Origin of the sequence: Acinetobacter proteolyticus, assembly GCF_000367945.1 — a bacterium.
GTDB lineage: Bacteria > Pseudomonadota > Gammaproteobacteria > Pseudomonadales > Moraxellaceae > Acinetobacter > Acinetobacter proteolyticus.
The window spans coordinates 1,307,615-1,499,458 of sequence record NZ_KB849179.1 but is presented as its reverse complement, the minus strand read 5'-3'; the positions used below and the strand labels follow the sequence as shown (position 1 = coordinate 1,499,458).

Annotated in this window: 165 protein-coding genes and 2 pseudogenes (1 of these 167 running past the window's edge); 117 read left to right on the top strand and 50 right to left on the bottom strand. The window is 41.7% G+C overall.

Features of this window, described 5'->3' with window-relative positions:
• The 4 genes and pseudogenes from F993_RS20740 to F993_RS09785 form a co-directional block, all read left to right on the top strand.
• Positions 1 to 105, top strand: a pseudogene (locus F993_RS20740) (RNA chaperone Hfq); the annotation flags it as partial.
• An 80-nt stretch (positions 106 to 185) separates the two neighbouring features.
• Complete coding sequence (locus F993_RS09775; protein WP_004654363.1) at positions 186 to 1,043, top strand: DMT family transporter; 858 nt, start codon at positions 186 to 188, stop codon at positions 1,041 to 1,043.
• Positions 1,044 to 1,076: 33 nt separating this feature from the next.
• Positions 1,077 to 1,664, top strand: a complete 588-nt coding sequence (locus tag F993_RS09780; RefSeq protein ID WP_004654360.1) for a TetR/AcrR family transcriptional regulator — start codon at positions 1,077 to 1,079, stop codon at positions 1,662 to 1,664.
• A 78-nt stretch (positions 1,665 to 1,742) separates the two neighbouring features.
• A complete protein-coding gene (locus F993_RS09785) occupies positions 1,743 to 2,369 on the top strand; it encodes an NAD(P)H-dependent oxidoreductase (protein WP_004654358.1) in 627 nt (208 codons plus the stop codon).
• A gap of 62 nt (positions 2,370 to 2,431) precedes the next feature.
• Here the strand turns inward: F993_RS09785 and nfsB are convergent, their stop codons facing one another.
• The 4 genes from nfsB to F993_RS09805 all read right to left on the bottom strand — a co-directional run bounded on the left by nfsB (position 2,432) and on the right by F993_RS09805 (position 5,472).
• A complete protein-coding gene (gene nfsB / locus F993_RS09790; protein ID WP_004654356.1) occupies positions 2,432 to 3,085 on the bottom strand; it encodes an oxygen-insensitive NAD(P)H nitroreductase in 654 nt (217 codons plus the stop codon).
• 168 nt (positions 3,086 to 3,253) lie between these two features.
• A complete protein-coding gene (locus F993_RS09795; RefSeq protein ID WP_228254115.1) occupies positions 3,254 to 3,691 on the bottom strand; it encodes a hypothetical protein in 438 nt (145 codons plus the stop codon).
• A 468-nt stretch (positions 3,692 to 4,159) separates the two neighbouring features.
• Positions 4,160 to 4,876 (bottom strand): UDP-2,3-diacylglucosamine diphosphatase, encoded by a 717-nt coding sequence (locus F993_RS09800; protein WP_004654351.1) that lies wholly within the window; start codon positions 4,874 to 4,876, stop codon positions 4,160 to 4,162.
• Positions 4,877 to 4,962: 86 nt separating this feature from the next.
• Positions 4,963 to 5,472 (bottom strand): peptidylprolyl isomerase, encoded by a 510-nt coding sequence (locus F993_RS09805; protein ID WP_004654349.1) that lies wholly within the window; start codon positions 5,470 to 5,472, stop codon positions 4,963 to 4,965.
• A gap of 167 nt (positions 5,473 to 5,639) precedes the next feature.
• Here F993_RS09805 and F993_RS09810 point away from each other — a divergent pair, with 167 nt between their 5' ends.
• On the top strand, positions 5,640 to 7,367 hold the full coding sequence (locus tag F993_RS09810; RefSeq protein WP_004654347.1) for a glutamine--tRNA ligase/YqeY domain fusion protein: 1,728 nt from the start codon (positions 5,640 to 5,642) through the stop codon (positions 7,365 to 7,367).
• Positions 7,368 to 7,474: 107 nt separating this feature from the next.
• Here the strand turns inward: F993_RS09810 and F993_RS09815 are convergent, their stop codons facing one another.
• The 5 genes from F993_RS09815 to exaC all read right to left on the bottom strand — a co-directional run bounded on the left by F993_RS09815 (position 7,475) and on the right by exaC (position 13,682).
• On the bottom strand, positions 7,475 to 8,185 hold the full coding sequence (locus F993_RS09815; RefSeq protein ID WP_004654345.1) for a glutamine amidotransferase: 711 nt from the start codon (positions 8,183 to 8,185) through the stop codon (positions 7,475 to 7,477).
• Between the two features lie 115 nt (positions 8,186 to 8,300).
• A complete protein-coding gene (gene eutC, locus F993_RS09820) occupies positions 8,301 to 9,113 on the bottom strand; it encodes an ethanolamine ammonia-lyase subunit EutC (protein ID WP_004654344.1) in 813 nt (270 codons plus the stop codon).
• 10 nt (positions 9,114 to 9,123) lie between these two features.
• Positions 9,124 to 10,509, bottom strand: a complete 1,386-nt coding sequence (locus F993_RS09825; protein WP_004654342.1) for an ethanolamine ammonia-lyase subunit EutB — start codon at positions 10,507 to 10,509, stop codon at positions 9,124 to 9,126.
• A 23-nt stretch (positions 10,510 to 10,532) separates the two neighbouring features.
• Complete coding sequence (eat, locus tag F993_RS09830) at positions 10,533 to 11,963, bottom strand: ethanolamine permease (protein ID WP_004654340.1); 1,431 nt, start codon at positions 11,961 to 11,963, stop codon at positions 10,533 to 10,535.
• A 207-nt stretch (positions 11,964 to 12,170) separates the two neighbouring features.
• Positions 12,171 to 13,682 carry an acetaldehyde dehydrogenase ExaC gene (gene exaC, locus F993_RS09835; protein ID WP_004654339.1) on the bottom strand — a complete coding sequence of 504 codons (1,512 nt, stop codon included), beginning with the start codon at positions 13,680 to 13,682 and terminating at the stop codon, positions 12,171 to 12,173.
• Between the two features lie 127 nt (positions 13,683 to 13,809).
• Between exaC and F993_RS09840 the strand changes: the two genes are divergently transcribed.
• A complete protein-coding gene (locus F993_RS09840) occupies positions 13,810 to 14,988 on the top strand; it encodes a hypothetical protein (protein ID WP_004654337.1) in 1,179 nt (392 codons plus the stop codon).
• A gap of 30 nt (positions 14,989 to 15,018) precedes the next feature.
• On the opposite strand, the gene F993_RS09845 is transcribed toward F993_RS09840, so the two are convergent.
• Entirely contained in the window at positions 15,019 to 15,984 is a 966-nt protein-coding gene (locus F993_RS09845; RefSeq protein ID WP_004654335.1) for an alpha/beta hydrolase, read from the bottom strand.
• A 192-nt stretch (positions 15,985 to 16,176) separates the two neighbouring features.
• Between F993_RS09845 and F993_RS09850 the strand changes: the two genes are divergently transcribed.
• From F993_RS09850 to F993_RS09900, 11 genes are all read left to right on the top strand, one after another.
• A complete protein-coding gene (locus F993_RS09850) occupies positions 16,177 to 17,889 on the top strand; it encodes an AAA family ATPase (protein WP_004654332.1) in 1,713 nt (570 codons plus the stop codon).
• Positions 17,890 to 17,900: 11 nt separating this feature from the next.
• The gene (locus F993_RS09855) at positions 17,901 to 18,263 is read left to right on the top strand and encodes a 5-carboxymethyl-2-hydroxymuconate Delta-isomerase (RefSeq protein WP_004654330.1); all 363 of its coding nucleotides are present in this window, start codon (positions 17,901 to 17,903) and stop codon (positions 18,261 to 18,263) included.
• Between the two features lie 239 nt (positions 18,264 to 18,502).
• The gene (locus F993_RS09860; RefSeq protein ID WP_004654328.1) at positions 18,503 to 21,691 is read left to right on the top strand and encodes a type VI secretion system Vgr family protein; all 3,189 of its coding nucleotides are present in this window, start codon (positions 18,503 to 18,505) and stop codon (positions 21,689 to 21,691) included.
• A 70-nt stretch (positions 21,692 to 21,761) separates the two neighbouring features.
• Complete coding sequence (locus F993_RS09865; RefSeq protein ID WP_004654326.1) at positions 21,762 to 26,768, top strand: RHS repeat-associated core domain-containing protein; 5,007 nt, start codon at positions 21,762 to 21,764, stop codon at positions 26,766 to 26,768.
• Position 26,769: 1 nt separating this feature from the next.
• Entirely contained in the window at positions 26,770 to 27,216 is a 447-nt protein-coding gene (locus F993_RS09870; protein ID WP_004654325.1) for a hypothetical protein, read from the top strand.
• Between the two features lie 229 nt (positions 27,217 to 27,445).
• Positions 27,446 to 27,757 (top strand): hypothetical protein, encoded by a 312-nt coding sequence (locus F993_RS09875; RefSeq protein WP_004654323.1) that lies wholly within the window; start codon positions 27,446 to 27,448, stop codon positions 27,755 to 27,757.
• 115 nt (positions 27,758 to 27,872) lie between these two features.
• A complete protein-coding gene (locus tag F993_RS09880) occupies positions 27,873 to 28,328 on the top strand; it encodes a hypothetical protein (RefSeq protein ID WP_004654321.1) in 456 nt (151 codons plus the stop codon).
• A 49-nt stretch (positions 28,329 to 28,377) separates the two neighbouring features.
• The gene (locus F993_RS09885) at positions 28,378 to 28,848 is read left to right on the top strand and encodes a hypothetical protein (RefSeq protein ID WP_004654318.1); all 471 of its coding nucleotides are present in this window, start codon (positions 28,378 to 28,380) and stop codon (positions 28,846 to 28,848) included.
• Positions 28,849 to 28,887: 39 nt separating this feature from the next.
• Positions 28,888 to 29,352 carry a hypothetical protein gene (locus F993_RS09890; protein ID WP_004654317.1) on the top strand — a complete coding sequence of 155 codons (465 nt, stop codon included), beginning with the start codon at positions 28,888 to 28,890 and terminating at the stop codon, positions 29,350 to 29,352.
• An 89-nt stretch (positions 29,353 to 29,441) separates the two neighbouring features.
• Positions 29,442 to 30,389, top strand: coding sequence for an RDD family protein (locus F993_RS09895; protein WP_004654316.1), 948 nt, complete (start codon positions 29,442 to 29,444; stop codon positions 30,387 to 30,389).
• A 186-nt stretch (positions 30,390 to 30,575) separates the two neighbouring features.
• Positions 30,576 to 31,760, top strand: a complete 1,185-nt coding sequence (locus F993_RS09900) for a porin (RefSeq protein ID WP_004654314.1) — start codon at positions 30,576 to 30,578, stop codon at positions 31,758 to 31,760.
• A gap of 51 nt (positions 31,761 to 31,811) precedes the next feature.
• On the opposite strand, the gene F993_RS09905 is transcribed toward F993_RS09900, so the two are convergent.
• Positions 31,812 to 32,645: a DMT family transporter gene (locus tag F993_RS09905; protein WP_004654312.1), complete on the bottom strand. Its 834-nt coding sequence runs from the start codon at positions 32,643 to 32,645 to the stop codon at positions 31,812 to 31,814.
• Between the two features lie 75 nt (positions 32,646 to 32,720).
• Complete coding sequence (locus tag F993_RS09910; protein ID WP_004654310.1) at positions 32,721 to 33,701, bottom strand: LysR family transcriptional regulator; 981 nt, start codon at positions 33,699 to 33,701, stop codon at positions 32,721 to 32,723.
• A 100-nt stretch (positions 33,702 to 33,801) separates the two neighbouring features.
• Here F993_RS09910 and F993_RS09915 point away from each other — a divergent pair, with 100 nt between their 5' ends.
• From F993_RS09915 to cntB, 6 genes are all read left to right on the top strand, one after another.
• The gene (locus F993_RS09915) at positions 33,802 to 34,914 is read left to right on the top strand and encodes a tartrate dehydrogenase (protein WP_004654307.1); all 1,113 of its coding nucleotides are present in this window, start codon (positions 33,802 to 33,804) and stop codon (positions 34,912 to 34,914) included.
• 39 nt (positions 34,915 to 34,953) lie between these two features.
• A complete protein-coding gene (locus tag F993_RS09920; RefSeq protein WP_171066045.1) occupies positions 34,954 to 36,609 on the top strand; it encodes a BCCT family transporter in 1,656 nt (551 codons plus the stop codon).
• The gene (locus tag F993_RS09925; protein ID WP_004654303.1) at positions 36,606 to 37,559 is read left to right on the top strand and encodes an alpha/beta hydrolase; all 954 of its coding nucleotides are present in this window, start codon (positions 36,606 to 36,608) and stop codon (positions 37,557 to 37,559) included. Before F993_RS09920 ends, F993_RS09925 begins: the two co-directional genes overlap by 4 nt.
• Before the next feature lie 64 nt (positions 37,560 to 37,623).
• On the top strand, positions 37,624 to 38,739 hold the full coding sequence (gene cntA, locus F993_RS09930; protein WP_004654302.1) for a carnitine monooxygenase subunit alpha: 1,116 nt from the start codon (positions 37,624 to 37,626) through the stop codon (positions 38,737 to 38,739).
• Between the two features lie 75 nt (positions 38,740 to 38,814).
• Positions 38,815 to 40,266 (top strand): NAD-dependent succinate-semialdehyde dehydrogenase, encoded by a 1,452-nt coding sequence (locus F993_RS09935; RefSeq protein WP_004654300.1) that lies wholly within the window; start codon positions 38,815 to 38,817, stop codon positions 40,264 to 40,266.
• A 104-nt stretch (positions 40,267 to 40,370) separates the two neighbouring features.
• Positions 40,371 to 41,327, top strand: a complete 957-nt coding sequence (gene cntB / locus F993_RS09940; RefSeq protein WP_004654298.1) for a carnitine monooxygenase, reductase subunit CntB — start codon at positions 40,371 to 40,373, stop codon at positions 41,325 to 41,327.
• A 77-nt stretch (positions 41,328 to 41,404) separates the two neighbouring features.
• Here cntB and F993_RS09945 read toward each other — a convergent pair whose 3' ends face one another.
• The 3 genes from F993_RS09945 to pcaU form a co-directional block, all read right to left on the bottom strand.
• Positions 41,405 to 43,006, bottom strand: coding sequence for a bifunctional aspartate transaminase/aspartate 4-decarboxylase (locus F993_RS09945; protein ID WP_004654295.1), 1,602 nt, complete (start codon positions 43,004 to 43,006; stop codon positions 41,405 to 41,407).
• Positions 43,007 to 43,060: 54 nt separating this feature from the next.
• Positions 43,061 to 44,746, bottom strand: a complete 1,686-nt coding sequence (gene aspT, locus F993_RS09950) for an aspartate-alanine antiporter (protein ID WP_004654293.1) — start codon at positions 44,744 to 44,746, stop codon at positions 43,061 to 43,063.
• A 579-nt stretch (positions 44,747 to 45,325) separates the two neighbouring features.
• Positions 45,326 to 46,150 carry an IclR family transcriptional regulator PcaU gene (pcaU, locus tag F993_RS09955; RefSeq protein ID WP_004654292.1) on the bottom strand — a complete coding sequence of 275 codons (825 nt, stop codon included), beginning with the start codon at positions 46,148 to 46,150 and terminating at the stop codon, positions 45,326 to 45,328.
• A 251-nt stretch (positions 46,151 to 46,401) separates the two neighbouring features.
• Here pcaU and F993_RS09960 point away from each other — a divergent pair, with 251 nt between their 5' ends.
• From F993_RS09960 to F993_RS10045, 18 genes and pseudogenes are all read left to right on the top strand, one after another.
• Positions 46,402 to 47,091, top strand: a complete 690-nt coding sequence (locus F993_RS09960) for a 3-oxoacid CoA-transferase subunit A (RefSeq protein ID WP_004654290.1) — start codon at positions 46,402 to 46,404, stop codon at positions 47,089 to 47,091.
• Positions 47,088 to 47,741: a 3-oxoacid CoA-transferase subunit B gene (locus tag F993_RS09965; RefSeq protein ID WP_004654288.1), complete on the top strand. Its 654-nt coding sequence runs from the start codon at positions 47,088 to 47,090 to the stop codon at positions 47,739 to 47,741. The genes F993_RS09960 and F993_RS09965 overlap by 4 nt, the downstream gene beginning before the upstream one ends.
• Before the next feature lie 86 nt (positions 47,742 to 47,827).
• Complete coding sequence (pcaF, locus tag F993_RS09970) at positions 47,828 to 49,036, top strand: 3-oxoadipyl-CoA thiolase (protein ID WP_004654286.1); 1,209 nt, start codon at positions 47,828 to 47,830, stop codon at positions 49,034 to 49,036.
• Between the two features lie 8 nt (positions 49,037 to 49,044).
• Positions 49,045 to 50,394: a 3-carboxy-cis,cis-muconate cycloisomerase gene (locus F993_RS09975; protein ID WP_004654284.1), complete on the top strand. Its 1,350-nt coding sequence runs from the start codon at positions 49,045 to 49,047 to the stop codon at positions 50,392 to 50,394.
• 4 nt (positions 50,395 to 50,398) lie between these two features.
• On the top strand, positions 50,399 to 51,184 hold the full coding sequence (gene pcaD, locus F993_RS09980) for a 3-oxoadipate enol-lactonase (protein ID WP_004654282.1): 786 nt from the start codon (positions 50,399 to 50,401) through the stop codon (positions 51,182 to 51,184).
• A gap of 43 nt (positions 51,185 to 51,227) precedes the next feature.
• Positions 51,228 to 52,583: a 4-hydroxybenzoate transporter PcaK gene (locus F993_RS09985; protein WP_004654280.1), complete on the top strand. Its 1,356-nt coding sequence runs from the start codon at positions 51,228 to 51,230 to the stop codon at positions 52,581 to 52,583.
• A gap of 15 nt (positions 52,584 to 52,598) precedes the next feature.
• Complete coding sequence (pcaC, locus tag F993_RS09990; protein WP_004654278.1) at positions 52,599 to 53,012, top strand: 4-carboxymuconolactone decarboxylase; 414 nt, start codon at positions 52,599 to 52,601, stop codon at positions 53,010 to 53,012.
• Between the two features lie 10 nt (positions 53,013 to 53,022).
• Positions 53,023 to 53,748 carry a protocatechuate 3,4-dioxygenase subunit beta gene (gene pcaH / locus F993_RS09995; protein WP_004654275.1) on the top strand — a complete coding sequence of 242 codons (726 nt, stop codon included), beginning with the start codon at positions 53,023 to 53,025 and terminating at the stop codon, positions 53,746 to 53,748.
• 12 nt (positions 53,749 to 53,760) lie between these two features.
• On the top strand, positions 53,761 to 54,390 hold the full coding sequence (gene pcaG / locus F993_RS10000; protein WP_004654273.1) for a protocatechuate 3,4-dioxygenase subunit alpha: 630 nt from the start codon (positions 53,761 to 53,763) through the stop codon (positions 54,388 to 54,390).
• Between the two features lie 168 nt (positions 54,391 to 54,558).
• Positions 54,559 to 55,398 carry a type I 3-dehydroquinate dehydratase gene (gene aroD, locus F993_RS10005; RefSeq protein ID WP_004654272.1) on the top strand — a complete coding sequence of 280 codons (840 nt, stop codon included), beginning with the start codon at positions 54,559 to 54,561 and terminating at the stop codon, positions 55,396 to 55,398.
• A gap of 20 nt (positions 55,399 to 55,418) precedes the next feature.
• On the top strand, positions 55,419 to 56,879 hold the full coding sequence (locus F993_RS10010) for a right-handed parallel beta-helix repeat-containing protein (RefSeq protein WP_004654269.1): 1,461 nt from the start codon (positions 55,419 to 55,421) through the stop codon (positions 56,877 to 56,879).
• An 18-nt stretch (positions 56,880 to 56,897) separates the two neighbouring features.
• Complete coding sequence (locus tag F993_RS10015; protein ID WP_004654267.1) at positions 56,898 to 58,127, top strand: carbohydrate porin; 1,230 nt, start codon at positions 56,898 to 56,900, stop codon at positions 58,125 to 58,127.
• A 16-nt stretch (positions 58,128 to 58,143) separates the two neighbouring features.
• The gene (locus tag F993_RS10020; protein WP_004654265.1) at positions 58,144 to 60,567 is read left to right on the top strand and encodes a glucose/quinate/shikimate family membrane-bound PQQ-dependent dehydrogenase; all 2,424 of its coding nucleotides are present in this window, start codon (positions 58,144 to 58,146) and stop codon (positions 60,565 to 60,567) included.
• 181 nt (positions 60,568 to 60,748) lie between these two features.
• The gene (uraD, locus tag F993_RS10025) at positions 60,749 to 61,249 is read left to right on the top strand and encodes a 2-oxo-4-hydroxy-4-carboxy-5-ureidoimidazoline decarboxylase (RefSeq protein ID WP_004654262.1); all 501 of its coding nucleotides are present in this window, start codon (positions 60,749 to 60,751) and stop codon (positions 61,247 to 61,249) included.
• Positions 61,249 to 61,584: a hydroxyisourate hydrolase gene (gene uraH, locus F993_RS10030; protein ID WP_004654260.1), complete on the top strand. Its 336-nt coding sequence runs from the start codon at positions 61,249 to 61,251 to the stop codon at positions 61,582 to 61,584. The genes uraD and uraH overlap by 1 nt, the downstream gene beginning before the upstream one ends.
• 50 nt (positions 61,585 to 61,634) lie before the next feature.
• On the top strand, positions 61,635 to 63,002 hold the full coding sequence (locus tag F993_RS10035) for a nucleobase:cation symporter-2 family protein (protein ID WP_004654259.1): 1,368 nt from the start codon (positions 61,635 to 61,637) through the stop codon (positions 63,000 to 63,002).
• A gap of 47 nt (positions 63,003 to 63,049) precedes the next feature.
• Positions 63,050 to 63,241, top strand: a pseudogene (locus tag F993_RS10040) (hypothetical protein); the annotation flags it as partial.
• A 17-nt stretch (positions 63,242 to 63,258) separates the two neighbouring features.
• Positions 63,259 to 64,632 carry an 8-oxoguanine deaminase gene (locus tag F993_RS10045; RefSeq protein WP_004654255.1) on the top strand — a complete coding sequence of 458 codons (1,374 nt, stop codon included), beginning with the start codon at positions 63,259 to 63,261 and terminating at the stop codon, positions 64,630 to 64,632.
• 56 nt (positions 64,633 to 64,688) lie between these two features.
• Here F993_RS10045 and hpxO read toward each other — a convergent pair whose 3' ends face one another.
• Entirely contained in the window at positions 64,689 to 65,846 is a 1,158-nt protein-coding gene (gene hpxO / locus F993_RS10050; RefSeq protein ID WP_004654253.1) for an FAD-dependent urate hydroxylase HpxO, read from the bottom strand.
• 181 nt (positions 65,847 to 66,027) lie between these two features.
• Positions 66,028 to 66,744, bottom strand: a complete 717-nt coding sequence (locus tag F993_RS10055) for a FadR/GntR family transcriptional regulator (protein WP_004654252.1) — start codon at positions 66,742 to 66,744, stop codon at positions 66,028 to 66,030.
• Between the two features lie 164 nt (positions 66,745 to 66,908).
• Between F993_RS10055 and alc the strand changes: the two genes are divergently transcribed.
• The 4 genes from alc (at position 66,909) to F993_RS19895 (ending at position 69,337) form a co-directional block, all read left to right on the top strand.
• Positions 66,909 to 67,922, top strand: a complete 1,014-nt coding sequence (gene alc, locus F993_RS10060; protein WP_004654251.1) for an allantoicase — start codon at positions 66,909 to 66,911, stop codon at positions 67,920 to 67,922.
• Positions 67,923 to 68,120: 198 nt separating this feature from the next.
• Positions 68,121 to 68,657, top strand: coding sequence for an ureidoglycolate lyase (locus tag F993_RS10065; protein WP_004654249.1), 537 nt, complete (start codon positions 68,121 to 68,123; stop codon positions 68,655 to 68,657).
• A gap of 129 nt (positions 68,658 to 68,786) precedes the next feature.
• Positions 68,787 to 69,101, top strand: coding sequence for a DMP19 family protein (locus tag F993_RS19900; RefSeq protein ID WP_004654247.1), 315 nt, complete (start codon positions 68,787 to 68,789; stop codon positions 69,099 to 69,101).
• A complete protein-coding gene (locus F993_RS19895; protein WP_050560256.1) occupies positions 69,074 to 69,337 on the top strand; it encodes a hypothetical protein in 264 nt (87 codons plus the stop codon). The genes F993_RS19900 and F993_RS19895 overlap by 28 nt, the downstream gene beginning before the upstream one ends.
• Before the next feature lie 86 nt (positions 69,338 to 69,423).
• Here the strand turns inward: F993_RS19895 and F993_RS10070 are convergent, their stop codons facing one another.
• Complete coding sequence (locus F993_RS10070) at positions 69,424 to 70,437, bottom strand: isopenicillin N synthase family dioxygenase (RefSeq protein ID WP_032812714.1); 1,014 nt, start codon at positions 70,435 to 70,437, stop codon at positions 69,424 to 69,426.
• A gap of 457 nt (positions 70,438 to 70,894) precedes the next feature.
• Here F993_RS10070 and F993_RS10075 point away from each other — a divergent pair, with 457 nt between their 5' ends.
• From F993_RS10075 to F993_RS10105, 7 genes are all read left to right on the top strand, one after another.
• A complete protein-coding gene (locus F993_RS10075) occupies positions 70,895 to 71,755 on the top strand; it encodes a DUF4240 domain-containing protein (RefSeq protein WP_004654240.1) in 861 nt (286 codons plus the stop codon).
• Positions 71,756 to 72,009: 254 nt separating this feature from the next.
• Positions 72,010 to 72,546: a DUF2004 domain-containing protein gene (locus tag F993_RS10080; protein ID WP_004654238.1), complete on the top strand. Its 537-nt coding sequence runs from the start codon at positions 72,010 to 72,012 to the stop codon at positions 72,544 to 72,546.
• A gap of 550 nt (positions 72,547 to 73,096) precedes the next feature.
• Positions 73,097 to 73,612, top strand: coding sequence for a hypothetical protein (locus F993_RS10085; RefSeq protein WP_004654237.1), 516 nt, complete (start codon positions 73,097 to 73,099; stop codon positions 73,610 to 73,612).
• Positions 73,613 to 74,033: 421 nt separating this feature from the next.
• Positions 74,034 to 75,026 carry an ABC transporter substrate-binding protein gene (locus F993_RS10090; protein ID WP_004654235.1) on the top strand — a complete coding sequence of 331 codons (993 nt, stop codon included), beginning with the start codon at positions 74,034 to 74,036 and terminating at the stop codon, positions 75,024 to 75,026.
• A gap of 76 nt (positions 75,027 to 75,102) precedes the next feature.
• The gene (locus F993_RS10095) at positions 75,103 to 75,924 is read left to right on the top strand and encodes an ABC transporter ATP-binding protein (RefSeq protein WP_004654233.1); all 822 of its coding nucleotides are present in this window, start codon (positions 75,103 to 75,105) and stop codon (positions 75,922 to 75,924) included.
• Positions 75,917 to 76,711, top strand: coding sequence for an ABC transporter permease (locus F993_RS10100; protein WP_004654232.1), 795 nt, complete (start codon positions 75,917 to 75,919; stop codon positions 76,709 to 76,711). The genes F993_RS10095 and F993_RS10100 overlap by 8 nt, the downstream gene beginning before the upstream one ends.
• Positions 76,708 to 78,162 carry an amidohydrolase family protein gene (locus F993_RS10105; protein WP_004654228.1) on the top strand — a complete coding sequence of 485 codons (1,455 nt, stop codon included), beginning with the start codon at positions 76,708 to 76,710 and terminating at the stop codon, positions 78,160 to 78,162. The genes F993_RS10100 and F993_RS10105 overlap by 4 nt, the downstream gene beginning before the upstream one ends.
• A gap of 238 nt (positions 78,163 to 78,400) precedes the next feature.
• On the opposite strand, the gene F993_RS10110 is transcribed toward F993_RS10105, so the two are convergent.
• From F993_RS10110 to F993_RS10125, 5 genes are all read right to left on the bottom strand, one after another.
• On the bottom strand, positions 78,401 to 79,579 hold the full coding sequence (locus tag F993_RS10110) for an OmpA family protein (protein ID WP_004654223.1): 1,179 nt from the start codon (positions 79,577 to 79,579) through the stop codon (positions 78,401 to 78,403).
• Between the two features lie 139 nt (positions 79,580 to 79,718).
• Positions 79,719 to 79,964, bottom strand: a complete 246-nt coding sequence (locus tag F993_RS20095; protein WP_081401985.1) for a zinc ribbon domain-containing protein — start codon at positions 79,962 to 79,964, stop codon at positions 79,719 to 79,721.
• Positions 79,965 to 80,192: 228 nt separating this feature from the next.
• Positions 80,193 to 80,753, bottom strand: coding sequence for a dihydrofolate reductase family protein (locus F993_RS10115; protein WP_004654220.1), 561 nt, complete (start codon positions 80,751 to 80,753; stop codon positions 80,193 to 80,195).
• 100 nt (positions 80,754 to 80,853) lie between these two features.
• Positions 80,854 to 81,804, bottom strand: coding sequence for an allantoinase PuuE (gene puuE / locus F993_RS10120; protein ID WP_004654218.1), 951 nt, complete (start codon positions 81,802 to 81,804; stop codon positions 80,854 to 80,856).
• Positions 81,805 to 81,932: 128 nt separating this feature from the next.
• Positions 81,933 to 82,865, bottom strand: coding sequence for a LysR family transcriptional regulator (locus F993_RS10125; protein ID WP_004654217.1), 933 nt, complete (start codon positions 82,863 to 82,865; stop codon positions 81,933 to 81,935).
• A 164-nt stretch (positions 82,866 to 83,029) separates the two neighbouring features.
• On the opposite strand from F993_RS10125, the gene F993_RS10130 reads away from it, so the two are divergent.
• The 9 genes from F993_RS10130 (at position 83,030) to F993_RS10170 (ending at position 94,095) form a co-directional block, all read left to right on the top strand.
• Entirely contained in the window at positions 83,030 to 84,085 is a 1,056-nt protein-coding gene (locus F993_RS10130; protein WP_004654215.1) for an aromatic ring-hydroxylating oxygenase subunit alpha, read from the top strand.
• Between the two features lie 148 nt (positions 84,086 to 84,233).
• Positions 84,234 to 84,986: a histidine utilization repressor gene (gene hutC / locus F993_RS10135; protein WP_004654214.1), complete on the top strand. Its 753-nt coding sequence runs from the start codon at positions 84,234 to 84,236 to the stop codon at positions 84,984 to 84,986.
• A complete protein-coding gene (locus F993_RS10140; RefSeq protein ID WP_004654211.1) occupies positions 84,983 to 85,564 on the top strand; it encodes a HutD/Ves family protein in 582 nt (193 codons plus the stop codon). Before hutC ends, F993_RS10140 begins: the two co-directional genes overlap by 4 nt.
• 238 nt (positions 85,565 to 85,802) lie before the next feature.
• Entirely contained in the window at positions 85,803 to 87,479 is a 1,677-nt protein-coding gene (hutU, locus tag F993_RS10145) for a urocanate hydratase (protein WP_004654208.1), read from the top strand.
• 84 nt (positions 87,480 to 87,563) lie between these two features.
• Positions 87,564 to 89,102 (top strand): histidine ammonia-lyase, encoded by a 1,539-nt coding sequence (gene hutH / locus F993_RS10150; protein WP_004654206.1) that lies wholly within the window; start codon positions 87,564 to 87,566, stop codon positions 89,100 to 89,102.
• 64 nt (positions 89,103 to 89,166) lie between these two features.
• A complete protein-coding gene (locus F993_RS10155; protein WP_004654204.1) occupies positions 89,167 to 90,579 on the top strand; it encodes an amino acid permease in 1,413 nt (470 codons plus the stop codon).
• A 51-nt stretch (positions 90,580 to 90,630) separates the two neighbouring features.
• A complete protein-coding gene (gene hutI, locus F993_RS10160) occupies positions 90,631 to 91,836 on the top strand; it encodes an imidazolonepropionase (protein WP_004654202.1) in 1,206 nt (401 codons plus the stop codon).
• 34 nt (positions 91,837 to 91,870) lie between these two features.
• On the top strand, positions 91,871 to 92,791 hold the full coding sequence (gene hutG, locus F993_RS10165) for a formimidoylglutamase (protein ID WP_004654199.1): 921 nt from the start codon (positions 91,871 to 91,873) through the stop codon (positions 92,789 to 92,791).
• Between the two features lie 32 nt (positions 92,792 to 92,823).
• A complete protein-coding gene (locus F993_RS10170) occupies positions 92,824 to 94,095 on the top strand; it encodes a Glu/Leu/Phe/Val family dehydrogenase (RefSeq protein WP_004654197.1) in 1,272 nt (423 codons plus the stop codon).
• Positions 94,096 to 94,159: 64 nt separating this feature from the next.
• Here the strand turns inward: F993_RS10170 and F993_RS10175 are convergent, their stop codons facing one another.
• From F993_RS10175 to F993_RS10185, 3 genes are read right to left on the bottom strand one after another with little or no spacing between them, the layout of a single operon-like run.
• Positions 94,160 to 94,987: an SDR family oxidoreductase gene (locus F993_RS10175; protein WP_004654195.1), complete on the bottom strand. Its 828-nt coding sequence runs from the start codon at positions 94,985 to 94,987 to the stop codon at positions 94,160 to 94,162.
• A 36-nt stretch (positions 94,988 to 95,023) separates the two neighbouring features.
• Entirely contained in the window at positions 95,024 to 95,740 is a 717-nt protein-coding gene (locus tag F993_RS10180; RefSeq protein ID WP_004654193.1) for an enoyl-CoA hydratase/isomerase family protein, read from the bottom strand.
• Positions 95,741 to 95,757: 17 nt separating this feature from the next.
• Positions 95,758 to 97,002 carry an oxygenase MpaB family protein gene (locus F993_RS10185; protein WP_004654192.1) on the bottom strand — a complete coding sequence of 415 codons (1,245 nt, stop codon included), beginning with the start codon at positions 97,000 to 97,002 and terminating at the stop codon, positions 95,758 to 95,760.
• Positions 97,003 to 97,093: 91 nt separating this feature from the next.
• On the opposite strand from F993_RS10185, the gene F993_RS10190 reads away from it, so the two are divergent.
• Positions 97,094 to 98,176 (top strand): AraC family transcriptional regulator, encoded by a 1,083-nt coding sequence (locus F993_RS10190; protein WP_004654191.1) that lies wholly within the window; start codon positions 97,094 to 97,096, stop codon positions 98,174 to 98,176.
• Here F993_RS10190 and F993_RS10195 read toward each other — a convergent pair.
• The 3 genes from F993_RS10195 to F993_RS10205 all read right to left on the bottom strand — a co-directional run bounded on the left by F993_RS10195 (position 98,137) and on the right by F993_RS10205 (position 102,205).
• Entirely contained in the window at positions 98,137 to 99,567 is a 1,431-nt protein-coding gene (locus F993_RS10195) for an aminotransferase-like domain-containing protein (protein ID WP_032812478.1), read from the bottom strand. The genes F993_RS10190 and F993_RS10195 overlap by 40 nt on opposite strands.
• A 195-nt stretch (positions 99,568 to 99,762) precedes the next feature.
• The gene (gene cydB, locus F993_RS10200) at positions 99,763 to 100,767 is read right to left on the bottom strand and encodes a cytochrome d ubiquinol oxidase subunit II (RefSeq protein ID WP_004654185.1); all 1,005 of its coding nucleotides are present in this window, start codon (positions 100,765 to 100,767) and stop codon (positions 99,763 to 99,765) included.
• The gene (locus F993_RS10205) at positions 100,760 to 102,205 is read right to left on the bottom strand and encodes a cytochrome ubiquinol oxidase subunit I (protein ID WP_004654184.1); all 1,446 of its coding nucleotides are present in this window, start codon (positions 102,203 to 102,205) and stop codon (positions 100,760 to 100,762) included. The genes cydB and F993_RS10205 overlap by 8 nt, the downstream gene beginning before the upstream one ends.
• 361 nt (positions 102,206 to 102,566) lie before the next feature.
• On the opposite strand from F993_RS10205, the gene F993_RS10210 reads away from it, so the two are divergent.
• The 7 genes from F993_RS10210 (at position 102,567) to F993_RS10235 (ending at position 110,241) form a co-directional block, all read left to right on the top strand.
• A complete protein-coding gene (locus F993_RS10210) occupies positions 102,567 to 103,385 on the top strand; it encodes a hypothetical protein (RefSeq protein WP_032812477.1) in 819 nt (272 codons plus the stop codon).
• 44 nt (positions 103,386 to 103,429) lie between these two features.
• The gene (locus F993_RS20515; protein WP_004654181.1) at positions 103,430 to 103,603 is read left to right on the top strand and encodes a cbb3-type cytochrome oxidase assembly protein; all 174 of its coding nucleotides are present in this window, start codon (positions 103,430 to 103,432) and stop codon (positions 103,601 to 103,603) included.
• Positions 103,604 to 103,959: 356 nt separating this feature from the next.
• Positions 103,960 to 104,454: a hypothetical protein gene (locus tag F993_RS10215; protein WP_004654179.1), complete on the top strand. Its 495-nt coding sequence runs from the start codon at positions 103,960 to 103,962 to the stop codon at positions 104,452 to 104,454.
• A gap of 337 nt (positions 104,455 to 104,791) precedes the next feature.
• Positions 104,792 to 105,730: a trypsin-like serine protease gene (locus F993_RS10220; protein ID WP_004654176.1), complete on the top strand. Its 939-nt coding sequence runs from the start codon at positions 104,792 to 104,794 to the stop codon at positions 105,728 to 105,730.
• A gap of 240 nt (positions 105,731 to 105,970) precedes the next feature.
• Positions 105,971 to 108,379 (top strand): FdhF/YdeP family oxidoreductase, encoded by a 2,409-nt coding sequence (locus tag F993_RS10225; protein ID WP_171066044.1) that lies wholly within the window; start codon positions 105,971 to 105,973, stop codon positions 108,377 to 108,379.
• 47 nt (positions 108,380 to 108,426) lie between these two features.
• The gene (gene fdhD, locus F993_RS10230; RefSeq protein WP_032812476.1) at positions 108,427 to 109,215 is read left to right on the top strand and encodes a formate dehydrogenase accessory sulfurtransferase FdhD; all 789 of its coding nucleotides are present in this window, start codon (positions 108,427 to 108,429) and stop codon (positions 109,213 to 109,215) included.
• A gap of 84 nt (positions 109,216 to 109,299) precedes the next feature.
• On the top strand, positions 109,300 to 110,241 hold the full coding sequence (locus tag F993_RS10235) for a Dyp-type peroxidase (protein WP_004654170.1): 942 nt from the start codon (positions 109,300 to 109,302) through the stop codon (positions 110,239 to 110,241).
• 44 nt (positions 110,242 to 110,285) lie between these two features.
• On the opposite strand, the gene F993_RS10240 is transcribed toward F993_RS10235, so the two are convergent.
• From F993_RS10240 to F993_RS10260, 5 genes are all read right to left on the bottom strand, one after another.
• A complete protein-coding gene (locus tag F993_RS10240) occupies positions 110,286 to 110,681 on the bottom strand; it encodes an acyl-CoA thioesterase (RefSeq protein ID WP_004654168.1) in 396 nt (131 codons plus the stop codon).
• A gap of 78 nt (positions 110,682 to 110,759) precedes the next feature.
• The gene (locus F993_RS10245) at positions 110,760 to 112,265 is read right to left on the bottom strand and encodes a flavin-containing monooxygenase (protein WP_004654166.1); all 1,506 of its coding nucleotides are present in this window, start codon (positions 112,263 to 112,265) and stop codon (positions 110,760 to 110,762) included.
• 57 nt (positions 112,266 to 112,322) lie between these two features.
• A complete protein-coding gene (locus tag F993_RS10250; protein ID WP_004654164.1) occupies positions 112,323 to 113,219 on the bottom strand; it encodes an alpha/beta fold hydrolase in 897 nt (298 codons plus the stop codon).
• 7 nt (positions 113,220 to 113,226) lie between these two features.
• A complete protein-coding gene (locus tag F993_RS10255; RefSeq protein ID WP_004654162.1) occupies positions 113,227 to 114,174 on the bottom strand; it encodes a metal-dependent hydrolase in 948 nt (315 codons plus the stop codon).
• 23 nt (positions 114,175 to 114,197) lie between these two features.
• The gene (locus F993_RS10260; protein ID WP_004654159.1) at positions 114,198 to 115,238 is read right to left on the bottom strand and encodes an NAD-dependent epimerase/dehydratase family protein; all 1,041 of its coding nucleotides are present in this window, start codon (positions 115,236 to 115,238) and stop codon (positions 114,198 to 114,200) included.
• A 165-nt stretch (positions 115,239 to 115,403) separates the two neighbouring features.
• Here F993_RS10260 and F993_RS10265 point away from each other — a divergent pair, with 165 nt between their 5' ends.
• The gene (locus tag F993_RS10265) at positions 115,404 to 116,426 is read left to right on the top strand and encodes an AraC family transcriptional regulator (RefSeq protein WP_004654157.1); all 1,023 of its coding nucleotides are present in this window, start codon (positions 115,404 to 115,406) and stop codon (positions 116,424 to 116,426) included.
• Positions 116,427 to 116,497: 71 nt separating this feature from the next.
• Here the strand turns inward: F993_RS10265 and adeC are convergent, their stop codons facing one another.
• From adeC to F993_RS10280, 3 genes are all read right to left on the bottom strand, one after another.
• Positions 116,498 to 117,901 carry an AdeC/AdeK/OprM family multidrug efflux complex outer membrane factor gene (gene adeC, locus F993_RS10270; RefSeq protein WP_004654154.1) on the bottom strand — a complete coding sequence of 468 codons (1,404 nt, stop codon included), beginning with the start codon at positions 117,899 to 117,901 and terminating at the stop codon, positions 116,498 to 116,500.
• Positions 117,902 to 117,980: 79 nt separating this feature from the next.
• Positions 117,981 to 121,091: a multidrug efflux RND transporter permease subunit AdeB gene (adeB, locus tag F993_RS10275; RefSeq protein WP_004654153.1), complete on the bottom strand. Its 3,111-nt coding sequence runs from the start codon at positions 121,089 to 121,091 to the stop codon at positions 117,981 to 117,983.
• Positions 121,091 to 122,260: an efflux RND transporter periplasmic adaptor subunit gene (locus tag F993_RS10280; RefSeq protein ID WP_004654151.1), complete on the bottom strand. Its 1,170-nt coding sequence runs from the start codon at positions 122,258 to 122,260 to the stop codon at positions 121,091 to 121,093. Before F993_RS10280 ends, adeB begins: the two co-directional genes overlap by 1 nt.
• Before the next feature lie 146 nt (positions 122,261 to 122,406).
• Here F993_RS10280 and adeR point away from each other — a divergent pair, with 146 nt between their 5' ends.
• A complete protein-coding gene (gene adeR, locus F993_RS10285) occupies positions 122,407 to 123,135 on the top strand; it encodes an efflux system response regulator transcription factor AdeR (protein WP_004654149.1) in 729 nt (242 codons plus the stop codon).
• Positions 123,136 to 123,158: 23 nt separating this feature from the next.
• Here adeR and F993_RS10290 read toward each other — a convergent pair whose 3' ends face one another.
• Positions 123,159 to 123,431, bottom strand: coding sequence for a transporter suffix domain-containing protein (locus F993_RS10290; protein WP_004654147.1), 273 nt, complete (start codon positions 123,429 to 123,431; stop codon positions 123,159 to 123,161).
• Between the two features lie 147 nt (positions 123,432 to 123,578).
• On the opposite strand from F993_RS10290, the gene adeS reads away from it, so the two are divergent.
• The 16 genes from adeS to F993_RS10370 all read left to right on the top strand — a co-directional run bounded on the left by adeS (position 123,579) and on the right by F993_RS10370 (position 140,956).
• Positions 123,579 to 124,649 (top strand): two-component sensor histidine kinase AdeS, encoded by a 1,071-nt coding sequence (gene adeS, locus F993_RS10295; protein ID WP_004654145.1) that lies wholly within the window; start codon positions 123,579 to 123,581, stop codon positions 124,647 to 124,649.
• A gap of 236 nt (positions 124,650 to 124,885) precedes the next feature.
• Positions 124,886 to 126,241, top strand: coding sequence for an LLM class flavin-dependent oxidoreductase (locus tag F993_RS10300; RefSeq protein ID WP_004654143.1), 1,356 nt, complete (start codon positions 124,886 to 124,888; stop codon positions 126,239 to 126,241).
• A gap of 89 nt (positions 126,242 to 126,330) precedes the next feature.
• Positions 126,331 to 127,380: an NADP(H)-dependent aldo-keto reductase gene (locus tag F993_RS10305; protein WP_004654141.1), complete on the top strand. Its 1,050-nt coding sequence runs from the start codon at positions 126,331 to 126,333 to the stop codon at positions 127,378 to 127,380.
• A gap of 437 nt (positions 127,381 to 127,817) precedes the next feature.
• Positions 127,818 to 129,341 carry a porin family protein gene (locus F993_RS10310; RefSeq protein WP_004654140.1) on the top strand — a complete coding sequence of 508 codons (1,524 nt, stop codon included), beginning with the start codon at positions 127,818 to 127,820 and terminating at the stop codon, positions 129,339 to 129,341.
• 24 nt (positions 129,342 to 129,365) lie between these two features.
• Positions 129,366 to 130,433, top strand: a complete 1,068-nt coding sequence (locus F993_RS10315; RefSeq protein WP_004654138.1) for an ABC transporter substrate-binding protein — start codon at positions 129,366 to 129,368, stop codon at positions 130,431 to 130,433.
• Between the two features lie 85 nt (positions 130,434 to 130,518).
• Positions 130,519 to 131,772 carry an MFS transporter gene (locus F993_RS10320; protein WP_004654136.1) on the top strand — a complete coding sequence of 418 codons (1,254 nt, stop codon included), beginning with the start codon at positions 130,519 to 130,521 and terminating at the stop codon, positions 131,770 to 131,772.
• Position 131,773: 1 nt separating this feature from the next.
• On the top strand, positions 131,774 to 132,613 hold the full coding sequence (locus F993_RS10325) for an ABC transporter permease (protein WP_004654135.1): 840 nt from the start codon (positions 131,774 to 131,776) through the stop codon (positions 132,611 to 132,613).
• 12 nt (positions 132,614 to 132,625) lie between these two features.
• Positions 132,626 to 133,423, top strand: coding sequence for an ABC transporter permease (locus F993_RS10330; protein ID WP_004654133.1), 798 nt, complete (start codon positions 132,626 to 132,628; stop codon positions 133,421 to 133,423).
• Between the two features lie 10 nt (positions 133,424 to 133,433).
• Positions 133,434 to 134,522, top strand: a complete 1,089-nt coding sequence (locus tag F993_RS10335; protein ID WP_004654131.1) for an ABC transporter substrate-binding protein — start codon at positions 133,434 to 133,436, stop codon at positions 134,520 to 134,522.
• Positions 134,519 to 135,349: an ABC transporter ATP-binding protein gene (locus F993_RS10340; RefSeq protein ID WP_004654129.1), complete on the top strand. Its 831-nt coding sequence runs from the start codon at positions 134,519 to 134,521 to the stop codon at positions 135,347 to 135,349. The genes F993_RS10335 and F993_RS10340 overlap by 4 nt, the downstream gene beginning before the upstream one ends.
• Before the next feature lie 35 nt (positions 135,350 to 135,384).
• The gene (locus tag F993_RS10345; RefSeq protein ID WP_004654127.1) at positions 135,385 to 136,242 is read left to right on the top strand and encodes an ABC transporter permease; all 858 of its coding nucleotides are present in this window, start codon (positions 135,385 to 135,387) and stop codon (positions 136,240 to 136,242) included.
• Positions 136,243 to 136,255: 13 nt separating this feature from the next.
• On the top strand, positions 136,256 to 137,290 hold the full coding sequence (locus F993_RS10350) for an ABC transporter substrate-binding protein (RefSeq protein ID WP_004654125.1): 1,035 nt from the start codon (positions 136,256 to 136,258) through the stop codon (positions 137,288 to 137,290).
• Between the two features lie 124 nt (positions 137,291 to 137,414).
• Positions 137,415 to 138,542, top strand: coding sequence for a sigma-54 interaction domain-containing protein (locus tag F993_RS10355; RefSeq protein ID WP_004654123.1), 1,128 nt, complete (start codon positions 137,415 to 137,417; stop codon positions 138,540 to 138,542).
• 197 nt (positions 138,543 to 138,739) lie between these two features.
• Positions 138,740 to 138,955, top strand: coding sequence for a TOBE domain-containing protein (locus tag F993_RS10360; protein WP_004654121.1), 216 nt, complete (start codon positions 138,740 to 138,742; stop codon positions 138,953 to 138,955).
• 70 nt (positions 138,956 to 139,025) lie between these two features.
• The gene (locus F993_RS10365) at positions 139,026 to 139,850 is read left to right on the top strand and encodes an ABC transporter ATP-binding protein (RefSeq protein WP_004654119.1); all 825 of its coding nucleotides are present in this window, start codon (positions 139,026 to 139,028) and stop codon (positions 139,848 to 139,850) included.
• 173 nt (positions 139,851 to 140,023) lie between these two features.
• A complete protein-coding gene (locus tag F993_RS10370) occupies positions 140,024 to 140,956 on the top strand; it encodes a TauD/TfdA dioxygenase family protein (RefSeq protein WP_004654118.1) in 933 nt (310 codons plus the stop codon).
• A 29-nt stretch (positions 140,957 to 140,985) separates the two neighbouring features.
• Here the strand turns inward: F993_RS10370 and F993_RS10375 are convergent, their stop codons facing one another.
• The gene (locus F993_RS10375) at positions 140,986 to 141,603 is read right to left on the bottom strand and encodes a TetR/AcrR family transcriptional regulator (protein ID WP_004654117.1); all 618 of its coding nucleotides are present in this window, start codon (positions 141,601 to 141,603) and stop codon (positions 140,986 to 140,988) included.
• A gap of 487 nt (positions 141,604 to 142,090) precedes the next feature.
• Between F993_RS10375 and F993_RS10380 the strand changes: the two genes are divergently transcribed.
• From F993_RS10380 to F993_RS10400, 5 genes are all read left to right on the top strand, one after another.
• A complete protein-coding gene (locus F993_RS10380; protein WP_004654115.1) occupies positions 142,091 to 143,050 on the top strand; it encodes a metal-dependent hydrolase in 960 nt (319 codons plus the stop codon).
• Between the two features lie 200 nt (positions 143,051 to 143,250).
• A complete protein-coding gene (locus F993_RS10385) occupies positions 143,251 to 144,225 on the top strand; it encodes a metal-dependent hydrolase (protein WP_004654113.1) in 975 nt (324 codons plus the stop codon).
• Between the two features lie 38 nt (positions 144,226 to 144,263).
• Positions 144,264 to 145,088 (top strand): SDR family NAD(P)-dependent oxidoreductase, encoded by an 825-nt coding sequence (locus tag F993_RS10390; RefSeq protein WP_004654111.1) that lies wholly within the window; start codon positions 144,264 to 144,266, stop codon positions 145,086 to 145,088.
• 94 nt (positions 145,089 to 145,182) lie between these two features.
• Positions 145,183 to 146,703 carry a flavin-containing monooxygenase gene (locus tag F993_RS10395; protein ID WP_004654108.1) on the top strand — a complete coding sequence of 507 codons (1,521 nt, stop codon included), beginning with the start codon at positions 145,183 to 145,185 and terminating at the stop codon, positions 146,701 to 146,703.
• Between the two features lie 96 nt (positions 146,704 to 146,799).
• A complete protein-coding gene (locus F993_RS10400) occupies positions 146,800 to 147,678 on the top strand; it encodes a class I SAM-dependent methyltransferase (protein WP_004654106.1) in 879 nt (292 codons plus the stop codon).
• Positions 147,679 to 147,738: 60 nt separating this feature from the next.
• Here F993_RS10400 and F993_RS10405 read toward each other — a convergent pair whose 3' ends face one another.
• Positions 147,739 to 148,515, bottom strand: coding sequence for a M48 family metallopeptidase (locus tag F993_RS10405; RefSeq protein WP_004654104.1), 777 nt, complete (start codon positions 148,513 to 148,515; stop codon positions 147,739 to 147,741).
• A gap of 193 nt (positions 148,516 to 148,708) precedes the next feature.
• Positions 148,709 to 149,416 (bottom strand): cAMP-activated global transcriptional regulator CRP, encoded by a 708-nt coding sequence (gene crp / locus F993_RS10410; RefSeq protein WP_004654102.1) that lies wholly within the window; start codon positions 149,414 to 149,416, stop codon positions 148,709 to 148,711.
• A gap of 148 nt (positions 149,417 to 149,564) precedes the next feature.
• Between crp and F993_RS10415 the strand changes: the two genes are divergently transcribed.
• Complete coding sequence (locus F993_RS10415; protein ID WP_004654100.1) at positions 149,565 to 149,987, top strand: OsmC family protein; 423 nt, start codon at positions 149,565 to 149,567, stop codon at positions 149,985 to 149,987.
• Between the two features lie 71 nt (positions 149,988 to 150,058).
• Here the strand turns inward: F993_RS10415 and F993_RS10420 are convergent, their stop codons facing one another.
• Positions 150,059 to 150,862 carry a M23 family metallopeptidase gene (locus tag F993_RS10420; protein ID WP_004654098.1) on the bottom strand — a complete coding sequence of 268 codons (804 nt, stop codon included), beginning with the start codon at positions 150,860 to 150,862 and terminating at the stop codon, positions 150,059 to 150,061.
• A 263-nt stretch (positions 150,863 to 151,125) separates the two neighbouring features.
• Here F993_RS10420 and clpB point away from each other — a divergent pair, with 263 nt between their 5' ends.
• The 3 genes from clpB to F993_RS10430 are packed head-to-tail and all read left to right on the top strand — an operon-like array spanning position 151,126 to position 154,313.
• Entirely contained in the window at positions 151,126 to 153,705 is a 2,580-nt protein-coding gene (gene clpB / locus F993_RS10425; protein WP_004654096.1) for an ATP-dependent chaperone ClpB, read from the top strand.
• Positions 153,706 to 153,732: 27 nt separating this feature from the next.
• A complete protein-coding gene (locus tag F993_RS20510) occupies positions 153,733 to 153,912 on the top strand; it encodes a hypothetical protein (RefSeq protein WP_167353052.1) in 180 nt (59 codons plus the stop codon).
• The gene (locus F993_RS10430) at positions 153,873 to 154,313 is read left to right on the top strand and encodes a hypothetical protein (protein ID WP_004654095.1); all 441 of its coding nucleotides are present in this window, start codon (positions 153,873 to 153,875) and stop codon (positions 154,311 to 154,313) included. The genes F993_RS20510 and F993_RS10430 overlap by 40 nt, the downstream gene beginning before the upstream one ends.
• Here the strand turns inward: F993_RS10430 and rlmKL are convergent.
• Positions 154,306 to 156,510, bottom strand: a complete 2,205-nt coding sequence (gene rlmKL / locus F993_RS10435; protein WP_004654093.1) for a bifunctional 23S rRNA (guanine(2069)-N(7))-methyltransferase RlmK/23S rRNA (guanine(2445)-N(2))-methyltransferase RlmL — start codon at positions 156,508 to 156,510, stop codon at positions 154,306 to 154,308. The two genes, F993_RS10430 and rlmKL, sit on opposite strands and share 8 nt — an antisense overlap.
• Positions 156,511 to 156,795: 285 nt before the next feature.
• On the opposite strand from rlmKL, the gene F993_RS10440 reads away from it, so the two are divergent.
• From F993_RS10440 to F993_RS10500, 13 genes are all read left to right on the top strand, one after another.
• Positions 156,796 to 157,167, top strand: coding sequence for a hypothetical protein (locus F993_RS10440; protein WP_004654090.1), 372 nt, complete (start codon positions 156,796 to 156,798; stop codon positions 157,165 to 157,167).
• A 250-nt stretch (positions 157,168 to 157,417) separates the two neighbouring features.
• Positions 157,418 to 158,434: an aspartate carbamoyltransferase catalytic subunit gene (locus F993_RS10445; RefSeq protein ID WP_004654089.1), complete on the top strand. Its 1,017-nt coding sequence runs from the start codon at positions 157,418 to 157,420 to the stop codon at positions 158,432 to 158,434.
• 13 nt (positions 158,435 to 158,447) lie between these two features.
• Entirely contained in the window at positions 158,448 to 159,680 is a 1,233-nt protein-coding gene (locus tag F993_RS10450; RefSeq protein ID WP_004654087.1) for a dihydroorotase, read from the top strand.
• A gap of 197 nt (positions 159,681 to 159,877) precedes the next feature.
• Positions 159,878 to 160,450 carry a hypothetical protein gene (locus F993_RS10455; RefSeq protein WP_004654085.1) on the top strand — a complete coding sequence of 191 codons (573 nt, stop codon included), beginning with the start codon at positions 159,878 to 159,880 and terminating at the stop codon, positions 160,448 to 160,450.
• 235 nt (positions 160,451 to 160,685) lie between these two features.
• Entirely contained in the window at positions 160,686 to 162,110 is a 1,425-nt protein-coding gene (locus F993_RS10460) for an OmpA family protein (protein ID WP_004654084.1), read from the top strand.
• Positions 162,111 to 162,291: 181 nt separating this feature from the next.
• Positions 162,292 to 163,338 carry a hypothetical protein gene (locus F993_RS10465; protein WP_004654082.1) on the top strand — a complete coding sequence of 349 codons (1,047 nt, stop codon included), beginning with the start codon at positions 162,292 to 162,294 and terminating at the stop codon, positions 163,336 to 163,338.
• Positions 163,339 to 163,421: 83 nt separating this feature from the next.
• On the top strand, positions 163,422 to 164,195 hold the full coding sequence (locus tag F993_RS10470; protein ID WP_004654080.1) for a Rossmann-like and DUF2520 domain-containing protein: 774 nt from the start codon (positions 163,422 to 163,424) through the stop codon (positions 164,193 to 164,195).
• Between the two features lie 87 nt (positions 164,196 to 164,282).
• Positions 164,283 to 166,892 (top strand): type VI secretion system Vgr family protein, encoded by a 2,610-nt coding sequence (locus F993_RS10475; RefSeq protein ID WP_004654078.1) that lies wholly within the window; start codon positions 164,283 to 164,285, stop codon positions 166,890 to 166,892.
• On the top strand, positions 166,889 to 167,572 hold the full coding sequence (locus tag F993_RS10480) for a DUF4123 domain-containing protein (RefSeq protein ID WP_004654077.1): 684 nt from the start codon (positions 166,889 to 166,891) through the stop codon (positions 167,570 to 167,572). Before F993_RS10475 ends, F993_RS10480 begins: the two co-directional genes overlap by 4 nt.
• Positions 167,562 to 170,483: a T6SS effector BTH_I2691 family protein gene (locus F993_RS10485; RefSeq protein ID WP_004654075.1), complete on the top strand. Its 2,922-nt coding sequence runs from the start codon at positions 167,562 to 167,564 to the stop codon at positions 170,481 to 170,483. Before F993_RS10480 ends, F993_RS10485 begins: the two co-directional genes overlap by 11 nt.
• Before the next feature lie 6 nt (positions 170,484 to 170,489).
• Positions 170,490 to 171,578: a DUF6708 domain-containing protein gene (locus F993_RS10490; protein WP_004654073.1), complete on the top strand. Its 1,089-nt coding sequence runs from the start codon at positions 170,490 to 170,492 to the stop codon at positions 171,576 to 171,578.
• 10 nt (positions 171,579 to 171,588) lie between these two features.
• Complete coding sequence (locus F993_RS10495; RefSeq protein WP_004654071.1) at positions 171,589 to 172,680, top strand: DUF6708 domain-containing protein; 1,092 nt, start codon at positions 171,589 to 171,591, stop codon at positions 172,678 to 172,680.
• Between the two features lie 12 nt (positions 172,681 to 172,692).
• The gene (locus F993_RS10500) at positions 172,693 to 173,781 is read left to right on the top strand and encodes a DUF6708 domain-containing protein (RefSeq protein WP_004654069.1); all 1,089 of its coding nucleotides are present in this window, start codon (positions 172,693 to 172,695) and stop codon (positions 173,779 to 173,781) included.
• Between the two features lie 69 nt (positions 173,782 to 173,850).
• On the opposite strand, the gene trmB is transcribed toward F993_RS10500, so the two are convergent.
• Positions 173,851 to 174,567, bottom strand: a complete 717-nt coding sequence (trmB, locus tag F993_RS10505) for a tRNA (guanosine(46)-N7)-methyltransferase TrmB (RefSeq protein WP_004654068.1) — start codon at positions 174,565 to 174,567, stop codon at positions 173,851 to 173,853.
• A gap of 182 nt (positions 174,568 to 174,749) precedes the next feature.
• Between trmB and F993_RS10510 the strand changes: the two genes are divergently transcribed.
• Positions 174,750 to 177,185, top strand: coding sequence for an ExeM/NucH family extracellular endonuclease (locus F993_RS10510; RefSeq protein WP_004654066.1), 2,436 nt, complete (start codon positions 174,750 to 174,752; stop codon positions 177,183 to 177,185).
• 206 nt (positions 177,186 to 177,391) lie between these two features.
• Entirely contained in the window at positions 177,392 to 178,003 is a 612-nt protein-coding gene (locus F993_RS10515) for a glutathione binding-like protein (protein WP_004654065.1), read from the top strand.
• A gap of 53 nt (positions 178,004 to 178,056) precedes the next feature.
• On the opposite strand, the gene F993_RS10520 is transcribed toward F993_RS10515, so the two are convergent.
• Positions 178,057 to 178,401 (bottom strand): hypothetical protein, encoded by a 345-nt coding sequence (locus tag F993_RS10520; RefSeq protein WP_004654063.1) that lies wholly within the window; start codon positions 178,399 to 178,401, stop codon positions 178,057 to 178,059.
• Positions 178,402 to 178,557: 156 nt separating this feature from the next.
• Complete coding sequence (gene ahpF, locus F993_RS10525; protein ID WP_004654062.1) at positions 178,558 to 180,123, bottom strand: alkyl hydroperoxide reductase subunit F; 1,566 nt, start codon at positions 180,121 to 180,123, stop codon at positions 178,558 to 178,560.
• Between the two features lie 230 nt (positions 180,124 to 180,353).
• Between ahpF and F993_RS10530 the strand changes: the two genes are divergently transcribed.
• Positions 180,354 to 180,572, top strand: a complete 219-nt coding sequence (locus F993_RS10530) for a DUF1653 domain-containing protein (RefSeq protein WP_004654059.1) — start codon at positions 180,354 to 180,356, stop codon at positions 180,570 to 180,572.
• 40 nt (positions 180,573 to 180,612) lie between these two features.
• On the top strand, positions 180,613 to 181,200 hold the full coding sequence (locus F993_RS10535) for an O-methyltransferase (protein WP_004654058.1): 588 nt from the start codon (positions 180,613 to 180,615) through the stop codon (positions 181,198 to 181,200).
• Here the strand turns inward: F993_RS10535 and F993_RS10540 are convergent.
• Positions 181,177 to 182,226: an AraC family transcriptional regulator gene (locus F993_RS10540; RefSeq protein WP_004654055.1), complete on the bottom strand. Its 1,050-nt coding sequence runs from the start codon at positions 182,224 to 182,226 to the stop codon at positions 181,177 to 181,179. The genes F993_RS10535 and F993_RS10540 overlap by 24 nt on opposite strands.
• A gap of 122 nt (positions 182,227 to 182,348) precedes the next feature.
• Between F993_RS10540 and F993_RS10545 the strand changes: the two genes are divergently transcribed.
• Positions 182,349 to 183,542 carry an alkane 1-monooxygenase gene (locus F993_RS10545; protein WP_004654053.1) on the top strand — a complete coding sequence of 398 codons (1,194 nt, stop codon included), beginning with the start codon at positions 182,349 to 182,351 and terminating at the stop codon, positions 183,540 to 183,542.
• A 51-nt stretch (positions 183,543 to 183,593) separates the two neighbouring features.
• On the opposite strand, the gene F993_RS10550 is transcribed toward F993_RS10545, so the two are convergent.
• A complete protein-coding gene (locus tag F993_RS10550) occupies positions 183,594 to 183,803 on the bottom strand; it encodes a KTSC domain-containing protein (protein ID WP_004654051.1) in 210 nt (69 codons plus the stop codon).
• Positions 183,804 to 184,055: 252 nt separating this feature from the next.
• The gene (ahpC, locus tag F993_RS10555) at positions 184,056 to 184,619 is read right to left on the bottom strand and encodes an alkyl hydroperoxide reductase subunit C (RefSeq protein WP_004654049.1); all 564 of its coding nucleotides are present in this window, start codon (positions 184,617 to 184,619) and stop codon (positions 184,056 to 184,058) included.
• Positions 184,620 to 185,095: 476 nt separating this feature from the next.
• Between ahpC and hrpA the strand changes: the two genes are divergently transcribed.
• Together hrpA and F993_RS10565 are read left to right on the top strand one after the other, a co-directional pair.
• Entirely contained in the window at positions 185,096 to 188,950 is a 3,855-nt protein-coding gene (gene hrpA, locus F993_RS10560) for an ATP-dependent RNA helicase HrpA (protein WP_004654047.1), read from the top strand.
• A gap of 45 nt (positions 188,951 to 188,995) precedes the next feature.
• Entirely contained in the window at positions 188,996 to 190,102 is a 1,107-nt protein-coding gene (locus F993_RS10565; protein ID WP_004654045.1) for a beta-ketoacyl-ACP synthase III, read from the top strand.
• Positions 190,103 to 190,164: 62 nt separating this feature from the next.
• Here the strand turns inward: F993_RS10565 and lipA are convergent, their stop codons facing one another.
• Positions 190,165 to 191,178, bottom strand: a complete 1,014-nt coding sequence (gene lipA / locus F993_RS10570; RefSeq protein WP_016539771.1) for a lipoyl synthase — start codon at positions 191,176 to 191,178, stop codon at positions 190,165 to 190,167.
• Positions 191,179 to 191,367: 189 nt separating this feature from the next.
• Between lipA and sthA the strand changes: the two genes are divergently transcribed.
• Positions 191,368 to 191,844, top strand: the 5' end (the start) of a protein-coding gene (gene sthA, locus F993_RS10575; RefSeq protein ID WP_004654041.1) for a Si-specific NAD(P)(+) transhydrogenase. The gene runs 939 nt beyond the window's last position; the window shows 477 of its 1,416 coding nt (coding positions 1-477); it begins with the start codon at positions 191,368 to 191,370; its stop codon lies off the right edge, out of view.

The window sequence follows — 191,844 nt, the reverse complement described above, 5'->3', positions numbered from 1 at the left end:
GGTGGTCAAGGTGGCTTCGGTGGTCAAGGTGGCTTTGGTCATCAAGGTGGCTTCGATGGCGAAACTAAATTTGAAGATGGTCAAGAAGACGAAAACAATCGTTAATTGATTGATGATCTTTAAGAAAATGCCAGTCTTGTAATCGACTGGCATTTTTTTGTCTTTAAAAAGCAAGAATAAATACTATGGAAATGATTATTGCTGCGGCGTGTTGTAGTGTACTGGTCTCGATTTTACTGAAATACTTAAAAGCAAAGGGCTTTGATGTTTTTCAAATGATTGCGTGGAATTATTTAAGCGCAAGTCTTTTATGTTTTTATTGGTTTAAAACAGATATTACCCATATTTCATTCAATCATACGCCGTGGTGGCTGATTTTTGTGCTCGCAGTATTATTGCCAAGTATATTTTTATGTCTAGCCAAATCTTTACAATTTGCCGGTATTTTAAAAACTGAAATTGCCCAACGTTTGGCGGTCATACTGTCGTTATTGGCAGCCTATTTTATTTTTGGCGAGCAGTTTAGCCAATTAAAATTAATTGGTGTGGTGCTGGGGATCATCGCAATTTTAGCGATTATTATTGGACAGGCCACGGAGCAGACAAGTAAAGGCATAAATTTAAAATCAGCCTTGTTTTTGTTTAGTGTCTGGGCGGGTTATGCTGCGATTGATGTATTACTAAAATATAGCAGTAGTCTAGGTTTACAGTTTGCTGTCACGTTGAATTTAACGTTTATTGCCGCCTTTATTTTATCTATTGTTTATATTGCGATTACCCAGCCGAACTGGCAGCCTAAAAATATTTTTATGGGTTTAGTTTTAGGTGTACTGAATTTTGCCAATATCGCCTTGTATGTCAAAGCGCATATGATTTTCAAAGAAACGCCAGCCATTGTTTTTGCGGGTATGAATATTCTTGTCGTGGTACTTGGTGTTCTTAGTGGCATAGTATTATTTAAAGAACGCTTAAAAGCCTATACCTGGATTGGATTGATCTGTGGTGTGGTTGCAGTCCTGTGTTTAGCCAAAGCAATGATGTAAAGCGATTTGGTTAAATTTGATGGAAGTAAAATTATGACTGGTAAGAGACTGAGTAAAGAAGAGCGCAGACAACAATTGTTGCAGGTGGCCCGTTCAATTATTCGAACTCAAGGTGTAGAAGCCCTAACTCTGGGATATTTAGCAGAGCAAGCTGGTATTACTAAGCCAATTGCATATCGACATTTTATTGACCGCGAAGGGTTGTTGATTTCGATTTATCAGGAGTTTGATGATAAACAGACTGCTGAGCTTAATCGGTCTTTAGCTGCCGAAGCAAAAACCTTACAGCAAACCATTCATATTTTTTGTGACGCTTATTTAAGTTGTTTTATCTCAACGGGTCCAGAGGTTGGATTGGTGATTGCGGCTTTGTCTGGTAGTGATATCTTGCAAAACTATTTTCAGCAATGTCAGCAAAAATTCACAGAAATTTTTAAACAAAGCATCCATCCATTTATTCAATTGGATGGAAAAGAGGGTGAGGCGATCGTGATCGCGATCATGGGCTTGATTGAAACGGTATCGACAGCAGCAAGTAAAAATCAAATTGATGCACTGACTGCACAGCAGGTGATGGAAAATTCACTTTTAGTTATTTTACAAGATTATTCAGCGACCTAAATACAGACATTAAAAACCGAGTTGACAGCATAAGTTACTATTGGTAACTTATGTAAATCATCTATTCGGAATGGATCTATGTCTAATTCAAATAAACTCCAGCATGCTTTGATTGTCATAACGCATCCAGATACACAATCACTTTCTCATCAGATTGCACAGTATATTTCTCATGATTTAACTGATAAGGGAGTTTCAGTAGAAATTGCCGATTTATATAAGGAAGGTTTTCAAGCTTTGATGACGCTTTCTGATATTGAAGCTTATCGTGGTCGTCAAGCTTTGGATGCAGAGGTCCAATTCGAACAAGCACGATTTGATCGCGCGGATGTTGTCTATTTTATTTTTCCTGTGTATTGGTGGTCGGTTCCAGCTTTCTTAAAAGGTTGGTTTGAACGTGTATTTAGTCAGGACTGGGCCTATAAATACGATGAACAGGGCAATCTATTGGGTACTCTAAAAAATATTCCAGTTAAACTGATTGGGACTGCAACAGGGACGCAATCTGGGTATGATCGGCACGGTTATACGCAAGCGATTCACAAACAAATCGTGGAGGGTATTTTTGCCTATTGTGGGATTGATGACGTCCAAACCTCGATGCTATTTAAAGCAGATTTTATTCAGGCCGATGATCTGAAGGTCTTCTTTGAAGAATTAGACCAGACTGTTTTAAGCCAATCTCAAATCAATACGAATGCGTAATGCTAAGCCCTAACAATAAGGTTTAACTAGTTATTATTAGGGCGTTCATTCAATAAGTGCTGTTATAGGCGAGTAAAAACCACTTCATCTGGTAGTCGTGATTTCGGCAGTTTGGCATTGAAATCACTGTCACTGCGATAACCGAGTGCAACAATTACAGAGGCTTTTAAGCCTTTTTCAGCCAAACCAAATTCTTTATTTATGAGCTCTCTATCAAACCCTTCCATAGGTGTTGCGTCGATTCCTTCTAGACCTGCTGCAAACAACAGTTGTCCGAGTGCAAGATAGGTTTGGTTTTCCATCCATGCCGGAAGATTTTTCAGTTCATTACGATAGAATTCAACATAACCAGAACGGGTAGCACGTTGTCCTTGTTTGGCAGTTTCATCTTTAAAGCGACCACTGGCATCATCTTGCTGTAATAATTGTTCTAAGTATTCAGCAGAAATATCGGTACGCGTGCAAAATACTAAGGTATGTGAAGAATTGAGAACTTTGGCCGCGTTATACACATAATTTCCAGTCAATGCCGATGCGATACGCTGCTTTGCTTGATCAGATTCAGCAACCAAGAAGTGCCAAGGCTGAATATTGACTGAAGAAGGGCTGAAACGTAAAATTTCTAATAATTTCTCAAACTGCGCCTGAGGAATTTTTTTCTCTGCATCATAAGCTTTTGTGGCGTAACGTGTTTTTGCCGTAGCTAAAGTATCCATCCGTCATTTACTCGATTTTAAAATTTAAGGCTGTACTAGATTAGCATAATGCAAATCTAGTACAGCCTTAAATTTTTATGAAACAAAGCTACTTATCTTAAATAACTTGGCAGGAACATGATTTTGATATCATGTCCTGCCATTGTTATTTACCCTATATTTGTAAATTTATTGTCCATAGATCCAAACGATATCTTTTTTATTTAAACAATCATAATAAGGAATGTTTAAAGTAGAGATCGCATTATCTACTGAAGTTGCATGTCCTGTTGCCATGATTTTTTGGCCAATTTTAAGTTCAATATTTCCATCTGAAATAATATTATTTTTTACTTTAAAACTATTTGGAAAAATAATAGGAATATCTCTCTGTCCAGTCGAAATATAGATACACTTATTTATATCCTTCTGAAGTACACCCAAAATAAAAGTGAGTCGGGACCCTTTGCCCATTTTCTGGTATGTCATTAAGTTGATTTCATTCTGTGAAATATTTTCTACCTGAGGTATAGGAGTGCTTGCAGATTTCGATTTAGTGGTACAGCCACTAAATACAAAACAAGAAAGCCCTATTATGAATAGTTGGGGTAATTTATTGTGTAACAATGGCAGTACCTTTTAAATAATCGAGACTTGTATAGATCGCTGTAGAGGAGATCCTACCTCTGGTAGCTACTCTTCCACCAGATGGCACTACACTAATCTCAACAGGGAACAGCTAAAAGATCTTCTGCTATTTGTTTTGCACAGCCTTTATCCGATTTAACATTGACTTTTGCATGTCCTGTTTTCTCATCGTCATAGACTAATTGTAGTTCTGGGAGTGATTTTTTAGCTGCTCTCGTTTAGATTCAATATTCTTTAGTCGAAATAATTAACAAAGTGAGAAAAGACATTCTTTTTAGCATCGAAAATTCATCCTGAATTGTGTTGTGTAAATTCAATATAGATGAGCATTGTTAGGTTACGCTAAAATAAAATGAAACTAAAAATTGCAGCTATGTGATATGGGGAGTAAGTTTTATTTAAAGAAATTTATATTAATTTATTGATTTTACTTATATTCCTTGTGTGTTAATAATGCCACTGTTTAAAATCTAATTGATAATTTTCTTGTGGGCTGAGTTCTAAGATCCAAGCTGAATCAGCTCGCCAATCGCCTAAAACAATACGCTGTTTATTCAGGACATGGTGAATCTCTGGACGATGGGTATGACCGTGAATTAAATAATCGACGTGTTCAATCACGGATTCTACTGCTTGAGCATTAACATCCATGATGTCATAGCTTTTCAGCTGTTTGGTTTCGCTACTTTTTTTACGGAAACCATTGGCAAGTTTTTGTCTAAAGCTCAATGGGGTGCGTTTTATTAGCCCCAATAATACGGGATTACGAATCACTTTGCGAAAACGTTGGTAGGCAACATCATCGGTACAGAGCGCATCGCCATGTTCCAGTCGGAACGTATGTCGCTGAATATTTAAGGTATAAACGTCAGGCAGTAAAATGCCATCGAATTGTTTTAAGAATTTTTGACCTAAGGCAAAATCTCGGTTCCCAACTTGGAAATAAACTTGATTGTTCGCTGCGGTGAATTTTTGCAAAGCACTGACAATTTCATCTAACCATGAGGCAGTGTAATCATCACCAATCCAAGCATTAAACCAATCACCCAAAATATAGAGTTGTGTGTTTTTATGCTGGTATTGTTTCAATAAAGCTAAAAACCCTCGAACGAGTCGAGGGTGATCAGGTGACAAATGTAGATCTGAAATAAACAGGTAGGTCACACTTTTATCCTATTTTATAATCCCTCCCAGCCTCCCTTTACAAAGGGAGGAGTTTCCCCTCTTTTAAAAGAGGGGTTAGGGGAGATTTATTCAGAGATAATTTTAGCAGATTCAATTACAACGTTCTCTAAAGGAACGTCTGCGTGATAACCACGGTTACCCGTACGTACGCCTTTAATCGCTTCTACAATGTCCATGCCTTCAACAACTTTACCAAATACTGCATAACCCCAGCCTTGTGCTGTTTTACCAGTGTGGTTTAAGAAAGAGTTGTTTTTAACATTGATAAAGAATTGAGCAGATGCAGAGTGCGGAGCTTGAGTACGCGCCATTGCAATTGTACCTTCATCGTTGCTTAAGCCGTTGTCAGCTTCGTTTTCGATTGAATCACGTGTTGCTTTTTCTTTGAAGTTTTCATCCATGCCACCGCCTTGGATCATAAAACCATCAATCACGCGGTGGAAAATTACGCCGTCATAGAAACCGTCACGTACATATTCTAAGAAATTTGCAACCGTTTTTGGTGCTTTTTCAGCGTTAAGCTCAAGAACAATACGACCTTTGTTGGTGTTTAATTCGACTTGAGGAAAACTCATTACATTAATCTCCTAAACATGGGCAAATTGACCATGGGTTTTTGGTTGAGAGAAGCATAAGCAAACTGTAAACTACAAGGCAAGTAAAAAACGTTAAAATCTTTCATAAATAGCAAAGATTGCGTTTTTATTTCCCATTTTTAACTGTAAGAAGTGATTTACACCCTATGAAGCCAAATGATGTTGTTTCTGAACTGCCAAAGACCCCGACGCCGAATGCCCATGCCTCTGTCGATGCCGTGCAGCAAGAACAACAGGCAGGCTTAGACTTTGTACGTCAAGTCATTACCGATGATTTAAAAGAAGGTCGTACCCAAAAAGTTGTAACACGTTTCCCGCCTGAGCCAAATGGTTACCTACATATTGGTCATGTCAAAGCAATTTGTTTGAATTTTGGTATTGCCGAAGAATTTGAAGGTTTATGTAATTTACGTTTTGACGATACCAACCCAGATGCCGAAGAACAAGAATACGTTGATGGTATTGCCAATGATGTGAAATGGTTAGGCTTTAACTGGAATGGCGAGCCGCGCTATGCCTCTGGTTATTTTGATCAACTCTATACATGGGCCGTTCAGTTAATCGAACAAGGTGATGCCTATGTGGATTTGCAAACTCCAGAAGAAATCAAGCTGAATCGCGGTAATTTCGTTGAGCCGGGTAAAAACTCACCTTATCGTGATGCGACTGTTGCAGAAAATCTTGCGCGTTTTGAACAAATGCGTAATGGTGAAATCCAAGAGGGTGGAGCTGTACTTCGTGCCAAAATTGATATGGCCAGCCCGAACGTACATATGCGTGATCCGATTCTTTATCGCGTCCTGCATTCAGAGCATCACCAAACGGGTGATAAGTGGAAAATGTACCCAATGTATGACTACGCTCATCCATTGTCTGATGCGATTGAAGGTATTACCCATTCACTCTGTACTTTAGAATTCCAAGATCATCGTCCATTCTATGACTGGATTGTGGAGAAAGTTCACTCGCAAGCCGTTCCGCGTCAGTATGAATCATCACGTTTAAACATTGATTATACGATTACCTCTAAACGTAAATTGCGTAAATTGGTTGAAGGCAATTATGTACAGGGTTGGGACGATCCACGTATGCCAACAGTCGTTGGGATGCGTCGCCGTGGTTTTACCGCAGAAGGTTTACGCGATTTCTGTAAGCGTGTTGGTGTATCGAAAACGGATGGTATTGTTGATGTGGCAATGCTTGAGTTCTGTATTCGTCAGTCATTGGAAAATACCGCAGCACGTGGCATGGCAGTACTCAATCCATTGAAAGTGACATTGACCAATTTACCTGAAGAATTGGATCTCACGCATGCACGTCATCCAAACGTGGATATGGGCGAACGCATTATTCCGTTAACGCGTGAACTTTATATTGATCGTAAAGACTTTGAAGAAGTACCACCGAAAGGCTTTAAGCGTCTGATTCCTGATGGTGAAGTGCGCTTACGTCATGCCTATGTGATCAAGTGTGATGAAGTGATTAAAGATGCCAATGGTGAAGTGATCGAACTTAAATGTTCAATTGACCCTGAAACTTTAGGTAAAAACCCTGAAGGGCGTAAGGTGAAAGGGGTTGTTCATTGGGTCTCTGCGACCAAAGGTGTACCTGCGGAAGTACGTATTTATGATCGTTTGTTTAACGAAGCAGCACCAGATGCAGATGATGATTTCCTTGCACATTTAAACCCAGAATCATTGCAAGTGGTTCAAGCAGTGATTGAGCCAGCTTTGGCAGAAGCAAAACCTGAAGATCGTTTCCAGTTTGAACGTGAAGGTTATTTTGTTGCGGATCAATATGATCATCAAGCTGAAAAGCCTGTGTTTAACCGTATTCTGGATCTGAAAGATAGCTTTAAAGCTGACAAAAAGTAAGTGGGAGTTAAATTCTCCTCACTGAGGGTTTGGAGAATTGGATTTAGACTGAAAAAAGCCCAGCGATTTAATGTTGGGCTTTTTTTACAGTTCTAAATAGGAAGCTTTTAAACATTCAGATGGTCTAAGAACGTTTGAATTGCAAGTCGGCACTGTTGCTCCAATTGTGCTGCATAAGCCTGATTATCTTGACGCAATTGAGGAATGGATAAACCCGCATGACGTATTTCACAAGTATGTCCAATGAGCCATTTTTCAAAATTTTCTTCAGCGATTTCAAGATGGAACTGCAAGGCCAAGATATTATTACCGACAGAAAAAGCTTGGTTGGGATAGATTGCCGAACTTGCCAATAAGGTACTATTTTCAGGTAAATCAAAAGTGTCGCCATGCCAGTGCAGCACTTCGACATTTTCTAATGCGGCTAAGGGATTCGTCTCAAGCACTTTAATGTCTAATTTGCTCCAACCAATTTCTTTTTGGTGTCCAGCATAGACTTTTGCCCCGAGTGCATGTGCAATCAGCTGTGCACCCAAACAAATTCCGATGGTGGGTTTATTGGCTTTTAAGCGTTGTTTTAACCCTGCAATTTCATCCACTAAAAACGGGTAGTCTTCGGTTTCATAGACGCCGATTGGACCGCCGAGAATCACTGTTAAGCCATCATAATTAAGTGCAGGACTCAGGTCATCAACACCCGCTTCGAAATAACGGACGCGAAAACCCAACTGATAAAAAATATCTTCTAATGAACCTAGGTCTTCAAAAGCAAGATGTTGAATGGCGTAAACGGTTTTTAGATGGGTGGCGAGGGTCATGACCGAGTACCAATGAATAAAAATTATGTTGTATCTTAAATCATTTTTAAGATCGATGTGTTGACCTTATGCATATTGGACAGCACTGGAAACATAGGACTGTCCAAGTACTCAGTTAAAAAAGTAATCTGCGTTGATGATGTTCTGCAACGATTGGCACCACATGTTCATCCTTCAAATCGACACCAGAAAACCCCAGTCGTTTGGAGTTATGCATTAAGGCCAATAAACGTTGTGTGGCAATCGGAATACTTAATCCAGCAGGACGAATATTGGAAATACAGTTGCGTTGTGAATCTAGGCAACCGCTGTGTGCTCCCCATGTGTAGTAGAGGCCCATACTGTCAGGTGAGCTGAGACCAGGACGTTCACCGATCAGCATAATCAACATACGCGCCTGAAAAATTTCAGCAATTTCGTCGCCCAAAGCAACACGGCTGCCTGTGGCAATCACCACAGGGGCTAAAGACCAGCATTGTTCGGAAAAAGGCTGAATGAGTGCCTGAATAAAAGGAAGTGCATTTTCTTCAATGGCACGCGCAGATAAACCATCACCAATCACAATACAGATATCATAACCCTGAGACGCTTTTCGTATCTGCTGAAGCTGTTGCGTCGAATCGGTTGAAAGTAAACGTCCTAAATCAGGTCGCTTCAAGTACAGCTCTTTATGTTCAGCCTGACTTTGTACATGGATTGGGTTTAGACCCAGTTTTTGTAGCTGTTCTTGCAGATGCGTGACATTCAGTAATTGGAAAACCGCATCTTTGGCTTGGGCATGACTGAGTTGGAAATCAAGCAAAGCGCGGGTTGGGATACTGCAACCTGCGCGTCCAATGGCAATACGGGCATCGGTAAACTGTTTCAGTGTTTCCCACTGGTCTTGATGCGCCTGTGCAGGAAATTGAATGTCTTTAGAAAGTTTCATTTGATTCTCCTCAATGCATCAATAACTTGGAGAATTGAGCAGGCATTTGTTCTGCCCAATGAATATGCTGTTGCTGCTGTTTTAAAATGCCTTGTTGTTCCAACCAGAATGAAAACTCAGGGGCTGGTTGTAATCCAAGCAGTTGTCTGAGGTATAGTGCATCATGAAAAGAGGTGGTTTGATAATTCAGCATCACATCATCTGAACCGGGAATGCCCATAATAAAATTAATGCCTGCTGTACCGAATAAGGTGAGAAGTACATCCATATCATTCTGATCGGCATCTGCATGATTGGTATAGCAGATATCACAACCCATCGGCAGACCGAGCAGCTTGCCGCAGAAATGATCTTCCAGACCCGCGCGGATAATTTGTTTTCCATCATAGAGATATTCAGGGCCAATAAAGCCGACCACGGTATTGACCAATAAGGGATTGTATTTGCGTGCTACGGCATAGGCACGCGCTTCGATGGTTTGCTGATCAACGCCATGATGTGCATTACTGGACAGAGCACTACCTTGTCCGGTTTCAAAGTACATTACGTTGTTGCCAAGCGTACCACGGTTTAACGCCAGTGCTGCCTCATAGCCTTCCTGCAACATTTGAAGTGAAATACCAAAACCTTCATTGGCTTTTTGTGTACCTGCAATAGATTGAAACACCAGATCAATTGGAACATTCTTTTCTGCCAGTTGTATGCCAGAACTGATATGGGTCAGAACACAAGACTGGGTTGGGATTTGATATTCTTGAATGACATGGTCAATCAGTTTTAACAGCTCAGATAAATTATGAAGATTATCTGTTGCTGGATTAATCCCGATCACGGCATCACCATTGCCATACATTAAACCATCTAAAATACTGGCGGAAATACCCAGTACATCATCGGTGGGATGATTGGGTTGTAAACGCGTGGATAAATGTCCTTTTAAGCCGATGGTATTGCGGAATTGAGTGATGACCTCACATTTACTTGCGACATAGATGAGATCTTGATTGCGCATGATTTTACTCACAGCTGCAACCATTTCTGGGGTTAAACCCGCTGCAAGTTGTTGTAGCTTCTCTGTGGTTGCATCTTCACTGAGTAACCAGTTACGGAAATCGCCAACCGTAAAATGCGCAATCGGCGCAAACAGATCAGCGCGATGTTCATCAATAATCAGACGGGTAATTTCATCGGTCTCGTAATCGACTAATGTTTCATTTAAAAAGTTTTTTAAAGGCACATCTGCAAGCGTAATTTGTGCAGCAACACGTTCAGTTGCATCCTGTGCAGCAAGCCCTGCCAGTTGATCACCTGAACGCAATGGAGTGGCTTTTGCCATTAATGTTTTAAGATCGGCAAACTGATAGTGTTGTTGGGCCACGATTTGACGGTAACGCATGCGCTTCTCCTTAATCTTCCTGATTATTGTTTTTCATCTGCCGTGATCTGGGCAAACTCTTCTTCTGGCGTCCCCTGTATGAGTTGATGACGACTATAAAATATAAAATAGGCAATAAAGACCATATAAATGCCTGCTGCAATACACCACACTTTAGGATTGACCAGAAAACCTGCGACAACTGCGATGGCAGCTAAAATTAAGGCAATGCTCGAGGTGACGATACCACCAGGTGTTTTATAGGGACGATGCATCAAGGGCCGAGATAAACGTAGTTTAATATGCGAGAGCATCATCAATACATAAGAAATGGTCGCACCGAAGACTGCAATTAAAATCAGTAAATCGCCTTCTTTAGTTAAGGACAAGAAGAATCCAATGATGCCAGGAATAATAATGGCTAAATAAGGGGCATGATTTTTATTGGTCAATGATAGCGATGTGGGTAAATAGCCGGCACGAGATAGGGCGAAAATTTGGCGTGAATAGGCATAGATAATCGAAAAGAAACTGGCGATGAGTCCAGCAAGGCCGACAAAATTGACAAATTTAGCTAACCAAGTGCCTTGACCATAGACTTTGATGAGGGCATCGACCAATGGCGCACTGGAATGTTGTAGGGTACTGGCACCGGCTGCACCTGCGCCCAAAAATAAAATCAATAGGGCAAAAGCGGTTAAAATCAACATCGCACCAATCAGTCCGCGTGGCAGTGATTTGGCTGGGTCTTTGGCTTCTTCTGCAGCTAAGGGCACACCTTCAACGGCCAAGAAAAACCAAATCGCATAAGGAACCGCTGCCCAAATGCCTAAATAGCCATAGGGTAAAAAGCTGCTTGCGCCAAATTGTTGCCCCGCTGGAATATCAAACAGATTCTGCGAATTAAAATGAGGCAACATGGCAAAAATAAAAACGGCCAGTGCAATCGCCGCAACCAAGGTGATGGCAAACATAATTTTAAGGGCTTCGCCAGCACCTTTCAGATGAATACCCATAAAAATGAAATAACAGGCTAAATAAACTTGCCAGCCACCAATGCCAAATAACGATTCACAATAGGCACCAATAAAGACTGCAATGGCTGCGGGCGCAATCGCGTATTCAATCAGAATCGCGGTACCTGTTAAATAACCACCGAGTGGGCCAAATGCGATACGCGCAAAACTATAACCGCCACCCGCTGTTGGCAGCATGGTCGCCATTTCGGACATGGCAAGGCATAGGCAGAGATACATCACGGCAACGACTGCGGTGGCAACAAACATGCCACCCCAACCCCCTTGAGCAATACCAAAATTCCAGCCAGCGAAATCACCTGAAATGACATAGGCAACCCCTAAACCGATCAGTAATAACCAGCCCACGGCACCTTGTTTGAGTTGTCTTTGGGCAAAATAATCTTCGGAAGAGGTTGTCGATGCTGAAAGTGCAGAAATAGGATCTTGATTGTTCATACAAAGCTCCGTGTATGGGTCTTATCAGCAAGATGCAAAAGCAATGCCGATGTTGCACACCCTGTGCAGAAATTGAATTTTTATTTGCTTTGGTGATTCAGTTTGAGTGAAAAATAGAGGTTTTTATAAACCAATATCTGGTGGTTTAAACCTGTATAAACCTTTAAAGATAAGGCTTATACAGATCAGTAAACCGATTTGGATCGTCTAGAAAAAGCCCATGGCTTTGGTTGAATAACTCACCAACAAGTTTTTGGTTTGTTGATAATGATCGAGCATCATTTTGTGGTTTTCACGGCCTACACCTGACTTTTTATAGCCTCCAAATGCAGCATGAGCAGGGTAGATGTGATAACAATTGGTCCAAATTCGACCCGCTTCAATGGCGCGGCCTGCACGATAGGCGGTATGAGTTGAACGTGACCAAACTCCAGCACCTAAACCGTACATGGTGTCATTGGCAATCTGAATGGCTTCATCAAAGTCCTTAAATGTGGTCACAGACAGTACAGGACCAAAGATCTCTTCTTGAAACACTTGCATCTGGTTATGGCCTTTAAAGATGGTCGGTTCGATGTAGTATCCATTGCCGACTTCTTGGCGACCGTGCCCACCTAAGAGTACTTCCGCACCTTCTTGTCGGCCTGCATCAATACAACGCAGGATTTTTTCTTGTTGTTCCAGTGAAGCTTGCGCACCGACCATCGTGTCAGTATCGAGTGGATGCCCAAGTTTGATGCGCTTGACCCGTTCGATGGCTTTTTCCATAAATTGATCGGCAATACTTTCCTGAATTAAGGCACGCGATGGGCAAGTACAGACCTCACCCTGATTCAGCGCAAACATGGCGAAACCTTCAAGGGTTTTATCAAGAAAATCATCATCATGATCCATCACATCGGCAAAGAATACATTCGGTGATTTTCCGCCTAGCTCCAAAGTCACTGGAATAATGTTTTCAGTGGCATATTGCATAATCAATTGCCCAACTTGGGTTGAGCCAGTAAACGCAATTTTGGCAATACGTGGACTGGTTGCTAGTGGGCGACCAACTTCGGCACCATAACCATTGACGATATTGAGTACGCCAGCAGGTAATAGATCCTGTATCAGCTCAGCCACCAATAAAATTCCAACAGGGGTTTGCTCCGCAGGTTTGATCACTACGCAGTTGCCCGCAGCCAATGCTGGTGCCAGTTTCCATGCCGCCATGAGAATGGGGAAGTTCCAAGGGATGATTTGTCCAACCACGCCGAGTGGTTCATGAAAATGATAGGCAATGGTGTCTTCATCTATTTCGGAGATACCACCTTCCTGTGCGCGAATACAGCCTGCAAAATAACGGAAATGATCAATGGCCAAAGGGATATCAGCCGCCAGCGTTTCACGGACAGGTTTACCATTATCCCAAGTTTCAGCAACCGCCAACATTTCTAAATTGGCTTCCATACGGTCAGCAATTTTAAGTAATAAATTAGATCGTGTGGTTGGAGAGGATTTATTCCACTCTTTCTTGGCTTTATGGGCGGCATCTAGTGCCAATTCAATATCTTCTGCACTCGAGCGTGGGATACGCGTAAAACTTTTGCCATCGACAGGAGAAATATTGTCGAAGTAGACTCCTTTAACAGGGGCAACCCACTCTCCACCAATAAAGTTTTCATACTGGTCTTTAAAATGGATTTTTGAACCAGATTGATTCGGATCAACATAGCGCATATACATACTCCTTTATGTGTTGTGATATTTTTAAATAAAGTACTGGGTACGTTATTGAGAATGACGTTATCGCGTTGAAGGTTGGAAAAAGGTTGGAATTGCATATAAGGGAATAGGGAAATTACAAATGCATACAAAAAGGGAATTACAGCAGCAACGGGCATTGGGTGAGCAACTCAGATCACAAAGTGCTCTCAATCCACAGCATGCTGAAAAAATGGAACAGAGTATTGCCAGTTCATGGGAGCGTTCCACGCTCGCTGATATTCCTAAAGAACGTTTAGCTGCACCTTTGCTCAATCAAGCTTCGGTCCAAACAGGTTCATTGGCCTTGGCATTGCAGGCTTGCCAAGAAGATCTAAAGCATGTTGCAGAACAGTCAGCGATGGTACTTGCGGTTGGCGATGTCGGTAGTACCATTATCTGGACAGCATCCTGTACCCAAATGCGCAATGCTGCTGAACGCGTCCACTTTGTTGCAGGGGGACAGTGGCAGGAAGAATTGGTTGGTACCAATGCGCTGGCACTTTCGCTCAAGACCCGTAAATCAAGCTGTGTATTTTCTAATGAACACTATATGGCGTCGGTACATGATTGGGTTTGCTATGCTGCGCCTGTGCTTGATCCTTATTCCAAGCAAGTTTTAGGCGTAGTGGATTTATCTACTACTTGGGAAAATCACAATAGTTTAGGTCTATTGGCCGTCGAACGCTGTGCCGCAATTATTCAAATGGCGGTGCAACAATTACAGCAACAACACCTTTATTTACGCACTTTTAATACGGCACAGGTGTTGATCAATGGCAAAAGCTTAAGTTTAAGCCCGAGACAAATCGAAATTCTGGTGATTTTAGCGCTATGCCCACAAGGTCTGAATTTAGAGAATTTACATCAGGCGTTGTATGGGGAACGCAAAGTCAGTCTTGGGACATTAAAAGCAGAGATGTCTCATTTAAGAGATCGTTTAGGTGAGGCGCTTGGTTCAAGACCTTATCGCCTGAATATTCCGATCGAGGCAGATTTCCTGCAACTGGAACAGGCATTGGATGCGGGTTATATCAGTACCGCTCTACAAGGCTATACCGGTATTTTCTTAGCGAAAACCGAAAGTCCATTTTTATCTGCTTGGCGGGATTGTTTGGAATCACGTTTGAGTCATGCGATTTTCCAGACACAGGGCAGTGACGCCTTATTAAAACATTTGGCTTATTGTCCTGAAGCGGTTGATGCTGCTGAACGTCTACTGGAATTATTGCCAGCTTCGCACCCTGCTAAAAATATGCTCAGCAAGTATCAAGACCACTGAGCATCAAGATATTTAAAATGGTCGTCGGTATTAGTAGATTTTTTCAGCCAACCAAGCAAATAGATCTTTATAGACCTGTGCACGAACAGGCGGTGCAGATAAAACCAAATCATGCAGACCATTTTGAATGGCAAGTGTTTGCACATCACCTTTCATTTTCTTGGCATTCTGGGTCATATCATTGACATCCAGAATCACATCGCTTTGTTGTGCATCAATACCCCATTTTTTAGGAAATTTGGATTGATGTGAATGCATGATCAAGGTCGGTACATTTAAGGTCACACCTTGATGGATTTCTTTTTGTGCTTCGTGAATTGCCGTGACAAAACAGAGGTGTACAAAAGGCATGGTTTTTGGTTTCCAATCTAAATTGAAATCCCATTCGCCGTAAAAATCTTTATGCAAGCTTGGTGTGTACCATGCATTTAAGCCACTTGGAAATTTTGCATTCGGTAAGCGTTTACCCACTTCACTTAAGAGCGGAATGCCCACTTTTTTCTCAAGGACACTTTTATAGAAATCATAGAATGGGCTGTTGTTCCAGACTGCTTTGATTAAGCGATGATCTGGATAATGTGCGGCATATAAGGTGGCAATTAAACCGCCTGTTGAATGGCCTGCCAATACAACTTGATTGTGATTTTCTTGACCAATAATTTCCAGTGCTTTGCTGATCTCGGCATCGTATTCACGTAAATCAAGCACATAGTAAAATTTTTGGTGAGGGAGGCGAGAGCGACCATATTTTCTCAGGTCAAGTGCGTAAAAATCGTAACCATGCTGATTAAATTGTTCAGCCATTTCTTTTTGAAAAAAATAGTCTGCGAAACCATGGATATATAAAACTGCTTTTTTGGTCGATTCAGCGGCCTTCTTACGAACCAAGGTCGCAACAACTTTTCCATCATAATCATCAGCGAAATTTAAAGTCAGTTGCTGATAATCTTCACCGAGTATATCTGTTTGATATGCATAAAGATTTGAAGTAGTCATTTTTATAGATCAAGTCTGAATTCATTAACACCCACATTAAATGAAATCATCTGTATGTCAATGTAATTATGCGATACCAAGCGTTCAACAATGTTAGGGGGGATGAGGAAATTCAGCTAGATTTCGCATTGCATTTTTATTTTGGGCAAAAAATCGTTAAGCTATGCACTGTTGATTTTGACTGAAGAAATTATGAAACAAGAGACTGCACTCAAGTTACTTAAAGCTGGCGAAAATGTTTTTTTAACGGGCTCAGCAGGTGCAGGAAAAACCTATACGCTTAATCAATATATTCATTATTTAAAAGCACGCAAAGTACCTGTGGCAATTACTGCGTCTACAGGAATTGCAGCAACGCATATGAATGGTATGACCATCCATACTTGGGCAGGAATCGGGATTAAAGATCGTTTGAGTGATGATGACCTCAAGCGAATGAAAGAGCGTAAATATTTAAAAGAGCATTTAGAGAATGCCCAAGTGCTGATTATTGATGAAATTTCCATGTTGCACGCCAAGCAACTGAATCTGGTCAATCAGGTATTGAAATACTTTAAAGAAAGTGACGAAGCTTTTGGCGGGATTCAAGTGATTGTAGCAGGTGACTTCTTTCAGTTACCCCCTGTCGGTAAAAAGGATGAAAGCAATCGCGATAAATTCTGTTTTATGTCGGATGCTTGGGTCGAAGCCAAATTCCGTGTCTGTTATTTGACTGAACAGCATCGTCAGGATGATGAAATCCTCAATCAGATTTTAAATGCGATTCGTGCTCAGAATATTCAAAGCAATCACATCACCGCCTTACAACAATCCCGCCAGCATGATATTGGTGAGACCTTTACCCGTTTATATACACACAATATGGATGTCGATAATATTAATTATCAGCACCTCAATGAAATCGACAATGAGAGCCATCAATTTAATGCCGTGGTCGATGGTAATGAAAAGTTGATGGAAACCTTAAAATCATCAGTGCGTGCGCCTGAAGAACTCACCCTGAAGAAAAATGCCAAGGTGATGTTTGTTAAAAACAACTTTGAGATGGGTTATATCAACGGCAGTCTGGGTGAAGTGATTGGTTTTGAAGAAGATGATAAGCAGGGCATTCTACCAAAAGTAAAACTGACCGATGGTACAACCTTTTTGGTTGAACCAGAAACATGGTCGATTGAAAATGAAGCGGGTAAGGCGATTGCCAGCTTTCAACAGATTCCGTTGCGTTTGGCATGGGCAATCACTATTCATAAAAGCCAAGGGATGACTTTGGAAGCTGCAGAAATCAATCTCACCCATACCTTTGAAAAAGGGCAGGGCTATGTGGCTTTATCTCGTTTAAAATCACTGACAGGGCTGAAGCTGCTTGGCTTTAACGAGCAGGCACTTGAACTAGATAGTCTCGCAATCAAAGCAGACCGCCGTTTTCAGGAGTTATCCACTGAAGCGGAAGCCAACTTTGAAAATGTTGATTTAACCACACAGCATAATGCCTTTATTCGGCATTGTGGTGGCACATTGAATGCCACTGAAATTGCCCGTAATGAAAAGAAAATCGCCAAAGGTGCGAAACAGAATTATGCCGCTGCGACCTTGGATGAAACCCGTACTTTATTTGAAGAAGGTTATGAGATTGAAGATATTGCGCATGAGCGTGGTTTAACCCCTGCAACGATCATCAATCATCTGGCACGTTTGCATAAAGAGCAGGGCTTGGATATTTCAGTCGCCAGTCCAGGCGAAGAAGTCATTGAAGAAGTGCGTAAGATTTATAAACGTTTGCATAAACGTAAAAACCCTGAACATTTTACCGATGATGGTTCAATTAAATTACGTCCCATTGTTGAAGCCACTAGTCCGCGAATGGCTTATGACCAAGTCCGCTTAGCTTTATTATTTGTAGAATAGGAATCATAAAAATGCCGCATTTAATTGCAAACTATTCAGCTAATTTAACAGAGTTAAATCCGCATCAATTATTAAAAGATGCGAATATCGCATTAATTGAAACGGATTTATTTGTCGCACATGATATTAAATCTCGTGCATTTAAAGACGAGATATTTTTAATTGGTTTGAATGAAGCAGAAGAGGCCTATATTCATTTAAAACTGTATTTGTTGAGTGGCAGAACACAGGCGCAGAAGCAAGCAGTTGGTGCGACATTGTTGCAGCGACTGCAGCAAAAAAGCTATATCCAGTCTGAGCTCAGCTATCCGATTCAGTTGTGTGTTGAAGTGATTGATATGCCGAAAGAAGATTATTTTAAGGCTACAGTGTAAGGTCTAATGATTGCTGTTTTATCAAATAGGGAGAATTGGCCTTATTTGATAAAACATATTGGTTTATATGTATTCTGATTTAATCCTGTAAAAAAATTATTAATCATTATTTTAAGCGCTTAGACTAAAATCGGCAGTTTATTGCAGGCTTTGTTGCAAGAACGTAACATTAAAAATATAGACAGATTTGTATGCTGTTTATAAAATAGCGTAAATTTTAGTTAATATTTTATAAAATAATGTTGAGTAATATATTTCAGGCCTTGGACAATTTGGGCCTTACAGCACAAAAACGTGCAATCCATATTCAATTTTCTAATCAAAACTTAAATACTCAAGTCTTCCTACAACGTATTGATGGTCAGCATCAACTGAATGATGGATTTAAGGCAGAACTGATTTGCCTGTCGACCAATACGACCATTCCTCTTAAACAATTTATTGGTAGCCAAGCCGCAATTGACATCGTTACGGATCAAGGTCAATTGACCCGTGTCACAGGGATTATTACTCAAGCCTTACAAGGACAATCAGACGGTAGCCTGACCGTATATAAGCTGACTTTAGAAGATCCAACTGCACTGTGGAAACAACGCCGTAACAGCCGCGTGTTTATGAACAAGAGCGTGCGAGATGTAGTGGAAATCGTCTTCAAAGAGTGGCAGCAAAAAAGCCCTTTATTCGCCTCCAGTTTGACGCTTGATTTAAGCGGACTCAGTCAAGACTATGATATCCGCCCCTTTATTATGCAATATAATCAATCAGATGAAGAGTTTTTAACATCTTTGATGCGTAGCGAAGGGATTAGCTGGCTAATTGATGAAGCTGAACGAATCGTTACACAAAGTAGTGCCGCGATTCAGCCGCAAAAACTACGCCTGATTGATGACAATAGCCAATATCAAGCCTTAGAACGTCGACAGATTCGTTACCACCGTAGCAGTGCCACCGAACAATACGACAGCATGACCAGTTTGGTCGGGCAACGTTCATTGCAACCGAGCAGTGTCCATGTACAACGCTGGCAAGCCGATGCACTGGAACAGGAAGATGGCGCAGGCAGTGTACAAAGCACACATAAACACAGTGCTCAATACGACAATGCTAGTTTAGGTCTGGAACAGGCATGGCATTTTTCACCTGCGTGGATGCAAGACCTCAATGGAGAAGATGGTGCAACCCCATCGGGCAATGCACAGATTGAAAAGCTGAATCAGAATCTCGGTCAATATTACGACTTACAATCCAAACAATTTACCGCCCGTACTACCGTGCGAGATACCCATGTCGGTTACTGGTTTGAATTGGCCGAACACCCTGAAATTGATCAGCATGATGGCAGTGATAAAGAATTCCTGATCACAGGCAAAAAGTTCTATAACCAAAATAATTTACCCAAAGACTTGCAGCAACAGATTCATCAGCTATTAGCGCAAAGCAACTGGCAAATAAAAGAGAGTGACGAACGCCAAGCCAATCAACTGACACTGCAACGCCGCAGCATTAAAACCGTACCCGAATACAATCCCTTACAACACCGTCCAACTGCATCACCACAACGTGCCAAAGTGGTTGGGCCAAGCGGCGAAGAAATTCATGTGGATGAATGGGGACGGATTAAAGTCCGTTTTCTATTCACTCGTAATGACGACCATAGCCACGATGGTGGTGCAGGTGCCAATGACAATGACACCGATTCAGCTTGGGTTGATGTACTGACCCCTTGGGCTGGTGAAGGCTACGGTGCACGCTTCTTACCGCGTGTTGATGAAATCGTGGTGATTGACTTCTTTGATGGCAATATTGATCGTCCGTTTGTGGTGGGAAGAATTCATGAAGGCCATCGTAACCCGACCAAATTCGACAGTGTAGGCAAGCTGCCAGATACCAAAAAACTGGCAGGAATTAAGTCTAAAGAGTATCAAGGTGAAGGTTTTAACCAATTGCGCTTTGATGACACCACTGGACAGATCAGCGCACAACTACAAAGCAGCCATGCCACCAGTCAACTCAATCTGGGTAAACTGAGTCATCCCAAAGATAAAGCAGAAAGTGAAGACCGCGGTGAAGGTTTTGAACTGCGCACCGACCAATGGGGTGCCGTGCGTGCAGGTGAAGGTTTACTCCTTTCCACGCATAAACAGGATCAAGCCCAAGGCCAGCATCTTGATGCGCAAGTTGCCAAGGAGCAGCTTGAGGACAATCAAAACAATGCCAAAGCACTCAGCGAAGTAGCCAAGAATCAGCAGACTGATGAAATAGAATCGCTGGATCAACTCAAAGAATTCGCTGAGCAGATTCAAGAGAAGATCGCCCAGTTTAAAAAATCATTATTATTGCTGAACTCACCTGCGGGTATTGGTTTAAGTAGCAATGAAGATATTCATCTCTCTGCGGACGGGCAGATCAACCAGTTTGCAGGCGATAGTATCAACTTAAGCACGCAGAAAAATCTGATTACGCATGCACAAAACAGAATCAGTGTATTCGCTGCGCAGAATGGAATTAAGCAGGTGGCTGCGAAAGGTAAGTTTGAGGTTCAGGCGCAGTCGGATGGCATGGACTTACTGGCCAAACAAGGTATTCAGATTATTTCAACCGAAGATCGTATTGAAATTACCAGCCCGAAAGAAATCGTGATTACTGCGGGTAGTTCCCAGATTAAGCTGAATGGCTCAGGAATTTTCCCTGTGACCAGTGGCAAGTTTGAGGTGAAGGCTGGGCAGCATTTACTGGCCTCAGGCGCGAGTGCAAGTAGCAATGCACCCCAGTTACCACAAGCAAAATCACTGAAAGGCGCACTACAGTTATTAAGAAGTTATGGGGGAGATAATTTCTTTAAGCAGAACAGCTATAAAGTGATTGATTCTCTGGGTAAGCAACTGACTGGCAAACTGGATGGAAATGGTTTTGCTCAAGTGACAGGCATTGCACCAGGCGCAGCCAAGGTCATTTTTGAAAAAGATGAGACCAGTGCATGGGCATCAAGTAGTGACTTTAAACGTGATTATACTTGGGCAGAGCCAGTAGAAAAAGTTGCCGCCTCATTAAGCAGTGCATTGGGACAGAACATGAAGCAACAGCTGACCAGCAGTTTAGTTTCGATGGATAAAAATAGTCTTAAAAATATAGGTAAAAATACCTTAAATGGTTTGGTTGAGCAGACGGTTGGGCAAATCAAGGATCAAGTCAGTAATACCGCTTTAAGTGCTGTTTCAAAGCAACTGAACCTTAATATTTCTCCAGACCAAATGAAAAGCTTGGCACAACTCGCCATGAATCCGAGCCAGTCGGTTGACATGGTCAAAGCACAGGGTGTGGGTTTTGTAAAAGATCAGGCGGCTACAAAATTGGCGGAGGCCACCCAAATGGATTCGATTCTTCGACAAGGCATCGTTGATCGTTTTCATGGGAAGAACAATGGCTAGAACAGATTTTGATTCACACGCAGCAATTTAAAAAATAGATGTATTGAAATAAATTAAGGGTTTGAGATTGATGGCTACGGAAAAAACACAACAGGCAACAGATCAAAAAGCGTCGAAGGTTGAACTTGCTGTTTTTAATTTGGACAGCGTACACACGGTAACTGACCTGCAAATGATTGCCAAGCAAATCCAGCTTTATTTACAGGTATGTGGAAATACTAGTTTAGAACAATTACAAGGTAGTGCAAATACTGCAACGGTAGCCAATATTTTTGCTTTAACAGGCAGTGTGCTGGATTTAATTTTATACGCGACCGACAGCAAGACAGAGGATGCTGCGGTACAACAGGGTGCATTGCTCGCTGCAAATTTAATTGGTTTATTTGCAGAACCAAGCAATGAAGCACATGCGCGTATGGCATTACGTCCGATGTTTGGTCTAATGTCACAATGTTTATATCCAGAAAATGGAAAGATTAAAGAAGCGGATATTAAACGCTTGGGCCTGCATCTGAATGCGATGGTCGCAGGTGATTTAGAAAAGTTTTTACAAGAAACGCAAGCCAAATTAGCGACCTTGCTCTCACAGGCAACGATTTTAGGAAGTAGTATTCTTACGAGTTTGTCCGTGCCTGCGACACCGATAAGTGCGAGCATGACTGTAACGTCGGCAGGTGCGACAGCAGAGAAAAGAGACCCCAAACTCAAATTTAGCAATTGGGCCGCACCTCTCATTGATTTAATCGGTAAACCGAGTCAGGCAGATTTAACCCCTAAACTACAACCAAATATTCAAACACGCCTGCAACAAGAAGCAATACAAGCAATCGCAACCTTAAGCCAGACTTTACAGCAGCAAGCCAATGCAGGGCAGAAATACAGCTTGGCCTGGTTATTACAACAAACTTTAACTGCGATTCAGGCCAGCGAAAATAAAGGCAATGCCAGTGTGCCGATTAACCAGACGGGAGAATATGAGCGCCATACCAAAGGGGATACCTTAGAGTTTGTGAGCTTACAGGCAGATGCGTTGAATGCACCGCCTTGTGAAGGTAATGGTTCAGAGACGGGTCAGAGTATCAGTTATTCAATTGGCGCAGAGCGGGTTCAGCATGCCGATTTCTATTTACCTAAAGTTGGTTTTGTATTTAGCCGCCAATATAACTCGCAAATGGATGAGTTTGATCAGGGGATGATGGGTGCTCGTTGGATGATGCCTTTTTCCAATGTGATCCTGCCAAAGCCACAAGGTTATATCTTCATTGATGCGAAAGGCCGCAAACATGCCTTACCATCCACGATTTTGCAGCAGGCTTACACCGTTCCCTATGAAGGAATGACGGTTTACCCAATTGAAAATGGTGATTTACTATTAAATTTTGGTGGTGACTGGAGTTTCCATTTTCATCAATTTGGTCTTGGTCAGCCCTATCATTTAATTCAACAATTCAATGAAAACACCAATGAAAAAATTAGCCTAAGTTACCTTTTGGCAGATGGTGTTGCTTATCTGCAAACTATTGATTTCCAATTTGAACAGGCTCAGCACCAACTAAAATTTGCCTTTAATGAGCAAGTTAAGATTATTGCGGTATTTGTGGATGATCAAATTGAGCCTTGGGCACGCTATCTTTATGATGCACAAGGCAATCTGATCACAGCTTTCGATCAAAATGGACATGCACGTCAATACGAATATAATCAGGCGCATCAGCTAACGCGCTATACCGATCGTACAGGTCGTGGACAAAATATTCGTTATGAATCGACGTTGCCAAATGCCAAAGCCATTGAAGAATGGGCGGATGATGGCAGTTTCCATACCAAACTAAAATGGCATCCGCGTTTACGTCAAGTTGCGGTTTACGATGCCTATAATGTACCAACCTATTATTATTTTGATTTGGATGGTTTTACCTATCGTACTCGTTTAGCCGATGGTCGAGAGTCTTGGTATTCTCGTGACGGTGAAAAACGCATCACCCGACAGATTGACTTTGAAGGTCGGGAAACTCAGCAAGAATATAATGATCAGGGCCAACTGGCGAAAATTGTACAGCCGAATGGTGGTGTGATTCGCTTTGCTTATGATGAACAAGGCAATTTAACCGAGACCAAAGATCCAGAAGGTAATATCTGGAAACGTGAATATGATACACAGGGTAATGTCAGCAAAGAGATTAATCCTTTAGGTCATGTCACTCAATATAAATACAACAGCAATAATCAGGTGGTGGAAGTGGTTGATGCCAAAGGAGGTATCAAGAAAATCCAGTACAATGATCAAGGGCAAATGCTGTCTTATACCGATTGTTCAGGCAAAAGCAGTACATGGGAATATGATGAAGAAGGTGATCTAAGTGCCCAACAAGCGGCGAATGAACAGAAAGTTCAATATCTGTATAGCATGCAAGGCAAAGATAAAGGTCAGCTTCAAGCCATCGTATATCCAGATGGCTTGAAAGAGCTATTTGAGCATGATCAAGAAGGTCGCCTGCTTAATCACACCGATACCAACGGCTTAACCACTCAATATCAATACAATACTGTCGGCCTGTTAGAACAACGCATTGATGCCAATCAGCACCGTGTGGGCTATCAATGGGATAAGCAGGGCCGTATCCAAAAGCTTATTAACCAAAATCGGGCTGAATACCAGTTTAACTATAACAAGTTTGGTCAGTTGGTCAGTGAACAAGCCTTTGATGGTGAGGAAAAGCACTATAGCTATAGTGAAAATGGTCTATTGTTCCAGATTCGCCAACCCAATATTCTGACCGAATTTAGCTATCATGATGATGGACAGATTGCTTCTAAAACATATACGCATCTGCATACTCACCAAAGCCAGATAGAGCAATTTGAATATAATTTAAATCAACAATTAAGCTCAGCCAGTAATGCAGAAAGTCAGGTTCAACTGTATCGTAATCAGCTTGGACAATTGGTGCGTGAACACCAGCATTATAAGATGTTGAATCTAACGGCTGTACTGCGTTATGAATATGATGAACTGGGTCATCTGGTTAAAACCATTCGTCCAGACGGACAGCAACAGACCAATCTGAGCTATGGTTCAGGACATATCTACGGAATTGCGTTTAACCAACAGGATGTTGTTTCTTTCCAGCGTGATGATTTGCATCGTGAAACGGTACGTTTCTTGGCAAATGGTTTGATGCAAACCAAGCATTATAATGATGTCGGACTACTGATTTCTCAACAGATTGAGCCTGAGCAAGAAACATCAGATCGACTCCGTTACCAAGCGCATAGACATTATCAATACGATAAAAACTATTTGCTCACCCAAGTTGAAGACAGTCGTTTAGGACAGCTTAATTATCAATATGATCCGATTGGACGTTTGATTTCAACCCAGAGTCAGCATAAAAACGAGAGTTTTAAGTTCGATCCAGCGGGGAATCTGATTGACCCAATCAACCAGACAACACATGCCAAAAACAATTTAATCAAGCAGTATCAAGGCAAGCATTATCAATATGATGTACAAGGCAATGTGATTGAAACCACGCAAAATGGCAAGGTTTTAAAACTGACTTGGGACAATCATAACCGTTTGATTCAAAGTAACTTGAATGGAAAAGTGACTCAGTATGGTTATGATGTCTTTGGACGTCGTTTATATAAGAAATCATCAAATCAAGATTTCACTTTATTTGGTTGGGATGGTGATTTGATGATTTGGGAATCTAGCCAAAATTCGAACCATCCCGAGAATAGCTATACCAAACATTATGTTTATGAGCCTGACAGCTTTGTACCTTTAATGCAGGCAGGGTATCAGGGTTTTATTCAACTGATAGAAACACCTGATTATAGTGAATATCTCAACAAGCCTTATTCGGTTTATAAAGATCCGATCTGGAGTAGCGATACACGTAAGAACCGTATGGCTTTAGAGCAAACTGTTTTTTATCATTGTGATCAGGTGGGAACACCGCAAACACTGAGTAATGCCACAGGTGAATGTGTTTGGGAAATTACTCAGGATACGTGGGGGACTGCGCTCGAGATTCAAATGCTAAATAAGGACAATCCATTTGAGCAGAGTAATCTTAGATTCCAAGGTCAGTATTACGATAATGAAACAGGACTGCATTATAACCGTTATCGTTATTATGAGCCGTATAGTGCAAGGTATATGAGTAAAGATCCGATAGGACTATCAGGTGGAATTAATATTTTTGCATATGTTATGAATCCTTTGAAAAATATAGATGTTTTTGGGTTGAGTGAAAATGAAAATTATAAGAGTAATGAATGGATTACAAAAAGTGAAAGAGAGCTATTAAATAAACCATTTGATTTGGCAGTGAAAAATATGACTTCAGCTGCTAGTGGTGCTGTATTAATAGGGGGGCAAATCAAGAAAACGAGTGATGAAATTTTAAATGGTGCTCAGATAGTGGGTACTAATATAAAAACAGGAGCTAAATATTTATACCCTTATGTAAAAGGTGGAGCTGAAATTCTATATGATGAAGCAATATCAATAGGGAAAAGTGCATATAAAAGAGCTAGTTCCACTATATCTTTTACAGTACTATTATGTCAAACAGCGGGAGCCTGCAGAAGGCCTGATTACTTAGTTTGTTCTGGATCTGCTACAACTTTAACGGGCGCAGTTACGATAAACTTATATAATGGTCAGTCATATATAGGAAAAGGGTTGGATTCAGCACCTTTTGTGGAGAATAAAAAATATACAGGTGTAAATAATAATTCAGTAAGTATAAAAAAACTATCAGACTCACTAGGTGGGAATTGTAGCTTAGGTTATATTTTTAATAAAACTAAAGGTTTATCTGTGGCAGATGCTACAGATTCATTCTTAGATGGTTTGGCTGGTGGAGCAGGTGTGACTCTTCGAAATGTACGGGTTGGAGTATCTAATCCGGTAAATGAAGATTGGTTTGATATTACGACACCAAAGGCAATTGAAATTGGATTAAATTCACAAACTGTTGGTTGGGATGGTGGTATTTCTATAAACCAGAAATCAGTTAATATTAATAAAGAATATGATAAGGCAAAAGAAAGGTTGGGTAATTAATATGAATATTAAGAATGTTATTATATTATTTGTTTGTTTTTTTTCATTTGCATGTACACATGTGAATGAAACTGAACAAAAAAGTGAAATGATTAATTTTGAAGATATCATATCTAAGTATTTTGAATCTTATGATCCTATTTTTGAGTCATCTATTAGACGTCCTGGAAATCATGCTGGAACAATTTTAATTGATAAGAAAAAATTATCAAATGTAGAAATGGATGAGATAAAAAATAAAATAAAATCAGATGGGTGGGTTGAAATGGAAAGTTCGGAAAACTATACCTTGTATTGTCTTGGCAATTATCAGCTTATTGGGATTTTGTATCCTAATGATTTGATTGAGAGAAACAAGAAAGGTGAGGAAATTACTTATGAGGATATAAACTCTTGGAATATAGGGTTGTACTATAACAAAAATGGTGTGAATAGTTGTGAGAGATAATTTTTATAGTTCATTTTGCCACTCCCAGAAAACCAGATGATATGAGTGTAGTAAAATAAATTTTTTATTAAATTGGGAGTTGAGCTTTTATATTGTATGTAATTTTATTTTTTAATTGGATGTGGTGTTATTCCTTTAAAGGAAGTTTGTGAAGTGTTTATGTATTTTGTAGGAGGTACAACTCCTTGCTTTACGTTTATTAAATTAATTAATACTGGGGCAAAAAACAATGAATGGGAATGTTAATGAAAGACTAAGAGGTGTAGCCAAAAAAGTTGTTGCTTACCAGTTTTTTTCTATAACAATACTTGCATTTTTTACAGTGATTGGTAGTGAGTTTGATCTCAATGTTTTAGTGTTCCTAGGTTTTTTTATTGTGGCTATATATAGTATGTATATATTAAAAATATTAATTTTTGATGAAAATATTTGTCCAAATTGTAATGAAAGTTTTTTTAAAAAAGAAGGTAGTTTATCTAATCTTGGATTTAGTATTTATACTAAAAAGTGTACGAATTGTGGGTATAAGCTTAAAAAATAATTTGAGCTTATTTTTTTAATTTTACTCAGAGTAAAGTGTTGTTTTGCATTGTTTTAACTAATTTTTATACAATGTTATTTTGTAACTGGTTGGAACAAGAGGTGAGTAATAATTTATGAAAAAAATTGTTTTAACCCTCTCATTCTTTTTAATCGGATGTGATAAGAAGGTGGCAGAAAATCCTTATTTAGATCAGGTTAATCAAAGATTTGTTGATGAGGCAAAAGTTTTATTTAATGGTACTGTTGAAGACTTAAGTACTTATTCTTCATATACTGATAACACTGTGGCATATAAAATTAAAGCAGATAAATTTGATATTAATTTTTTTATGAAAGAAGAGAGTAAAGATTTAAAAAAAATGGGATGGTCTTTCTATAAAAAGTATAATGAAAGTTATATTTTTTGTGATGGGGAAAGACAATTAGAGATAATATCCCCTAGAGTTATTTCTAAAAATACAGTTTTGGTTGAAGGTTCTGCTGGTATGCAGTTGGATAATTTTTGGCATGTTATATTTATGTCACCAAATAATACAAAGCGCTATGTTTGTTATGACTACAAGAAATAATGTTTGAATTTAAATATTTTAATTTTTTAGCAAAGTGTGTGTTTATATAATGAAAAATATATATCAATATTTTTTAATTGTCATACTTTTAACTTCCTGTGCACAAGATGAAAATCTAGAGATTGGAAGAAGTAATCATCCAATTAATATAGAGTTGAAAAGAGAGGCTAAAGATATTTTTGGAGATAAGCTAGAAAGAGAAAGAAGTTATCAATCATTTTCTTCAAATGACGTTGTTTATAAAATTAGTGCTAGAAATTTAAGTATAGAACAGTTTGAATTCTACAAAGATCAGATACTACCTGAAAAAGGTTGGTTTTTTAGATCAAAAATTAATGAAGGCTATATATTTTGCCAAGGTTCTCGCCAATTAGAAATAATTCCTCCACAAGTTCTTGTCGATAACAACGAACTAGGCCGAGGAGATATTGGTAAACAGCTTGAAAAGAATTGGAATATTTTTTTTAGACATACTGCTAATGGTACTTTTAATGAATGTTATTTGAGAAGTAAAAGTTAAATATGATACGGATTTTTGAATTTATTTTATAAAAGATTTATGGGTAAGAAGGAAATGACAAATCACTTTAAGAAATTACTCATTTCTTTAATAGTAGTACCTCTTTTAAGTTGTTCTTTACTTGAGGAAAAAACGTGTGTACATCGCTTTAATCAGAGAGTGCTGGAACTAAGTAAAGATTTAGGTGTGCAAAAAGCGATCAGCCGTATAGAGGGTAAAACTTTTTGTGGAAACCTAACTTATACTGAGTTCTATAATCACGTAGATGTGTTGCTAGAGGATTTGAATGATACTCAAAAACAAGATTTTTATACAGTTTTGTTTTTTGCTGAATTCCATCGCAATGAAAATGGTGGTGAGTATGTTGAATTTTTGAATAAAAATAATATTAATATATATAAACAGTATAAACGAAAAATCAGTGATCAAAAGTTATTGGCTAAAATGAAATATAAAGATGAAGAGTGGTTGAATATAAAAGCCTTGGGTGAGATGCTTCATTAATGTATTTTATTAGGATTTCTTATATAATCTTGAAATTTTAGTTTGATAGCTAAAGTTATAAATTTTTAATTAAATATAAAGGGTATGTTTTGTCTTCTGTAAATTTTTTTTATATTGCTGGTTTCTGGCGCCGATCATTTGCTTTTCTTATTGATTTATTACTGGTAGGAGGTTTCTGCTGGAGTACGATTCGACTTCTCTCTGAGTTTATGTATCCGTTTCCAGTTATATCTATTTTTATTGGATATGCCTTTGTTATTTTATATTTTGGTTTGTTAAACAGCCACTTACATTCTGGACAAACTTTTGGCAAACAGCTTTTAAAAATTAGAGTGACTGATACACATGGGAAAGATCTTGCTGTAATCCCATCATTACTTCGTTCAGCAATTCTGTTTGCGCCATCCTGCCTCGTGTCATTAAGTGGTTATTTTCCGATTTTACTGTTATCTGAACTATTCAACCTGTTATTGGTCTGCTTACAAATTCTGCTTATTTATTTTTATATTTTTAACCGACAAAACCGCCGTTCACTTCATGACTTCGTTGCGAGTTCAATGGTGATTAATTTACAAAAAGATGATCAAGAACAGCAAGTTCCTGAGATGTGGCCTAAGCATAAGATTTTTGCAACATTGATTACCTTGGTGTGTTTAGGTACTGGCATATCTTCTTTCAACCTATTTGATCGGGATAATACTGTTGAAATTAACAAGTTTAAGGACAGTCAACCCGAAATTATCCATGTAAAACGTATTTCAGAAACAGATGAAGAATCAGAGACTCAACTCATTTTATTTGATGTACAGATCAATGACCCAATAAAACTTAAAAATTCTTTTTTCGCACAAGAGTTCGCAGATAATTTACAAAGACTTGAGCCACAGTTGATAAATGACAGTAGTAAAATTTCAATTCTTTTGAGTACACGGCTTCAATTTGGCTTAGCCTCATCAATGGATTTAAATATGTACTCAGTTAAAAAAACGCAGCAAGGATTAAAGGTTGTAGAAGAGATTTCTACCGTAAACTTTTAAACCATGAAAAAAGCTGAAGCTATATTTTGCATAGATTAAACCTTTTAATTTACGTGCGGATAGCTTCAGTATCTCTAATCCTGTTCCATTAAACACACTCTGTAAAGACCAACTTTATAGTTTAAGCATTGTTTGTCAGCGTGAATTTCTTCATTTTCATATGAGGTTAAACAAGGACGTACAACAATGAAAAAAGCACTGCTTCTCTTGGGTTCAATGGGTGTCTTAGCAAATACGCCAGTCTGGGCCACCGATTTAAGTATAGGTGACCCGAAAACCCAAGCGGGTGAACTAAAACTGACAGGCGCAATCCGTACCCGCTATATCCATAAAGATTATATTGTCGAAGCCAATGAAGGCTCCAAAAATGATGACTGGCAACTGGCCGATATCAAGGCGGTCTTGAGTTATGAAAACCCAGACTGGATTGCATCGATGGATGTACGTTGCTACCAGTATGACCGCTTATGTGATGCACTATTTTTAAAAGATGCTTGGGCAGGCTATAAATTCTCTGATCAGCAACGACTGACAGTCGGTTTTCAATCAGTTGATTTCGGCTTTGGACGACTCTGGGGCAATAGTTATTATGAAACTTTGCTGAATACCGTAGGACTGGAAGACATTCAAAACCTTGGGGTGAAATACCAGTTTAAGGACAATCTGTATAACTTCATTCTCGGTTTTTACCCGACTGATGGTGGTAACTACAAAGGCACATCCAAGGATTCCAGTCGCTATAGCGGTAACTTTGTGCGGGCAGATGATTTGGCCCAAGGCACCGATATTGATGAAAAGAATATGTGGGTGACGCGTTTATCCCGAAAGTTTGAACTAGATCAATCTCAGAATTTCTCCACGGAAATTGGTGGCTCTTACTGGTATTCGGAATTGGAAAATAACCGAACCAATAAAGATGGGCATCGTAGTACATGGAGCATTTTTAGCACCACCAATTATCAGGCATGGCAATGGTTGTTTTTGGCAGGAGAGCAGGACATTAAAAATGCAGATGATCTTTTGCCAAAAAGTTCGACCATTGGCGCATTTGACTATCCTTATCAAGTGGCCAACAAAGGTAAATATATGGCCAATGAGATTAACTACACCTTTGCCAAGCCTTTTCATCAGTTAGAAAATATTAAACCTTATGTCTCGTATAGCCGTTTTTATAAAGATGAATCAGGCTATCAAGATTCGGATCGCTTAATCGCAGGTCTATATTTTAACTATAAAAAAGTCGGTATACAGGGGGAATATATCTGGAGTCGCAATGACCCAATGACGGGCAGTGGCGCAGATGGATTGGCGCAAGGTGACAGCAATCAATGGAATAAATTGTTCTATTTATCGCTAGGTTATTACTTCTAAATTCGGCGTTGAAAATGGGCCAGTCTGTTTACGATAGACTGGCTTTTTTGTTTAGGCGGTTCTTAAGATCAGTGCCCCGATTAAAATGATGCATGAGGAGATAATCCGTACTGCATTGATGCGTTCTTTTAGAATAAAGATCGAGATCAGCGTAGCAAATAAAATCGAGGTTTCTCGTAGTGCGGCAACAATCGCAACGGGTGCAAGCGTCATTGCCCACAGTGCCAAACCATAAGAGAAAAATGAGCCGATTCCACCAATTAAACCTAAATGCCAATTATGGCGAAAATACGTACCCATCTGACGATATTGCATTTTCAGGGCAAAGATAAAAAAGATCAGTCCTGAGAGCACGAAACTCCATAGGATATAGGCAATGGCTGATCCTGCAAGGCGAACGCCATGACCATCCAGTAAGGTATAACCCGCAATCAGCACAGCATTGAGCAAGGCCAGACCAATGCCTTTGCGTCCCGTTTTGGGCGCAGCCAGAATCATCGATAAAATGCCGATGGAAATGGTGATGATGCCTAGCCATGCATTGAATTGAAGTTGTTCATGTAATAACAAAGTGCCTAACACGGCCACAATCAGTGGTGCTGTACCACGCATTAAGGGATAAGTCAGGCCCATATCGGCAACACGATAGATTTTAGCCACCATACCAAAATACAGAATTTGTATTGCTGTTGAGGCCAAAATATAAGGCCAGCTCTCGCGTTGCGGTATCGGGAAAAAGGGCAGCAGTAGTGCGGCTAAAACTGCTGCGGATGCAGTGACCAATACGGTGGTTAAAAACTTATTTGTACCCGCTTTTACAATGGCATTCCATGTGGCATGACATGTCGCTGCAAGTAAAATAAGGCCAAATATTGCCGTGCTCATAAGCTGCCTGTTAATTCATGATCTTGCTAATGTGCATGATATGGTTGAAAAAAGAAAGCAGGCAGCTTAGCGCGATTATAGAAATACTTTCTCCGTATTTGGATTGATCGGTTCAATCGGCTGGATCAGCTGACCACGGCTTAGGTTCTGGATATGCTGTAAACGGTTGATCAGTTCATTTTGAATAAACAGGATACAGGTCTGTAATTTAGATGAGCTTTTTAAACGTGAAGGATAGACCGCCCAAACATCGGCATCTTGCCAGTATTCAGGCAAAATATGCTGTAATTGACCACTGATCAATTCATCCGCCACATCCCAAATCGAACGTAAGATAATGCCATGTCCCTCAATCGCCAACTGGTGAATAATCTCGCCATTATTGGAGATAAAACGTGGTGTGACATGTACCGATCGATCTTCTGAAGGATGACGTAATTTCCACAATACTGAAGATTGATCTCGTTCACTAATGGTGAGGCAATCATGGTTACGTAAATCTTCCAGACATTCAGGCATGCCTTGTTGCAACAAATAGCTGGGCGCAGCACAGAAAATTCGGAAATTCGATACCAGTTTTTTGGCAATCATATTCGGGGCAATTTCATTGCCAATGCGAATATCCAGATCAATGCTGTGTTGAATCAGGTCTTTGGTATTGTCGATGGTATCAAACTGAATTTCCAGTTTTGGGTACATGGTCATCAATTTAGACAGAATTGGCGCAACATGTTTACGGCCAAAACCAAAGCTGCTGACAATGTCGAGATGACCTGTGGGCGTGCTTAAGGGGTTATTCACCAACTCGCTGATTTCATCAAATTCATCCAGAATATTGGAGACCCGATCCAGAATCAGTTTGCCATCTTCGGTCAAACTGACATGACGGGTACTGCGATGGAACAGTTTACAGTTCAGATTGGTTTCTAAAATATTGATGCGTTTACTGATAAATGCAGGTGAAGCACCCAGCTCCTCAGCTGAATCGACAAAACTCTTGCGTTTGGCGACTGTGCAAAAAACCTTTAAATCCGATAGGTTAGGTAGATTATTCACGATCCGTGTCCATTGGGGTGATAGTTTTCTTATTGATCATTGCTGCTGAAAACAGCATGTTTACAGCTAAGGATATTAACCAAAGGTGTAAGGGAGCGTTATGGCAAAAAAGTATAAAGTTGCCACGATTGCGGGTGATGGGATTGGTTTAGAAGTTCTACCAGAAGGCATCAAGGTTGTAAAGGCAGCAGCAGACAAATATGGCATTCAAGTTCAAATGGATAGCTTCGATTGGGCCAGCTGCGATTATTACCTTGAACACGGCAAAATGATGCCGGATAACTGGTTTGAAGTCTTACAGCAATATGATGCAATTTTCTTTGGTGCGGTGGGTTGGCCTGAAAAGGTGCCAGATCACATTTCACTGTGGGGATCATTGCTGCAGTTCCGCCGTCGTTTTGATCAGTATGTGAACTTACGCCCTGTTCGGTTAATGCCTGGGGTGAAATGTCCACTGGCTGGCAAACAACCGGGCGATATCGATTTTTATGTGGTGCGTGAAAACAGTGAGGGTGAATATTCAGCGATTGGTGGTAAAGCTTTTGAAGGGACTGATCGTGAGTTCGTCTTGCAGGAAGCGGTGTTTACCCGTCATGGTGTCGATCGCATCTTAAAATATGCCTTTGAATTTGCGGACCAGCGTGAGGCTAAAAAAATCACAGCTGCGACTAAATCCAATGGCATTGCCGTCAGCATGCCGTACTGGGATGAACGTGTCGATGAAATGGCAAAACACTACCCACAGATCAAGGCAGATAAACAGCATGTCGATATTTTAGCGGCACGTTTTGTTCTACAGCCTGAGCGTTTTGATGTGGTGGTGGCATCGAATTTATTTGGTGACATTTTGTCGGATTTAGGACCTGCATGCACGGGCACCATTGGTTTGGCGGCTTCGGCCAACCTTAACCCTGAACGTAAATTCCCATCATTGTTTGAACCTGTGCATGGTTCAGCGCCAGATATTTACGGTCAGCAAATTGCCAACCCCATTGCAGCGATCTGGTCGGGTGCCATGATGCTGGATTTCTTGGCAGATGGAGATGAGCAGGTGATTCAGGCAGGACAGGAAATCATGCAGGCGATTGAGCATGTTTTGGTGCATGGCCCGAAAACACCTGATGTCGGTGGAACTGCCAAGACCTATGAAGTGGGTGATGCGATTGCATCCTGTGTGACTCAGCAAAAAATGGATTTATTCGCGATGGAGTAAGTACCCCTGAGGGAATAGTCACTATCCGAGATGGATTGAATAGATATGGATAATCAAATTATAAAACCTTATACAGATAAGACGCTTGCGATCACCAGTCTTGCCGTTGTATTTACATCGGTGGCTGGTTTGGCAATCTACTCATCTGAATCAATACAACTGGCTGCAAAATGGATGCAATGGACCACGTCAGTGTTTACCACGCCAGTCCTGTTATTTGCTTTTTTATCAATTATTTTTACCTTCGGTTTGGCCTTTAGTAAATACGGCAAAATCAAGCTCGGTGAAGGTAAGCCCCAATATAGCACCATGTCATGGATTTTCATGTTTATTTTGTCGGGGATTGGGTCTTCGACCTTGTACTGGGGCTTTCTAGACTGGGCCTATTATTATCAAACGCCGGGTTTGAATTTAGCCCCTGAATCGGCAGAAGCGCTGAAATACAGCGTGGCCTATTCCTTCTTTCACTCTGGTTTGAGTGCATGGTCGATCTATGCTTTGGCATCGATTTCACTGTGCTATAGCTACCATGTCAGGAAGAATAAAGGCTTAAGTTTGGCGTCAATGGTGGAAGCGGTCACTGGCTTTAAAGCGACTGGTCCAGTTGGTCGCGTGGTCGACTTGATGTTCTTGCTGTGTATGTTTGGTGCCTTGACCATTTCACTGGTACTGACCGCGGTGACCTTTACCAATATTCTGTCGCAACTCACGGGTATTCCAAATACCTTTATGACCAAAGTCATCATCATCTTGGCGGTGTCGGTGTTATTCGCCCTCAGCTCCTATGTCGGTATGGATAAAGGCATGCAGCGTTTGAGTCATATGGTGTGTTTGGGCGTGGTGCTGTTTGCGATCTATGTGCTGTGCTTTGGACCAACCCAATTCATTATGAATAATTCATTGATGAGTTTTGGTCTGATGGCGACTAACTTTGTCGATATGAGCTTATTTACCGACCCGATGGGCGATGGAAAGTTCACCCGTGAATGGACCGTATTCTATTGGTTATGGTGGATTTCTTATGCACCGGGCGTGGCGTTGTTTGTGACCCGTGTATCCAAAGGACGCACCATTAAAGAAGTGATTCTTGCCATGGTCATCGGCGGTAGCGTTGGTTTATGGTTCATCTTTGGGGTGTTTGAAAATTACAGCGTTCACAGCTTCATTCAAGGCATGGTCAATGTTCCACAAATCTTGAGCCAACAGGGCGGTGAAGTGGCTATTGGTCAACTGCTCGGTTTATTGCCAGCAGGCAAGCTGATGATGTGGTTGTTCCTTGGCATTATGGTGATTTTCCTTGCAGCACATATGGATGCAGTGGGCTATGCAGTTTCTGCAACTTGTACCCGTGGTTTAGGTGAAGGGCAAGATCCATCTCCAAATGCGCGTTTGTTCTGGTGTCTGATGTTAACACTGGTGCCAATTGCGATGATTTTCTCTAAGGCGCCATTAGACACCATGAAAACCGCCACCATTGTGACTGCCTTACCGTTTATTGTGATTATTCTGGTACAGACATATGGTTTGGTGAAATGGTTGATTGAGGATTATTCCAAAGTGCCATCGCATTTGATTGAACAGCGCAGCTTTAGTGACTTGGAAGCGCTTGAGCATACTGACCCAAATCAACAGATGCAGATTGATATTGCGGCAACAGCACTGGCACATAAAAGCAGTCAAAAGGAATTGTCATGACACAGCAACCGAACATGCGCTATGAATTAAGTGAAGAAATGCAAAGTCTGGTGTACTGGAGCAGCATTTATTCAGCAGCGGATAACGATATTGATTCAATTCGTGCAGCCTATGATGCGATGTGCTTGAACTACACCTTGCCACGAGATGGAACGGTCAATATTGAAGATAAAACCGTTGCGCATGCCACTCATCCCGTCAATGTTCGGTTGTATTCACCATTAGGCCAAGCACCCGCGGAGGGTTGGCCTTGCGTGTTGTTTATCCATGGTGGTGGCTGGATGCTGGGCAATCTGGATTCACATGAATTTATCACCCGCTATTTATGCCGTGATCTGAATGTTGCAGTGTTGAGCGTAGATTACCGTTTGATACCAGAACATCATTTTCCCGCCGCTTATGAGGATTGTGAAACGGTCTATCACTGGCTGCGTACGCATGGCGCAGACTGGAACATCAATCCAGCGCAGTTGGTATTAGCAGGTGATAGCGCAGGCGGCAACTTAGCCGCGGCACTGGCGGTTCAGCTACAGCATACAGGCAATCAGGCTTGTGGTTTGGCTTTGATCTACCCATGTTTGGGCAGTAGTTTTGATACCGCGTCTTGCCAGCAGCATGCACATGCACCGTTACTGACGCTCGAGGAAATGCATTATTACCTGAAGGAATATGCGCCGAATGAAAGTGATTGGAAAGATACACGTTTAGCGCCATTAAACGCACAGGATTTTTCTGACATGCCACGCAGTTTTGTTGCGGTGGCTGAATACGATCCACTGAGTGACGACGGACGTATTTTCGTGAACAAGTTAAAACAAGCCAATATTGCTGCCGAGTTTTATCTCGGCAAAGGATTACTGCATGGCAGTTTACGTTTAGTACGGGACTGTCCTGTGGTGCAGGATTTATATCAGCACATGCTGAGTTCGTTAAAGCAAATGTTCAAGTGATTTGAACATCAGCCAATTTTGATAAAACGGTCGTTAGGACAAAAGAGTTTAATGGAGTAAAACCATGAATGCAGTTGAAAAATTACCAGAAGATTTCTGTTCAAACCCAGATGTGGCATGGACATTTCCAAAAGTGTTCTATACCTCATCTCAGGTGTTTGAGCGTGAAAAAGAAGAAATTTTTGCGAAAAGCTGGATTTGCGTGGCACATGGCAGTGAAGTTGCCCAAGCCAATGACTATATTACCCGTAAGGTGATTGGTGAAAACATCATCGTGATTCGTGGCAAAGACAGCGTATTACGTGCGTTCTATAATGTCTGCCCACATCGTGGTCATGAGCTGCTAAGCGGTAGCGGTAAAGCCAAAAACGTGATTACCTGTCCGTATCATGCATGGACATTCAAGCTGGATGGTAGTTTGGCGCTGGCGCGTAATTGTGATCATGTTGAGTCTTTTGACAAGCAAAACTCCAGCATGGTGCCATTAAAAGTGGAAGAATATGGCGGTTTTGTCTTTATCAATATGGATGAAAATGCGACCTGTGTTGAAGATCAGTTGCCTGAATTTGCACAAAAACTGAATGAAGCTTGTGCGGTCATTAAGGATTTGAAACTGGTGGCACGGTTCGTAACGGAAACACCTGCCAACTGGAAAGTGATCGTGGATAACTATTTAGAATGTTATCACTGTGGTCCAGCGCATCCGGGTTTTGCTGACTCGGTACAGGTGGATAAATACTGGCACACCACCCATCAAAACTGGACGCTGCAATATGGTTATGCTCGTTCTTCAGAAAAATCATTCAAGCTTGACCCATCGGTGAAGGATCCAACTTTTAGTGGTTTCTGGACTTGGCCTTGTACCATGTTTAACGTACCACCAGGTGCAAACTTCATGACCGTGATCTATGAGTTCCCGATGGATGCGGAAACTACTTTGCAGCACTATGACATTTTCTTCACCAATGAAGAACTGACCCAAGACCAGAAAGACCTGATTGAATGGTATCGCAATGTCTTCCGCCCAGAAGACCTCGAACTGGTTGAAAGCGTGCAACGTGGTTTAAAATCACGGGGTTATCGTGGTCAAGGTCGTATCATGACCGACAAGCAACGTTCAGGAATCAGTGAACACGGTATTGCTTATTTCCAAAATCTTGTTGCGCAATACCACAAATAATTTTGTCTCAGGCATCAGATAATTTAAGGTGCGGTGATCAGGCCGTACCTTGCTTTCAATCGATAGGAACATGACATGTCAAGTTTGCAAGCAAGTCCGTTATTTCAACAACGCGGATTGATCAATGGTCAATGGGTGAGTGCACAATCCGATGCCACCATTGCTGTGACCAACCCTGCGACAGGTGAAGAAATTGGCGTCATTCCAAATATGGGCGCAGCAGAAGCTACTGAAGCGGTTGAAGTGGCGTATCAAGCTTTAGCTGCATGGAAAGGTTTGACTGCACAAAAACGTGCAGACCTGTTATTGGCTTGGTATCAACTGGTTTTGGCGCATGCCGATGATTTAGCACGAATGATGACCATTGAACAGGGCAAGCCCGTAGCCGAGGCTTTGGGTGAAGTGAAATATGCGGCCTCATTTATCCAATGGTTTGCCGAAGAAGGCAAGCGTGTTTATGGCGACGTGATTCCAACCACCAATAGCCAGCAGCGTTTTATTATCACCAAAGAACCTGTCGGCGTGGTTGCCGCGATTACGCCGTGGAATTTCCCGATTGCCATGATTACCCGTAAAGCGGCACCTGCTTTGGCAGCAGGCTGTACCATCGTAATCAAGCCTGCCAATGAAACCCCGTATTGTGCACTTGCGCTTGCCAAACTGGCAGAAATGGCGGGCATCCCAGCGGGTGTCATTAATGTGGTGACGGGCAAATCGCAAGAGATTGGTTCAGTCTTTAGTAGTCATGAAAAAGTCAAAAAACTGACCTTTACCGGTTCTACACCAGTCGGTCGTTTATTGATGCAGCAATGTTCAGGCACCATTAAAAAGTTGGCTCTAGAACTCGGTGGTAATGCACCACTGATCGTGTTTGATGATGCAGATTTAAATAAAGCGGTACAAGGCGCAATCTTTGCCAAGTTCCGTAATGCAGGTCAAACCTGTGTTTGTGCCAATCGAATTTACGTTCACGACAAGATTTATCAGACATTTACCGAGAAGTTTGTGCAAGAGGTACAGAAATTCAAAATCGGCAATGGTTTGGAATCGAATGTGCAGATTGGGCCGTTAATCAATGACAAAGCGGTGTTGAAAGCAAAACAGTTGATTGATGATGCCTGTGGTAAAGGTGCACAAGTGGCTTGTGGCGGTCAACAGCATTCATTGGGTCAGACATTCTTTGAACCGACGGTGTTAACCGATGTTTCGCGTGATATGGACATTGTTCAGGAAGAGATTTTTGGACCTGTGGCACCATTAATTCGCTTTACGGATGAAGCCGATGTGGTCGCGCAAGCCAACGATACTATTTTTGGTTTAGCGGCTTATGTCTATAGCGAAAATATTTCACGGATTTGGCGTGTCGCTGAACAGTTGGAATATGGCATGGTCGGGATGAACTCAACCGCCATTTCCAATGAAGTGGTGCCATTTGGTGGTGTGAAACAATCAGGTGTTGGTCGTGAAGGTTCTAAATATGGTTTGGAAGAATTCATGACCATTAAGTATATGTGCTTAGGGTTATAGCAATACTGCCTGTGAGGACTCTCTTCATCGAGGGTCAACAGGCAATATACGCTTAAAATTAGAAAATGCTGAGATGAGCAGCATGTGGTAAAGAGGATTTAGACATGGCTAGTCATTATGAAATGTTTGCTTCAGTGGTCACACGTGTAGAGCAACTGACTCCACTGATCAAACGATTTACATTTAAACGTCAGGACGGACAAAATTTCCCTCAATTCAATGGTGGCAGTCATATCATTGTGAAAATGAATGACCAGCTATCCAATGCCTATTCACTGATGAGCTGTGCTCAAGATCTATCGACTTACCAAGTCTGTGTCCGTAAAGATATTGAAGGTAAAGGTGGTTCAGTTTTTATGCATGATCAGTGCAATGAAGGCTGTGAGATTCTGATTTCTGAACCGAAAAATTTGTTTCCATTGGCGGCAGATGGTGAGAAACATATTCTGATTGCTGGTGGGATTGGGATTACGCCGTTTGTACCGCAAATGGATGAGTTGGCTGCACGTGGTGCCGACTATGAGTTGCATTATGCCTATCGTTCGCCAGAGCATGCTGCACTGCTGGAAGAGCTCAAACAGAAACATGGTGAACATATATTTAGCTATATCGATTCGGATGGAAAATGTCTGGATCTAGACAAGTTGATTGGCATTCAACCCAAAGGTACGCATGTCTATGTATGTGGCCCGAAACCGATGATTGATGCGGTGATCGATCGTTGTAATTATCACCGTTATCGTGATGAATATATTCACTGGGAACAGTTTGCTTCAACTGTGCCTGAAGAGGGTGAAGCATTTACAGTCGTGTTGGCCAAATCCAATCAGCAAGTCGAAGTTCAAGGCAATCAAACCATTTTACAAGCAATTGAATTGCTCAATATTGATGTGGAGTGTTTATGCCGTGAAGGAGTGTGTGGCACGTGTGAAACCACGATTCTAGAAGGTGAGGCAGAGCATTTTGACCAATATCTGAGTGATGATGAAAAAGCCTCACAGCAGTCGATGATGATCTGTGTGTCGCGTGCCAAAGGCAAGAAACTGGTACTTGATCTTTAATTTAAAATTTTGATTCTGAAAGTATAAAAAAAGCAGCTTAAGCTGCTTTTTTTATTTACTGAAAATTCGATTCAGATTTATTTTTTTCCTTTCTTGGTTTTTAAGTACTCTTGATAAGATTCTTCGGCAAAACGTCTTAAGGAATCCCCAATTGCAGCATATTGGTATTCATTCAGGTTGGCCAATGAAGCACGGGCAGAAGGGTGCTGTACCCCAAAGCCTGAACCTGGTAACAGTACCACACCTGTTTCATCAGCAACGCGGAATAATAATTCGGTTGGGTTCTTATTCTTCATTACCCAATCTGCAAACTCATCACCATAAAGGGTTCGAGAGGTGTTTTCCAAGTTGACCAAGGTATAGTAATCGACTGTATTTGGATCGACAGGCACTTCAACCCCCAATTGTCGATATAGGGCGGCATCACGTTCACGTACCACGGATTTAACCGCCTTCTTATAGTTCTGTTGCGAATCCATCATATTGAACAGAGCAAACAGTACCATTTGCACTTGTTGTGGTGTAGACAGACCCGCCGTGTGATTTAGTGCCACATTGCGACTATCCGCGACCAGACGATCAATAAATTTGATCTTGGCAGGATCGGTGGTTAAAGAAGAATATCTTTCCTCCAATTCTTTTTTGTCTTTTTTCGACAGCGCAGCCAGTTTTTGATCCAGAATATTATTATTTGAGAGGGCGATTACCCCGAGTCTCCAACCAGTTGCCCCAAAATATTTAGAGAATGAATACACCAAGATGGTATTGTCTGGACAGATTGCAAACAGTGATTTGAAATTGTCTGCAAATGTACCATACACATCATCGGTTAAAATAATCAGGTCAGGTCGTTTTTTCACGATATCCGCCAAGATCGCCAAACCTTCATCGCTGAGTTTTACAGAAGGTGGATTACTTGGATTTACAAGGAAGAACGCTTTAATCGATGGGTCTTCCAATTTCCGCAATTCAGATTCAGGGTATTGCCATCCGAGTTTTGGATCGGCCTCGATCAACACTTCTTCAAGTTGATAATCATTCAGTTTTGGAATTTCCAAATACGGAGTGAAAATGGGTGCACCAATCGCGATACGGTCTCCATTGGCGATAATTTTATTCTCTTTTAAGGAGTTAAAAATATAGGCCATTGCTGCGGTTCCACCTTCGACCGCAAACAAGTCTAAGCCTTCTTTCGGCATGCCTTGGACGCCCATTTCACGTAGGATATATTCTTTGATAATCGATTCGCTGATGCGTAGCATGCGGTCTGGAACAGGGTAGTTACAGCCTAAGATTCCCTCGACCATTTCCAGTAAAAAAGCATCGGGATCTAAACCGAGCTGATCTCGGACATAGGAAATGGCTTTGCCTAAAAATACCACGCCGGGTTTATCCCGATTGTGCATAATGAAGTTATCGAAGCGAGATTGCAGACCAACTGGGCGAGGGAAGCCGCCTAAGCCTTCTGGCATATAAGAGAACGAAAACTCTGATTCGGTGGTTGAAAATAGCCCCAATTGGAAGAAGGCTCGACGTGGAATGGTGGCTAAGAAGTTTGGATTTCCGCGCCCTGCATTTAGCATCATTCTGTCTGTTTTGCTTTGGGCAAGTTCGATTAAATTATCTTTGAGTTCGAATGGACTGAGTTTTGAGTATTTTGAATAATCAACGTTCCCCATGGGAAGTCTCCTTAATTATAGTGGAAGTAATAAGTGATTGAATACAAATTATCTTTAGGCAAGGCCGACGATGAGGGGGCCAAGCAGAGTTAAGAATACGTTTGCCAATGCATAAGTAATGGCGAATGGAACTGTAGGAATAGAGTTTCCTGCTTTATCTAAAATTGCACCAAAGGCAGGGTTGGCACTACGGGAGCCAGACAAGGCGCCTGCCATAACTGCAACGTTGTCATAACGCAGCACATAACGTGCAAAAAGCATAGAAAGAATCAGCGGAACTAAGGTGACCACCACACCAATCATAAATAGAGACAGACCGCTGTCTTTAATAGTTTGAATCGCCTGTAGCCCAGATTGCAAACCAACCGCAGCAACGAATCCTGCAAGCCCCAAATCTTTCAGTAGCTGTGATGCAGCTAAAGGCATGTTGCCATGGACTTGATTACGGCTGCGTAACCAGCCAAACAGAAGACCTGACAGTAACGCACCACCACCTGCACCGAGTGTTAGAGGGACATCACCGATACGGACTACAAACAGACCAATTAGTAAGCCGACCACCAGCCCTGCGCCGTGGAAGATCCAGTCGGTTTTTAAGCTTTCTGGCAGTGCTGTACCTGCTTCTTTAACCAAACGATCCAGATCACTTTTAGTCCCATAAACGGTAATGACGTCACCTTGTTGTAGAACGGTATCATCACTCAAGGTTTGGGTTTCATCTTTACGTTTAATTGCCAACACATAAATGCCATGTTTTAAATAAGCAGGGGTATTGGCTTTGATGTCACCGAGACTACGATTGATATATTTGGAATTTCTTAGGATCACATCCGTGGTATCCATAATCATTTCCATACCTTGTGAAGACTGTAGCTCAGTACCTATTTGGTCTGAAATAGCAACAACATTGGCACGACGCCCGACCAGTAAGATCACATCATCGGTTTGTAAAGTCAGTTCTGGTGCCACATCAATCAATTGATCTTTACGCTTTAAGCGCTCGATGGTGATGCTGCTTTGTTTGGCTTCAAGTTCAGCCACGGTTTGTCCACTGGCTTGTTTGACTTTATAAATACGCCCAACGATTTCTGGCATTGCTAGTTCTTGACCAGGGGCTAATTCAAAAGCACCCTTGAGACGTTCAGACTGCGCTTTTAAAGCATCATCGTGAATTTCTTTGCCCATAAATTTAGGCAGAATATTCACACAGACAATGATGGCACCCAATGAACCAAAAATATAAGTCACGGCATAGCCGATGGCGACATTAGCCTGTAGTTTTTGAATTTCAGCCAGAGGCAGGTCGAGTCGGGAAATTGCATCACCCGCCGTCCCAATAATCGCGGATTGGGTCATTCCGCCAGCAGCGAGTCCTGCAGCTAAACCCTTGTCTAAATGGAATAACTTAGCCATGACCAAGACTGTGATTAAACCACTAACCGCCATAAACACAGCTAAGAGAATTTCTTTTATCGATTGTGGGCCGAGAGATTTAAAAAACTGGGGACCACTCTCAAAGCCAACTGCATAAATGAACAATGCAAACAGAATGGCTTTGACCCCATTGTCGACGGGCACACCGATGAGACTGAGTACGACTGCAACAAGCAGAGAACCCGCCACACCGCCAAACTGAAATTTTCCGAATTGAAACTGACCAATCCAGAAACCGATTGCCAAGGATAAGAACAATAAGATTTCTGGGCTATGTTTTAATTCGCCTTGTAACCATTCAATCATTTTTCGATCTCACTTTTATTATTCGATCTATCTTTAGGTTTGAAATTTATTTATTTTTCATGTGTTTTTTAAAATACTATGCTTCTGTAATGAATACAAATGAACTGGACTTTAAGAATTTGTTTTTTATAAAATATTTATATATCAATAGGTTGTTTTTTTATGAGTTCATATCAGCTAAGGGGAAACTTAAAAATAAAAGTGTTTGTTACACAATGTTGTTTTTTTATACAAAAAATAACACTTTAGACCAAGATTTATATTTTGTGAGCCAGTGGTCATAATGGATATAAAAGTGCAAAACCTATATTGTATTCCAACAATTTTTTATGGATTAGGCCGTTAATTTTAAACTACTACAAGTTTAGTTTTGAATTGAATGATTTGATTAAATAATATTTTTATTTTATGTCCGCTTACTGAAAAATAGAAATTTCCCTTAGCAAGTAAAAAATATAATGAATGTTCACTAAATTAATGTTCATTTAAGCAAAGGAGATTAATTTAAACATACGGACATAAGCCGTAGCAGCAATACACCTTTCGCCACATTTCCAGATGTGGCTTTTTTTTGTCTGATTAAATCACTTGACGTAAGTCACGAGCCGTTTCTTGTAGTAAAGGCAAAATATGCGCAATTAAATAATCCTTGGTGGTGCGCATGGTCGGAGACACAATATTTAAGGCAGCAACGACGCTTGCATTGGAGTCATAAATAGGCACAGCCACTGCATGGACACCCAGTTCGTGTTCTTCACAGGAATAGCACCAGTCTTGTTCTTTGATTTCATGCAGTAATTCTAAAAATAAATCAGTTTCGGTATGAGTATATTTGGTTAGACGTTTTAAGGGATATTTTTCTAACCATCGTTTTTGCTCTTCAGGTGTTAAATGTGCCAGTAAAATTTTGCCAGCAGAGGTGGCATGGGCAGGGAGCCGATTACCTAAATGTAAGCCGTAAGGATTGACCCGATCGGTTTGTTGGTGAGCTGCACTACGGGCAATGGTAATTGCTTCATAACCATCTAAAACCATCACCGAATAAATCAATGAGGTTTGATTGGTTAAAAGATTTAATAAGGGCTGACATATTTTAGGAAGTGTAGAACCATCCAGATAAGCCCCTGAAAATTTAAGAATCTTGGGCGATAAATAATAATAATGCCCATCAAAGTCCAAATAGCCTAAGTATTCTAAAGTAAGTAAATGACGTCGAGCAGCCGCGCGGGTCATGCCTGTTTTTTCAGCAGCAGTACTCATATTTAAGCGATGCCGTTCTGGGCCAAAGCATTCCAATATTGCCAAGCCTTTTGCAATTCCTGCAATAAAGTCTTCATGCCGAATGATTTTTTTATTTTCAGTATGATGGATCAAACGTGGATTTTTTTCCTGATCATTTTCCATAATTTAGACATCCTTGCTAAAACGGTTCTTGTATAAAAACATTCTACGGGAAAGATGACTATTTTACTTGGATAATGTTCGATGATCGAACGTAAAAAATAATCATCGAACAAAATGCAATTCAAAGTCTAGAAGTGAGCATAGAATTTATCAAGAATGAAGAGAAGAAATCCGAACAAAGCACTCGACTTAATTTCATCACGGTTTTCAGGATGAAAATACGAGTGATGCATCGTACAGGAAGTAGGCAGATGATTGATAAAAGTACGCTCACATTGACTGAGGCACTGTCACAGATCAAGGATGGCGCAACCATCATGATTGGTGGCTTTGGCACCGCAGGACAACCCGCTGAACTGATTGATGGATTGATCGAACTTGGCATCAAGGAACTGGTCATCGTCAATAACAATGCCGGCAATGGCGATTATGGCTTGGCCAAACTGCTTAAAACAGGTGCGGTACGTAAAATCATCTGTTCCTTCCCTCGTCAGTCTGATTCATGGGTGTTCGATGAACTGTATCGTGCGGGCAAGATTGAACTGGAATTGGTGCCACAAGGCAATCTGGCGTGCCGTATTCAAGCTGCGGGGATGGGCCTCGGTGCAGTCTTCACCCCAACAGGTTTCGGTACACTCTTGGCTGAAGGTAAAGAAACCCGTCATATCGAGGGTAAAGACTATGTACTTGAGTATCCGATTAAAGCTGACTTTGCCTTAATCAAAGCTCATCAAGGCGACCGTTGGGGCAATCTGGTCTATAACAAATCTGCACGTAACTTCGGGCCGATCATGGCGATGGCGGCGGATATTACCATTGCGCAAGTGTCTGAACTGGCTGAACTCGGTCAACTTGATCCTGAACATATCATTACCCCCGGGATTTTTGTACAGCATGTGGTCGCTGCCGATGCAGCCAATGGCATAGGAGCAGAACAATGAGCTATCAAAAACTAAGCCGTGACCAGATCGCTGAACGTGTCGCACAAGATATTCCAGATGGTGCTTATGTCAATCTCGGCATTGGCCTGCCTACCAAGATTTCCAATTATCTTCCAGCCGATAAAGATGTGTTCCTGCATTCGGAAAATGGCCTACTCGCATTCGGTCCACCGCCTGCCAAAGGTGAAGAAGATCCTGAGTTGATCAATGCAGGTAAAGAATATGTCACCATGCTGACAGGTGGCAGCTTTTTCCATCATGGTGATTCTTTTGCCATGATGCGTGGTGGACATCTGGATATTGCGGTACTCGGTGCATTTCAGGTGGCGGCCAATGGTGATCTCGCCAACTGGCATACCGGTGCAGCAGATGCCATTCCTGCAGTAGGTGGTGCCATGGATTTGGCTGTCGGCGCCAAGAGAGTATTTATCACCACCGATCACAACACCAAGCAAGGTGAACCGAAGATTGTCGAAGAACTCACTTATCCGGCAACGGGATTGAAATGTGTCGATCGTATTTATACCGACCTGTGTGTGATTGATGTGACTCAAGACGGGCTAAAAGTGATTGAGAAAGTGGATGGTCTGAGCTTTGAGGAGTTGCAGGCGTTGACGGGTGCTCAGTTGATTGATGCGACGCAAGGATAATAAATCCCTCCCAACCTCCCTTTAAAAAAGGGAGGAGTTCCCCTCTTTACAAAGAGGGGTTAGGGGAGATTTTTTAAGGAAAACACATGAAAAACGCTTATATCATCGATGCCATCCGTACCCCATTTGGTCGTTATGCAGGCGGTCTTGCTCCTGTACGTGCCGACGATCTTGGGGCAGTTCCAATTCAGGCCCTGATGCAACGTAACCCAACTGTGGATTGGCAACAGGTGGATGATGTCATCTATGGTTGTGCCAACCAAGCAGGTGAAGATAACCGTAATGTGGGGCGTATGTCAGCACTATTGGCAGGCGTACCGTATCAGGTGCCTGCTACTACAGTGAACCGTTTGTGTGGTTCATCACTGGATGCCATTGCCATGGCTGCCCGTGCGATTAAAGCCAATGAAGCCGACCTTATTATTGCTGGTGGCGTAGAAAGCATGAGCCGTGCGCCCTATGTGATGGGTAAATCCGACAGCGCCTTTGGCCGTAGCCAAAAGATTGAAGACACCACCATGGGCTGGCGTTTCATCAATCCAAAGCTCAAAGAAATGTATGGCGTGGACAGCATGCCACAAACCGCAGAAAACGTGGCGGAACAGTTCAATATTAACCGTGCCGATCAGGACCAGTTTGCACTTAACAGCCAACAACGTACTGCAACCGCACAAGCGAATGGCTTCTTTGCCAATGAAATCGTGCCCGTTAGCATTCCACAGCGTAAAGGTGATGCACTTGTGGTGGATCGTGATGAGCATCCACGTGCATCAACCACTTTGGAAGTCTTAACCAAACTCAAAGGTGTGGTCAAAGCCGAAGGCACAGTGACAGCAGGTAACGCTTCTGGAATTAATGACGGCGCAGCTGCGGTGTTGATTGCGTCGGACGAAGCCGTGGAAAAATACCAACTCAAGCCACGCGCCAAAATCATTGCAGCCACCACAGTTGGGGTTGAACCACGGATTATGGGCTTTGCACCTGCGCCTGCAATCAAGAAACTGCTGAAACAGGCCAATCTCACGCTAGAACAAATGGATGTGATTGAATTGAATGAAGCTTTTGCAGCACAGGCTTTGGCTGTGACCCGTGATTTAGGCTTGGCAGATGATGATGCACGGGTTAATCCGAATGGCGGTGCAATTGCCTTGGGTCATCCCTTAGGTGCCTCTGGTGCGCGTCTGGTGACTACGGCCTTAAACCAGCTTGAACAGATCAAGGGGCAGTATGCCTTGTGTTCGATGTGTATTGGTGTCGGTCAAGGGATTGCCTTGATTATTCAATGTGTTGAGTGAGGTCTGTTATGAGCCAGTTATACGCCAGCTTATTTTATCAACCTGATGTCACAGCCATTTTTAGTGATCGCGCTTTATTGGGATATATGGTGCAGGCCGAAGTGGCTTTAGCTAAAGCTCAGGCACAGGTCAATGTGATTCCTGCTTCGGCGGCAACGATGATTGAACAGGTTGGTCAAAATGCTGTAGCGCACATCGATATGGAGGCGTTGGCTACAGCAGCAGGGCTGGCAGGTAATGTTGCGATTCCATTGGTTAAGCAATTCACTGCCTTGGTAAAACAGCAGAATGAAGATGCTTCACGTTATGTGCACTGGGGTGCGACTAGTCAGGATATCATTGATACAGCAACGATTTTACAGTGCCGTGATGCCTTGGCATTGATCGAAAAGCAACTGGAACGGACCTATCAAATTTGTTTAAAGCAAGCGCAGCAATATCGCGATCAGGTCATGATTGGGCGTACCTGGTTACAGCAAGCTTTACCGATTACTTTAGGTCATAAATTTGCCCGTTGGGCAGCTGCCTTGAAACGTGATCTTGATCGTCTACAAACCATGAAAAGTCGCGTATTGACTGCACAACTCGGTGGTGCGGTAGGTTCACTGGCATCTTTACAGGATCAAGGCACAGCTGTGGTTGCAGCTTTTGCAGCACAACTCAATTTAACAGCGCCTGAATGTACGTGGCATGGTGAGCGCGACCGTATGGTCGAGCTTGTCAGCACGCTTGCCTTGATTGTAGGGAATGTTGGCAAGATGGCAAAAGACTGGTCATTGCTGATGCAAACTGAAATCGCAGAAGTTTTTGAACCGACAGCAAAAGGGCGTGGTGGATCATCGACCATGCCGCATAAGCGTAATCCGGTGGCAGCAGCTTCAATTCTTGCCGCAGCCAATCGTGTACCCGCTTTAATGGCAAGTGTTTATCAAAGCATGGTGCAAGAGCATGAACGGGCTTTAGGTGCATGGCATGCGGAATGGCTCGCAATCCCAGAAATTTTCCAGTTATGTGCGGGTGCTTTAGAACGTAGCTGCGATGTGCTTGAACATATGCAAGTCAATGCAGAGGCGATGCAACGCAATCTTGAATGTACACAAGGTTTGATCATGGCTGAAGCGGTGATGATGGCGTTGGCACCAAAGCTTGGGCGTATGAATGCGCATCATCTGGTTGAGCAGGCCTGTCAGCAGGCGGTTGCCCAACAGCAGCATTTAAAAACCGTGTTATTCAACATGGAGCAAGTGAATGTCCATTTCAATGATCAGGCATTAGATGATCTGTTCAATCCTGCATCTTACCTAGGCAATATTCAGGCACAAATCGATGCAGTTCTACATGCACAACAAGGAGAGTAAGCACATGATCACGTATATCAATAATCGTCAGGGACAGCCGCTGGCTGTTCAGTTTCAAGGGCGCAAAGATGCACCTGTGATCATGTTCTCTAACTCTTTGGGAACCGATCATGGGATGTGGCAGGCGCAAGAGGCAGCTTTGACTGAGCATTATCAGGTCATCACCTATGATACACGTGGACATGGTACCAGTAGCGTGATTGCCGATACGACCTTGCAAAATTTGGCTGAAGATGTCGTGGATATCCTTGATGCTTTAGCGATTGAAAAAACCCATTTCTGCGGTATTTCAATGGGCGGGATTACCGCATTGGCTTTAGCTATCTATCATGCCGAACGTTGTCACAGCATTACTGTTGCAAATTCCGCAGCAAAAATTGGCATTGCTGAAGCTTGGAATACTCGTGCGGAGAGTGTTGAACGAAACGGTTTAGCTGACATTGTAAAGACCACGCATACACGTTGGTTTAGTGAACATTTTGATTATGCGCATGATGTGCTGGCACAAAAGACCATTCAAAGTCTTGCAGTGACACCTGCACAAGGTTATGCCAATGCGTGTCGTGCTTTAGCTGATGCTGATGTTCGGGCGCAACTTGGTCAGATTCAAATTCCCACTTTAATTATCGCAGGGCAATACGATCCTGTCACAACGGTTCAAGATGCAGAGTTTATGCATCATCACATTACAAACAGTCAGCTTGAAATTTTGCTGGCTTCACATTTATCGAATATTGAGCAACCACAAGTATTTACTCAGGAACTGACAAAGTTTATCCAAAGAATATAAACACTTAGGTTTGTTAAAAGGATTTCGCCTCAAGGAGACTACTATGGCGTTTCAGGATTACGCTGCAAAAAATAACAGCATGGATGCACAGGAATTAATTGATAATGCACCGATTAGCAAGTATCAATGGATGATTGCAATCATCTGTTTTTTAATTGTTTTTTTTGATGGTGTGGATACTGCTGCAATGGGTTTTATTGCACCAGCCCTCACACAGGACTGGGGCATTGACCGCTCTCAGTTAGGACCGGTGATGAGTGCCGCTTTGGGCGGTATGATTATTGGGGCTTTAGTCTCGGGACCAACTGCTGACCGTTTTGGCCGTAAGATCGTTTTAACCGTGGCCATGCTGATTTTTGGTGGTTTTACCTTTGCTTCTGCCTATGCATCAGGTCTGGACCAATTGGTGGTATTACGCTTTTTAACAGGTATTGGTTTGGGTGCAGCCATGCCGAATGCAACAACCTTGTTCTCGGAATATTGCCCGAAACGCGTACGCTCTATTTTAGTGGTGTGTATGTTCTGTGGTTTTAATCTGGGGATGGCGATTGGTGGCTTTATTAGTAGTTGGCTTATTCCTGCTTTTGGTTGGCACAGCTTATTCCTGTTTGGCGGAATTATTCCTTTGATATTGATGCTTCTGGTGATTGTGTTCTTGCCGGAGTCTTATCGCTTCCTGATTGTAAAAAATAAGAGCCCTGAAAAAGTACGTAAAATTTTAAACCATATTGCGCCTTCACAAGTCCAAGGTATTACCCAGTTTCATATTCCTGAAGAAGAATCCAATGTTGCACCAAAGGGCAACGTATTCAAGATGTTGTTTTCCCGGAAATATGCCAAAGGTACGGTTTTATTGTGGCTCACCTATTTTATGGGGCTGGTCATTATTTATCTATTGACCAGTTGGTTACCGACCTTGATGCGTGAAACCGGTGCGAGCATGGAACGTGCAGCATTTATCGGCGGATTGTTCCAGTTTGGCGGTGTACTCAGTGCATTGGTGATTGGCTGGGCAATGGATAAATTCAATCCAAACCGAGTATTGGCAGTGTTCTATGTCGTTGCAGGTGTTTTCGCTGTAGCCGTTGGTCAAAGCCTGAATAGCCCGACCTTATTGGCTATTCTGGTGCTTTGTGCCGGTGTTGCGATCAATGGTGCCCAGTCTTCTATGCCTGCATTAAGTGCTCGTTTCTACCCAACTCAATGTCGTGCAACAGGGATTGCATGGATGATGGGAATTGGACGTTTTGGTGCGGTATTTGGTGCATGGATCGGGGCGATCCTGCTTGGAAATAACTGGTCATTTACCGCCATTCTGAGCCTGCTAATGATTCCCGCAGCAGCAGCAGCAGTCGCCATTTTTGTTAAATCTATCGTTGCCCATACCGATGCAACCTAATCGAGGAAAAAGTCAATGAATGATGAGCAGCGTTATCAACAAGGACTGAAAGTCCGTACCGAAGTACTGGGCGAAAAACATGTCGGACGTTCTTTAGAGAACCTGAATGATTTCAATCAGGACTTCCAGAACTTTATTAGTCGCTTCGCCTGGGGGGAAGTGTGGTCACGTGAAGGTTTACCACGCCATACCCGCAGTCTGGTCACGATTGCCATCTTATTGGCTTTAGGGCGAGAAGACGAACTGAAAATGCATTTACGTGCCTGCTTCAATAACGGTGTGACTAAAGATGAATTAAAGGAATTGATTTTACATAGTTCTTTATATGCTGGTTTGCCAGCAGCAAATGCGGCGATGCATATGGCCGAAGAAGTCTTTAAAGAACTTGGCATTGACGTGCAACCCGTTGCGGCACAACCACAGGATTAAGGAGACAGGTATGTTAAAGCATACATTAGGTGCATACCCACAACGAAACACCGATGATCATCCGCCAGCATATACACCCGGCTATAAGACCAGTGTATTACGCTCGCCAAAGAATGCATTGATTTCAATTAATGAAACCTTGACTGAAGTGACATCACCGCATTTTTCACCGAGTATTTTTGGCCCTAAAGATAATGATCTGATTCTGAACTATGCCAAAGAAGGATTGCCGATTGGTGAACGTATCATTGTGCATGGTTATGTACGTGATCAGTTTGGTCGGCCTGTGAAAAATGCCTTGTTGGAAGTATGGCAAGCCAATGCATCGGGTCGGTATCGTCATCCCAATGACAAGTTTATTGGTGCGATGGACCCTAACTTTGGTGGCTGTGGCCGGACCTTAACCGACGAAAATGGTTTCTATATTTTCCGTACCATCAAGCCGGGACCATATCCATGGCGTAACCGGATTAATGAATGGCGTCCAGCACATATCCATTTTTCCCTGATCGCTGATGGTTGGGCACAGCGTCTGATTTCGCAGTTTTATTTTGAAGGCGATACGCTGATTGACACCTGTCCGATTTTAAAAACCATTCCATCTGAAGATCAGCGTCGTGCCTTGATCGCGCTGGAAGATAAAAACAATTTCATTGAAGCAGATAGCCGTTGTTACCGCTTTGATATTCATCTGCGTGGTCGTCGTGCGACTTATTTTGAAAATGATTTGACATAAGGGAGACATACGATGAATGCATGGAATTTTCAGAAATTGAAAGAGACCCCATCACAAACCGGCGGTCCTTATGTGCATATCGGTTTATTACCACAACAGGCCAATATTGAAGTATTTGAGCATAACTTCGATAACCAGTTAGTCAATGAGCAGACGCAAGGGCAACGGATTCGTCTGGAAGGTCAGGTGTTTGATGGACTCGGTCTGCCATTAAGAGATGTGTTACTGGAAATTTGGCAGGCAGATGCCAATGGTGTTTATCCAAGTCAGGCGGATACCCAAGGCAAAACTGCCGACCCACATTTTCAGGGATGGGGACGCACAGGTGCTAATTTTGAAACTGGCTTCTGGAGTTTTCATACGGTAAAACCGGGCGCTGTTGCTGGTCGCAAAGGCTCAATTCAAGCACCGCATATTGCAGTCGCCGTTTTTGCACGCGGCATTAATATCGGTTTGCACACCCGTATCTATTTTGATGATGAGGTGGATGCCAATGCCAATGATCCCGTGTTAAACAGCATTGAGTGGGCAGTACGTCGCCAGACTTTAATCGCCAAACGCAGTGACGTGGATGGTGAAGTGGTCTATCGCTTTGATATTCGTATTCAGGGTGATGATGAAACCGTATTCTTTGATATTTAGAGATTTCTTTAAATGTCTTCGTTTCTGGGATGGGCTGATCATGGAATTACTTAATTCCTGAAATTGAAAATACTCCTCACTTTTGATTTGTGAGGAGCAATCAGAAAATGAAATGAGAACTCGGCAAGACGTCGCAGAGTTGCAAAAAATTTATTAAGGACGATACCGATGAAAATGAAAACACTGGCAGCAGTAATGTTGCTTGTTAGCCCCTTATTGATGGTTCAAACAGCACAAGCGCAAGATCATCAGCAAAAGCAGCTTGAATTATCTGAACTGGCAAAGCTGCCGGTGAAAACTATTGTGCCCATTACTGCCAAAACCAGAGAGCAGGCGATTGCTCAGGCAAAAGTGATTGCAGCCAATGCTGATGCCGATCTTGCGGAGTTTCGGATTGATTTACTCAATTTTGCCGGTGATCGCAAGCAGGTGATTGCCTTAGGCCATGAGCTCAAACAAATATTAGGTAGTAAACCGCTGATCGCCACGATTCGTACCCATAATGAAGGTGGGCAATTAACGATAAGTGATGCAGATTATGGCAAGACCTATCAGGCGTATTTACAGCATCCATTTATGGACATGCTGGATGTGGAAATGTTCCGTGATCAGCAGATTGTGAGCGATACCGTGAAAAGGGCGCATGCGAAAAAAGTACTGATCGTCATGTCCAATCACGATTTCCAGAAAACGCCACCCGAGTCTGAGATTATCAAGCGTTTACTTAAACAGGATGAGCTAGGCGCCGATATTCTGAAAATTGCAGTCATGCCGCAAAACAAACAGGATGTATTTACCCTCATGAATGCAACCTTAAAAGTCAGTCAACAGTCCAAAAAACCATTACTGACCATGTCGATGGGCAAACTGGGCACGATTTCCCGAATCGCCACTGCCAACATGGGCGGTAGCTTTAGCTTTGGCATGATTGGTGAAGCATCGGCACCCGGCCAGATTGATGTGACCCAACTGAAACAGTTTTTAAAAACGGTTCAACCGACACAATAATTTAAAAAGGATTTTTTGATATGAAAACAATTTGCTTACGTTTAAGTACTTTAGCCATCGCTATGGCAGTTTCGGGTTGGGCAGCAGCAGAAACGTATATTGTTGATCGTTATCAGGATGATGCGGATCAAGGTTCTTTACGCTGGGCAATTCAACAAGCCAACAGCAAGCCGACAGAAAGCAGCGAGATTCTGATTCAGGCAGTCGGCAAAGCCCCTTATGCCATTAAGGTGAATAGCCCATTACCTGAGATCAAAGCACCAGTAAAAATTATCGGAACGCAATGGGCAAAAACAGGGGAGTTTATTGCAGTCGATGGATCAAATTATATTAAAGGTACAGGGGTCGAAGCCTGCCCAGGTGCAGTCGAAGGACAATTCGGGACCAATGTTCGGACGACGACTTTGCCGGGCATCGTATTACGCGATATCAATGGGGTCACCATCCAAGGTTTGGAAATTCGTCATTTTTGTATTGGTATCTTGATGAACCGTGCCAGCAATAACCTGATTCAAAATAACCGTATCATGCATAACTATGGTGGCGCAGGTGTGATGTTGACTGGCGACGATGGCAAAGGCAATCCAACAGCGACCACCACCAATAACAATAAAGTGCTGAATAATTATTTTCAGGACAATGGTGATGGTCTTGAACTGACCCGTGGCGCAGCATTCAATTTGGTTGCCAATAACCATTTTATTTCTACAGCAGCCAATCCTGAACCATCACAAGGGATTGAAATTTTGTGGGGCAATGACAATGCAGTCGTCGGCAATAAATTTGAAAACTATTCAGATGGGCTACAAATCAACTGGGGCAAGCGCAACTATATTGCTTATAACGAACTGACCAATAACTCCAACGGTTTTAACTTGACGGGTGATGGCAACATTTTTGACAGCAATAAAGTACACGGCAATCGGGTAGGCATTGCCATTCGTTCTGAAAAAGATGCTAATGCACACATTACCCTGACCAAAAACTTAATCTGGAATAATGGCAAAGACATCAAACGTTGTGAAGCGGGGGGAAGTTGCGTACCGAATCAACGTGTCGGCGCGATTATTTTTGACGTTCCAGGTTTAGAGCATGCACATTTTGTGGGTTCACGTGGTCATGGGGTCAAGATTGATCCTGCCAACTTGCAAAAGACCTGCAACAAACCAGATGAGCAAGGCTGTAATGCACAACCGAATCAGAATATTCAGGCACCAAAATTAAGCTTGTCTAAAGGACAAATTGCAGTCGAAGTCAAAGGTCAGCCGAACCAGCGTTATCAGGTCGAGTTTTTTGGCAACACATCGGCCAATTCAAATGAAGCAGAGCTTTATTTAGGTTCAGCGGTTGCTGCAACCAGTGCACAAGGAATAGCGACGCTGACTTGGAAACCAACAACCCAAGTGGCTTCAGTGACAGCAACAATCACTGACCGTGCAGGTGCAACATCGGAACTCAGTTCAGCTGTAAAACTGAAATAAACGGCAAGGAGGCCGAATATGAAGTCGAATGCATTATTGCTCAAAATGAGCTGTCTAGCAGTTGCGGTATGTGCTGCTCAATCTAGTTTTGCGGATCAGCCATGGTCACAGGATCGTCAATGGCTACTCGGTGACTGGAATGGTCAGCGTCAGCAACTGGAAAAAGAAGGCTATAAATTTAACCTCAATGTCATGAACCAGACAGCAACAGTGCTGGACGGTCTGGATCATCATCCCACCAAAAATGCCAATCAGGTGGCATTGGGCGCAAATTTTGATTTGGCTAAAATTGCAGGATTACCCAACACGACAGCCGCTCTAACCGTGACCAAACGGGATGGACGTAATATTGCCAGCAATATAGGCATGAACGGTAGTCCAACGGAAATCTATGGGCGCGGTAATATCTGGCGCTTGACGCAAGCATGGATTAAAACAGGATTTCTGGACAATACCCTGCAGTTTAAGCTTGGGCGTATGGGAATGTCTGAGGACTTTAATGGCTCACACTGTAATTTCCAGAGCCTGATTTTATGTGGTGGCCAAGTGGGCAAGAGTCAGGGTGATGTCTGGTATAACGGTCCGGTGAGTGGTTGGGCTGCAAATATTAAATACCAGTTTATGCCTGAATGGACGTTTGGTGTGGGCGTTTATGAAAATAATCCCGGAAATACTGAAGTGAAGGACAATGCCAATTTCAACCTGTCTACGGATCGGGCAAAAGGTGTCTTGATTCCAGTCGAATTGGCTTGGAAAACCAAGAAATTAAATGGTTTGGCGGGCGAGTATAAAGTTGGCGGTTTTTGGAGTAGTCATGACTATGATCGAGTTGATGCACAAGCAGGACAAGATCCAAAGTCGGCAATCTGGCTTAATACCCAGCAACAGTTGAGCAGCAATGCCACGGATTCAAAGGGTGGTTTATATGGCGCCGTGAATCTGGTCTGGAACAATGATAAAACCGCCAATATTTCTGATACCCAGCAAATCGCCTTCTGGTACAAGGGAGCCTTGCCATCACGACCAACCGACCAGATCGGTTTTGGGGTGGGCCGTTATAAATTTAATGATCAGGTGCCAGCCAATCGCGATCGTGATGATGAGATGAATGTTGAACTGAACTATGTTTACAACTATTCCCCAGCCGTAATGTTACGTCCCAATATCCAGTATGTTTATCAGCCACGGGGCATTCCATCTCGTGATAATGTCTGGGTAGCTGGTATTTCAGTTGGGCTGAATTTCTAATACAGGAGTATGACAGATGTCTGAATCTTCAAGCTCACATACCATACTGAAAATATGGTGCTTTATTTTAGCGTTGGTTTTATTGCTTACAGGCCTGTTTTTTACAGTCGGTGGTTTTCAACTCGCGACGCTGGGTGGATCATGGTATTTCGTGATCTCAGGTGTCCTCACGCTCATCTCTGCTGTTTTTATTTTTAAGAAAAAAGCATTGGGTGTTTGGTTATTCAGTCTGGTTTTTGCAGGAACGATCATCTGGTCATTGATTGATGCTGGTTGGGAGTTCTGGCCTCTATTTTCAAGACTGATGTTTCCAGCAGGCTTATTTGCCGCGTTGATATTTACATTACCTGCCATTCGTCGTTATCAATTTCAACCGAGTGCTGATCTACCTGCTTATGGTTTGGGAATATTGACGGTGATTGGCATGGTAATCGGTTTTTATCAGATGTTCCAACCACATCCAACGGTTGCGGCCTCTGGGCAGGTCTTGCCTTTGGTTCCTGTAAAAACCGATATGAAGCAGAGCAACTGGCAGCATTATGGTCAGGACGCAGGTGGAAGTCGTTTTGCTGCATTGGATCAGATCACACGGGACAATGTGCACCAATTAAAAGAGGTTTGGCGTTTCCGTACGGGTGATTTCACCACAGGTTCGGGAAATCGTGCGGAAGATCAAATGACGCCGCTACAGGTAGGCAATAAGATTTACCTGTGTACCCCGCATAACAACATTTTCGCCTTGGAAGCGGATTCAGGTAAACAACTTTGGAAAGCGGAAGTCAACTCCAAGTCGGATGCATGGGAGCGTTGTCGAGGGGTTGCTTATTTTGATTCTACCCAAGCCTTGGTGCAGCCAACCTTAGCAGGTGCGACACCTGTTCAAGCGGTGGCCAACAATACCTCATGTCTACGCCGTGTTTATACCAATACACCAGATGGTCGCTTAATTGCCGTTAATGCAGATACGGGCGAACGCTGTAAAGACTTTGGGGTAGAAGGCACCGTTGACTTGCTCAAAGGCTTGGGTGAGGGAACCACAGCACCACGTTTTGAGGTGACTTCAGCGCCAACTATTGCTGGTACGGTGATTGTAGTGGGAAGTCGTATTGCTGATAACTTTGCTGCCGATATGCCGGGTGGGGTAATTCGTGCATACGATGTCATTACAGGTGAATTACGTTGGGCCTTTGATCCACGTAATCCAGATCCAAACCATGTGTTAAAAGAAGGTGAAACCTATAAGCGCAGTTCTGCTAACTCTTGGGCAGCGATGTCTTATGATCCGCAAATGAACACAGTATTCTTGCCAATGGGTAGCTCATCTGTTGATGTATGGGGCGGTAATCGTCAACCATTGGACCATAAATACAACTCATCCGTACTGGCTTTAGATGCGACCACAGGTAAGGAAAAGTGGGTTTATCAGACTGTTCATAATGATTTATGGGACTTTGATTTGCCAATGCAGCCTAGTCTGGTCGATTTCCCGATGAAGGATGGCAGCAACAAGCCTGCTGTGGTGATTGGCACCAAATCAGGCCAGTTCTTTGTATTGGATCGCGTAACGGGTCAACCACTCACGAAAGTGATTGAGCAGCCTGTGAAATCAGCCGATATCAAAGGTGAGCAATACAGCCCAACTCAACCACGTTCGGTGGAAATGCCACAGATTGGCAATCAAACCTTAACCGAATTGGATATGTGGGGTGCAACTCCATTTGACCAGTTGATGTGCCGAATTAACTTTAAATCGATGCGTTACGAAGGTTTATTTACTGCTCCAGGTACAGATAAATCTTTAAGTTTTCCGGGTTCTTTGGGCGGCATGAACTGGGGCAGTATTGCCTTTGATCCAAGTCATCAATATATGTTCGTCAATGATATGCGTTTAGGACTGTGGATTCAATTGATTGAACAGACCCCTGAAGACTTAGCTGTTCAAGCCAATGGCGGAGAGAAAGTCAATACAGGTATGGGCGCAGTACCAATGAAGGGCACACCTTATAAAGTCAATAAAGATCGTTTCTGGTCAAAGTTGAATATCCCATGTCAAAAACCACCTTATGGCACCATGACGGCAATTGATATGAAAACCCGTCAAATTGCATGGCAAGTTCCAATGGGAACAGTGCAAGATACTGGTCCAATGGGCATTAAAATGGGGCTTAAAGCACCCATTGGAATGCCAACCATTGGCGGTCCAATGGCAACTCAAGGTGGCTTAGTATTCTTTGCCGCGACGCAAGACTATTACTTACGTGCACTGGATTCATCTTCAGGTAAGGAGCTGTGGAAAGCGCGTTTACCCGTGGGTAGCCAAGGTACACCGATCAGCTATGTGTCTCCGAAAAACGGCAAACAGTATGTCATGATTACTGCAGGTGGTGCACGTCAGTCGCCTGATCATGGTGACTATGTGATTGCTTATAGCTTGAACTAAGTTCTTTTAAATTTTTAAGATAAAACGGTGACCCTCGTGGTTGCCGTTTTTTTTATTTCAATCTAAGTCTTATATCTTATTGGATGATGTTTGTCGTCTAAACACAAAAACTGGCATATTCATTGCTTGATTTATGATATCTGGTCTGACCAGTCAGACACTGCATTAAATTGGAGCAGCGATGCAACTCGAAACATTCAATCAGCTAGATTCAGGTGAGGCTCAACGGATTTTGCAAGGCTGTGTGCACATTCCCACTTGGATTTCTGAACTGCTACAGCAACGTCCTTACAGCTCAAAAGAACAGCTTTATCAAACTGCGCTTGCACAAGCTCAAACGTGGCAATGGCCTGAAATTTCTGCAGCCTTGTCACAACATCCACGTATTGGCGAGAAAAAGGCGGCAGCGGTGTTGTCTGAAAAAGAACAGCAGTTTTCTCAGCAAGAACAAGGGCAGATCCAAATCGATGCAGTGCTGCAACTGGCACTTTATCAGGGCAATTTAGATTATGAGCACAAATTTGGGCATATCTATCTGATTCGTGCAGCAGGTCGTTCAGGGCAACAGATCCTGTCTGAGTTGCAACGCAGACTCAAAAACACAGCAGCACAAGAGCGGGCCGAAGTGAAGCAGCAGTTAGGGGAAATTGCACTGCTTCGTTTAAATCAGGAGATTCAATAATGGCGGGTATCAGTACACATATTTTAAATGCATCGCTGGGCCAACCAGCGTCAAAGGTTCTGGTGAAATTACTGCAGCAAGGGGATCAAGGCTACGTGTTATTAGATCAACAAATTACCGATGCAGATGGCCGTATTAAAACATTCAATATTGATGCATTTGTGCAAAGCAATTATCAATTAATTTTTGAAATTGCCGATTATTTTCAATCATTAAATACCGAAAGTTTTTATCCACGTGTGTGTATTGATTTTAAGGTCGCTGATATTCAACAGCACTATCACGTGCCGTTATTAATCAGTCCCTTTTCATATTCAACCTATCGTGGCAGCTAAACCAACTCAAGCAATGTGGACATCATGAACTTAATTTGAGGAATTAACCCATGCAGCAAGACAACCTAGACCGTGAGGCTCACGGATCAGCAGAACATCAATACCTAGGCATGAACAAAAACCTGATTTATGGTTTGCAACATGTCTTGACCATGTATGGCGGTATCATTGCACCGCCGCTAATTATTGGTGCTGCGGCGGGCTTGCAAGCCTCTGAAATTGGACTATTGGTGGCGGCTGCATTATTTGTTGGGGGGATTGCCACCGTTTTACAAACCGTTGGTTTCAAACATTTCGGGGCGAAATTGCCGATTGTTCAGGGTGTCTCTTTTGCAGGTGTCGCCACTATTCTCGCCATTGTAACCACAGGTGGTGGTTTGGCCTCGGCGTTTGGTGCTGTGATTGTGGCGTCGATTATTGGCCTGTTGCTCACACCATTTTTCGCAAAAATTATCCGTTTTTTCCCACCCGTGGTGACTGGTTGTGTGATTACCATGATCGGTATTTCGCTGACACCTGTGGCAATCCGCTGGATTATGGGCGGCAACCCAAAAGCTGAAAACTGGGGTGATCCAGCCAATGTGGGTTTAGCATTAATGACCTTAGCGATTGTGATTATTTTTAGTATGTTACGCAGTCAAATCTTGCGTCGGCTTGCGATTTTGATTGCCATTGTGTTGGGAACAATACTGGCTTATTTTGCTGGATTCACTGATTTTTCCAATGTCGGTTCAGGCTCTATTTTTGCTTTGCCGAGCTTTTTCCACTTTGGTTCTCCTGTCTTTGAGTTTTCTGCCATTCTTTCCATGGTGATTGTGACCTTGGTGGTGATGACGGAAACCACCGCAGATATTATTGCGATTGGTGAAATCGTGGGCAGCAAAGTCGATTCCAAACGGATTGGGGATGGTTTACGTGCCGACATGTTATCCAGTGCAATCTCACCGATCTTCGGCTCATTTATGCAAACGGCATTTGCACAGAATGTGGGACTGGTTGCGATAACTGGCATTAAAAGCCGATTTGTGGTGGCAACGGCAGGCGGAATTCTGATTGTTTTAGGTTTACTGCCGATTGTGGGGCGTTTAGTCGCATCTATTCCGATGCCGGTATTAGGTGGAGCAGGAATTGTCCTGTTTGGAACGGTCGCAGCCAGTGGAATTCGCACTTTAGCGAAAGTGGATTATAACGAGCATAAGAACCTGATTATTGTCGCAACCTCATTGGCGATCGGCATGATTCCGATTGTAAACCATGAGTTTTATGCACAATTCCCTGTTTCTGTGCAGATGCTATTACACTCTGGGATCAGTTCAACCTGTATTACTGCAATTCTACTGAATATTATTTTCAATCATCTTCCATTCACTAAAAAATCAGTGGAAGTGGCAAGCTTGCCCTTAAATTCAGGGCATTGATCATCACGGATTCAGGATTGAATGTTCAAACTGAATCCTGCTTTTTATCTATTATGGATTTAAATGAGGCTGAAAATCTCGTTAGTCGAAATCAATCTGGATACATGCTGTTTGGCATTTATAACTTCACGGGCACTTTGAAAGGTTTTAGTGTCAGTAATTTTGCAGGGATTCAGACTTCTCCGCGTTATGACAGGAATTTCTTACAAAACCGTTTTGCACTGAGCTACAAATTTTAAAGGACGAGGTAATAATCATGATGGCCAGCTTAAATAGCCGTTCAAGAATCTGGATTAAACAACCACTCGCAATTTATACCGCGAATGAACTTGACGCGAGTAATGGCTTGGTGATTGAAAATAATAAAATCATCGAGGTTTTGGCAAAGGATCAGCAACCCAGTCTACCATGTGATGACATATTCGATGCCAAAGACTTGGTGGTGATTCCTGGGTTGGTGAATAGTCACCATCATTTTTATCAAACCTTGACTCGAGCTTGGGCACCTGTGGTTAATCTACCTTTATTTCCTTGGTTGGTTAATCTGTACCCAGTATGGGCCCGTCTAAATCCAGAGCAGTTACATGTGGCGACCCAAGTGGCTTTGGCCGAGTTGTTGCTATCGGGCTGTACCTTTGCTGCCGATCATCATTATTTATTCCCGCAACAATTGACCGATGCGATTGATATTCAAGTCAATGCCGCACAGCAATTGGGAATGCGGGTGATGTTAACCCGTGGTTCGATGAGTCTCGGACAAGAACAAGGTGGTTTACCGCCACAGCATACCGTACAAAGTATGGAGGTCATTTTAAGGGACAGTGAACGCTTGGTGCAGAAATATCATCAACGGGGGGATAACGGCATGGTCAATATTGCCTTGGCTCCATGCTCACCCTTTTCGGTCACACAGGAGATTATGCGAGAAAGCGCGCAACTGGCCCAGACACTGGATGTCAGATTGCATACACACCTTGCGGAAACCTTGGATGAGGAAAGCTTCTGTCTGGAAAAGTTTGGTATGCGTACGGTGGATTATTTAGAACACGTGGGTTGGCTAAATGAACGGACTTGGTTGGCACATGGTATCCATTTTAATGCAGATGAAATTCAGCGTTTAGGGCAGGCTGGAGTAGGAATTTGCCATTGTCCACATTCCAATATGCGTCTTGCTTCAGGGATTTGCCCAACTCTCGATTTAATGCAGGCAGGTGCCAAGGTGGGGTTGGGCGTTGATGGCTCTGCCTCTGGAGATGCTTCAAATTTAATTCTGGAAGTTCGTCAGGCCATGTATTTACAGCGTTTAAAATACGGTGCGGAAAGGATTACACCTGAGTTGGCCTTGCATTGGGGAACCCACGGTTCCGCACAGCTATTAGGGCGTGGACAGCATTTAGGACAATTTGCACCTGATTATCAAGCCGATTTAGCCTGTTATAAACTCGATGAATTGAAATTCTCAGGCAGTCATGACCCGATTGCAGCCTTACTCTTGTGTGGTGCAGATAAAGCAGAACATGTCATGGTCGCAGGCCAGTGGCAAGTCAAACATGGCGAAATTCAAGGGCTTGATTTAGAAGAACTGAAAGCAAAACATCGTGCTGCAGCAACAGCCTTATTGGCGGCTTAAGAAATCGTTATTGATTTAAAATGAAGGAGGGGGCTGATAAGCGCCCCCTTTTTAATTTAATCCAGTGGATTGCCAATAATATTACTGATAATCCCTTGCATGATATGTGAGCCTTGTTCTTGGTACAGCGATTGATACCATTCTTCAGTCACTTGTGGATCTTTCATATGGGTGACATCGCAACGCTTGCGGGCTCGAAGGACCATTTCTTTGGTACGATCATTGCGCTTGTTTTGATAACGTGCCAGTGCATCCTCTAAGCCAAAGGTATTGATTTGCAAGGCGCGGGCGAGGTAAATCGCATCTTCCATGGCTTGGCAGCCGCCTTGTCCGATATCTGGAGTGGTGCTATGCGCTGCATCACCGAGCAGTACCACGCGTCCTTTATAAAAATCCATAAAAGGTTCGATGTCATGAATTTCGACACGATTGGTTTTTTGCTCATCTAAACGTTCAATCAGTTTTTGTACAGGTTCACACCAGCCGCTGAAATGAGATTTGAGGTCTTGCTTATACTGTTCACGCTGATTTTCCAATCCAGCTGCTAAAGGAACGTCAAAGAAGAAATAGAAACGATTTTGGGCTACAGGCATCAGTGACACACGTTTACCTTCACCGATATACGTCGTCCATTGCATGGCAGGTGCAATCGCTTCATCAATATCAACCAAACCATTCCAATTCACATAACCTGCATAGCGACGTTCAACCTGATAACCGAGGACAAATTTTCGGGTGAGCGAATGTGTGCCATCTGCACCAATCAGTAAATCTGCTGTAATTTGTGAGCCATCCTGAAAATGAAGGGTGACATCATCTTGATGGCTTTCAATCGCCGTCATTTTCATGCCCAGTTTGATATCTGCCAGACCAAATTGCTGCATTAATAATTGTTGTAGATCGGCTCGGGCGACAGGGTAGGCGCGTTGCCCGACTTCTTTATATAAAGGTGATAAGCTAAATTGAGTCATGGTTTGTTGGCTCAGTCCATCCACATAAGCCAAAGATTCCATTTGCCCACCAAGCGCCTGAATTTGATCGGTTAAGCCTAGATAGTTGAGGCACTTCACCCCATTTGACCAAAGTGAAATAGCGGCCCCGACGGGTAAAATTTCGGCAGCTTGTTCATAGATCGTGACCTGATGCCCAAATTTTTTTAACGCGATACCAGCAGTCAAACCGCCCATACCTGCACCTACAATCGCAATATTCATCGTTCAGACCCTAAAATATAAATAAGTTTCTAAACAGTTCTAAGCGAGAAGTGTGCCAATTTTAGCAACTGGTTTTACTGGTCATACCAGATAATTTGCTTTATTAAAAAGCAAAAATAGAAAGGCTGCATTGATGTGGTTCAAAGCATGGGGCAAAGTGGTGCAGATTTAATTTTCGTGCTTAGATTGAGCTGTTATGTCGAGAAAAGTACACACCCGCCCGTTGTGCAGCACCAATAATATGCGCTTGCATGGCTTTTTCAGCCGCAGCTGCATCCTGATTAAATAAAGCTTGCAGAATTAATTCATGTTCTTGAATGGTTTTAAATGCCAGATTAGGTTGAACAAAAGGCAGAATCTGGCTTTTTTTAATCCATTCAGTATGCATTTTAAGTGTTTGAATAATCGATTGATTATGGCTAAGTTCAATAATATGTTGGTGAAAAGCATAATCAAATTCAGAGGCTGCCTGCCAGTTCTGTTGTTTGATTGCACTGGCAAGTGATTGGTAGTGTTGCTGGAGGGTCGACTTATCCTGTTCGGTTAAGTATTCACATGCAAGCAGGGCGCAAAAACCTTCCAAAACGTAGCGTAATTGGTAGAAATCTTTAAGCGAAACACGGTGTTCGCCATCCCATTGTTCTGCGGCTTGGCTATGCTGCGAAATCACATAAACCCCTTTACCCGCCTTGATTTCCAATAATCCTAAAGCGGCAAGACGGGTTAATGCCTCACGTAAAGAAGCACGGCTGATTCCCAACTGGAGGGCAAGATCACGTTGCGAGGGTAAGGCAGAACCAACTGCATAAGTATTTTGTTGAATGCGTTGGTGAATTACTTCCACCGCTTGCTCAGTCACCTGAGAGGATTTTCCATTGAGCATAGCCTGTGGACTCATCAGCAACGCACCTTAAATATAAAAATAAACAGTTTGATTCTACACAAAATTTATCTTTTTGTTGGCGCTGTTGCTTAAAAATAGCTATATTTTTAATAACAGGTCAGACCAGTTGGACTGGATCTTGCATAATAGAATAGAAATGAAACCTTCAGGAATGATCAATGACAGTGCATGTTGCTAAAACCGTAGCTTTACCGACCCATTTGCAGGCGTTAACCAATCTTGCTGATGCCAGAATTGGTGCAACTATCGTCAGTTGTTCCGATGAGTTTTTTGCAGAAGCTGCAAGAATGTTGCAAAGCACACCCGCTCAATTCATTGAAGGAAAATATGATGACAATGGAAAGTGGATGGATGGATGGGAAACGCGACGTAAGCGTGAGTCTGGTTATGATTGGTGTATTGTTCGTTTAGGTGTGACAGGGCTTGTATCTGGATTTGATATTGATACCTCATTTTTTACAGGTAATTATCCGGCATCTGCTTCTATTGAGGGCTGCTATGCACCAGATAATCAATTGGAAGGTATTACATGGACTGCTTTATTAGAAAATTCAGTTTTATCTCCAGACCAGCATCATTTTTTCGACTGTGCCGCTCAGAAAATTACCCATATTCGCATTAATATTTTCCCTGATGGGGGCATTGCACGTTTAAGAGTCTATGGCCGTGTGCTACTCGAAAATGTCGATACAACTCAGCAGATGGATTTAATTGGTTTAAAAAATGGTGGGCGTATTGTGGCCTTTAGTGATGCGCATTTCGGCCATCCGAATAATCTGCTCAGTCCTGATCGCGGCATTAATATGGGCGATGGTTGGGAGACCAAACGTCGCCGTGCCCCTGGTTTTGATTGGTGCATTATTGCTTTGGGACAAACAGGGCAGATTGAAAAAATTGATGTAGATACCGCGTATTTTAAAGGGAATTTTCCTGCATTTTGTTCGATTCAAGCTGCTTATATTGAAGATGCAACCGATGCGCAACTTATTCCACAGAGTATGTTCTGGCCTTTTTTATTGGAACAGCAACCTTTGAGCATGGACAATATTCATGAATATGTTGCAGAAGTGCTTCAACATCAAAAAGTGAATTATATCCGCGTCAATATGATTCCTGATGGCGGGATTAGTCGGATTCGTTTATGGGGGAAAGCGGCACTGGTTGCAAAATGATTTTTCAGGGGGTTAAGGGGCGAAGCCCCTTAGCACACCCTCAAAAACCAATGGCGCAGCCATTGGTTTTTGAGCTTTTGATTTTAATTTGATTGCATAACCTGTAGTTATTTTTAAGCAAATAAAGCAACAGCGCAAAAGTTGCCTTGCGCGACAGTGTTGCTCACGCGATGCAACTGATCTAAAGAGAATCAACCTATGCATGAAAAAAATATTGAAATTCGGCCCTTAACTCAAGACAGTTTTGCTGCTTTTGGTGATGTGATTGAAAAGAGCAATAAAGACTTTATCCTGATTAATCAGGGACTCACTGAACGCTATCATGCCTTATCTCTGGCACAGGTGTCAGGCGATCAGGTCGCCGTAGGAATGAGCATTTTTCATAATCTGTCTGCAACGCCCATTCCATTTCAGATTGAGATGTTAGAACGACATCCTTATGGTTCACAGTCTTTTATTCCATTACAGCAACAGAAGTTTATTGTTGTTGTGGCGTTGCCTTTTGATCAAACACAACCTGATGAGCAACGGATTCAAGCTTTTATCAGCAATGGGCAGCAGGGTGTTACCTATCATCAAGGGGTATGGCATCATCCTTTAATTACTTTGGAAGCAGATAGTGATTTTCTGGTGGTAGATCGTATTGGTGGTGGCAGTAATTGTGATGTCCATCATTTATCTCACATCTGTTGGATCACTGAAGCTTTAGTACAGTCAGAGATCGTCAATTTGTAACCATTAACCATGCTTTTTATTTTCTTTTAAAAGACCTATTCTGTTCAATAATCTGGTGCATTTAGAAGCTTTTTTAGGTTCTTTGGCTGATACATTATTTTAGCTTAAAACCAAAGGGGAAATTTACTCATGCAGCAGTTAAACAAAATCTTTGTCTCAAAAAAAGCCTTTGAGAGTAGTGACATTTTTAGACTGATTGAATCTAATATTTCAGTTGTGAATGTATTGAGAGAAGAAGGCATTGATATAGAGTCTATCCACCCCGATGCTATGAGCAGTTTTTACGTAGATTTTTATTTGGCTCAATACAACAATGGTAATTTTTCGCAGTTTGTATGGAACACACAATGGTCGCCAGAGTTAAATGTGGAAATCAGCAATAGCCTTAAAAAAATAGGCGCAGAGAAGCTTTGCATTTGTTTATTCAACAATGTGAAAAAGTAGACAACCTACCCGATGGTGAACTGGAAAAATATATTAACAGCGAATATTTTGGTCCTAACTTAATCAGAGATGCACTTAAAAATGATGCGTTTTATGACTTAAATAAGACTGAAAATTTAATCCTGTTAAACGGGCAATGGCTAAGAAACCACCCCGATTTGCTGGTGCTTGAAATTGATCAAATGTTTGATGAAATAGAAAAGTTTTTAGGACGAAAAATCCAGCGTGAATATTAAAATATGATAGAGAGATCACGGAAAAAATCGGTATTTTTTTAAGAGCAGACAGAGACAATTTGCCTCTGTCTACAATGAATCAACGATTAGTATTTCCCTTTAAAATTCGCACTGATGCGTTGTTTTAGATATTCTTTGGCTGTAATTGCTGGATATTTCTTTTGTGGGCTTTCAATCAGCACATCTTCATTGGCTTGGCAGAAGAATGCCAGACTATAACGCGGCCCTTGATATTCATCTGCTTCTGGATTTTTGACTCGGTGGAAATTAGAAGGTAACTGATCATCACTCCAACGCATCAACATATCGCCGATATTGCAAGTGATTACATCATCCCGTGGTTCGATACTGGTCCATTGTTGTTGCTCCATATCTTTACCTGGACAGACTTGCAATCCGCCTTGGCCTTTACGTTGGAACAATAAGGTTAAACAATCAAAATCGGTATGTGCGCCGGCACGCCATAGCCCCAATTGATCTTTTAAAGTAGGATCAATGGCATAGTAATGCAGCATTCTTAGAGTGCTTTGATAGCTGTCTTGTTTCGGATCATGCGCCAGCGTAAAGAAATTATCAGCAAAACCCAGTTTATAAGCGAAACAGGAAAGTATTTTCATACCCACTTGCCAGCAGGCCTGCTCAAATTCCAGCATGGTATTTTTAAAGTCAGGTAGCTCTTGCTCGGTTGGATAAAGCCCGTCCATACGTGGGCGAGTGATTTGGTAAGATTCCTTTTGGTCCGGGGTACTGGTTGATGGACGAACCTGAGCCTTACTTTCCCAACCTGCATTGCGATTGAGCGGGTAACGCGCTTTAACTGGTTCAGGGAGAGCAAAAAACTGTTGTGTCATATCAAATGCGGTTTGAATCTGCTCAAGGGGAATACCATGATGCGAGACCTGAAAAAAACCAATATCCGTTGCCGCTGCCCAAAGCTGTTCAGCAATTTCATATTTACGTTGTTCAAAGTTGGATAAATCAATCACCCGAACTTCACGTTCAAAGGTTTCTTGTCCCAAAGCGCCCATACGCGCTTCTTTTTGCAGTTCTTCTAAGCTGTAGTCATGTTCAGCTAATGTAGTCATATTGGCGCTATTCATATTTTCAACCTCATCTTTTGGATAAACCGTGACCCAATCAAATAGATTGAAAGAGACGGGGTCACATTCAAAAAAGAGCTGCACTTTTTTCATAAGAGAAAGCTTTATTAAAAAGTGAGCTGATTTCTGAGCAATGACCCACATAGCAGCCGATGTAACTGACTATGCTGAACGCTTCTACTCTGACAGAAAGAATAAAGCACTTTTTGTGCCAGTTTATAAATTGAAAGAGGTCAATATGAGGGGAAACACTGCAATTTCTTGTGAAAATCTTGAAATTCAAACAACAGTGGACTTTAATCTGTCTAAAGGATGTCACTGAATCAAATGATCTTCAGAAGGAGTGTTGTCATATGAGTAATTTATCTCACCGACGTCAGTGATCACTTATTGAATAACAGAGTGTTCTTGCTGAAGATTTTCGATTTTTACTCTCTTTTGATGGAATAAACTACCAATGACCACATTGCCCTCCCTCATGCCAGAGTCCCAGTTTTGGGCATTGATGACAAAGGTAGATCATCCATCGCTGTTGTCTGGACAAGATATTGCAAGCCTACTTCCACTCAAATCCACATTGAGCAATCTGCATCCCGATGAGATTGTTGCCTTTGCATTACGATTGACAGAGCGATTGGAGAAGTTGCTGATAGCATCGCGTGCAAGACGAGGTCCCTTTGGCGACGATGCGCTGCTTTATGCCTCCTGTTATGCGATTGCACGAGGACAGGCGTGGTTCGAGGCATCACTGCGCTGGCCGAGGATATTCGGCGATAGAGTTAATCCTGAGATGAGCTGGTGTGAATCTCTGCTGTATGTGGGCTGCCAAGCTTGGAGTTTAGCGACTGGTGGCAAAATGGATGATTTTCCAGTTTGGACGCTGGAAGATGGATTACTGCCTTTTGTGAACAAGATGCCTATGATGGAAATGAGTATAGAAAATCGTGCCTTAGCAACCGCCACATGGGACAATTTTGTCGTCTATGCTCACTTTGAACAGCACCCCACCATTGAGCGGACGGTAGAATTTGACTCGGAAGTTCGAGTGACATTTACCGACTTGTTGGATGACTATTTTTGGTGCTTGCTGGACTTAGGTGATTACCTTGGCTTGGTCGATGAAACAGGCCAAAGCTTTCAGATACTGCACGATGCGAGCAAGAATCTCTACTGGGCAGAAGTCCCGTACGAAGCTGAGCGAGCTTCTTATGGGCAGGAGTTTTCAAGAGAAGAGATATTGGCTTTGCTCAATCAATTACCAAGGTATTTCAGTACAGGGATGTTCAATTGCCCTCAAAAATTGGTCTGGGATGCATAAGGTAGTTGACAGAGCTAAATGATAAGTTTTCTACATCAGATTTTTCTGAGTTAACTTGCAAGCCTCGTTGGGAGTGTAAATGAAGCATAGCAGGCTTTAATCAGGTTAGGTCTCAAGCTGGATTTAATGGCTTAGTGCAAGTGCATTGGTATTGAATTTGATGTAGCGCTTCAAGGAGAGACACACAACGTATTGGTTTTGTGATTCTAAAGTTGCAACTTCAAATCTAGTAAAAATTATTGCAGAGGGAATATATGAACAAAATTGATCATTCTTATTTTGGTGCATTGAATACGGATGCTGTCGATCCTGGGCGCGTTGATGTCATATGGGAGCAAAAGTTCTCACTGGCAGGAGAGACCGTTGATGTCCCGCTTTGGGTGGTATCTGGCGAAAAAATGGACATTCATCGCCTAGATGCCTTCTCTAATCATTTGAATAATTTGCCAGCTCTTGACATCGCTGCACGGAAACAGATTGGCTTATATCTTGAAGAGGATCGAGGTTTCATCAAATTTCATATAGAAGAAGTTCCCCGAAATTCTCTGGATCAAGACTGGTCGATTATCGAAGCTCTTGCTCCGAATGGCACGGCCGTCGAAGTAGACGTTCATGATTTTGTGAAGGCAATGCGTCTAACAACCGTCTCGTTATTTTACTTTGAAAAGGGAGAGCCTATCATTATGGACTACGTGATTGGCGAAGGAGTTCAGGGTCTTGCCGAGCAAATTCTGGCTGTAAAATTCACAGAGAATAGCGAATTCGTCGATGTGAGTTGGGAAAGTGGTTGAGCTGTTTTATCAGGATTTTAAATGTTTACAATCAACGACTAGTATGGAAACGCCCTTATCATTTCGAATTTCAAACAATTGCCAAATGACTGGTGGGCAGAGAAATAAGATTAAAAAAATATCAGCACTGTGAAAGTGCATTAGCGTTAGTTTAACGCACTATTATTGGAGAGGTGAAAAAGTAGTGCGATTTATTAACTTTTTGAAGTATATAGTAATTTTTATACTAATCTATTTTTATTATAGACTTCTAGAGCACTTTTTTGGTGAAACATGGCTGTCTGTAGGGATTTTTGCAGTCACATTAATTGTTCTGAGGGTAGTAATTTATTTTTATAGGAAATCAAAAGGTATTCGTGATGAGTATATGGGTTAGAGCATATTGCAAAAACCTTGAAATTTAAAAAACAATAAACTCTTATAGGTTTAAGTTTTGAGCTAAGTTTAATGGTTTAGGTTTGGTGTATTTGAGGCTTGGAGTCGATATGATTTATCCGCATCAGTGGAAAACTAAAAATGACAGACTTTCAAAACTTTAAGGGATTAAAAAATGCTTGAAAATAAAATATATGAAACCTCGAATTTATTAAAAAAAATCATTCAAGATGATTTGTTCATAAAAAAATTCATGGCATATGAAAATGAAATCATTATTGAATCCCCAAACGAAGCGGAAATTTTTGCAACAGATCAAGATGTTGACATCAACAAAGGGTGTGACTATCAATACTGGACAATGATTCTTGAAGATGAAGCTAGAACTGACGAAATTATTGATTATTTAACTGCAATGAATTTTTATGATGTATTAACCTTAATTGATGCTAATTATTATGATTTAATTGAAAATTTTCTGGAAAAAGAATATTACAAGCTTCATTCCAATTCAGCTTTGTATGATGTGCTTTGTGGTGAACTTTATAATGTATTTGTGACGAATATAATTTTCACCGATCAGAATTTATTGCACAGAAAGATGATGAATTCCTTTATGCGAGGAGGAATGATTTGCGGATGGAAAGGTAGATATCCTGATGGTCAAGCATTAATATTTCCGCTGAATTAATTAAGATATTATAGCATCTTAAATATCTTTCGTTGGAATTAGCCAATTCTAAGTAATAGGTATTTATATAGCACCCCGAGAGTGCATCTGTACCTACTTAATGCACTATTAAACTGCACTCAAAACCAAAGACTCAATACAGTCTATTCATCTTAGAACAATTAAAAATAAATCTAACCTTGAGAATTGCTATAAAAAACAAGATTAAATCAATCTTGGCACAGAGTTTGCTAAATCATGATTGAGTATAAGCGGTCAGTATGTTGCAAACATACGGGACATTGCTCTGCAGCGTTTGCTGTTCCTCTTTTGGGGACAAAGCCAATTGATTTGGCTTTGAGAGAAATGTGTAGCTTATACATTGATTGACCCCCTAAAAAAGAATAGCAAGATGAATCCATACAGATTTAGGGGTCTTAATATGAATATTCAGCACTATGTGGGCAAAGGGCGACGTACTGTTATCGCGGGCGCGTTATTGGGGCTAAGTACAGTGCTCAGCTCAACCAGTTTTGCAGCCGATAAATTGGTTTTACAAACCACTTGGTTTGCACAAGCTGAGCAAGGTGGATATTACCAAGCACTGGCACAAGGAATTTATAAAAAATACGGACTTGATGTCGATATTAAAATCGGTGGGCCACAGGTCAATAACATGACCTTATTATTGTCAAAACGTGCCGACATTATTATTAATTATGACCTACAGGTTTTAAAAGGCATTGAAAGCAATTTTCCCATCAAAGCGGTGGCAGCACCATTCCAGTTTGATCCCCAAGGTGTGCTCACTCACAGCGATGTAAAGTCTTTGGCTGATCTCAAAGGCAAAACCATTCTAGTCTCCACCAGCGGACAAGCAAGCTGGTGGCCTTGGTTAAAAGGCAAATATAAATTAGATGCCGCGCAGGCACGCCCTTATACCTTCAATATGCAGCCATTCTTAGCAGGTAAAAATGTAGTCCAGCAAGCTTATGCCACCTCAGAAGTGTTTCAGGCGAAAAAAGCAGAACCTTCGAGTAATTTCTTTTTATTTGCTGATGCGGGTTATCCAGCTTATGGCGGCATTTTAGTAACCCGAAATGATGTCATTCAAAACAAACCTGATGTGCTGCGCCGTTTTGTCCAAGCTTCGATGGAGGGATGGAAAAACTATTTAGTTGATCCACGTTTGGGCAATAGCATCATTAAAAAAGAAAATCCGAATATGAATGATGAACTACTGACTTTTGCAGTGGGGCAAATGCGCAAATTAAAACTGATTGATGGTGGCGATGCCAAGACTCAAGGCATTGGAGTCATGACAGACACACGTTGGAAAGCAACCCGAGATTTTATGGTGAATGCAGGTTTACTCAAAGCCCAAACCAATTGGAAAGCCGCTTATACCACTCAGTTTGTTAAAGCAGCCAAATAATCTTAGATACTTGCCTGAGAAGTAAGTCAGGGTGAAAGGGTGAACAAAAAGGGCACTCGCACGAAGGGGAAACCACATGAATTCTGCTTTACCAATTGATACGCCAATACATGAATCTTCAACCTTTATCACGCCGATGATTATGGCTAGAGGGGTTGAAAAAACCTATCCCAATGGGACCAATGCTTTACAGCGACTAGATTTAAATATTGCCCGTGGTGAAATTGTTTCATTACTGGGACCGTCAGGCTGCGGTAAAAGTACCTTGCTAAAAATGTTTGCCGATCTGGAACAACCTTCAGCAGGTTTGGTGCGCTGGAATGGCAAGGCTGAAATGCAATCTCAATGCAAAATGGCCATGGTATTTCAGGAAGCCACGCTCATGCCATGGGCCAATATCGAAGACAATGTGCGTTTACCTTTGGATTTACAGCATATTGCCAAATCAACCAGTACGCCCAAAGTCCAAGCTGCTTTAAAAGCCGTTGGTTTAGAAAAATTCGGCACCGTTTATCCGCGTGAACTTTCAGGCGGCATGCAAATGCGTGCCTCTTTGGCAAGAGCCTTGGTGACAGAACCTGATCTATTGTTGATGGATGAACCTTTTGGCGCATTGGATGAGTTTACCCGTCATAAATTGGATAGTGATATCCGTCAATTATGGTCAGAACGAGATCTCACAGTGGTGTTTGTCACGCATAGTATTTATGAAGCGGTGTATCTATCTTCACGGGTTATTGTGATGGGTGCACGACCAGGACGTGTAGTGGCGGATTTAAACATTCAAGGGCCTTATCAACGCGATGAGTCTTTCCGAAGCTCAGACATTTTTATTCAACAATGTTCGCATTTATCGCAATTATTGGCTGAGGCAAGCGGAGGGCATGCTCATGATTAAACCATTGCTACAACATCCAACCGTACAGCGTATTGCCGCTCCACTTGGGCTTGGTCTGATTTTTCTCATGTTTTGGCAACTGAGTTTTCAACAACTTGAAGTCCCTGTTTATGTTGTGCCTAAACCCAGTGATATTGTTATGGCGCTGATTAATCAGTCCAGTGTGCTATTCGGTAGTTTATGGGTGACTTTAAAAATCACCTTATTGGCTTTTGTCTGCGCCGTAATGATTGGCACATTGATCGCTTTTGTCTTTGTACAAAGTCGCGTGCTCGAAGCCTGTTTTATGCCGTATGCCATTTTATTTCAGGTCACACCGATTGTCGCGATTGCACCTCTGGTCATCATCTGGATTCAAAATACAACTTTGGCGTTGGTGGTGTGTGCCATGCTGGTTGCGGTTTTTCCAATACTGACCAATACCACTTTAGGTTTGCGTAGTGTCAATAAAGGTTTGCTTAACCTTTTCCAGATCAATAAAGCCAGTCGCTGGCAGATTTTGATGCGTTTACGTGTGCCGAATGCTTTGCCTTATTTCTTTGGTGGTTTACGTATTTCCTGTGGCTTGGCACTGATCGGCGCGGTGGTTTCCGAGTTTGTTGCAGGTGCGGGTGGGACCAGTGCGGGCTTGGCCTATCAAATCTTACAAGCAGGTTTTCAGTTGGATTTACCACTGATGTTTGCTGCACTATTCCTGATTACTTGCACGGGTTTGGGCTTATTTGTGGTGATGTCTTTATTAAGCCAGTTCTTTTTAAGTAAATGGCATGAGAGTGAACAAGTATGAGTTCAAAGCAATTAAATCAAAGCTATTTAATTCAAAATGCCCATGCCATTTTGACCGGATTATCTGGTGACGAAGCACGTTGTTCATCCACTGATATCCGCATCCAATCAGGACAAATTACTGAAATAGGGCGGTTAAGTGCTCAGCCGAATGAACAAGTTGTTAATGCTCAGGATTGTGTGATCTACCCAGCATGGGTAAATACCCATCACCATTTATTTCAATCTTTATTAAAGGGCGAACCACAAGGGTTAAATCAAAACCTGACCTCATGGCTTGCCAGTACGCCGTATCGATTTCGTGGTGCATTCGATGAAGCGACTTTTCGGATTGCAGTAAGGATTGGCTTAATTGAATTATTACGTTCGGGGTGCGCAACAGTAGCAGATCATCATTATTTATATTGGCCACAGATGCCGTTTGATGGTGCTGCAATTTTATTTGATGAAGCTGAAAAATTGGGTATGCGCTTTGTGTTGTGTCGTGGTGGAGCAACCTTAACGCGTGGTTTGGAAAGTGAGCTACCTCAAGCCCTGCGTCCAGAGAAATTTGAAGACTATATGTTGGATATTGAGCGTTTGGTGCAGCACTATCATCAGCCAGATTCAGATGCTTTCCAAAAAATCGTGATGGCACCGACTTCAACTTTGCATTCGACCACAGCACAGCAATTACGGGAAAGCGCCAAAATCGCCAGACAATTGGGGATTCGGATGCATAGCCATTTATCTGAAACAGTGGATTATTTGGATGCATCTAGAGCCAAGTTTGGCATGACCCCAGTCCAGTTCTGTGCCGAGCAGGATTGGATTGGCAGTGATGTCTGGTTTGCGCATTTAGTGAAATTATTACCCGAAGAAATTCAGTTGTTAGGTCAGACCAAAACAGGTATTGCGCATTGTCCGCAGAGTAATGCTCGTTTGGGTAGTGGCATTGCCGATCTTGTTGCTCTGGAACAGGCAGGCATGACCATTTCGATTGGGGTAGATGGTGCGGGTTCCAATGAAGCCGCAGATATGTTGTCTGAAACCCATGCTGCTTGGTTATTACAACGAGCCAGAAAGGGGGTGTTGGCGACACCACAATATGAGGGCGGACAATTTGAAGGTGGTGCAGATGCTGCCAGTATTGAGGATGTAATCCGTTGGGGAACGGTGGGGGGAGCCAAGATTTTAGGGCTTGATCAAGTCGGTACAATTGAGGTGGGGCAACAGGCTGACTTGGTCATTTATCAGTTAGACGATCCTCGTTATTTTGGATTGCATGATATGGCGATTGGGCCTGTGGCATGTGGCGGACGTGCACATATTAAGGCGATGTTTGTAGCAGGAAAAATGGTGATGGAAAATGATCAGATTCCTGATCTGGATATGATGGAGTTGGGTTGGCAAGCCAAGCAAGCGGTAAAGCTGTTACAACAGCGAAGTGTGGATATGGCGAAAATAGCCTAAGCTAAAGTTGAGATATCTTAGCAGGGGAAACTCATCGCATTTGCGGGCATCTTTAAGTATTCATTCAACTAAGTCCAGCGAGTAATAAAAAAACATCGGCATATCATCAGTTGCCAGATTGGAATCTATATAGACAAGATACAAGGTTTTATCGTTCATCAAATGCGTATTGCAATACTGAGCTATTGCAATACGCTTACGAGTATAAAACGTGACCATCGTTGACCCGCTCGCATCATCAAGTGCGCACGAAGATTTCCACGCGCCTGTTCAACTGTCGGCCAGCAGGGTTGTCTTGGCCGCTGACCTCGTTGGGCGCTACTGGCTGCGACTCTCCGTAACCACGCGTGCTGGCATCAGCTGCGGCACCACGCTGGCGCAAGGCCATGCCTACGGATTTAGCACGGCGCTCGGACAAATCCAGATTGTAGGCATCACTGCCCTTGGCATCGGTATGCCCGCGAATTTCTATTGCCTTGGCTGGTACTTTCTGCAAGGCCATGGCCAAGCTGTTCAGCACCTTCGCTGCGTCAGGACGGATATCTGACTTGTCGAAATCGAACAACACCTGATCATTGAGAGTGATGATGAACCCGCATGGCGCGCCTGATGGAGCGAATTTTTTTAACGGCGGAAACTTGCCAGCTGGAGCGACCTTGGGAATTGGTGCCATTTTCACTTGACGTGCTGGTGTGCCAATGCTGCCATTGCCTTTACCGTCGTTGCTTACCAACCCATGCGGACCGTTCCATGTACCGCTGCCGTCAGCGTTGATGGTGACGATGCCTTGCGGACCATTCCAACTGCCTGAACCATCACCTTGGTTGCGAATCACCCCGTGGTCGCCGTTCCAGGTGCCACCGCCTTTGCCGTCCAGCACGATGATGCCGTACTTGCCGTTATACGTGCCCGAACCATCGGCCTCGACTGAGATGATTCCATCGTCAGCGCCACCGTCGCCATTGCCGTTGATTGTGCCACTGCCATCTGCGTTGACGACGATGACACCGCCTTGGTAGTTGGCGGTACCACTGCCGTCTGCGTCGATATGGAAGATACCTTCATTCCCGTTGCGCGACAGATTGCCTTGAGCATCCATACTGGTGATGCCTGCATCGTTGAGTAATGCGCCGTCGGTTGCACAGTGAGCGGGCTTAACGCTAATACCAGCAACTGGATCAATGATGTCTTGCATTGATGCTTCCAGTGCTCGCTGGGCCGGGCCAATGCCGATGATCTCTGGCACAACGATTTGCGGGATCATCGGGAAGTCGACATCCCCGGCGGACTTGGCTGTGACTTTGGCTGTTTTTGCAGTCGCATCATTGGTCTTTTCCTCGTTACCCGAGGGTGACTTCGTGCAGGAGCAAGCGAGCAATGCCATTCCCAGCACCATGAACCTGTTCATTGAAAACATGTCTAATTACTCTACTTATATGTTGACCGAGTTTTGTTTTAATTAAGTCGCTTTAAATCCTTCAAATGCCTATGTTGCTTAATAAAAATCACGTGTACAACTCCACAACAAGATGATGTAGTTGTTTCATTAAGATCAATTATTTACTCTTGAGCGAAAAATAGACAAAGACAAGCACCGCTAGTCCGAACAGAAGTCGCGCGATCCAGGGTGTGACCAGCCAAGCACCGAGTGCCATGATGGCGCGGCTCAAGACATGCGGTGATTGTAATGCCCCTGACTCGGGCGTGTGACGTTGGGTCTGCAGCGGATAACCGCAATGCGGGCAGGAGTTGGCTTGGGTCGAAACCTTGCTGCTGCATTCGGGGCATGAAATAAGCGCCATAAGTGTTCTTCCTTTTAAGTTATTTTCCCTTTGGGCATTAAGAAATGTCGTATTAAAGGCATCTCCTCGATTCGCAATCAGGTCATAAAATTGTATCAGTTCAACGATTAGAAAATTCTTCCGAATCATCCATTTTATTTGACAGAATGGGTTATTTAGATTGAATTGAGGGATTTTTTTAATTGTTTTACCAGTATTTACAAGCTAGATAAGGCATTCAACATTTTGCTAATTTTGTTTACGATCAACGCTATAATGTAATTCAATCATACCTTCACCCATGTGATGAACGGAGATCAATTTAAGCGTTGGTGCAAATACGCTTCGAGGAAATAGTGCTTTTCCTTTCCCAAGGGTGACTGAACCAATTTGTATAATGAGTTCATCAAGTAAATTGGCATCATAGAACTGACCTGCCAATTCGCCACCACCTACAATCCAAATATTCTTATCCCCAATGATGGATTGTATTTCAGCATAAACAGGAGTGATGTCTCCTTGTACAAAATGGATATTTGCACCTTTAACCAAGGGCAGTTCACGGCTGGAAAATACCCAAGTTGGTTGGGTATAAGGCCAAGGAGAACCTGTTTCAGCAGCAACTTGCTCTGCGTTATTCAATATCCATTCATAAGTTGCCGATCCCATCACTAAAGCACCAACATTTGCAATAAAGGTTGGATAACTTGAGTTATATAGTTCGCCTAATGCAAATAACCATTCTAAAGAATCGTCTTCGGTCGCAATAAATCCATCTAGCGTACTCGCTGCAAAATATTGTACTTTCATCCTGATCATCTCCTTATTCTAAAGGAGTAGCTTAAAGCTTATTTTTTTTGGATAAATTGTTTAAATCGGATATACGACACATTATGACGCTTTAATAAACCTAAGCTTGATAAGGATGATGTGTATACCAATGCTCAGCAATCTGCTGACGGGTGCAAATCCAGACCCGATCATGATTTTGCACATAATCTAGGAAACGTTGTAATGCCTTAAAGCGGGCAGGACGTCCTAAAATTCGACAATGCATACCAATGGAAAGCATCTTAGGTGAGGTTGCTCCCTCTGCATAGAGGACATCAAAAGCATCTTTTAAATATTCAAAAAAATCCTCACTACGATTAAACCCAGTCGGCGAAGCAAACTTCATATCATTGGTATCGAGTGTATAGGGAATAATTAAATGTGGACGGCTTGCACCCGCTGCATTACTGAGTGTTGTCCAAAAAGGTAAGTCATCACCGTAATAATCACTGTCATATTGCACCTGATCATATTCCGCTAATAATTGACGGGTATTGGGGCTATCACGGCCTGTATACCAACCCGTTGGCATTTCACCAAATAAATCTTTGAGGATATGCATGGCTTCCGCCATATGCTGTTTCTCAGTTTCAATATCTATATTTTGATAATGAATCCAGCGTAAGCCATGTGATACCACATCATAATGGTGCTGTTTGATCGCTGCGACCACCAATGGATTCCGTTGCAAAGCCATGGCAACGGCAAAAATGGTCATCGGCAATTGACGTTTGGCAAATTCCTGCTGAATCCGCCAAAAACCGACCCGTGAGCCATATTCATAAATCGAGTCCATTGAAAGGTGCCGTGCAGGATAACTTTCTACACCACTGATTTCAGACAAAAACTGTTCCGAGCCTTCATCGCCATGCAGAATATGTTTTTCACCCCCTTCTTCATAATTCAATACAAACTGCACCGCGATTTTTGCTTGATTGGGCCACTGTGCATGGGGGGGGTGATCAGCATAACCGACCATATCTCGTGGATAATCTGCTGTTAAATCAATGTCTGTATTGGGCCAAACCATAGCAACGCCTGAATCGTGAAAAAGGTGAATCTTCACATCAACTTACCCGATTAAATCTTTGGGTGTCAAACACTATATTTATTTAAATCAATGGTTTGAGTGTTTTATTTTGGTGCAAAAATACAATTTTATTGATGAATATTCATTAGCATGCGCGATTTTAGTGCCTCCATCTCGATAATGATTTGATTCATCATGATTTGCGCAATCCGAGAAAGTTGTCGTTTTGGTGCAACACAAAGTGCAACCGTAATCGGATGTAGGCCATGATCATTGATCGCTCTAAATTCAAATTCACCATTTTCAATATAAGGGGCAGCATCCAGATAACTCATAATGCTGATGCCTAAGTTTTGTCTGAGTAATGAAATCATCATATGGATATCATTGCACTCGATGGTATGGCGTGGATGAAAGTCCTGCTTTTTATATAAGGCCGTAACATGGTCATGAATGACCAAAGGCTCGGCGGGAATAATATGATTGAATTCCAGTGTATCGGAGAAGTAGATTTTTTCTTTATGGGCTAAAGGATGCTGTTTGGGAATAACGAAACCTAAAGGCATTTCAATAAAGGCGCTGATCTGTAATTGGTGCTGATGTTTGGGATTCAGAATCAAGCCAAAGTCGAGTTCAGCATTGATCACCAGATCAGCGATACGATCACTGTCCAAGACACGAACCTTAAAATTAATCCATGGATATTGCTGAACAATAGATTGCATCACGGCACTGACAAAGCTTTCACTGAGTGCTGCAATCATCCCAAAATCAATTGAACCGCGTTGTATGCCTTGGATTTCATTTAGACGTTTTTGGGTGATTTGAAACTCTTTTTGCCAGCTGCGTAGATCAGCATAGAGTAATTCACCAGCCAAAGTCAGCTTGAGTCCACTGGGCAAACGTTCAAATAAAGCAACACCGAGTTCTTCTTCTGCCAAAACAATCTGCCGATGTACCGCGGAGACAGAAATAAACAGTTGATCGGCTGCTTTTCTTAAACTGCCTGTTTTGGCAACGGCAATAAAATAATCGGCAAAACGTGAAAATGGCAAGGCCATTGCAAACTCACTTGAGATAAAGCAGGTTTTAATACAAAAGCAATTTTAGTGCCTAGGCTGTTCTAATTTTTAGAATGATGCATATAAATCATTCTAATAGACGAGAATATTGATCTATTCCACACTGCTCATGAAGAGAAAAATCTTAAAAATGAGCACAGGATATGAACGCAATTCCATTCATCAATCTTCCAAATAAGCCATGTCATAGCCAATTTGATGATCAGGACTGGCAGATTCTTGCACAACATTGGTATCCCGTTGCACGTATCGAAGAAGTGAGCAGTAAACCGCAGCAAGTCACCTTATTGGATATGAATTTGGCTTTGTATAAGACCGAAACAGGGCAGATTCATTTGGCTCGGGATATTTGCCCACATCGTGGTGTACCTTTGAGTAAAGGTTGGGTTGAGGGAGACACTTTGATTTGTCCTTATCATGGACTTCATTTTAATGAAGATGGCAAATGCTCTAAAATCCCAGCGCAACCTGATTTAACTAAAATCTCAGAGCGCTTTTCTCTGACCAAGTTTCCTGTGGTTTTAAAATATGGATTGGTCTGGACTAGCATTTTGGGCAGAGATGAAAGTTTGGCGAATTTTCCTGTATTAGACACATGGGAGAGCGAGACACATCAAGCCATTTTGCCACCTTCTGTGGATATTGCAGGTTCAAGCGGCCGTCAACTGGAAGGCTTTATTGATGTGGCACACTTTGCTTGGGTGCATCATCAGGCCTTTGCTGATCGAGACAATCCTGTGGTACCTAAATATTCGACTGAACGTACCGATTATGGCTTACATACAAACTACACCAGTAATGTCAGCAACTACCCGCATGGGATGCAGCACCTAGCACCCGATGATTTTGTGTGGGAACGAATCTTTGATGTTTATCCGCCATTTTCAGCCGTACTGACCATTCATTTTCCAAATGACGGGGTACTCAAGATTTTAAATGCCTGTTGTCCCATCTCACATAATAAGACCCGTTTGTTTGTACCGTTAACTCGTAATTTCGATACCACCGGCGATTTACAGGCGGTCTATGATTTTAATGCGCAAATTTTTGCCGAAGATCAAGAGATGGTAGAGGCGCAAAAGCCAGAAGAATTACCTCTAGATATTAGTATGGAAGCACATTTTGAAGCCGATCGTTCTTCGACCATGTATCGCCGTATCTTGGCTGAATGGGGGTTAAGCAAACGCTATACGGTTTAGCTTGAATAAATTTGGGATATTTAAGAGATTAAAACGGAGTTGTTTATCTTCTATTAAGCCTAAATTGTTTATTTGTATAGGCTTGTATATACAATTGTGCTTAATTCAATATACAATGACTTATAGTATTTAGTATGAGTTTTAGCCAATGTCAAGAGCGACAAAGCAAAACGATTTAGATTTGTCCTTAGAAGAAGATAGTCCTGTTCCTTTGTATTTGCGTGTGAAACAAATGATTTCGCAAAAAATCTATGAAGGAACATGGACCGTCAATAAAAAAATTCCTTCAGAAAGTGAATTGGTCAATTTACTGGGCTGCAGTCGCATGACCGTGAATCGTGCCTTGCGCGAACTCACCAGTGAAGGTTTATTGGTGCGTATCCAAGGTGTTGGTTCTTTCGTTGCAGAAGGGCAAGGACGTACCGCTTTATTTCATGTCAATAATATTGCCGAAGAAATCATTGCCCGAAATCACAAACATCATGCCGAAGTCTTGGTGCTGGAACAGATTCAGGCCAATGCTGAACAAAGTATGCTGATGCAGATTCGAGAAGGGCAAAAGTTATTTCACTCAATCATCGTGCATTATGAAAATGATGTACCTGTTCAGATTGAAGATCGACTGGTCGATCCGATGTTGATTCCAGATTACTTGGCACAAGATTTTAAAAGCATTACACCGAATGCTTATTTAATGTCGAAAGCACCTGTGACTGAAGGTGAACATGTGGTGACAGCAATTCTTGCGTCAGCACAAGAATGCAAATGGCTGAAAATTAACAAGACTGAGCCTTGTTTGTTGATTCGTCGCCGTACCTGGTCGAATAAACAGCTGATTTCCAGTGCGCGTCTGATTTATCCAGGCAGTCGTTATTATCTGGAAGGTAAGTTTACCCAATGATTCAACACTTAGACACAGCTGAATATAAACAGATGCTGTGGAAGAATGGTGCAGGTTATACCATTGAGCTTGCCCGAAGTGACGGTGACAGTCTGGATGCCTTTGATTGGCGTATTTCGATGGCAGATGTCAAAACTTCGGGTGATTTTTCCAAGTTTAATGGCATGCAGCGTATCCTCACGGTATTGGAAGGTGTTGGCATCGTATTGAATATTGACGGTGATTCAGAGCATTTGAAAACCTTAGAATCTGCCCAATTCAGTGGGGATAGCACAACCAGTTGTGAACTCAGTGATGGGCCGATTCGGGATTTTAATCTGATTTATCATCCTGAAAAATGGCGTTCCCACTATCAATGGCTGTTTGATTCAGTAAGCACTGAGATGTTCAGTTCAGCCGATCTGATTTTTATTTTTAATCAGAGTCCAGAACCATTAGAAATTGAAGTGGATCGGCAGGTTTTTTGTTTAGCACACCAGCAAAGTCTTAAAATAGAGCAGCAAAAAGCATTGAAAAAACTGGTTTTAAAATCAGAGCATTTAAAACAAACTTGTCTGATCGAACTCACAAAAATCTAATTTTTCCACTTTTTCTTAAAACACATATGACTTTAGGTTGTATGTGTTTTTTATTGCCGATCAAAAAATAAATCTATTTATTTCATTAACTTGTAATTTATTTTCATAAAAGAATTGAAAAGCATCTTTTCAATATAAAAGTTTTGTGTAGTATATGGATGTATATACAAGTTAATACATTGCTATACAGTAAAGCAGGTTAATTTGCTGATTCAAACTCAATGGAAGGAGTCCGATTGTGACAACAACGACAACAAAATTTCGTGATGTAGAAATTCGCGCACCACGTGGTACAAAGCTCAATGCAAAAAGCTGGTTAACAGAAGCGCCTTTACGCATGCTGATGAACAATCTTGACCCTGATGTTGCAGAGAATCCAAAAGAGCTTGTTGTTTACGGTGGTATTGGTCGTGCTGCACGTAACTGGGAATGCTTTGATAAGATCGTTGAAACGTTAAAGAATTTAGAAACTGATGAAACCCTGTTGGTTCAATCTGGTAAGCCAGTGGGTGTGTTCAAAACCCATAAAGATGCACCGCGTGTTTTGATTGCAAACTCGAATCTTGTTCCACATTGGGGAACTTGGGAGCATTTCAATGAATTGGATGCCAAAGGTTTGGCAATGTATGGTCAGATGACTGCTGGTTCTTGGATTTATATTGGTAGCCAAGGCATTGTACAAGGCACTTATGAAACCTTTGTAGAAGCAGGTCGTCAACACTATAACGGCGATTTGACAGGTCGTTGGGTCTTAACTGCTGGCTTAGGTGGTATGGGCGGTGCACAACCTTTAGCTGCAACACTGGCAGGTGCATGCTCACTCAATATCGAATGCCAACAAACTAGTATCGCTTTCCGTTTACGTACCCGTTATGTCGATGAGCAAGCCACTGATTTAGATGATGCTTTGGCACGTATTGAAAAATATACCAAAGAAGGTAAGGCGGTTTCGATTGCACTACATGGCAATGCAGCAGAAATCTTACCTGAATTAGTTCGTCGTGGTGTACATCCAGATATGGTGACTGACCAAACCAGCGCACATGACCCATTAAATGGTTATTTGCCAATTGGCTGGACATGGGAAGAGTATCGTCAGCGCGCTAAAACTGAACCAGAAGTTGTGGTGAAAGCGGCTAAACAATCGATGGCACAGCATGTTCAAGCGATGTTGGATTTCCAAAAAATGGGTGTTCCAACCTTTGACTACGGCAACAACATCCGTCAAATGGCACAAGATGAAGGCGTAGCAAATGCCTTCGATTTCCCTGGCTTTGTTCCAGCTTATATCCGTCCATTGTTCTGTCGTGGTGTTGGTCCATTCCGTTGGGCGGCACTTTCAGGTGATCCAGAAGATATCTATAAGACAGATGCCAAAGTAAAAGAACTCATTCCAGATGATGAGCATTTACATCGTTGGTTAGATATGGCGCGTGAACGTATCAGCTTCCAAGGTTTACCAGCACGTATTTGCTGGGTGGGCTTAGGCTTACGTGCAAAATTGGGCTTGGCATTTAATGAAATGGTGCGTAGTGGTGAACTTTCAGCACCCATCGTGATTGGTCGTGACCATCTGGATTCAGGTTCAGTGTCTAGTCCAAACCGTGAAACCGAATCAATGAAAGATGGTTCAGATGCCGTATCTGACTGGCCGTTATTAAATGCCTTGCTCAACACTGCGGGCGGTGCGACTTGGGTGTCATTACATCACGGCGGTGGTGTAGGTATGGGCTTCTCGCAACACTCAGGTGTGGTGATCGTGTGTGATGGTACAGATGAGGCAGCAGCACGTATTGCACGTGTATTGACCAATGACCCTGCAACAGGTGTGATGCGTCATGCCGATGCGGGCTATGACATTGCAATTGATTGTGCTAAAGAGCAAGGCTTGAACTTGCCGATGATCACACAATAAACAGACAAGGACATTACGATGCTTTTTGCAATTGTGTAAGCAGCATCGTAAGCGAACAATAGAGTGCAAAACAGGACGCCAATAATGGAACTTCTAATTCAACCCGGCAAACTTAGCTTAGCAGATCTGCGCCACGCTTATTTAAATCCAATCAAAGTGAAACTCGATGACAGCGCTTCTGCTGGGATCAATGCGAGTGTTGCTTGTGTCGAACAAATCGTCAATGAAGGCCGTACTGCTTACGGGATCAATACGGGTTTTGGTTTACTTGCATCAACTAAAATTGCACCAGAAGACTTAGAGCAATTACAGCGTTCTTTGGTGCTATCACACGCTGCTGGCGTGGGTGAGCCGCTTGATGATGCGATGGTGCGTCTGATTATGCTGCTGAAAGCAAATAGTTTGGCACGTGGCTTTTCAGGTATTCGCCGTAAAGTGATCGATGCGATTTTGGCGTTGATCAATGCAGAAGTTTATCCGCATATTCCATTAAAAGGTTCTGTTGGTGCTTCAGGTGACTTGGCACCATTAGCACATATGTCTTTGGTGTTATTGGGCGAAAGCAAAGCACGCTATAAAGGTGAATGGTTGCCAGCGGTTGAAGCACTTAAAATCGCGGGTCTAGAGCCAATTTCTTTAGCTGCGAAAGAAGGTTTAGCACTTTTAAACGGGACACAAGTTTCTACAGCATACGCATTACGTGGTTTGTTTGAAGCAGAAGATTTATTTGCTGCTGCAACCGTATGTGGTGGTTTAAGTGTTGAAGCCATGTTGGGTTCTCGTGCACCATTCGATGCACGTATTCATGAAGTCCGTGGTCAACGTGGTCAAATTGATGTTGCTGCTGCATATCGTGACTTACTGACTGAATCGAGTGAAATTGCTCATTCTCATGAGGACTGTAGCAAGGTACAAGATCCATACTCACTTCGCTGCCAACCTCAGGTGATGGGTGCTTGCTTGACTCAAATTCGTCAAGCGGCAGAAGTATTAGCAATTGAATCAAATGCCGTGTCGGATAACCCATTGGTCTTTGCTGCTGAAGGTGATGTGATTTCAGGTGGTAACTTCCACGCTGAACCTGTAGCAATGGCTGCGGACAACCTTGCATTGGCAATTGCAGAAATTGGTTCACTGTCAGAACGCCGTATTTCGATGATGATGGACCGTCATATGTCACAATTGCCGCCATTCTTGGTTGCCAATGGTGGGGTCAACTCAGGCTTCATGATTGCTCAAGTAACAGCCGCTGCGTTAGCAAGTGACAATAAAGCACTTGCACATCCTGCCAGTGTTGATAGTTTACCGACCTCTGCAAATCAGGAAGACCATGTTTCTATGGCGCCGAATGCGGGCAAACGTTTGTGGTATATGGCTGACAACGTTCGCGGCATTCTTGCAGTTGAGTGGTTAGGGGCATGTCAGGGTCTTGATTTCCGTGAAGGTTTGAAGAGTTCTCCAAAACTTGAGCGTGCGCGTAAAGTGCTGCGTGACCAAGTGCCTTATTACAGTGAAGATCGTTTCTTTGCGCCAGATATTGAGCAAGCGAGTGAATTGCTTGCAAGTGGCTGCTTGAACGAATTACTCATTCCACAGCTATTACCGAGTTTGTCTGAAGTGTGATCAATAAATCGGTCACATGGAGTGGCCGAATCTAACTAAATTTCCTCAAGGATTGGAGATTATAATGTCACAACACTCCACATTACAGCGGGGGTTAAACACCCGCCATATTCGTTTTTTGGCATTGGGTTCAGCCATTGGGACAGGACTCTTTTACGGTTCGGCAACAGCCATCAAAATGGCAGGTCCGTCTGTATTAATCGCATATATCGTTGCAGGGATTGCAATTTATATCGTGATGCGCGCACTGGGTGAGATGGCTGTACATAATCCAGTATCGGGTTCATTCAGTCACTATGCCTCACAATATATTGGTCCGCTCGCAGGTTTTACCACAGGATGGACCTACGTTTTTGAAATGATCATTGTGGCTTTGGCCGATGTCACTGCCTTCGGGATTTATATGGGGTTCTGGTACCCCGATGTGCCACGCTGGATCTGGATTCTGTCGCTAATCATGTTCCTCGGGGCAATTAACCTGATTCATGTCAAAGTCTTTGGTGAACTGGAATTCTGGCTTTCAATTGTCAAAGTGACTGCGATTGTTGCGATGATTGTCGGTGGTTTAGGTTTAATGTTCTATGGTTTCCATGCGGATCATAGTGGTTTTACCACAGGCATTCAAAACTTGTGGATTCACGATGGTTTTATGCCAAATGGTATTGCTGGTTTAGTTGCCTGTTTATCGGTGGTGGTATTCGCGTTTGGTGGGATTGAAATTATCGGGATTACCGCAGGTGAGTCGCAAGACCCGAAAACCTCGATTCCTAAAGCGATTAATGCGGTGCCAGTACGTATTCTGTTGTTCTATGTAATGACGATTTTTGTATTGATGTCGATTTTCCCATGGAATCAAATTGGTAGCCAAGGCAGTCCATTTGTACAGATCTTTGAAAATCTTGGGATTGGATCTGCGGCGACTGTTCTCAATATCGTAGTGATTACTGCGGCGATCTCTGCGATTAATAGTGATGTATTTGGTGCTGGGCGTATGCTGTATGGTATGTCGAACCGTGGCCAAGCACCAAAAGTATTCCAAAAAATCTCCAAAAATGGCGTGCCTTGGATGACGGTTGTGGTGATGGCAGGGGTGTTATTGATCGGTGTGTTACTGAACTATCTGATTCCTGAAAATGTATTCATTATTATTGCTTCAATTGCGACCTTTGCCACGGTTTGGGTTTGGCTCATGATTTTACTTGCTCAAGTTGCGATGCGTCGTAAGTTGTCTAAAGCAGAAATCAAAGCCCTCGATTTCCCAGTGATTGGCTGGCCGTATGCACCTGCATTTGCAATTGCATTCATGTTGTTTATCTTGGCGATGATGGGCTATTTCCCAGACTCACGACCTGCAATTTATGTTGGCGCAACCTGGTTAGTTTTACTTTGGATTGCTTATACCATTTGGGTGAAGCCCAAGCAAAACACGGTAAAAGAAAATCAAAGCATGCAACAAAACATCGAAATGGAAAGTTAAATATCAAGCTGCTCAGGTGTCATCCCGCCTGAGCAGTGAGAGGAACTGTGAATGAAAAAGCTTTGGAAAAACTGTCATATCGCCACTATGCAAAATGGGCAATATTCCAGTATTGAACATGCTGCAATGGTCACTTCAGGGCAGCATATCCACTGGATTGGAACATTTGATGATCTTCCTGCCGATGCTTATTCCGAAACCATTGATTTGAATGGCGCATGGGTCACACCGGGTTTGATTGATTGTCATACCCATAGCGTGTTTGGTGGCAACCGTAGTGTTGAGTTTGAAAAACGCCTACAAGGTGTCAGCTATGCTGAAATTGCAGCCAGCGGTGGCGGGATTGCCAGTACAGTTCGTGCCACGCGTGAAGCCAGTGAAGAACAATTACTCGCATCGGCGTTAAAACGAATTCGTTGTCTGCTCAAAGACGGTGTCACCACCATTGAGATTAAATCAGGTTACGGTCTGGATTATGCCAATGAACGAAAAATGCTGCGTGTGATTCGTCAAATTGCAGATACCTTGCCAATGACGGTTCGTAGTACTTGCTTGGCAGCGCATGCTTTGCCGCCTGAGTACAAAGATCAAAGTGATGCTTATATCGAGCATATCTGCAATGAGATGCTGCCTAAACTCCATCAAGAAGGTTTAGTTGATGCAGTGGATGCCTTTTGTGAATATTTGGCATTTTCACCAGCTCAAGTCGAACGTCTATTTAAAACAGCGCAGTCTTTAAATCTACCGATCAAGTTACACGCCGAGCAATTGTCTGCATTGGGCGGATCGAGTTTGGCGGCACGTTATCAAGCCTTATCGGCAGATCATTTGGAATTTATGACTGAGGATGATGTTAAGGCGATGGCTGCTGCTGGAACGGTGGCGGTGTTATTGCCAGGTGCATTCTATTTCTTGAGGGAAACCAAATATCCGCCTTTAGACAGTTTGCATCAACATGGGGTACGCATTGCACTATCCAGTGATTTAAATCCAGGCACATCACCAGCCTTATCTTTACGCTTAATGATGAATATGGGCAGTACTTTATTCCGTCTAACACCTGAACAGACTTTGGCGGGTGTGACGACGCATGCGGCACATGCATTGGGTTTACAAGAGACTCACGGCACTTTAGAGACAGGTAAAGTTGCAGACTTTATTGCGTGGGAGATTGAGCATCCATCCGAAATCGTTTACTGGTTGGGTGGCGACTTACCAAAGCGGATTATTCAGCATGGCAATGAAATCTTAATCTAACAGCGAAGCTCATTTTTAAAGGACGCTAGACATAATGAATCATTCATTTATATGGCAGGGACGTAAAGATGGTGAGGGTGCTGGACACTTAAGGATTCACCAAGTCGTCAATACCACGCCAAGAGCTGATTATGCCCTGATTGGCTTTAGCTCGGATGAAGGGGTTAAGCGCAATAAAGGGCGGTTGGGTGCAGCAGATGCGCCTGACAGTATTCGTGCGCAATTGGCCAATTTACCTGTGCATCAACCTGTCACGATTGCAGATATTGGTACCGTGGTCTGTGACGGTTCAAAACTGGAACAAGCACAGGCTGAATTGGCTGAACAGGTTGAAAGAAGCCTCAAACAGGGCATGAAACCGATTGTGTTAGGCGGTGGTCATGAAGTGGCTTTTGGCAGCTTCTCTGGTCTGTTTCAATATCTGCAAAATCATGAGCCGAATAAGAAGATTGGTATCATCAATTTTGATGCACATTTTGACCTGCGTGAAGCTGAACAGGTGACCTCAGGAACACCTTTTTTAAATGCAGCCAAACTGTCCGAACAGCATCAGCAAGAATTTCATTATTTGTGCATTGGCGTAGCGAAACATTCAAATACCAAGGTTTTATTTGAAACCGCAGATCGGCTGAATTGTGCTTATATTTACGATTATGAGTTGCAGCAACAAAATGTTGAAACTTTAATCGAAAAGTTGACAGCTTTTACCGGAAAAGTTGACTATTTGTATATTACAGTTGATCTTGATGTATTTAGTGCTAGCATTGCGCCAGGTGTAAGCGCACCTGCGGTTAAAGGGATTGATTTATCCGTCTTTGACCCATTACTAGAGGCCATTAAGGAAACCGGAAAGATTAAAGTTTTTGATGTGGCGGAATGTAATCCACGGTTTGATTTGGATAGTAGAACTGCCAAATTAGCCGCTTATATAATTTTTAACTACATATTTGATTGATGGATCATGTGAATTCATCAAAAGGTTAAAACATGTCTAATTTATCTTATGTCTCTCAAAATGACGGTCCATGGGCAACTTATCTTGAACAGATCGAGCGTGTTGCTCCATATCTAGATGGTTTAGAAGACTATGTGGACACATTGAAGCGCCCAAAACGTGCTTTGATTGTCGACGTGCCAATTGTTATGGACGATGGCACAATTCGTCATTTTGAAGGTTATCGTGTACAACACAACTTGTCACGTGGTCCGGGTAAAGGCGGTATTCGCTATCACCCAGATGTAGATTTAAATGAAGTAATGGCACTTTCAGCATGGATGACAATTAAAACTGCGGTGGTGAATCTACCATTTGGCGGTGCAAAAGGTGGCATCCGTGTTGACCCGCGTCAACTTTCACCACGTGAATTAGAACGTTTAACACGTCGTTATACCAGTGAAATCAGCCATATTATTGGCCCACAAAAAGATATCCCTGCTCCAGACGTGGGTACTAATCCAAACGTCATGGGTTGGATCATGGATACCTATTCTTCTGGTCAAGGTCATACAGTGACTGGTGTGGTAACGGGTAAACCGGTACACCTCGGTGGTTCTCTTGGTCGTATTAAAGCAACAGGCCGTGGCGTATTTATCACAGGTCAACAAGTAGCTGAAAAAATCAAATTACCTTTAGACGGTGCGAAAATCGCGGTTCAAGGTTTTGGTAACGTAGGTAGCGAAGCTGCATATTTGTTTGCAGATTCAAAATCGATCATCGTGACGATTCAAGATCACACAGGTACGATTTTCAACCCTGAAGGTATCGATCTTGCTGCATTAAAAACGCACATGGAAACTCACCAAGGTGTGGGCGGCTTTGCTGGTGCACAAGTGATCAGTGATGAAGAGTTCTGGAATGTAGAGATGGATATTTTGATCCCTGCTGCATTGGAAAGCCAAATCACAGTTGAACGTGCTCAAAAATTAACTGCGAAGTTAGTGCTTGAAGGTGCGAACGGCCCAACATTCCCTGAAGCGGATGATGTTTTGGTTCAACGTGGTATTACAGTTGTGCCTGACGTAATCTGTAATGCTGGTGGTGTAACCGTATCTTACTTTGAATGGGTTCAAGATATGTCGAGCTACTTCTGGTCTGAAGAAGAAATTAACGAAAGACTAGACAAGTTGATGATTCAAGCCATTAACGATGTATGGCATAAATCAAGTGAGAAAGAATGTACTCTACGTACTGCAGCCTTCATTTTAGGTTGTGAGCGTATCTTAAAAGCACGTAAAGAGCGTGGTATTTTCCCAGGCTAATTTTTAGCAGTGCTTTTGAAACGACCTTAAGACGGATGTTTTAAGGTCGTTTTTTATTGTTGAATTAATCAAGAAAGAAATCTTTCTGTAATTTGGTATTGCCACTGACACAGGCATACTGAGTGAAATCAGTGATTCCAATACGGGCCAACGCTTGTTCATCAGTTAAGCTTTGTCCCGTCAGTTCACCTTTTGCCGTACTGTAAATTGCAAATGCCGCATCTGCCATGATCTCTGGTTTTCGGCTGAGTTGTTGCGTATTTTCCTCACCTAGATTTTTCGAAACCGCTGCTGTTGCAATATAAGTTTCAGGCCATAGGGTATTACATGAAATACCATAGTGATGGAACTCTTCTGCCATACCCAAAGTCAGAATCGTCATACCATACTTAGATAAGGCATAAGGCGAGAGCATACCTAACCATTTCGGTGACATATTCACAGGTGGGGATAAGCTCAGAATATGTGGATGTGGGGCCTGCTTTAAAAATGGGAGCGCTGCTTGGGCACAAATAAAGGTTGCACGGTGGTTAATGGTTTGGATCAGATCATATTGTTTTAATGAGGTGGCTTCGACACCAGTGAGCGCAATCGCACCCGCATTATTTATTAATACATCAATACCACCAAAGTTTTTGGCTGCTTGTTGCATGGCAGTATTTATCTGCTGTTCATCACGCACATCTAAAAGTAAGGGTAGTGCTCTGCCGCCAGCAGCTTCAATCTCTTCGGCGACGCTATAAATCGTGCCTGTTAATTTGGCTGTTTCCACTTCAGTTTTTGCTGCAATGACAACATTGGCGCCAGCTTGTGCTGCTTTCAGTGCAATGGCTCGGCCAATTCCTCGACTGCCGCCAGTAATAAAAATGGTTTTTCCTTGCATATTACTCATGTCGATGTCCTATATGTAATTTTTATCAATGCTGCGTTAAATCATAAAAGGATGTGTAAATTTTTCTGGATTGTAGAGTTGCCGCTGTTTGGCAATCTCAACAATGCGATGGCGTAACTGACGTTTGATCACGGCATAGGTTTGGCGATGCTTTTGTGACATTTCTTCTGCAAACTTAAAGACTTCCGCATTTAATGATTCTGCAGGATGAATCTGATGAACCACATGCGCATCTAAGCACTCGATCCCAGTCATGGACTTGCCTGTTAAGGACATCTCCCAAATCGCATGCTGATTGGGAAGGAGTTGCACAATTTCTGCAATACAGTCGGTAAAGGGAATGGTCAGTTTGACTTCGGGAAAGCAAAAACGTCCTTTATCTGCGCGCATCAAGCGGAAGTCACATGCCGATGCCAAAATTGCACCGCCTGCATAAGCATTGCCATTAATCTCAGCAATCACTGGTAAGTTGAGTAAGGCCAAACGCAGTAGCATATTTTCCAGTTGCAAGGTAAAAGCTTTTTTATCTTGCATGGATTGTTGCATTAACCAAGCGAGGTCTAAGCCATTGCAAAACGTTTTGGGATGGTCGCTTTGAATGATCAGACAGGCATTGTGTGGATGACTTTCAATTTCATCAAAGATCTCGATATATTCATTTAGCACATCTTGATTTAAGACATTTTCCTGATCGCCATTGGTTAAGGTGAGAACATAAATAGACTGTTGCTTATCGAGTTTCATGGTGGTCATTTGTTTCTCCTTAACATTTAACTACGCTCATAACTAAGATCTGCATGTGTATTTTTAATAATTTGCTGCATGAGAGTTTGACGTTGCAGACTTTTTATTTTTCCAAGTCGATTAATACCTTGAGGTATCAGACGTGCAAATGAAGTTGTGACCAAATTTGTTGCAAAAGTTCCACCGATTAGAGTCAAACCTGTAACTGATTTTTTGGGGAAACTTAAAGACGTGGCAATTTCACTGCCAAGCATTAGGTGGGCAAGGGTACTAATATAATTCTGTGTTAATTTACGTTTCCAACGTGCAGTTATTTTTGTTTGATCATATGGAAGAATTTCATCAAGTGATTTCCATAATGCTCCACCTAACATGGCCGATGTTTCATCTGGAATAAAAACCTGATGGAGTTCCATCCATGTAAGGCGCCAAATATCTTGTTCACATGTTGGAATAAGTGAAGGATGTACACCAACTACATGGGCAATTAAACGCCATAAATGAAAGATATCTTCACGCTCTTGTTTGCTATAGATTGTCCCTAAAATATTCCCGCCTAAAGTTGCTAAAAGTGCAAAAGGTAAAATCGTAGCTGTATAAATTACTTGGTGGATTGGCTGATCCCATTTTTGATAATCCCAATCTTTTTGAGCATTCATCGCCTTACGCATATGGGCATGAACCATTCTTATACGTATACAGGCTTTATATCCCTCGCCAAAACGGCTATTCATGCCATTGGGTGCAGTGACCTCATTGAACCAATTGAAAGTTTCAACGGCCCGTTTTCCTGCCTTCTTATATAAATCACCTGATCTGAGTAATACATGGTTTGCAACAGGAGCAACATAGCTAACTGCCAGTCCTGGAATAAAAATTGCCAAAGCTTCTTCACCAATAAGTTGATATTTTTGCGTAGCATTATTTAATCGGGTTTGATCGACCCAGTAGGGCATATCATCGACTATTGCAAAAAAATCAATAAATTCTTGAGGAGGGTTTTCTAGGGTTTCAATTCCATATTCCAGAGCCTGACTAAACATTTGTCTTGACGGCGCGCCAATCCGATGCATACAAATAACTAAACGATCAGCAACAGGATCACCAATTTGTTTAAATTTTTGGAAAGATGCAATTTGTTCTTCAGTTGCATTCAAATGTTTGTTTGCAAATAACTTCGCTGCAATATTAAAAGGAAATTGCTGCATTGATTTAGGAGATTGAACAAAAACAGTGGAATTTGATGACATATTCACATTCAAATTAAACATTAATGATGTCAGCAATTATTCCCAATAAAACACTCGCACAATAGGTGGGACTATGCCATATTGATGATCATTTTAGGACAGTGGATGTGCGATGCGAGATCCTTTTGGACTGTTTCAGGAAACCATCTCGGTTTCATATGCACATCTATTATTAGAAATTGTGCATGATTATGCCATTGATACTAAAACAGTTTTGTCTGGTACTGGGTTAAGGCTCGCAGAAATGAAACAAGCCGATGCCAAAATGAGTGCGCATCAATGGTCAAAACTGGTGGTGAATGCCTTAAAGTTGACGGGGAATCCACGTCTAGGCATTGAATATGGCTTTAAATTACGGCCGACGTCGCATGGGGCTTTAGGTTTTGCATTCCTCAGTTGTACAGATGTTGAAACTGCATTAACACTGTGCCAGCAGTATTTTTGTACCCGTATTCAAAATTTTATTCCTGAATTGAAGATTGAGGAAGATTTTGTTTATGTGTATTTGGATGATGTACACCCTGTAAAATTGGGTGGGGCAGAACAATCTGATCAATTAAGATCCTTCTTAATTGAGAGTTTACTTTTTGGCGCAATTCATTTTCTCAGCATATTTTCTGAAAAAATTATTGAAAGCTGTGAGGTATTTGTCGATTGGGCTGATGCACAGAATTATAAAAGTATCGATTTATCTCAGATCAAGATTCAATTTAATCAGCAACGCAATGGCTTGCGGTTTCCCAAGCAATATCTGCATTGTAAAAATCCAAATGCAGACCAAATGGCCTTTCAACAAGCGCTGCTGTATTGTGAAAATGACAAACTGAAATTACTCAAAGAAGCGACGCGTGACCTACAGAAAAGTATTCGTTCTGAATTGCTCTATAAGGCAGGTAATGCTTATCCGACATTGCCTTTGATTGCACAGCGCTTGAATATGTCTGAGCGCACCATCAAGCGACATTTGCAGGCACAAGGAACTACTTTCTTGCAGATTTTGGCTGAGGTACGTTTTAGTCAAGCCAAGAAGTTACTGCAACAGCCACAATATAGTATTCAGGACATTGCAGCTCTGGTGGGTTATGAAGAAGCCACCAATTTTATTCGCGCTTTTAAAAGGATGTTTGGGGAAACACCCAGTCAATATCGGAAAAGCTATTTGTCTAATGCTAATTCATCCGACATCGCAAGTTGAATGGTTTCGATAAACAGTTGCAACGAATGCTGAATCTTTTCGGTCCATTCAAAGGAACAATTCATACGAATAAAATGTTGATGTGAGGGTAACACATTAAATAAGGGGCTTGGTGCAACGCCCACCTGTTGTTGAATCAGCTGTTCATAGACTTGCATACTGTTAACTTTGTCTGGCAACTGAATCCAAAGAAAATAGCCACTTGGATAGTTATATACCTTACAGTCTTTCGGTAGATGTTGTTTGAGATATTGAAAGAATTGTTTTTTATTCTTTTCCAAAGTCCGTCTCAGCGTTCTTAAATGCTTTTCATAATGATGATGAGAGAGGAACTCCACCAATGCATTTTGGATCAGCGCATTGGCAGAAATCGTGCTCATTAACTGTAAATGCTGAATGTGTTCAGAAAATTTGCCTGCATAGACCCAGCCCATACGGAATCCCGAACCTAAAGTTTTGGAAAAAGAAGAGCAGTGCAAGACCAGATTCTGCTGATCAAAATACTTCATGGGCAGCGGCTTTTGATTGCCATAAAACAATTCTTCATAGACATCATCTTCGATCAGATGAATTTGATGTTCGTGCAACAGCTTGGCAATTTTATATTTGATCTCATCGCTGACGGTAAAGCCAATCGGATTATGTGCGTTCAACATAAACCAGCACACTTTGATCGGATAATTTTTAATGACCTGTTCAAAAGCCTCAATATCGAAGCCGTGCTGTGGATGTTCTGGAAGGGTAATCACCATGAGTCCTAAACGTTCAGCTGCCTGCCATGCGCCATAGAAAATGGTTTGCTGTAGCAAGATATAATCGCCCGGTTGAGTAATTGCTTGTAAGGAAAGGTTCAAGGCTTCTAAGCCACCTGATGTAATGACAATGTCATCTGCATCAGTTGGAATACCCTGCATACAATAGCGTTGCGCGATGAGTTTTCGAAGGGTTAAATTCCCAGGCGGTAGGTTGCTGGTCTGATCATAACTATGCCGATTACGTGAAAGTTGCCCCATGATCTGAATCAATTTGGGCGGATAGAGTAACTGGCTATCTGGAAATGCAGAGCCTAGTGGGCTGACTTGTTTGGATTGAATCGACTTGAGGTATTTAAACACCAATGAGTTGATTTCAATTTTTGGATTTAAGGACACCACCGAATAAGCTTGTGGAATCTGAATATTATTTTGCTCGGCCACAAAATAACCTGACTTTTCTTTGGAGTAAATCAGTCCTTGCGCTTCCAGTTCTTGGTAAGCGTTCATTACGGTAATTAAGCTAAACCCTGAGCGCTGCACTTGCTCACGTAAAGAAGGAAGTTTGCTGTGCGGCTGCCATGACCCGTTCTCAATGAGAAGTTTTAGCTGATGTGCCAATTGTTCTGATTTATACATAAAGTAAAGCGAATCCATCTTGATGGAACAGCTTTTTTGCAAGCTGTCCCATCTCTTTTTTAATAAGCAAACATCAATAACAGTCTAAATAAGCCTGCAATGATAGCGAGTGCAAAAAAACCAAGTAACCATAAGATTATAAACCATTGCGTTTGGCTTAAATGCAGAGATTTTATTTTCATGCAAAGCTGCTCCTTAGTGATAACCTGTATCTCCGACCCGTACTTTATCTCTGAATACCCAATACGACAGGATGGTATAGGCAATAATGATCGGGATCAGAATTACAGCGCCAACCAATGCAAATTTCTGACTAGAATGCGGTGCTGCTGCTTCCCAAATCGTGACGGATGGCGGAATGATATTCGGCCAGAGACTAATCACAAACCCAGTGAAGGCCAAGAACACGAGCGCCAAGGTATAGATAAAAGGTTTAAAGTCCTGACGTTGTTTACATGCCTTTAAAATCAGGAAGGTAAATAATAAGACCAAGATCGGTACTGGGCTAAAGTACAGTAGATTCGGTAAGGCAAACCAGCGTGCTGCAATTTCAGGATGGGTCAGTGGGGTATAGAGGCTGACTCCTGCAAAGACCACAAACAAAACGATGGTCAATTTAGGCATCAGCCCATACATTTGATCTCGAAGTTCATGGTCGGTTTTCATAATCAGCCAGCCACAACCGAGTGCCGCATACATGGCAACCACACCCAGTCCCGTAAATAAGGCAAAAGGAGTGAACCAATCCAAACCTGAACCTGAGAAAATCCCATTGGTGGTTTGGATGCCTTGAATATAAGCCCCTAAAATCACGCCTTGCATGAAGCTAGACAGAATTGAACCCCAGATAAAAGCTTGATCCCATAAATATTTGGTACGATTGGCTTTAAAGCGGAATTCAAAAGCAACCCCACGGAAGATCAGGGCAATTACCATCAGGGTAATCGGCATATACAAAGCAGACAGCACAGTTGAATAGACCAATGGAAAGGCTGCGAATAAACCTGCACCACCGAGCACCATCCACGTTTCATTGCCATCCCAGACCGGTGCCACGGTATTCATCATCACATCACGTTCTTCACGGCTTTTGATGAACGGAAATAAGATTCCGATTCCCAGATCAAAACCATCCAAAATGACATAGATCAATACGCCAAGCCCGATAATCCCAACCCAAATCAGAGATAAATCAATCATGGTGTTTCTCCTTGTTTGGGTCTTGTGCATCGATGTTTTCATCAACTGCACTTAAAGGACGCATTGGTGTTTTGAAGTGTCCGGGACCTGCTGGCTCAAGCTCAATCGCCTCAATAAACTCAGGTCCTTTTTTCAGCAGTTTCAACATGTAGTAAATCCCACTACCAAACACGATGGCATAGACCACAACGAAAATGATCAAACTGATGCCGACCTGATCAGCGGTCACAGCATGCGATAAACCATCTTTGGTGCGCATTACTCCATAAACGACCCAAGGTTGACGACCAACTTCGGTGGTGACCCAACCCGCAAGTAGCGCGACATAGCCCGTTGGACCCATGACAAAAGCGAATTTATGAAACCACGATGAACCATATAGTTTGCCTTTCTTACGTAGCCATAAGGCAATGAAAGAGAGCAATACCATTAACATGCCAAGCCCAACCATGACACGGAAACTCCAGAATACAATGGTGGCATTCGGACGATCTTCAGCAGCGAAATCTTTTAAACCTGTAACCTTACCTTGCATAGAGTGAGTCAAAATCAGACTACCAAGATGAGGGATGCCAATTTCATAGTGATTTTTTTCACTGTCCATATCGGGAATGGCAAATAACAGCAGCGGCATGGATTCATTATGATTGGTTTCCCAATGCCCTTCGATAGCGGCTAATTTTGCTGGCTGATGTTCCAAAGTGTTTAGGCCATGATTATCACCAATCACTACTTGCAAACATGAAGTGACCAGCACCATCCACAGACCCATCGAAAATGATTTCTTGATCAGTTCATCACGACGACCTTTGATCAGATGCCATGCTGCAGTACCCACCACCAGTAAGGAGGACACTAAAAAGGCAGCAGCTGCCATATGTGCAAAGCGATAAGGAAAGGATGGGTTGAACACAATTGCCCACCAGTCGGTAGGCACAATAATGCCATTTTCTATGGCAAAACCTTGTGGGGTTTGCATCCAACTATTGGAGGATAGAATCCAGAACATGGAAATACACGTTCCAATCGCAACCATAAGAGTGGCAAAGAAGTGGGCTTTAGGACTGACTCGTCCCCAACCAAATAGCATGATGCCCAAGAAGCCCGCTTCCAAGAAGAAAGCGCTGAGCACTTCATAAGTCAGTAAGGGACCTGTAACACTTCCTGCCACACGGGAGAATTCACTCCAGTTGGTACCAAACTGGTAGCTCATCACCACGCCCGATACGACCCCCATTCCAAAGGCAACGGCAAAGATTTTGATCCAGAATTTGAATAGATCTTTGTAAATTGGATTTTGAGTACGTAGCCATTTCCATTCCAGCATGGCAAGGAAACAGGCGAGACCAATCGAGGTGGCGGGAAAGATAATGTGAAATGAAACAGTAAATGCAAACTGTATTCGGGCTAATTCTAAAGCAGTGAGACCGAGATCCATATATCCTCTCCTATAACAGACTTTAAGCAGTCGCTAGGAAAATGTGAAAGAGCGGACTTAAATCTTTGAAAATAAGCAGAACCTGAAAAAGCGTTGGTTGAGGTATTTAAAAAGTCATTTAAGTTTTATTCATCATCCAATTTTCTGCTGTATATGAGTAGGTACAATTTCTTCTTGTTTTTTTATAACAGATGAGTGTTGGTTTGATGATCTGTTATATTTTTTTAGCAAAACTCTGTAGCTACTCAGATGTTTGTATCTCATTCAAAATAGCATCAAGCAACGATGCAGTGTGTTAAATATTGATCAAGCATTGTAAGTCGTTTGAATGACTATAATTCTGACTGAATGGCCTAAGACTATGTTTATCACCAAAGAACTTAATGCGATGATTCAGCTTTTTCAAGCCAATGTCCCTTCGCAAGCAGTACAACAACAGCTAAGTCTGGAATATGTCAATCTTGAAGCAACTTTGTTGAGAGGCAAGGTGTTGAGAGACTTTTCTAAAGAAAAGGTTGCTTATATTGCTCAAGCTGAAATTGTGGAAAATGACAATAATCTCGCCTATTTATTTGCACCATTTATTATTGCCAATTTAAATCAACCCGTGATTTATACCACGCCTGCTACACCCGCAGTGCTGAATATTTTGAATCAATATTATCAAGCCGAGAAAAGTGTCAATCTGAAAATCGAAGATGTGATTCATAGTCTTAAGCTTTATATTGATCTGGTCGATGACCCAAAGACTGAGGTCGATTTTCTGTTTCGTTGTCTGGTCAAGGCGCTGTGCCGGACAGATGTATTTCATATCTTCTTGGTTACGCATTTATCGATAGATCAGCAACAGGTTCAGATCTTAGCAGATTATTTTGATGTCAAAATTGATGTGATTCATGCTGATCGCACTGCAAGCATGCTGAGTGATGAGTTGATTAATACACGAAAATTGCTATTTAAAAATAAAGATGAATTACACAAAACACTGTGCACGTTGTTTTCAAATTTAAACGCCAAACTGATTGCACAAATTGGTCAATTTAGTTCAGCCCAAGCGGCGCATTTAATCGAAGATATGTTCTATTCGGAACATATTTTTGAAAAGCTATCGGTCTATGCCGAATACATGCAAACCCGTATTCAGAATGGCGCTAGTTTTAAGGCTTTATCCACGATGTAAATCTTTTTGAATTGAATTTTAGTCTTTGAGTAGGAGTCGAGCAGATGTCTCAAGAGCAATCAAAATTTCCATATCTTGCTGTTGGAATCAGTATTTTATTGGGTTGTTTATTTTTGGTCTTTTTCTTTCTGGCTGTGAGCAATCAACCCGATTATATGCCATCACAACAGAAGCAGAATGCAGCGCAAGTTCAACCGTCCACAACTGTAAATAAATAACCGATTGGGCTAAGAAAATAGCATGATACCGCTTATCTCTCTTACTGGTGATTCGAGCACTCGCCAGTAAGCTTTTTTGTGTTAAAACGCATCATACTTTAAGTGATAAACATAAAATCAGTATGTCGTTTCCACAGCGTTCAAATCTAAATTTTTTCTCTTGTGCGATTATGTCGTGAAATGGTCAATAGTGTCGTTATATGAAGTTCTAAAAAAGAACTTAATTGATTAGTCTTTTCTCAACTGCTTTCTGAAAGCTATACAGTTCTCAGAGACACGGTAGTCGGCCTGTATTCGGTTGAATGAGATTTAGAGCAAGGAAAATACGATTAATCTACTTTTATGGGTAAGCACATATGAATCATGTCTTAGATGAAACTCCCACAAATCTAAATTATCAATTGGGAAATAAACAATTTCGTCTTCTCAGAATCATCAGCATTATTTCCCTGCTATTTATGCTGTGGCACGATCTGGATCATTTGCGTGTTGTGATGCATCGAAGCTATTCCATTGTACCTCAACAATTTGTGACGGTTTTTATCGCCTATGTACCAGCCATAGCAGCTTTTTATATGGCATATAAAAGAAGTGCGTATGCAGCATTGACTGGATTGATTGCGGGCATTCTGTTATTGATGGGGTTTTTTCTACTGCATATTATCGGAACCAGTGCAATTAGTCCTATTTTTGACTCATTTTTAGGCGCGTGGAAAGTTCCTTTTGCTGCATTGCATTCTGATTTGTTTTCTTGGTTGAACTTGATTGCCAATATGGTGTGGAGTGTGGTGATGATCATGCTGTCCTTCCATTTCCTCGCTGCTCAACTTACTGGACGTTTGAAAGTCTAAGTTGTTTAAAAAAGACTTTAAATTATGGATGCGGCACAGCCTCTCGATCAGATCCGTATCCAAATTTAATCACCATCTTTGCAGCGTGAGAACTGTGGTTCTAATATCCCTACAGTGAATTTTAGAAACTTTAATATTTTTAAGGTATTGAAAATTATAAAAATTTACAATATGTCGTGAAATGGTCATTTATGTCGTGAAATGAAGTTTTCCCTACAAAATTAACTGATTAAGCTTGCGCAGATAAATAATCATTATTCATGTGTTTCATTTATCAAAACCACCAATTTTTGGTGATGATCAAAACATTTGCTTATTTAATTTGAGGGAAATAAACATGTATAAAAAATATATTCAACATTTTTCACAGGTCGGGTTGTTATCGATCGTCAGTTTTAATGCTTTCGGCGCTGATCATTCAGCTTCATTTGTAAAATTAGAATTTACGGTCACCAAACCTTTTTTGTTTTTTTCACAAACTTCTGGAAATACTTGTGGTGGAGTGCTGATTCGTGATGATGTGGTTTTAACTGCGGCGCATTGTACTGGGGCTGTTTGGGGGGATAGTGCGAATCAGAATTATAGTTTGGGGGGAGTCATTCGTTATGGTTCAAGTTTTTTATCTCAAGCACAGGCTTTTTCATTTAAAAAAGATGAAGGGTGGATTGAAATCCCCGATGTTGATATGGCACTGATTCGGCTCTCAAAACCGATTGATCAGAACAGTGGAGCCACAATCGCAAAAATACCGACTGCTTGTACTCTAGTGGAAGCAAAGCAGAATATTGGTCGGGGGGATATCACGGCGTATTTAGGGCGAAGTAGTACAGGCTCAGCCTTGGCTGCGAATTTGTATGGTACTTCCTATGTGAATATTCGCGATGTGGGCGGTTCTCCACTAGCGCGCGGTGTATATTACAAAGCGACTGCTTCTATGAATGCCGGTGATTCAGGTGGACCATGGCTCGCGGATGATCATACCCTCATCGGGATTAATAACGGAATTGCGGGCACAGATAAATATGGTGCGGTAATTTGCCAATATAGCCAGCAGATCAATGAGGTATTAAAAAAGTGGTCGACTACGGCTACTCCAGTTGCGGTAAATCCACCAGTTGTAACCGTGCCAGCCGAACCAGCTGTTGTATCTCCAGTCATCACACCAGTACCCACCCAACCACCTATCGTGGCGCCCCAACCTGTGGTAGAACCACAACCAAAGGATAATCCCGTGCTCAGCTTTTTTAAATGGCTGGCCGCTTTGTTTGGATTTTAGTCGCTTATTTGGATAGCTGATGAATTCAGCTTTCCTGAAAAAGAACATTCTATTTATGATAGGGTGTTCTTTTCGCTGCATCGATAAACAGGAAAGTAGCTCAGTTGGAAGCTGATAAAAAGCGATGTGACGTAAAAAAAAAGTAGATGTTCTAACAAACTGAGAATAGAAAAGAATCATAATTCATGTTAATCCTATTTGTAGCAAATGTTAAAAAATAGCTCAGATGAGGGCAACATGATGGATAACTCAGAACAAACCATACATAAGCAAGAAAATACCAGTTTTGCAAGAATTGAACCCTATAACCAACCGGCGGGTGGTTGGGGCGCATTACTCAGTGTTGCCCGCAACCTTAAAAGGCAAGATATCTTAAAAAAAGGCTCAATTACTTTACTGAATATCAATCAACCGACAGGCTTTGATTGTCCAGGTTGTGCTTGGCCAGAGAAAAAAGATGCGCATGCCTTTAATTTTTGTGAAAATGGTGCCAAAGCTGTAGCCTTTGAAGCAACCAGTAAGACAGTCACTCCAGAATTCTTTGCGCAGCATACCGTGAGTTGGCTGGCTGAGCAGAATGATTTCTATCTAGAAGATCTCGGTCGTTTAACTGACCCGATGCGTTATGACCCTGTGTCAGATAAATATGTGCCAATTTCTTGGGATGAAGCTTTTCAACTGATTGCTCAGCATTTGCAAGCCCTTGACCATCCTGACCAAGCGGCTTTTTATACCTCTGGTCGTGCCAGTAACGAAGCGGCATTTCTGTATCAACTTTTTGTTCGCAGCTTTGGAACCAATAATTTCCCTGACTGTTCCAATATGTGTCATGAAACCACCAGTGTCGGTTTAAAAGATGCGATTGGTTTGGGTAAGGGCACCGTGATTCTGGATGATTTTGATCAGGCCGATGCTATTTTTAGCTTTGGGCATAATCCGGGCACCAACCACCCACGAATGTTGGCAACCTTAAGAGAGGTTTCGCGTCGTGGTGGTAATATTGTTGCGATTAATCCCATCAAAGAGCGTGGGCTCGAGCGTTTCCAAGATCCGCAAGCACCATTGGAAATGATGACCAATGGCAGTACTCCCATCAGCCGTTATTACTTCCAACCCAAAATTGGGGGTGACTATGCGCTGATGTTCGGGGTAATGAAGCATTTATTGGAATGGGATAAAAAAGCGCTTGCCAAAGGCAAGCCGAGCATTTTTGATCGTAGCTTTATTGAAATGAATACCATCGGTTTTGATGAGATGTTGGCTGAAATTGATGGTACAGCATGGTCAGACATTCATAAGCATACGGGACTTTCACCTGAGCATCTAGAATCAATTGCCAAGATGTATCTGGATGCGAAAACGGCTATTTTCTGTTGGGGTATGGGAATTACCCAACACCGTCACGGAACAGCCAATATTCACATGCTGGCAAACTTGATGCTGGCACGAGGACATATTGGTCGTCCAGGAGCAGGGCTATGTCCAGTGAGGGGGCATAGTAATGTACAGGGCGATCGGACCATGGGCATTAATGAAAATCCAAGTGATGCTTTGCTGGACAGTATTGATCGTGTATTCGGAATTAAATCGCCACGTAAACATGGTTTTGGGGTCGTCGATACCATTAAGGCGATGTATGAAGGCGAGGTCAAAGTCTTTATTGGTTTGGGTGGAAACTTTGCGGTTGCCACACCAGATACACCATATACCCAAGAAGCATTACGTCGTTGTGATTTAACGGTCAACATTACCACCAAGCTGAATCGTAGCCATTTGGTCTGTGGAAAGACCGCATTGATGCTACCTTGCCTAGGACGTACTGAAGTGGATCTGCAACTTCATGGTCCTCAAGCAATTTCGGTGGAAGACTCGATGTCGAATGTACATCTTTCAGCAGGACGTAATCCTCCGATTTCAGAAAATATCTTATCTGAACCTGATATTGTGGCGCGTATGGCAGAAGCCGCTTTACCTGAGAGTAAGGTGAAATGGCGTTGGTATATTGAAAGTTATGACCGCATTCGAGATTCGATTGCCGATGTCTTTGATGAATTCCATGATTTCAATCAACGCGTCTATCAACCAAGTGGTTTTCATTTAGAGCATCCAGCCAATCAGCATGTGTGGCATACACCTAGTGGCAAGGCCCAGTTTTTGATTACTCCTTTGAAAGAAGTCTACGAAGACGAAGAAAATCAATATGCTGCGGCTTATACCGAGCAGCAGGTTTATACTTTGATGACCACGCGTTCGCATGACCAGTACAACACCACTTTATATGGTCTAGATGATCGTTATCGTGGGGTATTCGGACAGCGCCGTGTGCTGTTTATGAATCAAGCAGATATTGATGCAGCAGGTTTTGAAGCGGACCAATGGGTCGATATCGAAAGTGTGTTCTCGGATGGTGTAAAACGAATCGTGCATAGTTTCCGTATTGTGCCGTATAACATTCCGCAAGGCAGTCTAGCTGCTTATTATCCAGAAACTAATCCCTTGGTAGCTTTGGGTAGCCATGATAAATACGCAAAAATTCCAGCGTCGAAGAGCATTCCTGTGATTCTACATGCGGGTAATGCACCCGCGCATTTCAATCTGAATGTGGAAGTTGATCCTGAGCATGCCAATGAACGCGTCAGTAGCACATAGCTGCTTGGAATCTATTTTTCAAACCAGTGATGCGAATGAGGTACGTGTTGGACACAGAAACCAGAGGATATGAAGCGGTGCAAGTGCATCGTTTTCATCGAGATATTTCTGCAAATGAAATGGATTATATTGTACAGGAATATCCTGTTGCACTAATTTATAATGGGATTTCTCATGCGGTGATGATGGCAACACCAGCAGATATTGAAGTATTTGCCAAAGGTTTCAGTTTATCCGAAGGGATTCTGCATAGCTTAAGTGAACTGTATTCACTCGATATTCGTCAAAATGAGTTGGGGGTGGAAGTGGATATGACTATTTCATCCCGTGCATTTATGGCTTTAAAAGAACATCGACGAATGATGGTCGGACGAACAGGCTGTGGTTTATGCGGTATTGAAAGTTTAAAACAACTTTATACAAATCTACCTTTAATAAGCACCCAACTTTCTTCAAGCTGGTTAAACCAAATTCCAAATGCAATTGCACAGCTTAAAGTCAGACAAAAAATCACTGAGCTAACGGGAGGTGCACATGCGGCAGCATGGGTGGTGAAAGGGCAAATCGTGGCTTTATTTGAAGATGTTGGTCGGCATAATGCTTTAGATAAATTATTGGGTTATCTTGCCGAACAAAAGTTTAATGTTGCTGATGGTTTTGTAGTCATGACCAGTCGAGCCAGCTATGAACTGATTCGTAAGTGTGCACAATCCAATATTGCTTTACTGGCGACCATTTCTGCACCGACCAGTATGGCGATTGAGATGGCAAAACAATTGAATCTCACATTAGCCAGTTTTTGCCGTGGTGAGAGCTTTGTTTTATATACTGAATAATGGTAAAAATTTGTGATTTGTCTGATCTCTAATGCATTGATTTGTGTAGGATATGAGCATTAAGTTTTTTTATTCCCAAATATTATGAATACACCTTTAAGACCTCAGCCTGTGATCAATAATCTTTCAGGTGAAAATGCATTATTTATCGTGCTTGGAATCAATACCAATCCTGATCATTCTGGAATGATTGATTTTCTCGCTAATTTTTCTGCATTGGTACGCAGTCTGACCAACCGTTTTCCTCAAGGTAACTTTAGTGCGTCTGTCGGCATTGGTTCCAATGCTTGGGATTTACTTTTTCCAGAAACGAATAAACCAAAAGAGCTTGCACCGTTTCAGGAAATTAAAGGGCCTAGACATACGGCTGTTGCAACAGCGGGAGATTTGTTCTTCCATATTCGTGCCAACCAAATGGCAATCTGCTATGAACTGGCAGCAATTCTGCATGAACAACTTAAAGACGATACCTATTCGATCAGTGAAACCAAAGGTTTCCGATACTTTGATGGTCGTGCGATTATTGGCTTTGTGGACGGGACTGAAAATCCTGAACACGAAATTGCCAAAGAGATTGCCTATGTCGGTGAAGAAGATGCTGAGTTTGTTGGCGGAAGTTATGTGTTTATTCAAAAGTATCTACATAACATGGAGATGTGGAAAGGTTTAACTACTGAAGAACAAGAAAAAGTCATTGGTCGAAAGAAATATGATGATGTTGAACTTGGCGATGATGTGAAACCGCAAAGTGCACATAATGTGGCAAGTAAGGCGCATGATGCTGACGGCAATGAGCTCAAAATCTTAAGAGCCAATATGCCATTTTCCAACCCAACAGAAGGAGAGTACGGCACTTTCTTTATTGGCTATTCGCGTTCTTTTAATATCACCAAAACCATGCTTGAGAATATGTTCCTTGGTAAGGAAACGGGACATGTTGATCGCTTACTGGATTTTAGTACCGCCGTTTCAGGCAGTTTATTCTTTGTGCCCACCTTTGATTTTCTCGAAGATTTAGGCGAATAAGTTTAATCCGCTGAAATAAATCAACTTATTTCAGCGGTCAATGCTTATTGGCTTATCAGATATTGTTGTAACTGTTCACGGAATTGATCTGGAATACGACCAGATTTCTGTGTGCTAAAATCAAAATACACCTGAACAGCCTTTCCACGAGCCACGCAGTGATCATTTTGCCAAGCTTCATGTGCGACAATAAATGAAGAATTGCCGATATGCTCAATCCACGTTTTGATTTCAATATCAGCACCGTAATAGATCTGCGCTACAAAATCGACCTCAACACGCGCCAAAATCAAAGGCAGATTTTTGATTTCCATACTCGGATTAAACAGACGAAAAACGGGTTCGCGTGCGGTTTCAAACCAACCTGTAATCACGGTATTGTTAATATGCCCAAAGGCATCTGTTTCATAGAATCTTGGGGTAATCGAAAGTGTGAACATAGTGAAGTAATTATTTTCTCATTTAAACCCATCTACTATAAAGGCTGACGCTTGCATACGTCAGCCCTGATAACAGACTTAGGCGACTACTTTAATCACTTTACTTTCGATACGGTAATCTTTCAGATTCACATGGTGCAGTTTGTGCTTAATTACAAAGCCAAATTCAGGCCAGATGATATGATTACGACCCGCATCATCTAAATAATAGCTCTTACAGATATCAGCTCTGACGGGCATTTTCGCCAAACGTTTATCGATGCGGACATTAAATTGTTTTTGCACGGCTTCTTTCACTTCAATGTAGTCGATACGTCGTTGTTGCATGAGTTTAATAGCTTTTGAAATATAGACGGACTGTTGTTCTGCCGTCCACATCACTGAGCCGACTGTATTTTGCGAATTAGGACCGAGCATCATAAACATATTGGGAAAACCATAAATCGACATCCCCATATAGGCGCGTGGTTGACGTTGCCATGTATCACTCAGGCTCCGCCCATTAGCCCCTTTAATTATTTTATATATGGCAGGCTCAGCGACCGCATAACCTGTACCAAAAATAATAGTATCTACTTTGATTTCTTTACCATCTTCACCGACAACACCATGTTCAGTGATATGTGACAGACCTTGAAAAAGCACAGATACATTGGGTTTCACCAGCGCAGCATACCAATTATTTGAAAACATCGGGCGTTTGCATCCTAAGGTATGTGTAGGGGTAACTGCCTGACGCATTTCAGGATCTTTAATGCTGAGGTTGATATTGAGTTTACCCAGAGCATGCAGCTTTTCCATGATCTTGATGTTCATAAACACAGGGAGTGAGGGCTCTAAACTCCACAATGCTGCTTCACGAATGATTTTCTCTAACAATGGTGCTTTTTTGAAAACCGTTTTCACAATATTTGGTACAGCAAAATCAGGTTTAGGTAGTACCCAAGATGGGGTACGTTGAAAACTGTATAAATGCCCAACTTTTGGCTGAATTGCTGGTAAGAATTGAATTGCTGATGCACCGCTACCGATCACGGCAACACGTTTACCTGTTAAATCGTATTCGTGGTTCCATTTACCTGAATGGAACATGGTGCCTTTGAATTGCTCTTGTCCTGGAAAGCTAGGCATTTTGGCTTCGCCAATGAAGCCTGTAGCAGGAACAAAAAATTTTGCACTGTAGCTTTTACCAGCCGCTGTACTGATCATCCAGCGATTCAATCCTTTGTCCCATCGAGCTTCGGTCACTTCAGTGCCTAGCTGAATCTGGGGAACAATATTAAACTGATGTGCCACATCTTCTAAATATTGGCGAATTTCAGCCTGAGGGGCGTATGTGCGTGACCAATTAGGATTAGGTGCAAAGCCCAGCGAATACATTTCACTTGGAACATCACAAAACAGGCCTGGGTAATCATTCAGTGCCCATGTACCGCCAATACGGTTGGCCATATCCAGAATCACGACATTGTGAATGCCTTGCTCCTTTAACTTTATACAAGTACTCAGTCCAGAAGGTCCTGCACCAATAATCAATACATCAACTAGTTGAGTTGGTTTGGATGGTTTAACTGCTTTATTCATTGGAAAATCCTAGTATGAAATAGACATACACCTAAACAAAAAGGTTCAAGTTAGTACTTAGACGATGGTCTGTTGAAAATGCTCAAGCAGTAACTCAGCAACACGCTGCGGTTGCTCTGCCTGTAAGAAATGCCCACAGTTAGGTAAATACAAGCGATTCAAGCCTTTAGGAAAATGCCTGGATTGAGCCAAAGCGCGATGTAATTGAATACTCATGCAGCCATCATCCAATCCAGCCAAAGCCAATGTTGGAAGCTGGATTGGACGGAGTAGATCTCGGTTGGCTTTTAAGTTGATAGGATGATGAACTGCAAATAAGCTACGGTAGTAACGTGTGGCTGCCCATGCGATTTGCGGATGGCTAAAAGCCTCACGCGTGGCTGCAAAATCTGCTTGTGTAAATTGCCATGTGGGTGACCATTTTTTCCAGATTTTCGCAACAAACTCAGCTTGATTTTGCGATAGCAATGTTTTGGCAAAATGTGATTGCATCAGCAACATATAAGAAGATAAATAGAGTTGTTTCGGAAAATATTTTAAATTGATTAAAATATTCTTCATGGCAGGAATCGGAGGAACTGCCAGTAAACTCATACTATAGAGTGATGCCGAATATTGATTGGCATAGCTCATGGCGATAGCTGCCCCCCAATCGTGTCCCACCAGATGAAATTTTTGAGCACCGAGCATTTCTAACCAAGCTTTTAAGTCAACAGTCGCAGATGCCAAGCCATAGTGAGCATTGCTGCTTACCGAATCGAGTGTATAACCCCGTAACCAAGGGATGAGAACTTGATAGCCTGCATCGACAAGAATAGGGTAAAGCTTGTCCCAGCAATGCGGTGTATCTGGAAAGCCATGTAGCAACACCACTAGAGGATGAGCAGGGTGACCATACAGATTGGCATGCAAGCTTAATCCGTCACGTTTCAGAAGGAGTTGATCACTTTTCATAACGGCCTCAGCGATTCATTTTGGCTGCAAGCGCTTGAGCATAGGCTTCGGCAGCTTGTTTAGCAGCAGGGGAATTCGCGATATAAGCCAGCGCCTTTTTCACATCACCATCATGTTCTGGATGATAGTTAAATTTACTCCACCCTTTCAGTGCGGTCAGAATCATCACTAGATCGGGGAGGCTTTTTTTCTGCTTTGCGGTTTGCTGAAACTCCCAAATCAACGCCAATGGATTCTTGCGGGAAATTCGATTTGCTTCAGGGGTATTGTCTAACTTACACAGATACACAGATGCACCTAACCAGAACCCGACCATTGCAATAAAGGCGAAGCTCATACTGAGTTGACGACCTAAATAGCCTTTGAGATGATCACCAGCCAGTGCACGATAAGCATCATAACCAACAGTACGATGTTCAACTTCTTCGGCACCATGCCAACGTACAATATCCAGCATCGCAGGGTCGGCATGTTCCAGACCTTCAGCATCTAGCACCCAAGTGCCGAAGAAGCAAAAATAATGTTCTAAACCAGCAATGATGCCCATACGAAAGGCAAGCCACTGTTTCGAATATCGTTTAAAAGGTCCATAAATTCCAAAGGGAGTATCGCCCATAAAACCATCTTTAAACATCCACTCTAGAAAATGTTTAAAAGGTGTCGGATCTATACCATGGGTCTGGAAATAGATTTCAGCGCCCTTGTGTGCATTGGCATGGGCGGCTTCCTGAGCAATAAATCCACGGATATCGGCTTTCAGATTTTTGTCGTTGACATAAGGCAAGGTTTTATTGGCAAGACGACAGAACCAGTGCTCAACAGCAGGCAATAACACATGCATGCTATTGAGTACATGAGTCGCCAATACATCATCGGGAACCCAGTGGCGAGGGGTTTGGGAAAAATCAAAATGTACTTTACGGGCAACAATCTGATGATCAATAAACTTATTCATCGTTCGACTCCTGTCTGCTTGGCTCAGATTGAAATCGCTTCAATTTTTTTGATTAAGCTGCGGGACTGGATATAACCATTGGCAGCAAACCATTGCAGTGAATCTCGGACAGCAATCTCGACAGGAGTTTGTGGTAAACCCAATTCCTGTACCGCTTTGGCGCAATTAAAAGAGGTTCCTAATTGCCCAATTTTTGCTGCTGATGGTGTGACCAAAGGTGCTTTGTGGGTAATATGCTGGGTCACCCATAACGCGGCATGTCCTGCTAGTTGGGAGGAAACACCTTCAATCAGGTTGGGAATGGTTATTACAGGTCGCCAAATGCCCAACAAATGATGAACAGTTTTCGCCATGGCAACACCATCTAGATCTCTATTTCCCAGAATATAGGTTTCACCTGCTCTACCTTTTTCTGCAGCCAGCACATGGCCTTTGGCAACATCTCTAACATCAATCATATTGTTGATCGCAGCTGGCACAGCGAGCGCTGGCATCTGGGCAATTGTTAACAGTAATTTTCCTGTTGGCGTTGGCGCGATATCTTGGGGACCAATTGGGCCTGTTGGACAAACGATCACCACATCTAGACCGCCTGCTGCAAACTGTAAGGCGATTTGGTGTGCTTCAAATTTGGTCAATACATAAGCATCACCTGTTGCACCTAAAGCAAAAGGGCTTTGTTCTGTGGCCTGAATGCCTTTGGGTTGGCCTGCAAAACATGCACCTGTGCTGGTATAAACCACCCGTTTAATACCAGCTTTTTTCGCGGCATTGAGAACAATACGCGTGCCTTCAACATTGACCTTACGCATCAACTCTGGTTTTGGCAGCCATAAGGCGTAGATAGCAGCGGTATGAAAGACTAAATCACAGCCTTCAACAGCTTCATCCATTTTGATTGGGTCGGTAATATCGCCAGCAATCAGTTCAACATCCAGACCTTCAAGATTAGTTAGTTTTTCCTGAGGCAGATGTAATACTCGAACTTCATAATTTTCATTGAGCAGTGTTCGTACAATATGCGAACCAATAAAACCAGCACCACCCGTAACCAGAGCTTTCATATCTCACCAACTTCCTTCAATTAGTATCCAGAATCGAGCTGGATAAAAATGCGACAATTTTGTTGTTGGTACTATGCCGAATCACAGATATGTGTCATAGTTCTTGAAATGACAGTTTTGACCATTTTACGACATTCTGTATAAAACATTGATGAGATAACGATTGTGAATCCATCTTTACCCGGAACCTACGTCAGTCTGATGGCCGATGTGGTACAAAAATTAAATATTTCAGCAGAGAAATTACTGGAAGGCAGTGGCGTTGGCGTCGAGCAACTTTCAGAACCGTTTTGGTATTTAGATTTTGATATATTCAATAATTTATTGAATCGAGCGGTTGAACTCACCAACGAACCTGCGTTGGGCGTCTATCTCGGATTACAAATGACCGTGTCATGCCATGGCTCAGTTGGTCTGGCCGCCATGGTTTCACAAAATCTTGGTGAAGCACTGAATGTCATGGAGCAGTTTATTGGTCTGCGTTGTCCTGCATTAAAACCGCGTCTTGAAGTTGAAAATGGACTGGCTTCACTTTATTTAGACCAGCCGATGAAAAACTTTAAGATGGGGATTGTCGGCATGACCTTTCTGATGGTGGGTTTTGCACAGATGTCGAATGCCATCACTGGAAGTAAATTAAAGATTAAGGCCGAACTGAATTATGTTGAACCTGCATTTTTAGCGCAAGTTCAAGAGTTATTGCCTTGTGAGATCAGTTTTAATCAAGACAATAACCGACTGATTTTCTCTGAAAGTTATTTAGCACTTCCGCTGATTATGGCGGATCCTTTAGCTGCACGTTTGGCGCGAGAACAATGTAAACATGATTTGAATAAGTTGGTGGCTAAACGTGGTGAAAAACATCCACTCACGGCTTTGGTGCGTGAATTGCTTTTTGATGAAGTCGAGGGTTTTTTCAAAATGAAAGAGGTTGCAGATAAGCTACATTTGACTGAACGAACGTTACAGCGTCAATTGGCAAAAGAGGGCACCACTTTTCAGATGCTCATGGATCAAGTCCGAGAGCGATATGCCAAAAAATTACTGAATCATCATGAATATAGTATTTCCTCTATTTCAGAAAAATTAGGCTACTCTGATGTTACCCATTTTACCCGTGCATTCAAGCGTTGGGCAAATCAGACCCCGAAACAATATCGCAATTTACGCGAATCGATCTCTAGTTAACATCAGGCTGTTTATTTCAGACTAAAAAAGCGAGATAGCATAACTAGAGATCAAGTACAAAAAGTTGAAATTTACGCTGCTGGTTGAGTTAATCCTCCACCGAGCGCTTTATATAATTCGATCTGATTATTTAACTTGCTTTGTTCTAATATCAGTAAGGCTTGCTGTGCCGCATAAGCAGAACGTTGAGCATCCAAAACCGTCAGATAACTATCAATCCCCGCTCTAAATCGAGCTGTGGATAATCTATAAGTCGTATCCGTTGCTAAAACCAAACGGCGTTGTGCAGTTAAACGCTCATCAATATGGGCATGAGCGGCCAAAGCATCATTGACCTCGCGGAATGCAGATTGAATGGCTTTTTCATAATCTGCCAGCGCGAGCTGTTGTTCAGTTTCTGAAATTTTAATATGGGCTTTACGCGCCCCCCAATCAAAAATAGGCAGATCGATACTCGGCCCAACTGACCAAGAGAATCCCCCAAATTTAAATAAATCTTTAAGATCTGTCGATGCATAGCCAGCTGAACCCGTCAGGCTAATCGTAGGGAACATCCGTGCTTTCGCTGCGCCAATATTGGCGCCTGCGGCAAGAAGCTGGTATTCAGCAGCTTTTAGGTCGGGGCGGTTATTCAGTAAATCACTGCTTAAACCTGTAGCAAAGCCAGATTCTGCTGTAATACGCTGCACAGCTTGATTGGGCAAGAGTTGTGATGGAACAGTTTGTCCAGCAAGAAGATTTAGTAAATTTTGCGCCTGTGAGACTTGGGTTTTATAGGCAGCAACATCATTACGTGCCGTTTCAACTGAAATCTGTGCCTGACGTAGCGGAACTTCACTATCAATGCCAACATCAAAACGTTTTTTATTCAGATTATAAGAGTCGAGCTGTGCTTTTAAGGTCTGTTCAGCTAAGTTTAAATTGGCTTTTGCATAGGCATAATCTAACCAAGCTTGTGAGATTTGGCTAACTAAACTGATCTGCGTGGCTTCTCTTGCACTCTGGGTCGCAAAGTAATTATTTAAGGCCACATCTTTTAAGCTTTTGACTCGGCCCCAGAAATCCAGTTCGTAGGCGGTCAAACCCAAACCGACTTGAAAAGTTGAATAAGGATTATTCGGATTCACAGATGGATTGACTTGTCGAACAGCACTGCCATTTGCCCCAATAGTAGGCAACTGGTCATTTTTACTGATCTGATATTGCTGTTGTGCGCGCTGAATATTGAGTGTCGCAGTCCGTAAATCACGGTTGTTATTTAAGCTGATTTCAATCACTTGCAATAAACGTGCGTCGGCAAAGAATTGTTTATAACCCTGCGTTGCAATTGAGCTGCCTGTGTTTGCCAGTGCAAAATTTTCTGGAATATCCGATTTGATCGCAGGTTTTGGTGCCTGCAGATTCATACATGCCGTTAGGGCAATCGAAAGCGTAGAGACAAGCAGGCCACGAGATAAGACGGTCACTTTAGACATAGTCTTCTCCAAATAAGATGAGGACAAATACTAAGGAGGAGTCAGAGGAAACCCGTTGATTCCCTCTGCTCAATGTTATTTAAGATGGATTTTTGGGTTTCGGGGAAAACAGCTTTTCAACTGCACCCAAAACAAAAATAAAGAAGACGGGAACAAAGAAGATTGCCAGAATCGTCGCTGAAATCATGCCGCCAAATACACCTGTACCTAAGGCATGTTGGGTTTCTGAACTTGCCCCTGAAGCGATGACCAATGGAATCACACCACAAGTAAAGGCTAAGGAGGTCATCAGAATCGGGCGTAAACGCAGTTTTGCTGCCGCAACCGTGGCCTCGACTAAACTCATACCTTCTTCTTTCAGCATCTTGGCAAACTCAACAATCAGAATCGCATTTTTGGCCGATAAACCAATGATAGTAATCAGACCAATTTTAAAGAACACATCATTCATTAGACCTCTGGACATGATTGCCACAATTGCACCGAAAATACCGAGTGGCACCACCAGCATCACTGAAAGCGGAATAGCCCAGCTTTCATATAGTGCCGCCAAGACCAAGAATACGACGAGCATTGATAATGCCAACAGAAAGGCCATTTGCGATTCAGATTGCTTTTCCTGTAAGGAAATACCTGTCCATTCATAACCAATGCCTTTCGGTAATTTGGCAATCAGGTTTTCCATTTCACGCATGGCATCGCCAGATGAAGTATCGAAGTTCGGAATCCCTGCGATACTCAATGATGGACGGCCGTTATAGCGATTGTATTGTTGTGGTGCTTTACTCCATTGTGGTGTCACCACTTCAGACAGAGAAACCAGTTGCCCACTTGAACCTGCAACTTTCAGATTCAAAATATCTTTTAATTGCATACGTGATTTGGCATCGACCTGTACAATCACTTGTTGCATACGTCCTTGATTTGGGAAATCGTTGATATACATCGAACCCATTGAGGTTGAAATAATGTCAGAAACATCAGAGAACTTCACACCCAGAACATTCAATTTTGCACGGTCAATTTTTAAAGAAATATTGTCGCCTTGCGGTAAGCCTTCATTCCAGACCATATAGAACTTTTTGTTCTTGGCGGCCATTTCCATTAACTGGTCTTGTGCAGCTAAAAGTGCAGGCATACCCAAGTTGGCACGGTCTTGTAAGCGTAAACTAAAACCTGAAAAAGTCCCAAGTTCATCAATGGCAGGCGGTAAAACAGCCATTGTTGCACCTTCTTTACTGTGTGCCATCGTGGCATTGACAGCGTTGGTCATTTCAGTTGCTGTTGAAGTACGGTCTTTAAAGTCAGTTAACGTGGTAAAGGCGACAGCCACGTTTTGACCTGCGCCACTAAAGCCCCAACCCATGATGGTCGTGTTACTTTTTACATTAGGATTGTCTTTTAAACTGCTTTCAAATTCATTGACTACACCTCGCGTTCTTTCAGCAGTAGCATCCGATGGTAGCTGGAAAGACGTCAGGAACCAGCCTTGGTCTTCTTCTGGCATAAATGCTGTAGGCCAATACTTCATACCTGCAAAGGTCAGGCCTGTAATCACCACAAAGATCACCATCATTGGAATGGTATGTTTAATCACTTTAAGCAGGATCAATTCATACTTTTTTGTGACCTTATCGAAACTGCGATCAAACCATGCAAAGAAGCCTTTTTTCTGATGATGACCATCAATCGGTTTGAGGATGGTGGCACATAGTGCAGGAGTTAAAATCAGAGCGAGTAGGGCTGAAAATAAAATCGACACCGACATGGTCAGGGTAAATTGCTGATAGATAATCCCGACCGAACCACTGGCAAAGGCCATTGGTAAGAACACCGCAGCAAGAACCAAGGTAATCCCGATAATTGGACTAGTAATCTCCTTCATGGCTTTGGAGGTGGCTTCTTTCGGAGAAAGTCCTTCGGTTGCCATGATTCGTTCCACATTTTCGACCACCACAATCGCATCATCAACGATGATACCAATCGCAAGCACCATACCAAACATGGTTAGTACGTTAATCGAGAAACCTGCAAGTAGCATCACCGCAAATGTACCGAGTAGCGCAATCGGTGCAACAATGGCAGGAATCAGGGTATAACGAACATTATGTAAGAATAAATACATCACAATGAAAACCAGAACCATGGCTTCAAGTAAGGTATGAATCACTTTTTCAATCGAAATTTTGACAAAAGGTGCAGTGTCATAAGGAATACTGAAGTGCATGCCTTCAGGTAAATTCAGTTTTAATTCTTCAATCTTGGCTCTAACTCCTTCCGCAGTTTTCACTGCATTGGCACCCGGACTGAGCTGAATTGCTGCAGCAGTCGCTGGTTTACCATCTTCCAAAATCGCAAAGTTATAGGCCTGCGAACCGATTTCGACTTTGGCTACATCAGATAGTTTGATCACGCTACCGCTAGTTTTGCTTTTTAGGCTGATGTTTCTAAATTGCTCCACATTGCCCAATTGTCCTTGAGCAGATAGGGGAACAGTGATGAGTTGACCTTGTTCAGCAGGTAAGTCTCCAAGACGACCTGGGGCAATCTCAATGTTATTCTCACGGATGGCATTATTGACATCACTAATGGATAAGCCATACGACACCAATTTATTGGGGTCGACCCAAATGCGCATGGCTTTTTCAGCACCGAAGGATTGAACCTTACCCACACCTTCAACCCGTTTCAGTTCTTCAACCACATTACGAACCAGATAATCACTCAGATCGACTTCAGAATATTGACCATTGGGTGAATTGATTCCGACCAACATCAAGAAACCTGAAGATGATGCTTCGACCTGTAAACCTTGCTGGCGAACCACTTGCGGTAAACGAGCTTCAACAGCCTTGATCTTGTTTTGCACATCGACTTGTGCCATTTCAACATCAGTTCCTGGTTTAAAGGTCGCAGAAATTTCTGCTGTACCCGAAGTATCTGTAGTTGAGCTGTAATAGAGCAGATTTTTTACACCCGATAATTCTCTTTCAATAAGCGTGACGACGCTGTCATTGATGGTTTTCGCCGTCGCACCCGGATAAGTCGCGCTAATATTGACTTGTGGTGGTGCAACACTTGGAAAGCGGGCAATCGGTAGTTTGGGAATACTGAGTAACCCGAACAAGATAATGAAAATCGCAATCACCCATGCAAATACAGGGCGGCGAATGAAGAATTGTGACATCATCATTGAGCTCCTTGCGTTGCAGACGCTGTGCTATTGCTTGAAGCAGGTGCTTTCCACACGGCGAGTTCCAATTTTTGATTCGGCTGGATACGTTCAACCCCTTCAACCACGATCTTGTCGCCCGCTTTTAGACCTTTGTTGGCAATGTAGAACTGCTCATATTGTTGGCCCAATTCGATTGGACGAATATCTGCCGCACCTTTGGCATTAATCACATAAACTTGTGGCTCGCCATTGATATTGCGCTGAATCGCTTGGGCAGGAACGAGCAAGGCTTGAGGCACTGAAGCACGGTCGATATTGACACGAACATACATTCCTGGAAGAAGTTTACGTTCTGGATTTTGCACTTCAATTCGAATAGTGACATCGCCCGTTTCAGGATCAACATTGATGTCTTCAAATAACATTTTTGCGCTGACGTTATAAGGATGGCCATGACTATTTGAAATACGCACGGTCTTTTCATTATTTGCTGATAATTCACCGCTTTGTAATGCAGCCTGTAGACGTTCATATTCGCTAATTGATTGTTTTACATCGACATAGACTTTATCAATCTGCTGAACCGTTGACATGGTATTGGCATCACCTTGGTTGACCAATGCACCTTCTGTCACAAAAGACTGCCCGATACGGCCTGAAATCGGTGCGCGTACCGTGGCATATTGCAAGTTCAGGTTCTGACGCTTGAGCAGGGCCTTCATTTGTGCAACATCAGCCAAAGCTTGACGATATTCGGCTTGCGCATTACTGACTTCTTGCTTACTGATTGCATTGCTTGGCAGTAATTGTTCATAACGCTCTAACTGAACTTTTAAACGAACGACTTCTGCTTCAGCTTTGTGCAGAGAAGCTTGATTACTGTTCACGTCAGCTTGGAAGGTCTCCGAATTAATTTTATAAAGGGCTTGTCCAGCTTTTACCTCACTACCTTGGGTAAACAGGACTTTTTCAATAATGCCACCGACTTGTGGGCGAATTTCAGCGGTCCGAAATGCTTGAACGCGTGCAGGCAGGTTCTCGCTAAAATTCACTGATTGCGGTTGAATATTTAAAACGCTCACTTTCGCAGGAGGGGTTTCTGCTGGCTTTGCCTCCTCAGAACCACAGCCTTGTAGCGCAAGTCCGATCGATAAAAATAATGGAAGTAATAGATGCTTTTGCATTCTGTCCATGCCTTGGGAGTTTTTGATGCTGACATTATTTTTCAGGAGTGTGTAACGATCATCTTTGAAATGTGGAAAAAGTGTGGAGATCAATAGATAAATCGGCGTATCATCAAGTTTGATTGAACTTTTGTGCTGATTTATTCATGTTTGACGTCTCATTTTCTTTTGATTGCCGTGATAAACAGATCCTCGTTGTAGAAGATGAATACGAGATTGGCGATATTATTGAGCACTATTTAAAACGTGAGGGCATGCGGGTGCTTCGTGCCATGAATGGTAAGCAGGCCATAGAAATTCATACGGCACAATCGGTAGACTTAATCCTACTTGATATCAAACTTCCAGAACTGAATGGTTGGGAGGTGCTGAGTAAAATCCGTCAAAAAGCGCAAACGCCTGTGATTATGTTGACGGCACTGGATCAGGATATTGATAAGGTGATGGCATTACGAATTGGTGCCGACGACTTTGTGGTGAAACCGTTTAATCCGAATGAGGTGGTGGCTCGGGTACAAGCCGTTCTGAGAAGGGCCCAGCAAAACAATCAAGCGATGAACAAGAATCTCGTTTATAAAAACATCGAAATTAATATGGATATTCATAGCGTATATGTTCATCAGCAAGATCGAAAAATCATGCTGAATCTAACACTGACTGAGTATAAAATTTTACTTTTAATGATCGACCATCCACACAAAGTCTTTACCCGAAGCGAATTGATGAATCACTGCCTACCTGATAGTGATGCCTTGGAGCGTACGGTGGATAGCCATGTCAGTAAGCTCAGAAAAAAACTGGAAGAGCATGGTCTACAACATATGCTAATCAATGTCCGTGGGGTGGGTTATCGCTTGGATCATCCTGTGCAATGAGCATATTTTGAAGGCTAATGACTTTAATTTAAGTGATCAGACTCTGTTTTCTGTAATCTGCGAGAGGCAAACAAGCGTTTTAATCCATTTTTGATTTTGGCCCAATATTCTTTACCTAATAGAGCAATCACGATCAACAGCAGAATTTCACCCCCAATCGCCATTGCTGTCATGATCAACGCTTTATGAGGAATGTCTAAGAATGGAATGATGGGAAAGGCAAGCCAGTAAGCGATGACAATGCTCAACAGAACGAAGCCAATTTTTTTACGTAAATTGAGTTTTGGATTAGACATTTGCTTCACATGAATAAAATTTTGATTCTGTTATTTTTGGAAAGATTTAAGGAGCTATGATCTCTAAAGTGTGGAAAAAGTGTGTAAATCACTAAAAAAATCAGCGTATCATGTGAAAAAGTTAGATCGATTGATTGGAAAAATCCAATGAAGAATAAGTCAGGTATTAGTAAACAGTTGTTTGTCGCATTAAGTATTGTGAACTTAAGCGTGACGCTTTTTTCTATTTTACTTGGTTATTTTATTTATAACTATGCCATTGATGTGGGTTGGATCACGTTAAGCTCCTTACAGGAAGATTGGACCGAATTTCACTTTGTCGACTGGATTTGGTTATCTACGGTGATTTTTTGTGGTGGTATCATTTCCATTATTATTGGGATGCATCTGGCCCAGCGTTTTATTAAGCCGATTAATTTCTTGGCGGACGCTGCGAAAAAAATCAGTCAGGGAGATCTTTCCGCACGTGCGGATGATAGCCAAATTCATTCCACTGAAATTGCAGAGTTAATGCATAATTTTAACCATATGGCGCAGCAACTGGAGAGTTCTGTTGAAAATGCACAAGTGTGGAATGCAGCAATCGCACATGAACTAAGAACCCCAATCACGATTTTGCAAGGCCGTTTACAAGGCGTTTTAGATGGGGTGTTTCAGCCTGATGAGGCACTATTTAAAAGCTTACTCAATCAGGTGGAGGGTTTATCCCATTTGGTCGAGGATTTGCGTACTTTGAGTTTGGTTGAAAATCAGCAGCTCAGATTAAATTATGAGTGGGTCGATCTAAAATCATTGACTGAAAAAGTAATCAAGCTATTTGAAGATCGCTTGGAAAAAGCCCAGATTGTCCCAGTATTCGATGTGATAGAGACCCCCATCCATTGTGACAGTCGAAGACTTGAACAGATTTTGATTGCCTTGATCGAAAATGCAATTCGCTATGCCAATGCGGGTAGATTAACAATTTCCTCAAAGCTAATCTCAGATCAATGGATTATACAAATTGCAGATGAAGGTCCTGGTATTGCAGAACAGTACCAACAAGACTTATTTAGCCCGTTCTTTAGATTGGAACAATCTAGAAATAAAGAATTGGGGGGGACTGGTCTCGGTTTAGCGGTTGTGCATGCGATTGTGGTTGCACATAAAGGTACAATTGAATATAGCAACCCAAATCATCATAGTGTGTTTTCGATCCATCTTCCTCTTCAGGCTTAATCTAGATGATTTATGCGATTATTATCGTATCATCGCTCTAATAAATATCAGCTTTGAATCAAAGCTGAGGTGTTGATTTACAACCACCCCCTCAACAGAATCATGCTGTTGCTGAAACATAGCTAAAATTAATATTTTTTAATTAATTGATATTCATAAATAAAAAATCTGGCATTCAATTTGTATTAACCACAGTGAAAGATGAATTGTGTTGAATAACAAATTTGGAGCTGAACATGAGTAGAAAAATTCGATTAGGTGCATTTATCCCAGCCACTGGGCAACACGTTGCTGCATGGCGACATCCTGAGTCTCAACCGAGCAAAGCAGTTGATTTTGACTTTATTAAAGAGCAAGTCCAACTGGCGGAAAAAGGCTTGTTTGATGCCTATTTCTTGGCTGATGGTTTAGCAGTTAATTTTGGACAAGCAGAAAAAAATGGCTATAGCGATAAAGTGGCGGGCTTTGAACCTGTTACTTTGTTTGCTGCTTTATCTACGGTGACCAAGCATATCGGTTTTATCGCCACGGCATCCACCACTTATGAGGAACCGTATTTATTGGCTCGTAAGTTTGCTTCGCTGGATCATCTTAGTCATGGTCGTGCGGGCTGGAATGTGGTGACTTCTGCTTCGGAAGCAGCTGCGGCCAATTTTGGTTATGAGCAACAGATTCCACATGCTGAGCGTTATGAGCGTGCACAGGAATATGTCGATTTGATTAAAAAACTGTGGGACAGCTGGGAAGATGATGCATTTATCCATGATAAGGCATCAGGTGTGTTTTATGACCCTGAGAAAGTACATAACCCAAATCACAAAGGTAAATACTATGCGGTGAAAGGTGCCTTGAATGTGCCTCGTGCACCCCAAGGTTATCCTGTGATTGTACAAGCGGGGCAGTCAGGGCCAGGACGTGATTTGGCTGCCCGTTATGCTGAAGTGATTTTTACAGCCAATCAAAAGCTGGAAGATGCACAAGAATTTTATCGTGATGTAAAAAGTCGTTTGGCCAAATATGGACGTTCAACCGATGAGCTTTTGATCTTGCCGGGGGTTTCTGCATTTGTGGGTCGTACTGAAGAAGAAGCGCGTGCCAAATACCAACAACTCACTGACTTGATTCATCCAGAAGCAGGGCTTGCCTTATTGAGTGGTTTAAGCGGAGGCTTTGATTTTTCAGGCTATGATCTGGATGGCCCATTCCCAGAATTGAGTGAAGGCCAAGGTATGGTGAGTCGTCCTGCTTTAATTGCAGACATTGCCAAGAAAAACAATTTCAGTATCCGTCAGCTATATGAATGGGTGGCGGGTGCACGTGGACATTGGCAACTGATTGGTACCCCTGAGCAGATTGTCGATCAATTACAACAATGGTTTGAAAATGAAGCCGCGGATGGTTTCAATATTTTACCCCCAAGTACACCTGCGGGCTTAAATGATTTTGTCGAGTTGATTGTGCCTGAGCTACAACGTCGTGGTCTATTCCGTACTGAATATGAAGGCACGACTTTACGTGAAAACCTAGGCTTGGCACGTCCAGAAAATCAATATGTCATTGCTCGACAAGCTGAAAAAAACAAAGCCAGTTAAAATCATGTTAAAACTGAAGCATGAATCAAAGTAACAAGGGTGACTTTTAAGCGTCACTCTTGTGTCATCACAATTGAATTGAGTGAAAAATGCAATATAGAAAATTAGGTCAAACCGATATCGATGTCAGTGTCATCGCCCTAGGCACCATGACTTGGGGTGAACAGAATTCTGAATCCGAAGCGCATGAGCAGTTGGATTATGCAGTGGAGCGTGGGGTAAATCTGATTGATACCGCAGAAATGTATCCAGTTCCACCTAAGCCTGAAACACAAGGCTTAACTGAACAATATATTGGCACATGGTTAAAGCAGTCACAGAAACGAGAGCAGGTATTGATTGCAAGTAAAGTGGTAGGCCGTTCAGGGAAATTAACCCAAGCCTCGCATTTTCGTTCGGGTCAAACCAAGTTGGATCGAATCAATATTGAAACTGCGTTACATGATAGTCTGAAACGTTTACAGACGGACTATATTGATCTATATCAACTGCACTGGCCTGATCGTAGCACCAATCATTTCGGCGAATTGGGCTATACACATGTTGAAAATGAAGACACAGTTCCAATTTTAGAAACCTTGACCGTTATGTCTGATCTGATTCAAGCAGGTAAAATTCGCCATATTGGTCTATCCAATGAAACACCCTGGGGCGTGAGTCAGTTTTTAAAGTATTCCGAAACATTGGGCTTAGCGCGGGTCGTTTCTATCCAAAATCCATATAACTTATTGAACCGTAGTTTTGAAATTGGCAATGCCGAAATTGCGATCCGTGAGCAGGTAGGATTACTGGCTTATTCACCGTTGGCATTTGGTGCATTGACGGGTAAATATTTAGATGGTGCACAACCAGCAGGCGCACGTTTAACCCTTTGGGAACGCTTTGCTCGTTATAAAGGGCAAGCCTCTGAAGATGCGATTCGTCGTTATGTGGCATTGGCTAAACAATATGATTTAGATCCTGCCCAATTGGCTTTGGCCTATGTGAACAGTCGCCGTTTTGTCACCAGTAATATTATTGGAGCAACCAATTTAACCCAACTGAAAACCAATATTGAGAGTATTGACCTAAAGTTACCTGATGAGGTCATTCAGGGAATCGAGCAAATCCATCAAGCCCATCCTAATCCCGCACCTTAAGGTATAGATCATCTCCTACAATTTAATTTTCATTTTGTTCAGGACAGTTGAGTCAATCCAACTGTCTTTTTTTATTGAGGGATTAAAATATTGCAACATGATCTCTATATCTAAAAATAAGAAATAAAAACATTTAAATATGATGTTTTTGGATAAGCAGGGTGTTGAATTTACAACACCTGATCAACAGAAAAATATGAGACTTATTTTTAAATATTGTTATAAAACAATTATTTATATTTTGGCATGACGCTTGCAAATACCATTGTATATGAATCATCAATTGATTTTGGCTAAGGCTTAGGAGTTCAGGGTAATGATATTGCGTTGTTGTATGGAAAGTTAATTTCTCTCTCATTTTCTAATTTATTTCGTTGGGATTTTTTTCGGTGTGATTGCTTATTCAGTCACACACAGGATTTTTTGACTCAAATTTTATGATTTTAGTTTTAGGGGTTTTATTGGTGAAAAAACATTATCTCTCTTTATCGATTGCTTTGAGCATGGCAACACTTTTGGGAAGCGGCACAGCTCAGGCAGCAGAAGATATTGATACCACATTAGCGCAATTACAGGCGCAATTGACCGCTCTACAGCAGCAGGTCAATGCATTAAAGCAAAAGAAGCAAGCTTCAACGGAGGCGAGCGAGACAGCACAACTTGCAGCTCAAGACGATGCATCGGCCGATGCTCAGGACGAAAATACGGAACATAGCTTTGCCACCCAAAGTGAGTTAGCGGGTTTCCGAAGTGATCTGGAAAACTACAAATATGATCAGTCTCGTCAATATGAGCGGACCTCGGTGAAGTCGACACGAGATGCGACTTTATATGGAACCGTTCAAGTTCGGGCACAGGCACAGAGTCAAGATACAGCTTCTGGCAATCCAGCACCAGTGACACCACGTCGTAATACTTTTGATGTACCAACTGCTTTATTTGGGGTCAGAGGAAATTTATACAAAGACTATAAGGAAGGGAAAAATCTCGATTACCAACTTTCTTTTAGTTATGGCAAACGTGTTGGGGCAGCAGGCAGTGCCAGTGACCTGAATCTGGCAGATGCTTTTTTACGCTATAACTTTACTTCAACCAATGGCGGACCAGAAGTTCCTCGGTTGAATGTAACCTTTGGTCAGCAACTGATTCCATTTGGTCTAGATCCACAATCCCCTGAGGATTTACGTCCAACGATTAATGTTGCTACAGGGCTTGCACAATTGGGCTTATTCAATCGCCAGACAGGTCTGATAGTTCGTGGTGATGTCAAACCATTTGTTGATTATTCATCAAACTATCGAGCACCGTTATTTGAATATGCACTCGGTGTGGTCAATGGCAATGGTACCAATAAAGTCGATGACAATGATAAGAAGGATTATATCGGACGGGTCGCATTTACCTTACCTGTTGATTATGCCAGTTGGTTCCGTGAGCTGAAATTTGGAGCCTCTTATCTCAAAGGCAGCAAGAATGTAATCGCGGGGACGAATGTCCTTGATGGTAATGGTCGCAATGATCGTCTGGGCTTCGATATTTACTATAACCATGCACCGTTTGGCGTGACTTATGAATATGTCAAAGGACTTAGTGATTATGCCACTGCGACAGGCTCAACCGCTGAAGTTAAGGCTGAAGGGCATACTGCAACCCTGTTTTATACCTTTGGTGATCAATTTTATAACAGTGTGAAATCGGTCGCCAAGTTTGATGATTTCTGGCCGAAATCGATTCAGAGCTTCTATCGCTATGATAGCTATAACCCAAATAAAGGCGCAGATGTGATCGGTATTGCAGGGCATGGACTTGGCAAAGTCGATATTCATACCTTGGGCCTAAATTTCTTCTTCGCGCAAACCACCAAATTCCAATTAGGACTGAATCGCTGGAGTTATGACCACGAGACAGCAGCGCAAAAAGACTTCTCCGAAGTGCAAGCGCAATTCCAATACACCTTTTAATTTTTGAATATGAGTAATGACACAATGAAACTTTTTACTAAACATTTATTGATTAGTGCAGCAGCAGGTGTGCTGGTTGCCACCAGTTTCTCGGTTTTTGCTGAAAGCAATCCCACTGAGATTCGACTAGGAGTGCCTGGTGCTGGAGTCGGTGGAAAACCAAAAGTAGGTGGAAGTGCTTATGCAAGCGCCAACTTACGTGGCATTTTGGAAAAAGAATTTGCCAAAGATGGCATTAAGGTGAAATGGTCATTTTTTCCAGGTGCAGGGCCTGCATTGAATGAAGCCTTAGCCAATAAAAAGGTCGATTTTGGTATTGGCCATGGTGATTTACCTTCAATTGTTGGACGCTCGACAGGATTGAAATCCAAGCTGCTGTTTGTGACAGGGCGCTTTGGTCCAGTTTATTTTGCAGTGCCATCTGATTCCAGTGCGAAAAGTCTAGCAGATTTAAAAGGTAAAACCATTTCTGTATTTAAGGGCACCAACCAACAGCTCATCCTTGGTCGTTTATTGCGTAAATATGGTTTCACTGAAAAAGATTTCCGTGTGATTAGTCAGGACTTTTATTCAGCTCAAACCTCACTGTCTACAGGTGATATTGATGGTTTAATCACCAGTCCTTGGACATTAGAAGCCCGTGGTGTGGCAAAACGAATTTTAGAAGTACGTAAAGACCCGAACCTGAATGGGCCATTGGTGGCGTGGGTCAGCGAAGACTTCGAGAAGAAATATCCACAAATTGTACAGCGTGTAGTGACCACATTTATTAAGGATAACGTGTGGAGCTCGGATGAAAAGAATCGTGATACACAGTACAAGTTATGGGCGCAAAGTGGCGTGCCTTATCTTGACTATAAAAAAGACTGGGATGATTACACGCTGAAAGATCGTAATTCACCATACTTTGATGATTATGCTGTGAACTCTTTGAAGAAATCAGTCCAGCAATCGATTGATTACAAACTGATTCGCCGTCCAGTGGATGTGGATTCCTGGATTGAACCGAAATATCTCAATACGGCAATTCAAGAACTGAAACTGGAAAATTTCTGGCCAAAATTTGATGTCAATGGCAACCGTAAAAAGTAATTCATAAATTCATCTCTGTACTGAGCTAAGGGCTGAAGCCTTTAGCCAGTTGGTTTATTTATTTAGCATGTTTAGGGATGCAGTTATGCGTCAGGAATCGGTTGCTCAGCTTGAATTGGGTCAATTGCGCTTTGTCTTCGGCTTTATTGGCTTGGCCTTATGTGCAGGTTTAGGGATTGGGATTGCAAAAATTGTAAGCTCTTTATATGCCGTACAGTTACAAGCCAATGAGTTTGAAATGGGCTTGATTGCTGCAGTACAGAGTCTTGGTATTTTACTTTTCGGATTGCCAATCGGACTTTTAGTACAACGGTATGGGCCAAAGAAAATGTTTGCGCTAGGAAGTTTTTGCGCGGCTGTGGTGTATGTCACCGTGCCATTTTATCCAACGGTTTGGTATCTGATTTTCGCTACATTTTTGGTTGGGTTATGCATGCCAATGCGGTTTGTTTCGCTCAACACGGTGTATATGCAGCATTTAAAAAGTATTGGTGCTGCTAAGGCGGGATGGTTTAGAGGCACACATATGATGGGTTTTTTTCTGGTTGGTCCTTTAATGGCAGTGAGCTTGGTAAATGGTTCTGGTTTCTCAGGCGCCTTTGGGTGGATCGCGGTTCTGTTTTTATTGCCCGTCTTGTTTGCACCTCTGGCTTTTGACAGAAACTCATCCAATAGCAACAGCACTCAGCAGCAGGAAGCTTTGAATATTAGCGTGATTGCCAAGCAGTTAGTTTTATTAAAGCAAGACCAGACTCTACGCCGTACCAGTTTAATTGAGATGGCCAGTAATGCAGTCATGGCCTACTACGGTTTCTTCATTATTGTGATTGCAATCAAAGACTACGGTTGGAGTGAAACCATTGCGGCCAGTTTAGTGACACTACAGGGAGCTGTCTTTGTCGTAGCCTTATTCACGACGGGAACTTTACTGGCACGATGGGGAATAAAACGCTTTTATCAAACCGGATTTGCTTTTGTTGCGGTGGCATCTGTGATGTTGGGTATACCTAAAATTTCCGTACTGTTGTGGGTGGGTGCTGTGATTCTGGGGCTGGGTCTCGCCATGCTGCATATTGTCAATTTCACCATGTTTGCCAATGTCGGTGAGCGCTTAGGCATGGCAAAAGTTTCGGGTTTGACTGCGATGGCGGGTCCTGCGGGTGCCTTGTTGGGCAGTATGGTCGGAGGCTGGCTGGGGCATTATTGGGGCTTACAGTCGATGTTCCTGATCGCAGCAGTGTTATTTGTTGGACTGATTGGCTTTGCTCAACAGCTCACCCAAGTTTTTATAGCGCCGCCCGTAGAAATTGAAATGTATTCAGAAATAGAGGGTCAATAAAATGAGTAGCATCGAAACTCCATTAGAAAATGAACACACTTGGCAGCGGATCAATTTAGGCCCTTATTTAAAACAGTTTGGGTTCTGGATTGCCCGTATTGTATTGGCATTGATTGTTCCTGCGATTGTATTGGCAATTTGGCAGTATGCGGTGCAGAAACAATGGTTAGCTGAGCAGATTTTGCCAAGTCCGGCCTTGGTTTGGCAAACCACCTTGGAACTAATCGATACGCATGAATTGCAAGACAATTTATGGATTAGCTTAAAACGGGTGGCTTGGAGTGTTTTAGTGGGCGGCAGTATCGGGTTGTTATTGGGTTTTCTCATCGGATTATCGCGTATTGCGCATCGATTTATTTATCCAACTTTTAATTTAATTGCGCAATTTCCAGTGATTGGCTGGATTCCATTGCTGATGATTTTCTTAGGCATCGATGAAAGCTTAAAAATTGCGGCGATTTCGCTTGCTGTATTTGTACCTGTGTTGGTTGCGACCTATCGCAGTGTATTGAATGTTCCAACACATTTATTGGAAGTCTCGAAAGTATATGCCTTTAGTACGGGTCAAACTTTTCGACGCGTCATTTTACCTTCTGCCTTACCGAATATTGTCAGTGGCTTACGTCAGGGCATTATGCAAGCGTGGTTGTCCCTAGTATTTGTCGAACTGTTAGCGAGTAGTGAAGGAATTGGTTATCTGATTGTGTGGGGACGACAACTGATTCAACCCGACATTATTTTTATGGCAGTGATCGTAATAGGCATTGTTGGCTTTGTCCTCGATCACATTTTGGGGTGGGTTGAACATGGGTTTAGCCATTGGCAACGTCGTGCATTTTAGGGGAGATAGGATATGTCGAATACTGAAAAATTGGATAGAACGAAGCAAGCATTCAATTTAACTCATCTGCAATTTTATGGCTTGGTGCTTCCAATTGCATTCATCTTGCTGTGGGCGATTGCTTCTCACTTAAATTGGGTCAATCCTAAACTCATTCCAGCACCTTTCGAAGTAGTCAAAATCGCTATTTATCAATTTCAGCAACAAGAGTTTTGGGTCGGTTTAGGTGCAAGTCTATTTCGTGATTTGGCTGGTTTTGTGATTGGAAGTGTATTGGCCATTATTTTCGGTATTGTGGTCGGTGTCTCCCGTTGGGCCAATTATTTATTTCTGCCAAGTTTTAATGTGCTGCGTCAGATTTCCTTGTTTGCATGGCTTCCGCTGATCACCACCTTCTTGGATTATGGCAATAGCGCAAAAATCTTATTTATCGTGCTTTCCGTTTTTTATCCCGTGGCCTTACATACCATTGATGGGGTCAGACAAATCCCGTTGCAACAATACGAAGTTGCCAAAGTTTATCAATTTAATGCTTGGCAAACGCTCAGCAAACTGATTTTACCTGCTGCTGCAACGCAAATCTTTTTGGGGTTACAACTCGGTTTGATTTTCGCTTGGGTGGCGACCATCGGGGCAGAGTTTCTGTTGGCAAATTATGGTGTTGGACTGGGCAATATCGTGATTCGAGGACGGGCTGCATTAGATGTTGGCTTGATTGTATTTGGCTTAATCATTATTGGTTTTATTGGTGTAGCGTGGAATTACTTCGCTAATTGGGCTGAGCGTCGTATTTTGCTTTGGCGACCTTAGGAGAACAAAAATGAAACAACAACAAAGTTTTGGACAGTATTTTAGAGGTCGCTTGAAAGGGCTAGGTCAGCTCAGCATCTTCAGTTTAATCGTGTTGGCTTTGGCCGCTTGTAGTAAGGACTCAGAAGTGCCTCCCAATCAGGTACATGAACTCCGCTACCAATCTTTAACCAGTGTAGTGTCATTGCCTGAGCTGGCTGAAGACTTGGGTTATTTAGGTGACTTAAAGCTGAAATATGTGGGGAGTGTGCAAGGTGGTCCTCAGGATTTACAGGCTTTGACCACGGGTGATGTAGATGTGGCAACTGCATTTGACGGTGCAATCATCAAATTAGCTGCTGCGGGCATCAAGATCAAAGCGGTGGTTGCCTCGTATGGGAGTGATGATAAAAGCTGGGTGGGCTATTACGTCCCGAATAATAGTCAGATTCATTCAGCGCGTGATTTGATCGGCAAAAAAGTGGCAGTAAACACTTTGGGTGCACATTATGAATTTGTTTTAAAAGACTATTTAGCTCGCCAAGGTTTAAGTAATGATGAAATCAATCAAGTTGAATTCGTAGTGTTGCCTCCCACCAATACCGAACAAGCTTTACGTGCTGGACAGGTGGATGCTGCTGCACTGGTTTCTATTTTCCAAGACAAGGCCTTGGAACGCGGTGGTCTAAGAAAACTGGTCTCGGATACTGATTTATATGGCAGTTTTACCGCAGGCAGTTATGTCTTTACCGAGAAGTTTATTCAACAACATCCAGAAGTGGTCAAGCAATTTGTCACAGGTGTGGCCAAAGCCGTGGAATGGACTAAGCAAACACCACGTGAGCAAGTCTTGGCACGCTTTAAAAGCATTATTGAAAAAAGAAAACGCAATGAAAGCGATGTATTGATGCAGTACTGGCGCAGCTATGGCGTGGTCAGCCAAGGTGGTTTGCTCAATGCTGCGCAATACCAACGTTGGATCGACCTATTTGTAAAAAGAGGCGAGTTCAAACCTAATCAGATTAACGCGGATAGCTTATTTACCAACCAGTTTAATCCCTACGCAAGTGAAAACAAAAATGTAGCTGACGGTCAGTACAGTAAGGAGCATAGCCAATGAGCACAAAATTAAAAATTGAAAATGTTTATAAGTCTTTTGCTGCCAAAAAAGTCAAAGGCGCAAAAGTCCAAGCAGAAGATTTTGTAGCGGTTGAAAATCTGTCTTTAGACGTGAAGGCGGGTGAGTTTGTTGCCATTGTTGGTCCGAGTGGATGCGGAAAATCAACATTGCTGGATCTTTTGGCTGGTTTGACGACTCCGACCACGGGTCAAATTCTGATTGATGGACAAGCCATTAAAAAACCGGGGTTGGATCGTGGCATTGTCTTTCAGCAATATGCACTGTTTCCATGGTTGACCGCGCTACAAAATATTGAGTTTGGTCTGGATGCCAAGGGGGTCAGTAAAGAACAGCGTTATCAAACCGCAAAGTATTTTTTAAATCTGGTCGGGTTGGCTGAATTTGAACATCATTATCCCAATGAGCTTTCAGGTGGCATGAAGCAGCGTGTTGCAATTGCCAGAAGTTTGGCCTATGACCCTGACATTTTATTGATGGATGAACCTTTTGCAGCACTGGATGCGCAGACCCGTGAAACCTTACAGGCTGAATTGGTAAAAATTTGGCAACAGACTCAGAAGACCATCATTTTTATTACCCATAGCATTGATGAAGCAATCTATTTGGGGCAGCGCATTGCCATTATGACCTCACGCCCTGGACGCATTAAGCAGGTGATTGAAGTGCCTGCTGCATTGCGAAGTGATCAGGAGGATGTGCGTTCCAGTCCCGAGTTTAACCAGTTGCGTCATCAAATCTGGAGCTTATTGCGCGAAGAAGTCTTGAAAGCACAAGCGCAAGAAAAACAAAAGCAACTGGTGGCTTAAGTCCAATATTCAATCATTAAACATTAGAGGTCATTATGTCGAGTTCAAAAGATACCTTAACCTTTCCAAAATCGATTCAGCAGCGATCGATTCGCTCAACCCAAAAGACCAAATCTTTTGGGGCTGATGTAAATTTAACTTGGTTGTCTACAACATTTAAACGATCAGCTGCAATTTTATTATTTTTAGCTGTTTGGGAAATTGTGCCACGCATTGGTTTGGTTGATTCTGCTTTCTTGCCAGCCTTTTCCGCTGTGTTACTTAGCGGCTGGAATCTGATCCAGAATGGTCAGCTACTCACGCATGTACAAGCCAGTTTGATTCGCTCGCTCAGCGGGTTTCTTTTCGCAATTCTGATTGCAATTCCACTCGGTTTAGCCATCGGTTGGTACACACGGTTTTCCGAATTTCTGAATCCATTGCTTGAAGTGTTCCGTAATACGGCTGCATTAGCTTTATTGCCTGTGTTTATTCTTTTTCTTGGGATTGGTGAAAGTTCGAAAATTGCATTGGTGACCTATGCCTGCACATGGCCAATTCTATTGAATACCATTAGTGGTGTTCGTAATGTTGACCCACTGTTGATCAAGTCCGCCCGAACCATGGGACTGAGTCCAGTGCAACTGTTCCGTAAAGTGATTTTACCCGCCGCGATCCCAACGATTTTTGTGGGGGTGCGTTTGGCAGGTTCATTCTCAGTGTTGATGTTAATTGCTGCTGAAATGGTCGGGGCGAAAGCCGGTTTAGGCTATCTGATTAACTATGCACAATATAACTTCCAGATTCCTGAAATGTTCTTTGGCATTATTAGCATTACCAGCATTGGCTTGCTGTTCAACTATAGTCTACTTGCGATTGAAAAGCGTATAACCGCTTGGAAAATAGAACGATAGTCAGGAGAAGATGATGCATCAGCAAGACTGGAAAAAATATCTAGGCAGAATGGGTTCTGTGATTGTGATGTCTGTGCTGTTGTGGGGATGTAGCAAACCAGAGCCGAAAGTGGTACGAAGTGATGGTCTTGAATCTTTAGTATTTAGATATTTAGGTTCACCTGGTGTGGTGACGCCATTAGAGCTAGCTGAAGACTTGGGCTATCTTGCGCCAATCAAATTGAGCTATCAGGGAGTTTCTACAGGCGGACCACAAGGAATTCAATCTGCATTATCGGGAGATAGTGATATTAGCAGTCCAAGTTTTGCAGGCTCGGCCGTCAAAATGGTGGCCAGTGGCGTACCGGGAACTGTGGTGATTGCCGCATATGGCACTTTTGATGATCCTTTTGCAGGTTATTATGTACTTGAGAATAGTCCGATTCATTCTGCTAAAGACTTAATTGGCAAAAAGGTAGGCACTAATATTCTGGGTGCACAAGTGGAATACATGCTCAAGACTTATTTAAAAAAAGGAGGACTGAGCCCTGAACAAATCAGTCAGGTCACGCTTGTGGTTTTGCCGCCTGGTTCCGCAGAGCAAGCTTTACGAAGTGGTCATGTTGATTTGGCGCCGTTGGCAGGCCCAGCGATAGAACGTGGTGGGGTACGCCGTCTTTATCGGGACTATGATTTGGTGGGTGATCTCACCACGGGCAGTTATGTCATGGCGAATCGTTATATTGCAGAACATCCCAATACCACCCGTAAAGTGGTTACAGGGATTGCTCAAGCGATTGAATGGTCAAGACAACAGCCTAGAGATCAGGTGATTGCACGCTTCGAGCAGATTTTGCAAAAGCGTAAACGTCCTGAAAATGGCGCAATGTTAAAATATTGGACTCAGTGGGGTATTCCAAGCGAAGCAGCTAAATTTAAAGATGGTGATTTTAAAATATGGGTCGATAATCTAATTGAAGAAGGACAATTAAAACAAAACCAGATTGATTATAAAAAGATATATAGCAATCAATATAATGAATATAGCCAAAAAAAATATAATTTTTAATTTAATTAAGAATGATTTTTTCTATTTTAATAAATGGAAATAACAAAGGTGAATTATTGATTTCTATTTAAACCAATAGTCATGCAAGATAACTTCTCTTTTCGAACAATAGGGAAGTAAATGCATGTCATTCATTACTTATCCACAAAATCATACCTTAACGCGGACTGAGCGTGCGACAGCCATGGTTTTTGAAGATCAAAAATCAAAAGATTTGCTGGACCGTATTGAACAGATTGCACCGAGCGAGGCCAGTGTTCTGATTATTGGAAATACCGGAACAGGTAAGGAACTGGTTGCAAGGCAAGTGCATATGATGAGCCAGCGTAGTCGAGGTCCTTTTGTGGCAGTAAATTGTGGTGCATTTACTGAATCACTGGCTGAAAGTGAGTTATTTGGACACGAAAAAGGTGCATTTACCGGAGCAATCAATAGTAAGGCAGGATGGTTCGAAGCAGCCAATCATGGCACCTTGTTCTTGGATGAGGTGGGTGATTTATCTCCAGCGATGCAGGTCAAATTATTAAGGGTGTTACAAGAACGCGAGATTGTTCGGGTGGGTTCACTTAAGCCGATTAAACTCAATGTTCGTGTGATTGCCGCAACCAATGTGCATCTGGATGAAGCGGTACAAGCAGGTAAGTTTAGAGAAGATTTGTTCTATCGCTTGAACGTGGCATTGCTGAAAGTATCACCCTTGGCAGAACGTCCTGGCGATATTCTACCCCTAGCAAACTTCTTTATTGCACAGTATTGCAAACGTTTGGGCTATCCAGTTGCAAGCCTAAGTCCAAGTGCGATACAGAAATTGTTGAGTTATAACTATCCGGGCAATATTCGTGAACTGGAAAACGCCATTCATCATGCTTTATTGGTTTGCAAGAATCATCAGATTCAGCCCACCGATTTTTGCTTTGCGTCCTTATCCAGTAGTTTGAATTTAAGACAAATTTCTGACTTGGAAAAAAGTACCCAGACCATTCCTCGGACTGATTTATTACCTAAACAAATGTTGCAGCATGCGTTATTGAATCTGTTTGAATCTTCACATGCATTGAAAAATGAAAATCTGGATCGCTTGATTGAAGAGGCGACCATTCGTATTGCCTATGAGTATTGTCACCGTAATCAGGTGCAAACTGCAAAGTTATTAGGGATTAGCCGTAACATTGTGCGTGCAAGATTGGTCAAATATGGATTGGTGGGAAACGATAAAGTGATGAATATAATGTTAGAAGAATTATTAAATTAAACAGAATCGATAATCAGGTGGCAGATGTTCACCTTTTTATTGCTTTAAAATTACTTTGCGGAAAAAATAATAATCAATGAAGTAAAATAAATATAACTTTTTAATCAAAAAATATTAAAAAATAATAGTTCTAAATATTGATGCTTTGCCTAATATAACAATCACAATTTATTGAAATAGTTATTAAGTGGTGAAAAATGAGTATTCCTCAAATTAATGTGCGTAATCAGTTTCGTGGCGTAGTAAAAGAAATCATTGAAGGAAGTGTAGTTTCTGAGGTAGATGTGGAAACACCAGCAGGGGTATTTACTTCAGTGATTACCACCCGTTCAGTTAAAAATCTAAATTTGGAATTAGGTAGTGAAGTGATTGTCTTAATTAAATCAACAGAAGTTGCATTGGCAAAGCTGTAGTAAATGATGGATAAATATAATAAATCCGTTTTTGTTATATTTTTAATTCCTATATTGTAGGGGGCTTAAAATGACATCATTTAATGTTGGATCAGTGCAAATTAATCATCTTAATAAATCCTATGGTCAGTACCAAGATCATGCACTTAAGGTTTTAGATGATGTTTCACTGAATATTCAAGCAGGGGAATTCGTCAGTATTGTGGGCAGCAGTGGTTGTGGAAAATCAACTTTACTTCGTTTGCTGGTTGGTTTAGATGATCAATTCGAAGGAAAAATTCTGGTTGATGGTCAGCCGATTGATGGCACCAGTTTGGAGCGAGGAATTGTGTTCCAAGATCACCGCTTATTTCCATGGTTGAATGTGCAGGATAATATTCGGGTTGCGTTATTAAACAGTCAACTCACACGAAAGGAGCAGGATCAACTCATTGATGAGCATATTGAATTGGTTGGGCTAAGCAAGTTTAAACAAGCTTATCCTGCACAGCTTTCAGGTGGGATGAGCCAACGTGTTGCCATTGCCAGAAGCTTGATTAATCGACCTAAGATTTTATTGCTGGATGAGCCATTTGGTGCTCTAGATGCGCTTACCCGAGCAAATTTGCAAAAGGAGCTACAACGGATTTGGCAGGCTGAAAAAATTACCATGATTATCGTGACACATGATGTTGAGGAGGCGGTATTTCTTGGTGATCGTGTAGTGGTCATGCAACCGAATCCAGGCCGAATCAAGCGGATTGTTCCCGTTAACTTGGCGCATCCACGGGTACGGGAGGATGTGCGACTGTCTGCCATTCGAAATGATATTTTGACTGATTTTAGTCATGTGGATGATGATCATTTAATTATTCCTCCCACAAAAGAATTTAATCAATTTCAGTTTGCTTGGTAAATCCAAGTGAACTGATTTTATAATCATAAAAATGACTAAATTAATATAAAAATATTGCTTCTTAAATTTAGTCGTTTACATATATTTAAATCAATCACTGTATATATAGTGATTGGGGAAGATTGAATAAAGCTCAATGCTTTTAAAATAATCAATGATGGATAGGAACGATAATGACCGTACTCACACAACTCTCAGCCGCGATCGAAAGCGCACCACGTTGGCATGAATATAAAAAACATAGCTTGGACACCGTACAAATTACACCGATCAAAGGGGCTTTGGGCGCGATCGTGACAGGACTAGATGCCAGTCAGCCACAAAGCTCGGAAGTGATTTTGAAGCTCAAAAAAGCATTGCATGAGCATTTAATTCTTGTGTTCAAGTCACAAGACCTAGAAGATCATGACCTACTTGCTTTTGCCAGCTATTTTGGCGGAATCTTCCGTCCGCCCACAGATGTCCCTGTATTGGCAACAAATCATGATACGCATGTTCCACCAGACATTGTGCCTGTATCCAATGCCGTTGGTGAGGGGGATTATACTGGGCATGGTGAATTGACACCGCATAGTGACCATCACTGGACACCACAACCGTCTAGCGGCTCTTTACTTTATGCGATTGAAATTCCTAAAGATGGTGGAGCAACCAGCTGGTACAATACGGTACAGGCCTATGAAGATCTTGATCAAGCAACCAAAGACGAAATTGATGGTTTACAACTGATCACCTATAACCCTTTCTTGCGTCTTAAAGACAAGAGTCCCATTCCCAAATACCGCTTCTCAGATCAACCGACCTTAGGTTCTGCTTTTCCGCATCCATTGGTGCGTACCCATTCTGAAAGTGGTCGACGTGGTATTTATTTAGATGCGCAGACAGAGGTAGAAGTGGTTGGCTATGATGATCAGAAAGGCTCAGCTTTGATTGAACGTTTAAGAGCGCATATTGTACAACCACAGTATCGCTATGAGCATCAATGGGAAATTGGCGATATTGTGTATTGGGATAATCAGTTGACCTTGCACTCACGTACCGCTTTTCCTGCTGAGCAGCGTCGTTTATTGAAACGAGTCAGTCTAGCGGGTGCAAGACCCTTTTAAGATTATTCAGCCAGCGTAAGCTGGCTTTTTTAAGGCTCTGCTCTGGCTAATTCGGCTTCAATATAGCTAATAATCATGGTACTTAAACCTTTTACCATTTCATCAAAGCTGATTTGAGGATTCGGTAAGATCAAATGACGGGCAACATTGAAGATACTGCTGTTGATACTGATATAGGCGGTAACGCTGAGATTATTGACTTTTAAGTATCTAGGATGGCGGATCATGTATTTCATCAACACCTCCATCAGTGCCATTTCAATTTGTCCTATATATTTTTCGTATTTCAGTTCAGTTGCATAGCGCAGGCATATCAGATAACGATCATCATCACGGGTCAGTAAATCACGGAAAGTATAAAAAATCATTTCAAATAACGGTTCTAGTTCTTGCTCGATCATAATCGGCGTCAGTTCTTTCACCATATCCAAGACTTCTTTGACGAAGGTTTTTGCCATTGCGTCATAGATCTCTTCTTTATTTTTAAAATACTCATATAAAGAGCCAACACTGACCCCAGCAATATCTGCAATATGCCGAGTGGTGGTGCCACTGGTCCCGTTGGTGGCAACCGCAATAAAGCCCGCTTCAATAATCGTGTCTACGGTCACTTTAGATCGTGACTGACGTGGTTTACGTGTCGCCATAAAGTCATATTGTTAAAATCCGAACATAACGTCAGATTAACATGTCAATGAAAGCGAAGAAAGTAGCTGTAAATTAATCCGAACAAATAAAGTTACTAACTTTGTCATATTGCAATTTTATTTGTAATATTTTCTATTTTTAGGAAGACTATTTAATTATGTGTAGATATTTTTCACTATTATAATTAATTTATATATTTGATATTTATCATTAAAAACTAATAAAATGAAATGCTGCCACAGATTTTTAAACCAACAAACTTTCCTTGCTGCGATGTCATAAAGCTCAAAATATCTGCGGAAATTACCCGAATTGAATCCGAACATAAGATCGGTTTACAGTGGGTCTAGAAGAGGAACTGGTTCATAAAAATCTCCCGAATGTTTTTTCGTAGATCAGATGCGATCGATGCTATGAAAAGAGATGAACCAAATGCAACGCATGTAAAAGGGCAAAAGACGCTCAAGTGAGTAGGTAGGTGTAGCCATGATTAGCAACACATTAAAGAAAGGTTTAAGTCTATTTAAATCTAACCCAATAACTGAGCAAATTGATTTTGCAAGTAAAAAAACGATTCCTATTCGTCATTTGGCCATCGGATTTGAAGGCAAACAAGTTGATTTATCATTTTATATGAATAATCAGTTTGCCACGATTTTCTTTGCAACACTTTCTGTGTTCTTAACTTATGGTGAAGATCTGGTGATTGAAACTGCACGTCACCACCGCGATCAACTCAAAGATCCAATTTTAAAACAACGTGTAACCTCATTGATTGGTCAAGAAGCAATTCATTCAAAATTACACAATGAGTTTAACGATGCGATTGTTGAACTTGATTATCCAGTGAAACTCTATCGCTTCTTGGGCGAACAATTTTTTGAGCATATTTTCTTAAAATTTCCGCAACCGCTTAAACTATCATTGATGGCTGGTATTGAGCATTTCACTGCTGTTTTAGCAGAGTACATGATGGCACATGAGCAGAATTTCTATTTCTCGGATGATGCGAAAACACGTGCGTTGTGGATGTGGCACATGTTGGAAGAATCTGAGCATAAAGATGTAGCTTATGATGTCTATCAAACACTGAATGGTAACTATGCATTACGTATCTCAGGTTTCTTGCTTGCCTATTTCACCATTTTGGGATTGATTCCATTTTCGGCAACCATGGTGCCAATCTTACGTAAACCACAAGAAATGCTGACTTCGAAATTCTGGAAAGATGCACGTCGTGGTGTCAAGCTGATCTTTAGTCCGAAGGATGGTGTATTTGGTAGTACCCAAGGTCGTATTTTTGATTATTTACGTACCGATTTCCATCCGAATGATCATGATGCATCTGCATATTTTGAATATTACGAAAAGAAACTTCTATCAGAAGGCGGCGCCTTATATCCATTCTTTGTGAAGGAATTTACACCAAAGGTACAAGCCGCTTAATACTGAATGATGTATGCACAGTATATCTGTTATTACGCGCTGAGTTGGCAAAAAAGCTCAGCGTGTGATGAGCAGTTTGGTTCTTGTTGCCTATATTGTCGTCATGCACTATGCAAACAATCTTATCCAGTCGCTGTATGTAGAAATATACAAATTGGCTAAGCCTTTTTAGTAGTAAAGCCATTTTAGGGGATCAAGATATGGTCGCTCAAGTTCTTCGCAATGTCTTTTCAGACAAACTCAGTACCAAGTATCAAGGGATCGTTCAGAATCTTGCGAGTAAATCACCGATTCCAATTCGTCATTTTGATTTCAAGTTTAATCCAGCAGAATTGGACGAAAAGTTCTTTTTAAATAAAGAACTCGCAACCTCCTATTTTCATGCTTTATCTATCTTCTTAACCTTCGGTGAAGATGTGGTGATTGAAACAGCACGTCATCATCGTGATTTTATTGAAGACCCGATTTTAAAACAAAGACTCACATCACTGATTGGGCAAGAGGCGATTCATTCAAAAATCCATAACCAGTTTAATGATGAAGTGCTGAAGGAAAATGGCTATCCCGTTGAGCTACTTCGCGCAATTGCGGGTAAAGTTTTCGAATATGGGATTTATAAACTTCCACAATCGTTACAGCTTTCATTGATGGCAGGCATTGAACATTATACCGCTGTACTTGCTGAATTTATGATGCAACATGAAGACTATTTACTGGGTTCGCAAGATGAACGACAGCGCGCCATGTGGATGTGGCACATGTTGGAAGAATCAGAGCATAAAGACATTGCCTATGATGTCTTCCTCGAACTTTCAGGCAATTACTGGCTCAGAATAACAGGCTTTCTGTTGGCAAGCTTAACGATTCTTGGTGGAGTGTCATTGGGTGGTTATCTGATGCCGTTTGTACGTAAGCCGAGCAATCTAATTAATCCTCGATATATGAAAGATATTGTGGAAAGTACTGCGTTGTTATTTGGCAGCGAGCGTGGCGTATTTGGCAGCAGCTTTATGCATATTTTGGAATATCTGCGTCCAAGCTTTCATCCCAATGACCATGATACCACTGCGTATATGGCCTATTACAAAGAGCGTTTATTAAACCCTGAAACTGGTTTATTAAGCCCGTATTTCCTTAAAGAGTTTGTACCACCGGTACGTGCAGTCTCTGCATAACTGGGTCGCTATAAATATAAGATTGCTGGAATATAAACATGAAATTATTTGGGAAAAAATCCAAGCCAAGCCAAAAAGCATTTGCTGTGGTGACGGGTGCAGGAAGCGGGATTGGTCGTAGTTTTGCGCTTGAACTGGCAAAACGTGGCGGCACAGTTGTGTGTTCGGACATTAACCTTGATGCAGCAAAAGAAACGGTCGGTTTAGTTGAGGCACTTGGTGCCAAAGCTTTTGCTGTGCAATGTGATGTGGCCAAAGAAGAGCAAGTTAACCAGTTGGCTGAGCAGGCCCAGCAATTGATGCAGAACCCAGTTACATTGGTGATTAATAATGCTGGGATCGGTCTTGGAGGCAAGTTTGATGAAATGTCTTCTGAAGATTGGCATTGGTGCATGAATATTAATTTATGGGGTGTCATCCACGGCTGCCGCGCTTTTGTACCGAAGTTTAAACAGCTCGGTCAAGGTGCAATTATCAATGTGGCTTCCGCTGCATCGTATACTGCAGCACCAGAAATGACCGTCTATAACGTCTCTAAAGCAGGTGTTCGTGCCTTGTCCGAAACACTTTCGGCTGAACTGAGAAAACATAACATCAAAGTGAATGTGTTGTGTCCAACGTTAGTACCGACCAACATCATTAAAAATGGCAAAGTCCCGCATAAAGGGCTTTTAGATTATGCCTTAACCAATTTGGCGTTTACCACCAGTGACAAGGTCGCAAAATTGACTTTGGATCGTTTGGATAAAGGTGAGCTTTATACCATTCCACAAATCGATGCCAAGTTATTCTGGTTAATGAAACGTACTGCACCAAATTTATATGCCAAATTCTTAGGAACCTCATACCGATTCATGAAGTAACCCTAATTGAAGACACAATTTTAAGCATTGAAATAAGCGAAACCTGCACAGGCAATCTGCATATTTCAGTTGAATGAAGAAAGGATATTTTTAAATGACAGCTCAAGCAAAAAAATTAAACTCAGCTGAAGGAAAGGCACTACCACAACATATCTATGACACCTTTATTGTGGGTGCTGGTATTTCAGGTATTGCGACCGCAATTCGTCTTGATCAAGTGGGTTATAGCAACTACAAGATTATTGAAAAAGCGACACGGGTGGGGGGGACTTGGCGTGAAAATACTTACCCAGGTTGTGGCTGTGATGTTCCCTCGGCGCTGTATTCATACTCATTTGCACCAAGTGCAAAATGGAGTCATTTATTCGCTCGCCAACCTGAAATTCTGAGCTATTTAGAAGAAGTCAGCCAAGATTTTGGGGTGAGCTCAAAAATAGAGTTTGGTACTGAGTTGCTCAATGCGGCATGGGACAATGAACGTAATTTATGGGTAATGGACACCAATAAAGGGCAATTTTTGGCACGTACCACCATTTTTGCCACAGGGCCAATTACCGAAGCACAAATTCCTAAACTTGAAGGTCTAGAGACCTTTAAGGGAGAAATGTTCCATTCGGCGAAATGGAATCATGATTACGATCTAACTGGCAAGCGGATTGCGGTGATTGGGACGGGTGCTTCTGCGATTCAGTTCGTGCCGCAGATTCAACCATTGGCAAAAGAGCTCTATGTCTATCAACGTACAGCGCCTTGGGTGGTTCCGAAACCTGATACTGACTTGGGTGATGTCAGCAAAGCACTGATTGAGAAGTTTCCATTGATCCAAAAAACGTGGCGTCAAACAGTTGCCCAGTCACTGAATGCGATTAACTTTGGTTTACGAAATCCAGCAGTGTTAAAACCAGTGGGTGAGTTAGCCAAACTGATTTTACGCTTCCAGATTGAAGATCCTGAATTACGTAAAAACGTAACCCCGAACTTTACCATTGGTTGTAAACGACTTTTATTTGCAAACAACTACTATCCTGCTTTACAGCAGCCGAATACCAAGTTGATTCCGCACGGCTTGGTGAAAGTAGAAGGCAATACCGTAGTATCGGCGAATGGTGAACGTCACGAAGTCGATGTGATTATTTGGGGGACAGGTTTTGAAGTATCGCATCCGCCAATTGGTAAGCGTGTGACTAATGAAAAAGGTCAGATTCTCAATGATCTTTGGAAAAGCAGTTCACCAGAAGCTTATTTGGGTACCAGCATTGAAAATGTGCCGAACGCATTTTTGGTCTTAGGGCCAAATGTATTGGTGTACGACTCTTTTATTGGTTTGGCAGAAGCGCAACTCGACTATATTGTGGATGGCCTACTCAAAATCAGAGACAAAGGCATTGCCAAGTTGAACATCAAACCTGAAGTGATTAAACAGCATAATGAGTTGGTACAGAAACATCTAAAAACCACTGTGTTTAATGCAGGTGGTTGTAAGAGTTATTATTTAGATGCCAATGGTCGTAACTTTGCTGCTTGGCCTTGGTCGTTGAAAAAGTTAAAACAACGTTTAAAACGTATGGATTTGAATGATTACCAAGTGACCTATCAGACTGAAAAAACCAACTGATTTTTAGCTTAATTATCAAAAGCAGTAAATTTTATCTCGTGATGGAATTTGCTGCTTATTTTTTGCATGATAGATAGAAATACGGGGAAAATAACGATGAAAGAAGGACAATCAAGCCGAACGGCTGAAGCAGCGGCAGCATTGCGTGCCAATCATTTTCAAAATGCAGAAAATCCAGTTTTTTCGGACCCTTTTGCCTTTGAGTTGACTAGTCAAGGCTGGAAGGCTTTATTAAGTACGCCATTGACCGTGAAAATCATGAATTCATCAATCTTTAACCGCAGTTTCGGTTTACTGACTGGGCAGGTGGTTGGGCGTTCACGTTATGCAGAAGATCAACTCCATGCAGCGATTGAACGAGGCGTTACACAATATGTATTGGTGGGTGCGGGATTAGATTCATTTACTCTGAGACAAGCGCAACAACATCCACAACTCAAAATTTACGAAGTCGACCATCCTGATACCCAAGCGGCAAAACAAAGCAAGCTACGCCAATTTGGCGAGCTTCCTGCCAATGTTGAGTTTGTTGCGATTGATTTTGAAAAAGAGTCGATTGCTGATGCTTTGGCACGCAGTTCAATTAAACGGGATCAAGCGGCTTTTTTCTCTTGGTTGGGAACCACCCATTACCTTGAACCTGAAACGACTTTAAATACTTTGGCAAGCATTGCTCAGATTGCTGCGCAGGGAAGTGAAGTGGTGTTGGACTATTCGATTGATTATCGAGAGCTAGAGGGTATAGAACGTTTGGGAACTTTGTTTGTATCGCAATTTACCCGCTTTTTAAAAGAACCATTAAAAGGGCAATTTAGACCAAAAACATTGCATCAAACAGTTGCGCAAATGGGCTATCAAGTCATTGAGGACTTATCTGGAGATGGTTTGAGTGAGCGCTATTTTCAAGCCCGATCCGATCATATCCGTCATACCATTGCAACGCATATGTTGCATTTGCGTTTACAGCGTATTTGATTCAATTACACAAATGCAAAAAGCCCCTAAACACATTTGAGCGTTTAAGGGCAGTATGCATTAACGGCGTTGGTTATAAACCGCTAAAGCAGCTGGCAAGTTTTTACGCATGTCACTGATACGTTGCGTATTCGATGGGTGAGTCGATAAGAACGAACCACCACCAGCACCATCAAGACGATTCATTTTTTCCCATAGGTTGATTGCTGCATTCGGGTTATAACCTGCTTTCGCCATTAGCATTAAACCGCCGTAATCAGCACGACTTTCCAGATTGCGCGAGTACGGTAAGCCGATACCCACTTGACTGCCTAAATCGATTGCAGCGCTACCTAGATCACCAATGCTGCTACCTGCGTATGATTTACCAATACCAATCGCAAGATTGGTTAAAGCCTGTGCACCAATTTTGCTTTTTGCATGTTCTTCGAGTGCATGGGTCATTTCATGTCCCATTACCGCAGCAATTTCATCATTGGTTAGGTTTAATTTGTTCACAATACCTGTATAGAAAACAACTTTACCACCTGGTGCTACATAAGCATTGACGGTATCAGATTTAAGGACCGCAAGTTGCCATTGAAAGCGTTGGCCAGTCTGGTTCATTTGATCTGCATAAGGTTTTAAGCGATTAAATACAGTATTGATACGTTGATAAGTACTTGAACTGCTATCCAACTGATTTTTGGCACGCGCTTCTTGTGTCATTTTAGCGAAACCTTGTGCGGATTGGGCATTTAACGTTGCGCTATCGGCACCAGCCATGTCTGCGAAAGATGCGCAGCCAGAAATTGTCATTACGGTCACAGCACAAAGGCTCAAAGCTAATTTCTTCATACTTATTCTCTCCAAATCAGTATCTTATGAATATAGTCGTGATCAGGGTGGATTATAGAAAATGTTGAGCACAGTTAATATTCTGAATACCTCTATAATCATTGTAATTATGTAATCAGCAAGGCTTATTCTGTGTAAAAAAATGAAAGCCAGTGATGAACACTGGCTTGAGTCAATCCGATCTTAAATCAGATTAATCCTCGTCATCATACTCATCTTCAGAAAAAGTATTTTCCTCTAAAGAAGCATCAAAAATTAAGATTGCTTTACCATCAGTTTGAATCATACCTTGATCTTCAAGTGTTTTGAGGACACGTCCCACCATTTCACGAGAACAACCCACGATACGACCAATTTCTTGGCGTGTAATACGAATCTGACGGCCATTTGGTAAAATCATTGCCTCTGGCTGAGCCGATAAATCAATTAAACAACGTGCAATACGACCAGATACATCAATAAAGGCCAGATCAGTGACTTTACGTGTTGTGTTTTTCAGACGACGAACCAGTTGAGCAAACACAGCGTAACTTAAATCTGGGTATTGTTTGCTTAACTCATGGAAATTGTCATACGAAATTTCTGCAATTTCACAGACATCACGAGTGCGTACTTCTGCGGTACGTTGAGGGTTCTTTTCAAAAAGCCCCATTTCGCCAAAGAAATCACCTGGGTTTAAGTAGGCAACAACGATTTCTCGCTCGTCGTCTTCGCGTAAAATAATTGACACTGAACCTTTTAATATTAAATACAGTGATTTTGATTCCGTTCCAGCGTCAACAATCGTGGTGCGTTTAGGGTATCTGTTAATATGAGCACGTTTTAGCAAAGCTTTAACTGATTCAGGTAGTTGACCTGGAGACAAAGCATCAGTGCTAAGTTGTGAAAAATTTGAAGTCATGCTTAAAATTTCCGAATTTGGATAAAACCGATCGCACAGACTCTTGTAAGAGCCTTTTCTACACAGAAGAGATGAAATTCCTTATCAACTCATTTTATGTTAGTGTACAAGAACAGAGTAAATTTATAACGTTTTTCGGGTAGTTGCAATGCAAACAAGTGTACATTGGTTAGAGAATGTTGCTTTTGAGGCAAAATCAGAAAGTGGTCACACAGTAGTGATGGATGGTTCTGCTGAATATGGCGGTGAAAACCGTGGTCCACGTCCTATGGAATTGATTTTAATGGGACTTGGTGGGTGTGCTTCGTTTGATATTGTGACCATTTTAAAGAAATCTCGCCAAGATGTGACGGATGTTGTATGTCAGCTGAAAGCAGAAAGGGCTGATACAATTCCTGCGGTATTCACTAAAATCCATTTGCACTTCATTGTCACTGGCAAAGCGGTAAAAACCAAACAAGTTGAGAAAGCAGTTGAGCTTTCTGCTGAAAAATATTGTTCAGCAAGTAAAATGCTTGCCGATGGCGGTGTTGAAATTACCCACGATTTTGAAATTATTGAAGCTGCTTAAAAGTTAAAATTATTAAGTTTTACTAAAAAATGACCTATTTTTATAGGTCATTTTTTTATAAGCTTTTCTTTTTATTTTAGAAATAATTGTGGGTCTACCCGCGCATTATTCAGGCTCATTCCCCAATGTAGGTGTGGTCCAGTGACGCGACCTGTTTTACCAACTAATCCTAATGTTTCCCCTTGATGAATCTGCTGTCCTTTCACCACATTAATTTTACTCAAATGACAGAACATACTGATCAAGCCTTGACCATGATCAATCAGTACTGTATTACCATTAAAGAAATAGTTGCCAGTTTGCACCACGACACCGTCAGCAGGTGCGATAACATTTTGTCCCACAGGTGCTGGAATATCTAAACCAGAATGCGGTGCGCGCTCTTCACCATTGAAAAAACGCTTTCTACCGAATGAATTACTGAATTTACCTGCTGTTGGTCGGATGAAATTGGGGAATTCTGTCCATGTGCTGGATGTAAAGGAACTGTAAATATCATTTTGCTCTTTTGCTTCTTTGGCATATCGGTCGAGTTGATCTTGATTTGGATTGACATAATCTTGATTTTTAACGGTTAATCGCTGTTCAGCATAGGCATAGGCTTTAACCTCAACCTGAATAGGATTTTGATTGGTGGTTAAAGTTAATGTACCTAAAGGCGGCGCGGCAAGGGGAATACCCAACACGGCATAGCGTTGCTTGCCTTGTTGGGTAATCAAAACAGGTTTTTGTTCATACAAGACTTGGGTGGTTTCAGTTGAAAGTGGAATCACGGCAATACCACCAGCACGTCGTGAGTCTTGGGGTAGTTGTGCAAAAGCAGTATGAAGAGGAAGGAGGGACGCAACGCTGAGCAAAATTGTTTTTAAAGACATGATGAGCATTTCTAATTGAAGCAAAGCCTTAAGCTAAAACGTTCACCTTAAAATCACAATAAGGATTTTGTGCAAAACAGAATAGACAGAAAAATTATACAAAAGATACTTGAAATAGATTGTTTATACACCCATATTAATACTGAGTTTTATGCATTCATATTTTTATAAAATATTGAAAAATATATAAATTTTATTTGAAATTTTAAAAAGCGTTCCCATCTAAGTGATAAGTTAAAAATTTGTTGTGAGGAATAACAAGAATGCGATTTGAAAAATTTACAAACCGCTTACAGCAAGCACTCTCAGATGCACAATCATTGGCCATGGGTAAGGATCACACTTCGATTGCAGGTGTTCATATCCTATCCACTTTACTTGAGGAACCAGCCAATCTGAGTTTATTGCAACAAGCGGGTGCACGTTTACCTGAGTTAAAACAGAAGCTTGACCAAGCAGTGCAAAATGCACCGACTTTGGCAAATCCGACAGGTGATATTAATCTGAATCCTGAAGCGGTAAAGGCATTGAATTTAGCTGACCGCTACGCGCAAAAAGCAGGAGATGAGTTTCTGTCGACTGATTGGGTGCTGTTAGGTTTGGCTGAAACGGGTGAAACCAAAACAATATTAAATAGCGTAGGTGTAACACCTGAAAGCTTACGTAAAGTAATTGAAAATATTCGAGGAAATGACAAAGTCATGAGCAATAATCACGAAGATCAACGTGACTCACTTAATAAATATACGATTGATTTAACAGAGCGTGCTTTAGCAGGCAAGCTTGATCCTGTGATTGGTCGTGATGATGAAATTCGCCGTACCATTCAGGTTCTCTCACGTCGAACTAAAAATAACCCAGTATTGATTGGTGAACCTGGGGTGGGTAAAACTGCAATTGTTGAAGGTTTGGCACAACGTATCGTCAATGGCGAAGTACCTGAAGGCTTGAAGAACAAACGTGTCTTGTCATTAGACTTGGGTTCATTACTCGCGGGAGCAAAATATCGCGGTGAGTTTGAAGAACGTCTAAAAGCAGTGCTCAAAGACTTGGCGAAACATGAAGGTGAGATCATTCTGTTTATTGATGAGTTGCATACGCTCGTTGGTGCAGGTAAAGGTGACGGCGCAATGGATGCAGGCAACATGTTAAAACCTGCTTTAGCGCGTGGTGAATTACGTTGTGTCGGTGCGACGACCTTAGATGAATACCGTCAATATATCGAGAAAGATGCGGCGCTTGAACGTCGTTTCCAAAAGGTATTGGTTGATGAGCCGAGTGTAGAAGACACGATTGCGATCTTGCGTGGTCTAAAAGAAAAATATGCGACTCATCATGGGGTGCAAATTTTAGACTCTGCCATTATTGCAGCGGCGAAGATGTCACATCGTTATATCACTGATCGTCAATTACCCGATAAGGCCATTGATTTGATTGATGAGGCGGCATCCCGAATCAAAATGGAAATCGACTCCAAGCCAGAGGCTTTGGATAAACTTGATCGCCGTTTAATCCAGTTGAAAATGCAATTGGAAGCGGTGAAAAAAGATGAAGATGCTGGCAGTAAAGCTGAGGTCAATCATCTTGAGCATCAAATTGCTGAAAAGCAAAAAGAGTACAACGATCTGGAAGAAATCTGGAAAGCTGAAAAAACCCTGGTTGAAGGGGATAAGAAAGCACAAGTTGAACTCGATCAGGCCCGTGTTGCTTTAGAAAAAGCTAAACGCGAAGGTGATTTGGCAGAAGCAGCGCGTTTGCAGTATGGCGTGATTCCAGAGTTACAGAAACGTTTGGAACAAGCCGAGGTTGCTGAGGAAAATGAGGAACCGAAGCTGATTCGTACCAAAGTCACTGAAAACGAAATTGCAGAAGTGGTCAGTGCGGCAACAGGCATTCCTGTGGCGAAAATGCTACAAGGTGAGCGTGAAAAATTGCTGAATATGGAAGAGTTCTTACATAATCGTGTGGTTGGACAAGATGAAGCGGTGGTTGCAGTTTCTAATGCAGTCCGTCGTTCACGTGCGGGTTTATCGGATCCGAATCGTCCAAGTGGTTCATTCTTGTTCCTTGGGCCAACAGGTGTGGGTAAAACTGAGTTGACCAAAGCATTGGCTAACTTCTTGTTTGACAGTGATGACGCGATGATTCGTATTGATATGTCCGAATTTATGGAAAAGCACTCCGTCAGTCGTTTGGTGGGCGCACCTCCGGGCTATGTGGGTTATGAAGAAGGTGGCGTGCTCACTGAAGCAGTACGCCGTAAACCTTACAGCGTGGTGTTATTTGATGAGGTGGAAAAAGCCCATCCAGATGTATTTAATATCCTGCTACAAGTGTTAGATGATGGGCGCTTAACGGACTCGCAAGGTCGTGTGATCGACTTTAAGAATACCGTTATTGTGATGACTTCGAACTTAGGTTCACAGGATGTACGTGAACTGGGTGAAGGAGCGACCGATGATGAGGTGCGTACTGTGGTCATGAATGCTGTTACACAGCATTTCCGTCCAGAGTTTATAAACCGTATTGATGAACTGGTGATTTTCCATTCACTGCAAAAGGCGCAGATTCGTGGTATTGCGGATATTCAGTTAGACCGTTTACGTTCACGCTTGAGCGATCGCGATATGGGCTTAACTGTGGATGATACTGCTTTTGATCTATTGATCGATGCTGGTTTCGACCCAGTATACGGTGCGCGACCATTAAAACGTGCGATCCAGCAGCAAGTGGAAAATAACTTGGCTCAGAAAATCCTGTCTGGCGAGTTCCAACCAGGAGATAACATTTTGATCAAAGGTGAAAGTGGTCATCTGGTATTTGATAAGTTGAAACTAAGTTAAACGAAATTTGAACGTTTGGCTAAAAAGATGGTGATGAAGATCACCATCTTTTTTTGTATCAGTGCAACTGGTCAGATTTATGCAGGAATATTACCAATAACATTGCGACTTTGTGAAAAACTTGATAGTTTCGGAACAAATAAGAAAAAAATTCAGGATGAATTGCAATGGAAAAGAACAGACATCATTGCACAAATGCTTGTGTAATTTTGTTGATGACTGCCTTATCTTCAATGGTGCATGCCGCACAACCATTGAGTGAGGGGACGCTCGCCTTACAAACTGCTATGTTGAACAATGCACTTCCCAGTATTCTCATTAAAGCGCAACAAGATGCCTTAAAACCTGAAGAAGAGCGCTGGCGCTCACAACGACTCTTGAGTGATAAGTACTTAGGTGAAATTCGTGTGAGCACCATCTTAGGAGGTGTTTTGTCTCCTCACGAAGAGCAGAAGAAAGTGTTGGCTGTTGACCCTAGAGATAAGAGATCGGCTACGATCAAACCACATGAACAACCACCTGATCGCTACATGATTTATGAGTTCGAGTCAGGTAATGTTCATGTGACTTATAACGATGACGTAAAAGCCGAGCTAGTGATTAAATAGCAGGGTGTTGGATTTTCCAAGCACGGTGAATTTTTTGATTACGTTTAAAATCTAGACCAATGGTTTCAGAGGTGATTTCTTCAACTTGATACATCGCCTCGATTTCTTCGTCCAACTCAAAGCCTCGATAGTTATTTGAGAAGTATAAAGTACCATCGCTGGTTAAACGATTCATTGCACGTTTAAGCAGAGAAACATGGTCACGTTGTACGTCAAAGGTTCCATAGAACTTTTTCGAATTCGAGAAGGTTGGTGGATCAATGAAGATCAAATCATATTGTTCATGACCTTCTTTTAACCATTCGAAGCAATCGCTGGCAAAGAACATATGTTGTTCATCAGCATGGTCTACAGTCAAACCATTGAGTACGAAGTTTTCTTTAGACCAGTTCAAGTAAGTATTAGATAAATCCACACTCGTCGTACTGGCTGCACCACCTAGCGCGGCGTGTAGGCTTGCTGTTGAAGTATAGCTATATAGGTTGAGGAAGTGTTTGCCACGAGCTTCTTTGGCAATTCTTAAACGCATCTGACGATGGTCCAAGAATAAACCGGTATCCAAATAATCAGTCAAATTCACCAAGATACGTGCTTTGCCTTCCTGAACGATAAAACGTTTAGAAGCAGTACTCTGTTTGGTGTACTGGTTTGCACCCGCTTGTTTTGCACGCGTTTTAATAAAGATGGCGTCACGACCTAAACCAGTCACAGCACGAATCGCTGCAAGCGCTAAGTTAAAGCGTTTTTTTGCTTTTTCTGGATCAATGGTTTTTGGTGGTGCGTATTCTTGAACATGCAAACGATCTCCATATAAATCGACTGCAACGTTAAAGTCAGGCAAGTCTGCATCATATAAACGCAAGCAGAATACATTTTCTTTGACTGCCCATTTTTTCAATGTTTGCATATTTTTTTGCAAACGATTGGTAAAGTCTTCGGCACCTTCAATTTTCTCAAATTGTTGTGGTTGCCAAGTGGCAAGGAAAGGGTGTGTCACTGTTGCAGGTTTGACTGTACCAAAACGGGTATAAATGGGCAGTTTACCATTCATCAAACGTAAGGTTTGTGGATCATTAAATGCCAGTACGTCTGCTTGCTCAATCTGTGCGGCAATAATAGCAGCACGTTGATTTGGGAAATTTTTTTGTAATAAAGCAGATAGACCAAGGTATAAAGAACGGTTCGATGCTTTATCACCTAATCGCTCTCCATACGGCGGGTTGGTTACAATAAAGGCTTTTTTCCCTTCAGCTTGGAAGTCATCCCAATCTGCTAAAGTACGTTCTTCAATTTGGATCTGATCAAGTAATTTTTCAAACCCAGCAGCAATGATGTTTTGGCGAGTGGCTTTAACCGCTTCCCAATCCGCATCGTAGGCATAAAATTTAGGTAGAGGCTGCTCTAAAGCCTTTTCATGGCGTTCTGCTGCTTCTGCTTTGAGTGATAACCACAGATCACGGTCATGTCCATGCCAGCCATTGAAACCAAAGCGACGAACTAAACCGGGTGCACGATCAGTTAAAATTAATAAAGATTCGATAATGAATGTGCCTGAACCACACATTGGGTCAAGAATAATATCGGGCTGATATTGCGCAAGTTGAGCTTTTTGTAGAATTGCGGCTGCCAAGTTTTCTTTGATGGGGGCATCCGTCATAAAACGACGGTAACCACGTTTATGCAAAGAATCGCCTGATAAATCTAAGCAATAGGTATGTTCTGTCTTACCTGCTAAAACGTAGAGTGTAATCTCAGGTTGTTTAATATCAATACTTGGACGTTTTCCAACCGCTTCCATAAAGGAATCGACCACGCCGTCTTTCACACGTAAGGTTGCAAATTGCGTATTAACCTTAATTTCGCGTTCCACATGCAAGCGCACTGCAAAGGTACTTTGTGGCGCAAAAATGAGTGACCAATCAAAGCTAATTGCACCTTCATAGAGTTCTTCTGCTACATCACGTGCGTCATGCGTATGCTCTAGTTCATGCGTATGAATCGGCAAAAGTACTCGAGAAGCAAGGCGAGACCACATACAAACGCGATATGCATTTTCGAGTGTGCCTTTAAAAACCAATCGTCCTGCAAAACGTTGGATATTTTGAATGCCTAAATCTTCAAGCTCTTGTTGTAATAAGGTTTCAAGCCCGTCCGCACAGGTGACCCAATAGTCTGTTAGACGTGGTTTAGCGTTCATTCAAATTTCCAAAACATTTTTAGCAATTGGCTATTTTAACTGATTTTTGTTTGTTCTGTCGGTGCATATTTGTTTGATTGTTAGCTTTATCAGCGATTCATCACTTTTTTTTGATGAATTGTTCTTGGTCTTAATTGTTTTTAGTGTGATGTAATTCATTATTTATGCTCGATTGTTTGAATAGTTGGTACAACTTTTGCTTTTAAATTTGTAGCACATCAGTGAACTATTTGACTTAAAGCTGATGAAATTTAAGAATTTTAATTTGATGGCTGTGGGGATGTTATGAAAGAAAGCATGAAAAATGAAGTCGTGGTCAATGCCGAAGCTTTTACGATTGCAACTCAAATGTATGTCCGTTTAAGACGTGTCTGTGGTCGTGTGATCGATGTGATGTATCTAGTCAATAATAAAGATTATGCCAAGCATATACTTGAGCTTGCCTTGGCAACACAAGACCCAGAATTGGAACGTTTTGTACTTCGTTTAAGCCCGTTGGTTGATTTGTATCCAGAATCTGCGGCATTGGTGACCGAAGTAAAAGTTGAGGAGAAAAAGCAAGCTGTCGAAGTTTTAGAAAGCTATTCAATGGAAGTGACCGAAGAAGAGATCTATCAAGCTCAAGTGCATCATCACTATATTGGTGCATTGAGATAGATTATCAGTCATTCAAAAATAGAGAATGAGTAAAAGGTGTAGCCATGGTGTTTACATCCTTATTTATATTGGCTAGATAGAGGATTCGAATGCAATATTTAGAGTATAGCTGTCATCTTCGCTGCACCCACTCAAAAAATAAGATGAAGAAAAAAATCTAAAAGATTTTTTTTTAAGTGTTGAAAAGTTCAACTGCGAATGAAATCCAAAGTCTGTATAATGCGTTAACTTAACGTGTTAGGAATCTCTTATGCACTTGGCGGCATTGCATACTTTGAGTCAGATCCAGCTCAATCAACAAGGAAATCTCAAGCACTTTTTAACAATTGAAGGTCTTTCCAAAGAAACCTTAACCAAGATTCTAGATACAGCGCAAAGCTTCTTAGATGAAAATAATAATTTGATCAATCGCCCGTTGCTTGAAGGGCTGACGGTGATGAATCTTTTCTTTGAAAACTCCACTCGTACCCGTACTACTTTTGAGGCCGCGGCAAAACGTTTGTCTGCCAATGTCTTGAATATTGATATTGCACGTTCAAGTACCTCTAAAGGTGAAACTTTGCGTGATACGCTCTGGAATTTGGAAGCGATGGCGGCGGATATCTTCGTGGTACGTCATTCTTCCTCTGGTGCAGCACACTTTATTGCCAAAGATGTTTGCCCTAAAGTTGCCATTATCAATGCGGGTGATGGTCGCCATGCGCATCCTACCCAAGCCATGCTGGATATGTTGACGATTCGTCGCGAAACCAAGAAGCCATTTGAAGATTTAACAGTGGCGATTATCGGTGATATCAAGCATTCACGTGTTGCACGTTCGAATGTAGCGGCATTGCAAACATTGGGCTGCAAAGATATTCGCGTGATTGCACCCAATACCCTGTTGCCAGTCGGCTTTAATGAATATGGCGAACATGTGCGTCTGTTTAACAAAATGGATGAAGGGGTAAAAGATTGCGATGTGATTATTGCCTTACGCATTCAAAATGAACGTATTGATTCACCAGCTCTATCTTCACAAGCCGAATTCTACAAAATGTACGGTTTAAACAAAGAGCGTTTAGCTTTGGCAAAGCCTGATTGTATCGTGATGCATCCAGGCCCAATGAACCGTGGAGTTGAAATTGACTCAAGCGTTGCCGATGGTGATCAATCTGTCATTTTGAAGCAAGTTACCAACGGGATTGCAGTTCGTATGGCAGTGTTGGCACTCGCAATGCAAGGGCAGTTACAAGAACAAGGTTTAATTGAAGCGATTGCGCTGTAAGGGGATAGATCACATGAGTATTGTAAAAATTGAAAATGTCCGTGTGCTCGATCCAATTCAAAAAACTGATCAAGTAAAAACGGTTTATATCGAAAATGGCAAGTTGGTTGATGCAGTAGATCAAGTCAATGAAACTATTGATGGTCAAGGCAAATGGTTAATGCCAACCATGGTTGATCTTTGTGCACGTTTACGTGAACCAGGGCAACAACAGCATGGAACCTTAAAGTCCGAAGGTAAAGCAGCACGTGCCAATGGTATTTTGCATGTGATGACACCACCTGATTCAAAACCAATTGTGCAGGATAACGGTGCTTTGATTCATGGCTTGATCGAAAAAGCACAATTGGATGGCGGCATTTACCTGCAAATTATTGGTGCGCAGACCCAAGGTCTGAATGGCAAGCAACCTGCCAATATGGCGGGGTTGAAGAAAGGTGGATGTACGGCTGTTTCAAATGCCAATGCAAGCTTTGAAAATGATGATGTGGTGATTCGTACTCTGGAATATGCAGCAGGTCTGGGCTTGACCGTGGTGTTCTATGCCGAAGAACCCCAGATTGCCAAAGATGGCTGTGCGCATGAAGGCTTTATTGCTTCTCGCCAAGGTTTACCGATGATCCCTGCGATTGCCGAAACCGTTGCGATTGCCAAATACTTGATCATGATTGAAGCAACAGGCGTGAAAGCACACTTTGGTTTACTGTCTAGTGGTGCTTCGGTTGATTTGATTCGCGCAGCAAAAGCCAAAGGCTTACCTGTGACTGCTGATGTTGCCATGCATCAATTGCATCTGACTGAGCAACTGACCGATGGTTTTAACTCGCTTGCACATGTACGTCCACCGCTACGTTCTGAGCAAGATAAAGCCTTATTGCGTCAAGGGGTGAAAGAAGGGGTGATTGATGCAATTTGTACGCATCATGAACCACTTAGTAGCTCGGCAAAAATGGCTCCATTTGCTGAAACACAGCCAGGGATTACTGCTTTTGATACCTATGTGGGTTTAGGTGTGCAATTGATTCAAGAAGGTGTGTTTGAGCCTTTGGAATGGGTGGCGAAAGTGACCTCTATACCAGCACAAGTCGCCAATATGACTGATCGTTGGTTGCAAGAAGCGGGTTGGGTTTTAATTGATCCAGAATTACAGTGGACTGTGTCTAAAGACAGCATCTTATCCCAAGGTAAAAATACGCCATTACTGGGTCAACAACTGACTGGTAAGGTGCTGAGCACCTTCGCATAAATGAGATGAAAACAGCAGAATAAGGTGATCAAGTCTTATTCTGCTTTGTAAACTGTGATGTAGATATTGTATTTAAATTTTACAAAGCTGATAAAAATAGAAAAATTAGATTAAAGTAGCAAAATAAATGAGATGTGCTTTACATAAAATTATAAAAAATGAGAAATAAACAATTTAAAGAATTGGAGCTAAATCATATGGCTATTAACCCAATGGAATTACTTAAGCAAAGAGTATCCTCTATCATTGTCAATGATCAAACTTGCTTAGTAAATGAAAAAAATGATGTTTTATCAAGATTTTACCCTATTTTCTTACATCGTTTTTTAGATAAGCCTGAATTGGTTGATCAATTAAAAGAAAAATTGACACCTTCTATTTTTGATTTATTAGAGCAAAATGAACGTGTAAAAAATGAATTGTTATTGAGATTGGCAGCAGGCAAAGTTGCTGTGGCTGAAGTTGAAATTACATTAAATCGAGCCATTCCTAAAAGCTTAGCTGTGCTTTCAAATGAGGTCGGTAATGATGCGATCAGCATTATTCATTATCTCCGAGAACATAAACAGTCTATTCATGCCTTATTGCCCAACTGGTCAGATGAGGTATTGCGACACTTGAATGAAGTTCCTGAACCTGAGCCCGTATTGGAAGAAGTTATAGCACCTGTAGAAGAGTCAATTGAAAAGAAATCCTATAAATTATTTCCTTTTTTAACTTTGATTTTTGCCAGCTTTTCTTTGCTCTTTCTTTATCATCTAAGTAAGTAAAATCTACCGCTTTGATAAGATTGTGCTTGATCATTCCGTAAGTGGATCCGTGTCAAGTACAGGAATGGCAGAAATATGCTTTGTAAAGTGTGATGTAAGTATTGTATTTAAATGATATAAAAACGAATAAAAAACACACAAATGTTTAGAATGAAAAAGCATCAGTTTGCTTGTGCTTCGCATTTTTCTTAAGCGATCTGAATATTATAAATTTAATGTGTTGGAGTGAATAACAATGTCAATAAACCCAATAGAACTGTTAAAGCAGAAAGTGACTTCTGTGCTTGTGAGTGGTCAAGACGGTTTGGCGAACGAAAAAAGTGCGCTGTTATCTAAATTTTACCCGATTTTTCTTTCGATTTTAGCTGCAAAGCCTGAATTGATTCAGAAACTAAAAGAGTCGATTTCACCTTCTTTATTCGATTTATTTGGTCATAATGATCAAGTTAAAAATGCATTATTATCCAATCTTGCTGGCGGTCAGCTTCCCACAGCTGAAGCAGAACAAACCTTAAATCAGTCGATTCCGATCAGCTTGGCTGCTTTAACCAGTGAAGCAGGCAATGATACCCAAAGTATTGTCAATTATTTAAAACAGCATGCCGATTCAATTCGTGCTTTGTTACCTGCATGGGCGGTAGGTTTGCTTGCGCCTTTAGGACTGGTTTCGGGTGCTACGGCCTCAACAACGAGTTTCGCCAGCGCAACTGCGACGACAGGAAGTAAATCACGTGCTTGGCTACCGATAGTCGCACTGATTATTTTGGCACTTCTAGTCGCATGGTTATGGAAGGCATGTCAACATAAACAAATGGAAGTACCTGTAAATAATGAGGATTCACCTGCATCACAAGTCGGTACAGTCATTGCCCCAACGAGTTTGGCATTAACCACCGATGCCAATGGTGATGTTGCACAGTGCCAAGTAATGGTTGGTGATCAAGGATTTTTGGCCAGCATTCAGGCCAAAGTCAAAGAAGTTTTTTCTTCCAGTCAGGACTGTACGGTAGATACTGCAGGTACGGCTGCAACACATGCAGGCAAGTTTACCGATCAAGCAGGACTTGCGGGTGTATTGGGATTGCTTAAAGGGGTTCCAAATGTTTCCTTGGAGTGGGTGGGTGATAAGATCACATTAAAAGGTACTGATACAGCTAAACTCAATGAGTTACAGGGCAAGATCAAAGCATTGGTGCCGAATACCGAGGTGGTAGTGGAAGCACCCGTAAGTGCGGCAGATTCTGTAAGCAATAGTCTAAATGCAGCGCAGGATGCATTGGCAAGTATTGATGCCAATCAGGTTGATATTAACGCCGTAATTAAAGCACTTAATCTACAGATTATTAATTTCTCAACCGGATCCAATCAGATTCCAGATGAAAACAAAGCGATCTTGGATAAAGCCGCTGGCTTAATGAAAAATAGCAAAGATGCAAAACTGACTGTTGCGGGCTATACCGATTCAACAGGTAATGCCAATAGCAATAAAGCACTGTCACAAAAACGTGCACAGGCTGTGGTCGATTATTTAGTTAGTCAAGGCGTGGATGTGGCACAACTCACAGCAGTGGGACATGGTGCAGATAACCCTGTTGCAGATAATACAACTGAGGAAGGACGTTTTAAAAATCGTCGTATTGAGTTTTCAATTACTCCTTAATTGATGGTTTGTTGAAGTTTTAAAGGAGTTATTGAGAAAATAACTCCTTTTATTTTAATTGTTTATTTAAGTGAATATGATTTTAAACGCAAACGCCTAAATAAAATCAAATAAAAGACTCGAAAGTATAGATTTAAATTGAGTAGAATACGCGCGAAAAACAAGATAATAGAGCACTAATATGAATAAGTTTTTTATATTCACAACATTAACCGCAGCAGTGTTATTAACAGGGTGTGATAAGTTCAAACCGAAAGATAAAGTTGAAAATACGGATGCGGCAGTCGCTGAGTGGAGTTGTACTAATCAAGATAACTTGAATAATATTCAAGCGGCACTCAAAAAAGATTATTTAAAACAAATCGAGCGTAGTCTAAGAGAAAGTCAGTATCAGGCAGACTATGATGTTCTGGACAAAATCAATAAAGGTCTGAAATTCGAAATTAAAAATGTGCGTACCTTAGATGCAGCAGAAGGCGAGCAAGCATCAAAAACACAATTGAGCTGTGAAAGTCAGTTAATTGTTCAATTCCCGAAAGGTTTACAAAAGCGTGCGGAGAATGCTTATGCTGAGCAGCAAAAAAATTGTGAAGAGTGTGAAGGCGATTATAGCGCAAGTACTTTAGGTGATTATTTTGCCGATAATGAATATTCATTGACCTTAGAAAATGATCAACTTAAAGGTAGCTTTTTCTATGATATTACCAAGACCGACAAAGATGGTTTAGTGTTTAATATTCCTGATCAAAATGCAGTGATTGATGGTGTGGTCTTTATGGCGACAAAAGCCGTACAGTATGTGGCTTATTTAAAAGAAAACCGCCTGATTGAACAAAGCAATGAACAAGCTCAGCAGCAATATGATGCAGAAGAATCGGCTCAAATGGGCTTGGCTCAAAAAGCAATGGATATTCGCAAAAAAGAGTTGGATGCTGAAAAAGCACAGCAGGTTGAGCGCTTAAATCAAACTTGGGACAAGTTTAGTCCAGAGCAAAAAGCACAGTTGCAGCAAGACCAGTCTGATTGGTTTGAAAAACGTGATGTTGATTGTAAGGTGCTTGCTCAGAAGCATGTATCTGACATTCCAGAAAAAGATTTGGAAACCTATCAAAAGCAATCACGGTATTGGAATGATGCGATGCGTCAACAAGATCAAGAGATGCAGTACACCAAATGCTTCACCCAACGTACCATTGAGCGCATTGTCTATCTCAATAATGTCAATTAAGTAAGCAACAACAAGAAGGACGAATTGATTCGTCCTTTTTTTATTGGCATGCTTAGCACAGCGATGGTTTTAAGATAAATATTATGCGAATTACATTGATTGGAGCAGGTCGTGTTGCAACTCATTTGGCCAAAGTATTGCAGTTGCAGCATCAGATTGTACAAATCTTTAGTCGGAATCTACAACATACTCAGATCCTTGCAGACCAAGTCAATGCCCAAGCAATTGACGATGTGCAACAGTTGGATGCGCAAACCGATTTGGTGATTATCGCAGTTAGTGATCAGGCGATTCGTAGCGTGATTGATTCGATTGCGCCTCATCTCACTGAAAATCTGATTGTACATACTTCGGGAAGTACTGCTTTATCGGTACTGCAACAGAGACATCCACGCGCGGGTGTGTTCTACCCTCTGCAAACCTTTAGTATGGAAAGGGATGTGAATTGGGCAGATACCCCTTTGTTTGTGGAGGCAGTACAGCAACAGGACTTAACCTTATTAACCGAATTAGCCAACAGTTTAAGCCAATCTGTCTATCAATATAGTTCTACACAACGTTTGACCTTACATTTGGCGGCGGTATTTGCTTGCAATTTTAGTAATTATTGTTATGACATGGCGAAGCAGATCGTTGATGCTGAGCAGGTTGATTTTAGTTTGCTCTATCCACTGATTTTAGAGACCGCAAATAAAGCCACAGCCAATCATCCCAAGGATATGCAGACAGGCCCTGCGATGCGAGGCGACCAAAATATATTAAGTATGCATAGCCAATTATTAGCAGATTCTAATCGGCCAGACTTGCAGAATATCTATGGTCTTATCAGTGAATCTATTTTAAAACGCCATCATTAAATCGATTTAACAATAATTATACAAAATAGACAAATCAGTCTGTTTTGTATACCATGGCTAAAATTTGATTTAATTTTATATAAAAAGATGTTGGTTAATATATTTCAAGCTTTAGACAATTTAGGTTTGACTGCACAAAAGCGTGCAATTCATATTCAATTTTCCAATCAAAATTTAAATACTCAAGTCTTCCTACAACGTATTGATGGTCAGCATCAACTGAATGATGGATTTAAGGCAGAACTGATTTGCCTGTCGACTAATGCGACTATTCCCCTGAAACAGTTCATCGGCAGCCAAGCGGCCATTGATAGCGTGACCGATCAGGGACAACTCACTCGCGTCACAGGGATTATTACTCAAGCCTTACAAGGACAATCAGACGGTAGCCTAACTGTCTATAAACTGACTTTAGAAGATCCCACCGCACTGTGGAAGCAACGCCGTAACAGCCGCGTGTTTATGAACAAGAGTGTGCGTGATGTAGTCGAAATCATCTTCAAAGAGTGGCAACAAAAAAGTCCCTTATTTGCATCCAGCTTAACACTTGATTTAAGCGGACTCAGCCAAGACTACGACATTCGTCCCTTTATCATGCAATCTTTGGAAAGTGACTACGACTTCCTGACGCGTTTGCTACGTAGCGAATCGATTAACTGGCTCATTGATGAGGCTGAACGAACGGTTCCGCAAAGCAGTGCTGCGATTCAGCCGCAAAAATTACGTCTGATTGACGACAATAGCCAGTACCAAGCTTTAAAGCGTCGACAGATCCGTTATCACCGTAGTAGTGCCACCGAACAATACGACAGCATGACCAGTTTGGTCGGACAACGTTCATTACAACCGAGCAGCGTGCATGTACAACGCTGGCAAGCCGATGCACTGGAACAAGAAGATGGTGCAGGCAGTGTACAAAGCACCCATAAACACAGTGAACAATATGACAATGCCAGCCTAGGACTAGAGCAGGCATGGCATTTTTCACCCGCGTGGATGCAAGACCTCAATGGGGAGGATGGTGCAACCGCATCGGGCAATTCACAGATTGAAAAACTGAATCGGAACTTGGGTCAATACTACGACTTACAATCCAAACAATTTACCGCCCATACTACCGTCCGTGACACGCATGTCGGTTACTGGTTTGAATTGGCTGAACACCCTGAAATAGATCAACACGCTGGCAGTGATAAAGAATTCCTGATCACAGGCAAAAACTTTTATAACCAAAATAATTTGCCTAAAGATCTGCATCAACAGATCAATCAGCTATTAGTACAAAGTAATTGGCAAATAAAAGAGAGTGACGAACGCCAAGCCAACCAACTGACATTGCAACGCCGCAGCATTAAAACCGTTCCTGAATTTAACCCATTACAACATCGTCCAACTGCCTCACCACAACGTGCCAAAGTGGTTGGGCCAAGTGGTGAAGAAATCTATGTGGATGAATGGGGACGAATTAAAGTCCGTTTCCTATTTACCCGTAATGACGATCATAGCCATGATGGTGGTGCGGGTGCCAATGACAATGACACCGATTCTGCTTGGGTGGATGTACTGACCCCTTGGGCAGGTGAAGGCTATGGCGCACGTTTCTTGCCCCGTATTGATGAAATCGTGGTGATCGACTTCTTTGATGGCAATATTGACCGTCCATTTGTGGTGGGACGTATCCATGAAGGCCATCGTAGCCCAACCAAGTTTGATAATGCAGGCAAGCTGCCTGACACTAAGAAACTGGCAGGAATTAAGTCTAAAGAGTATCAAGGTGAAGGTTTTAACCAACTGCGCTTTGATGACACCACAGGGCAGATCAGTGCCCAGTTGCAAAGTAGTCATGCTGCCAGTCAACTCAATCTGGGTAAACTCAGTCATCCCAAAGATAAAGCAGAAAGTGAAGATCGCGGCGAAGGTTTTGAACTGCGCACCGACCAGTGGGGTGCCGTGCGTGCTGGTGATGGCTTACTACTTTCCACGCATAAACAGGATCAAGCCCAAGGCCAGCATCTTGATGCCCAAGTAGCTAAACAGCAGCTTGAGGGTAATCAAAACAATGCCAAAGCCTTAAGCGAAGTGGCTAAGAATCAGCAGACCGATGAGATTGAATCACTGGATCAACTGAAAGCGTTTGCTGATGAAATTGAATCTGATATTGCCAAGTTTAATAAAGCAATGCTGTTACTCAGTTCACCTGAGGGGATTGCTCTGAGTACCAATGAAGATATTCATTTATCGGCAGATGGGCAGATCAATCAGTTTGCAGGAGACAGTATTAATCTAAGTACGCAAAAGAATTTGGTGGCGCATGTTAGTGGTAAAGCCAGTCTATTTGCCGCGCAGAATGGGATTAAACAGGTCGCTGCAAAGGGTAAGTTTGAAGTTCAGGCTCAAGGTGATGGAATAGATTTACTTGCCAAGCAAGGCATTCAGATTATTTCTACCGAAGATCGTATTGAGATTACTAGTCCGAAAGAGATTGTGATTACTGCGGGTGGTTCTCAGATCAAGCTGGATGGTTCAGGTATTTTCCCTATCACAAGTGGCAAATTTGAGGTGAAGGCGGGGCAACATTTGTTTATGGGTGGACAAAATATAAATGAAACAATTTTGGACTTACCTGAATTAAAAGATTGTGAATATAAGATGAAAGACGCAGCTTCAAGCGGTAAATCGAGCGTGAGAATAAAATGATTAAGGGTAAATTAAATTTTGAGGATTTTCAGAAATTTAATTACATATTGTATGACCAGTACTTGTTTAGAAGCTTACTGGATATTTATGAGAATGAAAAAGTTAAATATAAAATTTTAGCAATTAATGTTTTTAAAGAAAAACAGATTGCTCCAATTGTGATACGTATTGATTCAATGAGCCCAGCTTTATTGCAAGATTACTATGAAAATATTTATTTATTAGAACAAACTGAATATATCAATAAATTTGATCAGATGGCTTTGGTGCAAAATCTGATCAAGACTGATCTAGAGCTAGATGATTTGGCAGAACAGTTAACAAAATTGATGCTCATAAATAAAAATACATTGTTTCGATTCTACGATCCTAGGGTACTCGTGCACCTGTATATGTCAAGAGATAACCAGATTTTAAATACTGATATTAATCGTTGGCTCAAACGATATCGTTCAATCTTTGAAACATGGTCATTTGATTTAATGGGGCATTCTTTTGAAATAAATGCTTTAGATCTTAGCTCTGAACAATCTATTCAACAGTCTAGAATACAGCTCAAAAATTTTGATCAAATTAATACCAAGATAAAAGAGTTTTCCAGAAAAAATGCTGATTTCCAAGCCTTAATGGACTTTATGGAAAAACAATATTTAGCTTTTGAGGTGAGAAATGACAGATAATACTGTTGCAGAAAAATATAGATATGATCGTTGTGAAACTTGCGAGCGTTTAGGCTCATTCTATCCTGTTCGAATCGCTGTCGCCTTAGAGACTGAAAATTCTGATCATTTTAATATTAAAGATATTTTTGCGAAGAAATTACCTGCTTTACCTAAAGGTTTAAAATATGTCTATAGAAGACTAAATGAAGGGTATCTGTATGCCTATGCCAAAGAATGGCGTGTAGGGCAATATAATGATGAGAATGTACATGCTTACAATGTCAATGCCAATGGTTTTATCAGTGCCATGGATAAAGATAGCATGGGGGTTCAACCTAAAGCCAAAGACTATGCTTGTTTTATAAATCCTGTTACCAGTAAACAAAAGTCAAGTTCTAATGCGATGTTACTTGATTTGTTTCCAAACAAAGATGTTTCACCCGTTGTCGATTTATTTTATTCAAGACATCAACTTAGCATCGAAAGTTGTAATCAATTTGAAACTGATGAAAATTTACGTAAGAAGATATGTAGTCAGATCAACGTTAGCAAGCCAACAGATTACCAACTCCCATATATTGATTATATGTCTTGTATTGAAAATAGCACACAAGATCAAATTGAGGTGGTCAAAAACTTAGTTCCTTGGGAAGTGGATTTAATCAAAGATATCGCTAAATATCCGTTTCATAAAACAGATGAATTTAGCGATGAAACTGGGAAAAGCACTTTTAACTTTCAGGCGATCAAGACTGATAAAAATAATAAACCTGTATTAGATCCTAAAACCAAAGAGCCATTGTTTGATGAGTCAGCTCCAGCTGTTCCGTATGTAACATCGAAAGAGCGTGTTATTGTTTTTAATGATCCTGTAGGAATTTTAGAAGATACGCTGTCTATTATTAATTATTTGGCAGAAAAGATTAGAACGCCTGAGGAAGAAAGGCTTTATCAAAGTGCGCTACAAATTATCAAACTCAAAGGTTTGATTAAAGCAAAGATTCACAGCGAAAAATATTCAGATCTCTGGAATCTATACGGTTTCCGCTATGGCGCTGAACATATGTTGGAAGGTATTCCTGAACAAGATAAAGTCAATATTCACGTGCCTATGTTTCCTACTCAGAATCAAGCAGAGAAAGCTCAGAAGAGTATTGAGAAAATCCATGACAATATGATGTTGAAAAGACAACATTACATGGAAAACTTCTTTGATTTTGAAGAAAAAGATATTATTAAACTCACCAAAGATGTGAATGAGGAGTTTGCGAACGAATGGAATAAAAAAAGCTTTCTGGGAATGGTGGATAGTTTTTCCGATAAACTCAAACAAAAGGCCATGGAGGATTGGCTAGAGCAGCAAGCAGAAAAGATACTCAGCTATGGTAAAACAGAAATTGAGCCAATCATCAAATTTTATATTGAGTGGCTTAAGTCAGATACTTTATTGAACTATATGGAGAATGCTTTTGATCATAAAAGTCCATTTTCTGCGAGTAATTTTATAACGATTAACTCCCGAATTGTTGGTAATGCGGATACCTTGGAACTATGTTCGAAATATTTTGCAGAGTTGTTGCAAGAGGCGAATTATAGCAATCGGAAGAATTATCTGCTGAGAACTTTTATCTTTGATTCTAAAACCTTGCAGGATACCGTGAACTCGGTGAATGATTTTTTAGGTAAAAATCAGATCACGACTTTAGCATTTGCGGGAACACAATTTTTTGATGAGAGTAGTATTACGCAGCATGACAATTATAAAGAACAAGTTAAAACGATTAAAGAAAGTATTAAAGTAAAAATTGATATCTTTTCCGAACAAATCGGTGGCACAGTGGCACGTGTATTTCATGGGCGTGCTAATCAAACCCCAGATGCTGCCAAAACAGTGGCAATGAAAAGCTTTGAGGTGTTTTCTGGTAAAACATTAACAACAAAAGCATATGCCGGAAAGTTAACCGATATTATTCAGCAAATTATGCGCGATTCGCCTATTAACTTTGATGAGGCTGAATCCCGGCAAGCCAAGAAAAACGCTAAAAATGCCTTTAAAGTTAATTTAAAAAAAGCATTACTGGAAAATTTTAATACAGACATAGATTTTCACCGTTTAGGAAAAATGCGGACCAAAGTTTATGTGGTCTTGCATCTGGATACTCAACAGTTAGCCAAGATTAATCCCAATATGACTCAGGCTCAAATCAGTGAAGCCATGCATGGAGCAGTGCGAGGTTCTGGACAAGTTGTAGCAGATAGCAAAGTTGCTGGCGCTTTGGAGCAAAGTAGACAATTAAACCAGTTAGAGAGACAAAGCCAAAAAGTATTTGCTCGGCAAGGTACGGGTTTTGGTTTTGGTGTATTTGCGTTTGGTTTACAGTCGTTGGCATTAATTAGTGCAACCCAAGGAGTGGCAACAGGTGTCAATGTACAAACAGGGATGAACTTTGTTGGCGTAATTGCAGCAACTCTCGGCAATATTGCGGATGTGATGGATCGGCAATTGGAAATGAAGATGGCTCAGGTTGGTGCAAATGCAAAATTGGACTTTTTAAAGAGTTGGACTTCTAAGTCGGCTACTAGGGGATTATATGTTGGGGCTGTACTTTTGGCTGCAGTTGAAGTATTTAAAGGATATGAGGCATTTAAAAAAGATCAGTATGTCATTATGACTTTATATGGCATAAATGCTTTTGTTGTATTTTTTACAACACATGCTTTTCTGCGTAGTTCGGGTTTGTTATTAGGATTACGTGGCGGCTATTGGGGTTTAATTTTAATTGGTTTATCGATTGTTATTAGTTATGGCATTGATCTGTTGAAAGAGCGAGAAATACGTAATTTTCTGGAAGCATCGGCGTGGGGCAAAAAAAGTGAAAATTGGTCTCAATCAGTTGAAAAAACTGAATTTGAAAAGATTTATGGGTAACAATTGATGTTAAAAGAAGATTACGAAACCAAGTTTACGACACTTAATCAACCATTTGAGGTTGGAATTCCTAATAAAAATGGCCGATTACGTCTAAGAGAAATTGATATAAAAAGCCTAAAAACGGATCAACTTTATCCTCATCGTCAGGTGATTCGATTTAATTCTACTTTTGTAGAGGTCATGGATAGTTGGGAGTTTATTCGTGGACGTGCAACTGCATTGGCGCTTCCGATGTGGGCTGCACTATTTTTTGCTATTTTTATGTTCCTGTTCTTTATGTATAGCTTGTACTTTAAGCAAGTTTACTGGAGTGTAGCTGTATTCTCATGTTTAACGATTGGTTTAGGTTATTTAGTCTATTCGAATTATAAAATGGCGAAGTATGATTTATTTGGCTATACCCATTATCCAATTCGTTTTAATCGGAAAACCCAGAAAGTTTATGCTTTTTCACCTCAACAACAAAAAATCATTGAGCTAAACTGGCAGGAGTTACGTTTTTCGGCTGTGAAAGATGATTTTGATATTGAGTTAAGAGCAAGTTTAGTAAATGCAGAGAATGTTGTAGAAGAAGAAATCATTTTTCCGTTTAGAGCACCGAGATATCAACCTGAATTAGTTGATCAGCATTTAGCTTTTTTTAAAGCCTATATGCAAGGTGATGATCTAAAAAGGATTGATGCAGCTATTCCAGAGTTTTTTGATATTAATAACAGGAAAGAAACTTTTAAGGAAAGTTTTGAACGAGTTTATATGTTTCATGATATCAATGAAAAGGTTCAACAGACTCGACCAGATGAACGACATATTTTATCGGCTGCCTTGAATGTTTCCTTTTGGTTACCTTATTTATTATTGAGGCGTTTAGGATTAATATTTTCAAAAATCCCAAATTGGCCAGTAAATATTAAACAGGACTGTCAGGTGGAGAGTAACGATCCTTATGACTCGATAGGAAAACAGCGTCATTTGATTCCATTAAAGTTTAAAGCATCACAAATTTCGTTGATCATTTTAAGTGCAGTTATTCAGTTGGGTATAGGTTTTATCTTCTGTGTAGGAGTAGTGTATTTCGGATGGAAGTATTTATGATGAACGATCAATGCTAAGGGAAGATTACGAAACCAAGTTTACGACACTTAATCAACCATTTGAGGTTGGGATTCCGAATAAAAACGGACGTTTACGTCTAAGAGAAATTGATGTAAAGAGCCTGAAAACAGATCAGCTTTATCCCCATCGTCAGGTTATTCGATTTAATTCCACTTTTGTGGAGGCCATGGATAGTTGGGAGTTTATCCGTGGACGAGCAACAGCATTAGCACTTCCAATGTGGGCCGCATTATTTTTTGCGATTTCTATGTTTTTATTTGCTATATATAGCCTGTATTTTAAACAGGTTTATTGGAGTATTGCTATAATTTCGTGCCTAACGATTGGTTTGGTTTATTTAGTTTACTCGAATTATAAAATAGCGAAGTATGATCTATTTGGTTATACTCATTATCCGATCCGCTTTAACCGTAAGACCCAGAAAGTATATGCTTTTTCACCTCAACAACAAAAAATCATTGAGCTAAATTGGCGAGATTTACGTTTTTCTGCAGTACGAGAAGGACGATATGATATTGAGTTAAGAGCAAGTTTAGTAAATGAGGATAATATTGTAGAAGAAGAAATAATTCTCCCATATATTTCATTTGATAATAATGATTTTATTGATCAAAATTTGGCATTCTTTAAAGCCTATATGCAAGGTGATGATCTAAAAAGTATAGATGCGGCTATTCCAGAATTTTTTGATATTTATAACAGAAAAGAAACTTTTAAAGAAAGTTTTGAGCGTGTTTACATGTCAAATGATGTGCTTAATGAATTAGCTATGCAAACACGTCCAGCAAAAAAAGATATTTCTGGTGTCTCAATGATGGCAGTTATTTGGTCTTTAACTATATTAGTTCGACGGCTTGGAATATTTTTTTCAAAAATACCACAATGGCCTACTCATATTGAACAAGAATGTCAGATTGATAGTAATGACCCTTATGACTCAACAGGAAAACAACGTCACCTTGCACCATTAGTGTTTACTTCGGCTGAAAAATGTATTTTATTTATAGGTTGGTTATTAGGAACAAGTATCTTTATCGCATTTCTGGCAGGATTGGCTTATTTAAGTTGGAACTATAGATAAGAATAAGATCAAATGTTAAGAGAAGACTACGAAACCAAGTTTACGACACTTAATCAACCATTTGAGGTTGGAATTCCTAATAAAAATGGCCGATTACGTCTAAGAGAAATTGATATACAGAGCCTGAAAACGGATCAAATTTATCCCCATCGTCAGGTTATTCGTTTTAATTCTACTTTTGTGGAGCTCATGGATAGTTGGGAGTTTATCCGTGGGCGTGTAACAGCATTAGCACTGCCTATGTGGGCCGCATTATTTTTTACGATCTCTATGTTCTTATTTGCTATATATAGCCTTTACTTTAAACAAGTTTATTGGAGTATTGCCATAATTTCGTGTCTAACGATTGGTTTGGGTTATTTAGTCTATTCGAATTATAAGATGGCAAAGTATGATTTATTTGGCTATACCCATTATCCAATTCGTTTTAATCGGAAAACCCAGAAAGTATATGCTTTTTCACCTCAACAACAAAAAATCATTGAGCTAAACTGGCAGGATTTACGTTTTTCTGCTGTACAAGAAGGGCGGTTTGATATTGAGTTAAGAGCAAGTTTAGTAAATGCGGATAATATTGTAGAAGAAGAAATAATTTTCCCTTTTATTACAAAAATATATGGAAAAGAATTGGTTGATCAGCATTTGGCATTCTTTAAAGCCTATATGCAAGGTGATGATCTAAAAAGTATAGATGCGGCTATTCCAGAATTTTTTGATGTTTATAATAGAAAAGAAAGCATTAAGGAAAGTTTTGAACGTGTTTATATGCAGTTTGATGGTGAAGAAATCATCCAGCAAACCCGCCCTGCGGAACGAGATAATGGAATAGCAACAGTTGCTTTTCCTTTATTCTTACTCATTTTATTAAGACGCTTGGGAGTATATTTTTCAAAAATACCTCAATGGCCTACCCATATTGAAAAAGAATGTCAGATTGATAGTAATGACCCTTTTGACTCAACAGGGAAACAACGCCATCTTGCACCATTAGTGTTTACTTCGAATGAAAAAATTATTTTGTTCCTAGGCTGTTTAGTTGGGACAATTATCTTTATCGCATTTCTGGCTGGATTAGCTTACTTAAGTTGGAATTATGGGTAAGTTGCTGTGTTAAGCGCGTATAAAAAAGCCACTAAACAATTAGTGGCTTCCTTTGAAAACTAAATCGACTTATTTAATTTTCTTAAAGATAAAATCATTAATCTTATGACCAGATTCAAGACCACGACGTTCAAATTTGGTCACTGGACGCCATTCTGGGCGAGGGTAGCTATTACCTTTGCCTGCCAAGTTTTCCATATCTGGACGATTATCTAAAATATCAAGCATCCACTCTGCATACGGTTCCCAGTCAGTTGCTGAATGGAAGGTACCGCCAAGTTCTAACTTCTGTTCGACCAGTTGCATACGCTCATGAATTACGAAACGACGTTTAAAGTGACGTTTCTTCTGCCACGGATCTGGGAAATACAGCTGTACGCAGTTAATGCTGTTATCTGGCATTTCACGTAATACTTGGATTGCATCGGCATCCAGTACAAACAGGTTCTTTAAGCCTGCCATACCTGCTTCATAGACACACTGTGCGATACCAGGCACATGTACTTCGATACCGACAAAATTACGTTCAGGATTGGCCTTTGCCATTAACACCAAAGAACGGCCCATACCAAAACCGATTTCAACGGTTAATGGACGTTCAGGATGTTCAAAATGCTGGCGTAAATCACCAACAGGGTATTCCAAAATTAAATCACGATAATCTTCTAAAGCAGTACGTTGTGAAGTATTGAGCGGAGCTGAACGACGCATAAACGTCACAATTTCACGATGCTCAGGCAAATTGTCGAGTTCCGTAATTTGCGTTTCTAACTGATCGTTTGACATGATTCTGGAGATATAAATATAGAAATGCCGTATTTTAAGTGTTCAGGTGGTCAAGTCAAACTTTAAGTGATTTTATTTAGTCAGTCATTTTTGAAATTGCTTAAAATTTGTCAAAAAATCTTCATGTAGCTGTCACAGAAATTGCATAGCCTAATTACAATTTTAACACTAAGTAAAAAACCATGAACAATTTTAAATACCATTCGATCGCCATTTGTTTAGGCCTGTTAGGTGCATCTTCACTCTTTTCTGCTGCACATGCACAACTGATGTTTAGCCAGTATGTCGATGGCAGTAGCAATAAAAAGGGACTGGAAATTTATAACCCCGATGCCACAACAGTGAATTTAGCCGATTATGAAATTCAGCAGTTTAATAATGGTGGTACAGTCAAAACCGCGGCTTTTCCTTTACAAGGTAGCTTGGCCAGTAAACAAAAATTCCTGATAGGTCGTTCAGAATTACAGGTACAATTGGGCGATAAGGTTAATCAAGTTGCGGGATTATCTTTTAATGGCGACGATGCCATTGTGTTGCTTTATCGCGGTACGCCAGTAGATCGTTTTGGTCGAATCGGTGAGCGTCCAACGGCAGGTTGGGGTACAACGGTATTCAGTATGGCGAATAGCTTTAAACGCATTCAAACGGATAATCCCGTAGTGAGTGTTGATCCGACCAGTCCATTTGACCTCGACCAATCTTGGCAGGCATGGACAGATCGGAATGACTTTTCGAATTTAACAGGTTCAACGACCACACCACCTGTAGATGCCGTCAGCTGTAGCAGTAGTGACACACCAATTGCCAGTTTAGCCGAGTCGACTCAGAATCAAAACTATACCATTCGTGGTGTGATCACAGCGGATTATCGTTATAGCAATGGTTTCTCAGGTTTCTATGTGCAAACACCTGATAGCAAAGCCACACCAAATGTCAGTAACGCCATCTTTGTTTATATTCCTGCGAGCAGTGCAGTCAAAGGTGGGCAGGTTGGTGATGAAGTCATCCTGCGTGGTCGTTTAACCAGTTATCAAAACCAACTTCAATTGGATCAGTTACAACAGGATATTAAAACCTGTAACCAGAACATGGCATCGCTGATCCAACCACTGGACTTAAACTTGCCATTTAGCAGTTTGACCGATACAGCGGGTAACTCTCCAAAACGTTATCAAGGGATGTTGGTGAAATTACCGCAAACGTTGACGGTAAGTGAAAACTATAATTTTGGTCGTTATGGGGAACTTTCTCTAAGCCTTGGTCGCTTATTTATTCCGACCAATCTTTATCCTGCACTTTCAAATGAAGCCAAGGCTTTAGCACAACAAAACTTACTTTCTAAGATTATCTTTGATGATGGTTATAACAATCAAAATCGCGCACCGTGGTTGCCACAAAACTTTAGTGCTTTAAATACGCTACGTTCGGGTTATCAGTTAAAGAATGCACAAGGGATTCTAGAATATCGTTTTAATGCTTGGCGTGTACAACCGATTGCAGGAGCAAACTTGCCAGAAGTGGTAACCACCAATCCGCGTACAACGATTGCGGCTAAACAAAGCAAACATATTCGTGCTGCGGCATTTAACGTGCTGAACTATGACAATGGCAAGAATGGTTTCCCAACGGAACGTGGTGCCAACAGTCAGGCTGAATTTGATAAGCAACATGCCAAAATCGTCAATGCATTAAAATCAATTGATGCAGATGTGTATGGTTTGATGGAGATTGCCAATAATGGTTATGGCAGTGATAGTGCAGTTGCTAACTTGACTAAAGCTTTAGGACCAGACTGGAAATATGTGATACCCGAAGGACTCAATCAGTTGGGTACCGATGTGATTGCAGTTGCGATTATTTATAATAACAAACGTGTGCAGCCTGTGAATAAACCTGCGGTGTTGGACCTGGGGGATAAAAGCCGTTCGACCATTGCGCAATCCTTCAAGCCTGTACAAGGTGGACAAATCTTTACAGTGATTCCAAATCATCTTAAATCGAAGAGCTGTCGAGGTGTCGATGAAAACTCTCTCGATGCAGATCAACGTGATGGACAAGGCTGCTGGAACCCGACCCGAGTGAAAGCGGTTGAGCAACTCACTCAATGGATTGCCAAGAATCCAACCCAAGTGAAGAATCCGAATATCTTACTTTTAGGTGATATGAATAGTTATGCTAAAGAAGATCCGATTCTGACTTTTGAGAAAGCCAATTATAAAGTTCTGTTGAATGACAGTAAGGTCGGTGAGGGGAGTAAGGCATATAGCTATGTCTTTGGTGTATCAAGTGATGCAGATGGTTATGGCGGTGCAGGTAACCTAGATCATGCCATTGCTGATGCCAATCTGTATAAACGTGTGATTAAAACTTTTGCATGGCATATCAATGCCGATGAGCCAACGGTATTGGACTATAACGAGGAATATAAAACCGATGAGCAAAAGGCTTTGTTCTTCTCGGCAGATGCTTATCGTTCTTCAGATCACGATCCTGTGATTGTTGATTTGGATATGAAAAGTTCAGATTCTCAACTTGAACCGAACAACCCTAAAAATATCATCGTTGAATTTTTAAACTCATTATTTGAATGGTTAGGCAAGCTTTTTGGTCGAGCGTAACCTGATTTCCGTGACATTGTTAGGTTTGTTTTTTCATAAATTAATCAATCGTCACGGAATATAACTTGCAAGGCAGAAAAAAATTCATTAATAGTAGTGGTGTAGATGTTCTTAGCATGAAAGCGATTATAAATTTTAGTTATTTCTGTTCTCGAGTTTCGTAGGAACGTTCTAGAGCATAAGTTGTTAGATAACAAGGATCAATTATGAAGTTGTATTATTCCCCTGGTGCTTGCTCATTGGCTGCCCATATTATTTTAAATGAAATAAATGTCGATTTTGATTTAGAACGAGTTGATCTAAAAACACATAAAACTTCAAAAGGTGCAGATTATTACGAGATTAATCCAAAGGGCTATGTCCCTGCATTGGAAATTAATCCAGGTTTGATTTTAACTGAGAATGTGGCGATTTTACCGTTCTTGGCGCAGCATGATCCGAAGCAGGATTTAATTCCACCTTCGGGAATGGGGCGTGCCAAAGTCCTTGAATGGTTAGGCTATTTGAATTCAGAACTGCATGATGCTTATTCCGTATTCTTTAGCGGTAAACTCACTGATGATGAGAAAACCAAAGCCTATGCAGAAGTTGATCGTTTACTTAAGTATATCGACAACTATTTAGCTGAATCAGATTGTGATTATTTAGTTGATGATAACTTTGGCCCTGCGGATGCCTATTTATTTGTCCTCACCAACTGGTCCAACCATATCGAACATGACTTAACGCCGTATATCAATATTATTGCATTGCGTAATAAAGTGGCTGAACGTCAGTCGGTGCAAATTGCGATGCGCGATGAAGGTTTATTAAGTTAATTCAGACCAATAAAAAAGCCTCTGTAAACAGAGGCTTTTTTATCTCAACTCAATTATTGTTGAGCTTTTTCTTTCACATCAGCAGCACCAGATTCTACCGCACCCGCAACTTTAGCCGTAGCATCACGTGCAGCAGCTTCAGTTTTAGCAGCAGCTTCAGCCGTTGCAGCCGCAGTGTGATCAGCAGCAGCATCAATTTGATCACCCGCTGTATCTACCGCAGTAGCAACATTGCTCGCAGCAGCATCAGCAGCATTCTTAACATCAGCACCAGCTTGGTCAGCAGCATGTTCTAAATGCTCACCTGTAGTTGCACCAGTTTCAGGTGCTTTATCTTTATTACAGCCTACAAGCGCAACAGTAGCAGCAAGACCTAAAGCAACAAGTAATTTATTCATTGTCTATTTCCTTTTCTTTGTGGCATCCAATAGGAATGGATACCGAAAATATAAACATAAACTTGATGAATAATAAAGTTGAAAATTTGTTGATAACTTGTAAAAACACGCACTTACATCGCAAAATGTAAGGGCGTGCACATGTTTTAGATCAGTTTAAACACCAGAACGGATCATGTAATCAAAGGCAGACAGTGATGCTTTCGCGCCTTCACCTGTGGCAATGATAATTTGCTTGTATGGCACTGTCGTACAGTCACCTGCGGCAAAGACACCTTTGACATTGGTTTCGTTGCGATCATTAATCACGATCTCACCACGGTTACTCAACTCAACCGCACTGTTCTTCAAGAAATCCGTGTTTGGCAATAAACCAATCTGTACAAAGATCCCTGCAAGTTCAACGGTGTGTTCAACCTCAGTGGCACGGTCTTTGTATTTCAATGCTGTCACTTGAGCACCATCACCGACCACTTCAGTACTTAAGGCATTCATGATCACAGTGGTATTTGGCAAGCTGTTTAATTTGTCCTGCAATACTTGGTCAGCACGTAGTTTGGTATCAAACTCAACCAAAGTCACATGCTCAACAATCCCGGCAAGATCAATCGCTGCTTCGACACCTGAGTTACCACCACCAATCACTGCAACACGTTTACCTTTGAATAATGGACCATCACAGTGAGGGCAATATGCGACACCACGAGTACGGTATTCAGCTTCACCTGGCACATTCATTTCTCTCCAACGTGCACCTGTAGACAAGATGATGGTTTTCGATTCAAGTTTGGCACCGTTTTCAAGTTCCACTTCAACCAGACCGTTGGCCGTTTGATCTGCACCAGTGATCTTGCTGACACGTTGCAAGTTCATAATGTCCACACCGTACTCACGCACATGGGCTTCCATATCTTGAGCGAACTGAGGACCTACGGTTTTTTGTACCGTGGTGAAGTTCTCAATATCCATCGTGTCCATCACCTGACCACCGAAGCGTTCAGCCACGATACCCGTTTTGATGCCTTTACGTGCCGCATAGATCGCCGCTGTACCTCCAGCAGGACCGCCACCAATCACCAACACATCAAATGCATCTTTGGCATTGATTGCGGCTGCATCTTTCTCAGCTGAATTGCTATCCAACTTGGCAACGATTTCTTCCAAAGTCATACGACCTTGACCAATGTGCTGATTGTCTTGGAACACCATTGGCACCGCCAAGATTTTGCGTTCTTCAACTTCATCTTGGAAGAAAGCACCATCAATCATGGTTGCTGTGGTATTTGGATTGTTGATCGCAATCAAGTTCAAAGCTTGAACCACATCTGGACAGTTATGGCAGCTCAACGATACAAACACATCAAAGTTTGCAGTTAAGTTGAGGCCTTTGATCTGAGTGAGTACGTCATCAGACACTTTAGGGGCATAACCTGATACTTGTAATAATGCCAAGATCAAAGAAGTAAACTCATGTCCCATTGGTAAGCCAGCAAAGAACACACGTGGTTGTTCACCTACTTTGGCTACACCGAAGCTAGGACGGCGAGCGTTTGAACCGTCAAAACGCGCCGTAACTTGGTCAGAAAGTTCAGCAATTTCAGTCACGAGTTCTTTGATTTTTGCAGCTTTGTCCGAGTCATCTAAAGCAGCAACCAACTCGATTGGACTTTCTAAACGTTCTAAGTAAGCTTTTAATTGAGTTTTAATATTTTGATCTAACATATATTTCTCCAAAGGCTAAGGCTTTTAAATCAGCTAAATTCATTCAATGAGGCTATAGTACGCAAAAGTACTGAATAGATAAAACAGTATGTTTTTATGAGTTTGATCGGTTTTTTGAATTTTTAATGAATTTACTATTTTTTGAACATTTCTTTCACCAAAAATTTGAGTACAATCAAAGTTGTTATATAACTGCAATCATTTCGTGGCATAAATAAAGGGTAAGTAATATGACCTTACAACGTGGCATTTATCAACACTATAAAGGTCAGCTGTATCAAGTGTTTAACGTGGCTCGTCATAGTGAAACAGAAGAAGAATTGGTGGTCTATCAATGCTTATATGGTGATTACTCAATGTGGGTACGTCCATTGGCAATGTTTAGTGAAACTGTTCAGCTCGAGGATGGTCAAATTCTGCCACGCTTTAAACTGATACAAACGACTTAAATTCAATACACTTTGCATAAGCGTAGTTGGGGGATCAAATATGACCAGCACTGTATTTTTAAAACGTATCTCTGATTTATATGATGAGTTTAAACAACATGATGCTCGACAGTCTGATCGTTTAAGACGCTACCGAAATATTGAAGCTGAGTCCGCCAAACTGCTTGCAATGCTGGTCCGTACCCAACGATCTAAGCGGATTCTAGAAATTGGCACCTCGACAGGTTATTCAACACTTTGGCTGGCTGAAGCAGGTAAAACTGTTGGTGGGGGTGTACAAACCTTAGAAATTAATGCCTTTCGTAGTGCGCAAGCAAAAAAATATGCGGAAGAATTTGGCTTAGAGCCGTTTATTGATTTTTGGGTGGGGGATGCTGCTGATTATCTGGCCCAAGCGACTGCACCTTATGATTTGATCTTACTGGATGCTGAACGTGGTAGTTATGTGAGCTACTGGCAAGACTTGAAGCGTTTATTGCAGTCTTCGGGAAGTACCTTAATTGTTGATAATGTGATTTCTCATGCAGCAGAGGTGAAGGAATTCCTGGAGCTGATTAAAGATGATGAAGATTACATGAGCACCATTCTGCCGATCGGTGCAGGTTTATGTATGGTGGTGTTGAAGTGAATTGATTTTACTTTGATGATGTAGTCGATATGCTTGAGGGCTACAGCCAATCATTTTATTAAATGCACGGGTGAAATTGGCAGGGTTGGAATAACCGAGTTCATAGGCAATATGGGTAATGGTAAAGGTCGAGTTTTCTAATAACTCAATGGCACGCTCAGTACTGATTTGCTGCTTTAAAGCCTGAAACTCAACGCCGTGTTGCTGCAAATAGCGTTGCAAGGTTTTGGTCGAAATGTTTAATACTTTGGCACATTCCATGAGGGTTGGGACTTGATTGGCTTGTCGCAACATCATGCTGACCCATTCCACAATTTCTCCTTGATGATAGATCTTCTGGATTTGTTCCTGACAGCGTTGTTCAACTATTTTTAAACTATGTGCATCTGCCAAAGGTAAGGGTAGTGCCAATTGTTGCTGATCAATCACGACGCGGATACCTGCAAGCCAGGTATAGTTAAAATGGAAATTGGCTTTCACTAAGGATAAATAACGTTCTTGATAGCTTGGCTCTGGAACACTCAAATAAACTTGGTAGCGTTGCAATTGCTGACCCGCCAATTCTAATAGGCTGTAGTAGAACGCTACGGCAATCGCTTCAATATGAAAGGCCAAACACTGCTTATTCATCTGCAAAATTGGTTCAAATAACAGTTCAACTTTTTGTGAGCCTGTTGGAAACTGAATGCTGAGCTTAAAACTTGGCATAATCAATCTAAAATATTGTGCAATCAGCCTCAGTGCATGTTCTAGATTAGGACTGGTCATGAGTGCATAACCGACGAGACTATGTGAGCTGAGCTTGATATTTTTACCGAGTTCAAAGGCCAAGTCTTGGGTATTGGGCAGACTTAAACCAATTTCTATGAATTGTTCAATTTGTTGAATCGATAATAATTCTGTTTTTGCCAGTTCTTGCTGTAGTGCCATCAACAAATCATTATCGTATTGATGCGTACCGATTAAAATTTCAATCAGTCGTAAATAATAACGTGATGGAATAACCGGGATCTGCTGCTTTTGCACAAGAAAAACTCATTAAAGTCTTAAAATGATAATAGCAAGTCTTAAAATGATAATATAGAGGGATAGTGAAAGGACACAATCAATTCAAGCAAAACATTTTGTGTTTGATTGAGGAATTTCTAATGAATATGCATACTCAACTGGATGTCGAGCAAGCGACAACAACATTTAAGGATAAAAAACGTCATTTATGGCTATTGGGTTTGGCTGTACCGACTATTGCAATGGGTGGTTTGGCGGGCTATCAATTTGGTCCTAAAAAAACGAAAAAGTTCTTTGCTTCATTTGGGCCATTATTTATTCATGGCGTTATTCCAACCTTAGATAAACTCATTGGTGAAGATACGGAAAACCCACCATTAGATGCAATCGCAGATTTAGAGGCCGATCCCTATTACGCCCGTATTGTTAAACTTTTTATTCCTTTACAATACGCGGCCAATATCTATGGGGCCTATTTAGCCAGTCGTAAAGACACGTCAGTTGCAGATCAGGCTTTATTGGGAACTTTGGTGGGCATGGTCAATGGAATTGCCATTAATACTGCACATGAATTGAGCCATAAGAGCGGACGTTTAGAGCATTATCTTTCGCATTTGGCTTTAGCACCATCGGGTTATAACCATTTCCGAATTGAACACCCGTATGGACACCACCGTCGCGTTGCTACACCTGAAGATCCAGCATCGTCACAATTTGGCGAAAGCTTCTGGAAGTTTTTACCGCGTACCGTGATTGGTAGTTTTAAATCAGCAATCGAAATTGAAAAGAGCCGCTTAGAACGTAAAAAACTGCCTTTCTTCTGTAAGGAAAATGAGTTGATTCATGGTTGGGCGATGTCTGCTGTCTATCATGCCAGCATGTTGAGTAAGTTTGGTCTGCGTTCAGTCCCATTCCAAGTCACACAAGCGGCCTATGCAATTACCTTGTTTGAGTCTGTGAATTATATTGAACATTATGGTTTGATGCGTGCAAAGAAAGAAAATGGTCAATATGAACGGACTTTGCCAGAACATAGCTGGAACAATAATAACCTCGTGACCAATTTGTTCTTGTATCAATTACAACGTCATTCGGATCATCACGCCAATCCGACTCGAAGTTTCCAGACATTGCGTCATTTTGAAGATGCACCACAATTACCTGCTGGTTATGGCGCCATGATTTTACCCGCGTTTATTCCGTCGTGGTGGTCAAAAATTATGGATGATCGAGTGGTGCAACACTATAAAGGTAACTTGGACAGAATCAATGTTTACCCTGAAGCCAAACAGAAGATGTTAGATAAATATGTTGAACAGCAAGATGCTGCTTAAAGTTTAAGTGAGATACAATGAAAATCAGCCCAACGGGCTGATTTTTTATGACTAGGCTGAAATACAGAGTCGTTTAAAATGCAGATCAAATTCAAGATATTTGTGCACAAAGGCGGTTTTATCATTGGTGCGAAGCAAATTATTGTAGATAAACTCTGGAACTGGATGATAAAGCTCACCTGAGCCATTGCTATAGAAAATTTTTAAATAGCGCGAAGAAACATCATATTTCCAAGAGGTTACAACAACCGGTTTATCCATATATTTGTCCCCATATTGATTTGATCTTTTAGTACATAGTTAACAACTCTGGTGTTCTATTCTTTGACACTACTCCAACTGAAACCGTCTGACAATTCATAAATGAAGCTTGCTATAAATTTATAAGTATAAGAATTGTAAAAAATTAGCTATAAAATTTAGGATGGAGCAGGCGAGAATTTCTCAAGTAAAGTAGATAAAAAAACCACCCTAAAAAGGGTGGTTTCGGACGACTAGGTCTAATCTAAATAATTAGATTTTACCAACTAAGTCGATAGATGGAGCAAGCGTAGCTTCGCCTTCTTTCCATTTAGCTGGGCAAACTTCACCTGGGTGAGCGTGAACGTATTGAGCAGCTTTAACTTTACGAAGAAGTTCAGATGCATCACGGCCGATACCACCAGCATTGATTTCAACGATTTGGATTTTGCCTTCTGGATCGATTACGAAAGTACCACGGTCAGCAAGACCAGCAGCTTCGATTAATACGTCGAAGTTTTTAGAAAGTGTCCAAGTTGGGTCACCGATCAATGGGTATTGGATTTTACCAATAACTTCTGAAGTGTCGTGCCAAGCTTTGTGCGTGAAGTGAGTGTCAGTAGACACGCCATAGATTTCAACGCCTAGTTTTTGGAATTCAGCATAGTTGTCAGCAAGGTCGCCTAACTCAGTTGGACATACGAAAGTGAAGTCAGCTGGGTAGAAGAATACAACAGACCATTTGCCTTTAAGATCTGCTTCAGATACGTCAACAAATTGACCGTTGTGGTACGCAGTCGCTTTAAATGGTTTAACTTCAGTATTAATTAAGCTCATCATTGTCTCCATGATTGAGGTTTTATTGAGAGGCTAACGCCTTACTTGTTTACGAGGTCAAGAATAAATAATTTTTAGTTATTGGGGAAATAGTATTTTTACATGACTAAAATCGGAAAATTGAATAACTCAATAAAAACGACTTTCACCCAAGAATATCTGTCCTATTTGACTGCATCGAGATGAAGCAAACATGACAAAAGATCCAGAACTAATGTGCATAACAACATGAAGTCTACGCCATCAAAATTCAAGGGTAAAATTGAAAAAATCTAAAATTATATAAAAAACGGAGATATACGATTAAATTTTCCGCATTACGAGACTCATTAACACAATTCAATAATACTGAGCAGCGCTAAGCATCTACCAATAATGGATAGGTCTAATGCTAAGGCCTAGAAAAGCTTTCTTTGCATAGCAAGGGTTTAAGGCGTAAAATAGCCGATTATTTAATTTTTCAGGAAAGCTGTTCAGTGCAGAGTCATTTAAATGTAGATCAATTGGTTATGGCTCGTGACCGTCACCGTTTAAATCGACTGCGCAAAGATAAAAAAATAGAAACAGCAGAAATCGAAAAACTCATTCAACAATCGAATCATAAGGTAAAACAACGCTTAGCACGTGTTCCCAAGATCAAGCTGAATCAAGACCTGCCTGTTACCCAATACGCAGACCGTTTAATTGAAGCAATTCAAAAGCATCAGGTCATCATTGTTGCTGGTGAAACGGGTTCTGGTAAAACCACTCAGCTTCCACAAATTGCCATGCTGGCAGGGCGTGGACTCACAGGTATGATTGGTCATACTCAGCCACGTCGATTGGCGGCTCGAAGTGTCTCACAGCGTATTGCGGAAGAAGTGGGCGAGAAGCTTGGCGAATCAATTGGCTTTAAGATTCGTTTTAATGAGCAAGGTTCGCAAGATTCAATCGTGCGTTTGATGACCGATGGTATTTTGTTGGCTGAATTGACCAATGACCGTTTTCTTTCGAAATATGACACCATCATTATTGATGAAGCGCATGAACGCTCACTCAATATTGACTTCATCATGGGCTATCTCAAGCAGCTTTTGCCAAAACGTCCTGATTTAAAAGTGATTGTGACCTCGGCTACGCTAGATGTAAATCGTTTTAGTCAGTATTTTTATAACGCACCGATTTTTGAAGTCGAAGGGCGGAGCTTCCCTGTGGAAGTGCGTTATCGCCCGATTTCTGAGCTAAGTATTGTTGGTAGTGATGATGATGAGTTTGATGACTTTGAAGAAAATCTGCCACGTGCTGTAGTACAGGCTGTCGAAGAATGTTTTGCTGATGCTGAAGCAAAAGGTCATCCTGAATATGCGGATATTTTAATTTTTGCCAGTACAGAGCAGGAAATCCGTGAATTGCAGGAAACGCTGCAAAAATATGGCCCTCGTCATACTGAGGTTTTACCTTTATATGCACGTTTGGCGCTGGCTGAACAGCAAAAGATTTTTAGTCCGAGTGGCAAAGGGCGACGTATTATTATTGCGACCAACGTGGCGGAAACGGCGTTGACGGTGCCAAATATTCGCTATGTGATTGATAGTGGTTTTGCTCGTATTTCACGTTATAACTACCGTTCGCGGGTACAGCGCTTACCAATTGAAGCGATTTCACAGGCAGCAGCCAATCAGCGTAAGGGGCGCTGTGGTCGTATTGCTGCGGGTGTCTGTATCCGGCTATACAGTGAAGAAGATTTTTTAAGTCGTCCAGAGTTTACTGAACCTGAGATTAAACGAACCAACTTGGCTTCTGTAATTTTACAGATGCAAAGTTTAGGTTTAGGTAGTTTAGAAGATTTTGACTTTATTGAGCCGCCTGATTTCCGTTTGGTCAATGACGGACGTAAGCTTTTGATTGAGTTGGGTGCATTAAATGAACGTAAGAATGATTTAACCAAAGTCGGTCAAATGATGGCGCGTATGCCGATTGATCCACGCTTAGCACGTATGTTGGTTGGCGGGGCTCATTTTGGTGTACTTAAAGAAACACTGATTATTGTCAGTGCCTTGGCGATTCAAGATCCGCGTGAACGTCCAGCTGATAAACAAATGCAGGCCGATCAAAAGCATGCCTTATTCAAGGAAGCAGATTCAGACTTTTTATTCTATCTGAAGCTTTGGAATACGATACAAACCAGTCCTGATACACAAACCGAAAACAAGCGCCGTCAATTTGCGCGCCAACATTTTTTAAGTTGGTTACGTCTGCGGGAATGGAAGCAAACCCATCAGCAGTTAGTGGAACTGGCAGAAGGTTTAAAGCTGAGTTTTAATGAAAAAGGTGCGAATTACGAAAACCTGCACCGTGCACTTTTAACCGGGCTACTTTCATTTATTGCCAATAAAACAGATGAACGTAATACTTTTATGGCGGTGCGTCAGCAGAAAGCCAAAGTGTTCCCAGCCAGTACCTTACACAAGACCAATACCGCTTGGGTCATGGCCTTTGAGATGGTGGAAACTTCTCAGGTGTATTTACGGACTTTAGCCAAAATTGATCCTGAATGGATTCTGTTGGCAGCTCGTGATTTATTGAAGTACCACTATTTCGAGCCACACTGGTCGAAAAAAGCGGGTATTGTAAATGCCTATGCACAAATATCACTATTCGGTTTAATCATCGAGCCAAAGCGAATGATTAATTTTGAGAAAGTAGATCAAGCTGCGGCACATGAAATCTTCTTACGTGATGCTCTGACCACGGGTAATTTAGGTGTTACACCGCCGTTTTTAAAGCACAACCTACTGAAACTCGAAGAAGTTGAACGGGTAGAAGATAAGTTGCGTCGTCGCGATTTAGTAGTCGATGAGGAAACCATTTACCAGTTCTATGCCGAGAAAGTACCAGAGGAAATTGCCAGTCGTCGCAGTTTTGAAGATTGGCGGGCAACAGTAGAAACAGACAATCCACGCTACCTGTTCGTTGAAGATGATGCTTTGTGGATGAATGATCGTCCCACCACGCAACAATTCCCTGATTATTTACATAATGGTCAGTTACGTTTGGCTGCAAGCTATCGTTTTGATCCAAGTCATGAGGAAGATGGGGCAACGGTTAAAATCCCTGTGCAGGCTTTACCGCAAGTGGATGAAAAGCAATGGTCTTGGGGAATTCCTGGTTGGCGACAAGATTTAATTGAAGCTTTGCTCAAAGCACTTCCTAAAGACAAACGCCGTAATTTGGTCCCGATCCCAGATACAGCTAAAAGGCTCATACAGGGGATTGATGCGGTGCATTTACGCGAGCATTTATTTAGTTACTTAGCCTTTGCATTACGTGGTGAGCAGATTACTGAAAAAGACTTTTCTTTTGAACGTATCGATCAGTATCTGATTCCATTTATCAAGGTGGTAGATGAGAAAGGCAAATTGATTGCACAAGGGCGTGATTTAGATGAATTAAAAGCACGTTGTCGTGTTGAAACTCATCGTCCAGTGAAACAGCAAGCCGGTGAGTTCCAGACCTTCCCTGAAAACTTTGTGTTTGAAGCATCACAAAAAGTTACCGGTGTCATTGTTAAGCAGTATCAAGCTTTGGTTCCTACCAAGCGATTTGCTGAGCTTGAAGCCAAAGATGAGGCGGGCGTGGTGATTCAAACCTTTAATGATCAGGATGAAGCGATTAAGCAGCATCGTGAAGGGGTAATCCGTCTGGTACATATGCAATTGGGGGATTTAATCCGTCAATTGAAAAAACAGATTTCCAGGCCTTTAGCTCTCGCTTATTCACCGTTGGGTGATCGTGCCAAGCTGGAGCAAATGCTGGTCTATGCAACCTTACAGATTTCGATTCAAGAACTGCCTAAAAATGCCACTGAGTTTCAGCAGTTACTGACTGAAACTAAAAAGCAATTTTTAGCAAATGGTCAACAGACATTGAGTGATTTAACTGAAATATTTACTCAATGGCAGCAGATTCGCCGTGAACTATTGGTCTTGGATCAGAGTATTTTTGGCCGAAGTGTCGATGACATAGAAGATCAACTTGATTTAATGTCATTAGCCAACTTTGTTTATAGCCAATCACCTGAAATTTGGCAGGAATACCCGCGTTATTTGAAAGCGCTGCTATTGCGTTTAGATCGTTTGCCCAATAATCTACAACGAGACCTTGCTGCAATTGATGATGTCGATCCATGGATGGACAAAGTATTTAAATTTAAAAACGATCCTAAAATTAAAGAACTGTATTTGATGTTGGAAGAATTTAGAATTTCTTTGTTTTCTCAACCGATGAAAACAAAGCTGCCTATTTCACCAACTAGATTACAAAAACTATGGGATCGATTAGCAATCGGTTAAACTGAGAAATATGAAAGTTAGAAGCATTCTTTACAGGAGTTTTGCATGGGCATCCGTATAACAGGTACAGGGTTATTTCACCCAACCGAATCTATTTCCAATGAAGAGTTGGTTGAAAGTTTAAATGCTTATGTAGAACAGTATAACCAAGATCACGCAGCGCAAATTGAAGCTGGCGAAATTGAAGCTTTACGTGGCTCGAGCCCTGAATTTATCGAAAAAGCATCTGGTATTCAACGCCGTTATGTGGTCGAAAAATCAGGTATTCTTGATCCAACCCGTTTACGCCCACGTTTGCAAGAGCGTAGTAATGATGAACTGTCACTTCAAGCGGAGTGGGGCGTTATTGCTGCAAAACAAGCGATGGAAAATGCAGGCGTGACTGCAGAAGATATTGATGTGGTAATTTTGGCGTGTTCAAATATGCAACGTGCCTATCCTGCAGTTGCGATTGAAATCCAGTCAGCTTTGGGTATCCAAGGTTATGCTTATGACATGAACGTGGCATGTTCTGCTGCAACATTTGGTTTGAAACAAGCCTATGATGCCGTGAAATGTGGTGCGCGCCGTGTGTTATTGCTCAATGTTGAAATTACATCAGGTCATTTAGACTACCGTACCCGTGATGCGCACTTTATCTTTGGTGATGTTGCGACTGCATCAATTATTGAAGAAACTGAAACCAAATCGGGTTATGAAATCTTAGATATTCATTTGTTTACCCAGTTCTCAAATAATATCCGTAATAACTTTGGTTTCTTAAACCGCAGTGAAGATGCCGTTGTGGACGACAAGTTATTCCGTCAAGACGGTCGTAAAGTTTTTAAAGAAGTTTGTCCATTGGTTGCTAAAATCATTACCGCACAATTGGAAAAACTTGAATTAAGCGCTGAACAAATCAAGCGTTTCTGGTTGCATCAAGCCAATGCCAATATGAATGAACTGATTTTGAAATTGGTAGTCGGTAAAGAGGCTGATTTAGAACGTGCACCGATCATTTTGGATGAGTTTGCTAATACCTCGTCTGCAGGTGTGATTATTGCGATGCATCGTACTGGTGAGCAAGTCAATAACGGCGAATATGCTGTGATCTCTTCATTCGGTGCTGGCTATTCTGTTGGTTCGATTGTGGTGCAAAAACATATAGCCTAGGCTTTTGTTTTAATCATAAAAAAACACCACAATTGTGGTGTTTTTTATTGCCAACTAAAAAGTTAAGCTTCAATCGCTTGAACTGCAATTTTCTTGGCAGGATCGACTTTACGGCGTACCGCTGGAACAGGTTCACCATGGTATTGGCGATCAGCAAAGTAGCTTGAGCGAACCATTGGTGCAGACCAGATATTTCTAAAACCAAGTTTACGACCATGCTCAGCATAGCGTTCAAACTCTTCTGGTGTTACAAAGCGGTCAATTGGTGCATGTTGCTTAGATGGTTGTAGATATTGACCAATGGTAATGTAGTCAACATCATGTGCTCTAAGATCATCGAGCAGGGCAATCACTTCTTCTTCAGTTTCACCGATACCGACCATCAAACCACATTTGGTTGGTACATCTGGGCAGTATTCCTTAAACATTTTTAATAGCGTTAAAGAGTGCTGATAATCAGAACCTGGACGCATCGCTTTATACAAACGCGGCACAGTTTCAATGTTATGGTTGAATACGTCTGGTGGGCATTCAGTCATGATGCGTAAGGCAATATCCATACGACCACGGAAATCAGGAACCAGAATTTCCAATAGGGTTTTTGGGCTTAATGCACGGGCTTCTTTGATACAATCAACGAAGTGTTGAGCACCGCCATCTAAAAGGTCATCACGGTCAACCGAGGTAATCACCGCATATTTGAGGCCGAGATTGGAAATCGTCTCTGCCATATGGCGTGGTTCATCTGGATCTAAAGCATTTGGACGACCATGTGCTACGTCACAGAAAGGGCAGCGACGTGTACAGATATCACCCATGATCATAAAGGTTGCTGTACCACCACCAAAACATTCAGGTAGGTTAGGACAAGCAGCTTCTTCACATACGGTATGCAGTTTTTGCGAGCGCAAGGTTGTTTTGATACGCTGAACTTCTTCTGGGGCGGTCATCTTGACTCGAATCCAGTCAGGTTTGCGAGGTACTTCAACCGTAGGGATAACTTTTACAGGAATTCTCGCGACTTTTTCCGCGCCACGAAGTTTTATACCCTGTTCAGGTTTACGGTGTTCAGACATATAATTTCTACAGCCTTTGACTTGAGATATCCCGTTATTATAGTCAAATTTACTGGAATAAAGCATGAAAAGTGGTATTCATTTTGAAAATGTAAATATATAAAAATATATAGTTGTGAAATACATCAACTGGCTGCATATTGGTTATCATATATAAAGCAAAAACGGTTAGAAACAAAGGAGCTTTGAATGCCACGTAAGAAAGAGGTCGTTGGTGGGAATATTGTTAAGTATGATGCAGTAATTCTCGGTTCTGGCCCAGCTGGCGAAGGCGCGGCAATGAAGCTTGCAAAAGCAGGTAAACGTGTTGCAATCGTTGATGTTCGTGATCAACTCGGTGGTAACTGTGCACATGTAGGAACAATTCCAAGTAAAGCATTGCGTCAAACAGTTTCAAGTATTATTCGTTATCAACGTGATCCAATGTTTCAAAAAGTCGGTGAGTGGAAACAATTCACCATGAAACAGGTGTTGCGGAATGCGCATAAAGTAATTCAACAGCAAGTTGATACGCATACACGTTTTTATGACCGCAATAAAATTGAAGTTTTTCACGGTCGTGCCTATATCCAAGATAAAAACACGGTACTGATTTTTGGTCAGGATGGTATTAAAGATACGATTATTTGCAAGCAAATTGTGATTGCAACGGGTAGTCGTCCATAT

Coding starts and splice junctions, on each gene's coding strand:
- F993_RS10220 (WP_004654176.1), top strand. CDS start 104,792: ATGTATAAAAAATATATTCAACATTTTTCACAGGTCGGGTTGTTATCG.
- F993_RS20515 (WP_004654181.1), top strand. CDS start 103,430: ATGTCTCAAGAGCAATCAAAATTTCCATATCTTGCTGTTGGAATCAGT.
- F993_RS10175 (WP_004654195.1), bottom strand. CDS start 94,987: ATGAGTAATATGCAAGGAAAAACCATTTTTATTACTGGCGGCAGTCGA.
- F993_RS10300 (WP_004654143.1), top strand. CDS start 124,886: ATGAGTAGAAAAATTCGATTAGGTGCATTTATCCCAGCCACTGGGCAA.
- F993_RS10070 (WP_032812714.1), bottom strand. CDS start 70,437: ATGAATAGCGCCAATATGACTACATTAGCTGAACATGACTACAGCTTA.
- F993_RS10140 (WP_004654211.1), top strand. CDS start 84,983: ATGATTCAACACTTAGACACAGCTGAATATAAACAGATGCTGTGGAAG.
- F993_RS10260 (WP_004654159.1), bottom strand. CDS start 115,238: ATGAAAGCTCTGGTTACGGGTGGTGCTGGTTTTATTGGTTCGCATATT.
- hutI (WP_004654202.1), top strand. CDS start 90,631: ATGAAAAAGCTTTGGAAAAACTGTCATATCGCCACTATGCAAAATGGG.
- F993_RS09965 (WP_004654288.1), top strand. CDS start 47,088: ATGAGCTATCAAAAACTAAGCCGTGACCAGATCGCTGAACGTGTCGCA.
- F993_RS10240 (WP_004654168.1), bottom strand. CDS start 110,681: ATGTTCACACTTTCGATTACCCCAAGATTCTATGAAACAGATGCCTTT.
- cntA (WP_004654302.1), top strand. CDS start 37,624: ATGAATGCAGTTGAAAAATTACCAGAAGATTTCTGTTCAAACCCAGAT.
- pcaF (WP_004654286.1), top strand. CDS start 47,828: ATGAAAAACGCTTATATCATCGATGCCATCCGTACCCCATTTGGTCGT.
- F993_RS09900 (WP_004654314.1), top strand. CDS start 30,576: ATGAAAAAAGCACTGCTTCTCTTGGGTTCAATGGGTGTCTTAGCAAAT.
- F993_RS10405 (WP_004654104.1), bottom strand. CDS start 148,515: ATGAAGAAATTAGCTTTGAGCCTTTGTGCTGTGACCGTAATGACAATT.
- F993_RS10340 (WP_004654129.1), top strand. CDS start 134,519: ATGAGCACAAAATTAAAAATTGAAAATGTTTATAAGTCTTTTGCTGCC.
- F993_RS10330 (WP_004654133.1), top strand. CDS start 132,626: ATGTCGAATACTGAAAAATTGGATAGAACGAAGCAAGCATTCAATTTA.
- F993_RS10450 (WP_004654087.1), top strand. CDS start 158,448: ATGAGTATTGTAAAAATTGAAAATGTCCGTGTGCTCGATCCAATTCAA.
- F993_RS20510 (WP_167353052.1), top strand. CDS start 153,733: ATGGTGATGAAGATCACCATCTTTTTTTGTATCAGTGCAACTGGTCAG.
- F993_RS10520 (WP_004654063.1), bottom strand. CDS start 178,401: ATGAATAAATTACTTGTTGCTTTAGGTCTTGCTGCTACTGTTGCGCTT.
- F993_RS10055 (WP_004654252.1), bottom strand. CDS start 66,744: ATGAGTCCACAGGCTATGCTCAATGGAAAATCCTCTCAGGTGACTGAG.
- F993_RS10310 (WP_004654140.1), top strand. CDS start 127,818: ATGATTTTAGTTTTAGGGGTTTTATTGGTGAAAAAACATTATCTCTCT.
- F993_RS10065 (WP_004654249.1), top strand. CDS start 68,121: ATGCATGAAAAAAATATTGAAATTCGGCCCTTAACTCAAGACAGTTTT.
- F993_RS10320 (WP_004654136.1), top strand. CDS start 130,519: ATGCGTCAGGAATCGGTTGCTCAGCTTGAATTGGGTCAATTGCGCTTT.
- F993_RS10245 (WP_004654166.1), bottom strand. CDS start 112,265: ATGAATAAAGCAGTTAAACCATCCAAACCAACTCAACTAGTTGATGTA.
- adeS (WP_004654145.1), top strand. CDS start 123,579: ATGAAGAATAAGTCAGGTATTAGTAAACAGTTGTTTGTCGCATTAAGT.
- aspT (WP_004654293.1), bottom strand. CDS start 44,746: ATGATTGAATGGTTACAAGGCGAATTAAAACATAGCCCAGAAATCTTA.
- ahpC (WP_004654049.1), bottom strand. CDS start 184,619: ATGAGCTTAATTAATACTGAAGTTAAACCATTTAAAGCGACTGCGTAC.
- hpxO (WP_004654253.1), bottom strand. CDS start 65,846: ATGAATATTGCGATTGTAGGTGCAGGTATGGGCGGTTTGACTGCTGGT.
- F993_RS09775 (WP_004654363.1), top strand. CDS start 186: ATGGAAATGATTATTGCTGCGGCGTGTTGTAGTGTACTGGTCTCGATT.
- F993_RS09825 (WP_004654342.1), bottom strand. CDS start 10,509: ATGCGTTACCGTCAAATCGTGGCCCAACAACACTATCAGTTTGCCGAT.
- F993_RS10085 (WP_004654237.1), top strand. CDS start 73,097: ATGCTTGAAAATAAAATATATGAAACCTCGAATTTATTAAAAAAAATC.
- F993_RS10075 (WP_004654240.1), top strand. CDS start 70,895: ATGACCACATTGCCCTCCCTCATGCCAGAGTCCCAGTTTTGGGCATTG.
- F993_RS10090 (WP_004654235.1), top strand. CDS start 74,034: ATGAATATTCAGCACTATGTGGGCAAAGGGCGACGTACTGTTATCGCG.
- rlmKL (WP_004654093.1), bottom strand. CDS start 156,510: ATGAACGCTAAACCACGTCTAACAGACTATTGGGTCACCTGTGCGGAC.
- F993_RS09925 (WP_004654303.1), top strand. CDS start 36,606: ATGACACAGCAACCGAACATGCGCTATGAATTAAGTGAAGAAATGCAA.
- F993_RS10415 (WP_004654100.1), top strand. CDS start 149,565: ATGCAAACAAGTGTACATTGGTTAGAGAATGTTGCTTTTGAGGCAAAA.
- F993_RS10490 (WP_004654073.1), top strand. CDS start 170,490: ATGTTAAAAGAAGATTACGAAACCAAGTTTACGACACTTAATCAACCA.
- F993_RS10250 (WP_004654164.1), bottom strand. CDS start 113,219: ATGAAAAGTGATCAACTCCTTCTGAAACGTGACGGATTAAGCTTGCAT.
- F993_RS09850 (WP_004654332.1), top strand. CDS start 16,177: ATGAAACAAGAGACTGCACTCAAGTTACTTAAAGCTGGCGAAAATGTT.
- F993_RS10190 (WP_004654191.1), top strand. CDS start 97,094: ATGCGAGATCCTTTTGGACTGTTTCAGGAAACCATCTCGGTTTCATAT.
- pcaC (WP_004654278.1), top strand. CDS start 52,599: ATGAATGATGAGCAGCGTTATCAACAAGGACTGAAAGTCCGTACCGAA.
- F993_RS10375 (WP_004654117.1), bottom strand. CDS start 141,603: ATGGCGACACGTAAACCACGTCAGTCACGATCTAAAGTGACCGTAGAC.
- F993_RS10255 (WP_004654162.1), bottom strand. CDS start 114,174: ATGAATAAGTTTATTGATCATCAGATTGTTGCCCGTAAAGTACATTTT.
- F993_RS10465 (WP_004654082.1), top strand. CDS start 162,292: ATGAATAAGTTTTTTATATTCACAACATTAACCGCAGCAGTGTTATTA.
- F993_RS10485 (WP_004654075.1), top strand. CDS start 167,562: ATGACAGATAATACTGTTGCAGAAAAATATAGATATGATCGTTGTGAA.
- F993_RS10225 (WP_171066044.1), top strand. CDS start 105,971: ATGGATAACTCAGAACAAACCATACATAAGCAAGAAAATACCAGTTTT.
- F993_RS10305 (WP_004654141.1), top strand. CDS start 126,331: ATGCAATATAGAAAATTAGGTCAAACCGATATCGATGTCAGTGTCATC.
- hutG (WP_004654199.1), top strand. CDS start 91,871: ATGAATCATTCATTTATATGGCAGGGACGTAAAGATGGTGAGGGTGCT.
- trmB (WP_004654068.1), bottom strand. CDS start 174,567: ATGTCAAACGATCAGTTAGAAACGCAAATTACGGAACTCGACAATTTG.
- F993_RS10455 (WP_004654085.1), top strand. CDS start 159,878: ATGGCTATTAACCCAATGGAATTACTTAAGCAAAGAGTATCCTCTATC.
- F993_RS09860 (WP_004654328.1), top strand. CDS start 18,503: ATGTTGAGTAATATATTTCAGGCCTTGGACAATTTGGGCCTTACAGCA.
- F993_RS09870 (WP_004654325.1), top strand. CDS start 26,770: ATGAATATTAAGAATGTTATTATATTATTTGTTTGTTTTTTTTCATTT.
- F993_RS10125 (WP_004654217.1), bottom strand. CDS start 82,865: ATGGCCTTGCCATTTTCACGTTTTGCCGATTATTTTATTGCCGTTGCC.
- F993_RS10210 (WP_032812477.1), top strand. CDS start 102,567: ATGTTTATCACCAAAGAACTTAATGCGATGATTCAGCTTTTTCAAGCC.
- F993_RS10430 (WP_004654095.1), top strand. CDS start 153,873: ATGGAAAAGAACAGACATCATTGCACAAATGCTTGTGTAATTTTGTTG.
- F993_RS19900 (WP_004654247.1), top strand. CDS start 68,787: ATGCAGCAGTTAAACAAAATCTTTGTCTCAAAAAAAGCCTTTGAGAGT.
- F993_RS10155 (WP_004654204.1), top strand. CDS start 89,167: ATGTCACAACACTCCACATTACAGCGGGGGTTAAACACCCGCCATATT.
- F993_RS10500 (WP_004654069.1), top strand. CDS start 172,693: ATGTTAAGAGAAGACTACGAAACCAAGTTTACGACACTTAATCAACCA.
- F993_RS10550 (WP_004654051.1), bottom strand. CDS start 183,803: ATGGATAAACCGGTTGTTGTAACCTCTTGGAAATATGATGTTTCTTCG.
- F993_RS10095 (WP_004654233.1), top strand. CDS start 75,103: ATGAATTCTGCTTTACCAATTGATACGCCAATACATGAATCTTCAACC.
- F993_RS10170 (WP_004654197.1), top strand. CDS start 92,824: ATGTCTAATTTATCTTATGTCTCTCAAAATGACGGTCCATGGGCAACT.
- clpB (WP_004654096.1), top strand. CDS start 151,126: ATGCGATTTGAAAAATTTACAAACCGCTTACAGCAAGCACTCTCAGAT.
- F993_RS10280 (WP_004654151.1), bottom strand. CDS start 122,260: ATGCAAAAGCATCTATTACTTCCATTATTTTTATCGATCGGACTTGCG.
- pcaH (WP_004654275.1), top strand. CDS start 53,023: ATGTTAAAGCATACATTAGGTGCATACCCACAACGAAACACCGATGAT.
- F993_RS09880 (WP_004654321.1), top strand. CDS start 27,873: ATGAAAAAAATTGTTTTAACCCTCTCATTCTTTTTAATCGGATGTGAT.
- F993_RS09805 (WP_004654349.1), bottom strand. CDS start 5,472: ATGAGTTTTCCTCAAGTCGAATTAAACACCAACAAAGGTCGTATTGTT.
- adeR (WP_004654149.1), top strand. CDS start 122,407: ATGTTTGACGTCTCATTTTCTTTTGATTGCCGTGATAAACAGATCCTC.
- F993_RS09885 (WP_004654318.1), top strand. CDS start 28,378: ATGAAAAATATATATCAATATTTTTTAATTGTCATACTTTTAACTTCC.
- F993_RS10510 (WP_004654066.1), top strand. CDS start 174,750: ATGAACAATTTTAAATACCATTCGATCGCCATTTGTTTAGGCCTGTTA.
- pcaD (WP_004654282.1), top strand. CDS start 50,399: ATGATCACGTATATCAATAATCGTCAGGGACAGCCGCTGGCTGTTCAG.
- F993_RS10130 (WP_004654215.1), top strand. CDS start 83,030: ATGAACGCAATTCCATTCATCAATCTTCCAAATAAGCCATGTCATAGC.
- F993_RS10235 (WP_004654170.1), top strand. CDS start 109,300: ATGAATACACCTTTAAGACCTCAGCCTGTGATCAATAATCTTTCAGGT.
- F993_RS10315 (WP_004654138.1), top strand. CDS start 129,366: ATGAAACTTTTTACTAAACATTTATTGATTAGTGCAGCAGCAGGTGTG.
- F993_RS10035 (WP_004654259.1), top strand. CDS start 61,635: ATGCAGCAAGACAACCTAGACCGTGAGGCTCACGGATCAGCAGAACAT.
- F993_RS10470 (WP_004654080.1), top strand. CDS start 163,422: ATGCGAATTACATTGATTGGAGCAGGTCGTGTTGCAACTCATTTGGCC.
- uraH (WP_004654260.1), top strand. CDS start 61,249: ATGGCGGGTATCAGTACACATATTTTAAATGCATCGCTGGGCCAACCA.
- puuE (WP_004654218.1), bottom strand. CDS start 81,804: ATGGTTTGGCCCAATACAGACATTGATTTAACAGCAGATTATCCACGA.
- F993_RS10385 (WP_004654113.1), top strand. CDS start 143,251: ATGGTCGCTCAAGTTCTTCGCAATGTCTTTTCAGACAAACTCAGTACC.
- F993_RS09865 (WP_004654326.1), top strand. CDS start 21,762: ATGGCTACGGAAAAAACACAACAGGCAACAGATCAAAAAGCGTCGAAG.
- F993_RS09815 (WP_004654345.1), bottom strand. CDS start 8,185: ATGACCCTCGCCACCCATCTAAAAACCGTTTACGCCATTCAACATCTT.
- F993_RS10445 (WP_004654089.1), top strand. CDS start 157,418: ATGCACTTGGCGGCATTGCATACTTTGAGTCAGATCCAGCTCAATCAA.
- F993_RS10565 (WP_004654045.1), top strand. CDS start 188,996: ATGGGCATCCGTATAACAGGTACAGGGTTATTTCACCCAACCGAATCT.
- F993_RS10480 (WP_004654077.1), top strand. CDS start 166,889: ATGATTAAGGGTAAATTAAATTTTGAGGATTTTCAGAAATTTAATTAC.
- F993_RS10010 (WP_004654269.1), top strand. CDS start 55,419: ATGAAAACAATTTGCTTACGTTTAAGTACTTTAGCCATCGCTATGGCA.
- hutH (WP_004654206.1), top strand. CDS start 87,564: ATGGAACTTCTAATTCAACCCGGCAAACTTAGCTTAGCAGATCTGCGC.
- eat (WP_004654340.1), bottom strand. CDS start 11,963: ATGAACAATCAAGATCCTATTTCTGCACTTTCAGCATCGACAACCTCT.
- exaC (WP_004654339.1), bottom strand. CDS start 13,682: ATGCGCTATGTTGATCCGAATCAATCTGGTTCAAAAATCCATTTTAAA.
- F993_RS10215 (WP_004654179.1), top strand. CDS start 103,960: ATGAATCATGTCTTAGATGAAACTCCCACAAATCTAAATTATCAATTG.
- F993_RS10110 (WP_004654223.1), bottom strand. CDS start 79,579: ATGTTTTCAATGAACAGGTTCATGGTGCTGGGAATGGCATTGCTCGCT.
- F993_RS10195 (WP_032812478.1), bottom strand. CDS start 99,567: ATGTATAAATCAGAACAATTGGCACATCAGCTAAAACTTCTCATTGAG.
- F993_RS10365 (WP_004654119.1), top strand. CDS start 139,026: ATGACATCATTTAATGTTGGATCAGTGCAAATTAATCATCTTAATAAA.
- F993_RS10515 (WP_004654065.1), top strand. CDS start 177,392: ATGAAGTTGTATTATTCCCCTGGTGCTTGCTCATTGGCTGCCCATATT.
- F993_RS09875 (WP_004654323.1), top strand. CDS start 27,446: ATGAATGGGAATGTTAATGAAAGACTAAGAGGTGTAGCCAAAAAAGTT.
- lipA (WP_016539771.1), bottom strand. CDS start 191,178: ATGTCTGAACACCGTAAACCTGAACAGGGTATAAAACTTCGTGGCGCG.
- F993_RS09905 (WP_004654312.1), bottom strand. CDS start 32,645: ATGAGCACGGCAATATTTGGCCTTATTTTACTTGCAGCGACATGTCAT.
- aroD (WP_004654272.1), top strand. CDS start 54,559: ATGAAAATGAAAACACTGGCAGCAGTAATGTTGCTTGTTAGCCCCTTA.
- pcaG (WP_004654273.1), top strand. CDS start 53,761: ATGAATGCATGGAATTTTCAGAAATTGAAAGAGACCCCATCACAAACC.
- F993_RS10100 (WP_004654232.1), top strand. CDS start 75,917: ATGATTAAACCATTGCTACAACATCCAACCGTACAGCGTATTGCCGCT.
- pcaU (WP_004654292.1), bottom strand. CDS start 46,150: ATGGAAAATGATCAGGAAAAAAATCCACGTTTGATCCATCATACTGAA.
- F993_RS10380 (WP_004654115.1), top strand. CDS start 142,091: ATGATTAGCAACACATTAAAGAAAGGTTTAAGTCTATTTAAATCTAAC.
- F993_RS10395 (WP_004654108.1), top strand. CDS start 145,183: ATGACAGCTCAAGCAAAAAAATTAAACTCAGCTGAAGGAAAGGCACTA.
- adeB (WP_004654153.1), bottom strand. CDS start 121,091: ATGATGTCACAATTCTTCATTCGCCGCCCTGTATTTGCATGGGTGATT.
- F993_RS10475 (WP_004654078.1), top strand. CDS start 164,283: ATGTTGGTTAATATATTTCAAGCTTTAGACAATTTAGGTTTGACTGCA.
- cydB (WP_004654185.1), bottom strand. CDS start 100,767: ATGATTGATTTATCTCTGATTTGGGTTGGGATTATCGGGCTTGGCGTA.
- F993_RS09890 (WP_004654317.1), top strand. CDS start 28,888: ATGGGTAAGAAGGAAATGACAAATCACTTTAAGAAATTACTCATTTCT.
- F993_RS09780 (WP_004654360.1), top strand. CDS start 1,077: ATGACTGGTAAGAGACTGAGTAAAGAAGAGCGCAGACAACAATTGTTG.
- nfsB (WP_004654356.1), bottom strand. CDS start 3,085: ATGGATACTTTAGCTACGGCAAAAACACGTTACGCCACAAAAGCTTAT.
- F993_RS10180 (WP_004654193.1), bottom strand. CDS start 95,740: ATGACCACCATGAAACTCGATAAGCAACAGTCTATTTATGTTCTCACC.
- F993_RS10355 (WP_004654123.1), top strand. CDS start 137,415: ATGTCATTCATTACTTATCCACAAAATCATACCTTAACGCGGACTGAG.
- ahpF (WP_004654062.1), bottom strand. CDS start 180,123: ATGTTAGATCAAAATATTAAAACTCAATTAAAAGCTTACTTAGAACGT.
- F993_RS10045 (WP_004654255.1), top strand. CDS start 63,259: ATGATGGCCAGCTTAAATAGCCGTTCAAGAATCTGGATTAAACAACCA.
- hutC (WP_004654214.1), top strand. CDS start 84,234: ATGTCAAGAGCGACAAAGCAAAACGATTTAGATTTGTCCTTAGAAGAA.
- F993_RS10325 (WP_004654135.1), top strand. CDS start 131,774: ATGAGTAGCATCGAAACTCCATTAGAAAATGAACACACTTGGCAGCGG.
- F993_RS09985 (WP_004654280.1), top strand. CDS start 51,228: ATGGCGTTTCAGGATTACGCTGCAAAAAATAACAGCATGGATGCACAG.
- F993_RS10545 (WP_004654053.1), top strand. CDS start 182,349: ATGAATATGCATACTCAACTGGATGTCGAGCAAGCGACAACAACATTT.
- F993_RS10495 (WP_004654071.1), top strand. CDS start 171,589: ATGCTAAGGGAAGATTACGAAACCAAGTTTACGACACTTAATCAACCA.
- F993_RS09960 (WP_004654290.1), top strand. CDS start 46,402: ATGATTGATAAAAGTACGCTCACATTGACTGAGGCACTGTCACAGATC.
- F993_RS10015 (WP_004654267.1), top strand. CDS start 56,898: ATGAAGTCGAATGCATTATTGCTCAAAATGAGCTGTCTAGCAGTTGCG.
- F993_RS10335 (WP_004654131.1), top strand. CDS start 133,434: ATGAAACAACAACAAAGTTTTGGACAGTATTTTAGAGGTCGCTTGAAA.
- F993_RS10350 (WP_004654125.1), top strand. CDS start 136,256: ATGCATCAGCAAGACTGGAAAAAATATCTAGGCAGAATGGGTTCTGTG.
- F993_RS10115 (WP_004654220.1), bottom strand. CDS start 80,753: ATGAAAGTACAATATTTTGCAGCGAGTACGCTAGATGGATTTATTGCG.
- F993_RS20095 (WP_081401985.1), bottom strand. CDS start 79,964: ATGGCGCTTATTTCATGCCCCGAATGCAGCAGCAAGGTTTCGACCCAA.
- F993_RS10535 (WP_004654058.1), top strand. CDS start 180,613: ATGACCAGCACTGTATTTTTAAAACGTATCTCTGATTTATATGATGAG.
- F993_RS09915 (WP_004654307.1), top strand. CDS start 33,802: ATGGCAAAAAAGTATAAAGTTGCCACGATTGCGGGTGATGGGATTGGT.
- F993_RS09785 (WP_004654358.1), top strand. CDS start 1,743: ATGTCTAATTCAAATAAACTCCAGCATGCTTTGATTGTCATAACGCAT.
- F993_RS10460 (WP_004654084.1), top strand. CDS start 160,686: ATGTCAATAAACCCAATAGAACTGTTAAAGCAGAAAGTGACTTCTGTG.
- eutC (WP_004654344.1), bottom strand. CDS start 9,113: ATGAAACTTTCTAAAGACATTCAATTTCCTGCACAGGCGCATCAAGAC.
- F993_RS10345 (WP_004654127.1), top strand. CDS start 135,385: ATGTCGAGTTCAAAAGATACCTTAACCTTTCCAAAATCGATTCAGCAG.
- F993_RS10105 (WP_004654228.1), top strand. CDS start 76,708: ATGAGTTCAAAGCAATTAAATCAAAGCTATTTAATTCAAAATGCCCAT.
- F993_RS10530 (WP_004654059.1), top strand. CDS start 180,354: ATGACCTTACAACGTGGCATTTATCAACACTATAAAGGTCAGCTGTAT.
- F993_RS09840 (WP_004654337.1), top strand. CDS start 13,810: ATGCATACAAAAAGGGAATTACAGCAGCAACGGGCATTGGGTGAGCAA.
- F993_RS10370 (WP_004654118.1), top strand. CDS start 140,024: ATGACCGTACTCACACAACTCTCAGCCGCGATCGAAAGCGCACCACGT.
- F993_RS10020 (WP_004654265.1), top strand. CDS start 58,144: ATGTCTGAATCTTCAAGCTCACATACCATACTGAAAATATGGTGCTTT.
- F993_RS10290 (WP_004654147.1), bottom strand. CDS start 123,431: ATGTCTAATCCAAAACTCAATTTACGTAAAAAAATTGGCTTCGTTCTG.
- F993_RS10080 (WP_004654238.1), top strand. CDS start 72,010: ATGAACAAAATTGATCATTCTTATTTTGGTGCATTGAATACGGATGCT.
- F993_RS09945 (WP_004654295.1), bottom strand. CDS start 43,006: ATGGGGAACGTTGATTATTCAAAATACTCAAAACTCAGTCCATTCGAA.
- alc (WP_004654251.1), top strand. CDS start 66,909: ATGACAGTGCATGTTGCTAAAACCGTAGCTTTACCGACCCATTTGCAG.
- uraD (WP_004654262.1), top strand. CDS start 60,749: ATGCAACTCGAAACATTCAATCAGCTAGATTCAGGTGAGGCTCAACGG.
- F993_RS10400 (WP_004654106.1), top strand. CDS start 146,800: ATGAAAGAAGGACAATCAAGCCGAACGGCTGAAGCAGCGGCAGCATTG.
- crp (WP_004654102.1), bottom strand. CDS start 149,416: ATGACTTCAAATTTTTCACAACTTAGCACTGATGCTTTGTCTCCAGGT.
- F993_RS09845 (WP_004654335.1), bottom strand. CDS start 15,984: ATGACTACTTCAAATCTTTATGCATATCAAACAGATATACTCGGTGAA.
- F993_RS09855 (WP_004654330.1), top strand. CDS start 17,901: ATGCCGCATTTAATTGCAAACTATTCAGCTAATTTAACAGAGTTAAAT.
- F993_RS10390 (WP_004654111.1), top strand. CDS start 144,264: ATGAAATTATTTGGGAAAAAATCCAAGCCAAGCCAAAAAGCATTTGCT.
- F993_RS09810 (WP_004654347.1), top strand. CDS start 5,640: ATGAAGCCAAATGATGTTGTTTCTGAACTGCCAAAGACCCCGACGCCG.
- cntB (WP_004654298.1), top strand. CDS start 40,371: ATGGCTAGTCATTATGAAATGTTTGCTTCAGTGGTCACACGTGTAGAG.
- F993_RS10185 (WP_004654192.1), bottom strand. CDS start 97,002: ATGTTTAATTTGAATGTGAATATGTCATCAAATTCCACTGTTTTTGTT.
- F993_RS10205 (WP_004654184.1), bottom strand. CDS start 102,205: ATGGATCTCGGTCTCACTGCTTTAGAATTAGCCCGAATACAGTTTGCA.
- F993_RS10420 (WP_004654098.1), bottom strand. CDS start 150,862: ATGTCTTTAAAAACAATTTTGCTCAGCGTTGCGTCCCTCCTTCCTCTT.
- F993_RS10360 (WP_004654121.1), top strand. CDS start 138,740: ATGAGTATTCCTCAAATTAATGTGCGTAATCAGTTTCGTGGCGTAGTA.
- F993_RS10440 (WP_004654090.1), top strand. CDS start 156,796: ATGAAAGAAAGCATGAAAAATGAAGTCGTGGTCAATGCCGAAGCTTTT.
- F993_RS09935 (WP_004654300.1), top strand. CDS start 38,815: ATGTCAAGTTTGCAAGCAAGTCCGTTATTTCAACAACGCGGATTGATC.
- adeC (WP_004654154.1), bottom strand. CDS start 117,901: ATGTCTAAAGTGACCGTCTTATCTCGTGGCCTGCTTGTCTCTACGCTT.
- F993_RS09975 (WP_004654284.1), top strand. CDS start 49,045: ATGAGCCAGTTATACGCCAGCTTATTTTATCAACCTGATGTCACAGCC.